The sequence below is a fragment of the Photobacterium jeanii genome (genome assembly GCF_001650345.1).
Taxonomy (GTDB): Bacteria; Pseudomonadota; Gammaproteobacteria; order Enterobacterales; family Vibrionaceae; genus Photobacterium; species Photobacterium jeanii.
This window is the reverse complement of record NZ_LVHF01000028.1, coordinates 173,015-403,700: the sequence shown is the minus strand read 5'-3', so window position 1 is coordinate 403,700 and position 230,686 is coordinate 173,015. Positions and strand designations below refer to the sequence as shown.

Below are 230,686 nucleotides of genomic sequence, written 5' to 3'. Positions count from 1 at the left end.
GTGAGTACATTCGTGCTGCTTACTATGTTCGTTCAAACAACCAAGCCCAACTTGGTAACTTTTCTGATGAGCTAGACATTAAGCTGGCGCAAACCATCAATAGTTTTATCACATCACCTCACGCGATTAATTATGGTTACGAGCAAAGTGCGGCACTAAAAAGTATGACCATCATGGTAGATAACATCCGTCGTCTACCTCTCACTATGGCTAACCAATTAGCACTGCTACAACACTTCACACCAGAGAGTATCGAACACTCACGCTTTATCGAAGCTTTGAATGATCTGTTCCGTGGCATGAGCGGTCATACTGGTAATGACGCTTTCTATGCAGATCTGGCAAAGCATCCCGAGTACCTTCGTCAACTAGAACAGTTCATCTACGATAATGAGTGGGCACTTGATACCTCTGCAAGCTTCATTGTAAGCAATGCTTCTCGTGAGATGGGGCGCTTATTGGCAAGCCCATACCCTGAGACTAAACAAGCAATCTTAGCGATTCAAAACAACTTACTTAAACGCTATCCGCTGGGTGGTAAAAGCGACAAAATCTGGGTAGGCATTGCTGAAATGGTGCATTACTTCGCACCAGATCAAGCTGAAGCTATGGGCCTAAAAGACGGCAAAGCCAAACTGGAAACCATGGTAATGCCATTTACTTACCGCTGTGATGGTCCAGCTATTGTTCGCGCTCAAAAAATGGATCAGGCGCAAGCTGCTGAAGTGTGCACAACTTTGAACGCCAAAGAAGCTGATTTCCATCAAGTTGTTAACAGCAATAGTATTCCAGTCGCCGATGACAACAACGACAAAGTTGAAGTTATCGTATTCGACACGAACAGTGACTACGTGACTTACTCAAACTTCTTGTTTGGTAACACTACCGATAATGGCGGTCAGTATTTGGAAGGAAACCCAGCTGATCCAAATAACACAGCACGCTTCGTGGCTTACCGTAATGAATACGCTGAAGGGTTCAGCATCCTTAATCTTGAGCACGAGTATGTGCACTACTTAGACGGTCGTTTTAACCTTTATGGTGACTTTGGTGATGTGCTTCGCGAAGGCTCGACAGTTTGGTGGCTTGAAGGTTTTGCCGAATACATGCATTACAAGGAAGGCTACAACGCCGCTATTGAGTTAGGTAAAACGCACCAATACACCTTACCTGAAGTGATTGCGACCACTTACTCTCACGATACCAACCGTGTGTATCGTTGGGGTTACTTAGCCGTACGTTTCTTTATTGAAAACCACCCTCAAGAAATTGAGCAATTGCTATCGCTGTCACGCAACAACCAATTCAAAGCGTGGGCTAAGAAAAGCCAAGAACTTGGTCAGCAATACCAACAAGAGTTTGATACTTGGATTGACACATTAAAAGTAAGTAAAGAGCCAAACAAACCGGGCAACAATGAACCAACGGCAAAAGCGTTAGCACTGAATACTGGAACTGTTCTTGAAGGAGAACGCCATAGCGCACATCACTTCTATATCGATGTGCCGGAGTACACTCGTTCGCTTGAGCTTTCAATTCAAGGTGAAGGTGACGCCGATTTATACGCAAGTTTTGATCGTATGGCGTACTACCATGACTATGACTTCTCGTCGTTCACTTACGGTAGTAATGAACAGGTAACCATTGAACCGCAAGAAAATGGTTATGTAAAAGCGGGTCGTTACTACATTAGCGTCGACGGACGTGAAGCATTCAATGCTGTTGAGTTAATGGCAAAAGCAGAAGTGGAAAACAAGGGGAATAATGGTGGTAACCAAGGCGGTAATACGCAGCAAGATGATTTAGCACCCATCGTTTTAAATGCTGATGAGCCAGTTAAACTTGATATCATCAACACTCGCTACATGGCACTGTACGTACCTGAAGGCAAAGAAACTGTTCGCATCTGGGTAACACCGACAGCCCAAACAGCCAAGCTCGAGAGCAATGTTGACCTTTTTGCTTCGCAGGCGCACTGGCCAACACCAGAGCAGCATGATGCAGCTTCTCAATACACAGGCAGCCGTGAGTTCATCGAAATGCAGGTTGAACAAGCAGGTTATGTTCACTTCATGATGAGCAATAATGGACAAAAAGAAGAAGTAGAAATTTACGCTACTGCTTACTAAGTTCAACTAAGCCTAAAAGCGCACCTCTTAAAACACCCACTGCTTTGCGGTGGGTGTTTTTTAAAGGCTGATTTAATGATTGCTAACCAAACACGGCAACTATCAGAACAAGCAACAATAAAATGACCACCGTTACTTTTAATAATAATGCGAGCTGACGTGTTCCACCGTTTGGCGGCTGATTACAACATCCCATCACCATCTCCTTTATCGTTTTTCAAATCTTTCGTCACATCCAAACTACGCCTTCCAGTAACAGGAAGGTCAACGACCTAGATTGTTTTTCTAAGATTGACGATAAATAAATGAGTTGTTGCGAGAAGTGAAAGGGAACCCATCGACTATTTCAAACAGCCATGACCATTTCGGTGATACAAAAAAGCCAGCATTACTGCTGGCTTATCTATTACGATGATTAGTATCGTTTCACAAAAGTGGATTACACAAAATTAAGCGATGCGGAAACGACTCATCATAGATTGTAAATTTGCAGCTAACTGACCAAGTTCAACGCTTGCATTTGCTGTTTGGTTCGCGCCTGTAGCAACTTCAGTTGAAGAAGCATGAATGCTTTCGACGTTACGTCCTAACGCATCTGCAACAGAATCTTGTTCACTGCACGCACTCGCAATTTGCATGCTCATATCAGCAATCTGCGCGACGGTTTGTTCGATGCTCTGAATGGTTTCACCCGTGTTTTGGCTTTGTGCCACACATTCATTGATCATCGTACAGCTTTCAGTCGTTGCCTCTTTCGCGTCATTGGCACTCTTTTGTAGCTTGTCGATAATCGCCACAATTTCACCCGTTGAATCTTGAGTTCGACCAGCTAGCGTGCGAACTTCATCTGCAACAACAGCAAAGCCACGACCTTGCTCGCCAGCACGCGCAGCTTCAATTGCAGCGTTAAGCGCTAGCAAATTAGTTTGCTCTGCGATATCACGGATCACATCAACAACCATGCTGATATTCACAGATTCACGCTCTAATTGCTCAACTAACACACCTGCGTTTTCAATCTCTTGAGATACACGCAAGATAGACTCGATGCTTTGCTGAACATCTTTACTACCAAGCTTAGCTTCATCGTTCGCGGAAGTCGCCGAAATCGACGCAACCTCGGTATTACTTGCAACATCTGCTACCGTCGCCTTCATTTGTTCCATCGCTGTTACAACCAAGGTGATCTCATCTTGCTGCTGCTTCATACCCTGTGAAGATTGCTCAGAAACCGCACTCACTTCTTCAACCGCGGTGCTTAGCTGAGTCACTGCTGCAACGATCTCTTCTACCAATTTACGCAGATTGTTTTGCATCTTAATACTAGAGTCCGCCAACATCCCTAGTTCATCGTTACCAATTTGGTCACGATCTAAGGTATGTGTCAGATTACCGGATGCGATTTCCCCAGAAAGCGCCATCACTAAGTTAAGCGGACGACAGATTTGGCGAGTCAAAAATTGATTCAAGATCACCATCAAAACCAGCATACTGACGATACAAGCAAGTGTCATGGTGCCGACACGCGTCGCAGTCGCTAGCATTTCAGTGCGGTTATTAGCAACAAAGCCTAAGTTCAGCTCTCGTAAACCATCAAGTGCGATCATCAATTCATTAAACTGACTGTAAGTATTCACAAGCTCAGCTTCCGCTGTGGCACTATCACCCACAGACGCAGCAGCTTCAAAACCTAAGATACCTTTCTCGTACGCTCGCCATGCATTGCTCACACGATCAAAAACTTGACGTTCATGCTGTGATGCAACTGTCGCATCATAAGCTGCTAACATTTGCTTGATACGATCACTGTCTCTTTGCGTTCGTTGCAACGTTGCTTGCATCGCATTAAGGTCATTTTGATGTGTTAAAGTAAAAAACTGGGTTGTACGGTTACTTGTAATTTCATATTTCAGCTCTTCAACCGACAGTACACTCGGCAATGTCGAATCTGTAAAGTTAACGGTGCCCTCTCGAACTAGTTTCAGTTCCCCCGTTAGAAATACACCAAGCGCGATAATAATCGTTGCGATAGCAGCAAAGACCACAGCGATCTTTTTGCCTAACGATAAGTTTTTATATGTCATTGTTATTTTACCTGCCTTCTATGAGGCTTTCTTAGTTGTGATTAATCATCAAGCACACCAATACTATGCATATGAGGTATGGCTTAATGGGTCACACTAGCGACAAAATGACTGCAAGGCTTAAATATTAATTTTAAACTTAATGGATATTGAGATTTATCGGACAAATATCACCCAAAAACATATCAAAACAATGACTTATATATAAATATTACCGTTTAAATCTAGTTACACATCAGCTATTCACTTTCCCCATCACTGTTCATGATGATTCACAATATGATTTAAACTGCACATACCTCCTCAATTACAGTGAAATATTTAATGAGTAAATTATACAGCTTTCATGAAATCAGCGTTTCCATTTATGTACGAATCGTAATTGTAAATAATATTAATTTGGAAATATTTAATTAGTGTTGTAATGAATTAAAAGGACTTAACTTTAATATTCGTACCAAGTCTGTCACTCCGCCCAGCATCCAATTTGGGTCAAAATCACCCCATCAAGATAAACCGCTGAATTTAAAAGATTTATTTTTCAATGTAAATTCTATGGTTATTAGATAACCTCTCTTACCCCACTAAAAAATAACCTTTTGATATCAAAATAATGCTTTTATTGGTGTTTCTATAATTGAGTGTAATTAATAAAATCACACATCCGTTGATACTAATTATCTTTTGCAACCGAATGGAAGGTACTGTTTAATCTGTCTTTCTTTGATACGAAGCACTTAATATTGCTAATTTCAGCATCGAGCTTTCTCAATAAAAGCTAGCACTCGCTTTATTCATCATTTTTAACAGAAATTAAAGGAGACTTTTGTGCGTAAAATACTTGTTTTATGTTCATTAATTATACTTGGTTGTAATACATCTACATCTACATCTACATCTACATCTAACGATATCGAATCAATTGAAATTAGTTACGAAAATATCGTTGAAACATCGGTAGCAAAAATCCCTTCTCACTCTTCACTACCTTTTATTGCTACCGCACACCTAAAGAATAAATCAGAACGTGATGTGACCAGAGATGTACATTGGATTAGCTCTGATACTAGTGTGGCAACCGTAAGCAATACTGGCTTGGCAACAGGTATTAGTGAAGGTGTCGCTAAAGTTATCGCTCAGTATCAAGAAATAGACAGTAATACCATTGAGCTTACTGTCACTGGAAGCCAACTGTGGAATCTTAAACTCGATTTCCCGCAGGAATACTCAGGGCAGTTACCGAAAGGTGTAACATTCCCACTAACTGTTGTGGCAACTTACGATGACATGAGTAAAAAAGAAGTCATGTCAGATCTAACCTGGACAACTAGCAACCCAGCTATTGTAACGGTAAGTAAATTTGGCGTTGTTAAGGGCAATAATTTAGGCACGGCAACTGTTACAGCCATACTCAATGGCAAAGAAAGTAATAAGCTAATAGTTAACGTGACGGATGCTGTAGTCACGAATATTACTATCCAACCAAACACAAAACCTTTGCATACCATTCCTGTTGGATTTACAGACTCAATGGTCGCTGTTGGCACCCTGAGTGATGGATCTGAGTTAGAGCTTAAAGAAGGTATTTCATGGTCTAGCGATAATGAATTAATAGCAAGTGTTACAAAAGATGGGGTTGTTCAAGCTCACAATGAGGGTGAAGTAAAAATTCGTGCTCAGTACGCAAATACTCAAAGCGAGCCATTGTCATTAGTAACTAGCAATGCGTCATTAGATAGCATTGCTCTTTCTACTCAAGATGGAACACATAACTTACCTAAGGGAAATAAACTACAAATTAAGGCAGTTGGAACCTTTAGTGATGGCTATATCAAAGATATAACCAATGATCTCTTATGGTCTAGCGATGACGAACATGTCGCTCTTATTAGTCATTCTGGAATGGTTTCTGGTATTGAAATTGGTCAAGCGAGCATTTCTGCATCCTTTGCCAACATTAAGACTGATTTTAATCTAGACGTGAACAATGCACCTACGCACTTTGAAATAGTCACGCTTGGAAGCTCGACTTCCCACAGCTCAAAAACAGTTACAAGCGGCACAATACTTGTTGAAGATAAAGACATTACTTTGGTGTATCGAGGTGATCACATTGAAGTCTATGTACATTCAACAGCGCAATACATACAAGCAGAAGATGCCGGACATGACTTTGTTGTAAGAAGAGATGAACATAATAATATTGTTGGCTTTTCTGGTTATGTGAAGGTATATCGAACCAGCAAAGAACATATGTACGACGATAGCTTCTATACGACGTTCTTCGCTGCAAATTCCACACGACAGCAAGCAATCGAAAACACAAGCTACAGTGGAGAGCTTTTATACTCAGTATTGTCTGAAGAAGATAACAAACCATTAGCTATAAAACATGGTCGTGTAACACTTGATTTAAGTACGGGTAAACCTTCCTGCAACGTCTCTGGTCGAGATGTATATACATGCGTAGACGCTGAGTTCTATGGGAAGAACTTTATGTCTAAACTCTACGATAAAAACAGAAGACGACAAGGCGATCTGTATGTGAAGTTTTATGGCGAAAATGCTGAATTTGCTTCTGGCTACATTTACGAAGAGGCTTATCAAGGTAATGCCAAGAAAGTGGATGTTTTCATATTGACTAAACAGCCATAAGTCTAAAAGCAAATCTCCTCCCGCTATTTAATACATACAAAAAGCTCAGCATTTCTGCTGAGCTTTTTGTATATGGCGGAGCACTCTGGGTATAGCGGATTTGCTTCAAAGCCAATTCCACAATAACCAAATGCAAAAAAGGCGCTGATAAATCAGCGCCTTTCTTAAATGTGGCGGAGAGATAGGGATTTGAACCCTAGATACGCTACAAACGTATGCCGGTTTTCAAGACCGGTGCTTTCAACCACTCAGCCATCTCTCCGTAAGTGCGGCGAATATTATAGGGTTCGAGTAAAGCTGTAAACCCTAACAATTGTCAAGTGATCGCATTTTATACGATAACAGTCACTTTTTACTTTACCATCACAAGCTAACACCAATAACTTTACTTAACATGATAATTAGTAACGATTTTTTTGTATTCAAAGCCGAATACAAAAAAGCAGTGCTAATCAACAGCACTGCCTTTTCTTAATGTTTTTGCTTAATCGAGCAATTAACGCATGATCATTTGTTCACGGCCTGGGCCTACTGATACCATTTTAACTGGCACGCCCATTAGCTCTTCGATGCGTAATACGTAAGCTTGCGCCGCTTGCGGTAGCTCTTCGAATTTACGGCACGACGTAATGTCTTCATTCCATCCCTCCATTTGCTCATAAACTGGTGCTAATGACGCCGTTTGTGGCCAAATTGGGTTTTCGCTGTGATCACCATCGTAATCAACACAGATCTTCAGATCAGCAAGGCCGCTTAGGCAGTCCAGTTTAGTTAATGCAATTTCCGTGGCAGCTTGAATCTCAACACCATTGCGTGTTGCCACTGCATCGAAGTAACCCATATCACGAGGGCGACCCGTTGTTGCACCAAACTCGTTTGCTGATTCACGGAATGCGTCTTGCTCTTCCATTGCGGTAACCAAAGTACCCGTACCAACCGATGAGCTAAACGCTTTCGCTACTGCGATTACGTGCTCTGGGCGAAGTGCAGGTAAACCACTGCCAATACCAGCGTAAGTTGAAATTACGTTAGATGAGGTTGTCCATGGGTATTCGCCATAAACTAAGTCACGACCCGCACCAAGCTGTGCTTCAAATAGCAAAGTCTCATCTTTTGCTTGTAGTGCTTTTAGTGGCACTGTTACATTGCAAATTGCATCGCGCCATGGAGCTGTTACATCAAGCAGCCATTGGGTCATTTCTTCCGCTGTTTGATTGAAATCGAATGACGGGTATAGCGCTTTAAGCTGTGGCAGTTTCCAATCCATCATAAATTGAAGACGCTCACGCAATACTTCAGGCTGTTTTAACCAACCAACTAGGATGCCCTTTTTCATTACTCGGTCGCCGTAAGCAGGTGCGATACCTTGACGTGTTGAACCGTAAGCACCATCACCAAGACGCTCTTCTTCAAGCGTATCTTCTAGAGCATGAAGAGGCAGACACAGTGTTGCGCGATCCGAAATACATAGATTGACTTCAACCCCAGCCGCTTTAACTTCTTCGATTTCTTTCGATAGAAGCTCTGGGCTAATAACCATACCAGGGCCAAGAACCGCTATGCAGTCAGGGTTAAATACGCCGCTTGGAAGTTGGTGTAGTTTGAACGTACCTAAGTCGTTTACAACTGTGTGACCTGCGTTATTACCACCTTGGAAGCGAATGCTTGCCGATGCTTTTTCTGCTAGGAAGTCGACGATACGACCTTTACCTTCATCACCCCAGTTAGCACCAACAACAACAATAGACGACATAATTAACTCTCCTTAATAGCGAAGCCCTTATGCTATGGCGCATTAGATAATAAGGAAAATTAATAATAATTATTGGCGCAATAAGGATTCCATATGAGCCATATCTATTTTCAGTTACACTAGGGTCTGAAGCAGATAGAAATGGATGCAAGATAACAAATGCTAGATCTCAATTGGTTAAACACTTTTGTCACACTGGCAAAGTTAGAACACTTCGGTAAAACAGCCATTGCTCTTCATATGACACAACCCAATGTTAGCTTGCATATCAAGCAATTAGAGCAAACGACTCGAGTTAAATTGATTGAGCGAAATCCATTTCGGTTAACACAGGCTGGTGAGCGCTTATTACAAAGTGCAGAACGCTCGTTGCAGGAATTGCAGATTTGTCAGGCTGATTTGAACGCGATTAATGATATGTGTCAGGGAACGGTATCTATTGCCGCCAGTGATATTATTTCTCGCTTACTGCTCATCAAACCTTTTCAGTCGTTTAAGCACGAATATCCGGGGATTGATCTCTCGCTGTTTAATACCACTTCAAGCCAAGCCGCTGAGTTAGTAAAAAGTGCAAAAGCCGATTTAGGCTTTGTGATTGCTCAGAAAGAAAGTCAGCCATTGCACTTTACCGAACTGTGGCAAGTCCACTGGTGCGCATTTGGTGAAGGCTTAGCTGAGTGGCAACAACGTGCAGCTACCGGAAAGGAATTTGATAACGATGATATTCCAACCTTGATCTTGCTTGGTCATGACACACGTACACGAGATTTAATTGATTTGGCGTTACCGAGTTTGAAATTGCCAAAATATCGCATCATGGAAGTAGGTAGTGTTGATGCACAAATCGACTGGGCAGAAGCCGGGTTTGGCATTGCCATTGTCCCAGCTTTTTCACTGCATCCGAAATTGAACTTAAAAAACACCATTACTCCCCTGCCCGATTTCCCAACCACCAGCCTTGGTTATATTGTGCGTCAAAACCAAGTGCTGTCTCGCGCTATCAAGCAACTACTACAATGGGTAACAGAAGAAATAGCTCATTACTCAAATCATCGCGCTCAAACAGTTAATACCAACAACAAGAAATAATTATTCAGATAATTAATCAAAAAAAGCCCCACAACCGTGGGGCAATAGGTACTGTTTTTATTTTAGGGGGTATTTATTGTGTAACTTCCTGTGGTTGTTTCATTTCAACTAACCATGCTCGCACTGCCTTTGGTGACATCAGCTGTGGATCACCAAGATCAGCATCTGTTGCATCAACTAGCTCAGGGGGCAAATCGTTAATAATTGCTTCTAAATCTTCATGCGACCCAACTTGTTGATCAAAAATATCCGCCATTTCAATGTTGTAATCAGCATGTCTTGCGCGAACCGCTTTTACTAACCCATCAAGCAATGTGTACCACGTCGTCATTGGCCCTTGAACCACTGAAGCCGATTCCGCAGCAGAATCAATAAAGGCAAAAGGTACCGTCGCAATCGGCTGTTTCATTTCCATTGCTGCCAAAATCCAATCAGTATCAAAAGAGAAGTCATACACAGTTGGCTTAGCAATGATTTGCTTAAGAACATCCTTACCATATAGCTTGAACGCCGCTTGGGTGTCTTTGATCCCTTTAGAGAAAATATCTTTGCCTATCATGCGCTGCATATGACGTAGCGTTTTAATTCCTACGCCCCAACGCTCTTCTTGCTTCACCAATATTGAATCTGGGTGCTTACGATTACCCAGTACCACTTGTTGTTTGTCGGCAAGATATGGTTTTAGCAGCAAACCTAATTGACCTAAATGTACCGAATTATCAGCATCGGTATACATCACGCAATCAACACCATCTTTAAGTGCCGTCTGACAGCCATAAATAATTGCACCACCTTTACGCGAATCATCAGCACTCGCTAGCCCTTTGAGTGGTCCTTCTTGAGTCGGCAATACTTGAGCCAAATTCAACACAGTTACTTGGCTAGCATTCACACTGCTCTTGGCAATATTCTGTGCAATGGCAAAGCTATTATGCGGGCAGCCATCATCCACTGGATACAGTTGCCAATCCACTACAGTGCCTTGAGTTACCCAGTTCAGCTGTTCAATTTTGACACGTAAGGAATCTTCACCATTTGGGTTTGATACCGACTTTTCATTTAAGCGGTTATGTTCACCCCACATCGCAAATACGACACCCACAGTTAATGGTTTAGTCACTGACAATAAATAGCGGCGAGATTCCACCAGCTTCACCGCTAAGCGAAACTCAAGCGGACAATTAGGTTGAGCAGCAATCTCCTGATAACGCTCAATCGAAATATCTTTTAAGCAATATAAAGTATTAGCAAGTTTTAGTAGCTTATGTTGGTGAGCAGCTTCTGTCAGATCGAAATAATCACTCGCTGAAAGGAGCACATCTTGAATCACTTTCTCCGATGCCGTCATCGCTTGTTCTTCCTCTAGTCCTTGTGAGAATGAATCACCCACAAACCAAGCTAAACAAGCAAGTGTTCAGCATAAGGTTGCACATGGTCTATTTAAAGACTAGTAACCATATGCAACTAAATCCAAATTAAATGCCTAGTTTTATTGGCTTTTGTGCTGTCTAACCACTTATGAAACAAAACCAATTGAAAACAGCAAGATAAGATAGAAAGAGCAGAAAAAAGGCAGATACATGAGGTATTTAAACGCTAAAAAACCTAATGTAAGAGCAGTAAAGTGAATAATTAGCGAATGAAATGAACAGACGTGTAAGTCATCAGTCATATACCAACAACTCTATCGTACTATGCGCTTAAAGCATGCAGCACGAAACCCACAATTTATTCAGTGGACTCAACGGGCACTGGCGCAAAACTACGTCTTTGCAACGGCGTGACAGTCGACTCATCAATCACAGCCATATTCCCTTTTGCCATTGGATTCGGTGTGTTTGATTGCTCTGTCGTTTCAGAAGGATGTGCAGAAGGTTGGATGACCTTTCCAGTATTTAAGTTCGTTTCGTGGTAAGTAATCGCTTCAACTGGGCTCACCACAATATGCTCATTCGGTGGCGCATTAGGCGTAACGGGAACACCTTTGACATCAGGTGATTGAGTCTTTTCTTTAACTTTCGTTGATGACAGTGTTGTTTGTTGAGCTGCTTGTGCGGCTTTAGCCTTCGTCACGATTTTAGTTGGATCTGACGGTTTAGTAGGCACTGCTGACTCAGCTTGCAACTCTACGACAGCGGGTACAGGGATCAACTTAGTTTTTGCTGGCGATTCTACTTTTGTTTTTGTTGGCTGAACTGCGGAAGAAGTCGTTTGAGGCACGGGTTCAAAATTTGGTGTTTGCGTAAATCGTGTATTTAACCCACTCAGTTTTTTCCCACCACCAGCTCCACCTAGACTTTTACCACTGGCAGCAGGTTGAGGTGGTCGATAAGTAGGTTGTGTTTGACTGGTAGGCAAACTGCTTTGTGCTTGGTGATCCATCATGCCAAGTTTTGGGCTAGAAAAAGAGAAGAAAGACAGTTTTTCATCCCAAGCTTGCATCGTGGTAAGTTCATTTTGCCAATGTTCATCAATGGTCGCAGCAAAGTCATTCACTTGAAGTTGAGTCGATAGTTGAGTATTTGCCACTTCATAACGCATGTGAAGCTTATGCTTCATTTGCTCCCAATTCGTCCCTCCCGTCATTAAATACCGGGTACTATCCGCCCAATATTGGTAGGCTTTTGCACTGTTATTTTTATCCGCTGCAATGGCGGCAAGGGCTTCCGCTAGCCCTGCATATTGCCACATCTGTTTACTACCCAGTTTGGCTTCAGAGCTAAGAAACATAATCGCCAATCTATGGTACTGATCGGCTGCTTGGCGATAACGACCAGACTGAACCAAAAAAGTGGCTTTACTGTAATAACTCACATCGACATCAACCGCCGCTGCTATAGCTAACGGTGATGCACTCAACACACCCAAAACCCAACAAGTAAGTAACAAAAACCTTCTGGCTGATTTCATCGAAATGTCTCCACTAAACAACGACCTGGGTGGTCAAAGCGTGAATTAAACTTCACATCGCGATATTCTTTGGCTTTCTTCGATTGGTACAACTTGCCATTAGCTTTGTATAAAAGCGCTTCTAAAACACCGGCATTAGTTTTTAAGGTAATACTTTTTTCATAAGCACTGGTAAGCTCATAGCGCCCTTCATACCAGCCTCGATCGGCATCGTACAGCTCACGCACTAACACCATTAATCTATCTGTGTAATCGGTTTTCCATAACGACCACATCTGAAATGCTACTTGGGTTGAAATCAATGCCAATTCATCATGATCACTGCCATCTTCAGCAACCGTGATCCACGGCGTGCCTAGGGCGTAAATGCTATCGTAAACAAAATAAGGTTCACCGCTAACAACATGATCGCCACGTGCGGTGTAGATCCTATCTTGATCCCAGCGAGATTCTTGAACACGATAAAGCGAATCCGCCATTGCAGCTAGCGCATCATTGGTATGTTTAGCATCATGGCTGGTGAGATCATTAATATCATCCCAGTTGAACTCCAACCCCATTAACAAATACGGGTTGCTATAAACCGGGCGTAATACGTCATAATCACGCGGATCACGACCATCAAATACAATATCGATTCCGTTGATTGTCACCACTTCATAGGGATCAAGCATCATGGCTTTTTCAGGAACCACCTGCCAATCAAGGTAACCATAAGAAGTGTATTCTTCTAACCCTAAACGCCCCTCTTTATAACGAAAGACATCACCGTTATCTTTAACAATACCGCCATACAACTCGCCGTCTTGGGTTACTAGCTCACAGAAATTCCAGCGTAAAACCGCCTTGTCGATATATTCAGAAAATTCAGGATTACGCTGTTTAGTGATAGCTAGCACAATAAGCAAACGACCGACATCGATAGCCGACCAGCCAATATCTTTTGGCTGGTTACCATAATCGACCATTTGCCCTGTGGTAGTGTTATATACCTTATTCGGTACTCCCACAGAGCTTAAGGGCATTTCATTTAAAAAGCTCAACACCAAAGACAATCGTTCATCGTGTTCTTTACTTGTAATGAACTCAAACTCTTGGGCTGCCGCCAGCGCCATCATGTAGTCAGCCAACGATGACATATTGGTCGATGGGTAATTATCAATTGAGTTAACTAAGCCAGTTTTAAGCTGGGTGTTATTTTCCATATACACCCATGCGGTTTGTGCCCAAGCTAACTCTTGTTCTGTTAGTTCACCATATCGACCTTGGCGCAGCACCTGCGAGGTGTTTATTGATGTCAAACCACTTTGCACGCCCTGATACACGACTCCACATGAAGTCAGTGCCAACAGCGAGCATGCAATTATTCCCTTTCTCAGCATTTACATCCCTTTACTTGAGAAACTACTTCTTAGCTTGTGGTTTTTTTCGTGGTAAACATTGCCCTTCATAACCAAATGGTGACTCCAATGCTTTATCCCATAAGCTCACTGGAGGGGTGTCTAAATAAGTCAGTAATTTACCTTCTTGCTTATAAAGTAAAATTTCTAACGTAATACCATTATTATTTGATGTGAACGTATTAATTAACCCAGTACCATTTTCAAAGATACCTTCGTAAAAACCTTTTTCACGGTCATACAAATTTGAAATATGATCAAAGACTAAATCTGTGTATTCGGTATCCCACAACACCCAAAGCCCCATAGCCCCTTTAACAGCAACTGCTGAGAATTGAGGTAAGTACTCGCCCACTTCAGAAATAGTATTCCACGCGTAACCATCGGTATAGATGGTGTCGTAAACGAAGTATGGAGGCCCAGCTAACTGGTGCTCGGTACGGGCTGTAATAATTCCAGTGTTTTTATAACGCGCTTCCTGCACTCGATAGATCTGCAAGGCAAACTCGGCCATCCAGTCATTTGAGAAGTTATAATCATGCGGCGTTCGGTCGGTTGTTAAATCCCATCCCATCTCTATACCGTCGAGTACAAAGCTTTCGGTTACAACATAGCTATGCGCTTTGAGTTTACGCGGATCACGGGTGTCGTACGGAATATCATAACCATATAAGTTAATTGTACTGTAAGGCTCAGGCATAGAGGCTTGAGTGGTATCAAATCCCCAAAGCTGAAAACCTTTGGCTGCATATTCTTCGTAACCTAAACGCCCTTCTTGTAAGTATTGAACTGGCTTGTCTTTTTCAAGCAAGGCACCAAACATGGTGCCATTCTCATCGACCACATTACAGAAGTTCCAGCGTAGTACTGCAGAATCAATACCCGTTGCATACTCAGGGTAACGGTTTTTGATGATATGAAGCCAAATCAACAAACGTCCTAAGTCCAATGCCGAATAGCCAATTTCACCCGGTTGGTTACCGTAGTCCACCATCGCAGCCGTTTGAGTGTTATAAGCTTTATTCGGCAGCTCTCCTTTAAAGAGCTGCATAGTATTAAGTGTTGTTAAGAAACGGATTAAACGGCGGTCAAACTCTTCTTTATCAATAATGCCGAGCTCTAGCGCACTCGTCATGCCAGCAAGATACGACGCAGCATCCCACCATGTAACCGATGGATAGTTATTTACCGCATTCACCAACCCCGTAGATTCTTGGTAGTTATTTTCAAAATACTTCCAAGCAATCCTCGCCATATCCATTTCTTTTTCTGTCAGTTTACCTTGACGGGCTTTTGGAATATCCCAGTGATTTGGGCGGTCAACGACGTCATCCGCCAGATTACTGTATTTATTACCGCAGCCAGCCACCAGCAACCCCATTAGGCAAACAATGATATAACGCATACAACACTCCCTATCAAAGTTGCGAATCACTTAGCACCAACGCTCAACAGCGTGCCATTTTGAACATAAGCTAGTGACTCTAATACAATGCCGTTGGTATTGGCGGTGATCGCTTTGTTAGTGCGTCCGTCACTTTCATAGCGACCTGAATACCAGCCTTTTTCTTCTGAATATAAGCTTTGGGCATCATCGATCAGTAGTTGGGTGTAAGGGGTATCGTAAAGTGCATACCAACCAAACGCCGCTTTTGTTGATAGTGTTTTCAGGTGAGAAGCATCGTCACCTTGGTCTGAAATCGCATTCCATTCTTTACCGTCTGAGAACACTGTGTTGTAGACAAAGTACGGTGCTTCATCGACGTTATCTTCACTTACTGCGGTAAGAATGCCTGTACGCTCGTAACGGTTCTCTTGTGCCTTATAAACACGGAAGGCAAAGATTTTCGAGATACTATCTGCACCAAATTCCAAACTATCAAGAATGTAAGATTCACTAACCACGTAGTTGTGAGCATGGTATTTCGCAGGGTCACGTTTATCTGTTGGAATTTCTACCCCATCGATTTCAACAAGATTTAGATAATCGATATATTTCATGGCGTTGAATACGTCACGTCCCATTAGCGACATCGCTTTTGACGCATACTCTTCATAACCAATACGACCTTCTTGTACTAATTCAAAACCATCACCTTTTTTCGATGGGCGTGAACCGTACAAGTAACCATCAATGATCATCTCACTCACTTTCCAGTGATTAAGTACATCATTAACAGGCTTATTAAATTCAGGGTATTGCCAAATCAAGATATTAAATGGCACTAAAATTCGACCAATATCAATCGCCGACCAACCAATACCTTCAGGCACAGGTTTGTTCGAGTAATCCACCATTTCTAAGGTTTGGGTGTTATATGCCTTATTCGGTAAATCGCCATTGATCAGTGGAATACGCGCCAACGTATTTAAAGCTTTTTCCATCCGCAGAGTAAACTCAGCATGGCTGATCACATTGAGTTTTTCAGCCGAAATCAGCCCCATCAAATAAGATGCGGTATCCCACATGGTCGTAGAAGGATAACCATCTACCGAATTCACCAACCCTGTGTTTTCTTGGTAATTATTTTCAAAGTAAGTCCACGCCGTTTTCGCCCAGGTAAATTCTTCATCGGTTAAAATCCGGCTTTCGCGATGAGGAATTGGCTCTGATACTTCAAAGGTGATATTCCCCAATACATGCCCGTAATCACGGGTTTCGATAGTAAATGCAATTATAAGAGCAGTAACCAATCCCGTTATAAAGACAAGGTGATGCCGTGCATTCACGAGTGCTTTTTTAAATTCCATATTCTAATTCCTCAGATCCTTGTTCCTGCTCTTCATCAGACGGCGGAGTCCAGATAGAAGCTGCAATCATTCCCCACATCGCCATCATGTTATTAATGATCCAGAAGGTATTAAGTACTAAACCGCCAAATGAGTGCTCCCCGAATGCGCCCGTGGTGTAACCAACCCAAGCAAATGTCATACTGAATAGACTCAACACGAAGACCAATATTTGCGGTATCACCAACTTAATAAAGGTACCGGTTTGTCGCTCTTTGGGTGTGGTTGGGAAACTGATTTTCCTACCGCGCAATACTGTCCATAGCGCCCGCAAGTTAACAGGGAAGAAGGAGAGGAAGTTGGTTTTCCCTTTATAACCTGCAACTCCCCATGTGCCTATCATCATTGCCAGCTCAGCCGTTAACACGAACGGTAAGAAATGGAGATAGAAAGTCGTATCGTACGCACTAACCGGAGCAATACTGGTTAAGAAGTAGATGATTGGACACGCTAAGAAAATAATGTTCCAGATAGCCGATAAGTTTGACCAGAAACTCGCGGCGTACATCAATTTCTGCTTGAACGTCATGCCTTTGCGGAACAATGGGTTATCGTTCATAAAGATATCGATTGAACCACCCGAGTATTTAAAGCGCTGAACTGTCCAAGTCTGCAAATCCTGAGGTGATAGCATTTTACTTTCAACCTGAGGATGCATTACAGAACGCCAATTACGCTCAGTATCTGAGTGCAATACAATCGAGGTATACAAATCTTCCGATACGTGGAATTTATAAGGGGTAAATTCGGTATCCAGCAAGATTTCCTGGCGCAAGTTATCAGAGATATCGCGGTCGACCGTTTTCTCTTTGGTGAGCTTACGGATCTGACGTTCAACTTCATCGTGCTCTTTGCTGATCTGCTCACTGTAAGCACGCAATGCCGCTTCCATTACCGCTTCACGACGGTGAATAGAGCCAGCACCACAACAGAAGGATGCATTTACCCAATTACGACGGCGTTGAATAACGTCGTAGAACATTTGAGGGTCATTCACAAATGGGTCTTCGCCAAGGGTAACCGGACCGTATAAACGCTCGACACCACGCCCAATGAGACGACCAAATCCACCCAATTTCTTACCTAGCCATTTAGGTAAACGTTCGCCTTCCGGTAAATCGAAGAACCACTGAGGAGTTTGTACCCATGCCACATCAGGGTCACGGAAGTAGCCTAAGGTGTTTTCCAAAATAGAAGGGAATGGGCGGGTATCAGCATCACAGATAACAATGAAGTCCCCGTAGGTTTGCTCCAGCGCATTACGCAAATTACCTGCTTTAAAACCAATATTGCCTTCACGGGTGATGTACTCCACTCCCATTTCTTTGGCGAGCGCTTCCATTTCTGGACGCTTACCATCATCGAGAATAAAGATCTTGGTTTCAATTTCATGCGGATAACGGATCTTCATTGCATCAACAATACTCAGACGCACCAAATCAGGCTCTTCATCATAAGTTGGGAAGAACACATCAACGCTGATTGGTCTGTCTTCATCGGTGTCGTGCACACACTCCGCGATTTTATGCGGTGGTGCTTTTTTCGGTTCATCTTTGGTTTTCCAAAGGTTGAATGTAAACAACATTGAACCAATAAATGCACAAGACTCAGCAAATGCCAGTGGTAGCGAGAACCACATAGCCTCGTAGTTCAGTGCGTAAGTCCATCGCCACCATAAGTACCAGATCCCCAAGGTTAAATTACATGTAGCTAAGTATTGGTAAAGCAATTCACGCGACATGCTATAAGGTACAGGTTCTGGTGGCTTACGATGCTCAAACTCCTTAAAATAAAAATCCATCTAGCATTACTCCATTAATATTGACGAAAGTACGCGTGATGCGCGGCCAATAACCCAATCAGACTGGCGTTATAATCGATAGCAAACTCGTTCACCGCATAAGACTTTTCACTATCAACATAACTCAGCATTCCCATGTTTTTCGGCGCAACCCCTGCCTGCGCTTTTTCATTTGGGCCACCAACCAAATACCCCGGTAAAATCACACCTGTCGCAATACGGTATAAATGATGGAGATTGCGAACAGCATAGGTGCCGCTACCAGTGACAAAACTTAAGTTAAAAGCATTCGCTCCCAACAAATAATCAATTTGCGATTGCACAACAGCACGATGATCCTTTTTACCTTGAATAAAATCAGACCAAGCAACCAAAATACCGGCCTCTGCTGTCATCTTGTTCGAGCCCCAAATAAAACGCTGATTAGCAATACCAAAAGCTGAGTTGTTTGCTTGCTCTACATAGTGATCAGCTTTGGCTTTTAAATCATTGGCTAACTTGGGATACAAAGGATGAGCATTTTCAAGCGTTAGCAATAAATGCCAAACCCCCATTGCAGCTGGGTTTTTCCACTCAAAGATATCCACCCATTGCGAGTCATATAATTTTTCAAACTCAGTGAGGAATTTATCTTGCTCGGTGGTGATATAGAGCTCCGCCAATGCCCATAAACGATCGTCAATATCAGTATCGAGTGAGGCTTCTACATCTTCTTTATTTTTGATGTATGGCCCAGAGCCTGAATCATCACCCTTTTGCCAGTCGATATATTGCTCAGGATGAAGCTCTAAATAACGCCAAGCATGAACAGCGGCTTGTAAATAACGACGAGATTGACTCGGTTGGTAAGGTTCATAAATACGTGATGCCATTGCCATCGTTGCAGCAAATTTGGCAGTTTCAGGTGTACTCACACCGTAAATAAATCGAGTTTGCAAATCTTGCCAAGGCGGGATTTTAGCGGGCCAATGTGCTCCTGATAGTTTACGATACACAGCCCCATCAGCACGCTGCATTTTCAGTAGCCAATTCAAACCATATTGGGTTTCCACCAAAATTGCAGGTAAACGTGGTTCAACTGCCGTATCAGCGCGGCTTGTATTTGTATTCACACCATGATTTTGTAACTCAGAAGGCTGAGATTCAAAAAACTCAGGTGATTGACGAAACGCTTCCATCAAGCGCGCAGCTGTGATTGTAGTAGTTGCCACATATTTACCAAAGTCACCGGCATCGTACCAACCGCCTGTCATATCCAACGCTTTGCCGCGTTTATGGAAAGGGTCACTACGGAAAATCACACCATCTTTGGTATGGCTGATAGGCCTCGCCATGCCCGTTACAGGATCTGTCACGCTTTCACCTGAACGTTGAAGATATAGAGCATGGATCAAACGCTGAGCTAAATCATGGTAGGAATGGCTACTGATTTGAAATGGCGTTGAACGAACGTCACCAACCACTAGCTGAAACCAACCCGTATTTTTCACTCGACTAAAATCAACAACCGCTACAGGTCGCTCATCAGGTAACTGAGCTTGCAATTGAACGTCAAATTCCGCGATGTCGCGCTGCTGATCCAGAGAAAAAAGTGCAACCTTCTCGTATTTTGAAGCTGTCGCATCTATCGCTGTCGGCTTTAGCCAATAAGCCAGTTTGTCTCCTTCAGCCATATACCCAAGCTGATTGACCACTAACATTTTGGCGTTCACTAATCCTGAAAGCACAGTAAACAACAATAAAATGAGCGTCCTTGTCATCATTCCACCTTTCGCGGCAATTAGAGCCAAAGTTGTATGAAGTTCAGTCTTGCAGCTTGTAGTGGTTTTGACTCAGCTCGTTTCCTGACTCATCGGTTAAAACCAATGAGAGGTAACCAGATAACCCTGCAAACACTTGGTTGGTAACAACTTGCTGTTGAGTGTTTGCGGCAATATTGATGTTTTCCACTAGCCACTGCTTGTTATCGTATTGATTTTTAATCCACAGTTTTGCTTTTGAGTAAGACTGCAAACTGTCGTTAATTATGGTTATTGACACCTGTCCATCCGCTTGTGTTACATCCCTTTCAATGACAGCAAGCAATGGTTGATAAGCTTGTTTCAGCGCTTCATAGGCTGGCTTAGTTTGACGATTGACATCAATAACCGACCAAGTGATCGCAGGCCAACTATCAACAAACATAAACTGATAAATGGCAGCAACGCCTTGTCCTTTATTTAATCTTAGGTGTTCAGCTGCATATTTGGTGACTACCCGTTGATATTCTTGGGTATTTTGATGAAACTGTGACAAAGATTCACCTTGAGGAACCTTGGCAATCATTAAGGTTTCATGTGGTTGGTAATTGTGATAACTCAATGTTGCGAGTGCTTTTTTACTCAACGGCCACTCATTGGGCGTTATACCAACATCAGATAAAATCGCTTCTATCATTGCCAAACTTGGCATGGCCTGAGCGCCAAACTCGCTCACAATCGGTGTGAACTGCGCGGTTTTATAATCCTGATATTTCCCTGAATACCAACCAAGCCAAGGGTGCTCTTTGGTGTAAGAGGCCTCACGCACAATACGTTTATCATTAGCCGCTAACAGCGTTTGATAGACCGCTTGCGTCAGTTGCTTATTTTGAGCAGATTGATAACTTGGATATTTGTATTTCATCCAGTCAGCATCCCATGGCGGCTCATTGTGACCGCACCAAAAAGCAATAGAGGCATGATTCGCTAACATGTCTGTCATGGCTTTGGTTTGCTCAACCGCTTGCTGGCGAAAAGTGTCCGAATCGCTATATCCCCATTGCAATGGAAAGTCTTGCCACACCAAAATGCCTGCTTTATCAGCCTGATGATAAAAGTCCTCTCCCGCGACATGAGCATGAACCCGCACACTATTAATATTGGCTTGGCGCATTAAATTGAGATCGTTCTGGTAGTCACCCGCTGTCATCTCGGCAAGCCATTGGCTTCCGATGTAATTTGTGCCACGGATAAAATAAGGCAATCCGTTGACGTAGAACTCACCTTTATCTTCATTAAATGCAAAGTCTCTAAACCCAATAGACGCTTGGTAGGTATCTGAAACCTTGTCATTAATCAGCACTTCAAGTTGGATACGATAAAGGTTCGGCTCACCCCAATCCCAAGGCCACCACAACAAACGCTCTTTCTCAGGTAATTGCCAATATATCGTTTGTTTGCCTTGGCTTAGCTGTACAGTTTGCTGGTAACTTTCCGTTGGCTCTGTTTGACTATCGAGCCCTTCCCGCCACAAGGTATAACGTAATTCAGCCTCTTGCTGCGCTAGGTTGTCTAATTGAAAACGTACATCTGCTGATGTCAGTGCAGATGTACGCTCACTGACTGACGATTGAGTGGTTGCCGCTAATTCAACATGAGGAATTGCGGCTAAATGCTGAACAGCTATAGGGCCTGTTTGTCTGAGGTTAACATCACCCCAAATACCGCCAGAGTTACGATCTTGACCATCGTCAGACCAAGCGCCACCTGGACGAGTATCGTGGTGGTTAAGTACACCTTTGATTTGATTTTTATAAAGCGACCAATCTGCATCTTTAGGATCATCAGGGCTATTCACCCACACCTGAAGTTGATTAGCGCCTTCAGAAATCAAAGAGGTTACTTCGGCAGTAAACGGCGAGAAATAGCCAAGATGCGAAATCACATCTTGGTTATTGAGGGAGACTTTTGCTTCGTAGTCAACAGCGCTAAATTGCAACCAATAACGTGACTGACTCGGTTTATTATTCAGCGCTAATTGGCGTGAATAAATACCCGTTCCAGCATGGTCTATACCTTCTAAAAACCAGTTATTAGGTACATTAACTTCATGAATTACAGATTGACGTTGTTGCTCATCAATTATCTCTAATCGCCACAGTCCATTTAACGATTGCTCAGAAGTTTGCCAGTCATTATTAGGTTGTTGTATAGCGCAAGATGATAATGAGAATAACGCCATCATGGCGAATGCTATTCTCATAAATTCCTCAGCAAATAAATTAAGCTTCTGTTTTTTTATAAAGTTTGAACGTATTTTTCTTTCCGCTTTTTTCGTATTCAAGGTTGTCGGTTAATTGCACCACAATAATGAAACCTCGCCCTGACGTCGTCCATGTTTCTGGGTCTTCAGGATCTGGTTCAATAAAAGTGTTATTAATCGCTTTCTCGAATTCGTCATCAGTCATCGACTGACCGTAATCGGTAATTTCGATAACGAGTTCATTCTCTTTAATATAAGAAATCAGCTCGATGGGCTCACCTTCGGTTGACTGATAGGCGTGCTCATAAGCGTTGTTTACCAACTCCACTAAACAAAGCTCAATTTGCTCAATAACTTCTTCTTTAAGCCCAACATCTAACCAAAACGATTTCACATCTTCAGCCACATCTCGGGAGACTTCCAAAGAGCTCTGGTATTGTTTTGTAAAACGGTAATCAACAGTTTCCATCGAGCAGCTCCTTATTATTTCACTGTGGTGACTTCTTTTACCGGCTCAGTTTGCGGAATAAAGACACCTTGCCCCATATTTTGAGAGAGTAATGGTTGGCTCGTTCTACGATCTTTGAGCATGTGAATCGCATCCATCTCAACCAATGACTGAGTAAAACCATCATGGCTAATAAAGTAATCACCAAAGACCGTTTTATTTTCGACGAAAGCACTTCCAGAAATATGAATGTAGTCACTCACTAAACTCTGAGTAACCACTGCATTGGCTTCTACTTTACAGTTAGCGCCAATAACCGCAGGCCCTGTTATAGTGGCACCAGGTTGAATTTCACAGCCGCTACTAACAATCACAGGCGGCGTAATATTGCAGGCGTCAGGGTCAAATACTGTGTTAATGCCCACCCAAATTCCAGGTTTAACCTGTGTACCAGGAATCGGATAACCAGGTACTTTACCGTGAAGGATCTCGCTAGTTACGCCCCAAATATCGCTGATATTACCTACATCCAGCCACTGGAAGTCCATATTAGTAGCAAAGAAACGGATATTGTTTTCAACCAACGCAGGGAATAATTCACTACCAATATCGTACTCTTGTCCTGACGGGATAAAGTCGAAAATCGCAGGCTCAAAAATATAAATACCGGTGTTAATTTCAGTCGACAACGCTTCTTCTTGAGACGGTTTTTCTTGGAAACTGGTTACCTGACCATGCCCATCAGTCACGACGACGCCGTACTTGTTCACTTCGCTAATATCAACATTGCGCGTCACAATAGTGGCAATACCACCTTTTTCTTTATGGCGACGTACCGCTTCCGTCAGATCGAGATCAATCCACGCATCGCCACAGACCACAACGAAAGTTTCATCGAAGAACCCAGAAAAATCTTGGATTTTTCGCATCCCACCAGCCGAACCCAAGGCTTTACTAACAAACTTGCCATTAACCATCTCGCCTTCGTAAGAGTAAGAAAGCTGGACATTAAAATGGTGACCGTCAGCAAAGTAGTTCTCAATTACCTCTGCTAAGTGACTCGTATTCACTACAATTTTGTCGATGTTATGGGCAGCAAATAGCTGGATCATCGACTCCATTACAGGTTTACCCAATATAGGGATCATAGGTTTAGGGATTGTATGAGTAATGGGTTTTACTCGAGTGCCTTTCCCTGCGGCGAGGATCATTCCCTTCATAACTACTCCTTAAGCAACAGTCGCAACAGCATCTTCCACTGATTCATAGCTCGCAATTAACTTATCCATACGAGTTAGTTTTAGTAGTTCTTGCACTGCACGCTGTGGCTTAACCACACTGATTTTTTTACCTTTTAGCAATTTATAAGCAGCCATCACTGCACCTAAACCACTGCTATCCATAAAACGGACTTCACTCAGATCCAGTACTAGATGGCTATCAATTTCATTGGATTTTTCTTCAATAACAGCACGGAAAGCCGGTGCCAATTTGGCATCGAAACGTGACTCTTTTATTTGAAGAATTGTGCATTGACCCTGGTTGAAAACTTCGTATTGCATGCTTGTTCCCCTTCTGAATAACCTGTCCATTCGACTACGAGTACACTCACATCATCGTCAAACTGTTCACAGCGCTGCCAATCTCTCACGCGATTGACCAGCATTTCGGTTTGTACTGTTGTTGGATGATCTTTTATATCCATTACGGTTTGTCTAAAGCCTTCTTCTGAGAATTGCTCAGTCCCTTTTTCAGCTTCAGTAATACCGTCAGAATAAATCCAAATTTTGTCACCTGGCTCTAGCTGTAGTGATGCTGTTTGGTAATCAACAAAATCAAACGCCCCTACCACAAAACTATCTTGACCAATAAATTCAGCCTCACCTGTGGCAGCATGTAGCCATACCAAAGGCGGATGCCCTGCTATCGAGAATTTCATTTCGCCCGTTTTAGCGTTTAATACGGAATAAACCATGGTGAAATAAAGCAAGTTATGATCATCACTTAAATAAAGATCATTTAATTGCTTTAATACACTCGATGGCTGAGTGATTTGATAATAAGGAGGCTGATCTATCGACGATTTCACAATTGAGCCTTTACCTGAGTTAACGGCGATACTTTGCTGGACCGAAAACGACATCAAAGCCGATGACACCCCGTGCCCTGCAACATCAAGTAAATAAAAGCCAACATTGTCTTCATCAAGCTGCATGTAACCCAACATATCACCGCCAATTTGGGCACTCGGAATCGACACATAACTGATTTCAACACCCGATAACTTTCGCTCTGCCGGTAACAAACGTTTCAACATATCGCCTGCCGACTCCAAGTCTTTTTTCATGATGGCGTAAGCACTATCGAGCTGTTCATTTTTAGTCGTTATTTCATTATGAAGCGCTAAAGTACGAAAACCGGCTTTAATACGCGCTGCAATTTCATCAACATGGGTATCTTTCACTACGAAATCATCAGCACCTGCATTGATGCCGCTGATGATCGACTCTTGATCGTCTTTACCTGATAGCAACACAAAAAAGATATAGCGAGAATAATTGCCTGATTTAAGACGACGACAGAGTTCAATTCCATCCATTTCAGGCATCATCCAGTCACTTAAAACAAACTGGATATCTGGACATTCTTCTAATACATGCAGGGCTTGCGTGCCATCATTTGCAGTTGTGACTTTAAAGCCACGTTTGGAGAGTACACGCTCCATAAACATCAGCATGGTTCTGTTATCGTCTACGACAAGAATCTCATTCATTCAGAAACCACCATCTTTGCAATACCACACAAGTATAGACACCTTATTTCATATAAATCACTTGTGTCAACAAATCAAAAACATACCAATCACAAATCAAGTCTAGTAACTATTACTCCTCTAACCATAAATTCAGACAAAAACTTCTTGCACTGTGATTGATGTCATATAAAGGTATAATAAATGTTGTATTTTAGTACCTTACGACTACACACTGGCGATAATTCTAGGGAGAGAATATGCAAAAACCTTGCTTTATCGCCTGCCTTTGTTTAGCTGTGCCCCCCACTATTGCGAGTGAATACCTGTCTGAAACAGCCAAGCATGCTCCTGCCCCTGTTTCGCCAAATTTCAGTAAAGCGGCAGTTGTAGACAATAAAGATCAAGACGATCCATCAGAGTCAGAGTTGATCTGGAAAGGGGTAACGAGCTCATTTGATGTGCCCTTTGAAGAGTGGGCGGAACGTAGCGAAGATGACAGCTGGCTTAAAGGGCTAAGCGGCAACTTAGGGCTTGGTCATCCTTTACTTAAGACTGAAGCTGCCAACGTGCCAGCCAATGCAACCAATGGTCCAAGCAATAACAACACCATTGCTACCTTATCACTCAAATACGTGATTATTGGTAACTGGTTTGTTTCCGGCACGCTTTATTACTACTTCGATAAAGAACAACAACAGCCTTGGAATCCTGACTTTACCTATGTCTTTGGGTACAGCGATTGGCGTCCTTATACCTTTAGCTTATTGTATTCCAATTACGGTGGTAACCGCTTTAAAGCAACCGAAGAGCAACCTGTAACCAACTTCAATCAAGGTACATGGGCGCTAGGTTGGAAATTTCCAGTCACCAAGCCCGTTGTTGATTGGTTAACCTTTACCGATGATGGCGCTATTGGTTGCCAAGTTGACTTCAACTATACCCCTGAGTATTTCGACCTTGCCTCAACCAGTTATAAAAGTGGACACAAAACCCTAAGCCTTGGCTGTAAATACTCTATCGTCGGTAATTGGTATGTTAACGGTACTGCTTTCTATTATTTCGATAAATCGCAGCAACAACCTTGGAACCCTGATTTTACTTACGGCTTTGGCTACTTTGATTGGCGACCAGGTACTATCACTTTACAATACAATAACTACTCAGGTAACCGTTGGAACCCATCTCAGCGCGGCAAAGATACCGGGCGCTTTATTGATGGTTCTCTCACTCTTGCCTATTCCTTTTCTTTTTAGCTTCCTTTTACATTTCAGAGATATAAGCATCTCGTCAACTTTTCGCATTTTGCAAAAATTAGCAATGTATTTGTGTTCTTATTCCCATTTTGTGACCACGCCGTGTATCTAGAATTTATGATGGCAATGCCTAAAAACCCGTCTACCCTTGATATGAAACAGTGAATCTATGCTGCTGATTTCTTATCAAGCGTTGAATAACAACCAATTAGCCCTTGTTCAACCTTGCTTAAACCCTGAGTGAATTTCACTTCAGCAGGTGCATTCACAAACTTGGCACTCTTTATGCCATTAAGTAAATAAGCGACGTATCTAACGAACAATTTTCATATCAACCGATAACCGTCTGATTTGAACGAGGTGACTATGCAAGGGACTAAAGGAAACGACAAGGTCGTAGGAACGGAACAAGATGATGGCATTAGCGTTCTTTCAGGTAGCGATCAGGTCGAAGCTAAAGGTGGTGACGATTTTGTAGCGGGTGGCGAAGGTAGCGACAAAATCTCTGGTGGTAAAGGCAACGATACCATTTTTGGTGATGTTGAATACGGTGAAGAGCCACCAGCAGAACCCGCAAAAAGCGATGACTGGGGCGATTCTCAGACCGTCTATACCTATACCGCACCAGCTGAGCCGCAAGAGCAAATCACACACACAGCACGTATTGGCAACTATTTAGTTGACGGTACAGGCTCAATGACAACCAAGTTCACGGTTGATCCTAAGTACACCTCTGTGGTGGTGCAACTCACCGATCTTGAAGGCAAAGTGATCACCTCTGTTCCAGCAACAGTTTCAGAAACCGGTGAACTGGTTGTTGATATCACTTATACCTCAGAGCAAGTTGGCCCTGACCAAGAAGTTAATTTTAGCCTGGTTGACCCTGAAGGTAATCCTATCACCGATATTGAAGCGGTCGAATTTGTTGCTCATAACATCTATGACGACACCATTACTGGCGGTGAAGGTAACGATAGTCTATTTGGCCAACAAGGTTCAGATACCATTTATGGTGGCACAGGCGATGACTTCATCGACGGCGATATCAATGACGATAAGCTTTATGGTGACGAAGGTAACGACGTCATTATCGGCGGTAACGGTGATGACGAACTACATGGCGGCACAGGCGATGACACCTTACTAGGTAGTGACGGCAACGACACCTTGTATGGCGACGAGGGTAATGACTTACTCCTTGGTGAGCTAGGTGATGATGTTATTTACGGCGGTGAAGGTAACGATACACTGATAGGTGATGATGGTAACGACATCCTGTCGGGCGGCACAGGCGATGACAAACTCTTCGGCGGCTTAGGTACGGATATTCTGGATGGCGGCGAAGGCAAAGATGAAATCCACGGCGATGCGGGTGCCGATCAGATCACCGCAGGCGCGGGCGATGACTTCGTGCTTGGTGGCGAAGGTGCCGATACTATCGACGGCGGTGCCGACAACGACTTGCTCCTTGGTGGTGACGATAACGACACCATTGAAGGCGGCGAAGGTAACGATAGCGTCTTTGGTGAACAAGGTGACGATATTGTTTCTGGTGGCGCTGGCGACGATATGGTTTATGGCGGTGTTGGTAACGATACCCTAAGCGGCGGCGAAGGTAGTGACCAACTCTTTGGTGGCGAAGGTAACGATATTCTCGACGGTGGCGAAGGTAGCGACGTACTTCATGCCAACGAAGGTGACGACATCATCAAAGCTGGTAGTGGCGATGACTTTGTCTATGCCGGTGAAGGTGATGACCAAATCGAAGGTGGTGAGGGTCACGATACCATCTTTGGTGAAACAGGTAATAACACCGTTGATGCTGGTAGCGGCGACGACACCGTTTATACCGATGCAGGCAACGACAACATCACCACAGGCGATGGCCACGACACCGTATTTGCGGGTGCCGGTGATAACACCATTAACACCGGCTTAGACAACGATACGGTTTACGCGGCAGAAGGTAACGATACGATCGACAGCGGTGACGGTCACGATGTGGTTTACGCTGGCGATGGTGACAACACCATTACCGCAGGTGAAGGTAACGATAATATCTTCGCAGGTAGCGGCAGCGATACAGTGTATGCGGGCACAGGTGACGATAGCGTATTTACTGGTGATGGTGCCGATACCATTTATGCCAATGAAGGTGCCGACAAAGTTTACGCTGGTGCCGGTGATGACGTAATCGAAGGTCAACAAGGTAACAATGAGCTTTACGGCGAAGATGGTAATGACACCATTAACGCAGGTGTGAATGCGAGTGCCCTATACGGTGGCGCAGGCGATGATACGCTAACAGGCTCGAACGAATCCGATAGCTTACACGGTGGTGGCGACGACGATGTATTACTGGGTCACCAAGGTGATGACTTACTAGAAGGTAATAGCGGTGATGATGACCTTCAAGGTCATGAAGGACACGATACCCTACTCGGTGGCTCTGGCGATGATAAGCTCACGGGCGGCGAAGGTAACGATACCCTTGTTGGTGGTACTGGTAACGACACCATGCTAGGTGGTGAAGGCATTGATATTCTTGCAGGTGGTGAAGGCAATGACCACCTTGACGGCGGCGAAGGCATTAGCGAACTCTACGGTGATGCTGGTAACGATGTTCTGATCAGTGCTGATGAAAACGACATTCTAGGCGGTGGCGAAGGCGACGATACCATCACATCCAACGCTGGTGATGACATCATTTATGCTGGTGCGGGTACTGACACCATAGATGCCGGTGAAGGTAACGATACCATTTACGGTGAGTCCGGTAACAACACCATCACCGCTGGCACAGGTGCCGATACCATTTACGGCGGTATCAACAGCGATAAGATTGACGCTGGTGATGACAACGACATGATTTACGCTGGCGATGGCGCGGATACCATTATCGCAGGTGCTGGTGATGACCATATTGATGCAGGTAGCGGTAACGATGTCCTTGAAGGCGGCACAGGTAACGACGCCCTGTTTGGCGGTGATGGCGCAGATACCATGGTCGGCGGTGAAGGTTTTGACTTCCTTGCCGGTGGTGCGGGTAACGATACCCTAACCGATGACGGTCAAGATACCCTACTCGGTGAAGCTGGCGACGATACCTTGATTGCTGCGGCAACAGGTAGTCACCAAATTTACGGTGGCGAAGGTGATGATACCTTAATCGGCAGTGACGCAAGCGACACCCTCTACGGTGGAGGCGATGCTGATACCATTACTGGCGGAAAAGGTAACGATACCCTCTTTGCTGGTGAAGGTAACGATAAGGTGGACGCTGGCGAAGGCGATGACGTGGTCTACGGCGAAGCGGGTAATAACACCATAGATCTAGGTGAAGGTAACAACACCTTATTTGGCGGTAGCGGCAACGATACTGCAACCGCTGGTAGCGGAGACGACCTACTCTACGGCGCAGAAGGTAACGACAACCTTTCAGGTGGCGCTGGTGTTGACCAACTCGAAGGCGGCGCAGGTCACGATACCCTATCGGGCGATGACGGTGATGACTTACTGCTTGGTGGAGATGGTGACGATACCCTACTCGGTGGCGAAGGTGCCGATAAACTATTTGCAGGCTTAGGCGATGACACCCTGTCTGGCGGCGCTGGTAAAGATGAACTTCACGCAGAAGCAGGTAATAACACACTATCTGGCGGTGATGATGACGATACCTTGTATAGTGGTTCAGGCAACGACATCTTACGTGGCGATGACGGCGATGACCGTCTTGAAGGCTTTGACGGCAACGATACCCTTGAAGGTGGGCTTGGCGACGATACCTTAAATGCGGGCGCAGGTAATGACAGCCTAGATGGCGGCGAAGGCGATGATATTCTTACCGCTGAGTCTGGTAACAATACGCTAAGTGGTGGTCTTGGTAATGACACCTTAGAAGCTGGTGCAGGCAACGATATTCTCGATGGTGGTGAGGGTAACGATGACCTCAATGCAGGTGCGGGTGATAACACCCTAACAGGTGGATTAGGTGACGATACCCTAACTGCCAGCGGTGGTGATGATAAGCTCTACGGTGGCGACGGCGCTGACACCATTAATGCAGGTGACGGTAACAATACCCTTGAAGGCGGTGAAGGCAACGACAAACTGTACGCAGGTAGCGGCAACGATACCATCAAAGGTGGCACAGGTAATGACTATATCAGTGCTGGCGATGGTGCTAACCAAGTCTCTGGCGAAGAAGGTAACGATACCATTTACTCTGGCAGTGGTAGTGACCAACTCGACGGTGGTATTGGCGATGATTACCTCAATGCAGGTGCCGGTGACGATACCCTAACCGGTGGCGAAGGAAACGATAAGCTCTACGCAGGTAGCGGTAATGACGTGCTGGAAGGCGGTGAAGGTAACGATAAACTGTATGGTCAAAACAATGATGACCAACTTACAGGTGGTCTGGGTAACGATAGTCTCTATGGTGGCTCAGGCAACGATACCTTATACGGCAACGAAGGTGCTGACTTTATCAAAGGGGATGGCGGCAACGACGTGATCTTCGCTGGTGTCGATAACGATACCGCTAAAGGTGGTAGCGGCAGCGATGTCATCTACGGTGAGCAAGGTGACGACAAACTCTATGGTGATAGTGGCAACGACAGCATCTATGGTGATGTAGGTAATGACATTATCGACGGTGGCACTGGCGATGACACCTTATCGGGCGGTGAAGGCAACGATACCATTACAGGTGGTGATGGCAGCGACAACATTGATGGCGGTGTTGGTGACGATACCCTTTCAGGTGGCGAAGGTAACGACTTAATCTTCGGCCAAGCTGGCAATGATACCCTAGATGGTGGTGACGGCGTTGACCAACTCTTTGCCGGTGCTGGTAACGATACCTTAGTGTTCGATAAAGACGATATCGACCAAACCGATGGTGTTACAGTTCACTTCAGTGGTGGTGAAGGCTTCGACTTACTTTCTGTTGGCAGCGATGGCGATAGCCAAATCATCGACATGACGCAAACGGCTTACCAAGAAATAGAAGGGGTCGTGGTTAACGCTAGCGATGCTGAGCTTAAAATTGCGCTCGACAAGGTACTAAGCAATGAAACTGCAGGTGAAGCCAACGGACAATTTGTATGTTCAGGTGCTGAAACACTGGATCTGCAAGGCTTTGGTTGGACCCTAGACAGCAGCAATGCCAGCATGAACAGCGATTTGAAAGCGGCCTACGAAGCCCAAAATATCGATGTCGAGTCACTCACTGGTTACACCTTTAGCAACGCTGAAGGTAAAGAAGTTACCATTTGGAGTGACAGCGACAGTGCCAACATTAGCTTCAATGACAACGATATTTAATCGCGCTACCTGTTACTAAAACAAACGCCGATGCATAATGCATCGGCGTTATTTTTTATATCAGCGATAAAAAGTGATATCCAGCTACAAAACCTGATCCGTGCTGTTAGCACTAATCGGGTTTCACGCGAGTAACAGCAGAACCAATAGTAAAGCGGATCTTCGATAACTCTTTTTTAAACGCGGCTTTATCATCTAAATACGCCATCGCATCATCTAAAAGATCATCAGATACTAGCTCAGTAAAGGTCACATCTCGCGCCGTTTTCACCACGCCAACAGCGGGTGAGTACCAAAACTGGCTATTTACTGCCAAAGTATCTGGCTTGTGACCTTCACAACTTAATTGATACTTGTAGCTCACATCGACAGGCACAGCTTCAAAACTGGTATCTCGCACTTTTAGCAACTCAGGTTGCGAACGTGGGCTAAAAGTCTTTTCAACCCGATATTCACACTGGCTCGCTAATTGCGCTTGAGTGGCGGTATCGACATCAACCCCTTGTAACGTTTCATGGAATGAGAAACCAATCGGGAATAAACCTTCGTAATCAATCAAAGCCGAAACTGAGCGACTAAACGCATCATCAGCAAAATCATCATCCGTGATCACATCAGCATCAAGCGCGTTCACTAAACGAGTCACAGGGAAAAGTAAGGTTTCCTTTTGCTTCTGCGCCAAGCTAATTACCTCAGATAGCGGTAAGTCATAACTTGCGGTGAAGCTCATTCCTTCTTTTAGCGTTTGATAACGGGTTGGGAACATCATTTCAGCTCCAAGGCCATCATGATGTAAGTTCATTACCCAACGGGCACCATTCTCTTGAGTGTCGTAGACAAAGAAATAACGAGTTGTACCGCCAACCTCCTGACCAAAGTGCACCTTAAATTGATACAAGTGGCGATTGTTAGAGTTTAGAGGCTCTTCAAACACATCATCGTAGCGGCTTGCTGCTGCTAATGTGCTGGCTTTCGTTACTCGCTTAAAATCAGATACGGTCGTTTTTTGGTAGAAACGAAGCTGCTTATCAAACTGAATATAAGGCTGGATCGTTACACTCTCAAAACGATCCGGTGTAAAGCGAGTCGATAAAGAATAATCTGCATCACCCAGAATACGATCATTCAATGGCGTTGATGTACTACACCCCGCTAATAGTAAAGCACACCCTAATAATGCATAACGCATCGTATTCACCTAAAACAAAATCAAGCCGTCCAGTATACCCTTTTTAGGCTATTGATAATCATAAAAATTACATTTAAAGACAAACATAAACTAAAAAAATGAACCGTTTTTAAGGATTTCACCTCATCGCTTAGTAAATAGTTGCTCGCCCCATTTCCAAGCCCATACAAATACCAATAGCACCTCAACTATTCGGTAAAGACATAGACTGTACTAAGCCTGAAAAGTGCCCGACTAATGACAAAAAAATCACACATAAATACAAACACCGCCTCAAATATGAGGCGGTGGAAGAAACAGCTTAGCCCTGATAAGTCGGGTTAATATGCATTATTCTTTCAAACATAACCGACGATTTTGAGACGTAATTTGGCTATCGTTTGAAATAACGTAAAAGTAATACTCTTGTTTCATCTCATATTTTTGAATGAAAGTGCGGATATGGTTAAGCACACTCTTCGCTTCGTTATAGCGATATAGATAGTCTTTATCGCACTCATTCACCACATTCAAATCCACTCGCAAACTATTAAACTGTGCCATCAACTTGTCGATGCGCTTTTCATTTTCAACTTCAAGCGCAGAACTTGCGTAAAGCTTATCAAACTCAGCTTTTTTCTTTTCCCACTCACTCACATCGCCCATTTTTGATTTCACAGCCGCTTCTTGTGCCGCTAGCATTTGTTTTTCTTGGGCGAGCGCTTGTTCGCTAGAGCGTAAACGTGCTTTCTCTCTTTTTAGTTGGGAAGATAAATTGCGCTGGTAAGTTGATTTAGTCACCTTCAATTGCTTATCACGATCAGCTAGCAATCCTGTTAAGCGAGTGACTTCTTCATCTAATAAGCTCATTGATAAGTTTTGATCTGCAAGTAACTCTCCTGCGGTACTGATATCCGCTTTCAGAGCAACTTGCTGTTGTAGCTGATCATCTAGCTCAACCAACAACTCATTAATCTGAGTGCGCTGATTAAAAATCACCTGCTCCTGCGCAAACCAATCTGCCTGCAACTTTTGATGCTGCCAGTATTGCCAAGCAATCACGCTCATCAAAGACATTACAGCGACAACGACAGCTAACACACCAAGTTGCAATCTAAGTAACGGCACAGTTATCTGTGACTTTCTCGTTTTCAGCGGCTGATTCAGCAGTTCGCTAGCCTCTGCCGCCGACGATGACAATTCAGCAGATGGCTTGCGGGTTCTTTTCGTTTTTTTTGTCATATTGATCTTCCCTACGCAACGCACATTACCTTTTCACGGCATTTCGGGCAGTAATAGGAACGTTTATGGATTTGCGCTTGGCAGAATGGACACGTGATATGGCGGCGGTCTTTGCTCATACACAGTAGCAAGACCCCAATAGGCCCTAACACATAACCCAGTAACACCCCAGCGACTAGGTTGCCCTTGTAATAGCCAATAGCAATGGCGAGTAAAAAGAAAAACAAATAAAAACATAACCAAAAAACAATCATGGTCAGACTCCTTCCTACGACTCTCTGAATGCGCGATAGTAAGAACTAAACAAAGGTGCGGTGAGGTATTCCCACATAGTTTGACTTTCCAACAAAATAAAGACCTCTGTTGGCATACCTGGGTATAGCTCGACACCTTCAAGACGGCTCACTTCGTTTTTATTCAGCTTAACCTTCACTAAATAGCCCGTTTGCTGAGACTCTTTTTTCGGCAGTAATCGGTCAGCAGCCACATACACCACTTCACCTTGCACAGGTGGAGTGCGGCGAATATTAAAGGCGCTTAACCTAACCTTGGCTTCCAAACCTTGATGAACCACATCAATATCTTCAGGCTTTACTAGAGCTTCAACAATCAATTCATCACTATCTGGAACAATTTCCATCATCACATCGCCCGCATTAACCACTCCACCTACGCTGTGAACATTCAACCCCACCACAGTGCCGTTATGCTCACTACGGATCGTCACGCGCGAGCGTACATCGGTTGCTGCGGTTAGTGCCTGCTTCACATCACGCAGCTCTTTATCGGTTAGCTCTAGTTGAGCGGTGACCGTTTGTTGCAGCTCTATTGTTTCGGTTTCATAGTCTTGCTCCAACGACACAAGCTGACGTGCTAAGACTTCGCGCTCAGAGTCCAATTCAGCAATTTGCGCTTCAATGCTGGCTTGATGACGTTGCAACTCCAGCATTCGGGTCTTAGCAACAAAACCCTTTTTCAATAATCCAGCAGTCATTTCTATTTCTTGTTTCACAAGATCTAGCTGACGACGAATCGCTCGTAATTGAAATTTCGTACCACGTAGCTGTTCATCAAGTAACAATTTACGCTGTTCAAACTGACCAGAGCGTAAATCATCACGAAGCGAAGCTTGTTGAAACTGCATCTTATGGGTGTTGATGATATTGCTGAGCTCAATGTCATCCAACTCTTGGCTGATTGGCATACTTTGCACCTGCCAAATCACCTCTTTGCGTTTGTTTAACTCTGCATCTAAACGGTCACGCTGTGATTGCAGTGACACTGCGCGTAAAATCAAACGGCGAAAATCGGCTTCAGCCTTACTGTTAGCAAGCTCAAGTAGCACCTCGCCCGCTTTCACATGTTGCCCTTCGCTCACATAAATGGCTTTAACCCAGCCGCCTTGTAAGTGCTGAACTTTTTTACGTTGCGATTCAACAACGAGCGTACCCGAGGCAATGGAGGCAGAATGCAATTTAGCCGTCACGGCCCAAGTCACAAAGACGCCAACCGTTAAGGCAATAAATAAGCAACCAAAAACGATAATGCGCTTAGTATCAAAAGTCTGCTTATCCATGAGCGCCTCCTGATTGCGCAACTGCCGCTACTTTTTGCGCCGTTTTAGTGTCACCAGGTTTGGTGTTCGCGGATGATGACGGCACTTGAGCTAACTCAGATTTGCCATCCACTTCAGACATCGCACCCAAGAACTTGTCGCAAGTACCAGCTTTTTCAATCTTGCCGTCTTTAAGCACAATCACCCAATCCATCTGACGCAAGAACCCCGGACGGTGACTGATCATCACCACGGTAATTTTGTTTTCTTTGCAATATTGCAGCACGATAGCAAGGGCAACTTCCCCTTCAGGGTCGAGATTTGAGTTCGGCTCGTCTAACACCAATACGCTAGGGTTTGAGAAAATAGCGCGAGCCAAACCAATACGCTGCTTCTGCCCACCAGATAGCTGCATGCCCCCTTCGCCAAGGTAGGTGTCATAGCCTTTAGGTAAAGAGATAATTAACTCATGGATACATGCCAAACGTGCGGCATGAATAATTTTATCGGCGGGTGCATTACTAAAGCGGCAGATGTTCTCAGCGACGGTTCCGGCAAGTAATCCAACCTCTTGCGGCAAGTAGCCGATGTGGCGACCAAACTGCTCCTCAGGCCACAACTCTATTGCCGCTCCATCGATCTTGATCGTACCCATCGACGGTTTGTGGATCCCCATGATCAAAGCCGCTAACGTAGATTTACCAGAGCCGCTATTCCCCATGATCGCCAGTGCATTCCCAGCCCCTAATTTGAAACTGATATTTTGTAGTACAGGCTCTTTCTGACCATCAAACTTAAGCCCAACATGCTTAAGCAGTAGTTCACCTTTAGGTTCTGGTAGTTCGGTTTGCGCCTGCGCCTCTTTGCTGCACTCCATGTTTTTTAATCTTTGATATGCCTGATAGGCGCTATACCAACCTTTCCAGCCACTCACCGCTTGTTCAAACGGTGACAACACCCTCGCCATCAAAATCGAGCTCGCAATAATCGCCCCCGTACCAATCTGTTGCTCAAGTGCCAACATCACCCCCACAGTCAAGATGATCACCTGAAGCAGAGTGCGGAAAAAACGGCTAATCGCCAGTAACTGACCTGTACGCGAATTGACCTTCCATTGCAGATTCAACAACTCGCTGTTGCGGTTATTCCAAATATTGCCAATGCTGTCTGCCATCCCCATCGCACGAAGCATCGGGGCATTACGTAGATAGTCATTTAACTCCATACTGGTTTTGGCTGCTAAGTCTTGAGAATGCCCGCTGGGTTTACGTGCTGCATACATCATCAATATCGACAGAACCGAAAAAATCAAACTGCCGACCAATGCCACGGCACCGATATAAGGGTGTAATAAGAAGAGAATAAGAAGGAAAACAGGCACCCAAGGAATATCAAAGATCGCAGAAGTCGAAGGGGTAACCAAAAAATTGCGCAGTTCAGCGAGATCTTGCAAGCCTCTCTTTTGAATTCGATTCTGTTGCGATGACATGCGCACGCTATCTGCCAGCAATGCTGGGCTGAGCGACACATCTAACTTCAAACCTGACTTTTGCAACAGCTGGGTACGAATATGCTCAATGACCGCTTGTGCCACCAGCAATAAAACAGCAATGCTGAGCAATGCAAATAAGGTATCAAAACTTGAACTGCTGAGTACGCGATCAAACAACTGCAAGCTGTATATAGGAAGCGTTAGTACCAAAAAGTTGATCGACAAACTGAATAAAGCCACAAAGGCAATATCCTTTTTGCAATCAGCAAACGCATTCTGTAATTGGGTGAGCAGCAAGGTCCTTCTCCATACTCCACTAGTGTTATATGAAGTATAGACATCAATGCTGCTCTGTTAGGTTTTTTAGATAACGGATTATCACTAAATTAGTTGAAATAGCTCACTTATTTCATAACCCGCTGCTTGTTCACGGTGGCTTTCTTTAATAATCCAATTAAGGGGATGACGAACCCAAGGCTGTGGATCGTCTTCAGGAAAACCTGCCACACAACGTAACCCAACTACCTGCCAGCCAAGCGCTTCGCAAGTCGCGATACAACGTTGAGCATGCCATGCTTGCGCGACCACAATCACTTTTCGCTTATCTGTCATCATCATCGCTGAACGTGCGACATCTGTCGTCGTTTGGTATTGCTGCGCAGCAATTGAGAATACCGGATTATTTGCCGCCTGAGCGTGAGCGAAAATTTCTTGCTGCATTAACACAGGCATATTGGGCTTTTGCGCCGCACACTGCTGAGCTACATGCTGCAATTCCCGATTAACCGAAGGAGCATCGCCAAAGGAAAACGCTAACACGGCATCAGCTTGCTGAACATCACCGTATGGCTCAAGGAAAAGTGACGCTTGCGCGAGATAGTCTTTTACACGTAATGCGGAAGTACGCGGTAGAACATAGCTTCGTGAAGCAAAACTTACGTCTAATTGTTCGCTGGCTTGCAGCGTAAGCGTGTCGTCACCAATGATGACGCGATGAGGAAATTCAGAGTGAAACTCTACGATATGAGGTGCAGTCACAGATATAGCCTTTAATTCAGATTACATCCCTGACGAATACACAGTATCCCTGTCTAAAACGTGAACATTATATCGAATTATACCAAGCGCAAAAGTGAAGCTTTGATGATATTTCTCATATTCTCAAAATTGATGCAAACCTAACTATCAGTACTTTAAGTTACAGGTTCACACCCTCGCAAGCTTAACTTGATTTAGCGTTTATTTAACATATAGTTAGGGGACAACGCTGTATGCAACTTGAGCATATCATCACAACGCTGGTACGTATTAATCTTAAACACCATGATGACGCTGTTACTCACCGACACTTGCCAACACATATTGCCTCGTCTCTGGCAAGGCTTGTTAGCGGCTTGTTTATTATCCGTCAGCCACCTTGCTTTCGCGCAAACAGCAACATCAGAGAGCTCAGCCACAGAGCAAACAGCACAACCTGAAGCGCCGAGTTTTTTTGGCGGACGTGCCGTCACTCAAGCGCAAGATAACAGCGAAGCGCCTGTTATCGAGTTTCAGCGTCGTAGTATTGCGCCTGCTATTCCAGTAGAACTTCCCACCAAAACAGCGCAACTACAGCAAAAAAACAAAACCATTAACCCACTCACGGCCGAGCCCGAAGGGAGTGCGATTGAACTCAGCCGTGAAGATCTATTACTACTTAAAAAAGCCCGCTATTACATCGACCGTAATTGGAACGACAACACTGGGCTCATTGATTCCGTTCAAGGTTATTCTCATGCGACCATGTGGGATGTTGGCAGCAGCATAGGTGCCATACTAGCGCTAGAGCATTTGGGGCAATATAACGAAGAAAAAGCCAATGCCATGCTAGAGAAAACTATCGCAACCTTGGCAAGCTTCCCACTCTATCGCGATAAACTCCCAAACAGACAGTACAACACAAAAACGGGTAACCCCTCGGGCTCTTACAGCACGAATAGCACTAACGGCGATGGGTGGTCGGCACTCGATATTGGTCGCCTGCTTATTTGGTTAACCATCACTGCCGAGTACAAACCCGAACTTAAACCCAAGATCACCGCTTTGCTAAGTACGTGGGATCTTGAACGCTCGGTCTATAAAGGCACCTTGTACGGTGAGCAAAAATACAAAAGTTCGACCTCCTATCGTCAAGAAGGTCGCTTAGGCTATTTGCAATATGCAGCGCAAGGTTTCGCGATGCAGCACCTCAACGTTGATGAAGCTCTTGGTCCTAAATACAGTCAACAAGTGTTCGTTGATGATTATTTGCTGTTCATTGATATTCGCAATCTGCCCTACTTCACCACAGACCCTTATGTTCTTCAGGCAATAGAACTCGGCAGCCACGATGTTTGGTGGAATCAATTAGATTCACTTTATGAAGTTCAACGAGACCGGTATGACCATACTCGAAAACTGACCATCTTTGCGGAAGATTCGTTAAGCCAGCGCCCTTGGTTTGCTTATAACAATGTTCATTTTTATGGCAAAAATTGGCTTAGCACCTCAGCGGGGGGGAAACCCATAGAAAATGGACAAATGTTCAGTAATAAAGTCGCCTTTGGCTTAAGTATGTTGTTTAAAGACAGTTTCAGCCGTCTGCTTTACAACACTGTCGTTAATAACAGTGTCGATCACCGCTCTATTCCTACTGGGCTATACAAACCAAACTCGCCCAATACTGCCTATAACATCAATACCAACTCACTTATTTTGGTTTCGCTCTGGTACAAAAAGCGCGGTTACCGTCCTATTTGGCGTTACGAAGCGCCCCTCCCACTCAGTGAATCAGAACTGGCTAAATCCAATAAATAGCTAACAAGCAGAAGGGCGAAATATGACTTCTATCAAGCCAAATATCAAAAGTTCAGTTTGTCTTATGGATGATACAGGCTTAAGCACTTAGGTGATTAATCACGCTGCTAGACTCAATTTACGCCCTTAACAACTTGATGCAGTAATATGTTAACTATTAAAAAATTCACGCCTTTGGCGATCCTTGCTTGCGCGCTACTTTCACCATCACTTTTTGCGGCTAAAAAAGCCACAACCTCTAACACCAATAATTTTGCCGATCCTATGACGAGTCTCGATGATAGCTTATGGTGGAAATCAGACGGATGGAGCAATGGCTTTCCATTCGTGAACCGCTGGGAAGGTGAAGCCATTACCTTTAGCGAAAATGAAGGTATGGCAATTTCACTATCAAAAAATCCATTGCCAGACCAAAGCAGCGAATTCCAGTCAGGGGAATTAAGAAGCCATAAATTCTATCGCTATGGCTGCTTTGAAGCAGAAATGAAACCAGTTAAAGAATCTGGTGTAGTGAGTGCATTCTTCTTATTTGCTGGCCCTTACGACAAAGACGAAAACAGTAATGGCATGCACAATGAAATCGACATCGAGTTCTTAGGGAATAACACCAATATGATGCAGATTAACTTCTGGACTAACGATGATCGTTACACCAGCAGTAATGAAAAACTGATATTCCTAGACTTTGATGCTTCAGAAGATTTCCATCGCTATGGCATTAAATGGACCCCAAAAGCCATTAAGTGGTATGTGGATGGTCAGCTAGTTTATGTTCAGCGTAATAATCCGAACAATCCGACACCATCAGCTGATGACTCAACCCTTCGGATTATGGCAAATGTATGGCTAACCGATTCGCATATTTCAAATTGGGCGGGTGAGTACGACGATCGCGGACAAACATCAACTGCTTATTTCCGTAATATCAGCTACACCCAAGGCAAGCACTGTACGATTGAGTAAGCAATATCAGTAAAGCTTGATACGGACAATTCGCATCACTTCAAACTCGAACCCTGCCACCTTTTCGCTTTCTGGGTAGTAAGTAATATTCACTTTCTGCCCAGTAAGCGATTTGTATTTCTTTTTGCGCCGGAATTTGAAAGGCACATCGCAATCTTCAATCATTAACGTATGTAACACCCAATCATCTTCATCACGCTGAGTGTGCGATGTCACTGTCTTACCGTCTGAATGAATGAGTTCTTGATGCTTGGTCAGTAACTTATCAACTGGTGATTTCATTGAGCTTTCTCATTTCGATTGTTACCGCTCATGTTATCACTTTTAAGACAGCCATTGGCGATGCTTCGCTATACTAAGAAATGTTGCAACTCGTTCCCTTAGGTCTTGCTTCTTGTCTTACCCAGTCTGTTTTGCAAAATCAGGCTTACGAGTAAACCTCTAATGAACCCGCTAAACGCGGGTTTCATTTTGTTAGTATTAAGAGTTTTGCTTAACGCCCTTAACCAAAACTCTTTCTACTCCAACACAATCAAGTTCAACACCATCAAGAGTTTACTTTTGCAACTAGGCATTCTAGTTACCATTTACACATTGCAAGCAGAGTGCCAAGTTTCAGATACAAAAACAGAGAGCCGAAGCTCTCTGTTATTTCTTAGCCGTTCTTAGGGCTCATGTGAGCCTAGCCCTTAGAACGATAAGAAAATTCCTGCGATTGTTGCGCTCATTAGGTTCGCTAATGTTGCTGCAAAAATTGCTTTAAAGCCAAGACGAGCAATATCAGGACGACGGCTAGGTACAACGCCACCTAAACCACCCATTAACATTGCAATTGAAGTTAGGTTCGCAAAACCACATAGTGCGAAAGTCACTACAGCTTGCGAGTGTTGGCTTAGCTGCTCTTTCACTGCCATTAGGTCAGCAAAAGCAACGAATTCATTCACTGCAATCTTCTTACCAATTAGGCTAGCCGCTACAGTAGCTTCAGACCACGGCACACCGATCAACCATGCTACTGGTGCAAATAAGTAACCGAAGATCAGCTCAAGGCTTAGTTCTTCAAGACCAACCCAGCTACCAACATGGGCTAGACCGCCATTGATCAAAGCGATCAAACTGATGATTGCTAGCAAACTTGCGCCAACAGCCATTACGATTTGTAGACCACCCAATGCGCCACGCGTAGCTGCATCAATGATGTTTACAGGTTCGTCTTCGTCTTCATCTGATGCAGATTGATTATCTTCATCAATCGCTTCAGTTTGAGGTACAAGGATCTTAGCCATCATCAAACCAGCCGGTGCTGACATGAAACTTGCTGCCACTAGGTAGCTGATCTCGACACCTAGACCAGCGTAGCCCACCAAAGTACCACCAGCAACTGATGCCAAACCACCAACCATCACAGCAAATAGCTCTGAGCGGCTCATTTTTGCTAGGAAAGGACGAACAACCAAAGGCGCTTCTACTGAACCAACAAAGATGTTCGCTGTTGCCGACATAGATTCTGTACGGCTAGTTCCTAAAACGCGTTGCAACATGCCACCAATAGTGCGGATCACAAAACCCATCACGCCAAGGTAGTAAAGCACTGAGATCAACGCTGAGAAGAATACGATTGTTGGCAATACGTTCACGGCAAAGATAAAGCCAAGTTTGAACTGTGCCAATTCACCAAATAGGAATTCTGTACCAATGCGACCGTAGTCGATGATACCGGAGACTGCATTTGAAACGCTGTTTAGGATTTCACGCCCAACAGGTACGTATAGGATGAAACCAGCAAAAACCAATTGGATAGCAAAAGCACCACCCACGGTACGCCAGTTAATTGCACGACGGTTTTCAGAACATAGGATTGCAACCGCAAACAGCGTAAATACGCCTAAAATGCTGACCAGATAATTCACAGGTCATTCTCCACTGAAGTTGTTTGGTAAACGATTGCGGAGGCATTCTATTCATAAATAAAAGTGTGACAAGGTTCAAAATGTTACACACATTTACAGTTTTGATACACAAAAACGTAATCTTGGTTCTTTTATCAGCAAAGCAAACGAAAATAACCCCATTGGTTCCTATAGGGGATACTATTGTCCCCACCAGTGACAATCATCACTGGTAGTTATCGATTGCTTGCTGAAATTTGCATCATGTGGCGGGTGTTTTTTCATCCTAACAAGACGAAAATTTTACGTGTTGACGGACGAATTCGATAAAGGCATTTACTTTCTGAGGCAGAAATTTATACCTTGGGTAGACTGCGTAAAGCGGCATGTGCTGCGTTAGTTTCCAATCCGGTAATAACCTTACTAACTTACCTTCACTAAATTCTTTATTAATAAGGTAAGTTGCCAGATAACCAATACCGTTCCCCGTTAAAGTCGCATCTAGAATCGCATCAGCGGAATCAACCCGAAAGTTACCCTTCACTTTTAAATGCAAATCTTGATCTTCTTTTTGGAAACTCCACACATTATCTTTTCGTTCGCGGCTGTGGTAAGTAATACAGTTATGCTGACTAAGATCTTGTGGTTCGTAAGGCACGCCATGACGTGCAAGATAATCAGGGCTTGCCACCAGCACGAACTCACAATCCGCCAAGTGACGCGCGACAAAACCATCTGGTGGTGAGTCTGTCATACCAATCCACAAATCTAACTGCTCTGCGATCATGTCAATTCGATGATCGAACAAGCTCAATTCAAGATCCAGTTGCGGATAGCGTTGGTGAAATTCCGAAATATAGGGCGCTATATGATGACGGGCAAACGACTGAGCGATACCCACACGTAACAACCCCTGCATATTATCGGTAGCGTCAAACAGTTCGCTTTCCGCCTCGTTAATTTCATCAACCATTTTGGCGCAATGGGCAGCAAAGCGTTGTCCTTCTTCGGTTAAAGAGAATGAACGCGTTGTTCGTTGCACAAGCTGAACACCTAAGCGTTCTTCAAGCTGTTGAATCTGCTTACTCACTTGAGTTCGCGAAATATCCAGCAACTGGGCAGCTTTAGTAAAGCTCTTCTGCTTAGTCAGTGCATTAAACACTATCATCTGCTGGGCTTTTTTAATCATTGTTATGTTCCTAGGCTTTCAAGCGCTTAGTGTCTAATAATTTTACACTCTCGCCTATTTTCCTTTCTATTTAATTTTTAATTTGTTTAAAAACAAAGCATTAAAAATATGGCATACACCTTGTATTAGTCAGTTTATAACTCATAGAGAAACAAGCTAAGGAAGGTACACCATGTCTATTCAATCAAAATTAGTTAAATCATTAGCATTAGCAGCAACGCTTGGGGCTTCAACTTCTGCACTTGCAGGTCCAATTCAAGTCGATACTTGGTATGAGTTCCTTTTCTCAGGTCCAGGTTCATCAGCAACCGCATGTGGTGGTTGTGTACCTAGCACTGGCACGCCAACAACCTTTGCCGATGCACCACCATGGACCTTCACATCAACCGGTGGCCAAGGTTTTACCGTCGTTGATGCATTCGCTCGTGGTGACAGTTTTAGCGTCTTTGACTTTGGTACTCTACTGTTCTCTACACCAAGTGTCGCTGATACTGGCGGTTGTGGTAATGACCCTGAAGTGTGTTTAGCTGACCCATTAGTAAGTAGCAATCGCGTCATTCTAGATGCAGGTCAGCACTCTATCACAATCGTCGCGAATGAAAGTCCATTTGGCGGCGGTGCTGCTTATTTCCGCTGGGATGTGCCGGAGCCAACATCAATGCTACTACTTGGTAGCGGTTTACTAGGGTTAGGCTTTATCCGTCGTCGCAAACAAGCGCAAGATGTATAACCAGTAATCAACCACTTTAAAAGACAAAAAAATACCGAACCTAGGTTCGGTATTTTCTTTGTTGAGACTAACTTAGCTTTTGAACGCTATACAGAGTGTTCTTTTACTGATTACAGTTTAAAGAATGACAGCTGTTGTTTCTGCTGCTCAGCAAGTTGCGATAGTTCCGCACTTGCTTGCGCACTTTGACTGATACCCGCCACGTTCTGATTGATAATCTCAGACATGTTCGTCACGTTACGGTTGATATCTTGTGTCACTTGCGACTGTTGCTCTGCAGCGGTTGCAACTTGCGTGTTCATATCGCTGATTTCAACAACTGATTCAGTAATACCGATCAGCGCATCGTTAGCTTGGTTAGACAACGCTTGGTTACGCTGCAGCATCTCAAGGCTCTGCTGCATGCTTTCGTTCGCATTACCAGATTGAGATTGAAGCTCTTCAATAATGGCTTGGATTTCTTGAGTAGAAGACTGCGTTCTTGCTGCAAGCATACGAACTTCATCCGCAACTACGGCGAAACCACGACCAGACTCACCAGCACGCGCAGCTTCAATAGCAGCATTAAGTGCCAGCAGGTTAGTTTGCTCTGAAATACTACGGATAACTTCAATCACTTTGCTGATTTGCTCTGATTGATCTTTCAGACGTGTTACCACACCCGCCGCTTCTTCCAAAGTGTTAGACATTTGCTGACTAGCGGCATTGCTTTGCTCGAAGATGCTTAGACCTTCTTTCGCTAGATCATCAGTTTGCTTCGCGGTTGCATCTGCAGTCGTTGCGTTATCGCTCACGTTATCAGCAGTGCTTGATAGCTCGTTCACAGCAGAAGCAACTTGATCAATTTCGTTCAATTCTTGCTGTGCGTTCGCTTCAGATTGCGTCATTACCGCAGCAAGCTCTGTTGAAGCAGAAGCTACGTCTTCACTGATACGAATTAAGGCGTCAACCGTGCTGTGTAGCTGAGTCACTGTAGAGTTAACGTCAGCACTTAGTTGAGCAATTTCGTTTTCGCCGTCTTGGTCAGCTTTAACACGTAGGTTACCGCCAGCCACTTCACGCATTACCGCTTGAAGCTTAGTGATTGGGTTAACGATAAGACCTGATAGCCACCATGCTGCGAAAATCGCAAGAATAAATACAGCAATGATCGCGATAGACGCATTTAGCATTACAGATGCATTAGCTGCTGCACTATTCGCCATGCTGCGCTGACCGTAGTCATTCACATCTTTTGATAAGCGGTTAATGCTTTCAACCATCGCATTACCAACTGAACGGTAACGAGTGATGAATTGATCAAATTCGGTTTGAGACACTTCACCTGCGTCGAAACGGTTAAGCAATGTTACCGCTTGACGTGAGAAGTTGATGTAGTCATTGATAGATTTTTTAACGGCTGCAGCGTCTTCACGAAAATCAGCCACTGTTTCTACTACTTTTAAATCTTCAGCAATTTTAGCTGCCGCTGTATTTAGCTCAGATTGGAAAGAGTCACGACGCGATGAATCGTAGATCGCGTAAACCGCACTAATTCGTAGTGGGTAAACCTGATCATCAATATTCGCTAAAGTATCTTTATAAGTGATAAGTGAGTTAGTGCTCGCTGTAACAGCGGCTTGTTCATCTTCAAGCTTTGTTTTGGTAAAGAGTAAAGACAAGAACAGAACAACGGCCATCAATAGCACAGGTAGCAATACCTGCATGCGTATTGACAGATTTTTCAAAGAAAACTGCATCAAAAACCTCAATATAACTAGCTGCTTATTTCATGTGCGACGTGAATTAATTGTTATTTAAATCGCAATCCGTCGGATATTATCCTTGATTAACCCCATTAAAGGTAGATCTAGATCACACTAATTTTTCGCAATAAAGCAAAAAAGTTAATCAAATTTAGAACTAATCACAGTCAAAAAAATGACAGCACTACACTAAAAACTAGGCTCTGGGAATATTCCCATTGCATACCAAGTACTTACTTAATAATTTTAATTTGGTTACAGGATACACACAAACAGGACGCCATTCTATAAAAAATATAAACGCGTCCTGAAAAGTTATAAAATTTGTGATTCTCCTTCATTTTCATTTTTCGGTCATAAAAGATGAAGCGCTTTTATTTGAGCCAATAACGACTCATTACTCTTATAAGGCCGTCAATTAGCCGCTTAAATGCTCATGATTACATCTGATTTAACATTTTCTTAATTGCTCAATTAAGAAGCAATTATGACTATCGTCATAGAGTGTTCAAACTACTGAAACATCACTGTCATAAAACTCTCCTAATCTTTGCCTCGTTCATACAAACCCAATTGGCAATATCGCCATCATGTAAAGGACCAGGAAAATGAAAACAAAGGTTATCGGTGCACTAGCTCTTGCAGGTTCAATGGCTTTCAACGTAGCTGCTGTTGCAAACGAAACAATCTCTGTTGTTGGCTCAAGCTCAGTAACACCGCTCATGGAAGTATTTGGTGAGACTTACAGCAAGGCAAACCCATCTGTGTTTGTTGAAGTACAAGGCCCAGGTTCATCAGCGGGTATCCGTGCTGCGAAAGACGGTTCTGCAGACCTAGGTATGAGTTCTCGTAACTTAAAAGATTCTGAAAAGTCAGCGGATCTAAAAGAAGTGGTTGTTGCTCGCGACGGTATCGCCGTTGTTGTTCACAACAGCAACCCAGTTAAAGATCTTGCTAAGGCTGATATTACTAAGATTTACAAAGGTGAAATCACTAACTGGAAACAAGTTGGCGGTGAAGACAAGCCAATCGTTGTTGTAACTCGTGACACAGCTTCTGGTACTCGTGGTGCTTTTGAAGACATCATGGGTCTTAAGAAAAAAATCAATGACATCAAAGTATCTGCTATCTCTCAGCGTGCACAAGTTGCTTCTGGTAACGGTCAGCTGAAAACAACCGTAGCAAACAACCCATTTGCTATCGGTTACATCTCACTAGGTACTGTTGATAACTCTCTAAAAGCCGTTTCTGTAGATGGTCATGCACCTTCTGTAGATACAATCAAATCTGGTGAATACAAGGTTCAGCGCCCATTCCTAGTGCTTTACCAAGCAACCAAAATCAAATCAGCGTCTAAGACTTTCCTAGATTGGACTCAAACCGATGAAGCACAACAGCTGGTAACAGGCAAAGGCTACATCGCAGTTAACTAAGATTCATTTTTTATAACGCTCGACGGTCAGCGTCGGGCGTTATTTTATGCCTCAATGTCAGCCATCAGTTTGGCTGGTAGTTGGAGTCGTTATTATGACCATCGCAAATATTGAAAAAACAACGAAAATAGCTTCGCTTCGCACTAAAAAAGCGATTGATTGGCGTGAGCTGTTCTTCAAAAACCTTTTTATGCTTAGCGCTGCGCTAGGTATTTTATCTCTTATTACCATTGGTTACTTTATCTTCCGTGAAGGCTTAGCGGCTTTCCAATTCGCAGGTATCTCAGGCATTGTACTTGGTACAGACTGGCTACCACCGGCGCTTTACGGTATTGCACCTATGATTGTGGCATCGCTGGTTTCAACAGCGGGTGCAGTCATTCTTGGGGTGCCAATTGGCGTGCTAACGGCTATTTTCATTGCAGAAGTCGCCCCTAAACGCCTATCTGATCTTATTCGTCCAATGATTGAGCTGCTAGCTGGTATTCCATCAGTGGTTTACGGCTTCTTTGGTCTCGTGATTATTGTTCCTCTAATCCAAGACGTGTTCTCGATTCCAGCTGGTAACACCGTGCTGGCGGGTATCATCGTACTGGCGGTGATGATTCTTCCAACGGTAATCACAGTGTCTGAAACGTCAATTCGGGCTGTTCCTCGCTCTTATAAAGAAGGTTCGCTCGCACTTGGCGCATCACAAATGTTCACCATCTTTAAGCTTCTCGTACCAGCAGCACGCTCAGGCATCATGACTGGTGTGATTCTGGGTATTGCTCGTGCTTTAGGTGAGACGATGGCCATCATCATGGTGATGGGTAACTCCCCGGCTATGCCTGAAGGGCTGCTCGATTCAGCACGTACCCTAACCGCGAACATCGCAATTGAAATGTCTTACGCGACCGGTGTTCACGCAAGTGCGCTTTACGCGACAGGTATTGTTCTTCTGGTATTTATCATGGTGTTGAACGCCGCGCTCCTTTACCTAAACCGTGAGCGTGCGAGGTAAGAATTATGGCTTTACAATCAACAAATCCAGCCGCGCAGCAGCTTAAAGATAAAATTTCACTGAGCGTAATTTGGCTGTCGGCAAGTATCACAGTGGGCTTTCTGCTATGGGTTGTGTGGTACATCCTAAGCAATGGTCTTTCTTATGTAGATTGGTCTTTCATTTCGTCTAACTACACCACCATTGGTCAAGAGTCAGGTATCTGGCCAATGATTGTGTCAACCTTATACATGGTTGCCGCATCCATCGCTGTCGCAGCGCCGCTCGGCATTATGACCGCGATTTACCTAACAGAATACGCAAAAGTGGGCAGCAAGCTGGTGAAAGTGATCCGCTTCTGTACCGAGTCTCTAGCGGGTATCCCATCGATCATTTACGGTCTATTCGGTATGACCTTCTTCGTTGTGGTACTAGGTTTTGGTTACTCGATTCTGTCTGGTGCCCTAACCCTGAGTATTCTTATTCTGCCTGTAATTATCCGTACCACGGAAGAAGCGTTAATGGCAGTACCTCAGACTTACCGTGAAGGTTCTTACGGTCTGGGCGCTTCAAAAATTTACACCATTTGGAGACTTATCTTACCGAGCGCGATGCCTGGTATCGTAACCTCCATCATCCTCAGCGTTGGTCGTGTTATTGGTGAATCAGCACCTGTATTCATGACAGCAGGTATGGTTGCGCGTGTGCCAGAGAGTGTTTTTGACTCTGGTCGTACCCTAACCGTTCACCTGTACAAGTTGACGCAAGAGCTCTACACCATCCACGAATGGCAACAAGCCTATGCAACGGCAACCATTCTTATCGTAGTAGTGCTCATCATCAACTTGGTTACAAAACTGATTGCCAACCGTTTCAATACAGCGACTTACTAATTTTTGAGGAAGAAAACAATGAACAAATTTGATATCCAAGACCTAGATCTATACTACGGCTCAAACCAAGCACTGAAGAAAATTAACCTGCCAATTCCGAATCGTCAGGTAACGGCGCTGATCGGTCCATCTGGCTGTGGTAAATCAACCCTACTACGTTGTTTGAACCGCATGAACGACCTGATTGAAGGCGTGAAGATTGACGGTAACTTGAGCATGGATGGCGAGAACGTTTACGGCAATATCGATGTTGCTCAATTACGTATCAAAGTGGGTATGGTATTCCAAAAGCCAAACCCGTTCCCAATGAGCATTTACGAAAACGTCGCTTACGGTCTGCGCGCCCAAGGCATCAAAGATAAGAAAGAACTCGATAAAGTGGTTGAAAAATCACTACGTGGTGCGGCGTTGTGGGATGAAGTAAAAGATCGCCTGAAATCACACGCGTTTGGTCTTTCTGGTGGTCAGCAACAGCGTCTATGTATTGCTCGTACTATCGCGATGCAACCTGAAGTGATCCTGATGGATGAACCAACATCAGCGCTTGACCCAATCGCGACCAAGAAAATCGAAGACTTGATGGAAACCCTAAAGAAAGACTTCACCATCGTTATCGTCACCCACTCAATGCAGCAAGCTCGTCGTATTTCAGACCGCACAGCTTTCTTCCTTATGGGTGAGCTGGTTGAGCACGACGAAACACAAAAACTGTTCAACGAACCAAACGATGACCGTACTCGCGGTTATGTGAACGGTGACTTCGGTTAAGGGTTACCACTAATTAGAACGAGAAGGAATATTCTTTCTCAGTCGCCTTATTGAAACGAATAATAATAGCGATGGTACTATTGCCCCTTCCTTGGAAGGGGCTTTTTTTGTGCCCAGTTAACCTTAGTAACTTCACTTAGTAGACTTGGCTCTTAGTGTTATATTTACGACAGTCAACTCATCACTATCCTTCTCATTTTTGGAGGCAAAAATGGAAACAATCACATTTAATAACACGAGTTATAGTTACTACCCTGTCAGTTATTTACCAATGAGCAAAGCAGAATTTAATGCTTATTTTCGCTTTGCATTAGAAAATAAAGGCATCACTAAAATAGTCGCTTTTGATAATCAAGTTCATGGTTTTATGATGAGCAACACACTCTATATGAACAGCAATGAAACTAATGATATAAAACTTAATATATTAAAGTGCATAGCGAAATAAAACGCTTGCCAATATCAAACCAAATATTTCAGCTGCTGCTTACTCTGTCTCAAAGTTAAAGAAATGAATTATCGTAAGCCTCAGCTAGAAGTAACACAAACACTACTCTAATGGCGCTGACGCTTTCGATTACCTAAGATAGAACTAATTATATTCTTATCTTCCTCTGATAAATCAGCAGATAACGCAACAATCTTTGCCACAGGTTCAGATAGTGAAAGAAAGTACGTTGAAGGTACATTAAATAAGCGTACAGCTTTATCGATTACTTTGTCTGACGGGTGCTTCTTACCATTTTCAACCAGTGATAAATACGTTGGTGTAATTTCTAAATAATGTGCGCATATTTCGCTTTTCATTTTATGCTTTAATCGTAAAGCACGTATTTTGTACCCACTAACATTCGTCAAGATTGTTCACCAATAAACATGCAAGTCCATCGATAGTGTCTATCTCTTCAATCGCATTAAACGCTTCATCATTATATGAGCAGCCTTCACGTGCATAAGACAGGTAGAACTCACCCTCTTTCTCACTCAGAACCACATCTGAAAATATTGCACGTTGGCTGATTAAATCACCAAGCGCATCAATATCGCGACGCAGCTTGTCGACAATTAATATTTCAAAACTATAAATCATTTACTCTTCCTCATTAATATAAACTTGAGGTAGCAAAGGGATCCGCGACAAGATCTGCGCTTCATCTTCTCGATTAAGCTTGAAATGAAGAAACGAGCTTTCGAAGTTGGCGTCGTAACTGATCCGCTGGGCTATTCCAAGTGCTTTGCTATTATTGAATACAATCCAGTACTCAACTAAACCTTCAAGGTCATTAATAAACGTGGTTTCATACTTAATGATATATTTACCGAATGGAGTATCACATGGCTTGAAGCTAAGGTTTTCAGCAATATTGGTTAAATCTTGTGAGACATAATAAAGAAGAAAAGCTTTTGACTCTTCCGTTAGTTCATGTAAATCCGTCACACGTATCAACCCCATATTTAAACCTTTTAACTATTTTAATTTCATCTTTTTTATTCCTTAATATGGTCACGTTAATTTATCCATTATTCAACATTTTATTTTTGAAATGTTGATTTTCAAGTTTAATAACTATTATTGGCTTGATATATTCAACAATACTATTAATCTAACAATTCTGCTTTCAGCGTAGAAATACAAACATATAAACTATATTAAAATTTAAAGTAACCATTACTACACATTAATTAAACCGTTTAATTAGTTAATGTAAAAGATCATTTTTATTATTGATATAATCCTATTCGCAGTTACTATATTCACACTAAAAACGTCATTCATCTGACAATAAGATAGTAGTTTAAGTAGACACTTACCCTGCATTTATGCAGGGTCTTTTTAAATTACTGCTTCATGCACACTAGCCTTTTGAATAGTTCCGCTCCCCTTAACACGGTTCACTATTCACCATGCTCATGTTTTTCATGACGCACAATGATCGTCTCCCGACACTATCAACCCTTTACCTCTCTATCTTCATTTAAACGGTAATAGTGATGTCAAAAAAATTAGCGCATAATGCAGGGATCCGTTGGTTCAGCTGCCGAGTCTGTAAAATGAGCTGGACAGCTGCAACAGAAAACTGCTTTTCCACCTTGCAAGAGCGGTGTGAATGTGGACACCTCTGCACCCCATCCTCTTATAAGCACGTAAAAAACATTTACTACGATGCTTTCGGTCTCGTCTCTCATCACGAAATTTACGACCAAGCAAAATACGAAAAGAAATGTGATGAATGCCGAAAAGTACTTACAGTTCATACACTAGGAGTGTTATCAAACAAAGAATGTCTGTGCCGTGCATGTGCTTTCAAGAATAACTTCAAATTTGAAATAAAACTGATTGGTAACTTCTTCCACAATATCGACGACTTAACACATCTAAATGAAGCGCTCTGCGAGGTAGGTTGCGATGATGCCGATGTCAGACTTCGTTATGGCTATGCCTATTTATCCTTTGCTAGAAAAGGAAATAATTTTAAATCGACATTACTGAATGCAGTCAATCAAATTGAATCAATTGAAGGGTTAAAATGTATTGTTCGAGCATAGTTCATCTATTTAACCGAATTGATAGGTAAATAACACCAATTTCTAATTCAAGCACACAACACCTCACTTAAACAGATGAAAATATAAGGATCATTCTATGGCGATTTACCACGATAAATTTATAGAAGCGAAAGTTGTGCAGCAAGGAAAAGTCAGTTCTGGCGATATAATGGGCGCATTTCCACTCGATTTAAAACGCGCAAATGAAATCCTCAAATTCTATTCTGTTAAGAACACAGGCAGCATCGAATATTCTGATATCGAACATCTCTACAAACAAACCGATAGTTTTAGACCGCTTTACCATAATTGTGACCCAGACGAAGTCATCAAAGCTATTGGCTTGCTGTTCAAATAGAGTCATTCTTCTTAGTATCAAACGAAAAAGGTAGATACATTATTGCTGATGTACCTACCTTAAACACTTTAAAACAATGTCGTGTAATAACTACAGTGATGACGTTTCAAAGCCTGCGCCTTTCCACGCAAAGATGCCGCCTGGGTAACGGTACACATTGGTATAACCTAGTTTCACCGCCCAAGCTGCAGCATTATGGCTCCGGCTACATTTCACAAAACCACAGTAGAAGATTAGTGTTTTATTTTTGTCATTACCTAACAGCTTGGTGAAGTCCTCAATGCTTTTCTGATCTGTTAAAGCTGAATCCCACTCTGGCATATCAGGGATCGGAAACTCAAACTGTTCAGCACTTGGAATGTGTTCTTTCTTATAACTGTCTTTGAACGGCATCGCATCAACGATCAGGGCATCCGACGTTTGACCCATCAGCGTTTTTAAACCTTTGGTATCGATAAGTTGATAACCGCCAGCCACTGTCTCGTTATGAAGCTTAATTGCAACATGTTCGGTTTCCACTTCAGCCTTGAACTTACCACCAAACAAACCCGCATTGGCCGAAAACGGAAGAATAAATAGTGCACTGGCAAGAATAAAAATATTAAGCCAGAAGCTACGCCCTGTACGTGTGCTTGAGTGCCAAGTCACTTTATTTTTGGTCATGATCGTATCCTTTTGATAATGGGCTTTTGCCACTTCATACGCTTGATTTCAGCGCATGAGTGCGAGCCAAGCTATTGAAATAAAATAGTGCTGCTGACAGAAGAAGAACCAACAGCATAATGAAAAACTGTAACTGAAGCGTGCTATACACCTCTGACTGAACTGAACCCGGCAGGTAACAACCACAATCAAAATGTAAACCTTGATAAAGAGCCAGCCCCATCAGGGCGATATGCATACCAAACACGACCACGACAGGCAGTAATGATGTAATGCCTAAGCAGGCTGTAACCACACTAATGCCTAGAATGAGAGGGATCGCGAACGCTATTACTCCGCTATACATAACAGGAACAGCACCAGTATCACTCAATAGCAATCGAGTATGCTCAGTAAAGAAGATGCCTTTCACTGTCAGCGCGGCAGCACATAGCAATACAAAAGAAGTAACAAATAGATGAAGCTTGCCTCTCGTTTTCATAACAGGCTCTCTTTTGTGTTTTCACTTATAAAGGCGCTTTGTCCTGCCGCTACAAGTAAATAAAATTTATACGTGAACCTCAGCGATAAAAAATGCCGATTTAAATATAGGAATAATAAAATTAAGTTAAATGCTCATCATTGAGCGTAGAAGCGATAATCAATGCAACAGCAGCATGAATATCATAGTTATGATACTCACAAACAAAAATAGCAAATAAAACCTTATCTTACATATAGTTAAGATTTAAACCGTCGATTATCAACGGCGAAGCCATACTACCTTAGTAGCAAAATATAATCCTTGATAGAGGTATCGAAATCGGTCTACTCTTCGCGTTGTAATGTGACTTAGATTGCTATTTATCACAGATAATAATTAGCAGGAAAACTGCCCTATTAGCAGAATTTAATTAAATGGAGTAATAGCTGAATATAAGTTGAAAATTTAGCGCGGATTATTCATAAGCGGCTTTTTAGTAAAGCCGCTTAATTTTATTTAGGTGTACTAATTCAGGATAAATGCATCCCACTTAGAAGCGTATTAGCAACCGCCAGAGTCCCATTCAAACTGAGAGGTAAAAGGATTCCATTTTTGTTTCGCTTGGAAATGTACTTTTCGCCCGTCTGAATAAGTTCGGTAGCAATTACCATTAGTACACTTGGTGTTACAAGTGACAAAACCTGATTTAGCTTGTGGACGTGCAGGGTATGGATCGTAATTAGCGGAAGCCGTTTTCTTTGGTCTGGTCGCTGACTTTGTTTTTAGCAAGTCTGATTTTACGTAACCAAGTGTGTAATCACTTGGGTAATACACCTCAGTCCAGCCGTTTTGCGATCCTAAGCTATAGACCAGCTCATTTTTGGCGATACGTTTTAGCAGCTTGCTCGATGTCGTTGTTCCTGCAAATACTTCGGTGTTCGCTTTTGCAACGTTAAATTTGTTTAAACGACCAAGTGCATTATCAATATTTCCTTTAGCATAGTTATTACCCTGCTGAGCTGACTTAGCAAACCAATACGTCGCCCATGCATAGTTTTTCTTCACGCCACGACCATACTGATAGGCCAAACCTAAATTGTTCTGTGCACTGGCATGACCCGCGTTCGCCGCTTTTTTATACCAAGAAATGGCTTTGTCGTAATCACGCTTCGTACCTTCGCCATTGCTATACATCACGCCCAAGTTGTACTGAGCTGTAATATGCCCCTGTTTGGCCGCTTTGTTATACCATTGCAAGGCACGCACTTCATTTTTTGCATTGCCATCACCAAAAGCATAGCTGTTACCTAAGCTAAATTGCGCTTTGCTATCCCCTTGCTTCGCGGCTTTTTCGTACCAACGTACTGCAGTGTAGCGGTTTTTCTTCACACCTTGACCAAAGTAATAACGGTTACCCAAACCATACTGAGCTGAAGCGCTACCCTGTGCGGCGGCTTTCTTCCCCCAATAAATAGATTGCTTATAATCTTGCGGAACACCCTCACCTTCAGCATACATTATCGCTAAGTTAGCTTGTGCGGACATATAGCCTTGCTTAGCTGCTTTGCGATACCAATTAGCAGCTTGAGCAAAATCAGGTTCACCTACACGACCAAAATAGAACACATTACCTAAGTTGTATTGTGCTGCATCTTGGTTTTGCGCCGCCGCTTTTAAGTACCACTCATAAGCCTTTTTATGATCACGCTCTACACCTTTGCCCTCAGTGTATAAGTTGGCTAATGAATTCTGAGCGTTAGCTTCACCCTTCTCTGCGCCTTTTTGGAAATACGCCTTAGCTTTGCTGTAGTTACGTGCTACACCTGTACCATCTTGGTACATACGACCTAAATTATAAAAAGCAGTTTTGGAGCCAACATCAATAGCTTTTTTATACAAATCGATAGCTTTAGCGTAGTCTCGAGTCACACCTACACCATTTTGGTAAAAAATAGCGAGGTTATTGAGGGCAAAAGCATCACCTTTATCAGCCGCCTTTTGATACCACTCTGCAGCTTTGGCTTTGCTCTTGGTTAATCCTCTCGCACCAGTGCTGTAGTAGTAACCTAAGTTATACATACTTACAGGCTGCTCAAGTTCAGCCTCTAACATGGTAGTACGAACGCGCTTGTATTTATCTAAAAATTGGGTCGCTTGCGGGTATAGTTGCTTAGCCGCTTTGTCCATATAAGTGAAAGCCGCTTTGTAACTTCCTCGCTTAAACATTTCACGACCATATTGGTACTGCGCCTTTGCCAGACCACCATCAGCCGCTTTTTGTAACCAAGTTAAATTTTCATCCGACACTTGGTTGTAGTTATAACTAGCAACTTCGTACACGCCATACATGGCATCGATATTGCCCTCTTGTGCTAAGCCCAGCCAAATTTCCTGCGCTTTAGCACGATCCCCTTCTTGATACGCCTCCAGTCCGTCTTCATACGTGCTGGCACAGCCTGTTAATAACCCTGCCGAACAGATAGCTGCTAGCATCAACTGTTTTGAATAGTTTTTCATGTACCTAACCCTATAAAAAAGTGAGCACCTAAAATGAAATACTCACAAATACACGTGACTAATTAAGTTATTGGTTTATTTATAATTAGCTAAAACATTATAGGATTGATGAATGGCAAAACCATCCGTTTTGACAGTGTAAGCACTTATTTACCTTACCTTTTTTCCATAGCATGAACCGAGTCACGTTTTGCTTGTATTGGTAATTCGTTGAAAAAGCACTCAAACCTGAATCTTAACTTTGAACTGACATCACACTTTTCCTGCCATCTATACTTCGCCAGACTGAGTATGTACTCAATAACTGTCATTTAACTAAATCGCAGGAGTGACATTCATGCGTTTGCTGTGCATTTTCTTCCTACTCGTTTCTTCACTGAGCTGGAGCAATATCGCTCTCGCGCAAGAAGAAAAACCACAAGAAGAAACCGTTGTAACCACTACGCCAGTGGAAATTACTCAAATTGAAAAACTAACCGCTGAACTCACAGAGCTATTGAACGAATCTAAAACCACAAAAGGTTCAGCACAAAGCGTGGTGAGTTTGCAGCTGATCAACAAAAATGATGAATTGCGCGAGGTAATCGAAAATATCGTCGATGACACCGCGAGTCAGCGCGATCTTAAGGTGCAATACCACCAGCAGATCTTGGCGAAGGTAAAGGAACAAGTTGCCTTTGTTGATGAAGCGATTACTTTTCTAACCAAGAAAATTGCAGAAGATGAACTCAAGCTCGATGATATGCCTGACGAGCAAAAACTGCTGTTTCAAAAGAAAACTCAGGAAACACATAAGTTCTTACTGCGATTGCTTGATCAACAGCGCATCAACTATATCTGGTTAGAAAAGCTCGATGTCGATACCAGCAAACAGCAAGCTGAGCTCAAAGGTGTTATTGAGCATAAATTGGAGTTTTTATCAGCCTCGTTAAACTTCAATAGTCAGCAAGAACAAATGCTCAATAACCAGTTGAAATCAGCTGCCGAGAGCGAAAAAGGATCGTTGCAACTGATCCATATTCTTGCTGATCGTCAGGTAAAAGGGGATATCAGTAGCCTACAAGCACTGATCAAGCTTGGCGATAACATGAAGATCAACACTGCCGAATATAAAAAGCAGTTGTTTGAACAAACCGGTAATGTCACCAATGACCTACTTAACATTGCCGTCATTGTGTCGATTGCCAAAAACAACCTCGAAAACATCACCTCTTGGTTAGGTGATAACGCGCCACAATTAGCCTTTAAGCTACTGATTTTCATCGTCATCATTGCCCTATTCCGAGTATTGAAAAATGTCACGCGCAAAATGGTACGTAAAGCAGTAGGCGCTCCGAATCTACGCATGTCGCAATTAATGCAAGACTTCTTTATTTCGATGTCGGGTAAAGGGGTCTTTTGTATTGGTTTGCTAATTGCGTTGTCACAAATCGGCTTGGATCTAACCCCTATCCTAACGGGTTTTGGGGTTGCTGGTGTGATCATTGGTTTCGCTTTGCAAGACACCTTATCTAACTTTGCCTCAGGCATGATGCTGCTGATCTACCGTCCGTTTGATGTAGGTGATTTTGTCGAAGCTGGCGGCGTATCAGGCAAGGTAAGCCACATGAGCCTGGTTAGCACCACAATCAAAACTTTTGATAACCAAATCCTGATCGTGCCGAACAGCAAGATTTGGGGCGATACCATTAAGAACGTGACCCATGAGCGAGTACGTCGAGTCGATATGGTATTTGGCATAGGTTATAGCGATGATTTAGATCTGGCAGAAAAAGTGTTCAACGACATTATCGATGAGCACCCTATGGTACTTCGCCAGCCAGAGAAAACCATCAAGCTCCATACTCTCAATACCTCTTCGGTGGATTATATCGTTCGCCCTTGGGTGAAAACTGAAGACTACTGGGATGTATATTGGGATGTCACACGTGAAGTAAAACGCCGCTTTGATGAGGTAGGTCTATCGATTCCATTCCCTCAGCAAGATGTGCACCTTCACATGGCTCAAGAGCAGGCAATTGCACTGAACCAAAGCAAAAAAAAGTAATCAAATGACCCAGTTAAGCTTATGAACAATGTAAAATTGACGTAAAGCTTACACATTTTTAGGCTTTGGATATTGCTCGTTTCACGGCATCGGTGATAAAACATTTAGCAACGTGTTGTTCTAAACTTTATCTAGCTTAGGTTCAACATAAACCTATATAATGATCAAATACCAAAGCCTTTCGGCCATTACTGATTGGGGAAACCAACTATGAAAAAGCGTTTATTAGCGACTCTTGCTATTCCAGCAATGCTTGCTGCATGCGCTAGCAGCAATACTGCACAGGTAGCAACAGAACAAGTGCTAACTAACAACAACTGGGTACTAACTCAAGTTGATAGCGAAGCATTGTCACTACCAGAGCAAATGCCAGCACCAAACCTAGAACTAGGTGCTGATATGAACGCTAATGGTTTTGCTGGCTGTAACCGTTACTTCGGTCAAGCTGAAGTAAAAGAAGGCAAAGTGCGCATCGACAAAATGGGCATGACCATGATGGCATGTTCTGAGCCAGAAATGCAGCTAGAAAACACCTTCGCTAAAACACTAAGCGTATGGAGTGAAGCAAGCATTCAAGGTGATGAGCTAGTACTTAAAGGTGCTGAGCACACACTAACTTTCGTACGTAAAGCAAAGTAATTCACATCTAGTTAGTAATGACGTTTAAACATTAAAAGCGAAGCCCGCGTTCCAGATAACGCATACAGGCTTCGCTTTTTTTATTACCCTTTTTCTGTCACACAAAGACACTAACAGAAAGGCACTAACACAAAGTCATTAATTCAGGTTTTGGATTCGGTAAAACGCTGATGGCACGCACCGTATTTCTGCCTGCTGACTTAGCTTGGTACAACGCCGAATCAGCAAGATTAAACAAAGTATCTGGGGTGTGATTTTCTAGTTTACAGCCTGAAACGACACCAACAGAAATAGTCACAATTTTCGCGTGCTCTGCGCTCTTATGCTCAATGGCAAGCCGCTCGATCGCTACTTTACACTGCCGAGCAACCACTTCACCGTTATTGGTATTAGGCAGCAAAATAGCAAACTCCTCACCGCCTATACGGGCAATATGATCAGCAGGACGCTTTAAAATACGCTCAAGCTCTGTCGCCACTAAACGTAAGCAACGATCCCCTGCTTGATGGCCATAAGTATCGTTAAACGCCTTAAAGGCATCGATATCCAACACCAATAAAGCTAATGGCTTTTTCTCCCGCTTTGCCCGCAAAAACTCTTGCTGGAAATATTCGTCAAAGTAGCGGCGATTAGCGATCCCCGTTAGCGCATCGGTTTTCGTCAATCGCTCCAACTTTTCATTGGCTTCATTGAGTTGTATGTTTTTCTCATCCAACGCATTTTGGGTCTGCTGATTTTTCTTTGCGGCGACAAAAGCTAACCAACTTGATAAACCAAAAAATAGGTTTCCCGCTACAAATACCCAAAACGGTGTTTGAGTGCGACGCTCGGAAAAATACAGCTCTGACGGTGTCGCTTCTAATACCCAGCGACGTCCACCTAAATCCATTACTGAGCGGGTATAACGGTATTGCGGCAATAATGACTGCTGCGCTTCACCTTCTATTTGCCGCGCGAATAACAAAGTACGTTTGGCAGGTATCGTGGTATCCCAAAGATTAAGGGCTAACTCTGTATTTTCGCCACCGCGATATATTGAAGAAAATATCGACGAAAGATCAAATACCCCTAATATAAAACCTTTTAAATTCAATTCGTTTTTAGGTTGTGCAAGGTCTTGATATACAGGCAATAACGCAAGTACACCAATATCATTATTTTCTGACTGGACTAACTTCACACCCTCAGATATTTCCATATTGCCACTTTCAATCGCACGGTACATCACCTCACGACGCTGGGCATTTGAACTCATATCGTACCCAAGCGCAGCCCGATTGCCTTCAAGTGGTTCTAAATAGTAAACCGGATAGTAATACTCACGAATAGAAGCTGGCACCATAATGCCTGATGCCAAGCGCTCCGTGATGCTAAATTGAGGATAGTTGCGCTTACCTTGCTGCTCGTACGCGCTTCTTTCTTGGTGTGCGACTTTGGGTATCCACTCTAATGCTTTCACCTTGTTATGGCGGCTAAGAATGAACGCCGAATTATTGGCAAAGGCGCTGGCGGTGAGAATTTCATTATTATCAAAGTGAGACTTTAGCGCGTAGACTCCCTCGAGATGAAATTGTAATCCTTTATAATACGATAAAGCCTTGTCGTTCACTTCATCTTGAAATTCACGCTCAATATTCTTTGTTTCAACCTGATAAAACAACCAAAAGAAGACACTGGATAATACAACACCAACAATTGTAGAAATAACGGTAATGTAGTAGAGGCGACGTCCCATTGGATTCCTTTCCAATTATTTTTGTACCTCTATTGTTAGAGCAAAATCAGTCAATTACCAGTCTGCAATGCCATTATTTTACTCTCATCAACAGTTTTTATTATTCACCTTAAAAATCATGCTATTTATCCATTATTTGTCGCCATCTTCCTGCAAATAGAAAAGACGCTTATCAAGCGCCTTTGTAAGAAAATATAAACCGTGATTTACACCTTATTCAGTCTCGGTTATTTATACCGCCTTCGCCTGCCATTGCTTCCTTAACTGCTTGGCAGCTTTCACTAAATTCGTTAATGCCGCTTCCGTTTCTTGCCAGTTACGCGTCTTCAAACCACAGTCTGGGTTAATCCATAAACGCTCAGCCGGGATCAAACCTTCTGCTTTCTCAATCAAGTGAACAATCTGTTCAACCGAAGGGATGTTTGGCGAGTGAATGTCGTACACACCAGGACCAATTTCATTCGGATACGCGAACTCTTCAAATGCTTTTAGTAGCTCCATATCTGAGCGCGAAGTCTCAATGGTGATCACATCCGCATCCAAGGCTGCCACTGACTCAATGATGTGGTTAAACTCGCTGTAACACATGTGAGTGTGAATCTGTGTTGCAGGCTCTGCACTTGCGGCGGAAATCTTAAAGGCATTCACAGCCCAATCAAGATACGCTTGCCATTGGCTCGCTTTTAGCGGTAACCCTTCACGAATAGCTGGCTCATCAATTTGAATGATGTTGATACCCGCTTGTTGAAGATCTGCCACCTCATCACGTAGTGCCAATGCAATTTGGTTAGCAATTTGCTCGCGAGTTATATCTTCGCGCGGGAAGGTCCAGCCAAGGATCGTTACAGGGCCTGTCAGCATCCCTTTCACGGGTTTATCTGTCAGTGATTGCGCATACGTCGCCCACTCTACTGTCATTGGTTTAGCACGGTAAATATCTGATACCACCACCGCAGGTTTCACACAACGTGAACCATAGCTCTGTACCCAACCAAAGCGAGTCACCGCAAAGCCTTCAAGCAGTTCGGCAAAGTATTCCACCATGTCGTTACGTTCGGCTTCACCGTGTACGAATACATCGAGATCCAGTGCTTCCTGACGGGTAATCGCATCGGCAATATGAGCTTTCAGTGCTGCTGTGTAATCGACTTCGTTTAAACGACCCGCTTTAAAATCACGGCGCTGAGTACGAATTTCGTTAGTTTGCGGGAATGAGCCAATGGTAGTGGTTGGCAATAGTGGCAATCCTAGCGCTGCACGTTGCTGACGAGCACGTTCCGCATATGGTGCTTTACGCTCAGCCAAAGCGGCAGTAATAGCATTAGTACGTTGGCGAACTTCAGCATTATTAACACGCTCGCTGGTAGCACGTGCTTTAATTGGCGCACTGTATTTTTCACACTCAAGTACTGCCAGCTTATCGCCATCAAGCGCACGCGCTACTAGCGTTACCTCACGACATTTTTGCTTAGCGAAAGACAACCATTGACGCACTTCCGGATCGATATCTGTCTCTAACTCCAAATCAATGGGGCTGTGCAGTAATGAACATGACGATGCTACCCATAAACGCTCACCTAGTTTGGCTTTCACTGGCGCAAGGCGTTCTAGTTGAACAACAAGATCGGCGCGCCATACGTTACGGCCATTAATGACACCGGCTGACAATACCCAGTGCTGCGGCAATTGTGCGACCACTTGCTCTAATTGTTCTGGTGAAGCTGATAAGTCAAGGTGAAGACCATCCACATCCAGCGCCACAATTTTATCAAGGTGATGGGTAATGTTATCGAAGTACGTCGTTAGCAGTAGCTTCACATCACTTTTCAGCACTTGGTATGCCAATTTAAAGGAGTCTGCCCACTCTTTTGGTAATTCCAGCGCAAGAACCGGTTCATCAATTTGCACCCACTCAACACCGAGCGCTGCTAACTTAGTCAGAATTTGTTGGTATGCCGTTAGCAAACGCGGCAACAGCGTGAGTCGGTCAAAGTCGTCTTGTTTTTCTTTCCCTAGCCATAGGTACGAAACTGGACCTAACAACACGGGTTTGACATCGTGACCCGCTTTTTTCGCTTCCGCCACTTCTTCAAACAGTTGTAGCCAACTAACGTTGAACTCATCATCTTTGGTAAATTCCGGCACAATGTAGTGGTAGTTAGTGTTGAACCACTTCGTCATGTCAGATGCTGCACACGCACAACCTGTTGGTGCTTTACCACGACCGACACGGAACAGCGTATCAAGATCAGGGAAGCCATTATTGTGGCGTTGTGGGATGTGACCAAGCAGCATGCTGGTGTTAAGAACATGGTCGTACCATGCAAAATCACCCACAGAAACGTAATCAAGCCCTGCGCCAATTTGATCTTGCCAGTGGCGATGACGTAAGTGGCTACCCACTTCTTTTAATTCGTTTTGATCAATCTCGCCACGCCAATACTTTTCCAAAGCAAATTTGAGTTCGCGCTGAGCGCCAATACGTGGGTAACCCAGAATGTGAGTTACTGTTTTTGAATCCGCTGATACTTGAGTTTGTGCTGCTGTCACATTTGAGTCCGTCGTCATTTTTCTAACTCCTTCAGAAGTCTGGATGGCTAAACAATGACGGATTTGATTATTTTCAACAATCGCAAATCGTTCACATTGAACATGAGGAAAATTCATAATCAACCAAACTCATATTAGCTCAGCTTACATTCATACCAGCAATCAATAGACGTCTAGATGTTTACACTGCCACAAAATGCAGGTAGATTGAATTTTATGAATTTATTCAAATGGAAATTGAACAAATCTAATGATTGAACTTAAGCACCTTAGGACACTTACAGTGCTTCGCGATACAGGATCACTCACGGCAACGGCAAACACCTTGTGTCTGACTCAATCTGCGTTATCGCATCAACTTAAAGATCTTGAGCAGCGATTAGGCGGACAACTTTTTCTGCGCAAAACTCGTCCGGTACGCTTCACTCCTGAAGGTGAGATTCTGTTAAAGCTTGCTGATGAAATATTCCCGCGTATCACCAAAGCTGAACATGAATTGGCGAATCTAAAAGAAGATGCCAATGGTCGACTGCATATGGCAATCGAATGTCACTCATGCTTTCAGTGGTTGATGCCAGCACTAAAGGAATATCAAATTCATTGGCCTTCAGTCACGCTTGATTTCTCGTCTGGCTTTGGCTTCGAGCCTCTCCCCGCACTAACGGCTGGCGAGTTAGATTTGGTGATCACATCTGATATTCAGCCACGTTCCGAAGTGCATTACGAACCACTGTTTGATTTTGAAATGCGCCTTGTGGTGTCACCTCAATCACCACTAGCCGAAAAAAGTATTATCACACCGCAAGATCTCAGCGATCAGACCATGCTGAGCTATCCCGTGCAGAAGAACCGCTTAGATGTGGTTAAACATTTCCTGCAACCCGCTAACGTCGAACCTAACAAGTGGAAGCAAGCCGACAACACCCTGATGCTGGTACAAATGGTTTCAGCCGACCTTGGCGTTGCCGCATTACCAAATTGGGCTATTCATGATTTTGCTCGCCAAGGACTGATTGTCAGCAAGCCTTTGGGTGATGGCTTATGGCGCCGTTTGTATGCCGGCATCCGTGCTTCAGAGCAACAACGTCACTATTTACAAGCATTCTTTGCTACCGCAAAACAGCAGTGCCAAACGCATCTGGAAGGGATTAGAGCCGCTTAATGGCTTAGAAATATCGAACACAAAGAAGCCAGCAAGGATGTGCTGGCTTCGTTAGATTAAAATGAGCGAAAACTTATTTAAACTGATTCGTGATTGGATCGTAATGAAAACCAAGTTGCTCCATTTTATCCATGAGATCTTCGCTCTCAAGTTCGTATCGGCTGGTTAATTCATCAACGGAATCACATTCAAGGCGTAGTTTTTCATTCACGATGCCAAGAACTATGTGTCCGTCCATTTTTAGTAAGTTATTGATCTCCATACATCCTCCACCACACATTGTGCTTCCACTATTAAGCTTAGTCAGGAATCACTCACACGCTAGATTTGGCTCATCAAAATGCGCAGCTAAGCATGGATGTAAGCACAGCGGTTCTATGCTTTTCTATGTACAAAAAAGCCAACCGAATCGGCTGGCTTCATTTGCACAAGTGCGTCAACACTTAGCGACTAGAATAAGCTCAGTTGAAGACCGCTAGAGACCACTAATAAGCAAAACGCCCCCACCAGCTGCCAACGGTTAACCGTTTTATTCAGTAACAAGTGACCCGCCCAAACAATCAAGGCGACAACCATCGCAATCAAAGCACCAATCAGCGGTGTGGTGATTGCAGCCAATGCCGCTTCATCAAATTGGCTGAGGAACCAAAGCAAAAACGGTAGTGAAAGAATCGCGCCAGCGAAACCACCAAAAGGCAGCAGACGGTGGAAAGCTTGTAGACGAGTTCGCGCTTGAGTCAGCATCACGTGTGCTAATAATGCGCCCAACGTGCCACCTAAAGTCAGGCTGAGCCCTGCCAAAGGAAGATTAGCGCGCAGTGCCACAGAGACCCATGCCAATGCCGCCAAACCATTCGCAATCGTCAGCATGTTTAGAGGACCTGCATCGCGTGTTTTACCTGTTTTTACTTTTACTGTGAAGTAAGTCAGTGCTAACAAAGGTAATACCGCCAGAGGTAGTTGCACAATCACAAGTACCCAGCCAATCAGTAGCACTGGTAGGGTTTTATGGACTCGACCACGTTGCCCAGGGCAAATTTCACCCTTATTGAGCACCAAGGTAAGAATGAGCTGTGCTGCTAATAAAGCAGGAATTAAAAAGATAATGTAAGGCATCAGCATGCATCGCTTTCAGTATTAATAAGGCGCATGATTATAACGGCATCAATTCGATGAAACAAAGTCGACAGACATCACGTAATCAAGGTAATTCAGTATTTGCTTAATTAATAGGGATCAAGCTCACGGTGTTCCTATTCAATCTAGTGAATAATTCTATAAAAAATCGCATAACGCTAATAAACACACTAACAAGCACTTGCGAACATAATACTCACTAAGCCTTTGAGTTTTATTTAACAATCAGGCAAAAGTGATACCAAGGAAGCAGCCAAAAGGAAGTACCAGTCGTAATGACTATTCATGAGAACGTGCAACAACTCGTTCAGTCCGTTCGTCTTTATTTTCCCGATCTGTGGAGTACACGCACCCACAGTATTACTTTCCGCAACACGCGAGGTGGGTATTTACGCAGCCGATTAACCTTGCTCGGCATTGTCTGGGGCATCTTAATCGTTCTATGGATACCTTTTGATCTCTTTTTTCTACCACAAGATCAAGGTTACCCTATTGCCATTGCTCGGCTCTGTCTTGGTGGAATGTTGGCATTCATTGCTTGGCAGGCGCACTACCGCACCAAACTTAAACACGCGCAACAGCTTATTACGCTCATGGTGCTGTGTTTAAACATCTTTTATATCTACAGTATTTCGGTACTAGATTTCCCACAAGTCTACAGCGGCTTTATCTACGGCTATACCCTACTGCCGATTATCCACGTCGCGATTTTGACTATCTTTCCTATTACGTTGAAAGAAAATTTAGGCTTAATGGCAATCACTGCCTGCTGCCAAATCGGGGTCGATATCTTAGCGAACCGATTACTCTCCCCTGAAAACCTAGCAGGTTACTGGCTACAAAACGTATTAGCGCTGATGGTGATTTGGTCGCAACAATCTAAGCTCTATATGCTGATGCGCTTGTACCGCCAAGCCACGCTTGACCCGTTAACGGGCATATATAACCGCCGCATGCTGTTGCAACTCGCCCAAAAAGCGATGGAGAATTGCGAGCAAGAAAAACAACCTTTCACCGTACTGTTATTCGATATTGATAAATTCAAGCGCGTGAACGACACATGGGGGCACGGCGCCGGAGACATGGTGTTGCGTGGATTTACCCAATTTATCCAATCGCGGATCCGCAAAACCGATCTCTTTGGTCGCTATGGCGGTGAAGAGTTTGTGTTATTCCTACCGAATTGCGATCACCAACAAGCCATTGAGATCGCTGAGCGTACTTTACAATCACTCCGCAGCCTTAAGATTGCGATTGAAATCGATAATGCCCATTTGATGATCACCTCATCCATCGGCATTAGTAGTTTTACCCACGGCGACAGCCTGTCATCCCTCATTGATAGAGCAGACCGCGCCCTATACGAATGCAAAGATGCTGGACGCAATTGCTATCGCTACCATGCTTTAGGTCAGCTTCACCATCATACCGAGCGCAGACGAAAAATAGCCTAGCTCTCCAAGCTTCACTTGTGAGCACAACAGGCGGTCATGTTCATCAAACGAAAATATCGATCGCCCACATGGTTTCATTTCGACAGTTATAGATACAGATGGCTGTACAATCGGGCTTCATTCTATGGCTTAAACGCGCAATATTTCCTTTTCCTCCTCTTTGATAGCTGCGCCGACCGTAAAGTTAGTGCATTTTTTATGCAGAAAATGCAATTTCACGCACAAAGCAATGAACAAGTCTTATTCACTTCGCTCAAAATACCGCAAAACCAATACGCTCAACGTCACATAAGGCGCGAACGAATGCTCGTTCGCTCATTAATGTGTAATAGATCAAATAATACCCGCATAAAAAGTGGCATATTTACCCTATCAAATGGACTTTGACCCTCTCCTACGCGGCAAATTCCTTTTTTATACATTGGTCAAATGTGGCAATTACAAAAATAAGCGAAAACGAGCATGACTACTTGGTATGAAACAGACGTTGTCATTATTGGCGGTGGCGCAACAGGTACAGGCATTATGCGTGACTGTGCTTTGCGTGGTATTCCGTGCATCTTGATTGAACGTGATGATTTAGCTTCTGGCACCACAGGTCGTAACCACGGCTTATTGCACTCGGGTGCTCGCTACGCGGTAACGGACGAAGAATCCGCTCGCGAATGTATTCAAGAAAACCGAATCCTAAAAAACATTGCACGTCACTGTGTTGAAGACACGCAAGGGCTGTTCATCTCTCTACCTGAAGACGATTTAGATTTTCAGAAAAACTTTATTGAAGCCTGTACCCGTGCCGACATTGATGTGGAACAACTCTCACCACAAGATGCCCTACGTCTTGAGCCAAACTGTAACCCGAACCTCATTGGCGCGGTAAAAGTACCTGACGGTACATTGGACCCTTTCCGTTTGGCTTCTTCAAACGTGCTGGATGCGACCGAACGTGGTGCTCGCTTATTTAACCACACCATGGTCACAGGCTTGATCCGTGATGGTCATACCGTAAAAGGGGTGCACTGTTTAAATACCAGCACCGGCGAAAGCTTTGATATTTACGCGAAGCAGGTGGTCAATGCCGCTGGGATCTGGGGTCAACAAATCTGTGAATACGGCGATCTAAATATCAAGATGTTCCCAGCTAAAGGATCGCTGCTGATCTTGGATTACCGCATTAACAACTTGGTGATCAACCGCTGTCGTAAACCTTCGGATGCCGACATCTTAGTTCCTGGCGATACCATTTCGCTCATTGGTACCACTTCCGAGCGCATTGATTACGACAAGATCGACGATCTCCATGTCTCCAGCAAAGAAATCGACGTGTTGCTTGAAGAAGGCACCAAGCTAGCGCCAATCATGGCAAACACACGTGTACTTCGTGCTTACGCCGGTGTCCGCCCACTGGTTGCCGTCGATGGTGACACCAGTGGTCGTAACATTAGCCGCGGTATCGTATTGCTCGACCACGCTGAGCGCGATGGCATGGACGGCTTTGTGACTATCACTGGCGGTAAATTAATGACCTACCGCATGATGGCGGAATGGGCAACCGACTTAGTGGCGAAGAAACTCGGTAACACCACGCCATGTACCACACATGAAGTGCCTCTTCCGGGCTCAGAACAAGCACCGAAAAAAGCACAAAAAACCGCGAGCCTTGCTAAACCGATTTATCAATCAGCTTACTACCGTCACGGCGAACGCGCTGAGAAGTTCTTAAAGAACGATAAGAAAAGCCAAGCGGTGATTTGTGAATGTGAAATGGTGACCAGTGGCGAAGTGGAATACGCCATTAAAGACCTAAATGTTCATAACCTAGTAGATTTACGCCGTCGTACTCGCGTGGGCATGGGGCCTTGTCAGGGTGAACTTTGTTCTTACCGCGCGGCAGGTTTGTTTTCAGAATACGGACAAACGACAGGCAACCAATCAAGCCACCTACTGACTGAATTCTTGGAAGAACGCTGGAAAGGGATCAAACCTGTTTTCTGGGGTGATGCACTGCGTGAAGGCGAATTCACTTACTGGATCTACGAAGGTCTATTTGGTGCCAGTGATATTCCGAATGATATCCCAACTCAAGCTGAATCTAACGCGCAGCAAACACTGCCACAAGAAAAAGAACAACAAGCGCAAAGTGAGGTTGCACAATGAAATATGACAGCATCATCATCGGTGGCGGTGTCGCAGGGTTAAGCTGTGCGATCCGCTGTGCCGAAGCTGGATTGAAAACCGCGGTGATTGCCGCAGGTCAAAGTGCGCTGCACTTCTCATCTGGCTCTATCGATTTACTCAGCCGCCTACCTGACGGTGAGTTGGTTACTCATCCTTTTGCTGCGTTTGATGCCCTACAACAACAAGCGCCACAACACCCGTACAGCAAGCTAGGCCAAGTGCCGGTAACAACGGCTCTGAACTGGTATCAGCACATGATGAGCGACTGCGGGGTTGAGTTAACCGCACAACCAGAAGCGATGAACCATTTGCGTTTGACGCCAATGGGCACCTTCCGTGCAACTTGGCTATCGCAACAAACCGTGCATCAGTATCCAATGTATTCGCCGCAACAAGGCTTATCCCGCATTGCGCTGGTCACTCTTGATGGCTTCCGTGATTTCCAGCCTGAACTTACCGCCGATAACCTAAGTAAACTGCCGCAGTTTTCTGAGGTAGAAATCAAAACAGCCGCAGTTGAATTACCTGATTTTGAAATCATGCAACGTAACCCATGTGAATTCCGCTCGATTGATATTTCACGTGTATTACGTGATGAGCGCAAACTGCATGCATTTGCTAAATCCATGATCCAAAAAGTCGGCAAAGCTGATTTAGTGGTACTGCCATCTGTATTTGGTAACGGTGACGGCGCAGCAACCATCAAGTTATTGGAAGGCCTCACTGGCTTTACGATTTGCGAATTGCCAACTATGCCACCATCACTACTAGGTATTCGCTTAGAAGAAGCAATGAAATCACGCTTTAAATCACTCGGCGGCTTGTTACTAAGTGGTGATGAGGTACAAAAAGGCGAATTTGAAAACGGTCGTTTAACCAAAATCTACACCCGTAATCACAGAGACATGCCATTAGTTGCCGATCACTATCTACTCGCGACAGGCAGCTTCTTTAGCCACGGTATGCAAGCACAACGCAATAGTGTTCGCGAACCGATTTTCGATCTAGATTTAGCGGATATCGCACACCGTGATCACTGGTATCAAGAGGCTTTCTTTAGTGAGCAAGCACACCCATTCATGAAAATGGGCGTGAAAACCAGCAACCAGCTGCGCCCTACCCTTAAAGGTGAAGAAATTCAAAACCTTTACTGCGCTGGTGCTCTGCTCGCTCACTATGATCCGGTTACCGAAGGTTGTGGCAGTGGCGTTGCAATTAGCACAGGTCACTTCGTCGCAGAACAAATGATTGCCGCTCATAACGCGCAACCAATGGCTTCAACACAAAAACAAGAAAGGACATTCGCATGAGCCTTCCAAAAAAAGACACTAGCTTTGATCAATGCATCAAATGCACCGTTTGTACTGTCTACTGCCCAGTAGCCAAAGCAAACCCACAATACCCAGGTCCAAAACAATGTGGGCCTGATGGCGAACGCCTACGAATGAAAAGCCCTGAGTTTTATGATGAAACACTAAAGCTTTGTACTAACTGTAAGCGTTGTGAAACTGCTTGTCCGTCTGGTGTAAAAATCGGTGATTTAATTGCTGTAGCTCGTGATGAGCACGCAAAAATGCCGCTTAATATCAAAACCATTCGTGACTTTGTACTAAGCCATACCGACTTAATGGGCTCTGTTGCAACACCCTTTGCGCCAATCGTAAATGCTGTCACTGGGTTAAAACCCGTGAAAAAAGCCATGCACCACACCATTGGTGTTCATGACCACAAATCACTACCAAAATACTCGCACGGCACATTCCGTCGCTGGTATAAGCAAAACTGCACCAGCCAAGCGCTGTACCCGAAACAAATTCACTATTTCCACGGTTGTTATGTCAATTACAACAATCCGGATCTAGGAAAAGACTTTGTCAAAGTCATGAATGCAATGAGCTATGGCGTGCAATTGCTTGATAAAGAAAAATGCTGCGGCGTGCCTTTGATTGCGAATGGCTTTTTCGACAAAGCAAAGAAAAACGCGCAATTGAATGTGAAGAAGTTTGCGGAAGCGATTGAAAAATACGATGCGCCTATCGTTTCAACGTCATCAACTTGTTCTTTCACTCTGCGTGAAGAGTATCCACACGTATTAAAAGTGGATAACAGCAAAGTAGCGAATAACATCGAATACGTAACGCGCTTCTTGCTTAAAGCCTTCATGAACGGCGATATGCCGAAGATGAAACCTATCAACAAAAAAGTGGTTTATCACACTCCTTGTCACCTTGAGCGCACAGGCGGTAGCTTATACACCATTGAGCTACTCAAGATGATCCCAGGGCTTGAAGTGGAAGTATTAGATAGTCAATGTTGTGGCTTGGCTGGTACTTACGGCTTTAAAACCGAAAACTACGATACGTCTATGGCAATCGGTGAAAGCTTGTTTAAACAAATTCGACAATCAAATGCAGATTTCGCTATCACTGACTGCGAAACCTGTAAGTGGCAGATTGAGGAAAATACCCAACTAGAAACCATTCATCCAGTATCCCTCCTGGCAATGGCTTTAGCGTAGGCTTGCACGTTTAGCTTATTTCTTAGCTTTAACGGGTATTAGTTCCCTCTATGGGTCGTCTCTCTCACCTTACACATGGCTTGTGTTTTCTCGATGACGACCCTTTTTTGAGCCTTATTGCTTAATGTTTGTTTGCTACTCACGCTTGATTTGCTGGCATTTATGGCGTCATTTTCGTCATCACGCTACTCGCTTGCTGATCATAACTGCGTAAGCGATAGCAAAGCCAAAACAGTAATCCATATAAAGCCATACCACCGAGCAATACCCCTTGCCATCCACCATGCTGCCAACAAGCAATTAAGTAAAATCCACCGACACTTCCACCCACATAGTAATGCACCAAATACAACGCAGTTGCCGTTGCTTTTGCAGTTTTGGCCTCACGGCTCACCCATGCATACGCCAAAGAGTGGGTAAAAAACGCACCAGAGCTTATCAATAACAACCCCGCTAGCATGACCATCAAGGATTCATAAGCTGCAATCCACAATCCCAGCATACTAATGACACTGCCCACGATCATCCCTGTAACAGGTGAGAAGTGCAGGCTCCACTTACCGCTGAGCTTGGCAGTCACTGTACCGCTTAAATAGCAGAGGAAAATGAGCGAGGTAATACTCACGGGTAACGAATACGGTGGCGCTACCATGCGAAATCCCATTACCGAGTACAAATTAACGAACAAGGCAAAGTTAATTCCACCAACGAGCATTGCCAGCCATAGCGTCGGGTTACGAAGGTGTTGAACAATAGCACGGTGCTGCGCGCGTAGGTGCCCAATCTTGCTAGGTATTGTATCCACGCTACGGTAAGAAGAATCTGCGTGGCTTGTGGAATATTCTTGTTTAGAGTCATGGGCTATCACAGGCGAAAAATGTTGGGGTTTAGGCAACCAGAGATAGACCAAACAAGCGCCAATAAAGCTAAAGATAGCCATGCCGACAACAGCGACTTGCCAGCTCCAAAGCTCAGTCACTAACCCGCCATATAAGCGCCCCGCTATTCCACCAAGCGAGTTAGCGCTAATGTAAGTACCTACCGCCAACATCAAGGCTTTGCTCGTAAACTCTTCCGCCATGTACGCAACCGCAACCGCAGCAAACCCTGCTAAGGCCACACCCATCGCGGCACGGGCTAACGACAACATCAATAATGAATCTGCCGCTAACATCAGTAAGCCTACACAAGGTAACAAAAACAAACTCACCAACATGATGCGATAACGCCCAAGAGTTTCAGACGCTATAGCCCAAGGCACTAAGCTCAGTGCCAAGCTAAATGTTCCGGCGGCTAACAACCAATTCACTTTGGTCGCACTCACCCCAAAGTGCGAGGCCATTACAGGCAATAACGGTTGGAACAAGTACAAATTACAAAACACCAAGAATGAACCCAACGCGAGGGCAACGGTTGCTTTGCGGTATGAGGGCGTACCTTGTTCTATCATGCTTGTTCCTACTTCATAGGCTATGTGGGGCGATTAAGTGGATGTATGGTGCTCATGCAATTTACTCAAAAGAGAGTTAGTGATGATTCGCTTAAGCTCACGGCAAAACTCTAGCAGTGGCACTACAATAATGAAAATATATTGAAATTATCATTGCTATAAATAAAAGATATGGACAGTCGTCAGCTTTATTACTTCGTGACTCTGGCTGAAATTGGCAACTTCACCCATGCAGCGAAACAGCTGCATATTGCACAACCAGCCTTGAGCATTGCGATCAAGAAACTCGAAAACAGCCTAGAGCTGGATTTGTTCCATCGTAACGATCGTAAAATAAGCTTAACGCCTGAAGGAGAAACCCTGCTGCCCCATGCACAGCGCGTGTTGCAGCAAATCAACGATGCCAAGGTTGCAATGGCGGAATTGAAAGGATTAGAAAAAGGGGAAGTTCGCCTTGGCGTGCCTAGTATGCTCGGCTCTTACTTCTTTCCCGAGATCTTAATGGGGTTTAAAAGTCGTTATCCAAATTTGAAATTGACTATGGTGGAAGCTGGAACTCAATCCATCCGCAGCATGCTGATCAATGGCGAGCTCGATCTGGGGGTGATCATTAATGACGATGTACCCGCATCTCTTGAGGCTGAGCACTTACTACGCTCACAAATGGTTGCTGTGGTCAGTAAGTCACATCCACTCGGCACGCATCGCACTATCGATTTTGAAACCTTTTTCGCCCAAGAATTAGTGATGTTCAAAAAAGGGTATTTTCATCGTGAGTTTATTGATCATGTCTGCGAACAATACCAGCTCATACCCCATATCTCGTTTGAAACCAATTTACTCCCTATGATTTTAAATATCGTGCGACGAGACTTCGCGATCACCGCGCTGCTGGAAATGGTGACGGAGCATGAAGCAGGAGTAAAAGCCATCCCATTTGCACAACCCGTATTTTTAGATATTGCGATTGCATGGCGAAAAGACGGGTATTTGTCGCGCGCTGATCGAGCCTTCAAAGAATATGTAAAAAAGTGTTGCCCATAAAAAATGCGATAGTTGTTTAATTTAACATCACATCAGTGTCACACTTCACATCGAGAGCTAACGCTATGCTTAACAAAGCATAGCAAAGTGGACATTTTAAAATACCTTTTTAATCTCTTATTTACTTCAAATGCAACAAATTTCATCATTCCTGCAGCACAAATTTAACAGCCTACAAAATATTATGTTTTAGATCATAAGAACATCCGATCAGTGTCGTGTCACCTCCTCTTTTTGGGTACATTCCTCTACATAATGTGTAAGAAATAAATACAAATACTCACACGTTTTACATTTTAAATTTTTTATTTGTAGTTTTAAGAGGACATTTCCATGTTGGAGTTAATCATTGGTCTTCTGGTTGCAGCAGGTGTCGGTCGGTACATCTTCAAAGGATACACAGCAACTGGAGTGCTTTTAACGGGTGGTATTATCTTACTGGCGATCACCGCCGCATTAGGTAAAGACGTATTACCATCAAGCGTAACATCGACAGGTAACGCTGTTACTGATGTGTTTGAATACATCAAGTACCTACTCATGTATCGTGCTGGTGGTCTTGGCATGATGATCATGATGCTATGTGGTTTTGCAGCCTACATGACCAAAATTGGCGCAAACGACATGGTAGTGAAAATGGCGTCTAAGCCACTTCGCTTTATCAAATCACCTTACGTTCTAATGGTTGCGACTTACTTTGTGGCTTGCTTAATGTCACTAGCCGTTTCTTCAGCAACGGGTCTGGGCGTATTACTGATGGCAACCCTATTCCCTCTAATGGTGAACATGGGTATCAGCCGTGGCGCTGCTGCTGCAATCTGTGCATCACCAGCGGCAATCATCCTTTCACCAACGTCTGGTGACGTGGTAGTTGCTGCTGAATCAGCGGGCATGGAACTGATTGATTTTGCATTTAAAACAACACTGCCAATCTCTATCGTTGCCATTATCGGTATGGCTGTAGCGCACTTCTTCTGGCAGCGCTACCTTGATGACAAGCAAGGTGTTGAGCACGAACGTCTAGACGTATCAGAGCTAGAAGTTAATGCACCTAAGTTCTTCTGCATTCTACCTTTCACACCAATCATCGGTGTATTGCTGTTCAGTGGTAAAATTCTACCTCAGCTTCACATTGTAACGATTCTAGTAATTTGTATGTTCCTTGCAGCGATGATCGAGCTGATTCGTCACCGTGAATCAAGCAAAGTATTTGAAGGCTTAGATGCTGCATACAAAGGCATGGCAGATGCATTCTCTGGCGTGGTAATGCTACTGATCGCGGCAGGTGTTTTTGCGCAAGGTCTTAAGTCTGTAGGCTTTATTGATAACCTACTACACCTAGCAGAAGTGGCTGGTGCTGGCGGTATCTTCCTAATGATCCTACTGGTTGCTATCACTGCCATCGCAGCGGTTACAACAGGTTCTGGTAACGCACCTTTCTACGCATTCGTTGAGCTTATTCCAAGCCTTGCAGCGAAAATGGGTCTAAACCCAGCTTACCTAGTTATCCCTATGCTACAAGCATCGAACCTGGGTCGTACTATCTCACCTGTATCTGGTGTGGTTGTAGCCTGTTCGGGTATGGCGAAACTATCACCGTTTGAAGTGGTGAAACGTACTTCTGTGCCTGTGTTCGTTGGCCTATTCATCGTGATTGTCGCCACACAAATTATGGTTCCAGCATAACCGCGAGCCGTGTTAGCACAATAAAGCGATTTAAGCGTAAACTTATTACCACCCAAGCCCGCATTCAATGCGGGCTTGCTTTATACTAAAACCAACACTTTCCCTATTCCCAAATGGGAACCCTCACCCCTACTAATGAGTAATTTATGATTATGTGGTTTATTTCCTATAATCACCATCGCTTCATTTAGATAAGCACTCACTAGCATATTTTTATACTACCAAGCAGTCTTTATGACAGAAAACTTGGACCATTCCACTATTGCCTAATTATGTAATCTCGCTTGTATAGAAAAGTTACCTAAAGTTAGACAAGGAGCAAAAGAATAAGGAAATAGTTATGCGTAAACATCGTCACACCACCAACAACGAAGTTTACTTAAAGACAGACGCCCAGCTCGTTACCACAACCGACTTACAAGGTGTGATCACTTACGCTAACGACGAATTTGTAGAAATCAGCGGCTATAGCGAACAAGAGTTAGTCGGTCAGCATCATAATATTATTCGTCACCCAGAGATGCCTCGCCAAGCCTTTGCCGACTTATGGCAGCACCTTAAGCAGCAACAAGCATGGCGAGGTATAGTGAAGAACTGCTGCAAAGACGGCAGTTATTACTGGGTCGATGCTTATGTCACTCCCCTATATGAAAATAACCAAGTGTGCGGCTACCAGTCGGTCAGACGAAAGCCCACCCAAGCGATGATCAGTAAAGCCAATGAGGTGTATAGCAAACTCAATCAGCAGAAGAATCCCTACCGTTTTACGTTATCGGTCACCGCTAAGATGGGAATTGCGGGAATCGTTACTGCTGCAGCCATGTTGTTTACACACTTTTACCTGCACGATTATGCGGCACTTGCCGCTGTGATCCCTTTACTCTTTTTCATTACGCTTTATCGCCAAGAGATCTTTGTCGCGCCACGCTTCTTCCAACAACTTAATCAAGACTACGATAGCCTAACTCGTATTATTTATAGTGATGACGAACTAGTCTCGATTGCTGATTTCCACCTCAAACTCAATGACGCCCGTAACAAAACAGTGCTTGGGCGCGTGGATGATGCCGCCACCAGCCTAAACCTAATGGCAAGCCAGCTAAACGAACATACTAATCAAGCACAAGCGTCCATTAGCGCTCAAGACCAAGAAACACAGCAAGTGGCAACCTCCATCACTGAGCTCTCAGCAGTAGCAACGGAAATCGCTCAAAATACCCAACAAACCGCGGATAAAGTGGCATCGGCTCAGCAACAATGTAGCCACACCACAGATATCTTGCGCACAACCCAAGACAACATGAACGCGCTCGCCCTGGAGACAGAACAATCAGCCCAGACTGCGCAATCGCTGGTGAAAGTCTCGGATCAAATCGAAGCCATGATGAATGAGATCCAAGGGATTGCAGAGCAAACCAATTTGCTAGCATTAAATGCCGCGATTGAAGCAGCACGAGCAGGCGATCAAGGGCGTGGTTTTGCGGTTGTCGCTGACGAAGTGCGAGCACTATCTCAACGCACGCATGGTACAACGGAAAATATTCAGCACAGTATCGAAAACATCCATACCACACTGACCGAATGGCAAAGCCGTAGCCAGCAAAGCATTGAAAATACACAACAATGCGTTGCCTTCACCAACAGTACCGCAGAAAGTATCCAACAAGTGGTCGGAATGGTGGATGAAATCGCTGAAATCTCCCAACAAATTGCCACCGCAGCGGAAGAGCAAGGCGCTGTCGCCAACGAAATTAGCAACAACATTCACAAGATTTCAGATTCTTCAGGCGAGAACTTAGCCTTAGTAGAACAAATGAGGCACGCCAGCCAAGAGGTACAAACTAGCGTTAATGCGCTATCAGGATTAAGTAAGTCGTTTGGCTAAAGCTGTTTCCTAAGCCCCACCAGAGCATGCTCAGAGAATTGTGCAAATAGATATAAATAAGGGAGAAGCTAAGCTTCTCCCTTATCGTCTACGCGCTAAATCCGTCGCTGGATGTATCCTTCCGCAATTCCGTTGCTCACTAAGTCGACCGATTCCACTACATGAGCGATAGATGATACATACACCAGCACAGTAGTAACCGTAGCAATAGCAAACTGCTGACACTTCACTAACGTCGACTCAGGGATACGACCTGTTTTAACCAAATAGATTAAAACAACCCACTTGAGTAATGAAAAAATAGTATACATAGAGCGTCTGATAGAATTAGTAGCACTGACTATGCTAACGCAAACGATTGGGGATATAAACACCCATCAGGCAAACAAATAAATCAACCACTCAAATCACTCAGATTAATACTGACAAGCGACCGCTAACACTAAGATAAAACAAACCTTTAAGGTGATGACAATATCAATCACTCTTAAACCAGACGAACGTAGCGTAATCATGACTCCCATTACAATAACCTCCTCCCCTATATTCCATTTGGGTGTCATTACTTTGATAAATCCTCTACGGCTTTATCAAACTTACAAAACGTACATTTTACAGAATGAGGGACCGTATACAACACCATCTCGTTGTTCTGTTATTTAATTCTCTTAAATTTAAAACTACCAATTGGGAGAGAATTACTCGCATTAATACCATTATCAAAATCGGTATCAGCTCGATCGGTCGAAAGTCTTGTAATTGGTTCTTGTGGCGAAGTAACTAAGTTTGCAGAGTTAAATACAGTGCCACTATCACTACCCGCATCATAAGAAATTGCATCAAGTTCAGTTTCATCGACCCACTGCCCATTTGTAAATAATGGAACACTATTTACACCTGTAAACCAGTCTGGACTTGGGGCTATCATAGTTACTACTGTTGCTAGAGGGTGCTCCTGCGATATATTAAAAGTTACAGTAACAGAAGTTGACGACGCTGGTACCCCATTTCCATCAATTGTAGAGTGGGCATTTCCTTTATTTTGCTGCTCTTCAATTTCGGTCTTTAATATTGTTTTTGAACCCGTTTCAGCCATACTCACAACACCAGGAGAGGCAAGCTGTCCGACCTCATAAAGTTTAATATCACTGTTATGAGTTAAACCAATTAAGCCAGAAAAATGTCTATCATTCGGAAAATTAGTTGGGAAATTAGCTGCATTCCAATTTGTGGTAAAAGTAAGTTCATAAACTGCATCAGAGTCAGGAACAACTGGGCTAGGATTATCATCTCCGTCACTACCACCGCAAGCACTTAAAATAAATGCAAAAAAACTCAAAACAATCAATTTAAACACATTCATAAATTACACTCCTTCGACATCCATCAACTAAGAGACCCAGCTCATAGAAGAAAATTTCATCAAGTTTACTGCTTTCTAAATTCATAGATGCAATTCTCATCATTGTCATAACCAAAATTAACTAACTTATACTCAAACCAACTACAATTATCGGCACGACTAGCCACTGATATAGCTTGCCGCTATAATTCCCGCCTCAGAAAATAGAGGTCTACGTATGCAAACCAAAGTTACACCTATCAATAGCTATCCAAAGTACTGGGCAGAGTGCTATGGAACTGCACCATTTTTGCCGACAACCCGTAAAGAAATGGACGCACTGGGCTGGGATAGCTGCGACATCATTCTGGTTACTGGTGATGCATACGTAGACCACCCAAGCTTTGGTATGGCGATTATCGGCCGTTTGCTTGAGTCACAAGGTTTCCGTGTCGGCATCATTGCCCAGCCTAAGTGGGATAATAAAGATGCTTTCATGTCGCTTGGTAAACCGAATCTGTTTTTCGGTGTAACTGCGGGCAACATGGACTCCATGATCAACCGTTACACTGCTGACCGTAAGCTACGTCACGACGATGCGTACACCCCAAACAACGAAGGCGGTAAGCGCCCAGACCGTGCTGTGCTGGTGTATTCACAACGTTGTCGTGAAGCTTATAAAGACGTGCCTATCGTATTGGGTGGTATTGAAGCCAGCCTTCGTCGGCTAGCACACTACGATTACTGGTCGGATAAAGTGCGCCGCTCAGTGCTCATGGATGCCAAGGCTGATATTTTACTATTTGGTAATGCCGAGCGTGCGCTAGTTGAAGTGGCACACAGCTTAGCCAATGGTCAAAGCCTTGAAGAAATGCAATTTATCGCAGGTACTGCGGTAATGATGCGTGAGCTACCAGCAGGCTACAAAGAAATCGACTCGAGCCGTATTGAAAAACCGGGTCGCGCGATGCCAATGCCAAACCCGTATGCGACTGAAGAGAACTGTGCAAGCAACAAGCAGGAGCAAGCTGCCGAACCTGCGCCTCAAGTGGTTCATGTACAACCATCACGTCATGACTCAAATACCACTGCGGTTCGCCTACCTTCTTACGAAAAATTACGTAATGACCGTATTTTGTACGCTCACGCAAGTCGCGTAATGCACCTTGAGACCAACCCACACTCTGCTCGTGCGCTTATTCAAAAGCACGGTGATCGTGAATTGTGGATCAACAAACCGCCAATCCCGCTAACCACAGAAGAGATGGACTTTGTATTCGGCCTACCGTTTGCTCGTGTTCCGCACCCTTCATACGGTAAAGCGAAAATCCCAGCTTACGACATGATCAAAACCTCAGTGAATATCATGCGTGGCTGTTTTGGCGGTTGTTCGTTCTGTTCTATCACAGAGCATGAAGGTCGTATTATTCAAAACCGCTCGCACGAATCGATCATCAACGAGCTTGAAGAAATCCGCGACAAGGTTCCCGGCTTCACTGGCACCATTTCAGATTTAGGTGGCCCAACGGCAAACATGTACCGTCTTGGCTGTTCTGATCCAAAAGCGGAAGCAAATTGTCGTCGCCCTGCATGTATCTACCCTGATATTTGTAAAAAGCTGAATACAGACCATAAACACACCATTGATCTGTACCGTAAAGCGCGTCAGGTTAAAGGGATCAAAAAGATCATGATCGCCTCAGGCGTTCGTTATGACCTTGCGATTGAATCGCCAGAATACATTCGTGAGTTAGTTACCCACCACGTTGGTGGTTACCTGAAGATCGCTCCTGAGCATACCGAGAAAGGTACGCTGGATCTGATGATGAAACCGGGTATGAGCAAGTATTACCGCTTTAAAGAGTTATTTGAGCAATACAACCGAGAAGCAGGCAAAAAACAATACTTGATCCCTTACTTCATCTCGGCGCACCCAGGTTCTACGGATGATGACATGTTGAACCTTGCGTTATGGTTGAAAGAAAACGACTTCCAGTGTGATCAGGTACAGAACTTCTACCCATCACCTATGTGTAACGCCACAGCGATGTACCACTCGGAAACTAACCCGTTGAAACGAGTGAAATACAAAAAGCGCGAAGACTTATTCGTGGCTAAAGGTGAGCGTCAACGTCGCTTACACAAAGCCCTGTTGCGTTACCACGACCCATTAAACTGGCCATTGATCCGCGAAGCGCTAATCGGCATGGGTAAAAAACATTTAATTGGTGATAAACCAAGCTGCCTAGTGCCGCATGAAGGCAGTGATGCTGAAATGACACCAGCACAGCGTCGAGGTTCTGGTCGTCACGGTGCTAAACGCTTTGCGACCAAGCACCCGAATCAACCTGATATTCGTAACGATGGTAAACGCCAAGCAGGCAAACCAAATGGTAAGCGTAAGCCTAATCAGGGTAGTAATTCAGGCTACCAAGCTAATGGCAATGGCAATGGCAATAACGGTAACGGCAAACGTAAACCAACTGGCAATAAAGCTGGCGATCGTGCGCAGCAAGGTGGCCAACGTGGAACAGGACAAGGTAAGCCATCCAATGGTAAACCGAGTACAGGTGGTCGCGGCAAGCCGCAAAACCGCAGTGGTAACAAGCCAAACCGCAGCCGTGCTCGCGCTTAATCAATACCATATTGGTTAGAGAATAAAACAAAGCCCGCCAAATTATTTGGCGGGCTTTATTATAAAACGAGCATCAAAAGACTTAACGAAAAAGCTCAGAGGCAATGAACAACAACGCCGCCCCACCGAGAATGGCTAACAGCCCTTTCACTATGGTCTTCTGTTGCTTTTCATCTAGAAATTTCACCGCCAGATAAGCTAAAAACAATAAAGCAATAATGACAGCAACTTTTACCATAGTGACCTCCAATCTTTAGGTCAGAACGACCTAAACCAACTATATCTCAAACACTTGGTAGTCTTTTAGTTGTGGGATCACTTTTTGCACTTCTTGTTCTTCTTCTGCGAGCGCTTTCATTGAATCACACAAATCATTGGCTTTGACAGCCATCTCACCAGAACGCGCTTGAATACGGGCTTGTAGGCGATCCTTTAGATCAGAAAACTTGGTTTGCAACTCGCTAAAGCTCATGTCTCCTTGCTTCATCTCCTCAGATAAAGCGGCAAACATTGCTGATGCCGACTCCATACTGACGTGCTTAAGTGCTTGTTCAAACTCAGTTCGCCAACTGGTATCAAGCTCATCAAACATATCTTTTGGCATGACAAATTCACCGTCAGGGTAGAACTTGTCATTGGCTTTTTGTGCATATTCATCGATTAACGTTTGTACTTTGGCAAACGCAGCTTTGGAATCAAAATCAGCCGAGACTTCATCCAACACGTCATTAGCAACACCGACACCATCTTTGGCTAGAGCTGCCATTTTTGGCAAATTCTCTTTTACCGCATTGGAGTAAGTTTCTACGGCTTGTTGCTGCATTTGGTTCAGATCAAGCTGCTTACCGTTTACAAAGACATTGTTATCTTCATCAATTAACAGCTTAGGTTGACCACTGTCATACACAGCAACCTGTTCACCAGCAATACGTACTTCGTGTTGAACATCGATAGGACATGTTTTTGCCTGCACCATAGTTGAGCCTAATGATGCCACCAAAACAGTTAAAGCAAGAAATGACTTTTTCATTCGCAATGAATAACCTTTACGACTAACTTGGCACTCACTATACCTTGAGCAGCAGCTAATACCAATTATGGCATGTTCGCTTACACGCATTCCCACGAATAAGCTCGCAACTTAGCCGATTATTTGGTCATAACTTTGTTTTTCTCATACAAAGAGAGTAAGCTGCGAAAATCACTTCATTACAGGCGTTATTGTGGAAAAAGTCGCTATTTTTGTCGATGTTCAAAACATCTATTACACGGTTAAAGAAAAGTATCACTGCAATTTTGATTACAATGCATTCTGGGCTGAAGCCACGCAAGGACGTGAAGTTATTGCGGCTTACGCTTACGCCATTCACCGTGGGGACGAAAAACAGCGCCAGTTCCAAAATATTCTGCGCGCCATCGGTTTTGAGGTAAAACTCAAGCCTTTCATTCAACGCAGCGATGGCTCAGCCAAAGGCGATTGGGATGTGGGCATTACCCTCGATGTTCTCGAACATGCCCCTGATGTTGACCGCGTGATACTGCTATCAGGTGACGGTGATTTCGATCTCTTGGTTGATAAAGTGCAGGCCAAATACGGTGTCGATGTTGAAATATACGGCGTACCTGGTTTAACAGCGGCTTCACTACAACAGACCGCGAATTTCTATCGTGAAATCGAACAAACTCTTTTGTTAGGTAAGTAGTCGCACTGATTTTACGCGACAGATTTCAAACGATTTCCATAAAAAAAGATGATGCCAAGGCATCATCTTTTTTGTATCTGGTAATCGCATTAGCTGTTTGAGCTAATAGATGCCGGAGTTAATTTTACTGCTTGAAGTTGCTTGACTGCCCCCCAAGTCATTTTCAGTGGCACTACCACAAAATAGACTGATGCGATAACGACCATTAGAGGGTCTGCATAAGGTGCCAAGTGCGCGTACGATGTCATCATCAAGATACTGGCAATGGTAAAACCTAACATAACCGCACCACTGATCACGGTATCCATCAACCATTGCTTAGATTCGGCATCCACCAGCGCAGAATCCGCTTTAACGCTGTATACCGCCATCACTTTGTAGTTAATAAAACAACCAATCACGTTTATCACACCAAAAATCAGCGCCACACCCGTGTTGATATCACGGCCACCTTCTAATATTGCGGTTACCGCAGAGTAAAACGACACTAAACACATGACGGTAATCGCCAATCCTTTAAAGGCAATAACGCTTGATTCAATGGTAATCGCCTTGGCTTCGCTGTGCTGATGCTTATCGCTGTGCAAGTATGCCGCCGCCCCAAGTGAGACAAGGGTTAACGCCAAACTGACAAAGGAATAAGCACCATCAAAAACGATCACAAGCGAGCCAATCCATAGTCCCAGTCCGATGCCCATCATGGCAAAAAGAAACGAAGAAAACGTTGAGAACTGGAGTAACTTACGCTCTAACCTTGTATTGCATGACATATAAACCTCAATAATCGACGTTATTTTCGTCGATATAACCTTCAAATTTTGTAAGCAAAGCCATAATAACGCAGCTACAAAGATTGCTATAATCTCTGAGCGACAATTTTTTCGTCGCTAGAACTTATCTTGAGCTTTACTTTTACGAAGAGCCGTTATGAAGATTTCCCAAATCGAGATGTTTTTACACGCCAGCCAAACTGGCTCGATCAGCGAAGCAGCACGAAAACTGGGTAAGAGCCGCACCACAGTCAGTGCGGCACTGAGTGCATTAGAAGATGATTTAGGCGTAAAACTATTAACCCGAACGGGTAATCGAATTTTGCTAACCGACATAGGCGAAACCGTCGCGACTGACTGTAAACGGTTAACTCAAATTGCCAATGAGATCCAAACCAAATGCCAACAACATATTGATGGGGTTGAATCTGCCATTCGCATTGCCCGCGATGATGCTCTTCCTGAACATTTATGGCGCGAGTTAATAAAACAACTGAAAAAGACTTTCCCAAAAACCAGCTTGTCAGTTTATGTTGCGCCACCACCTGAACTCGAAGACTTAGTCGAGCAAAACATTGTCGATGTCGCTTACGGCTTACTCCCCGCCAACCATCGCCTACCTCGATTACATCACGTCGATTTAGGACAGATTCGCATGATGTCGGTCGCTCATAAAGATCACCCGCTGAGCCAGTTACGCAAAGTACACAGCGCTGATTTAGAGCGCTACACCGAAATCGCACTCGCTTATATTGATGATGAAAGCCTTAAACCAGTAGAGCCCAAATCAACCAACTACATTGCCTTAGCATTCTACGAATACTTACGTAATTCAGTGGTTGATGGCACGGGCTGGTCAAACGTACCGGATATCTTGATCAAAGATCGGCTGCGAGATGGTTCCGTCAAAGTGATCAAACATAACCGCGCCATGAGCTGGCAACCTTATGGTGAAATTGTCGAAAACGAGTCACGACGTGGCGCTGTCGTGCAATGGTTATCTGATCAGCTAGAAGATTACCTACTCGACAATTCTGGCTACAACACTTAACCACTGAGGCAACGACTCCTGTTCCCAACTTAGTGACTGTCTCTAAGATGACACAGTCACTAACCACGCTTCCCTTCCATACTTTTCCAATTAATGCGTATACACCCAAATAAAAACAAAATGTAACGCTCATGATTCGCAAAGCTATTTTAAGAGGGATGACTTATGTTTAAAAAACTTGTCGCGGAGTTTATTGGCACCTTTTGGTTAGTGCTCGGAGGATGTGGCAGTGCGGTACTTGCCGCCGCTTTTCCTGAAGTCGGTATCGGCTTATTAGGTGTTTCACTTGCGTTTGGTTTAACTGTTGTCACCATGGCTTACGCGATTGGTCATATTTCTGGCTGCCACTTAAACCCAGCGGTAACGGTAGGACTATGGTCTGGCGGACGATTCCCTGCCGCTGATGTCGTGCCTTATATCTTAGCACAGGTGCTGGGCGCTATTGTCGGCGCATTTGTGCTCTATATTATTGCCAGCGGTCAAGCAGGTTTTGAGCTTGCTGGCGGATTAGCATCAAACGGTTACGGTGAGCATTCTCCGGGCGGCTACACTTTAATGTCAGGCTTTGTCACCGAGTTTGTAATGACCTTTATGTTCTTGATTGTCATCCTTGGGGCGACGCATAAACTGGCAACACCCGCAATGGCGGGCTTAGCCATCGGTTTAGCATTGACACTCATTCACCTAATCAGTATTCCTGTAACTAATACCTCAGTAAACCCTGCTCGCAGTACAGGCCCTGCACTCATGGTCGGCGATTGGGCTGTGGCTCAGCTGTGGTTATTCTGGCTAGCACCACTGTTGGGCGCACTAGTAGCGGGCATTGTCTACCGCTGGTTAAGCCCGCAAGACGATGATTAATTCCCTTTTAAAACAAACCGCTGTAAAAACAACAAAGCCGCATTAAGTCAATAATGCGGCTTTTTTAGCTCATTACAGTTGGATCTATATAGCTTTTAAATGAGTAAAAGAGCTAGCTTAAACTGCATATAAAACCTGCAGTAAAGCTTGCACTGGATGCTTCAACTTATAATGCTCCAATCGCTTCACTTGGCTTCGACAAGAATAACCTGTCGCCAAGCAGCGCTCGGTATCTCGCTTAGCCAGATTTTGTTGCCAGCTAAGTTCATACACCCCCTTCGACATTTCAAGCTTGTCTTTTTCATGCCCAAAAGTCCCCGCCATACCACAGCACCCAACAGGTACACTCTCCAGCACAGCACCAAAGTGGGTAAAAATTGCGCCCCACTCTTTTTCAGCATTCGGGAGTTTGGTCTTTTCAGTACAGTGAGCGAACAAGTACCACGGCTCACTATTGCCCCTTTGCATCGCAGGAAACTCAACCAATAATGGTAGCAACCATTCATGTGCCGTCAGCACGGTAAAATCGCCTCGTTTATCAGCCAAGATTTCGTTGTATTCATCGCGATAGCAAAGCACTAACGCAGGATCAACGCCCACCAGCGGAATATTAAGCTGCGCGAGTTGGTTCAAAAACTCCGCCGTGTTTCGTGCCGTACTGGCAAATTGACGCAAGAAGCCTTTTACATGCTGCGCTTTGCCATTAGGTTTAAATGGCACAATCACAGGTTTCTTACCTAATTTTTCAGCTAACAATACAAAGTCGCTCACCACATCTGCATCGTAAAAACTGGTAAATGGGTCTTGGACAATCAATACATACTGCTGACGTTCTTGCGCTGATAACGCTTGCAACCAAGTTAAATCAAACCGAGTGGCTTGATGACCATCGAGACGCTCAAACAAGGTCGGTACCGACAATAATGGCATATCAACATAGCCAATGGTGTTGGCTGTTAATGATTTAGACCATTGAGGGCGCATCACGGCATTGAACATTTTGGGTGCTTTCGCCATTAGCGGCAGATAACTTTCAACGTGCGCTACTAAGTAATCCTTAGCGGGGCGTTGATAGCGGCTGTAGTACATATGCATAAATCGAGCGCGGAAGCTCGGCACATCCACTTTAATTGGGCATTGACTCGCACAAGCTTTACACGCTAGGCAACCGTTCATGGCTTCCATAACTTCGTGAGAATAGTCGTAAGCTTGCTTATTACTGCCGTAAGTATTCCTCAAACGATCAATAATTTGTTTCAACGATGGATTCGAGGTTAATAATTTCTGTTCAAGCGCTAGTGGATCAACGCCTTGCTCAGCGAGCTGGCGCAGCCATTCGCGTACGAGCCCAGCCCTGCCCTTCGGTGAGTGGCGGCGATCGGCCGAAATCTTCATTGATGGACACATAGGTGAGCTGGTGTCGTAGTTAAAACACAAACCGTTACCATTACATTCCATCGCCTGTTTAAAGCTATCTCGCGTTTGAACTGGGATTTGACGATCAAAGTAGCCACGTTTTACCGAATCGACCTTAACCAATTCAGCATCACTTTCAAGTGGGGTACAGATCTTACCCGGGTTCATGCGATTGTCAGGATCAAACGCCGCTTTAATACGACGCAACTCAGTAAATAACCCTTCGCCAAAAAACTCAGGACCGTATTCAGAGCGGAAACCTTTACCGTGTTCCCCCCACATTAAACCGCCATATTTGGCAACCAGCGCTACTACCTGATCTGAAATTTCTTTCATCAGTAGTTCTTGTTGCGGATCGCACATATCCAACGCGGGACGAACGTGTAATACCCCAGCATCCACGTGACCAAACATGCCGTAATCCAACTGTTTCGCGTCAAGTAAGGCTCGAAACTCAGCAATGAAATCTGCCAAATGCTCAGGTGGCACACATGTATCTTCGGCAAAAGCGATAGGTTTTTTCGCCCCTTTCGCGGCCCCTAATAAGCCCACGGCTTTTTTACGCATTGCGTAAATTTTCTGAATACTCGCCAGTTCGTTACAAACCTGATAGCCAATGATTCCGTTCTCGCCATTCGCAATCAATTTGTCTAAACGCGCACACAAGTCATCTACTTGGATCTGGTTTTCTTGCTCAGATTGATTGGCAAACTCCACCATATTGATACCAAGCATTTCTCGACCTGGTACATCAGTCAGCAAGTCATTCACCGTGTGCCAAACAATGTCTTTTTTAGCTAAATTCAATACGCGAGAATCAACGGTTTCAACTGATAGTGCATTGGCTTCCACCATCATAGGTGCATTACGTAATGCGGCATCAAAGCTGTCGTATTTAATGTTGACCAATGTACGAGATTTCGGGATCGGGGTAATGTTTAACTTGGCTTCCGCAATAAAGGCCAACGAACCTTCTGCACCACACAATAGGCGTGCAATATCGAAAGCCTGCATTTGCTCATCAAATACATTCTTTAAATCGTAACCAGTCAAAAAGCGGTTTAGCGGTGGGAACTTATCGACAATCGCTTGTCGTTGTTGTCGGCAAACTGATTCACTGGCTTGTAGGGCTTGAGTCGCAATATCTTGAGACTCAAGTGATGCTATCGCATCGCTTGCCAGTGGCTCGGTATTCAAAACAGAACCGTCAACCATCACTGCGGTAAGTGATAAGACATGATCTGACGTTTTACCGTATTTTAATGATCCTTGTCCTGAAGCATCAGTATTGATCATCCCACCAACCGTAGCACGGTTACTGGTAGAAAGATCTGGGGAGAAAAAGAAACCATACGGTCGAAGTGCATCATTGAGCTGATCTTTGATCACCCCAGTTTGTACTCTGACCCAACCTTGCTCAGGATTAATTTCGAGGATCTGATTCATGTGGCGGGAAATATCAACCACCACGCCTGTAGTGAGTGATTGACCGTTAGTGCCTGTGCCGCCACCGCGAGGAGAAAAAGTCACACTACGATAATCACTCGTTGCGCCAATACGACCAATGAGTTGTAAATCATCGAGGTGCTTAGGAAAGATCACCGCTTGCGGTAGCTGCTGATAAACACTGTTATCCGTTGCTACCGCTAAACGGCTTGCGTAAGTGGTTTCAATATCGCCTTGAAACCCAGCTTGTTCGAGGTCACTCAGGTAGTCCAGTACGACAGCGTCGATACTGCTCTGAGTCGTCAGTGCAGGTAACATTGCTCTCCCTTTTCCAGCTTCTGCCAAATCCTATGACACTGGTATAATTCATGATTTCATTCACTGTACCTCACACTCAGCGGAAACTAAAGTGTGAGGCGCATCATGATTAAGCGATGTTAGTTTTCCGAGCTAATTTTCACCTCGAAAGGTCACACACTGACACCTATCTCAACGGCTTAGCCTTTTATGAATCATACTGGTTCCTGCTGTCAGCCAAATAGCGACTAACAAGCCACCAATAGAACGAACAGTTAACACCACAAGGCTCATTGAGGATTGATTTGCCGCCCATAACGTCAACGAAGCAATTGCCATCACACCAACACTAATTACCACAAAGCTAATCGCCTGCTTAGGGTAAGACAATTGTCGGGCGCTAACTTTCCAATCAACGTAATCCAAGCTCAGTAATACCCCTAACAACACCGCAAACAAATACGTATGGTCAGGTGCATGTGAGAAACTGGCAGTTAAACCAACGATCAACGCCATAATCAGCCAAAAGCCTTTGCCGACAATACGCTCATCTAGCGAGTTATCTTCACTATTCAACCAAGCAATATAAACCGCGACCATGCCGCTGCCTAGCATAATGCTGGCAATGGTATCCGTGATGAAATGCACCCCATACCAAACACGTGCAGTGGCTTGCCCTATTGCAAATAAAAACGCCACGGGAAGCAATGAATACATCACTCTTAGCCCACGTTTACGAGCGAGATAATACCAAGCTAATCCCCATAGCACGGTTGCCATTAGGGTATGGCCACTAGGAAAACCAAAGCCGTAAGCATTCGCTTGTTTTAGTTCAGGAATAATATAGAAGGGACGTGGTGAAGCGATAGAAAGCTTCAGAACAGATGCAATATAAGTCACACTCAAGAGGACGAAGGCAAGTCGCAATAGGCTTTTCACGCCAAACATCGCCGCTGTTGCAACAACTAAAATAGCGATAAATACAGTTTCACCCGGAAGGTTTAACACAGTCATCGCGGCTTCAAACATCGCTTGAGCACTTGGTGACATCTGTTTGATGCTTTGCTGAAAACCTTTTATCACCTCAAGCTCGAACTGATGCATGTGGTTAGCTCGTTCGCTAAGATCAGAGTAATAGCTAATTTCACTCTCAGGTGTTTCAGCTAACCATTTCGCTAAACGCGGCTTATCTTTTGGAAAACGGTACTCCTCCGCTGTAACAGCACTTGGTTCAACAAGGTAAACCCGTCTTACCTCTTTGCCGAAATGCTCAGAACTGGATGATTCAACAATCGCAAACCCTGTCGTGTCTGTGGTTGTCGACACCAAAATAGGACTTTTCGCGACACATGCATAAATAGCAGCACGACCTCGATATTGAATGAGATGATCGATCTCAACATCAATGCCGGTTTCTTCTAAAGCTTCACGAATAGCACTTTGCTCAGGACTATCTTTACCATCTATATATCCACCCGGAAGTGCCATCTTTCGAGTGATCATTTCTGACAACATCACCATTTTGTTGTCAGCTCGAATAACACAAACCGCCCCAACTAACTCTCGCTCAGGAGTCACTGGCTCTGAGTTATTAGCAGAAACCATCGTCGAACATAACAAAAAAAAGACGCAAGCAAGTATGCCCGCAATATGTTTTTTCACAGCAAACACGGAATGTCCTTTATCGTTTTTATTTAATTTTTTAATCAACCCTGCAATAGTAAGTTCGGCATAGATCAATTAATGGCATAAAATAAACCATATAACGAACGCCAGCCAGTTAAATGTTCAATAATTTAATGGCAATCCTCGCAAAATAGAGTCAATGGCAGCCCAAAGTGCCAACTTCCCTCAAAGTAATGAATAATTTCATGAAACAGCACTTTAGAAATAAAACAAATACCAACCAAGCATCACATAAATACACCTAATGCAAATAGTGTGATTTTCAATATAAAAACAACAAACAACCTGCGTAATTTAACACCAGATTCAACATTAAACTGGTCTAATTTCATCGCTCCAAACAGATAACTACAATGCCGCCCGCTTAGCGCACTATTAATAAATTACTAAAGAAATAAACACTATGAATAAGAAGCGTCTGTTAAATCAAGCTATCGTCGCAGCGATCGCTTTTTCATCGTCTCAAGCAGTGGCAGCAGGGTTCCAGTTAAACAGTCAATCAGCAACAGGTCTTGGCCGCGCATTTGCCGGTGATGCAGTGATTGCCGATAACGCATCAGCTATGGCACGTAACCCAGCAGCAATGGCGCTGTTTAAAAAAAGCAGTCTATCTCTAGGCTTCAACGTTATTGATACTGATGTGCGTATCAAACAAGGAACTGCAACTCAGTTTCGATATGACGAAGAATATATTCACCATAGTGGCATTATTTCACCAGACAACCGCTACATCGCAGTACCAACAGATATAGGCTTCAAGTCTAAAGACATTTCAGGTACTGATGGTATCGGTGGCACTTCTTTTGTTCCTAATATCTATTTTGTTCAGCCAATTAATGACCAATGGGCATGGGGCTTATCTGCATACTCCAACTTTGGCACTTCCACGTCATTTACCAACGATTTTGCTGGCTCAGCATTTGGTGGTACAACAAGCGTTAAAAGTTTTAACGTAGGAGCTTCCGTTTCTTACCGTTTAAACGATAGCCTAAGCTTTGGTGCTGGTCTGGATGTTATTTACGGTACTGGTGAACTTCATCGTAACCTTAACGGACAATACTGCTCGACACTTAACGGCAACACAAAGTGCCAACTTCTTGAAGAAAACATTCTTGACGCAAATGCCAGTGGTTACGCGCTAGGTTGGAATGTGGGTACTGTTTATGAAATCAACGAAGATCACCGCTTTGGTTTAAGCTACCGTAAAAGCCCAACTCTAAAAGCCAAGGGTGATGTTTATAAAGCTGGCACCGTTGGTTTAGCGAAAAACGATACTCTACATATTCCATTACCAGATATGGCTGAGTTCTCGGGCTACCACCGTTTAGCTGAAAGCTTTGCGCTACACTACAGCCTTCAGTGGGTTGGCTGGGGTGCGTTTGATCAAGTGAAATCAGATGCTCACGGTACTATTAAAGAGTACAAGTGGAAAGATGCAGGTCACGCATCGCTTGGTGGTACTTACTATCTAAATAACGACTGGACTCTTCGTGCTGGCTACATGTACGACAAAGCAGCGACAGTTGATATTAAATCAATCTCAATCCCTGATTCAGACCGCCAGTGGTTCTCTGCTGGTGTGACTTATCAGCTATCAAAAAGCTCAACTATTGATTTTGGCGCTACCTACCTACTAGGTAAAGATACACAAGTTGAAGAAAAACTTGGTGTTGACGCTAAAGAGATTGATCCAAGTATTGCGGATTTAGGCTTCATCGGCACACAAGTTAAAGCAACAACACGTGCTGACGCCGTTCTCATTGGTCTTCAATACAGCCACACTTTCTAATAATCTGAACTAACAGTGCTAATACATCGAAGCCCTTGCTTAATTACAAGCAAGGGCCTTCTTATTTCATCTCAGCCAACAGCCGAAAACTATCGGCTCAACACGAAACGTTATTAGATACCGCCCATCAAGGTGTATTTGGTTTCAAGAAATTCATTAATACCTTGCGCTGAACCTTCACGACCAAGACCTGACTCTTTCACCCCACCAAATGGCGCGACTTCCGTTGAGATCAAACCTTCATTAACCCCAACCATGCCGTATTCCAATGCTTCGCTCACTTTAAACGCACGTGATAGTGATTGGGTATACACATAAGCAGCCAAACCAGAATCTGTGTTATTAGCTCGCGCAATCACTTCATCATCTTGAGTAAAGGTAAAGGCGGCAGCTAACGGACCAAAGGTTTCTTCACTAGCAACACACATCTCATCTGTGACATCACGCAATACCGCGGGTTGAACAAAATGATCGGCCGATTTATCTGCGCTACCACAAAGCAATGTCGCCCCTTTCGCTAGCGCATCAGCGATATGGCTCTCAACCTTTTCAACCGCCGCTCGGTTGATCATAGGGCCAATGGTTACCCCGTCGTCAAAACCATTACCTACTTTTAACTGTGATACGGCATCAGTCAGTTTTTGCATAAACACATCGTACACATCAGCATGAACGTACAAGCGGTTAGCACAAACACAGGTTTGCCCCGCGTTACGGAATTTAGCAATCATAAAGCCCGCGACGGCTTGATCTAAATCCGCGTCATCAAACACAATAAACGGCGCATTGCCACCAAGTTCAAGCGACAGCTTTTTCACCGAATCTGCCGATTGCGCCATTAACAACTTACCAATCGCTGTTGAACCGGTGAAAGACAACTTACGAACCACTTTGCTAGCCGTTAACTCACCGCCTATTGCTTTAGCATCACCAGTGATCACGCTAAATAAGCCTTTTGGTAGCCCCGCTTGCTCTGCCAAAGCCGCCAACGCGAATGCAGTAAATGGGGTATCAGGTGCAGGTTTTAATACCACTGAGCAACCAGCCGCAAAGGCTGGGCCACATTTGCGGGTGATCATCGCGGCAGGGAAATTCCACGGCGTGATTGCACCCACTACCCCAACTGGCGCATGGCTCACCAAAATACGAGCATCCGGTTTATGGCTAGGGATGATTTCCCCTTGAATACGTTTTGCTTGCTCGGCATACCACTCAATAAAACTCGCTGCATAACCAATCTCCCCTTTGGCTTCTGCCAGCGGTTTTCCTTGCTCAGCGGTTAAAATTTCAGCTAGCAGATCGGTATTTTCTACAATGAGATCAAACCAACGGCGAAGTCGCTGTGACTTTTCTTTTGCTGTTGTTTGGTGCCATGCTTTATAGGCAATCTCTGCCGCTGCGATTGCGCGATGCGTTTCTTGCTCGCCACAAAATGGAACCTGCCCAAGCACTTCACCCGTTGCAGGGTTTGTTATATCAGTCACTTGGCGATTATCTGCGTCGCACCATTCGCCAGCAATGAAAGCTTGCTGTTTAAATAGCATGTTGTGCTTTAAGTCTGAATTCATCATCGGAAAATCCTGAATTTTATTTGTTATACAAATAATGATATCGCATCAAGGGCAATGGTGCATCCTTCCTAAGACAATTCATCCTTAAGCGGTAGTTCAAAATGACTAACTTGCATGGAGAAAATTGAGACCTGTGTCTATTCTGAATAAAAAGCATGTGGAAAGCAGCCATGGCAGAAAGAACCAGAAGTATTAAAAAAGTTCGATACGGTATTCGCTCAGGCGCAATGACCGCCTACATTCAGCAAGAAAGCATTAATGAACTCAACCCGTTTGCTCTATGGGATCACTACCGCGCTAAAGACCTCACTCGTGCTGTCGGGCTAGATTTTCATGGTCATTCAGGTGTCAATACATTGAGTTACCCTGTATGTGGTCAAATGCGTCATGTCGACTCTACAGGGTGCCAAACTATGCTACGCGCAGGTGATGTGCAAATGATGCTCGCAGGCAACGGTGTAGTACACAAAGATACTCTCAAGCCAATAAATGGCATTGTTGAAACCTTTGCTTTATGGACACTACTGCCAACCGCGAAAGATGAAATGACCCAAGCCTCAAGCCAGAAATACGCAGCTGATGACTTACCGCTCTTAGAAGAAAGCAACGCTACAACCAAAGTCCTAATAGGCAAGTGCCGGAATGTTAAAAGCCCAATATCTTCACCATCCCCAATCTTAGTCTTAGATATCGCTATCGCCCCTTATGGCAGTTGGCAAATGCAGCCTGATGATAACCTCACCGCCGGTTTTGTCTTTGTTCATTCAGGCAATGCTTTCCTAAGTGGTGTTCACATTCATAACGATCAAATGGGCATTTTCCAACCATCTAGTGAAGCGATTGAAATTCGCACCAATCAATCGGGTTGTAGAGTGATCCTTGCCATTGGTCAGCCTCTAAAACAAAACATTATTGCCTCACCAACCTCGGTGCATTCATCTAAAAATAATCAACAGCAGGCAAACCAACACATCGAACAATTAATGAAAGTAGTGAAGCATTAAGCACACTAAAATATGAGTCAAAAGCAACTCAAAATTAAATTTAATGGCTATCAATAATATTTATAAATGTACAAGAAGTTTAATAACAAAGCTTTATTCATTCTTATTTTGAATTCAAATATTCCTTATTGGCACCTTTTATATCACTTGAGATAGCACAATATCGATTGAGTTAGATCTGAGCTATTTCGCTGTATTTTCTCTTTCTGAATTTCACTGCTTTCATGTTAAAGTTCAGGCAATCGATTGTTTTATCAGGCTGTAGTTTTTCTGTGATAAATAAAGCAGTTACCTTAATTCCCTTTTGTATTCTGGCTTGCTTTTCTAGCGCAATTTTTGCGCACCCTGACAAAAACGACTCTAACCTTAATGCACTGATGTCATTAAGCTTGGATGAACTCTCTAATGTAGAAGCCACCGTTACCTCTGCAGCCAAAAAAACGCAGAATGTCTCTGACGTGCCTGCCGCTATCTATGTTATTTCCAGTGAACAAATTAAACGCAGTGGCGTACGCTCTATCGCAGATGCGCTCGCTTTAGCCCCTGGCGTCGAAGTTAATAAAATCAGTGAGTACAATTGGCAAGTATCGCTGCGCGGCTTAAATGAAACCCTTTTCAACAAGCTATTAGTTATGGTTGATGGGCGCAGCGTATTCAGCCCGCTCATGTCGGGGACTTTCTGGCATACCATAGATATGGTGATGGATGACATTGATCGAATCGAAATTCTTCGCGGTACTGCAGGCACCATGTGGGGCGGTAACGCAACCAATGGTGTGATTAACATCATCAGCAAGGATAGCCGTTCGACTCTAGGTCAACACTTTGAAATCACAGCAGGCAATGGTGATTACCGAGAATTAAGCTTCCGCCATGGCTTTAGTTTCGGTGATAACGCAACCGCTCGTGTATTTGTTAAAGGTGTGAAAGCGGACTACTACTCTGATCGTGATGAACCTTGGCGAAGCTACCGCGCGGGCTATCGCTCGGATCATCAATTTGATGATGCTGAGCTGACATTTCAATTCGGCGGCTACCATAATGTGTCTAATCACTATTGGGAAGAGTACGATTACACCCAAACCCCTGCCGTTGTTTATCAAACAACGCTAGATGATTACTCTCGTGGTGGCTACCTCAGCCTTGACTGGTCTAAGTTTGGTCCTCAAACAGATTACGAGATGTACGTTTGGGCAGACAGTAACTCTAAGGTTGAACCGTCCTCCAAAGGGGCTTTTTCAACCATCAACCTTGACGGTTTAGCACGTCACCGTTTTTCAGACACCCACGAGTTAACCTCGGGGGCTGGCGTACGCTTTATACATCGCGATGTTGCTGGTTACGATGAATTTGTTCTCACCCAGCTCCAGCCTTGGGGGCGATTCAGCAACAATCCTGAAAATACCGATATTATCTATAATGCTTTTGCGCAACTTGAATCCAAACTGAGTGACAAAGTTACGGCTACGCTAGGTGCCAAAGTCGAGCATTTTAGTATTAACAACAGTACCGAACTGCAACCTCAAGCCCGGATCATGTACCAGCATTCAGCCAAAAACCAGTTTTGGGCTGGCTTAGGTCGTGCTGTGGTAACGCCATCAAGCGTAGAGTCACTCACAGATAACTACGGGATTGGTCAGGTCATTGCGCCTGTGATGCCAACGCAAAACGATTACCAGCACTACAATGCGTTGTATTTCAATATTGGTAATCCAAACATGAAAAATGAATCTGTGGTCACTCTTGATATCGGCCACCGATTCACGCCAACAAAACACATTAATATTGATAGTACGATATTTTATAGCCACTACCGTAACCTTCGGATGCTAGATGGTAACTGGTTCTGTGCCTATGGGCGCTGTGCCGACAACACCATGCTACCCAATAACCTATTTGTGTATCGCACCCAAATGAGTGATGAACTCAAGGCAAACACCTACGGTTTTGAAACCGCTATCCGTTGGCAACCGACCGCAAGCTACACATTAAATACGAGCTATAGCTTCATTCAAACCCACGCTTACTGTGAAAGTGGTAGCCAAAACCCTGAGTGTAAAAGTACAGCCAAAGGGGGTTACCGCTTGAAGTACGAACACCAACCAGCCCACTTTGTATCAATACAGTCTCTGTGGAGTATTAACGCTAGCTGGCAATTTGATATATGGTTAAAACATAAGTCGAGCGTAGAGTCAGATATCGTCTTAATCGATGGTTCTAAGCCGCTTGCAGCACCAGAGATCACCACTGTCGATGTTCGACTTGCTTGGCAACAAAAGCCTTCTTGGCCTCGTGTTGAGTTCATTGTTGATGCATTTGGCAAGCAGCCATATTCAGAGTTACCCAAGAAAGCACGGGTGGCTGAAACCGTTTACATACGAAGCTCATGGGATTTCTAATATGATGCTAAGTATTTGTAAAAAACTACGATCATACTACGGGGCAACGCTCAGGCTGCCTCTTCAACTCATGCTATTTTTTAGTAGCAGCTTTCTGTTTAATGCTGATAGCCGTGCCGAAACTGATACAGGTTTTGATGACCACCAAATCAAAGCCGTATATATCTATCGCTTTGCAAGTTTTGTCCGTTGGCCACAAACAGAAGACCACCAAATTCAATATTGCTCGCTAGGTGCAGACCATATCAGTCAAACCCTGCACCAGCTGATCCTCGATGAAAACAACAATAAGCGCTTAGTGTTCCACTACATCGATAACTTATCCCAAGCTAGTCAATGTGAGGTGGTTTATATAAGCCCGAATCAGTTTCCAATGAGTCACGACGTCCCACAACTACCAGGGGTGTTGACGATTAGTGGTTACCCTGACTTTCTAAAACACGGTGGCATGATCGAGTTACGCTCAAAACAGAAACGGATCCGCCCTATTATTGCGCTCAATCTGATCCAAAAAGCGAACATGGCAATCAGCTCTCAGCTTTTACGGATCGCGATTATTGAAAACAATCTGACCTCAACGCACGGCAGAAAAAACAGACCTCACGACCCATTCCCAATACAAAGAGGTAACTATGCGACACTGGGTCAATAGTCTACCACTTGGTCAGCGCATGTCGCTGCCAATCATGGGCTTCATTCTGCTTGTTTTCCTCAGCTTTCAGGTGATCACGTATCAAACATTCATAAAAAAAGAACAAACAAACCTAGTAAACCGAATCGAGATTTTAGCTCAAGGTGTTGGCATGAACCTCACCGCTGCTATTTTGTTTGATGACAGAATTGCCGCTCAAGAAATTATCTCCTCGTTTCAAGCCGAACCATCTATCGCGCTCGTTGAACTTTACAACGACAGCTTACTGGCTCAATACCAAAATCGTTCCCTTAAATACATTGCACCAACAGCTAAACAGCGTTACACCAGCAAGCAACTCGGGTATCACTTCGGCACGCAAATGCTCTATCTAGATGTGCCTGTGACAACAGGGGAAAATACTACTGCGCATTTATATATTGCCGTTTCCCTCAAAGCCATGCATCAGCTGCAAGTCACTCAACTACAATACAGTTTGTTCTTATTCATGCTCTATTTGGTGGTCTGTGGCTACATCATAAACCGGATACAAGCTTGGGTTACCAAGCCCGTGGCCGAGCTGAACAAAGCAATGAAAGGCATTATCCGTAACGAAGGCCATACGAATTTTAAGCCCAATATCACCACCAAAGACGAACTCGGTGAACTCGCTAGCTGTTTTAACGACATGCAAGGCAAACTCAAAGAACGTGAAAGCCAAATCCGCACTACTTTGCAGCAATTTAGCCGAGAGAAAGTTTTCGCTGAAGAAGTGATTGCAACAGTCCAGCACGCATTATTAGTTGTTGATGAGTCAGGCAAGATCACTTTAGCTAATGATGCTTGCTTTGATGTATTAGGCGTACCTCAGCGCTCAGCTATGCAACAACATTTTGTGCAGTTACTTCGCCCGCTACAACCGGAGCGATTCAAACAGCGACTGAAACAAGTGCTAAACAATAAACGTCACTTCAATCACCATGTCGTGAAGTGCCAAGCATTACACCAAGATAATGAGCGCATCTTACAAATCGCTAGCCGTCCTCTTTTCCAACAAAAGAAGTTCTTATTTGCGATTGAAGACATTACCAAACAACATTTAGCTCAACGCCAGCAACGGTTAGCCGCCAATGTATTCGATAGCAGCCAAGATGCCATTGTAGTACTTAGTCAAACGGGAATAATCGAAATGGTTAATCCAGCGTTTGAGCATTTGATTGGATTTAGCCATGAAAACGTGATCGGTAAGCACTTCCATAGCTTGCTCGATATGACCACCTACCGTGCCATTGAAGCAAAAGTACGTGCGAGCTTAAGCGAACGAAATATCTGGCAAGGGGAATATCACCAACGCCGCCAAGATGGCACCATGATCCCATTGTTCCTTCGGATCCACCGCTTGGCTGAGCCCCATTCACACGCTAACAACCCACATAGTGCCTATAACGAAGCACAAGTGGCTATCATTGCGTCTGATCTGCGCTCGATAAAAGAAAATGAGCGCTTAGAATACCTAGCCTCACATGATTCGCTCACCAATTTACCCAACCGCAATAAATTGCGTGCTCATATTCAAACGTTACTCAAGCAACAGCAAAAGGAACAACAAACTTTTGCGGTTCTATTTATCGATTTAGATGGCTTCAAAGGAATTAACGACCAGTACGGGCATGATGTTGGCGACACTGTGTTAAAGATTGTCTCAGCACGTATGTCGCGAGCGATTCGCCAAGCAGATATGGTTGGACGTCTTGCAGGCGATGAATTTATCACGGTGCTAAATCACGTCAATGACGCCAATAAAGTAACGCAAACCAGTCAACGGTTACTCCATAAACTTAACCAGCCTATCAGCATTGATGATTACATTATTAGCATTGGCGCCAGCATTGGTTGTTATTACGTACATCCTCGCGAATACCAAAACGTTGACGATATCCTGCGTCGTGCTGATAAGGCAATGTATGAAGCTAAACGTTCAGGCAAAGGGCAAGTTGTCATCTTTAATCCGTTAACCACAGCGCAACCAACACCAATAAAAAAACAGCCTCGCGAGTAGCGAGGCTGCTTAACAGTTCATCCTGTCGATTCACTTGATACTGGCTTACTTTGGTCGGTGACCTAAAGTGCAATTACCATTTGATTGGAACCAAATCACTTGCGTTTTCTTTTTACCCATTAGGATTGGGCCATCATCAAAGAATAAGAAGTTCTTCCAGTTACGTTTGAAAACGCCCCACTTAGTTTCAATCAAGTTGTATTTCTCATAACAGAAATACACTGTGGTGTTGTCTTCCCAATCAATGAAATCAAGAATTTCTTGTGGAAGCGCGGGCTCATCTTCATCCCAAGCTTGCTGCCACTCAACGGGCTCCGACCACATTTTTTTCTCTGCCGCCCAATCACCTTTTTCAAAGTGATCCGCATCTGGGCTTTGACGACTAATATGTTCGCCCCATAATTGCGAAGAACGAGCTTGAGTAAATGGGCGGATTTGCGCTAAATCATTCTCTTCTACTGGCATAGAAGCATGGGTGAAAATCCACTTGCGGCTGTAACTGTCTAAATCTACGTAATGCATTCGTTGACCTGAATTTGATTAACGAGGCAATGTACCTTAGTCACAGCCGATGTGCCAGATCTTCACCATGATTTTCTGTTACTTGTCGGTATCCCACAAATTGCTGACCCAACCACCCACAGACTCATCAAAGTGATTACCGTTGTAGGTCTGATGTTGCTCAACAATATGAGGACGATGGGCACGCGCTTCGAGTATATGAGAAATATGATTTGCCATCGGATCGTTCTTTTCTGCCAACTGCTTTCTAATTGCGACTTCTTTGATCACTTGAAGACGATAAGCCGAATTCATTTTCTTCATTCCTCTGCCCTCTGTAGTTAAAACCCCAGTAAAAATAGGTCTTGGCTACTAAATCGTCAAATAATCATCATCAAACTGTCACTTACTCCTGATACACATCAACCAATTTAAAAACAAACACTTAGCCACATAACCAGCAACACTACTTAACGCATTATTTTCGCTTTTCACTAAGTATTTGAAAGGTAATGACATTAAATCTTGCTCGACAGCCCATCTTTTTTATGATTTTTTTATGACGCGACTGCAAACGTCAAACACAGCCATAATGAGTGGCATTCGAGAATGACGATTGCTAACTTTATATAGTTGGTTTAACTAGGACTCACTTTTGCGCATTTTACTATCACTGCTACTTACACTTGTTGTTTTTCCCACAAAGGCCATTCCTTTGCCTGATTTCCATCAATGCAAGAAGACGCTCAGCTATCAGCTCTATTTCAGCGGACTCAAAGTGGGCACCTTAGAACGCCACGTCCACTGGCGAGGCAACGGTGCCAAAGTCTATGCCTATGGTAGTGCGAATGTGTTGGTCACTAAAAACAAGTACAACAACCAAAGCCAGTTAGTGTGGTCTGCTGAGAAACAATCCTTCATTACTCAATCTTTCACTCAACAAATTTCAGGGCTAGTTTCACGCAATGTTGTAGCTGCATTTGGTAAAGACGGTCAAAGCGCCACCGTCACCAAAGATGGCGAAACTAAGCACTATGAAGATCCAGAATTTCCACTACTTGATGGTGATACTCTTGGCACCCAATTACGGTTATTGCTAATCCAAGGAAAAACCAAGTTTGATTTCATGATGCAAAGCACCAGTGGCGTTAATCACTACTTTTTTGAAGTGCTGGGAACAGAAGAAGTAGAAAACCGTTATGGCAAGATGAAAGCAATCAAAGTTAGGCAAACAGAAGTCAATGATCGTCAGATAGATATGTGGTTTGCACCAGAGCTTGATTACCAATTAGTAAAAGCAAAATACAAACGTAACTTGCTACGTTTAGAGGCTGAGATTGTTCAATTCAAAAAAGTGTGTCCTGAAGACATTGAAGTTAAACAAACCGCGAAATTAAAGGTGCAGTAAAGATAGTAAGCCTTACGCGACTTTCATATCCCCATTAAGCAGACGGTAAGGTCTCGCTATTTTGCGAAGACCTTACCACCAATCATTTTAAATGCTGGTGTTCCACGCACTAACGTATCACGAGCAAACTCAATCTCGCACTGCGGACAATGACAAGGCTTGACGGTGTGATCAACGGTAATACGTTCTTTAAAACATTTCACCAATGCGCCCTTGCCCCCTTTTCGGTATTTAAAAAGCTGGGTTTTGCAATTGGCGCAAAATACATCAACCGTTTTGGTTGGTCCTTTTTTATTGGGCTTTGCCATTTTAACGTCGTACCGAACGGATCAATTCATCAATCACAGGCAAATGGTTATCAAACACGCCAGCCATATTGCCATACTTAGGTTGATGGCGATCATTCTCAAAAGCATGATGCCAACCTTGGGTCGAATGAACAAAATACTCAGCAAAGGTATCTGATATCGCTAAACATCCAGCCAAGACGGTATCAACATAAGTCTGCATGATAGGCTGATCCACACAGGGGGGGTGTGGCTCATCTTTAATGTATACCCACACATCACCTTCTAGAGATGTATTCGTTTGCTGTAGATCTACATCTTGAGGGGAGATTTTAACTCTGTGATAACCATGTTCACGGCGATCAAACTCAGCCAAGGCTTGCTGATCCACTTCGACAATCACACCATTAGATTGCCCGTTTTCAGGTACCAAAACTAAAGGCGCAATTTTATAGCTACCATCAACTTTACTCCAATGACGCTGGAAACCATTCACCATCGCTGGCATTGCACGTCCAGTTTGACCTGTACGCTGTCGTGAATGATCATTGATTAAACTGCCATAGCCAAAAATATACATGCCTTTGCTTTCGTTCCTTTTCTAACGTTAGATTGGCAACCCGAAAAATCGAGAAAACTGCCACCAAGATTTTGATAATTCAGTCATATCCCCACGCTGGAACATAATTGGTGTGCCAGGTGGTGATTGCGCTAATTTAGCCATATCCTTTCGTGCGACACAACCCATTTTCGGATAGCCACCTAAGGTTTGCCTGTCATTCATCATCACAATCGGTAACCCATCCGGTGTAATTTGAATCGCCCCGTACGCAATCCCCTCTGAAATCAAAGTACCAAGTTTAGAGTCTCGGCCATCAGCATTTACCTTATTATCAATAATAGATTCGCCTTTTAGTCGACACCCCATACGATCACTATGCGCACTCAAAATAAAGGTTGATTGATAAAGCTTAGCGTAAGCTTGAGCACTAAATTGGCTCGCTTGATAAGACTCATAAACTCGTAAGATACAAGGTTGGGCATAATCAGGAATAAAACGATTCGGCGTTGATACTGTATATGGGAGAGAGGAAGGTACAGTATGGCTGAGCAATACATCACCATTGACGAGAGGTTGCCCTTGCACCAAGCCACCTATTTGATTACGAACAACCGTTGAGCAGCTCCCCTTTACCATAGGCACATCGAAGCCACCTTGTACGGCAAAATAAGTGCGCAGTCCTGCCCTAGGGTACCCTAACTTTAAGCGCTCTCCTTTCGGCAGAACAAATGTTTGCCACGCTTTTATTGGCTCTGAACCTATTGTTGCTCGGCAATCCGCACCTGTGAGTACACAATAGATATCATCATCACTGCTAACTTCCAGTTGACCAAACACTATCTCTAGCTGAGATGCAGAGGTTGGGTTTGCCAGCAAGTAATTCGCCCAGCAAAAACTATGTAAATCTGCAGCCCCGCCTTGGCTTAGCCCTGCATCCGCAACACCCAAGCGACCAATGTCTTGCAATAAGGTGTGCATGCCCGCGTTATGTAACGTCAGCTTTGCCATAGCTTGCCACCTAGATTCAAAAATGTGCCGCGATCAATGGGTTCAAATTGCACTTTATCGCCAATATTAAAAGGCGTCATCGGCTGCTGATTAGGAAAGAAAAGAGGCTGTGGACAGTTACCTATAATTTGCCAGCCCCCTGGAGAGTCTGCGGGATATACTGCCGTTTGTTGATTGGCGATCCCGACACTGCCTGCAGGTATTTTATGTCTTGGTGTTGATAATCGTGGCACCGCAATTTTGTCATCAACACTGGCTAAAAAAGCAAAACCCGGCGCAAAGCCAAGCGCGCAAACGGTATAAGTTTGCTGATAATGCCGTTTAACCACCTCTGCAATCTCACAACCTAACGAGTCAGCAATCGTCTCCAATTCAGGACCCACGCTTGGATGATAATAAACAGGCAGAACAATTGTTTTTTGATGAGAAAAGGAAAGTACATCACTTTGCTCGACCTGCGCACAAATGCGTTCAAGATCGGCAATAACTGAGATAACTTGATGGTAACTGTCGACATTAGCTAGGTTGACTTGCAGTAAAACAGTGCAATATGACGGGACAATTTCAATAAAAACCTCAGCCATTTGCAACTCAACTTGATGTACAAATTGCGCAATTTTTGCCGTCAGCTTTACATCGATTTCATTGCCCCAAGTTACCAGCAAGCAAGTTTCTGATACCTGCTGGATGCTCGTCATGGTGATACCACTTGTCGTAATGATTGAATCAAGTTTATGGACGCATCGTTATCGCCATGCACACATAAACTATCGACTTTAATCTCTAAGCGACTGTCATCTTCCGCAATCACATACCCTTGGGCAAAACCTTTAGCCTGCTGCAAAATAGCTTTCTTCTGGTGATGAACAGCATGTGCTTGCTGACGTGAGACTAATTGCCCTTCAGGGGTGTAAGCACGATCGGCGAAGCCTTCTAGCAACAACTCGACCTTATAGCGAGCTGCAATATCAAGAAAAGCTTGGTTATCAACCTTAGCTAAAATCATCAATTTAATTGCAGGTATAAATACCGAATTCATTCCTGCAACCGCTTTTATCACGGCTTCAAAAATCGCCAAGTCAGCCATCATATCGTTATAAAGCGCACCATGAGGTTTCACATAACTGATTTGGGTTCCATGAAGTTGGCAAATGGCATTTAATGCCCCTGCTTGATAGGCCACCAGCTGAGTAATAGATTCAGGTGAGTGCGGAATACTACGACGACCAAAACCTTGCTTGTCGTTATAACTTGGGTGAGCCCCAATTTCGACACCATGTTTAACAGCGCAGGCAACGGTTTCTGCCATCACATCAGGGTCTGAGGCATGAAAACCACAAGCAACATTCGCCATATCGATCCAAGGCATCACTGCGTGATCCTGCCCCATCACCCAAGGGCCAAAGCTTTCCCCCATATCGCAATTTAGTTTCATCCCACCTCCCTATGCGCAATTAATCACTGATAACAACAAATTAAAATATACGCATCAATAAGATACAAGAAAGAGACATCAAAGTTGAGATATCGGTGATAAAGGAAAGAGAACAACCAGCAACTGACTGATATTAATAATCCTTTAGGGAAGGTATAACGCACATACGAAAAAGCCCCGTCATTTCTGACAGGGCGAATACCAATACGATTAATTTTATGGGTAAAGGTTGCGAAGAGAAAATCATCTAGAACAAGGCGTAAATTGAAGTAACTAGCCATCTAATTTCAAAATTTACAACGCAGTAATAGATGATTTTAGCCAGCAAACATAACCGTAAAATTGATTGTGTTGGTATCTTGTTTGGAGCGACACACGAGGTTCCCGATCTTCGAGGAACTAGGCGTGACCGCAACCTTGGCAAGGTTACGCTCTACCAGCAGAGCTAGTGTCTTAGAATCATTTAAAAAATTAAACACATACGAAAAAGCCTCGTCATTTCTGACGAGGCTTTAATGTTTGGAGCGACACACGAGGTTCCCGATCTTCAAGGAGCTAGGCTTGACCTCAACCTTGGCAAGGTTACGCTCTACCAAATGAGCTAGTGCCTTGAATCACTTAATAATTAATCACATATGAAAAAGCCCTGTCATTTCTGACAGGGCTTTAATGTTTGGAGCGACACACGAGGTTCGAACTCGTGACCTCAACCTTGGCAAGGTTGCGCTCTACCAGCTGAGCTAGTGTCGCAAGATGGTGCCCCGGGCCGGACTTGAACCGGCACAACGCGAACGTCGAGGGATTTTAAATCCCTTGTGTCTACCAATTCCACCACCAGGGCACGCAATTCTGGATTGCGGTGCGGTTAACCGAAAGGTTTGACACCATCTGATACTGACTTCACTTAGTGAACAATCAATATCGCAAATTGTTTGGAGCGACACACGAGGTTCGAACTCGTGACCTCAACCTTGGCAAGGTTGCGCTCTACCAGCTGAGCTAGTGTCGCATAGTAATCGAATGGAGGCGCGTCCCGGAGTCGAACCGAGGTCCACGGATTTGCAATCCGCTGCATAGCCACTCTGCCAACGCGCCTTTGCTTTTCGATTTCCGCTTTAGGAGAGAAGCTCTCCGTTGCGGTATGCTGAGCATTCTACGGATTGTTCGATTTGAGTCAATACAAAAATTAAAGAAAAATAACTGCTTGCGCAATTAGTAAACAGAAGTGGTTATTTTAGCACTTTTTACTCACATCTGATGCTTGTAAGAATTAAGCAATCAAAAGGATAACCTTCAATCCGCTACTAGTTCGACGGCTTCGCGAACCAAACGACCAATTTCGTCCCAATCACCAGCTTCAATCAGCTTGGGTGATACCATCCAAGTACCACCACAACACAATACGCGGTCAATCGCTAAGTAATCACGAATGTTGGCTTTACCAATGCCGCCAGTCGGCATGATTGAAACATCAACATACGGTGCTAACAGTGATTTCAGCATATTGATGCCACCGGAGGCTTCTGCTGGGAAGAACTTAAGGAAAGTTAAACCAAGCTCCAACGCTTGTTCAATCTGACTAGGGTTATTCACACCAGGTACAAACGGAATGCCCTGCTGCTGACAATAACGTACCGTGTTTGGGTTTAAGCCTGGTGCAACAATAAATTCAGAGCCCGCTGCTTTGGCTTTATCTACTTGCTCGGCATTAAGCACTGTCCCTGCACCTATGCACATTTCCGGATATGCTTCACGCATAGCACGAATAGCATCCGCTGCCGCTTCGGTACGAAACGTGACTTCAGCAACTGGAAGACCATTTTCCACAAGCACTCTTGCCAGTGGTACTGCCTGCTCAACATTGTTGATTTGAATAACAGGGATAACTTTAAATGCTTTTAGTCTGTCGATTAATTGTTGAGACATGAACCTATCTTCCTAAATAATATCTTTCATCGTATCGAGAGGAATAATAGCACCACGATGCTGGATAACGATAGCTGCCAATTGGTGAGCTAATTCCGCAGAAGCTGAAGCGGATTCACCACTTAACCGTCCAGCTAAATAGCCAGCAGCAAATGAGTCACCAGCCGCACATGTATCTATCACTTTGCTTACTTTCGTTGCTGCAACATACAACACTTCCGGAGAGTCACTCTGTAACTCGGTGGCTACTTTACATGGCTCAGCTCCACGCTTAATCACCACTTCCTGGCAACCAAAATTCTGGCAACGCTGAACTATATCTCCTTCACCCCAAACGAGCTTGTCATCTTCTTCAGTGATCAACGCAATATCGACAAAGGGTAGAACTTGAGAATACCAATACTGCGCTTGTTTTGCTGTCCACAGTTGTGGGCGGAAATTGTTATCAAACAAAACCCTACCACCGTTTTGCTTGTGTTTTTCCAATAGAGTCACCAAAACTGCTTTGGCATCTTCTGATAGGATTGCCAAGCTGATCCCACTGATGTACAAAGCATCAACACTATGGGCATCAATTGCTTGTTCGAGGGGTGAAGCCGTTGGCTCAGCAAAATAGAACTTAGCTGCACTATCATTGCGCCAGTAATGAAAATGTCGCTCACCACAAGGTTCGGTTTCAACCAAATACAAACCTGGTAATTTGTCTTCAATAGTACGAACTAACTCAGTATTAATGTTCTCTTGTCGCCATGCTACAAGCATGTCTTGTGAAATGTTATCAACACCCAATGCCGTCGCGTAACTCACTTGAATGTTACGCTTACCACCTAGCCTCGCTAAATAAAGTGCTGTATTCAGTGTGTCGCCACCAAAGGTGCGCAGCAATGGTTGCCCGCTAAGCTCCACCATACATTCGCCAAAAAATGTAATTTTCACACTGTCACCTTTTGCGTTAAGACCTAATAATAATTAAAGGTAGTCGGAACAGGTCATTTTTCAGTAGCGACAAGCATTGTATTCACATGCCACTAAAGCACATTATTCTACTTTTGAAAGCTATCGCACATCAGCGCGATATCGATTTCAACTCATAATTAACTAACCACAACGAAGGTTAATTGCGCTTGGCGACTTTGCGATAAATACCAAACCCAAACAATAAAAGTAACAACAATGGTCCTAACCAAAGCACATAAGTATTAGGTGCAAATTTAGGGTTATACCTAACAAAATCACCAAAGCGGCTGGTCATAAACTCGATAATTTCCTGATCGGTTTTGCCTTGGTCGACCATCTGATAGACCTTGAGACGCAAGTCTTTCGCCACTGGAGAATTTGATTCGATCAAGTTTTGATTCTGGCATTGAGGGCAGCGCAATGTTTTTGCTAAATCAATAGCACGGCGTTGATCATATGCTGAACGAAAAGTAAACGTTGCAACTTGCTCAACCACAGTTTCATCCGCCGCGACAAAGACATTCTGAGCGGCAAAAACGGCTGACGGAGTGATGACTCCAGTTAACACAAGCAATAAGCCCAACAGGCTCCAGTTAAATCTTGGTTTCAATTGCGCATAACGTTTAACGCTTGAGTTGGCTCTTCGAACAAGCTCCAGCATGAACCCTTGGATAGAAATTAAAGACTTATCACTCACTAGCTACGGCTCTCTTTACTTTCAGTGACATGATTTACATCGCTATCAAGTTGCTCAAGAACGGGTACAAAGTATCGCTGCCAAACTTGTTTATCTAGCGCCCCAACGTAACGCTGGCGAACAATCCCTTGGCTATCAATCAACAAAGTTTCTGGTGTACCTAGCACGCCAAGATCTAAGGCCAGTTTGCCTTGAGGATCAAAAATCACGGTTTGATAAGGGTCGCCTAGCTCTCGTAAACTCGCCATCGCTGCTTGACGTTTATCGCGATAATTCAGCCCAACCAAGCTCAAACCTTGCTGTTCAAGCGACATTAAAAAATCATGCTCCGAACGACAAACACCACACCATGAAGCCCACACGTTTAACAGTTGAACTTTTCCCATCAGCGCATGTTGATCGACCATACCGAAGGCAGCAGACGTTTGTGATTCTAGTACCGTCAACTGAAAATCAGGCACTGGCTTACCCGCCATCGGTGAGACTTCGCCAAGCTCAGGATCTTGCATCGCATACAAGATCAACCCACCTAACAACAACACGCCCAATAGAGGGACAAACCGCTTCATACTTGCTGCTTCCATATTAAATTGGCATCCTTCGCATGCTCGCCTTGCGGTAGATTTCCTTGAGGAGAAAGCTGTGACGAGACATTTTCATTTGCTAGCTGACTGACCATACGTCGCGCTTTCCATCTTGCGACAACAGCACAACTACCGCCAAACACCATCAACACGGCGCCAAGCCATAACCAGCGAACAAAGGGTTTATGCTGAATACGAATTGCATAATCGGTGGCATTCAATTTCTCACCTAGCGTTATGTACACATCACCATGCCACCACCAACGGATCCCCGGCTCACTCATATTCATAGTCCGTACTGTGTAATGACGACGTTGCGGTTTTATCCACCCTAAAAAGTATTGCTGACCAAAAGCACTATTCCATGCTGAAACATCACGCTGATGATCAGGCATTTCAGCCTCATAAGCCTCTTGATTAAACAAGGCAATGTTAGCCTGCTCGGCGGTGAAATTAGCGCCAACCAGATACTCTGTTTCAACATATTCAAATCGAATACCATCCAACACGAGGTGATCGCCAGGCCCCATTTTTTGACTCGACTCACGCGAGTAATGACTCACTAAAGTGGCGCCAACAATCGCAACAGCCACACCAACATGCGCTAATAACATCGCGGTTGAACGCCAACGTATCATCGACGTTTTTATTCTCATCGAGGGTGTGTCTTGCTTGGTCTGTTGTTTACTGGCGGCAAATATCGCAGCACAAAAAGATTGAATCGCAGTCAATGTTACCCACAAGGCACAAATGAGCGCTGCGCAAACCATCAAGTTCACGCCGCGCTCAATCCATACCGATAACACGACGCCACCAATGATGGCCGTCGATAGCGGAGTTAATAACTGAGTGATCAAAAAGTCTTCTTGGCTTGCTCGTAACCGCATCAGCACACCAATGCCCATTACTGCAAATATCATCAAACTGATAGGGGTAAAAACCGTGTTGAAATACGGTGCACCCACGGAGATATTGCCCCAGCCAAAGGCTTGGAACACCATAGGGTAAAAAGTCCCTAGCATCACGGTCAGTGTTGCAACTGCGAAAAGACTATTTCCTACCAAGAATGCCGTTGCTCGCGTCCACATTCCAAGTTGTTCAGGCTGGCTATATTGCCCACCACGCACCGCATACAAAGTCAGAGCTATCACTAAGATCACAGCTAGGATAGCAAGCAACACCAAGCCTCGTGTGGGATCGAGCGCAAATGCGTGAACTGATGTCAGAACTCCAGAGCGAACGATAAAAGTACCGAGTAAACTGAGCGAAAAAGTGAAAATAGCCAGCAACAAGCTCCCACTTGCAAGCATCCGTCGCTGCGCTGTGACAATCAATGAATGCAATAAGGCCGTTGCCGTCAGCCAAGGTAACAAGGAAGCGTTTTCAACAGGATCCCAAAACCACCAGCCGCCCCAACCGAGCTCGTAATACGCCCACCATGAACCAAGCGCAATACCGCCGGTAAGAAAGCTCCACGCCGCAAGAGTCCAACTCCGACTCATTGCAGCCCATTGCCACTGCGGTGTTGGAAAGCTCAGTGCAGCTACAGCAAAGGCAAAAGTAACCGCAAAACCGACATAGCCTAAATAGAGCATTGGCGGATGGAAAATAAGCCCCACATCTTGAAGCATAGGATTCAAATCGCGCCCTTCCAAAGGCACTGGTAATAAGCGCTCAAAAGGATTTGACGCCAGCAAAGTGAATAGTGCTAAAACGGCAACCAAGGCTGCCAAAATTGCGAGTACACGAGTAATGAAATCAAAGTGTTGGTGATCTTTTGTCTGTGCGACATCTAACTTATTAGACGCAGTATAAATACGGAGTAAATGACGATAACGCCAGCCGACCAATGCAGCCCAACCACTTAACGAAAACACCCAAAATAAAAACGACCCTTCGTGCCCGCCCCACACTGCCGCCACTTTAAAAAACACAGGCAGTTGGCTATTTGAATGGTGAGCGACGTATGCCACCGAGAAATCATCAAACGCAAAGCAAAAAGCCAGCAACACAACCGAAGTCGTAATAGCGGCAAAAGCAACATAACTTAATGGCCACACATAACAATTAAGGTATGACGCCTTAGTGTACCGCGCGACAAGCGGTAACAATGCAGTTAACACTGCACAACAAAAACCGAGAATTAACGCAAAGTGTCCGTATTCAGCCAGCATAAAACATCCAATATTCAGACCAATCTCATCAACCCGATTGGTACTAGAAAGTGATGCTGCCTTGTGTTGACTGTCTGCAAACACAAAAGCAGCACCACTCTTTTTACTTACAATGATGATTATTCATCACAGGTAAAGTCATGACTTTACGCGCAATCAAACAACCGTCATCTGTCCTGCATAGAGAATGAAAGTACGCAACATCAGCACGCCTAGCAAACTCAAAGTGGTTACCAACATAATGAAGGCTTTATTGTGTTTCACCCCTTCGGAGCTAACAGCATTCAAGCCTAGCGGTAGTAGCATCCCCGCTCCAATCACGCCATACCAGAACCACGATGCCCAAAAGCCACCGCCAATGGCAGCCATCGCCGCCGCTTCTTTCTGTCCACCACCAAAGTAAAGACCGGTAAAGAAAGCGAACAACACGAACAACTCAAACACCACAACAGGACGCTCAAAACGGTGAACCCATTTCACACTTGCACTATGCGCTGATTCTTTGAAGAACACCACGCCGAACATCAAACAAGCTGCAGCGCCCGATGACAAACTTGAGAACAAGAATAGAATCGGTAGCACAGGGTTGTTTAGTAACGGGAAGGTTTTAAGTGCTGACAACAAGAAACCTGTGTATGCCGCCAGCATCACCGCCAAGAAAGCGAGGAACAGCTCAATCGCATTCTCATAACGTGTCACATACTTCATGACAGTGCCGACGATAGGCAAACGTCCGTTGAGCAATTTTAACAGCTCATCTTTATAGATAGCCGCAATCCAAGCAAACAGCACCACCATATAAACTTGGAATAAAATGACCCCCATCGACATCACCGACGTTGGATTATAGAAAATCATGATCTTCCAAAACGACCACGGCTTGGTCAGGTGGAACACCAAGATCAATAGCCCCACGATAATGCCAAATGGCGCTAAAATCGCGGTTGCCTTAATAATGCCATTGGTTGATGGGTGTCCTTGGATCACTTTACGTTTTAAGTAAATCGCAATCATCACCGCCCCTGCTGACATCCCAGCCAAGAACAAGTAAATCGCGATGATCCAATCCCACACTAAGGAGTCAAAATAGAATGCATCTGCAAAGGTAGTACTCATCCTTTTATCTCCCCTTTCTGATGCGGCACTTTGTATAATTGTGGCTTAGTACCGAGTTCGACCTTATCGCGATAAACCGTCTTCTGAGTGATCAATTGCGATACTTCACTATTTGGATCGTTTAAGTCGCCAAAAGTCAGTGCTTTCGTTGGACAAGACTCGACACAAGCCGGTTGCTTACCCTCGGCAAGATTGGTCTTACGGCAAAAATCGCACTTATCGGCTGATTTTGTTTCAGGGTGGAAAAAGCGCACTTGGTAGGGACAAGCCGCCAAACAATAACCACAACCGACACACTTAAACGCATCAACGTCCACAATCCCAGTTTCAGGGTCTTTAAACGCCGCGCCTGTTGGACACACGTAGACACAAGGTGCATTTTCACAGTGCTGACAGGAAACACGAGTAAATGTGTAATCTATATTGGGGTACTCGCCCTGTGGTTCACTGCGCACAATCTCTAAGCGTGACACCCCTTCTGGTACCTTATTCACTTCGCGGCACGCTTCAGTACAAGCCGTACAACCGATACATAAGGTTTCATCATGCACCATACCGTAGCGCTTAGTGCCATCTTCCATGGTTGCTGCTAACGTCTTACGGCCTAATGCAGCATGACCCGCCACACCCGTGGTGAAAATCACCGCACCAGCACCAGCCAGAAAATTACGTCTTGAACACGTCATTTTTTGTCTCCTTTGGCTTTACGCTGATCAGAGTGACAATCAACACACATCTTGATCTTGGATGATTTGGTGATGCCTTTCATTGGATCAGTGCTTGGGTGGACGTTATGGCAAGAAGCACAAGACAAATCGAGTGCATGTACATCGTGCGTCCAGTTCGCTTGACGTAGCTCGTCAGGGTTATCGTGACAGTTGGTACAGGTTTCATTCTGCTTTTTGATCCATAGAGGATCCGCCGCAGGCTTAACCGTTCCCGCCACAGTTTGTGAAGGCGCAAATTTAGTCACTTGCTCAGCACCGTCGCGATGGTTTTCACCAATCGTACTGTGGCAATCAACACAACCAATATTGCGATTCGTTTGGGAATGGATCGCGCTCGCATGTGCCCCTAGCAATGCATCTTTGCTGTCTTTATGACATTGGGTACAAGCGTAGTTACGATCCCGTATGAATGTTACGACGTGTTCAGTCGCGGGCGAAGAGAGTGACGGCGCAGCTTGCGTTGTGACTGGCTGTTTCTCAGAATCCGCGGCAACACTAAGGGAAAAGCCTGTCATGCCCAATACAACCAAACAGGTTGTAATTGCACTGACGGCCATCTTATAAATGCCCATTGTTCACCTTTTATTCCATTTTGTTTGCTATTAACAAACACTCGGTGCTTACAGTTACTTTATTATTAACTAGATTTAATATGCTTAATTACGCACACCAAGCCCAAATAGAATCCATTCTCATTTACAATAAACATTAGCCACAACGCTTAACATAGATATTAGACGATATTTATTTATGAAAAAAATTGATCGAAGCCCAAAATACCCATTAAGTAGCATCAAAAATAAATATTTTATGATTAAGATCAAAAGCAAAACACGGCTAATTATATGAATTTAAAGAGTAAAAGTTAAAATTCGACTTTATAAAAACACGCAAAGTGTAAATACCACTTTAGGGTTAAATGCATATTCCTGCCATTTAGATCACGATTGTAACATTTCAAATTTGATCCAAAACAAACCGCTATTAACTTTCAATAACAACCTTACATTTTTTGTTATTATTTTATTTGGAACTCCTAACTTTATTTGCAAATTAGTCGCATTCACAACGCTTGGCTTTATTTACAATAAAAAATTCTGGAGTAATTACCGTGAGTAAGAAATGGACGCTAAATAATGCCGTTACGGCAGTTTTATTGTCAGCGTTTTGTTTTATAGGAACAGCGCAGGCATCCGAAGAAGCCCCAGCAAAACAACGTATTGAACCGCGTAACGAGGCTTTTGAAGCCGCACATGCCGATCAATACAAAAGCTGGGAAGCCACTAAAGAAAGTGAGCACATCACTGACGCACTAAAACAAGATCCCAATATGGTGATCCTGTGGGCTGGTTATGGTTTTGCAAAAGACTATAACAAAGCGCGTGGGCACTATTATGCGGTCACTGATGTGCGTGAAACCCTACGTACTGGTGGTCCTAAAGACGACAAATCAGGCCCTATGCCAATGGCATGTTGGAGCTGTAAGAGCCCTGACGTGGCACGTGTAATCGACGAGCGCGGCGAAGACGGTTATTTCGCGGGCAAATGGGCACGCCTTGGTAGTGAAATCAACAACGCAATTGGTTGTTCGGATTGTCACGACACTGGCAGCAAAGATTTCGCTGAAGGAAAGCCTGCACTTAAACTTTCCCGTCCTTACGCTGAACGTGCGATGGAAACCATTGGTATGAAGTTTGAAGATCAATCACGCTTCGACCAACAAGCACAAACCTGTGGTCAGTGCCACGTGGAATACTACTTCACAGGTCCAAACAAAACCGTGAAATTCCCTTGGGATAAAGGCACAACTGTGGATGAGATGGAAGTCTACTACGACAATATCGACTTCAAAGATTGGACCCATGGTGTATCTAAAGCCCCAATGTTAAAAGCACAACACCCAGGTTATGAAACATGGCGTGATGGTATCCACGGCAAAAACAATGTGGCCTGTGTTGACTGTCATATGCCTAAGGTCACTAACGAAGACGGTAAAGTGTACACCGACCACAAAATCGGTAACCCATTTGATCGTTTCGAAGACACTTGTGCCCAATGTCATACTCAAACCAAAGAAGCGTTACAAGGTATTGTTTCAACCCGTAAAGCAAGCGTACTTGAGCTGAAACTAACAGCTGAAAAACAAATTGTTGCAGCCCACTTTGAAGCAAAAGCCGCATGGGACGCAGGTGCCACCGAAGAAGAGATGAAACCAATTCTTCGTGATATTCGCCACGCCCAATGGCGCTGGGATTACGCGATTGCATCACACGGTGTTCACATGCACGCACCGGAAGTCGCATTACGTATTCTAGGTACTGCCATTGACCGTGCAACTGATGCACGTACTAAGCTAGTGCGTTTACTTGCCACTAAAGGCATTACAGAAGAAATTCAACTTCCTGACATTTCAACCAAAGAAAAAGCACAGCAAGCGCTTGGCATGGATATGGACAAGTTGAATGCCGAGAAAGAGGATTTCTTGAAAACTGTGGTTCCAGAGTGGGATAAAAAAGCAGAAGCGCGCGAAGCAACTTACTAATCAACAAAACGTAACTCATAATATCACGGCGCAAGATCTCTGATCTTGCGCCGTTTTTTATCTATTTCACTAAATAGCCGACCTATAATTGCAGAACCCTCCTACATGTACGACACTTTATGCATAAAGCAGTTGCTATCAATCTATATGAATAGCAACACAACCACTATCAATATCGCTGTGTTACTTTATGGATAAAGAGGCAGGAGGAACCAATGAAGAAAGGATTCGGTCAGCACTTTAACTTCATTTTAGTTTTATTGTTTACCATTGTGTGCGCGATACTTTTTTCTTCTGCCGCGCAAGCAAACTTAATTAAAAACGGTGGGTTTGAAGACATTGATGTTCCCGATCGCAGCTGGCGCTATTTTTCGCAAGGAACACCTAACCTTGCTTGGCAAGGTTCAAATGTCGAAATTTGGGATTCATTGTTTGGCTTTGAAGCCGCGGAAGGTGAACAGTATGGCGAGCTAAACGCCCATCCCAACCAAGGCCAGTTTTCTATCTACCAAACCTTCGATACTGTCGCGGGCGGCATTTACGACCTATCGTTCAACTATTCAGCGCGCCGCAACAATAAAAATGAACAATTTGAAGTCAGCGCAGGTGACTTTTCGCAAGTGCTGACCAGCAATATTCGATTCAACTGGCAAGACTTCGCAACTGAATTTACCGCCTTATCTGACACTACCACCATCACGTTTACTGCGCTCAATCGTGGCACGCTTGGCAATCTGATCGATAACATTGTGATCACGCAAAATCGTCTGCCAATTCCAGAGCCTGAGCTTATCTTTCCACTCACGTTCGCGCTTTTATTCTTACTATTACGCGCTCGCTACCACCGAAAACCAAAGCCCATTCGCATCAAGCTTGACTAGCCATAAAGCAAACCGATGATGGCAACAGAAACGACTTTCTAAATAGCGTTTGTCTACAGTAACTGCTTTGCACGATTAATGGCTGCAATCAAAGCGGGGCGATCGGCATCTGGGTGTTCACTATCAAGGATTTGCACCCAAGTATCGATCGCTTTTTGATAACGTGCCGACATGAAATAATCCGAGCCAATCAAAGTTAGAGCCGCGAAGTTATCTTTATCCAATTCAAGCGCTTTATCTAACCATTGTGATACATCGGCTGTCATACGCTGCCCTTGCTGATAATACAGAGCAGAAGCCAGCGCAGAATAAATATTGGCTTGTGGTGCAGGAGCTAATCGACGGGAATAATCAAAAGCAATTACCGCTTGATCAAACGCGTTATCGTACATATAAGCATTACCCAGTGCGTACCACAGCTCACCGTTTTGCTTATTCGCTTTTATGCTCTCTTGGATCATGGTGATGCGCTTTTGATTCACTTCACTTGCCGTTAACCCTGCAAATTCGGCGTTGTCATCACTTTGCTGTGCCAGTTGTTGAGAAGATTGAACGGCAAAATCTGCCTCACCCAACCCTGCGTACATGGCTAATGACATTCCTGACATCAGAGCGATAATGAAAACCACAGCGCGTGGTTTTCGCCCTGCTCTATTCAATTGGCGTTGATGCCAATAAAAGAATACCAGACCTGCTACTGCCACCATGGCAATAACCCCAATCCATGTCTGTAATGTCATTACTTGCTCCTAAAACCTGATCGCACTATAAACTTGCGACTAACCCTCACAGCCTAGCGAACTCTGCGTGTTACAGCACTAACCTACATCAAGCAAATACAACAAAGGTGACCCTATATCAATAACAGGATCACCTTTGTGACGTTAATCAGCGCTTATTATCTCTAAAGTTATTGAGTCTGTCTTAGCTCACCAAACAAGCGATAATCCCAAACCTCAACCTCATTGGTTGCCAATCGCTTTTGCGCCGTTAAACGCCATTTTTCAGTCAGCGTCTCACAAGCCACAATACGCGCCAAACCTTGTTGGTTTAGCGGATCATTAAAGAAATAATCAGCAACTTGCTTCACCGTTAGCGCATCATCACAGCGTGACAGTAAGACCAACTCATCGTCTTGGCTCACCCACCCTGTTTGCACCACTCGGTATAACCAACCACAGTAGCTAAGCTGTTGCATTTGCTCTGACATGCCTTCAGCATTCCAGCGCTTATTTAGCTTATAACATGGAGAACGCGGCTGACTAACTTCAATGATCGCTTCACCCCACTGATAACGATCACCAATGCAAACCGTACTTTCCGTCATACCACGGCTACTAAGATTCTCTCCCATACCCGGCGCTTGCCAACCACGATCAGGAAACTGTAATTGCCAATAATCGTAGTGCTCTGCTGGGTATTGGTGTAGTGCACGTTCACTACCACCGTGGTGTTTAGGATCGGCACATTCATCGCCTTCTAAACCAAGCTCAGATAAAAATACACGCTCAGTAATAGCCTGTTTATCTAAGCCTGATTCAAAACCAAATCGGGTGTTAACCTTCCCTTTAAACAGTTGAATTTGTTGTGACATAGTTATCCTTATTATCTGGCCCTAACCGCATTCAAAACGAAAATTTCAGATAGAAAAAAGGCTCCCACCGGAGCCTTTAACAATCTCTGAACTTACAGTTCAAAATCACTCATGTCAGCGTCAGCAACATCGTCTTGGCGCTCAAGAAATGCCACCAAGTCATCGTGACCACCAATGTACTTACCATCTAGAATAATTTGCGGCACTGTACGAACAGTGGTGTTAGCAACTTTTTCGATGAACTCAATCATTTCTGGCTTTTCAAGATCCGTTCCCAATACCAAAGTCGTGTACTCGGTACCACGATCGTCCAAAATCGCTTTTGCTTTCACACAGAATGGGCAGCGAGGCTGAGTGATCACCAAGTTTTGGTAAGAAGAAAGTTGTTCAATAGTCATTGATGGAGTTGCTTCCGACATAGTTTCGCGCTCTGATGTAATAACCGCAGCTTGTAGCGGCTGACTTAAATATTGATAAGCCACGTAAGATAAAACAAAGCACAATAGGAGTACAAGATTACGAGGCGAAAATATACGAGAAGAAGGTGCTGACATGAGGGTTCTCCGACATTACAAAGCGGTTGTGATAGCCGATTAACACTAACCAGCCTATTTAACCGCCAATTCTAATCGGAATTCGCTGACGTCCAAAACGTTTTTTGCTCGACGTGAAACGTCCAGCCAATTTACCACCGCAATGCAAGCAACTCCCCTCTGCCGACAAGTGATACTCACCCAGCTGATACCAATCACGCTCAATGACTCTTTGATGGCAATGCGGACAATACGTGCTAGATGCCATCGCGTTGTGGACATTACCGACATAGACATATTTCAAGCCGTGTTCTACGGCTATTTTTCTTGCTCTAAGCAGCGTTTCAGCAGATGTGCGTGGTTTATCCATCATCTTAAAATCAGGATGAAAAGCGCTAAAATGAAGTGGGACTTGATCGCCGAGGTTATCCATTATCCAGCGCGACATAGCGGCTAACTCTTGGTTACTATCGTTCTCACCCGGGATCAACAAACAAGTAATTTCAAACCAAACCTGCGTTTCATTTTTCAGATAAAGTAACGTATCTAACACAGGTGCTAACTGCCCCATACAAACTTTGCGATAAAAGTGGTCGGTAAAGGCTTTAAGATCGATGTTCGCAGCATCCATATGAGCAAAAAACTCACGCCGAGGGACATCGCACACATAGCCAGCACTCACGGCGACACTCTTTATGCCGTGTGCTTTACATGCAAGAGCTGTATCGCGGGCATATTCTAAAAAAATCACAGGATCGTTATAGGTAAAGGCGATACTTTCACACCCGTGCTGCTTTGCTGCTAATGCAATTTGCTCAGGCATCGCCGCTGAGCCCAGCGTGTCGATTTGACGCGACTTACTGATGCTCCAATTCTGGCAAAACTTGCAGCCTAAGTTGCAACCTGCGGTACCAAACGACAACACTGAACTACCGGGATAAAAGTGATTCAGCGGTTTCTTTTCTATCGGATCGATACAAAAACCACTAGAGCGACCATAACTCGTCAGCACAATTTCGCCTTGATAAGCCGCCCGCACAAAACAGGCTCCACGCTTACCTTCACGTAGCTGACAATGACGAGGGCAAACATCACACTGAATACGTCCATCTTCCAGCTTTTGCCAATACTGTGTTCTCACAAATCGTGGTGGGGAATTAGCAATAACATTACTCATGGTAATAAACACATCTTGTTGGCATATAAGAATTTTTTGTACCTATACTTACTATAGCTCTACGATGGTAATCCGCTTATGAATATTCGTTATCCCGCTGTTGCGGGCCGCTTTTACACTCACTCTCCAGCCCAACTTCAAGCTCAGCTTGATGGCTGGTTAAATGCGACCGATCACGATAACGAATCAACCGCCAATAACACGGTTGAGCCATCCACAATCCGAGCCTTAATCGTGCCGCATGCCGGCTATATGTTCTCAGGGCAAACCGCTGCGAAAGCGTATCGCCAGCTACTGCCTCTAGCTAACAAGATTAAGCGCATCATATTAATCGGGCCGAGCCACAGATATTACTTTCGTGGTTGTGCACTGCCACCAGCAGATGTATTTGCAACACCACTAGGGAATGTCACATTAAGTACACAAACCATTGCTACCCTAAGTGAATTAGAAGATGTTGAGTTATCGGAACAAGCCCATGCACTTGAGCATAGTTTGGAAGTTCAACTGCCCTTCATTCAAACAATATTTAATAATTTCAGTCTATTACCTATTTTAACAAGCAATGTATCACCCGCAGTATTAGCCAAACTGATCGACTCACTCTGGCGGTCTGATGACACTTTGTTGATCATCAGTAGCGATTTGAGTCATTTCCATCCTTATAGCCAAGCTCAAAGGATCGATCGTCAAACATGCCAACTCATTGAGCAGTTTGAACCCAGTATTACCCCTGAACAGGCTTGTGGCTCGACCGGAATCAATACCCTATTACTGTTGGCTAAACGCCGGGGATACCAGCTTAAACGTGTAGAATTAATCAACTCTGGCGATACAGCCGGAGATAAGGAGAAAGTCGTTGGTTATGTCAGTTACCTCATCACAGACACTTAATAAAGGTGAACTCACTCAATTGCTTGACGTTGCTCGCGAAGCGATTCGCGGTCACTTTTCTGCCGATATTCCAACCTCCCCTGACTTTAGCCTCTATGGCAAAAAACTCACCACACCCGGTGCTTGCTTTGTTACCTTAGAAGTCGATGGCAAACTACAAGGCTGCCTTGGTTCAACCGTGGCACATAATCCTTTGGTGCTTGATGTTCATAACCGCGCCCGTGCCAGCGCCTACCAAGACCGCCGCTTTATGCCATTGTCAGAAGATCAACTCAGCCAACTAACAATTGAAGTCTCGGTACTCAGTACCCCGCAGGTGATGGAGGTCAGTTCTGAACAAACCCTTCTTGATCACTTAGCCACAGAAAAATGCGGGGTGATCCTATCTGATCAACATCGCCAAGCACTATTCCTCCCACAAGTATGGAGTAAGCTCCCTAAACCCGCAGACTTCATTCGCCAACTCAAACTCAAAGCTGGTTGGTCAGCCGATTATTGGTCAAACAACATGGAAGTAAAAACCTTTAATGTCACTAGCATTAAAGGGAAGTATTATTGATTTAATCTCTAATCGTACTAATTAATAAGGGGGCTACTATTAGTAGCCCCCTTACTTTCTTCAAATATAAAAAAACCGCCACCGTAAATACGGGGCGGTGGTAGCGTTGATATGCAGCGAACAACTTAAATCAATATGTTTAATCACATTGATTTAAGGTGTATTACTATTATCATGACTGGCCTCTTTTTCCCGTAGCCAGAGAAAACGGGCAAACCTTGCAGGGTTTAACTTCACGTTATAATTAATTATTAACGTTGAGATTCTGCCTTGGTTTTATATAAATTCGGTCCCACAAGTGAGACCGAATTAGGCTTTATTCTACTGATTCAATTAGAATACGTAGTGTGCGCCAACACCGCCAGATACGTTAGTCTTAACACCTGAACCTGTAGTCACGTTCATAGATGCAGACATAGACCAAGCTGAGTCTTCAAAGCTGTGCGCTGCACCAATAGCAACTGATTGAGCAGAACCAGCGAAGCCAGTACCAACACCTACCGCTGTTTGACCATCTTGAACGAATGGACGTGCGTTTGTCACAGCGTGAACACCAGCCATTACGCTATCCATTTTCTTCTCAACTTTGTCCATGCGATTTTCAAGTGCATCTTGACGTTGAGCCATTTTTGAGAAATCTTGCTCAAGTGTAGTAATACGTGCATCTTGTTTTGCTACGTGTTTAGCTGCCGCTGTGTATTCTTTTTCAACTACATCGTAAGCTGCTTTACTATTCTTATCTAATTCATCACGAATTTTACGGATGTCTGATGCATTATTAGCAGAAGAGTTACGGTTAGCATCACGCTCTGCACGCTCAGAGTCAATCATCTCTTTATCATCAATACTTACAGAAATATGTGCTTCATTTCCATTAACTTTAACAATACTTCCTCGAGAATCAACCTCAAGATCATGTACCATCATCCCATCAAGCACTTTGTATTTATCTCCATTTTTTGTAAATACAACTTTTTGACCAGTTAATGGATTATGAACAGAGATTGCTTTTTCACCACGGTATACAATTGCACCATGCTTTTCAGCTTTATCTATTTGATTCATTACATCATTAACATTAACGTATTGAAAATCAGCAACAGCTGCAACTGAAGTAAATGATGTAGATGCTAACGCTAAAGCAATAATAGACTTTTTCATTTTGCGTATTCCTGCAAGATTAAATTATTAACGTTGTTAAATGAACGTTGTTTTGACGGCAGGAATATTATTAACGCGCCAATAATTCGTCAACACAACCACATTGTTATTAAAACATAAAATTAAAAGCCTCAATAAATTAGATTCAGCTATGGCATAACTGCAATAAATCACACAAGCCCAATTCACGCCAACAATGAAAAACACACTAAACTACTGATTTAAAATATAAACAAACCACATAAAAGCAAGAGCAAGCATTGAGAGAGGTGAGCAAACGAAACACAAGTAGAAGCGAAACATATAATTAAAAAACAAAAGCAACTAGCGAAATGATACTAATAAAAAATATAAAAAAATTAATCTCGAGGTTTAATTTTATCCATCTATAAAAATATCATTCATTCTAATAATGAGATTTAAAAGTAGCATAAACCACAAAGAAAAAGACATACTCTTAATAAAATAATAAAGCACCAACCAAGTAGTGCTTTATATATTTATTTCTTATTTAACTCATTCGTATTATTTGGCTATTAAGCCATAAGGCAAACTGCTGACGATCTTAGGTTGATTTTGAATAGTTGGCCCCATTTGCGGTTGGTGCCAATCAAGTAGCATGATGGCGAGCAGATTACGGTGTTCGGCTTTTTCTAAATTAAAGGTGCCTTTACGGGTGGCTATCATGCCATGCTGGCGATTGATGGATTTTTGGATCACGTTGCGGATCTTATTCACTACAGGATCGTTTTCTTTACCTGCTAATAAGAAGTTCAAACCAACTTCAGCCAACACATCTTCATTAGTACGCTCGATGATGGTATCGATGTTGTTGCGGTAATAATCATAAATCCACTGATGTTCAGCTTCATTGACTGTTTTTTGATAGTACTGGCTATCAGCAATAATGATATGAGTTAGACCGTATATCTTGTTCATATATTGCTGCTTAGAAAGCTGGCTATCCATGCTATCTGGATAAGCCTGTTTGAACGCAGTAACGAAGTCATCCACCACATCTTGCTCGCCAAGCTGACGTAGCCAATAAACTTGGTTAGCTAACTGCGCGGCCCACGCATGGATCATTTCGATATCGGTCGCATACTTTTTAAAATCATACTGACGAATAATTTTACGTAGCGTGTCATCAGCTTGGTGCGCTAATCCATATTCATGGGCTCTCGCCATTGACCCCGTGAGCCCAACGCCAATAACAAGATATTCTGGCATCCGTTTAGTGGCTTTATAACGACGTTGGGTACGTTCGCTATCATCATTGGCGTAATTATCTAAACGCTCCTGGGCATACTCTGCGATTTTTTCCGGTGTATTCACCTCATAAGCCGCCTTGTTGAGCGTTGAAGCGACGCGAGCCATATCAGCCCATATCGCAGCTTTATACTTACTGTCTTGAGTTTGACGGTACATACGCAAACCAAAGTGACCCATTTTAAAAGCAGATAAGGTATATAGCTCTTGCTCAAAAGTTTGGCGGATCAAATGCGCATCGCGTTTGTAACTGGCAGGAGTTCCGAGCTCTAATGTCGGGCTTGGTGGAGAAACAGGTGTTGCAACTGTTTGGGTTAAAGGAGGAGGTGTATTAAGTGTGTTATTTTCACTCTGCTTAGCATGGCTGGGTAAAACAACAAATACAGATGATAACGCTATAACTGACGCTAGCTGACTTAATTTGAATTTCATGTATATCCCTCACAGTAGCAACCCGCTAGTGGTAGCGGTATGTCGCTAAACTATCAGTGACAACAGTTCAATTCATCATGTAAATGTCAATTATCAACCTATATCTGCTGTTTCTTCCTCAAACTATGAACATAAACACGTTCTATAACCTGTTCAGCATGCGATTAACGCTCGCCTAATACTTCAAACTCATCGTAAGTTAGGCGCGATTGTCCGTCAGCTTGAATTTCCCATAGCTCTTTGTGAACAACACCAAAGGCTTTATTCATGGTCCAATCAGACGTCAAAATGTAACCTTGCTCACTATCTTGTTGCCATTGCATGTTCGTGTAATCAACACTGTGAAAACCTTGATCCATGATGTTCTGCCAAAAAGCTTGAATCGCTTCTCGACCTTCAAAGGTCCCAAACGGCTTAGCCACCATTACCGCATCTTCCGCGTACTGCGCTGCACATCCCGAAGCATCTTGATTATTAAATGCAACTTGCCACGCTGAGATTCCTGCTTGAGAACGCGCTAAAACTGATTGAGTCATCTTCTTTACCTATCCTGTAGTTGGTTATGTACTCATCATAGAAGTAGAATTAACAAACAAAAACAAACTAGCCCAAACACACTGTCAGCTAAAACAGAACAATAAGAAGAAACACAAAAATGAGAAAGGAAATATGAACAACGCCCTACCGATGAATAAATTACGCTTAATGTCGATATTTGTGCATATCGTAGAGGCTGGCTCAATTTCTAAGGCCGCGGATAAGCTCGATGTGTCTAAATCCGTTATCAGTGCTGCACTCAAGCAATTAGAGCAAGAACTAGATACATGCTTACTCAAGCGCACCACGCGAAGGCAATCACTAACACCTGCGGGGGAACGTTTTTACTCTCAGTGCGCATTAATGACGAAACAAGCAGAAACCGCTTGGCAAACCGCGACAGAATTTCAGCAAGTACCTGCTGGAAAGCTAACAGTAACCGCACCGCATGCTTTGATGCGCGCGATTGTGCTGCCCGCTCTCACTAACGTTTTCAATACCTACCCTAGCGTGCACTTAAATCTGATCAGTGATGATAAACATATTGATATTATGCTGCAGGACATTGACCTTGCTGTTCGTGTTGGTGCATCTGATGACTCCAACCTCAAGCAACGCAAAGTGGGGAAGTTTCACGATATTCTCTGTCAAGCTCGCGGCTTAACCGCTCAATCCAATACCTCCAGTTACATTGCCCAATATTGGCAGCGCGAACCGATCATGCATCAGCTTAGCAATGAACAAGAACAACAAGCGTTGGAATATAAAGTGACCCACAGAGCAAACACTATTTTTGATGTGGTGACCATGCTAGAAATGAAGTTAGGCGTAGGGTTAGTGCCTAGCTTTTTGCTTGAAACTAACCCCAAAATTGAAGCGGTTCCTAATATTGCACCTTCCAAGGAAAATCCGATTTATATGATCCATCCCTATCACTCACATACACCGCTAACCGTTATGATGGCGATAGAAGCCATTGAAAAGCGCATCAAGGAAACCATTAGGAATTAAGCGTAATATCAACCCAAACTAAGCGGTGATCAGAACCCGCTTGCGCTCGCTCTCGACCTCTATCATCAAGGAGTAAAGCACGCAGTGGATCTTTTCTGTCAGGCCAAAAAACACCGCTTGCCGTCACAGAGAGATCCGCTGACGGCAGTACATAATCAAGCCGTAATCCTGACATATGTGTCCACTCCGAAGGTCGTCCTGCTCGTGCTTGCCAAGTGCGAGCAAAGCGTCCACCAATGCTTTTCGGTGTTAATCGTCCGTTACTCACCTCACGGTGTATTCTCGGGTGATGGAGTAATTGCTTAATGGCTGGCTTAATACCGTCACCATCTTGTACGTCAGCATTGAGATCACCCAGCACCACAAATGAGGTATAAGGTGCTAACCCACCTTGCTGCTGAGCATCATCCATTAGGTAATCTGCGTTATTGATAATGTCAGTCACTAACCGAAGTTCATCGTGATTACGGCGGGCGTTGCGTTTTTCTGCGCCATCAAAAACTGGCGGCGTAGGATGACAGCACAATAGGTGAAGGTGTTTACCGTTAATATTCACTGGTAAAACGAGATGATTTTTCGATGATAAACGCAGCACTTGTTGTGCCTGCTCTGAGTAATAATCAACGGGCATTTTATTATTGGGCATGTCACGCCATAAAAATTGCTGCCACGTTCTTGCACCATCTATCTCGAGCGGATAGCGAGAAAGGATCACGAAACCATAATGACCATGATGATCACCAAACCCTAGCCCATCTTCGGGTAGACTCAAGACACCGTCACCATTGAGATCAACAGGGCTTAACAAGCCAGTATTGGTCGCTGGCAAATAGCAGTATGGGTACTCGATGGCTTCTTGTTCACCTTGAGCATTGCCAAGGTAATGCTGACAAAAATTGGCCAACGCACCGTCATCACCACCGTTACCTGGATGGTCAAATTCACACAACATTAGAATGTCTGGCCGAACCTGCTGGATAATGGCGGCGAGCTGTTGGAATCGAAAAGTCTCGGTGTGCTGTGTTTTAGCGAATATCGCACCTGCTTTTGGCTCAGACATCGCAACATTAAACACAGCCACTCGAATATTGGCTGGCATAAACTCATTCCATGGCACATACCAACATGAATAACGTTAGCGAGTTGTCTATTTAGCTAAAGAGTTATTCTGTCGGTAAAAAATAATGCGCCATGATAGCCCACAATCGCTATTCCACTAAGTGTGAAATAGCTTGGCGTATTTGCTTGGCGTCATCCATCGCACGATGCTTAGTTGGTCCCTGCGCCTCTAACGCATGCTGAAAACGCTCACGAGCGATGCCATTTTCTTGCATCAGCCAATGTCCAACTTCGGTTAACGTAAAAGAAGGTCGCATATGCGCAGCATGATACAAACGTCCGAGCCAAAATAGATCCCATTGGCTATCGCAGAATACGTGCTCGTATTTACCTAGCGCTTGATTTAGGTGCTGACAAACATCAATGACCGATGCGCCAAAACGCTCGATTTCTTTACGTGATAAATGATGGATATGATGCTCAGCATACTCATCCCAGTATTGCCACACATCACTGGCGGAAAGAGGATCAATCAGCAAGCTTTCGCCGCCGCCATCAGGCAAAGAATAACCCACTTCAATTGGATACGACTGATCAGAAAGACCAGACGCTTCAAAATCTAACGTCGCCCACATTGCACACTCCCTGTTCTGGAATATTCATTTGGAATACAAATATGAATAACTGGCTTTAAACCTAGATTGGCTACAATCTTAGCCTTTAAAAACCTAAATCTACTGCCTCTAAACACATGAATCGCAGACTAAAAACTGGTATCTGCATGCGCTTATCTTTATGCCCTAATCCAAACAAAATGAATCCTGTTACTTCCGAAACATCCTTAATTTCTGAAAATAACAATAAAGTTAAATCTTGCTATTCGACTTTCATATCACGCCAACTGATAACCCACTGACTATTGAAAGCCTTACACTCTAAATGTAGTCATAATCTTGCTCGATACATGAATAAATTGTTCAAAACTCGATATTGAGACGAGCTAAATCGAACAAAATTGAAGATGCACCCATAGCAGATGCAAGTTAGAATCGAAGCCTCAACATCTGATACCAAAGACAGCAGAATAATGACACCAACCATCGGCTTTGCGGGCTTCAGCGGCTCTGGAAAAACCACCCTTTTGGAACAATTAATTCCTTTGCTTCGCCAAAGTGGATTAAAAGTGGGCTTACTCAAACACAGCCACCACACCATAGAGCCAGATAAGCCAGGAAAAGACAGTTATCGCCTTCGCCATGCTGGTTGTAACCAAACGCTGCTGGCAACCAAGCAACGCCACATGTTGTATTTTGAGTATCCTGAAGAAGACAGGGATGAGCCTGAATTAATGGAATGCTTGAAGCAATTTGATCACAGCAAACTGGATTTGGTGCTGGTTGAAGGTTTCCGCGATCAGCCTATACCTAAAATTGAAATTCACCGACCGAGTTATGGTAAGCCTTTCTTGCATCAACAAGATCAACACATCATTGCCATCGCCAGTGATGAAGCTTTAACGGGTGCAGAGCCCAAGCTACCATTGCTTGATCTTAATCAGCCCGAACAGGTGGCACAATTCATCATTAACTGGCTTCAAACTCAATAAGCACCATTCATTCGCCGGACTGAACGTACAAAGCTATTGCATAAAAGCTATTAAGTAATAGTAAGATTGAATAAAACCAGCTCAGCACCGCCTCATACTATGCGGGGAAACCTATGCGGGGAAACACTCACTCATTCTCCGCATCCTCCCCCAATCTACAGCCTCAAAAGTAGACATAAATCACACATTTGTGTAATCTTCACGCTTATTTTTTACCATCCAGCTTGGTAAACCGAAAGTAATGTGTGCGCTACGCCCTTTGTCTCCACCTAAAATACTTTCATTCAGGGGGATGGCGTTAAAGCCCTAACGGATAACAATAAGTGCTAATCAAAGCACCATTACAGCAATCCAACACAACAAGAAGAGAAATTACTATGCCTGTTTTCACCCAGCTTAATCACGATATCGAATCACCAATTGCACACGAGCAAGAACTCAGTGCCGCTGAAATTGCACGCCAAGAATTGGTGAAACACCAACAGATCGCTGGCGGTCTTGAATTGATTGAAGAGTAAACAACTCACGACTTTTCGACAGACACCCAATAAGGCGCAGTGGCGCCTTATCTCTACCCCTCAATAACTTCAAGATTTCAGAACCTCAAACTCTTAGTCTCAGCTTCTTTTCTTACTCGATTTTTATCTCGCCCGCTCAACCAAAATGATTTAACGAAGAACAAAATAGACATAACAACACAAATTACCACTCCTATTTGTCATATCTTGATATCCATCGATACGCACAGGCCTTGTCATTTCTGGTTTTCTTCATTTTTACTATACAGTGTTCGCTTTTTTACACTGTTTTTAATAAAATAGTTCGCAAATAAACCAAAGTGGCGAAATTTAATTTGAGCTACAGAAATGCACTTATCACAACTTAACTGTGAAAGTACGATGTACTTAATTAAACAACAAACAAAGCAATAAATCGCCACCGTAACTTCCTCATAATCGACAGTAGATAATCTATGTTCAATTTTGCTTGCTTCAAGAAAAACGATGAAAACGACGCACAGCTGACTTCCTTACAATCAGAGCTGGTCCAACAAAAAAATACAGTCAATGAATTAGAAAAAGAGCTAATTAGCCAACAAAACATGCTGACTAACCATCAGGCATCAGCATCACTTCAGCACAATTTCACAAACCAGCTACTTCATTCTATTTCGCCGCTTGAACAAATTCGCGGCAACATTGCTAATGCGGCTGAAAACCTAAAAAGTTATTTAGACCAACACGTTGAAGAAAACCGTGACGGCATAGCTATCTTAAATTCTTTCCGCGATACCCTTACCTCTTTGATCGAGCAAATCAAAGTCAGCGGTGATTCGCTAGAAGCACTTAAAGGTAACTCCGAAGACATTGGTAAGTTCATCGTCACTATCAACAATGTCTCAGAGCAAACGAACCTACTTGCACTAAACGCCGCCATTGAAGCTGCACGCGCAGGCGATCACGGTCGTGGTTTTGCCGTAGTTGCTGATGAAGTGCGTAAACTGGCGCAAAATGCCAGCGAAGCGGCGAGCCAAATTCAAAACGTGGTGGGTGAAATCAGCACCAACACCCAAGCGTGTTACCAAAGTGCAGAGTTCATCGAAGTTCAATGTGGTCAGCTACAAGATAAAATCGAAGAACTCGTCCACATTGTGACCTCGCTGATCCAACAATCTGAGCAGCTTTTCCAACTGGTGAATGAAAGCTATTCCTCTATCTTTTTACGCTTGGTGCAAATCGACCATGTGGTTTGGAAAGTAAATATTTACCAACGCATTCACAACCGTGATTTTGCTAATACCGATGTTGTCGACCACCACCAATGCCGCTTGGGTAATTGGTACTATCATGGTCGCGGTCAGCAACTATTCTCTAGCTGTCGCGCTTACCAACAATTAGAAAAACCGCATTCAGATGTTCATACCTACGGTCGAAAAGCCTTAATCGCTTTCGCAGAAGGTAAAGAAGATGAAGGGATGACTTTCATGAGCCAAATGGAAAGTGCTGCGGACACGGTAATTGCTTTATTGAATGATCTTGAAGGCGAAATCGCGCAGCTAAAGCAGAGCTACTAAGCTGTCATTAATCTGTTATCAAATCATAAAAGCCAAAAGTTAAGGGTCTGCAATTGCAGACTCTTTTGGTATCTAGCCCTTACTTTTTCCTTACTGATATATCCGCTTCATCCCTTTTTCTTATAGATAGAGCCAAAACATTACCCCGATTAATGACAATCAATTGCTTTCATATTAACGTCATAAAACCGTAAATTGGCTGACATGAAACCCGTGTCAAATGTGCGCCATAACAAAAAGCCACATGACACTGGAGAAAGTCAATGACCACCCGAATGAGCCCTTTTGAGCGTCGTGAAGACGACCAATACCCACGTAACCAAGTCTCTCAACTCACTAAGATGATTGAGACTAACCTCTCACGTCGTAAATTCTTAGGGGCTGCATCAGTAATGAGTGCAGGCGCTTTCATGGCTGGGATGCCAGTAACTGCTCTGGCAAATACATCAAGCTCGAACAGCAAACTTATGGGCTTTAAAACCGTACTGGCAAGCACTGAAGACGCGGTTATCGTGCCTGAAGGATACAATGCCCAAGTATTGATCCGCTGGGGTGATGGTTTATTCCCGGACTCACCAAAGTTTGACCCATCAGGAAATGCACCTTCAGCGCACCAAGCACTACAGTTTGGTGACAACAACGATGGCATGACTTTCTTCCCGCTATCAGAAAATCGCGGTGTATTGGCCGTTAATAACGAATACTGTAACAACGAATACCTTTTTGCCCACCAAGGTAAAAAGATGACAGCGGATGACGTGAAAAAGTCACAGGCTGCGCACGGTATCTCAATCTTTGAAGTAAAACGCACTAGCAACAATAATTGGGATGTTGTGATCGACTCTAAATATAACCGTCGCATCACAGCAAATACCCCAATGGCAATTACTGGCCCGCTTGCTGGTCACCCTGAAATGAAAACCGCTGCCGATAAAAACGGTAAACTCGCGTTAGGTACATTCGGCAACTGTGCAAACGGCTTTACCCCTTGGGGCACTTACCTAACTTGTGAAGAAAACTTCAACGGCTACTTTGGCTCTAAGCAAGACGTAACCGTTAATAAAGAGCAGAAACGCTATGGTCTGGGCAAAGACGATGCGGGCTACGGTTGGTCATTGCACGATGAGCGCTTCGACATTGCAAAGAACCCGAACGAAGCAAATCGTCATGGCTGGATTGTAGAAATCGATCCGATGGACCCAAGCTCAACCCCAATGAAGCGCACCGCGATGGGGCGCTTTAAGCACGAGAACGTTGCTGTTGTGATCAACAAAGACGGACACATCGTTGCTTACATGGGTGATGACGAACGTGGTGAACATTTATACCGCTTTGTATCAAAAAACAAATACGTCGAAGGTAACGATGCCGCAAACCGTAAGCTCCTAGAAGAAGGGACGGTTTATGTTGCTAAGTTCAGCACCGACGATGACAAAATCGGTGGAGTTGGTCAGTGGATTGAATTAACCCACGGCAAAAACGGCTTAACCAAAGAAAATGGTTTCCCGAATCAAGAATACATCAACTTGTATACCCGTTTAGCGGCGACACAAGTTGGCGCAACCACAATGGATCGCCCGGAATGGATTGCGGTTCATCCAAATCAAGATTATGTTTACTGCACGCTAACCAACAACAAAAACCGTGGTGTTAAAGAAGGTCAACCTGTTGGCGGTCCGAACCCTCGTGAAGCGAATAACTACGGTCAGATCCTACGCTGGCGTCAGATAAATGATGATCACGCTCATACTAACTTTGCTTGGGATCTTTACTTGATGGCAGGTAACCCAAGTGTTCACAAAGGCACGCTTTACGCGGGTAGTGACAACATCAACAACGACAATATGTTCAACAGCCCTGATGGTCTAGGCTTTGATGCTGATGGTCGTTTGTGGATCCAAACCGACGGCAAGTACTCGAACAAAGGCGACTACGCTGGTATGGGTAACAACTCCATGTTATGCGGTGATCCAAAAACCGGTGAAGTTCGCCGTTTCCTAACGGGCCCAATTGCTTGTGAGATCACAGGATTAACCTTCAGCCCAGATTATAAAACCATGTTTATTGGTATCCAGCATCCGGGTGAAGAACTTGAACCATCACACTGGCCAGATGGCGGTAACAGCACCCCGCGTTCATCAATTGTGATGATCACCAAACAAGATGGCGGCGTCATTGGTAGCTAGCATGAACAGCAAGCAAATCCATTATTCAGAGGTTACATCAGTAACCGAACAAGCACTGTAAACTCTAATTTAGAGAAACTGCTTTCGGTGCTGATCTAGAGGTTCGCACCAAAATAAAACCCCAGCTAACGAATGTGTTGGCTGGGGTTTTACTTATTATTTTAGACACATCTCTTTTAAAACCAGCCGGCTAACTCGCAGCAGGCAGGCGACTTAGCACATTCGCTACCTTTTCAGCTTTCGCACCTAAAATCACCTGCACGTTATTTTTACCGACCCGAACCACGGCAGCCGCCCCCAAAGCTTTTAAACTTGCCTCATCAACCTGTGTACCATCTTGTAGAGTTAGGCGTAAACGGGTGATACAAGCACCAATCGTGACTAAGTTTTGTCGACCACCAAGAGCGGTCGCAAACTGATGGGCAAGCTCCTCATCTGTTTGCGCTTTAGTTACTGAGTTTTTAGCGACGGACTGCGTATTCGATTCACTCTCCTCACGCCCTGGGGTAGTAATGTTCCACTTCAAAATAGCGAAACGAAACACCACAAAGTACAGAGCAAAGAACACTACACCTTGAACAATGAGCATGTACCAATTCACCGCTAATGGGTTCTTAGACGCCAGTACCATATCGACAAGCCCAGCCGAAAAGCCAAAGCCCGAAATCCACTGCATGCTGGCGGCAATATACAAAGACAAACCTGTAAATATCGCGTGAACCAGATACAAAGCTGGCGCCATAAACATAAAGGCGAATTCAAGCGGCTCAGTGATGCCAGTGAAAAAAGCAGAGAAACTCGCAGCCAACATTACAGAAGCGACTTTATCTTTATTTTCTGATTTCGAGGTCACGTACATCGCCAACGCAGCACCCGGTAAGCCAAACATCATCACAGGGAAGAAACCAGCTAAATACATGCCAGTGACGCCCGGAATACCCGTACCTTCGGCGATAGATTTCGCACCGCCTAAGAAATGAGGGATATCGTTAATGCCCGCAATATCAAACCAAAACACTGGGTTTAAACCATGATGCAAACCAACAGGGATCAGTAAGCGATTAAAAAAACCGTATAAGCCCGCGCCTGCCGAACCTAGCCCTTGCATCCACTCACCAAAGCTAGTTAAACCACTAAACAAAGGCGGCCAAATCACCATAAACACCGCGCTGATCACTATCCCTGCAAAGGCGGTCAGGATAGGCACTAAGCGCTTACCGCTGAAAAATGCCATCGCTTTCGGCATTTCAACACCGCTGTAGCGATTATAAATTTCAGCGCTGATCACCCCGACTATGATGCCAACAAACTGATTGTTGATTTTGCCAAATGCCATCGACACTTGGTCTGCGTCAACACCTTGAATTAAGCTCATTGCAGAAGGCGATAGCAATGCCATCACAATCGTAAAGCAAACAAAACCCGCCAAGGCAGCCGCGCCATCACGGTCTTTTGACATCCCAAAGGCGATACCAATCGCGAACAAAATCGGCATGTTATCGATAATTGCCGCCCCTGACTTGATCAAGAACGCAGCAAAGGCATTGTTAGCTCCCCAAGTAACCGGATCTATCCAGTATCCAATTCCCATTAAAATCGCAGCCGCTGGTAGAGCAGCAATCGGTGCCATCAGAGCCTGTCCGACCCGTTGTAAGTAGCCCAAAATATTCACGGCTTATTTTCTCTTTATTAATTTATGAAGGCGTTTTCGACGCAGATTTATAGCGAGCAAAATCGTGATAACCCATCACTTCAATTTGTTGCTCTTCTAACCAATCTCTAAGTTGTGGTGAAGTTAAGATCTGGGTTTCTTGAAAGCGCATATCGCGGTAACTCGATAATGACGTTAGTGGCTCGTCATCCATTAGCCCCGGATGGCACATAATTTCCAACACCTGCTCCTCGGTTAATGTCGAGCGATAGCCCGCCAGCAAACCTTGTAAAGCTGGATGGCTCACACCACGATCAAAAAAGTGCATATCGAACGCATCAGGAGTCATAACGGTGAGTCCATCTTGCCCATCAAGCTCCATATCAATACGTCTTGAAGGCAAACCCACCTCATTGGCAACCGCAATATACGCCTCACGCAATTTAGGCTGTACAGCAGCAAAGTGATGGGTATCGAGATGGTTGATTGCAATTCCCTGCTGCTCTGCCCAACGGTATTGTGCCGACAATTCTTGATAAACCTGCTCGACATCAACTTGGTCTAAACGCTCAGTTAGCTGGGCACGGGAGTAAAACTGACCTTCAGAATTCACCAATGATGGTACTTGCTGTGCAGCTAACACAGGACGGCCAAGCGTAAGGTTCAAATGCAAGCCAACGTCTGGTACTTCTCTTCGTTTAATGCGGGCTATCGCATCTTGAGTACCCGGTTGGTTCACCATCAAAGTGGTACTTTTCACCAAACCAAATGCCATGCATTCCGTAATGGCTTGATTCACTTTAGGGGTTAAGCCGAAATCATCGGCATTGATGATCAACTTCATCATCACTCTCCTATTTGTCTTGTCATGAATTTCAAATTACTTTCAGAACCACGCCACAAGCGAGCTATTGGTTAAGGTGAGCAAACTGCTGCATAAAGGCGCGATTTTGTTGAATGGTTTCTAGCAGTGCCTGCTCGAGCACATCGCCTGTCGTCACTATCGGGTTTAAAGCCAACGCATCTAACGCCGTATCATAGTTACCTTCTACTGCCGCTTTCACCGTCAGAGTTTCAAAAGACTTCATCAGTTGGATTAAGCGCAAGACTTGTTCAGGTAACGCAGGCACGCTCAAAGGGATAGGTCCGGCACTGGTGATCATCGAACTGACCTCCACCGCGCAATCATCTGGTAAACCTTGGATCGCACCGTAATTTCGCGTATTCACATGCATAACAACACGACTGTCGTTGTAAATCGCATTCATCAGCTCACAAGCCGCTTCGGAGTAATACTGCCCGCCACGCAACTCGAGCTGTTTTGGCTTTTCCGCCAAATTGGGATCGCGGTAAAGCTCAAACAGCTGCGCTTCAACAGCCTTAACCACTTCACCACGGCACCCTTCACCTTGCGCTTCTTTCATCTCTAACTCATACATATTCTGAGTCATGTAGTAGTAACGTAAATAAGCACAAGGGATCATGCCTGAGTTGCGAAGTACATAATCAGGCCACTGAAATGCGGGGATATTTCGTGGCGACATGGTGTCATTTCCCGCCATTAGCTGCTTGATGATAAAAGGCACTTTCTCCTCACCATTAAGCTGAGCGCTGTACATCCATACCATGTGGTTTAAGCCTGCAAAGCGAGTGAGTAATTTCTGCTCATCAAAAGCTTCACCTTGCGTTTCACGTAGCAAACTGGCTGCACTTTTCTCCATATGAGCAGGCACATTACACAGACCCACAGCGTTAATTTTGGTATGTTTCAGAATCGCTTCTGTCACCATACCGGACGGATTAGTGAAATTAAGCAGCCACGCATCAGGACATAGCGCTTCCATCTCGCGGCAGATCTCCAACGCCACAGGGATAGTACGGCAAGCATTGGCAAAACCACCTAAGCCATTGGTTTCTTGGCCTATCATTTTATACTTGAGTGAAATTTGCTCATCGCGAATTCGACTCTCTAAACCACCAGCCCGAAACTGGGAACAGACAAAGTCTGCACCCGCTAAAGCAGCTTGACGATTTTGCGTTAATGTCACTTTGATATTAGCGCCAATTTTGGCAATCATCCGTTCGGTCAAACCCGCAATTATGGTGGCTTTTTCCCAACCTTCTTCAATATCAACTAGCCATAACTCATTTATTGGTAGCGTATTTTTACGTTGCAAAAGACCTTCTATCAGCTCAGGGGTATAACTTGAACCCGCACCAATCACTGTCACTTTTAATGCCGTTTTCTTCATTTACCTAATCCTCAACGCCTTTATCCTTGCGCCTATTAAAACGAGATTTATTGATTGCGACAAACGAATAAAGTGCGACAATAAGTGAATCAATTTCACCTATAAGGTAATTTTCAGGCTATGAACAAACACCATCGAATGTTAACCAACCTGCATACCTTCAATATTGCTGCGCGCGTTCTGAGCTTTAAAGAAACCGCTGAGCAACTTGCACTAACCAACAGTGCCGTTAGCCATCGTATTCGGGCGTTAGAAAAAGAGTTGGGGTTTCAGTTATTTATTCGACGGGTAAGACACATAGAATTAACGGAGGAAGGAAAGAAGTTGTTGGCGGTTTCAAACCGCACCTTTGACGCCCTGTTTAGTGAAGTGGAGCAAATTAGCTCGAATGAACTCAGCGGCGAAATTTATATTGCAGCAAGTCCATCCATCGCCACTTGTATGCTGCTGCCAAGGTTAAGTTCCTTTCAAGCTCGCTACCCTAACCTTAACGTTAAACTTATCGCCCACCCTAGCGCTAAACCTTTTGATTATGAGCCAATCGATTTGGCCATTTTCTACGGTAAAGACCATTATCCGAATTATTATCATAAGCGGATCATCAACGAACGTGTTTTGCCTGTCTGTACGCACGAATATGCCCAGCAACATCATCTCTTTGATGGGATAAAGCACCTTGCAACGGTGAATTTCCTGCATGCTGGCGAGAAAACCGCGTGGCAGCATTGGCTAGATCAAATGGCGCCTGAATTACGCAACTGCAAAATCGACCCACACCATAAATACTATGATTTCAATACCTACGACTTTGCTCATACCGCAGCGAAGAATGGATTAGGCGTAGCAATCGCAAGAGAAAGTCTGGTGACGCATTGGCTAGCATCAGGCGAACTGGTGAGCCCATTTCCCGCCCAACCGACAGGGCTTGGCTACGATATAGTTTGTTTACCGGGCGGTGAACAAAGACCTAAATTTATCGCCTTTATGGACTGGCTTGAAAACGAGAGCGGCATCATTCAGGCGCTGGATTAAGACTTAGCCTCAAGCATGAGCCAATGGTTGAAAAAGTACTGAATAAGAAGTACGAAATGAAAAGTGCAGAATAGTTAATAACGTCGTCAGCATCAGTTGCTGGCTAAAAACATCAGCGCAGCAACTGCATGATTTAAAGAAACTTAATTGTTTTGATAAATGATTATTTAGCGCTTGGCTGCCATAAGCGGTACGACACATCCAAGTTTTCTGGTGCATAAATCACTAATGGTAACTTGCTGTTGTAGCGGTACAGTTCACGACGCGGTGCGCGCACCGTTTTTTCTACATCTGGCTTATCTTCAGGGCAAGCCATTAGCGTACCAACCATGTACTCAATGTTGGCATCGTAGCGGTAGAATGGGTAACCCCAGCCTTTCACATCTTCTTGCTCTAGTGCATCGGGCAACATGTAGTGATTACAATCAAGCTTCATGGTTTTGCTGATCACAACCTCAACTAAACGCTCTCTCTCGTTTTCTAACTTATCGAGAATGAACACATGACGCTGCATGCCTTCTGTTGCTGGCGGATAAGCTTTTAGCTCAGCACGCACTTTCGCAATGTGATCCGTTTTATCTGCTTGTTGTACATCTTGGTTCGCAGCACAACCACTTAGCATTAGAGCTGTAATTACTGCAAATGTCGATAATTTTTTCATCTCAATTTCACTTATCTGTTGAGCGTATATTCTGACGCGCAGCCTACCACAACATATTGACAGCTAACATCAATAACGCCAAAAAGACGGCAGCTATGCACATTTTAAGCAAATAAAAGTAAGCCTCCACACAACTAAGTGCAGAGGCTTGCCATATAAAGTTCAACCAAAAATTACTGAGCTTGGTGCATCAAGGTTTCACACCATCAGCAACTAGCCAGTAATCACAACCTCATCTTAGAGGTTCATGATTTTTTCGAACTCTTCTTCACTGTATTTTTTCTCAGTACTCTTAGTTAAATCCGTCATCATTTTGTAGCGGATCTCAGTTGCCATCGACAGCGTACGCTGCAATTGACCGTAAGAGTAATCAGACGCCATATTTAGCGCCGCTTGTTTATCTGACTTGTACAATGACTTCAAGGTCATATCTAGGCTGCTGACTTGCTGATAAAGTTTGGTTTCTTCTTTATCCCATGTCGCTTTTAGCATAGGTAAGTATTTTTCCTGATCCGCAGTTGCTAGCGCAGTTAAGCTACGGAATTGCCAGTAAGCAGATTGGTCGGTGTAAGTATCACTACCTGTTTGGTACTCGATAGGAAACTCTTGTAAGCTCGTGTATAGCGGTACTAATACCGACTCAGATAACACACCAAAGCTTTGCCAAATCAAGCCTTGAAGCTCAGTAGGCATTTCTGGACGAAGTTGGATAATGTGAGATTCCAGCTGGCGCTCAACACGCATTGGGCGTTCACCGTTTTTCTCTAGTTGCGTGCCTTTGTAAGTCGCACCTAGCACGTTCGCCACATCTTTCACTGACACTTTTTGATCAGGTTTTAAGAACAGTGGATATTGCTCCTGACGGGTTGCCTGTTTCTTAGAAGCTGACAACATATCTTGACCTAACCACTCGCGGTCAATGTTGTATACATCACCAACCACACCAAAAGCTTTCGCAAAGTTAAACGACTTCGCATTTGGCTTTTCTAGCAATTGATGCTGTTTAACAAACTCAAACAAACCTTTTGAGTGCATAACGTCTTTGCTGTCTAAATCAACACCGTGAACACGCAAACCGTTCGCAATCATGGCGTAGCTATCATCCGGCACTTTTACTGCAATCCAGTGGTGACCAGAACCAATCTCGAACAACCAAGCTTCGTTAACGTCAGCAATGTATAAGCTATTGCCTTCCCCTGCGCCGTATTGCTCAATGTATTGACCAAGCAACGTCACCCCTTCTTTTGCCGTTTTCACTTGCGGCAAAATTAGTGTTGGGATCACAGCTTCAATGACCCCTGCTTTAACTAGCGGATCGACTTCCTTCGCTTTGTCATTAACTTCTGCGCTGGTCGTTGCTGATACCGCAACGTTAAATTCGTTAATACCACGTTCTTCGTAGTATTTGCCTTGGCTATCGACAGTATTGGCATCCCAATCCGGGATCGCAGAGTAGGCATAAAATTGTTTAGGCATAGGCACAACTAAGCCGTTACCTAGTTTCCAGTCGCCCGCTTCATTGTTTTGCGCTGGACGGTAAGCTAAATGCTTATTCCAGTTGTTGATACCAAAGTCTTCATTACGCGCAATGATAATACTGCCATCCGTGGTGGCATTTTTACCCACGATCAAGCCAGTACACGCATTCGCGCCCATGCTTATAGCCGATAATATTGCCGCAGACAGTAAAGTAACAGACATCTTTTTCATCGTATCTCTCCATGATGGATGCAGCTGCTATCTGAGTTCATTTGTGAAATAGCACCCGCCAAGTTTGAATATTTATTCACCTTACATGAAATAATCGATTATTTATAGCTTTTATCTGATTTTTATTTCTTTTGCAGTGTAACCATCTGGCTGTATCTTTTTTGTTCAATAGATCACGCCACTGACAACTCAATCAACAGAATAATAAAAATAAGGGCTGGATCGCTAAATCCAGCCCTTACAGGTATATCGATAACAATGTTTTCTATTTAAAACAGCAAAGTAACGGACTCACTACACCATCATTTGATTACTCAGGTGCAAACTGCGCTTTTAGCATTTCAATAGAAGTTTGGTATGTCTGTTCTAACTCAGAAAAGTCCACGCTTTCCAGCGTGCTCGCCTTACCTTGTTTTTCAAATGCTAAACAATGACGATGCAAACGCATCAGACCCATAGTGCCAGCAGCCCCCTTGAGATTATGAGCGTGACTAGCAACAGCAGGATAATCTGATGCTGACACAGCCTCTCCCAGTTTTTGTAATGTTTCTGCCGATGAGTCAGTAAACAAATGGATCAAGCGTTTCACTTGCGCTTCACCCAATACTTTTAAATCGCTCCCTAAGACTTTCTCATCTAATAAGCTCACTTGCTCAAGATCGAATTCATCATTAGTTTGGTCTGGCATTTGATCTGTCATTGAATTCGCTTCCTCTTGCAGCTGAATATCATTATGTAATGCTTGGCTAGTTGCTGGGTTCGCTATTGGGTTGACTAACTGCAATGGCGCACGGCTTAGCGCTGTCTCTTGCGGCTGCGATTGCAGCTGGGACGATGTAGGATGCTCAATAAGATTGTTCTCAAGAACACGATCTGTCCCTAACAGAATTTGCTGTAATACATCACGCAATTCAATTTCGACTAGCGGCTTAGCAAGGAAACCAGCAAAGCCTGCCGCGAGGTACATGGTTACGTCTTCACGGAATACATGAGCAGAAAACGCCACCATAGGCGCAGCTTGACGCCCGATATGCTGTTCAAACTTGCGTAACTCTTTCAGCAAGGTAACACCGTCGGTATCCGGTAAGTTGATATCGAGGAACACCAGATCAAATGCTTGCTGCTGATAACACGCCAACGCACTTTCACCATCCTCTGCCGAAACCACGCTATGACCTAAACGGCTCAAGAAGCCCTCTGCCACCATACGGTTAACCGGGTTATCTTCCACCAGCAAAATATGAGCAGGTTGTACACAAGCAAACTCAACCACTTCTTTTTGTTGAGTTTCACCTTCTTCAAGCGGGATTGAGAACCAGAAGCAGCTGCCCACATTCAAAGTCGATTCAACCCCAATTTCACCGTGCATGGCTTCAACAATACGCTTACTAATAGCCAAACCAAGCCCTGTGCCGCCTAAAGTCTTACGACCATCTTCGGCTTGATGAAAAGCAGTAAACAAGCCTTCCTGCTCTTGCGGAGCAATGCCCACGCCAGAGTCCTGCACTTGGAATTGCAGCTCATCAGACATATCTGGATTGATACCGACTGAAATGCGTATCTGTCCTTGATGAGTGAACTTGATCGCATTGGCCACCAAGTTCACCAACACTTGACGAATACGTGTTGCATCGCCAATCCAATGATCATGAATATTGTTTTCGACGTGAGTCACCAAGCGAATGTGTTTCATCACCGCTCGGCTTTCCAGCAGGTTGTTTACATCTGACAGTAATTCCGACAATGAGAATTCAGCCGAACGAATATCAAGATGACCTGCTTCGATTTTTGAATAATCCAGCACGTCATTAAGAATATCGAGTAAGTTTTCACCGCTTCGGTTAATCACTTCAAGGTACTTAGTTTGCTGATCGCTCAAGCCTGTATCCGCCAGTAGCGAAGCTGTACCTAACACCCCGTTCATCGGTGTGCGAATTTCATGGCTCATGGTTGCCAAGAAGGCCGATTTTGCGCGGTTTGCTTTCTCTGCTTCCACTCGAGCTTTAGCGTGATTTTTCACTTCTTGGTTTAATTTAACGTTCGCTTTTTCTAACTCGCTGGTACGTTTAGCAACCAAACGCTCAAGGCTAGTTTTGTGTTGTTGCAACTCAAAACGGATCTTAGATTCTACCTGCGCCAAGCGGTGACGTTCATAGGCAGTATCGCGAGCAACCATAATGGCGCGCCCCATTTCAGCCAATTCATCTTGGCCTTGCACCGTAAGGTTAATTTCCAAGTCACCACGCGCTAGCGACATCAAAGCTTGGCTGTATTCATTAATACGACGCAGCATTTTTGCATAAACGAAACGCCACATAATCAAGATCAGCGCCAACATGCCTATCGCTGAAATACCAATCAGGGTATTTCGTGCAATGGTCAGGGTGTGATCAACCGTGGTTACCGCTTGAGTGGTATTTTGGTTTGCGACCTGAATAATACGGTCAACCGTGGTGTTCATTTGCTGGAACATGGTCAAGTTTTGCTGTGCTAAACGCTCAACATCTTGTTTGGCTGTCAGCAACAAACCAAGGTTTTCGAATAAGGTATCGCCTTCCGACAAGGTCTTTGCCAACTTGACCAGTTGTACTGAGCGGCTTGGATCTTCTACTGACTTAACACGGTTTTGAATCACTTTACGCGCGTGATTAAAACGTTTTTGCAATTGTGCCAACTTAGCAGGGTCAGTAATACGCATCGAATCATCGAGCATATTGATCACTTGCAGTGATAAAAAGCGCAGCTCGAACAAACGCTCAGTTAAGTCCATATCGACTTCTACCAAGCTATCCAAGGCTTGATAAACATCATCGGTACGTTGTTTGGCAATCAAATCATAAATACGGGAGATATTGGCAACCGCAATCGTATTGGCATTAGAAACTTGCGATTTAGAAAGGGAGTCGATTTGAACGGTGGCGTGGCTCATTTCTTTGCTGATGTCATCAACGATGCCTTGTAACTCAATCTGGCGTCCAACCAGCAAACCCAGCATGGCGAGATTTTCGACAATACGCTTGGTATTACCATTGAGCTGTTGCATCAAAGACTCATCGAACGAATAACGCTCCAACGCATTCAAGCTTTGTTTGAGGGCTTCGATGTGAACAGTCAAAGCGCGACCTTGGCGCAAGCGTTCATCTTCATCTTTTGCCTTAGCCAATACTTGAGCTGTAAAAATGATACGAGTGCTGAGATCGGAGAGCTGACGCGCCTCAACCAATGACGGTACCGCCGTGTTAATCACGGTACGCTCCGTTTTAGCAACAAAGGAAAATCCCGTTACACCAATCACTACTGCAATGATCATCAAACCGGCCATTGCAGAGAAGGCCCACAAAAGTTTTTGACCGATACCGTTACGCGTAAACGCCATACCACTAACCACTTACTTCTTTAGACTGGTATTATGGCATTGACGCCATAAAATAAAGTATTACTATTCTGCCAGCGAATTAGGCCGAGATGCTATTAACCATGCAAAAATTACCGCTATTATACCTGTTCTTTTTAGCTATCCCTGCGTTATTTGGGGCAGAAAGCGTACAAGCACGCCAAGTGTTTAGTCATACGCCGCCTTTTTCGCCAGATCCGCACGCCAAAAGCATAAAATATCCACTGCTTGAAACAGCAAGCAAAGCATGGAAAGTCTGTGCAGTTTACCCGCATCTGAAAGATTCTTACTGGCTTTCGATTAACTATGGCATGGTGCAACAAGCGAAAAAGCTTGGTATCGAGCTAAAAGTTTTTGAAGCAGGCGGTTACCCACACTTAGAAAAGCAGGAGAGCCAGCTAGCAGAGTGTCGAAGCTGGGGCGCTGACGCCATTATTCTAGGGACTGTTGATCGTACCGCTTATAACGGCAAATTATCCCAACTTACGGGTGATATTCCGGTGTTTGCGATGACTAACGACATCGACTTTTCCGATCCTGACATCAAGAAAAACATCAAAGCCCGTGTCGGTGTGAATTGGTATTGGATGGGCAAAGCAACCGGTGATTTCTTAGCAAAACGTCACCCTAAAGGCAGCGGTAAAGTTAAAGTGGCTTGGCTACCAGGTCCACAACTTCGCGGTGGCACAAAGCCCGTTTCAACTGGCTTTAACGATGCCGTCAAAGACAGTGATGTTGAAGTGGTAACGACTCTTTGGGCTGACAACAGTAAAGAGCTACAGCGCGATTTGATCCAGCAGCTTTTAATAAAACACCCTGATATTAACTACATCATAGGTGGTGCTGTCGCAGCAGAGGTCGCTATTAGTGAGCTGCGCTCAATTAATAAAAACGACCAAATAAAAATCCTATCGACTTACTTAAGTCATGGCGTTTACCGTGGCTTGCGCCGCGGTAAAATCATGTTCTCACCAACCGATAAAATGGCACAACAAGCTAAGCTGTCGGTTGATCAGGCGGTACGCTATTTGGAAGGGAAAGCTACCCAGACCGATCTGTCGCCAATGATTGAAGCGTTGACGCCACAGCATCTACCCGAAGATACCATTACCGAATCTCTGTCACCTGCTGAGTTTCGCCCGGTATTTCGTGTCGCTGACCATCAAATTATTCGATAAAAGCTTGGTTGTTAACGAATCCAACTTTGTTAATAACCCCAAGCAAAGATTCATCATCAAACAGCAACTTATTCCGAGTCAGCTTATTCACTTCATGAAGAGCTGACTCCCCTACCTTCCCTCTTTTCTTAACGACAATTTTCGCCTCAAAAACAGGTCTTGTTGACCCAATTTATCCAGCAAAAAACAAGCGAAACACTTATGGTGAGAAATAAGTGTTACAAGTTCATGATTTTCACCAATATGTCTTGTTTCTCAGCTGTGCGCTCTGGTATTAATAAGCCTGATATTTAGGAGCGTCAGATTCTCAATATCTTTTATTGGCTAGATAATGTAATCGTTTTCGTCCACTCCACAAAATAACTCTATCGTGGACCAACTAATGAAGGATTAAACCGCATTTATGCAGATTACAACTCGAAAAATGCAATGTCGTAAGAACATTGCTCTCGTTGCTCACGATAACTATAAGAAGCACTTAATACGCTGGGCCGACGAGCATAAAGAAAAGCTGGGTAATCACCAGTTATTTGCAACAGGTACCACAGGGCACTTGCTGGCAAAAGAGCTTGGTTTAGATGTGACTTGTATGATCAGCGGCCCGATGGGTGGCGATCAGCAACTGGGCGCGATGATTTCTGAAGGTGAGATTGACCTGATGATTTTCTTCTGGGACCCACTTAATGCGGTACCGCACGACCCAGATGTAAAAGCCCTACTTCGTATCGCTGGGGTATGGAATGTACCCGTAGCAACGAACCGTGCCAGTGCCAATTTCTTGATCACCTCACCGTTACTAGACAACGAAGTTGAAATCGAAATTCCAGATTACGCTGCTTATTTAGCAGAACGTGTAGGCTAAGTTTTTGCCTGAGTTTTTGCTTAGCCTATTGCGCCATTCACTTTAAGCAATAGCCACTGTAGCAACCCAAATAAACTTAAACGATCAAAAAACGCCTTTACTGTTTGCTTCATTTTCAGGTTCCAGTGAAAGGCGTTTTTATTTTCATGGCATCGATACTTAACTTATCGCCACCCTGTTACTGCAGATTAACTTGCTTTCTTCATCCGTTTGATTTTATTCAATACCGGATAACTATCGTCGATCAACTCTTGAACGAATGGAGAGACTTTATCTTGATCGGCACACACCCATACATGCTTCTTAGCGCGAGTTAGTGCAACATAGAACAAACGACGTTCTTCCGCATCCGCAAAACCTTCGTTCTTCGCTTGCAAGCATGCTGCTAACCCTGTATCGCGATCAGGCGATGGGAAAATGCCTTTGTTCACATCCACAAGGAACACGTAATCGGCTTCACGTCCTTTACTGGCATGACAAGTCATAAACTGAATGTTCAATTGTGGCCATTTCTCTTGCCACGTCGCCAATGAAGCTGGGCGTTGGTTGTTGTTACGACCAAGCAGCAACACTGAAGTTGGCTTTTCATGCTGACCTGCTAATTGCACTAACTCTTGATCCAGTAAGTCTTGGCACAACAAGGTAACCGCTTTACGCTTTTGCTTTTTGAAGCTCGTTAACGCTTTCGGTAGTTGCTCTGGGTTTTGTTGAATGAAAGTATTGGCCACTTCACCCACCATACTGTTAAAGCGATACGTCGTTTCCAACTTGGTGATATGACATGCGCCAAAGCGTTCTTCAAACCCTGTAGTTAGATTTACATCAGCACCGGCAAAGCGGTAAATGGCTTGCCAGTCATCCCCTACGGCAAATAAAGTTGGTTTCCCTGCCCCTTCATTTTCGCACTTACATAAGGCTTCGATCAAAGCCAAACGGTGCGGTGAAATATCTTGGTATTCATCTACCATGATAAATTTCCAGCGTGGTACAAACTTGCCTTCCAACACATATTCGGTGGCTTGCTGGATCATGGTGTTAAAGTCGATTTCTTTATTGGTTTTAAGGTGCTGTTCATAAGCACGAAAACATGGCCACAGTAGCGCTAACTCTGATTTCATTCGCGCTTGCGATGCCGAATGTTCGCTGGCTTCGATAGCTTCAACCAATTCGGCTTTCTTAACGCCACCACGCTGACCTAGCAACTCAATATGACGCCAAATCCAAGCCAACAGTTGTTCGTTTTTGGCTTGTTGTTCCATTGAGTTATCAGCTTTAAAACCCGGAATACGCCACTGGGTTAAATGTTTTTGCCAACGTTTGCTGGAAGCTGCGTTCTGCCATTGCTCTTTGAGCATGCTCGCCATCCACTTGGCGCGGGCTTTTTCATCCAGCGCTAAAGGTGATACGTTCGGACGCTCACCTTCTACTTCGCGGATAATTTGGGTGCCCAAGCTATGAAAAGTCGCAACTTTGATAGCATCGTTCACTTTCTTGCTCAAGCGCTCGTGCATCTCATCTGCCGCTTTACGCCCAAACGCTAACATCAAAATATCTTCTGGCTGCGCTTGCTGATCCGCAATCAAATAACCGGCACGTGCCACCAGCACACTGGTTTTACCGGTACCGGCGCCAGCTAACACTAAGTTATGATCTTGGTTGATCAACACCGCTTCTCGCTGCGATGGGTTAAGTGGTGATGATTCAAATTTATCAAACCATGAAGACCACTTCTCCGCCTCGGTTTCTAGCCATGTATCGTTTTTATCGCTGACCCAGTCTTGGTTATCAGCCAACCACGGGGAGATAGTTTCAAAGGCATGAGGACGAAACGAAGTCGCCAGCTCTACGGTTAACTCAGTTTCATCAAGCTGCTTAGCCAAAGCATGGTGCAAGGTCATGTGCTCAGAGGTGCGCAGATACCCTTTTTGCTCGGTAAAAGACTGAATTTTTTCCAACATGGTAGGAATAGCGGCATCGAGTTTATCCACTCGATTATGCGCCCATTGGCGATAAGCATTCAGCAGGTAATTGGCAAACGCTTTGCAGTGACGCCAAGGCAAACCATGTACAGACCAAACGTATTGTTGATCTGCAGAGGTGATTTCGAGGGTTCCCCATAACACGCCACGGTGCACGGTAATAGCACCATCCCACTCATCAAACGGGATCACATCAGTTTCAGTTTGACTATCTAAGATCAGGCTATTTTCATGTAACTCGATACTGCAAAAATCACCTTGAACTAACCATTGGGCAAACCAGCTGGCACTTAATCTCATCCTGTCCTCTGAAACACTATGACTATGGGGTTTACGCTTAGCCCTAAAGAGTATCAAGAAGTCGCTCAACGCCATAGTCTTCTAACAAAAATTTGACTTAAACCGTCAAACTTTCAGAGCGACATCCACTTGGTTGATTCATCTTTCACCATTCAGATTATTCCATGAAATATAGATGGTTTTATGTTCAGCAAACGCTTGCAATATTTGGTATATTTTTCTTCTTCGTGAATACCATGCTCATCTCACGAAGCGCTGTGCTTTCCAAGGTTTCGACCTCTCAATAAAAATAAAGAATCAGCCAAATGCCGAACAGCCGCCTTAAATTCACTTTTCGTCGTTATTGGGCCAACGACCGCATCAATTACAGTATCCGTGTTTTCATCGCGTTGGTCGGTGTCGCCTTGCCATGTTGGTACTGGCAAGCCTCTAATGCCGTAACGCCTTTGGTACTAGGTATCATCGCCTCTGCACTTGCCGAAACCGACGATAATATTCGTGGTCGCATAAAAGCACTCAGCATGACGCTGTTTTGTTTTTTATTCGCTTCGTTGTCGATTGAACTGTTATTCGATTTTCCATGGCTGTTTGCCATCGGATTATTTACCTCAACCTTTGGCTTCATCATGCTGGGTGCGATGGGCGCGCGTTACGCCAGCATTGCGTTTGCTTCCCTGTTGCTGGCGGTGTACACCATGCTTGGCGCAGAGAACAGCCCTAACCTTTGGTATCAACCGACGCTACTGCTTGGTGGTGCAACCTGGTACGGCTTGTTATCGCTAAGCTGGCAGTTACTGTGGCCAAACCAACCAGTGCAACAAAGTCTAGCCAGTGTTTTTAGCGAGTTTGCACACTACTTGGATAGCAAAAGTAAGCTGTTTGAACCTGTTGCGAACCTCACTCCGCAGCCATTGCGATTAGAGGCCGCAAGCCAAAATGCGCGCGTTGTTACTGCGCTCAATAATGCAAAGGCCACCTTGCTACATCGTGCTCGCCGTGGTCATCCCAATGAGACTGGCGATAAATTTTTAAAGATTTACTTCTTGGCACAAGATATTCACGAACGTGCCAGTTCATCTCATTATCGCTACCAAGATTTAGCCGCCACTTTTCAGCGCAGCGATGTGCTGTTTCGTTTTCAACGCCTATTAACCTCACAAGCAGCTGCGTGTCGTGAAATCTCCCATGCCTTAGCAATGGGTAAACAATACCGTCATGGCGCAGATAGTGTGCGCGCTTTGGATGAACTCCAAGAGTCGTTGCAATACCTCAAAGCGCAAAATAACCCTGAGTGGCGAGTATTTGTGATCCAACTGGAGTACCTGTTCAACAACTTGGCGACCGTTGAGCGCCAACTATCGAACGTCAGTAACCCAGATGTGGCACAAACTGGTGATGATATTGAATTGGCGGATACAGAAGCGCGTAGCCTTAAAGAGCTATGGCAACGTTTCATCGCGCAATTTACCCCAGACTCGATCTTATTCCGCCATGCGCTACGAATGGCAATTGCCTTGGTGGTGGGTTACGGCTGCATCCAAGCATTAGACTTGGAACGAGGTTATTGGATTTTGCTAACGACCTTGTTTGTGTGCCAACCAAACTACAGCGCGACTCGCCAAAAACTGGTACAACGAGTCGCGGGTACACTCGCGGGCTTACTCATTGGTATTCCGTTACTCTACTTGTTCCCTGGGCAAGAAGGGCAACTCGTATTAATGGTATTAGCAGGGGTGCTGTTCTTTGCTTTCCGTACCGTTCGTTATGGTCTGGCGACCATGTTCATTACCTTGCTCGTGCTATTTTGTTTCAACCAACTTGGCGAAGGCTTTGCAGTAATTTTGCCGCGCTTGGGCGATACGCTATTGGGCTGTCTATTAGCGGTTTTAGCCGTCAGCTTCATCTTGCCTGATTGGCAAGCTAGACGCCTACATACTGTGATGTCGTCTGCCATTGGCACCAACCGAGATTACTTAGGTCAAATCATTGGTCAGTATCGGATTGGCAAAAAAGACAGTCTGCAATACCGTGTGGCACGCCGTGATGCCCACAATACTGACGCACAGCTCAGTACCGCAATCAGCAATATGTTGGCAGAACCAGGACGTTATCGAATGGCGACCGATGAGTGTTTCCGCTTCTTAACGCTCAACCATGCGATGCTCAGTTATATCTCGGCGCTAGGCGCGCACCGTACTCGTTTAGACGATGAGCGCACCCACCAGTTGGTAGCTCAAGCTCATCGCCAAATTCATGAGCAGTTAGACTGCTTAGCCAAACAGCTATCAGGTAATGTCTGTGCCTTAGCGCCGGATACCGATAGCGATCTCGAACAGCGTCTATCGCAATGGCGTGATGAGGACTGTACCTCTGCACGCATGGTGTTGCAGCAACTGCACTTGATCAACCGTATGCTGCCGGAACTACATTCTTTGGCGAACAAGCTCGCTGCTCGTACTAGCAAAGCCGCGCTGGCGAGTGATACTAGCCAATAGAAAAATAACAGCCCCGCTTTTAGCGGGGCTCTTAATTCCAAACAATGGTTCTAGTAACTAATCCAACTTAAATGCTTGTTGGTTAAAGAGTTGAGTTACGATATCTTCACTACTCGCTCCTTCGACTAACCCTAGATCAGCTAAACCAACACTCGATAAATTAATCACCTGATTGCTACCTTGATTGGTAACCACATCGAGGCTCACTTCATTGCTATCACCGCTCGCTGTAATACTGGCGAGCAGATCATCGAGCCCTAAACCATCACCACTTTGATCATCTAAAATCTGCGAGATATCAAGTTGATCGCTGTTCAAGCTAAAGTCTGTCACCGTATCGGTGTGGCTGGCAATATCTTCGCCACGCCAAAGGAAAATATCATCGCCATCACCACCAGTAAGAATGTCGTTACCTAAGCCACCGATTAAAATGTCATTGCTGGCAGCCGCTTCCAAAATGTCATCGCCACTACCCCCCGTTAGGGTTTCTGCATTATCGCCACCGACAACCAAGTTACCTTCTGCGACAGCACTGGCACCAACATCCAAGTTATTATCGAAAGCGACATTAATCGCAATATTAATGGTGTTCACCGACACTTCAGAATCACTCCCTACCGTCGATTCTGCCTGTACCACTAAGTTTGTTGCTCCTGCGCTTAAGCCACTTATGTGCAAATCATCCAGCTCCGCAGGCGTTAATCGCATGCTGTTTGCATCAATCACGGTGCCTAATGGGTTACCGCTACTATCGACTAATACACCGCCATTTAAGCCACTTACGACAACGGTTAATTCATCGGGCAGCGGATTGGCAACCGCAGCCACCAAACCAAGTAACGGGATCAAAGTCGCGCTAGCCGCGGTAATGTTAGCGGTTTGCGGGCGAGTCAAACCTAACGTTGGCACATCAGGTCGTGGCAAGACGCTAATATCAACAGTTTTGGTGTCGGTCAGCGGTCCGGGCGTACCAGTATTGCCATTATCGTTTGTGAACACCGTTAGGATATCGCTACCGTGGAAGTCTTGAACGCCTTGATAACGAATACCCGCTGCAAGTGCAGTATTAATCGCATCAATTTGCCCCACTAAGGTTAACTGATTACTGTTTTGCCCACTGACACTAATGCCTGTTGCATCGAGTAAGTTGAGCGTACCCTGAGTCACACTGAGCACCACATTAATATCTCCGTTGGCTTCACGGGCATCCACATCGGTGATCACCACGTCAGAGATAACCAGTGGGCTATCTTCATCAACCGACAAAGGTCCTGTCGGGACAACATTTACAGGCGCATCGTTTTCCGCCGCAATGTTCAGTACCAAGGTTTCATTAATCGCTAAGCTTTCATCGGCCACCACACCGTTATCAACCGCTTTGATATTCACCGCTAATGAGATAGTGCCGTTAGCATCCACCGGATTAAACACTAGGCTATCTAAGTCAATCGCAGCAATTTCAAACTGCCATACCCCACCACCTAAATTCACTGCCGTGCCATTGGCTGGCACATCAAAGGTACTTGAGTCCGGCACGTTCGAAATTGTCACTAATAAAGTTTCCGGTGGGTTTTCCGTCACATTAGCCACCGGAGGATCGATCCTGGCTTTGTTGTCGCGTGCAGCAAGATTAAGTTCGAGCGTCACACCCTGACTCTCCGTGCCTTGATATTGGGTCGTGATATCACTATCAACCCGATCGCCAACTGGGGTTACTTCAACATTTATCGTGGTGGTCTTCTCGGCCACTTCCGTCAGCAACGTTTCTTTTGTAAAGACGGTGACACCCAGTTCTACGGTGCCGCTAAAATCTTTGGGCGGAATAAGATTGATACCCGATAAATCGAAACTGCTGCTATTGGCCGGCACTGTGACTTTCCACTCTCCGCCACCTAAATTTCGCGCCGGAGAGCCCAGTAAGAAACCATCGGGGACATTGGTGATCAACACTGACACTATGGTTTCTGAGCCATCAATATCTTGCAGTTGAAAGCCAACGCTTCCTAGCGAGATCCCACCAGCTTGTTCTTCCTCACCAACAATCAATTGATCATCACCCACGAAATCCACATCGTCGTTAACGGGAATAACATCAAACTCAACCGTCGTGAGCGCATTACCCGAATCCGCTGCAGTAGCTGGCGTGGTTAGGTCATAACTAACATTATCAACAACCAAGGCATCAACCGATAACGATACAGGGCCGCTGTAATCTTCAAACGGCTTAAATTGAATACTATCGAGTTCGCTACCTGCAACAGTGACAGTTTGCAGCTCTGAGGTTGAGCCGTCAGGATTGGTAACAATAAATGCCCCCAACGCAGGGGCAACCGTTAATGTCGCTTGCTCTACGCTTTCCAAACCCTCTGTCAGGCTGGTGCTGATATCCGCTAGGGTTGCCGCAAGCGCTAGGGTTATCACCCCATCTTCGTACGCACCATCGGTAAGAATTACCTCAGGATTACCCGTTTCGCTGACAGGCTGCCTATCCGCATCAAGCCCTGCGGTTTGAACCACATTGAGAGTAAATTCAGGATTACCTTCAGGAGGTAAATCGACAATCGGATCTATGCGCACAGCCAAGGTGGTGTTTTCAATGTTCATATCGCCACTGGTGATATCCGTGGTCACAAAGCGGATCGGTAACGCAAAATCGCCAGCAAAGTCTTGCGCTAGATTTAGTGTGACATTCGATAAATCCACTGTCCCTGTTGCTGGGTCAACGGGCACTTGCCAAACATATTCGCCATTGACGAAATCAAACTCAGTACCACCAATCGTTACACCGTTTGGCAAATCCCCCGCTTGGATCACAATCGAGAACACATCGTTCGTTTGATTACCATCGACCGCCACTGATACTACATTTGCCAGTTGAACGCCCAAATTCACAACCCGGTCTTCTTCCCCGGTGATCACCTGCTCGGTCACCGTTATGGTGCCCGCTTCATTGGTGTTAGTGGCTGTATTGGGTGAGAAATCGAGGGTAAGTTCATCATCAAAACGCACACGGGTACTAACATCCCCTTCTGGCACGCCAGTATCTGCATTGCTATCGCCCTGATCTTGCACTTGACCGCTGATCAATATATCCAAACTGCCGTTGAAACCACTGGGTGCGACAATCTGAATATTATCGAGCTGACTTTCAGGTACTACCCAGTTCCCCTCACCATCATGAAAGCCGCCAACCACCACAAATCCTTCGGGTAACGGATCGCCGTTACTATCGGTATCAGGAAAGCTGATCACCACACGACGTACAATTTCATCACTGGAATCTTGCGGTGTCGGTGCATCATCTTCGACAAAGTTAATCTGCCCTTGCGAACTCGCTCCGTTAGTTAAATCAATCACACCACTGGTACTACTTTGCACTGTGGTCACCACATTTCCTGCGCTATCTTCTACTTGCAGCACACCATCAGGTTCAACAACCGCACGGATATCGACCGTTAAACTACCAACAATTTCTTTATTCGCTGTTGGCTCACCGTCTGGATCGGTTTGTTCAATTTGCAACCGTGTCGTCAGTATTAAATCACGGTCGCTATCTTCAGGTGCTTGCAATTGAAGGTTTCCGCCCGCAAGCAAAGCAGCAAGCTGAGCATCAGTAAATGTAACGCTGCCATCAGGCGCACGCGTTAGTACTGCCCCATCAAGTAACAGGTTGTAATCAGCTGGGAAAGAATCAATTGCAAAGCCAATGATTTGCTCTTGGTTATCGACAAAACCTTGATCGACAGTTGGACGCCAATCTATGGTGATCAAAGTATCTTCCAGCGCTCCATTGGAGGTTGTTTTATTAAAGTCGACCGCATCAATAACAGGCGCGATATTGATTTTAATTGTCCCTTCCGAGGTCAAGTGGTCACCATCATCTTCTGTGGTCACTAGGGTCGCTTTAAGTTCAATATCTGTAGTGCTATGTAACGGCGGCACCACGCTAATGCTATCGAGTGAACTTAAGTTCACCTCATACATCGGGTTTCCGCTGGCATCATTGCCAACAAAGGTCAGTGTTTGTGGATTACCAGTGGCATCAAAAATCTGCACCCCAGCCGGGATGTTGGAAATAACCAAGGTTAAGGTTTCAGAATTATCGTCCGGCTGCTTCAAGGCATCTTCGCCTGAAACAATGGCGAAATTAAGAGTGGCAGTGCCGTCTTCTAAAATCAGGGTTTCCACCCCCAAGCCATTTTCTAATTTTTGCCAGTCACCCGGATCAAGATTCCCATCAGGATCGTCCGCCACGAGAAAATCTGGCTCATCAGCCACCCCAGTTAATGCCACTTCAAGTTGCGTCGCAGGGGTTAGAAAGACATCTTCCATCACCTGAGTATTGCCATCCGAGTCTGTGATAATAGCGGTATCAACTACCTTGCCTTCGATGGTTAATTCGAAATCCAGATTACTTTCAGGTGTCGGTTGGAATGTCAGTAGCGGCAATTGGTCGATAGGGATCTCGAATTTGCCATCGGCGTTTGGCGTTTGCTCAACATCGTCAACAAACACTTTACTCGCGACGGGCAAATTAGAAATCAAAACGAAGCGCGTTTCAGAGCCATCGGTATCCTCAGTCAGCGATAGACTGATCGAATTACCTAAAGCAATGCGCTCATCTTCGTTCGATTCGATTCGCGTTACCTTGAGCACTGCACTGTCTGCCACTGGCAACACGTTAACCACTAAATCAATCGCGACGGAATCGGCATTTTGCACCTGAAAAACCGCACGTTCTTCACTTTGAGCCACCGCTGTTAAACGAATATCACCACTGTAATTATCATTCGGGTTCACCGCAATTGAGCCTACATTGGCTGCTGATACGCGCCACTGATTAGGTGCAATTTCAACTAAGCCGTTACCTACTAACGTCCCGTTTATCGCACCGCTAGGATCTGGCTCTATTTGCACGATATAAAACAGTACTTCAGAACCATCAACATCATTAAGGTTCGCTGTCAGTTGTAAACCGATGTTGGCGTCATCTTCTTGTCCGGTGTAATGCAGTTCGGTCTGATCTAAATCCCAAGTAGGAATATCAGCAATCCCCAGTACGGTGACACTAAAACTCGCAGTCTGTGGCGGATGAGGCACATCATCAGTGTTAACCGTTACTTGAACATTAAAATCCAGATCACCGTTAAGGGTAGAAAAATCCGCATTCGGCAAAAAGCTGACATTATTCATGGTGTAAAGCACACCATCAGCTGTGGTAAAAGCGGTAAGCGGCACGATATAAAACTGACCATCAGGCGTCTTCTCAAGCTCAACGCCATTATGATAAAAATCACCATTTTCAGTGGTAGGTACGCTGATCAGCACTTGACCTAAAGTCTCGCCACGATCGGCATCACCGATGTTGATTTGCAGCGCGACTGGCGCCCCTGCTGGAGGTTCGATAATACTTTCATCAGGATCAGGCACTCGGCCAACATCTTCCACCGTTTGAATGGCATCAGGGTCGATAATAATGACTGGCGCTTGATCCGAGATATTGATGGTAATGGTGCTAATCGCAATGTCACCATCACCATCTGTTACTTTATACGGAATTTGATGGGTTAAGGTTGCGCTATCGTGATCAATATTGGGCTCAGGCGTAAATTCCACTCGCCCATTAGCGCGAATATTTAACTGCCCTAACAGCACACCACGTTCATCATTGATCGGAATCGAATTAAAGCCCGTGCCAGTTAAGAAGACTTCTTGTCCTTGGTTAAATACCGAGGTGACAGTGGCATCATCCGCCCCTTCTCGCGCGGCGGGCAACAAGTTAACACGATTGGTCGTGCCATCGCCTTCCGTCATCGAAAAGCTAATATCGCGCCCATTGGCTAGATCATCGGTTACCACAACGGTAAGGTTAACAGGCGCGCTGAGATCGCCATCTTGATCAAGCGCTTGAATTGGCAGTAGAACACTCAGGTTATCTGCCCCTTGTACGCTGTGATCTAACGCGCCAAGTAAGGTAAAGATATATGTACCGTTGGGTTGCAACACGTATTCAAATACGACTTTATCACTGCCCCCTTGCCCTGCCCCAGCAACGATACCGCGATAGATACCGCCACCAGCATCAAGCAATTCCACGGTCTCACCCTGACTGGTTAAAACTGGGTTTCGCTGGTTAAAAGTCGCGGTATTGATAACAAAATTGACTATCGGATCACTACCTACTGTCGCCCCAAAGGTCGCACTGTCGATATTACCTGTCCCATTTGGCGTTGACCCTTGGTGATTATCCGCATCACCGTCGATATCACTTTCCACCACTTGAGCATTTATTGGCGGATTTATTACCGGATCATCACCGTCGCGTAAAATCAGCGGCACTACCGCTGTTGCCGTTAATGGATCGCCATCGGTATCTTGCATTTGGAGTGGTAAATCAATGGCAATTTGCTCGCCATTAACTCGCACCAAACCCGTATTGTTACCCGTCGCCAAATGATCTAAAGGGGCGGTTTGAGTTAACGTCAGCGAGACTTCCACACTATCATTACCCTGCGCACTCGCGATATTCACGGCACTAAAAGTAATGGTAAGAATGGCTTGCCCTGCTTGCTCACCTACTATGGTGTTGGTCGCCGCATCATAACTAAACACCAGCGCTTGCCCACCAGCGCTAATATCCGCATTAAGCTCAGCCAATAAACTGGTCAGTTGGGCTGGGTCTATGGTCAAGGTGGTGGGATCTAACCGATCGACACCAGCCGCAAAGGTGAAACTCGCCTGATCGGTAACGGGATAACCGCCCGCCTGACCCGTCGGGATGGATAAGCTCCCTTCTCGCAAGTCAGCGGCATCTTGCGTGGTGAATAAACCGCTGGGATCAACTCCATCATTTATAGTGATCAGCAACTCACCGTTAGGGTCCGTGGCATCATCATCGCTATCAAGCCCTGTCACCGCTAGTACTAATTCGGTGATATCGGCAGACGTTAACTGATCAATCGCGCGCAGTTGCTGCGCCTCGTAACTACCATCGGTTGATAGGGTGACCGTCAATACACTTGTCGTTGGACTATTTTGCAAAAACAAGGTTAAGGTATCACCTTCAATGCGAAAATCTGTCGCCGCACCATTACTGGTTAATCCAACCAGCGTTGGCTGCTGAGCAACAAAGGTGACGGTACGCAGTTCATCACTGCCTAAGTTGATCTCAATTTGTCCGTTGGTCGTGCCGCCTAATTCGGTCCATTCGCTGCCTGCATCTTCAACAAAAGTCGGATCAACCCCATCAGCCACCGCCACAGTGAGCACTGCAGGTTGGAGCAAAAAGTCATCATCACTATTTTGTGCTTGAAGCGGAATTTTCACTTCCAGCAACTCACCAGTGACCGATAACAGGGCTTGGCTTTGCGCTAAATGATCGAGGGGCAAGTTCTGAGTAACTGTACTGGTGAGGGTAATATTCTGACCTGTTTGTGTCGGTGTCATCACTACCGTCAGTACTGTTTCACCACTACCTAGGCTACCCGTAATGGTAATCTCACCATTGGGATCACGCGCTACGCTAAAATTAACGGGCTCTCGACCACTGGTAAGCGAATTTAATTCATTAAGCAATACGGCTTCAAAGTCTGGGTCTAAAATCAGCGATTCAGGCACCATACGATCGACACCAGCTTTAATTTCAAAGCTAGTGGTATTGTTAACAGGGTACTGTTCAGCCACGACCGTACTATCGAGATCGCCTTCGGTAATTTGCACTCGCCCTTTATTCCCACCGTCGGGATCGTTGCCATCCAAAATCTGGATATTCACCGGCTCAACATTACTGATATCACCATCTTTGTCTGTCACGCTGACATCCAACGCAAGCACAGTGAGATCGGTTATCGGGTCTTGATCAAAGGGCTGTGACAAGGTCACGCTATAGGCGCCATCAATACCAATCGTCACTTTTAGCACTTCAATACTAGGCTGATCACTGCGGGTTACCGTGATGGTATCGCCATCAACACTAAATTGGGTCGCAAAGCCGTTACTGGTTAGCCCTTGCAACGTAGGTTGCTGAGCGGCAAAAGCAACCGAGTCGATAAAATCACTACCAAGGTTGAGCGGTACTTGTCCGGTAACCGTTTGCGGCTCGGTTTGTTCTTGTAACGAGACACCGGGATCGGTAGATAAAGCAGGAAACTCGCCATCGTTTAGCACCGCATTCATAGTCACGGGCGCTAACATCGCATTACCGCCACCATCTAATGCTTGAATTGCGAAAGCAACGTTGAGCTGCTCACCATCCACACTCACAACCCCGTTTGTTGCCGCTATATGGTCAATAGGCTGTAATTGCTCAACAGTTAGCGTTACCGCTAAATCAGTACCTGCTGCTTGCGCTGACAAACTAAAAGTCACCACCACACTGTCGACACCATCAACAAGGCTGGTGCCGACAATTTGATTATCAGCCGGATTGTAAATAAAGCTGACACTTTGCCCATTCGAGGTCACGGTTTGTGTCAGCGCATTTAACACTTGCGCTAACGCCACCGCTTCGAATGTCACGCTCGTTGGGTCGAGAGGAAGAGAGCCTGATTGGATCAGCACTGTTTGCTGTTCCGATACCGGATAAGTCAGAGGTTGAAGATCACCCTCGGTGAGAACAATCGTGGCAGCTTGCCCGCCCGCCGCCAATATAAAAGGCGGATTTTCATCGTCAGGATCATCATCAAAACGCTGAAATCGAGTGTCGTAGCCTGCCTGAGCTAAGGTCGATAAATAGTTATAGTCGACCACAATAAAACCATCATTTGAGGAGCCATCATCGGCACCCGCAGCAGGTGCTTCTAGCGTGAGGGTCGGGTCTTCTCCCGACAAAATTGCAGACTGAATAGCCGCGATATCAAAACCGACGGGCTCTTCAACAGTTTGATTTAATGCGTTTTCCACAGCCACGTCTGGCGTAGTCAGTGCGGGAACTTGCGTTCCCTGTTGCACCAACCGTGTTTCATCACCTTGCGACGCTAAACAAGCCGCACAATTGGCATCGACAACAATCAAGTCACCATTAAGAAACACCACCACCTTGGCGCCTTCTGCGGTGACAAGAATTTGTCCGGGTTGAAGCGCCATTCCGGCAGTAACAGGTAGAGCTGAATCACTTGAGGTCAACACAAATGCCGTTCCTTCGACACTCTCTACTATCGCGGCTTGACCTACTTCGACTCGATGCATGGCTGCGTCCTCGCATTCATAATCATGTCATTAAGTATGCACCATGATTTAGAATTTTCTTGAAACAGAAACGAGACTTAGATGTAAGACACCAGCGCTCCTCTTTGGTGCAACAAACAAACCTAATAAGCAATCACTCACCTATTAAGTGCCTCACATTTAGTTAAGAAACTGTTAATAGCAGCCAAGCTAGTTTATCCATCCAAATTAGATCGCTACATCCCTTTAATTCTCTAGCCATTAGTATAAAATTCAGCCCTTCCTCCTGTTTCCGTAAGTTTGATCATGATTGATTTTTCTATTCTGCCGGTTTATCTAACCGCAGTGATTGCGTTGTTGTTGATCCCTGGGCCAGACATGCTGCTAATTGCAAGCTCAAGCCTAAGCTATGGCAAAAAAGTCGGTGTATTCGCCAGCCTAGGTAACGCAACTTCAGGTGTACTACTCACCTTGCTTGCTGCAATGGGTGTATCAGCGCTAATCGCGATGAACCCAATCGCTCTTGAAGTTCTGCGCATTATGGGTGGTGCTTACCTACTAAAAATGGGGTGGGATTGCATGCGTACCGAGCCATCTGATGCCCCTAAAGTCGAACAACAAAAAGGCTTAGCAAAGACCCTCTACCGCCGTGCGGTGATCAGTAACTTGCTTAACCCTAAAGCGCTGATCTTCTTCGTGATGTTCTTACCACAATTTGTATCGACACAATCGACAGCAACCTCTGGCGAGCAAATGTTGGTACTTGGTTTGCTGCTGAATGTACTGGGGCTTCTGTTTAACCTCTTTTTGGTAACCACAGTAGGCAGCCTAGGTAAGTCGTTACTAAAGAATGAAAAATTCCGCACTTACCAACATAAAGTGATGGGCTTAGTCTTTTTTGTACTGGCAATTTGGCTATTGGCATCACAAGTACCTACGCCAAGCCTGTAATCAGACTAACTGTAAAAAGCAGATAAAAAGAAGGCTTCCAAATGGAAGCCTTTTTCGTTTTGTTGTCTTTTCAATAGGTTTATTAAACCTTTCGAGCTTAAGCGGGGGTATGCTCAATTAAAACAACACGACACTCATACGGGCGCAAGTTCATCACTTGCTGTGGCGCCTGCTCTTCACCTGTAACATCAGCGTAGTTACTGATTAAGTAACGTCCTTTGGTCACATCAACGTCAGAAGGCAACACACATTCTGCTGGCTCACCATAGTAGTTATGAATGCAGACTAAGGTTTGCGTTGCCGATTGACGGCGGTAACAAAACAGTTGCGAATGCTCAGGCATCAAATCGGTGTAATCACCTGTGGTGATCACCTCTACTTCTTTACGCAGCGCAATCAGTTTCTTGTAGTAGTGGAAAACCGAATCGTGATCAGCGACCGCTTGTTCTGCGTTAATGTCAGGGTAATTTGCCGCCACTTCAAGCCAAGGTGTTCCTTGAGTAAATCCAGCGTGCTTTTGTGTATTCCACTGCATTGGGGTACGAGAGTTATCACGCGACTTTTGCGCTAGGATCGCCAGCATCTCTTGCTCGCTCACCCCTTGCTCGTTCACCATGATGTTGTACATATTGGTACTTTCCACATCGCGATACTGCTCAATCGAACTGTAGTGCGGGTTGGTCATCCCAATCTCTTCACCTTGATAGACATAAGGTGTGCCTTGCATCATATGAACCGAAGTCGCCAGCATTTTAGCTGACTCAACACGATAAGTTTGATCATCACCAAGGCGACTCACCACACGAGGCTGGTCATGATTACACCAGAACAATGCGCCCCACCCTTGATTGTGCAAGCCCTGCTGCCAGTGGTTGAAAATTGATTTTAGTTGGTGGAAATCAAACGGCGCTTTGGTCCACTTTTCGCCATTTGGGTAATCCACTTTTAAGTGGTGAAAATTAAACACCATCGACAACTCTTTACCGTCTAACGATGAGTATTGCTGACAGTGCTCTAAGGTCGTTGATGACATTTCCCCTACCGTCACCGAGCCATATTTTTGGAATACGGCTTCGCTGATCTCTTGTAGGTATTCATGCACACGAGGACCATCGGTGTAGAAACGACGACCATCACCAATATCATCATTTGGGAAATCTTGTTGCTTTGAAATCAGGTTGATCACATCCAGACGGAAACCATCTACGCCTTTTTCCGCCCAAAAACTAATGATGTCTTTCACTTCTTGGCGTACTTGCGGGTTTTCCCAATTCAAATCTGCCTGCTCTTTAGCAAACAAGTGCAAATAGTATTGCCCTGTTTTCGCATCCAGCTCCCACGCATTGCCACCAAATTTCGATTGCCAATTCGTCGGTGCTTTACCATCTTCACCAGCGCCGCCATCAACAGGATCGCGCCAAATGTAGTAGTCACGATACGGGCTGTTTTTATCGCCCAACGCAGACTTAAACCACGCATGTTCAGTTGAGGTGTGGTTCACCACAATATCCATCACAATGCGAATACCGCGCTCGTGCGCTTGCGCGAGAAGCTGGTCAAAATCCGCCATGGTGCCGAAATCTGGGTTAATGCGGTAGTAATCAGCAATGTCGTAACCGTTATCGACCATTGGCGACTCATACACAGGTGTTAGCCATAACGCATCAACTCCCAAGGATTTCAAGTAATCCAATTTAGAGATAATACCTTGAATATCACCAGTGCCTTTATTTCCGCTATCACAAAAACTCTTTGGGTAGATCTGGTAAATGGTCGCGGTACGCCACCAATCATGCGGCTGTGTCGTCATCATGTCTTGCTCGTCTTTGCTTTTACTACTTGTGCTCATGGCTCTTTAGTATCGAGTGTTAAGCACCTGAAGAATCATTGAATTGACCAAGTGCGCTATCTACGTTTTCTCTATAGGTGGCGCACTTGGCTGAAAGTGTTGCGTTATACGGTTTGTGGTGTTTGCTCGATTTCGCCTTTAGCTTGCGCGCGTTTGTACAAAAACAGCGTCAGCACGATAGGAACGATAATCGCCACCAGCATTGCCACTAAGAATGTCATCCAGTACTGAGGCTGAATCGATAAGATACCTGGCAAGCCACCCACACCGATGCCGTTTGCCATTACCCCTGCGCTACCACAAATTGCAGCCGCAATCGCTGAGCCAATCATGGCGCTCAACATTGGGAATTTGTATTTCAAGTTAATACCGTACATCGCAGGCTCAGTAACACCGAGGTAAGCCGAAATCGCAGCTGGTACTGAAATTTCACGTTCGTTATGTTTCTTACTGATCCAAATGATACCGACTACTGCTGATGCTTGCGCAATATTAGATAGTGCAATCAGAGGCCAAATTGGCGTACCACCCATGTCTTGCATTAACTGCAAATCAACAGCGTTAGTGGTGTGATGAATACCTGTAATCACCAGCGGCGCATACAAGAAACCAAACAACATTGAACCAATTACCGCAAAGTCACCTGTCATTGCCGCTTTCGCTGCGATACCAACACCGTCACCTAACATGCGACCAAATGGACCAATAAAGGCATGAGCTAGAATCACCGCTACGATGATGGAAACGAAAGGCACAATCACAAGATACAAGTAAGAAGGAATAATGCGCTTTAAGTTGGTTTCAATCAGTGCCAGTGCAATACCCGCCAACATCGCAGGGATCACTTGCGCTTGATAACCGACTTTTTCAATCACAAACCAACCAAAGTCCCACACTTCAGGTACTTCTTTCCCTATCAAGTAAGCATTCATCAATTGCGGGGAAACTAAAGTCACACCCAGCACGATACCCAGAATTGGGGTACCGCCGAGCTTTTTAACCGTCGACCAACACACACCAACAGGCAAGAAGAAGAAGATGGCTTCACCAATAAGCCATAAGAATGAGTGTACCGTTGCCCAGAATTGGCTGACTTGGGTCAGGGTCTTGCCATCGAACATTTGGATATCGCCGATGACATTACGGAAGCCTAAAATCAAACCACCTGTGATAATCGCAGGTAGCAGTGGTACAAAGATTTCAGCTAAGTGAGAAATACTACGCTCAAGCAGGCTCATGTTTTGGCGTGCAGCAACTTTGGCTTCTTCTTTACTCACACCAGATTGACCAGAGATTGCAGTCAGTTCTTTGTAGACCGCATCTACCTCAGTGCCAATCACCACTTGGAATTGACCAGCATTAGTAAAGCAGCCTTTTACCATAGGTAAAGCTTCAATCGCTTTAACGTCAGCTTTTTCGTTATCTTGTAGTACGAAGCGTAAGCGGGTTAAACAGTGGCTCACACCTGAAATATTGGCGCTACCGCCAATGTGCTCGATCAGCTTTTCGATTTGCTGTCTGTCTATCTTACTCATATCGATGTCCGTTCTTTTGTTTCACTGCGGCTATTATTTTAGCTTTGGGAACATTCCCAAATTCTTATCGAGCATAATTACAGATCTCTCACCTAGATAAAATGGGAACATTCCCATAACGTGAAAACGCTCACAATACGAGCACTATTATTTTAGCGGTTTAAATTTCAAGCGAGATTAAGTTAGGCAAGCGGTTTGCGTCAGATGAGTAATACTATCTTGACCCGCCAACTGCTTGATCAGCAGCTCCGCTGAGGTTTTACCTGCATCGAAATAGCCAGGATCAATCGAGAAGGTATTCGGAAAGATAAAAGAAAGGAGATCGCTAGCACCTACCCCAGATACTATCACATCGTTGCGGCCCAACTCTTGTAGGCGTTTAGCCACTCCCAGCGCTAACGAATCACTGGCACAAACAATTGCTTGGGTTTTCTTTTTAAGTACTTTATCTGTTAGCTGATAACCACTGTCATGACTCAATTCGCCACAACCATATACGGCTTTGATATCAGCTTGCTCACAACACGTTTGATAGGCTTTCAAACGCATCGCGCCCGTGGTTTTATCGCTAGGATCTACCCCAACAAAGCTGATATGACGCAGATCTTGCGCGAGCAGTTTATCCATCGCGAGTTGGATGACGCCTGTGTTGTCATACCCTACCGAAGACACCACATCAGTCTCAACGGCAATCACCACAGCTTTGTGTTGCCACTCGGCAACCGCCTTAACATCAAAATCAGTAAAGCCAAATACAATTACGCCATCAACATTGCGTTTGCGTAGCACTTGCAGGTGTTCATTGGTTTTCACTGGGCAGAACTGACTCTCCATGATCACCGCATCATAACCAGCAGCGTAAATCACATCTAAAATGCCACTCACGGCTTTGTTTTCCGACGGTGAATCTAAGCGCGACAGAATCACCCCGACCACTTTGGCACTGCCACCTCGCATGGCTTGCGCCGATTTCGACGGCACAAACCCAGCGTCTTGGATCACCTGCTGCACCTTTTCACGGGTCGAAGGTTTCACCTTAGGGTCATTGGTCAGCACACGCGATACCGTCGATTTGCCTACACCCGCCAGTTTTGCAATATCTAAGATGGTCAGTTTTTTTGCCATGAGTACAAGTTCATTTATGAGGTCGTCACCATTTTCAACATAGAAATAATAATTTCAATCTGTTTCCTCAGATTGTGGCTAATAACCCACAACTCCATATTGATTTGACGATAAATTTACACGGTTTAGACATTTATCGCTAACTCACGTCGTATCCTTCCATTACTTACAAGCCATTGATTATTAAATATGGCATGTCGAGCATAATCACAAACGGAAATACATATTTAATTTTGGACACAGATAAGTAATAAAAAACGAGGAACAAATAAGGTCACTTGTGGCTCTAATGAAACAACAACAATGACATAAGTATTTTTAACCATAACCAAAGTTCAAATCACAGATCAAATTAGTCTTGTTGTTTAATTTACGGAGTAATTGCTTGAAATTTAGCTAATGCGACTCCATATCTTTAATGAGCTATTTAAAACGCCTTGCTGCATACGCTTGATTTAAGCAGCGACTTTAATTTAGCTCGGAGCGAGTGATACTTTTTCTTTAGTTGGTTTTCTTTATGTCACTCGCCTCATATTACAATTACAAAATAACCTCGTGCCGTTGTAACGCTAACAATGTGTCGCTTTCAACGAAGCACAGAAAAGGTAGGAAATTATGATTACTCACGTTGGTATTATCGACCAAGACCCGGTTCGATTAATTACACCTCTGCTAGACCATGGCGTACCAGCACATAAAATGATTTTTATCGGCACGCAAACCCAACAAGAACAATACGATCGTTTAGCCTCTATTCTGCTGCCGCGAAATATTGAAGCAGAATTCTTCATCATCCCAGATTCGATCAATATTACTTGTATCCGCCAACGCCTTAACGAGCTCGCAGAAAAACTAAAACAAACACAATCTGAAGTTTGGTTTAACGCAAGCTGTGGTCTGCGTCACCGTCTTCTGTCTGCATACGAAGTGTTCCGCACATTCCATTGGCCAATCTATGTTATTGAACCTTTCAGCGATGAAATGTGCTGGCTTTACCCTGCAGACCGCGAACAACAACAAGTTGAAGACCGCATTCAACTAACCGATTACCTCACCATCTTTGGTGCACGCTGTGAACTACCGGAACAACTGGTTCCAGAAGCACTCAGTGATCAACTGCGTGAGCTTGGTCAACGCTGGGCTAGCTCTGCACTGGAGTTAGGTCCAGGTCTTGCCACACTTAACTACTTGGCAACCACTTGTCGTAAAGAGCAGTGTTTAACCGTTGCCTTAAGTGAAAAGCAACAAGGCTACCGTGAGCTTGGCATGTTGCTTAATGATTTAGAAGAAACAGGTTTAGCAACCTACCAAGACGGTGTTCTGACATTCAAACATGAAGAAGCACGCCGCTTTGCTAATGGTGAATGGCTAGAGAATTTGGTTCACAGTACTGTACGAGCCATTCAGAGTGAACTACCTACCATTCAAGACCACTCACTTGGCGTTCAGGTGTATCGTAAGATTGGTGACCGTGAAGTCCGTAATGAGCTTGACGTTGCTACTGTGGTAAATAACAAGCTTCACATCATCGAATGTAAAACGAAAGGCATGCGCGATGACGGTGACGATACCTTGTACAAACTAGAATCACTACGCGATCTGCTTGGCGGTCTGCAAGCCCGCGCTATGCTGGTAAGCTTCCGTCCATTACGTCACCACGATTTAGTGCGTGCTCAAGACCTTGGCTTGGCTATCATTGGTCCTGATCAATTAGGCGATTTAGAGCAACACCTCCACCAATGGCTGAAAGGTGCTGGTGGTTGGGATCACAACATCGCTTAACGCTCGCCAGAGTAAAACACAAAGATAAGACATAAAAAAAAGAGGTCGCATTAGCGACCTCTTTTTTAACTCTAGTTCTTAGCAATTTAAAAACATTACTGGGTTTGAGTTTCAGCCTCGGCTCCACTTTCTCCAGCATCAACTGCTAACTCGGCACCAGCTGTATCAGCAGGAACGTCAGCAACCTCCGACTCCCCTTCAACCTCACCATCATGGTCTGTGGAGACCAGTTGAACAGGTTCATCATTCGCAGTCGCTTGCTCAGCTTCAGGTAAATCTCTTGTAGCTAATTGCAGTTTCAACTCTGCAATTTCCTGCTGCTGCTGTTTCACCAATGCCTCTAACGCTGTCGCACGTTGGCTGACTTCATTAGTTTTCAACGAGGTTTTAGCTACGTATTGTAAACGAGCCGCTTTCACGTTATTGGTGATCATCGTCGCTTGGGTACGAATTGTTTGATCACGCAAATCTTGATCATTCAGCGCCTTAGAAATACGCAGCAGCTTGTTTTCCATCTCAAGAATATAGCCTTCATGCTGATCTTTGCTCAGATCGCGCATGGTACTGACTTCTAACGCAATATGCGCTGCGTGGGCGAGTTCAAATTCGATCTCTTTCACCGCCACTTCAATGGCAGCAAAATCTCGCGGCGTCGCATCTATGATGTTCTTACCGTTTTCGATTTTGATTTCCACTCGGTTGTAACTTAGCGGTGCGTAATACTTCACATCGTTACGACGGTGTTGCTCTAGCTCTTGCTCCAACGGGGCAATGTAGATTTTCTTTACCGTTTTTACTTCAAGGCTATGCGCACGCTCAAGATACTCATCTTGCATTTTACGCGCCTTGTTTAAATCGTCTTTATCGATATAAGTGAAAAGACGAGCATACAAGCGCCCTATACGAGTATATTCCGAACGGTAATATTTTTTCGCATCAAGCCCATCAAGGTACTTCATTTGCGCCATCGCAGGTGCAAGTACTTCGTCGGCTTCCCGTTTCAAGCCTTCAAGCGCCACCATCTGTTTTTCAACCACTTCAATTTCATCATTGAAACGATCTAAATAGGTCGCAGAAGAGAATAGAGAGTAACTTTTCAGTGCTAACTCAGGATCAGCCACTAGCTCTTGATAAATGGCATCGGCTTTTTTCCAGCTTGAAAGCATCAAGCCGAACTTTTCAGGTGAGTAAATTTCTAAAAACTCAATGCCTTGCAGCTTACGTTCCCACGCTTCATGACGTTGAAGGCTACTTTGATACGCATTTTCAGCATTGATTTCTACTGTCTGCGATGTTGGCTCACTTGTACTTTGACAAGCGTTTAATAAAGCAGTGCATAATGCAAGCACAACTGCTTTACGCAATGGATTCATACTATTTCCGTTATTGTTATTTTAGCGTTGGCTGCTAGTTACGCAGCACAATGGGGAGTGCCCCTAAATTCATATTTCAACGCGGACGGCAATAGTAACCGACCCTCACCGAGTACTAAAGCCTTTATTCCTAATAAAACGCTGCATAAATGGACGAGCTTCTTTATTCAACGTTTCCGTTATTTGTTGTGACCATGTAGTGTCTTTTTTACCGCCTGTTCGCGTGCGGTAATAGTTACTTACTTTATCGTCATATTCCGCTAAAGCTTGATGGTTAAATTCCGCTTGGTAGTGCTCTTGATGAATCACCAATGATTGCGGCAAACGGGGCTTTGGTTCAGGGTTTTGAGCCGGATAACCTAAACATAACCCAAATAGCGGCATTACATGGTCAGGTAAACGCAATAACTCCGCCACTTTTGCTGGATTATTACGAATACCTCCAATGTAGACCCCACCCAGAGCTAAAGATTCCGCAGCCACCAAACAATTTTGCGCCATCAGCGCTGTATCTACCGCGCCAATTAAGGTTTGTTCAGTATAACCAAGTTGCGCTTCAGGGTTAATTTGCTGGTGACGATGAAAGTCGATACAAAACACCAAAAACTCTGCTGCAGTTGCCACATAGGGCTGATTGCCGGCAAAAATGGCGAGCTGTTGCCGTGCATCAGGCTCAGTTATGCGGATCACACTGGTGCATTGAATAAAGCTCGATGACGACGCTGCAATCCCACAATCTAATATCGTAGTGAGTGTGTCTTCAGAAATTGGCTGCTCGGTAAACTTACGGATCGAGCGATGGTTGAGTAAGGTTTCAATGGTACTATTCATGGGTATTCTCGTCCTTTAGCTCGCCTTGCGCTTGCTTCACACCGCAGCAATCACAAACCTGCTCCAAAATTTCCAGCAGTCGCGCTTTGTTTAGCGGGAGTGGATTGCCTTTAATCGCATTCGACAGCAATGCATCTTCCGCAACCTCATCAAACATGGTATCGCAAAAGCCGTATTGGCTTACAGCGGGTAGGTTGAGGCGGCGTAAAGTGCGCTTGGTCCACGTAATACCATCAGCAATTTCAGCATTCATTCGCCCTGTCAGCAAACAAGCAAGTTGACGGTAGCGATTAAGCACATCAGCTCGCCCTGCTTCACGTGCAGCCAGCACATTTTCTTGCATCACATAAGGTGATAGTTGGGCTGTGATCAATCCGTGTGGCGCTTGCAGGCGACCACCTAAAGCAGAAGCTAACCCATGAGCCGCGCCTAATTTGGCATTGGCTAGCGCCATCCCACCTAACATGGCTGCAAATGCCATATCAGAACGGGCACGAGGATCATCGTCTTCGCAAGCTGGAATAATGGCATTGGCAAGCCGACGCAAACCTTCTTCACAAATCATGTCGGTAAGCGGGTTAGGATCGCCACACACATAAGCTTCCATCAAATGCGTAAATGCATCCATACCACAGCAGGCGGAACTAATTGGGTCCATGCCATAAGTGAGAGTCGGATCAACAATCGCCATATCAGGCAACATATCAGGGCTGCGCAAGCTCACTTTGACGTTCTCTTGAGCTGAGCGCAGCACTGCATTTTTACTGACTTCAGAGCCCGTACCTGCCGTTGTTGGAATGGCAATAAACGGTAGCGGCTTCGCTTGCAGTGGGACATTGCGCCCTACGACTTCGACGTAATCGTAAACACTGCCTTGATTGGGGATCAACGCCGCTAATGCTTTACCAGAGTCCAGTACGCTACCGCCCCCCATCGCTATGACCATGTCAGGGCGAAACTTACGCCCCATCGCTGCCATTTCTTCGATCATGGCAATCAAAGGCTCGCCGTGAACAGCAACTTGCTGATAACGCATGTTTTGTTGTTTGAGGTAGTTGACTAGCGGTTCTGAGCGCGACATATCTTTGCCCGTCACTAGAAGCACGCTATAGCCAAACTGATTCAAGGTACTGAATGAATTATTTAGCGCACCTTCACCGAATACTATCCTTGTTGATGTCATAAACTGGAACATAACTACCCCATTCAATTCTAAAATCCATTCGCATCATGATTTGCATATTGGTTATACGATGCGAATACACTCTAGTTTTTTCTAAGAGGTGACATTCTTGCTGTGCTTTAAGTGATGAGGCACACATCATCTTGGCGCAGTACTACACACACTTACTGTGAGCACACCACCAGAATTACGCGTTTAAATTGCATAAAAGTGCTCAAATTGAGAGTGCATCTAACATTCACGATAAATATTGATATTAAACAATTTTATTCTGACTTCATGCAGTTACGCATAAAGAAGCGGCGCCCAGTCACATTTATAATGCTGTCATCATATTGCTCGGCTTTTTCTACTACTTTTCATTCTTTACTTCAAAGACAACCACATTTTTAAGTCGCCGTTTGGTTTCCTTCAATTTCATGCTCTAGGCTTGATGCCAGAAACCTAAAACCTTGCGCATTTGCAAAAAATATCATCAATCGGTTTTATCTATCACTACAAGCGATAAATCCCACTTCCTGATCCATCAAAGCCGCGATATAGTGATCACAATTGATTTAAGGAGAGAGTGTATGTTCGTTGTAATTTTTGGTCGCCCAGGTTGTCCTTTCTGTGTTCGTGCAAAAGACCTAGCAGACAAACTAAAAGAAGAGCGTGAAGATTTTAACTACCGTTACGTTGATATCCACGCAGAAGGCATCAGCAAAGCTGACCTTGAAAAAACAGTAGGTAAGCCAGTTGAAACTGTTCCTCAAATCTTCGTCGATCAAGAGCACGTTGGTGGCTACACTGAATTCGAAGCATACGCGAAAGAAAACCTAGGTCTTTTCCAATAAGATCGCGGTAAATCGCCAATAGGTATCATACCTAACAACGCATTTCTGAAAGCCAGTCATTCGACTGGTTTTCTTTTTTATCAGTAGGCAGTTTTTTGTCACTAAACCGCCGAATTTCCATCACTATTTGCATAAACCCACGCCTTTACTGGGCTAAGATTCATTACTGATTTTTCTTGTTTTTTTGAAGCACTTTCCTGAATCAAAAACAATGTATTTTTAACAAAAAATAATTCATGAAAAATCTATTACCGCACATCAAAATCGGCTAGACTTCACACACTCTTCGCGTGTTCTTTGTTCCGGAAAATTTGTTGTGAATATCGACGTTGCAGCTCTGCTTCACCAAAATGATATTTTATTGCTCTTTGTCGTCCTCGCTGTTGGTTTAGGTGTCGGAAAATTCCGCTTTGCTAACCTTCAACTTGGCAACTCTATTGGCGTTCTACTTGCCGCCCTTCTATTAGGTAATGCAGGCTTTACCTTTAATACCGAGGCGCTAAATATCGGCTTTATGCTGTTTATTTTCTGCGTTGGCATTGAAGCAGGCCCTAACTTCTTCGGTATCTTCTTCCGAGATGGTAAGCACTACTTATTACTCGCCTTAGTGGTACTTCTGACTTCGGTCGCGATTACCATGACCATGGCCGATAAGCTCAACCTCGATATTGGTTTAGCTACTGGTTTAATGGCAGGCTCGCTCACAGCTACCCCGGTTCTTGTAGGTGCAAAAGATGCCCTTAACGGCGGTTTGGCTGGCATTACTGAAAGTAATGCAATTCAGCAAATTGTCGATAGCCTGAGTGTCGGCTACGCCATGTCGTATCTGATCGGTTTGGTGAGCTTGATTGTGCTGGCAAAACTGATGCCGAAACTGCAAAAACAAAACCTTGCAGAATCGTCACAACAAATCGCAAAAGAACGCGGGATTGGTGAGGTCGCTCAACGTAAAGTATACCTCCCAATCATACGTGCTTATCGTGTCGGCCCTGAGCTAATTAACTGGATTGATGGTAAGAACCTGCGTGAGCTAGGTATCTACCGCCAAACCGGCTGTTATATCGAACGTGTTCGTCGTAACGGTATCCTGGCTAACCCTGATGGTGATGCCATCTTGCAAGAAGGCGATGAAATCGCCCTTGTAGGTTACCCAGACAGCCACGCGCGTCTTGACCCTAGCTTTAGAAACGGCAAAGAAGTATTCGACCGCGACTTGCTCGACTTACGCATTGTTGAAGAAGAGATCGTGGTAAAAAATGACAGCATCGCGGGTAAACGCTTATCCGACTTGAACCTGTCTGAATACGGCTGTTTCTTAAACCGTGTGGTACGCGCTCAAATCGAAATGCCAATGGATCATAATATCTTGCTCGATAAGGGTGATATTTTGCAGGTCAGTGGCGAAAAGAGCCGTGTATTGGGCTTAGCTGAGCGCATCGGTTTCATCTCGATCCACAGTCAAATTGCCGACTTGCTGGCATTCTGCTGTTTCTTCATCATCGGGATGTTGATCGGTACTATCACCATGACTTTTGGTCACATCGCCTTTGGTTTAGGTAATGCCGCAGGTTTGTTGATTGCAGGTATTACGCTGGGCTTCCTACGAGCCAACCACCCGACTTTTGGTTACGTGCCGCAAGGGGCATTGAATATGACCAAAGATCTCGGGTTGATGGTCTTCATGGCGGGGATTGGCTTGAGCGCAGGTTCCAACCTATTTGACTCGCTCGCTGATGTCGGTTTTGCCGTGTTCGCCACCAGCATCATGGTCAGTGTGGTACCTGTTGTAGTCGCGTACTTATTCGGTGCTTACGTGCTGAAAATGAACCGCGCGCTACTGTTTGGTGCCATCATCGGGGCACGTACCTGTGCACCTGCGATGGATATGATCAACGAGCATGCACGCAGTACCATTCCAGCATTAGGTTATGCGGGTACTTATGCCATTGCCAACGTCCTGCTAACGATAGCGGGTACGCTGATCATGATCCTCAACTAGCACTAACTACTTATTCCTTCTCGATTTTTAATACGAGACTTCCCATAGGGGCTGACTTTTCACAAAGTCAGCCCCTATTCAGTCGTAGCAGTTACACTTTAGTACTTATACTTATTCCATTAATTTTCTTACTCTTGCTGTGAATCAATTAGACAATTGATGGAATGAGTATTTACCAAGACATACTGAATGCGCTTTGCTTAGAATTGCTGATTGTTTACACATTACTAAAGCGCGAGTTTGAGAAAACCTTGAAGCTATCACATATTTAACATGCTGATATTCGCAAGGTTATTATCTATTCAGTATATTCATACTTATACATTTCAAATATCTGGGTACTGTTATTATGCGAATTCTTATCGTCGAGGATGACCCAATCCTTAGCCATCACCTTAAATCCCAGCTTGCCGAATTAGGAAACCAAGTTCAGTGTGCTGATACTGCTGAAGAAGGGCTATTCTTCGCAAAGAACTACCCGAACGACATCGCGATTGTTGATATCGGTTTACCCGATCGTGACGGCATTAGCTTAATCAAAGACATGCGTAAGCAAGGTCTACGCCTGCCGATCTTGATTTTAACGGCACGTTCAAACTGGCAAGACAAAGTAACTGGCTTAGAAGCTGGTGCTGACGATTACCTCGTAAAACCATTTCAAAAAGAAGAAATGGTGGCACGCCTTAGCGCACTCGTTCGCCGCAGTGCAGGTTTTGTAAAACCTGAAATGTCAGCTGGGCAAATCCGTGTCGACCTACTCGCGAAGCAAGTTTACGTGGATGAAAAACCACTGGAACTCACGGCATTTGAATACGATTTACTTGAGTACCTGATGCGCCATAGCCGTCAAGTTGTATCAAAACAGCGTTTGCTGGATGTGCTATACGAAGATCAAGAAGGCGATCCAAACACTATTGAGGTGATGATCAGCCGCCTACGCAAGAAGATTGTCAAAACAGGCCAAGATAACCCTATTTCCACCATTCGTGGACAAGGCTATATCTTTGAGTTGCATGCTCAATGAGTAAGATTATTCAGCCACGTTTGCGCCGCCGAGTACTGGTTACCTCGGTGGCCATCATCGTGCTTATCACCTCGGCTTTGGCTGGGGTGATCAATCAGCTTTACACCCAAAGCTACATCGCTGCGTATTCATCTGAACTAGCAGCGCAAATGCCAATGGTGGTTGCCCAGCTAAATAGGGCAGGCTTGATTAAAGACGTTGATAAGTGGATCCGCTCGATTGACCCATCGGAAACCGACTACATGTCGGTGGTCTGTAATCAAAAAGCAGAAACCGTGTGGTTGTCCGATGATGCTAAAGAAGCCAACCTTTACAACATCTGTAGTAAAGTGCCCCATGAGCTACTCGCCCCTCACCTAGTAACCAATGATGACAACGTCAACTTCATTGCTTCCAGCTTAGGTAGCGAACACAAAGAAGACGGTAACTCGTTCCGCCTTGTGGTACTTCGTTCCGGTGATGATTACGCCTCTGCTCTCTCTCAACTTCATAAACGCACCACCTTTTATTTGGGACTCTTTGTTCTGATCGCGATTGCCTTTTTGATTGCTGCGTTCCATTGGAGCTTCCAACCGCTGCGCAAACTTGCTTTGCAGTTGGATCAAATGAGTGAATCGAAACGTAAAAAGCTCGATCAAGACTACCCGATGGAGCTGCAAGAGATCACCTCGGCACTTAACCGCTTGATCCGCATAACGGAAGATCAGAAAGGTCGTTACCGTCATGCAATGGATGATTTGGCGCACAGTCTTAAGACCCGTTTAGCGGCAACCAATGCTTTACTAGACGACAAAGAGCTAACTCGCGACATGCTCAATCAACGTATTGTTGAGCAAATCAGCCAGATGGATGAGCTAGTTCAGTACCAGTTAAAACGTGCCATGATGGGTCAGCAAGGTCTGCAAAAAGAAACAACTGAGCTGAAACCCTCACTTGATAGCTTTGATCGTTTGCTTAGCAAAGTGTACGGGGATAAAGAAGTGAATCTGGTATACAAATTCAACCCTAAGCTCAAGCTGCCAATCAATCGCAGTGACTTGATGGAGTTATTGGGTAACTTGCTAGAAAATGCTTACCGTTTTTGTATCAGCACAGTGCAGATCAGCGTCAAAGAACATCCTGATCATTACATCATCAAAATCGAAGATGATGGTCCAGGGGTGAGTGAAGACATGCGTGAAGCTATTTTCCAACGCGGAGTACGCGCCGATCAGCTCAATCCAGGGCAAGGCATTGGCTTGTCAGTCTGCCATGAATTGGTCGACAGCTACCAAGGTCGTATTCATGTGCAAACCTCAACTTTAGAAGGTGCCGCTTTCATTATTCGTCTACCAAAACACTAGTTACGTTTAGGTTCGATTAGGTTGAAGCTATCTAAGCTATGCCCATAAAAAAACCGCCAATATTCATTGGCGGTTTTTTAGTATCTACTTCGCAGTCAACTGCAAGCTGTTAATTAGATGTCTTGAACATCAAACTCAATAGCTGGGTTTACATCGGCTTCGTAGTCTACAGACTCAATACCGAAACCAAATAGCTTCAAGAACTCGTCTTTGTACTCTTGGTAATCCGCAACATCGAATAGGTTTTCGTTTGTTACGTTTGGCCATAGCTCACGACAGTGCTTCTGAATGTCTTCACGAAGTTCCCAGTCATCAAGACGTAGACGGTTTTCTTCGTCAACTTCTGGTGCAGTACCGTCAGCTTTGTATAGACGTTGAGTGAACATGCGGTGAATCTGCTCCATACAACCTTCGTGTACGCCTTCTTCACGCATCTTCTTAAATACCATTGCGATGTACAGTGGCATTACTGGAATTGCAGAACTTGCTTGAGTTACCACACTCTTAAGTACAGCAACGTTTGCAGAACCGCCAGTTGCAGATAGCTGCTCGTTAAGCGATTTCGCTGCGCGGTCTAGGTCCATCTTCGCTTGACCTAATGCACCGTGCCAGTAGATTGGCCAAGTAATTTCTGTACCAATGTAGCTATACGCAACAGTCTTACAACCTTCAGCTAGTACGCCCGCTTCAGAAAGCGCGTTAATCCATAGCTCCCAGTCTTGACCGCCCATTACAGTAACAGTGTCAGCCACTTCTTGCTCAGTTGCAGGTTCAATGCTTGCTTCGATCAATACGTCTTTATTAGTATCAACCGCAGTCGCTGTGTAAGTCTCACCCATAGGTTTTAGGCTTGAGCGAACAACTTCACCTGATTCAGGCATTTTACGTACTGGCGATGCCAGTGAGTAAACCACCATATCAATCTGACCGAGATCTTCTTTGATAAGATCAATGGTCTTTTGTTTTGCTTCATGTGAGAAAGCATCACCATTCAAGCTCTTCGAGTAAAGACCTTCTTCTTTCGCTAGCTTGTCGAATGCTGCTGAGTTGTACCAACCTGCTGTACCCGGTTTTTTCTCTGTACCCGGCTTCTCAAAGAACACACCAATAGTTGATGCACCACCACCGAATGCCGCAGCAATACGAGATGATAGGCCGTAACCACTTGAAGAACCTACAACAAGTACACGCTTAGGTGCATTAGCGATAGGGCCTTGTGCTTTAGTGTAAGCAATTTGCTCTTTGACGTTTTCTTCACAACCCACTGGGTGCGTTGTTGTACAAATAAATCCACGAATTCTAGGTTTGATGATCATTTTCAACTTCCCTTACATAATTGCCAGTAAGGATAAAAGGTTACTGACTTTTTCGCATTAGATTTATGCGATAAATGGCTAAAAATGGCAGTGGTTGGAGGTGTTATTGATGCAAGTTTGTACTTTTTCGCTGATTTATTCCCATCTTTTCCCACATTTCACGAGCTCGGCTTCCCTTATGTTTTACCCAATGACTTGCTATCTGGGTATAGAAGACAAGGTCATAGCGCACTCTGTCCTGATTACACAACCTTAGTCGCAAAATACTACTCGCAAGATACTATTCATATGTGATCTAGCATTAATATGGAACAGTGTTTTTAATTGACAGCATATTTAACCAATTAACGCCAACACCAGAAATATAGCTTTGAGGTGGAAGAGCAATGGTGAACTTACTTTACGACGGAATAAAACGAATGCGATTAAGAAAGGCTTTATTACTTTGCGCAGGGCTATTCGCCCTAAATGTTCACGCCCAACCAAACATCCCCACACCAGCTAATTGGAATTTTCCCGACATCGCTGACTCCGCACGAGTCATCGCACCAACCAATATTGCTGGCATCCCCTTCAATGAATATGGACTCGCATATTCTCAAGATATATTAGCTAACCTTGATGTTCTAAATCTCCCTGCAACAGAGCTTCAAAAATACGCCGATGTCGTTACCCACGCCTACCCAGATGCAACCGCTGAGCGCGGAATGCCAGACGATTGCAGTCAATTGCCTTTTGAAGATCTCAACGAGACTTCCTTTGCCAATATCGCATACATTTCGATCAACGCGATCAAAACGAACAATCGGCAATCAGCAGCCAATTGCTTGCTATACCTACAAACAAACTTAAAAGAGTCTGTTAGAGAATAAACAATCACCACTGTTCAAAGCGGTAGTTTTAAGGTGGCAATAAAAAACCTCTGGCACTGCCAGAGGTTTATTAACGTGTTTCACACTGTAGTTGCAAAAAATAAGCGCAAATTAGAACTTAAAGTGACTGATCTTATCGCTCACATCATTGGTGTAGCCGGAGACTTTCTGACATTCTTGTTGTGATAACTCAGATCCTTGCCCGATTTCTTCCGCGGCATCGTTAATCGCAACAATGCTTCTGTTCACTTCTTCCGTCACCGCCGCTTGCTCTTCTGCCGCACTGGCAATTTGATGCGCCATATCTTGGATTTTGCCACTTTGAACGCTGACTTCGTCCAAGGCTTTGACCGCCTCTTCAGCATGAGACATACACAAACTGCTTAACTCGCGGTTCTTCTGCATAGTCGCAACCGCTTCTTTGCTACTGCCGCGCAGGCTATCAATCATGGTCTGAATTTCATCTGTTGAATCCGCAGTCTTCGTTGCTAAGTTACGAACCTCATCCGCTACTACGGCAAAACCGCGCCCTTGAGCACCAGCACGCGCCGCTTCAATAGCGGCATTAAGCGCAAGTAAATTGGTTTGCTCTGAGATATTACGAATCACATCCAAAATACTGCCGATATCGTTCGTTTTAATCTCTAGCTCTTCAATCACCCGCGTCGCTTGCTGAACATTTTGCGACAAATCTCGCAAGCCACTGGCGTTAGCCTCTACCACTTGCTGCCCTTGAGCCACTGAGCCTTGAGTCAATGATACTGCTGCTGCGGTTTCTTGGGCGTTATCCGACACACTATGCGCCGTCGATGACATCTCGTTAGTCGCTGTCACCACCTGCTCAATCTCTTGGCGTTGCGCCATGATGTTCGTTTGACCTTGTGACGCGACCGCAGCGGTCGCTGACACACTTTCGGTTAACGAGCCAACAGAGCCGGCAATATCACTAACAATGCCACGCACATCACCAATAAAGGTATTAAGATGCTTCGCAAGCTGTCCTGTTTCGTCCTTACGCTCAATATCGATATATTGGGTTAAATCCCCTCCCGATTGCGTTAGCGCTTTCACTCGCGTGACAAGCACGCTAATAGGCGAGGCTATGGATAGTGATACAAACCACATCAAAATTAAGCCAAACAGACCCGCACAGAAACCAACGACAGCTTGTCCGGTTAAGTTATCAGAGAAACGTGTGATCACGGTTTCGACTATTGCTTGAGCGTTAGCAAGGGCGATTTCCTCAGGGGCAATCACAATCACTTCCCATTGAGTATGGGTACCGCTGGTTTCAAATTCAGCCGTTGCAATCAGATCGTCACCTTGGTGGATCGTTTCCCCCGCCTGACGAGAAGCTAAGAAGGTTTCTAATTCAGTATCAGAAATATTCTTACCAACATTACCCGCCTTAGCACTGTCAGCACCAATAATGCCAGCGGCACTTAAAATAATGACCCGAGACTGACCATTTAATAAGTTAGCCGACGTGTTATTTGCGAGTGATTGGAGAAACGCGAGCGAGTAATCAACCCCAAACATACCTACGTATTCACCATCACGTAATATAGGTGCCACAAACGAACTCATTAAAGTTGATACACCTTGAATGGTATAACTGGCAGGGTCGATTACGCAGGGTTGTTTCTTTTCCATCGGGCATAAATACCACTCGGAATCTCGAACACCGGTTTCATTTAAGTTGTAATTGTAATAAGGGTAAGAAGCCTCTAATACAATTTCACCAGAAGGCGAGCGGTTATAGTAAGGACTAAAAGATCCATTCGGCTGGGAGTACTTATCGTTGATATAATTTCGAGCTTGACCATTAAATTTATCAAATTCCCATGCGGAATAAATGCCGATAATATTTTCGGTATTATTAATGGTATTACCCATTAACTGAATTAACGCCTCTCTTGATATTTGTGGGTCTTGCCCACTAAACGATTGCGCATAGTTCGTCGCAATATCAATTGCCTCGTTAAACACGATATTGATTTTATCGGCTTCTACCTCAGCAGACAGGCTTAACTGCTCAATCAAGGCACTTTCTGCATCGGTTAAAATTAATCTATCTAATTCATTAAGTAAGTTTTTACCACTGAAGTGGCTATAACCTACCATTGCGAGTGTAACAGTTAGCAAACTCGCCCCACCAAACAACATTATCTGTTGTTTAATACTGGAGAACTGCATATCAATCCCTTTTTGGTTTTATATTTTTTATTACCTCACCATTCAATCTTTCGCATAATTATTTCTAGATTTAAAAAATGAGGTCTGTTTGTGAAATTCAAACTTACATCAAAGGCGCAAACGCGACGCCCTTAACAATAAAAGCAGAATTTATCTTCACGAAAACGCTAACATAGAGAAATAGCTCCCACAAAACACTATTGTCATATAAATAAAAAAAGGGATGATATTGACTCACAGCACTAATTTTAATTTTTTATATTCGTTAACTTAATACAATTCAAAAATAGCAATGTTAATTGCCAATATTGCATTTGTTATTACGCTCAAAAAAGTATTTTGATTTTGATTACACCCAAACAGCTCATTCACCAGGTGAATATGTCATGCGGTCAAATTGAAATAAACGATTGCAAGTGAATAAGCGCCACATAATATGCACTGGCATTAATAAAAAATGAGTGATAACAGCAGAGTAAAACAACGGTTATTTTCTAAACTGACACAAATAAAAGTGCCACGTAAAAACGCGGCACTTTACATATCACTGAATAAAATAGCTTATTTGTTCACTACGCCGCTTTACCCGGCTCTAGCGTTAAGCTCGAAAATCGCTCTGGATTAAAGTCATCCACCGAAATGGCAATACGACGTAACTCATCCGCATTTTCCATCTGTTCAACTTCAGCATCCTTCAATAAACCTTGCTCTTTCGCTAAAACAAGCTTCTCAGCTAACGTAGCTTTACGAGGAATATCCCCAGCTTTCACCGCTTGAGTTAACTTAGCATCTAAAGGTTTCACTTCTTGCAAGGCAATAAAGGCACGCTCCATGATCGCAATCGGATCCCCTGTTTTATTGCCGATATAGCAAAGATGAGTAAGACGGTCACGATGTGCTCCCGGCTTCATCAACAATTTCGCAATGCTGACGGTGATTTCATCTTTTGGTGCTTTGTAGTGAATACCTATTGGGAATAACAAGGTGCGCAGTAAACGCCCTACTCCTTTACGAGGGAAGTTAGCGAAGATTTCATCAAACGCGACGCCACATTGATGTAAACAATGTTGAAGTGCGTAGTGCACCATTGGCAGATCAGTTTGCTGACGACCTTCGTCTTCAAAACGTTTCAAGGTCGCAGACGCCAAATAAAGGTGACTCAGTACATCACCTAAACGCGCAGAAACTAGTTCACGACGTTTTAACTCACCACCAAGACTTAGCATCGCAAAATCCGAGGCTACGGCGAGTGCACGGCTCATGCGTGATAAATGACGATAATAGGGCGCGGTTTCACCACTGACTGGTGCTCGATTAAAGCGCGAGCCACTAAAGGCATTGAGCAGCGATTTCGCCACATTACCAACGGCAAAGCTAATGTGCTTGCTCAGCAAGGTATCGAACGCTTTACTACCTTCTTGTACATCAGGATTCGCTGCTGCTTCCATTTCAGCCAGAACATACGGGTGACAGCGTGTCGCCCCTTGACCAAAGATCATCAAGTTTCGGGTTAGAATATTGGCCCCTTCCACTGTGATTGCTACTGGCATCCCAAAGTAATGGTGACCAAGATAGTTCTTAGGCCCTAACTGAATCGCTCGACCAGCATGAATATCCATCGAATCATTCAGGATGGTTCGCGCCATTTCTGTCATGTGGTATTTAGCAATAGCGGTGATAATTCCTGGCTTTTCACCTTGGTCCAATGAAGTGGTTGTTAAGGTACGTGATGCTTCCAACATATAAGTGAAACCACCAATACGCCCCATCGCTTGAGCGACACCTTCAAAGTTACCAATCGACATACCAAACTGCTTACGCACATAGGCATAAGCACCTGTTGTACGAGCCGTCATATGCCCCACTGCCGTACCAAGCGCAGGCAACGAAATACCACGACCAGCCGATAAACATTCCACCAGCATACGCCAACCACGACCAGCATATTCTTTACCGCCGATGATCCATTCGATAGGAATGAACACATCTTTGCCGCGTGTCGGTCCGTTCATGAATGCCATATTGAGCGGGTCATGACGCTGACCAACTTCAACACCTGGGTGACTTGTTGGGATCAAGGCACAAGTGATCCCCAAATCCGATTTATCCCCGATTAAGCCGTCAGGATCTTGCAGTTTAAATGCCAAACCAAGCACTGTCGCAACAGGTGCTAAGGTGATATAACGCTTATCCCAGTTCAGCTTAATACCTAAGACTTCTTCACCTTGGTACTCGCCATAACAAACAACGCCCTGATCTGGGATACCACCAGCATCAGAGCCCGCCTCTGGCCCCGTTAAGGCAAAGCACGGAATGTCTTCACCGTTTGCTAGGCGTGGTAACCAATAGTCTTTTTGCTCTTGAGTACCGTAGTGCCCCAACAGCTCACCGGGACCAAGTGAATTTGGCACCATGACACACACAGCCGCACTCAAACTACGGGTTGCAATACGGGTGACTATGGTTGAATTGGCTAAGGCAGAGAAATCCATCCCGCCGTATTCTTTACCGATGATCAGTGAAAGGAATTTTTCTTTACGGAGGTATTCCCACACTTCAGGTGGCAGATCGCGATCTTCTTGTACGATCTTATAATCATCCAACATCGCAAGTAGAGTTTCTAACTTGGTGTCGATAAATGTTTGCTCTTCATCCGTGAGCTGAGGTTTTGGATAATTCAGTAAGGTATTCCAGTTAGGAGACCCACCAAACAGTTCACCATCCCACCAGACACTACCGGCTTCCATCGCTTCACGCTCAGTTTCGGATAGTGGTGGCAGCACTTTTTTAAACATCTTAAAAGCGGGATCACTAAGATAGCGTTGTCGCATATTTGATAAAGTGCTCATGTTTCAGGTCCTTTTGTTTCATCTATCGATTATTTTTATTTCTAGGTCAGCATTACAGAGTTCCAGTTGGTTCATCGCATACTAGCGACAAACTTTGTTCTATCGGTGCAGCAACGCCCGCAGCCAAATATGGCACCAGACGATCAATCAAATCAGCCGTTGTGACTTTACAAGCAAAGTCATTCTCGGCAATTTGACGCAAAGCGGTACTTGAGGCCATGGTGAATACCGAGGCGCCAAGGGTAAAGTGCAGTCGCCAAAACAGGGTTTCAGGATCCAAAGAAGGGTTTGCACGGCAAACGGCACTAGTAAACAAATTCAGTACATCGGAATAGCGATTGATGATAAACCAGCGCAAGTGACCTTGGACGTCGGTATACCCACGACCAATCAAAGACATAAAAATGCTGGCGCCGTAAGGGCGGAAGTCATCAAGCTCCACTAATGGACGTTTGATACAGTGAAAAACCTCCTCCATGGTTATTTCATCACGAGACAATAAAGCTTCCAGCTCTTGAATCAATACTGGCACAAACTGTTCTAAATAACGGTCAAGTACCGCACGGATCAGCGTTTTCTTATCGCCATAGTGATAGTTCACTGACGCTAGGTTAACCCCTGCCTTGCTGGTAATCGTTCGCAGCGAGGTTTCATTAAAACCATGCTCAGCAAACAGCAGTTCAGCGGCATCCAGAATTCGCGCTTTTGTTTGTCCTTTCACTGCCATTTTCATTCACCCGTATTAAACACATGTTTGAACTTTACAACTCATTATAATTTTTAACAAGTAATAAACACTTTTCGCCCTTTGTCAGGATCACAGATCCCGTGATCCCCCCCAAGGAAAAGCGAAAGGAAAGCACAAGCTTAAGAAGCGATAACAACACTGGTGACCCCAAGAATGAAATCGCGTCAATGAAGATAGGTAAAGTAAGGAGAGAAGTGCAAAGATAAGAATTAAAACCAGAAATAAGAAATTATAAAATTTCTCAACTTCACGGGAACAATCAGTCAAAAAGCAGGTCATATATTATGCCACTGCTTTTTCTTAGAAGACTTTCTTCGAAGCCTGTCTAGCCATATAGACAGGCTTTCTTTCATTTTGGGCGATGAGATTTCAATGTCGCAGAGATTCACCTTAACTCAAACGGCGAAATACGACAGTATTGTCCAAAATCTCAGTCCAAGGTTGGTAATCTAGCCCCATGTCGAACACATATTCAGTGATCAAACTTCTCGCCGTCGTCAACAAAGCATCCGCTTTCCACGGCTTTTCAAAGTAGCTTTCAATACGTGCGCGATTAATCGCTGCAATTGTGTCTTGATGGGTCGCCTGCCCTGTTAGCAACACCTTTTTAGTGGCACGAAAACGGGCATCTTGAGACACTTCAGTAAGCAACTCAACCCCAGTCTTGCCCGGCATCACGTGGTCGGAAATCACCAAAGCAATAAACTCACCTTCCGCATCGAGCTCGTCCATCAACTCTAATGCTTCATCAGCAGATTCACAGTCTTCAACATGGAAGTAATCATTCAAAGGTGCGAGATCTTTTAAAACCGCACTCAGCACTTCCCTTTGGTCATCTACACAGATGATGTTTAGTTTTTCCATAACTCTTCCTTACAAATTGCTATTTATTGGCAGTTTGATTCTGAATTTTGTTTTTTCCTGATCGCTTTTCAGCGCAATCGTACCGCCGTAACTATGGATAATGCGTTGGACAATCGATAGCCCGAGCCCCAAACCAAACGACAATCCGCCTTTTTTGGTAGTGAAGTTGGGTTGGAAGATTTTGCGACGAGTGGCTTCGTCTATCATGGGGCCGTTGTTACTGATGGTGATCATCAAACGGTTCTTGGAATATCGGGTGACTATTTCGATTTGGGGCTCGTCGGTATGCTCCATGGCATCACAAGCATTTTTAATGATATTGACCCACACCTGTACTAACTCAGTGGCGCTAGCGGTAATTGTGGGAATGACCGCTGGGCGTAATGTCACATTCACCCGCCTCAAATTACTTTGCAGCAATGCCAGCGACTTATGAATGGTATCGTTGACATCGACATCAGGCTGCTTAGTTTGCTCGCTCCCCCCCAATTGCTTAACCGACCTTACGATACTTGCCGCATGTTTGGCGGCTAAGCGCATATCGTGGAGATCGCGCCCAACATCCCAATAACGCAGCGCTTGATCTAAATTGGCAAGCCAATAATCGGGAATATGACCTTGAGGCAAAGCACGTGCTAACTGACGAGCTTGATCGCGGCTGAGCACATGTTTTTCTTGCAACTCTTTGGCGCGCTTGCGGGCTTGGGCTGAGGTAACAGACTGACCTTCACAAATCCCTAAATCGAGGAAAGGAGAAACTTCAGGTTGGTTTTCTTCTAAGAAATGACAGATGGCGTTTTGGAGGCTTTCCGTTTTACTACTCAGGACACCGACCGCATTATTAAGCTCATGAGCAATGCCCGCCGCTAATTGCCCTAAGGTCGTCATTTGTTCTGCGGCATACAGCTTTTGCAGCGCTTTTTCTTTCTCAATCGCTTGCAGACCTGTGAGCATTTGCCGCTGCGCTAATTCATGCATCATGACTGGCATAAACTGCTCGCTAAGCGAACCATAAGTTTCGACATCAACGGCTGGAGTCTCGAGGTCTATCCAAGTCAGGACGCTATCGCGTTCGGCTATCACTGTGGTTGATGCTTGTTTGGTTTGCGCAAAGAAACTGTGAACGCCAAAGAACATCCCCGGCACCACACTAAATACCTTGGCTGTCAGGCTTTTTTTATCGTTACTTAAATACCCTGATAGTTCTCCGCTTTTAACCCAGTACAACCGATCGTTAAAGCCATCTTGTTTTAAGATCTGCGTACCTGCTTTTACCAACTTAGTACGGCTGGAATCTTGGAAATACACTTTGATGATGCGTTGTACGACTTCCGAACGCTCCATTACGGGCAACAACTTAGGCGGCTCTGCGTTTGCCTGTTTGATTAACTCAGACGGGCTTAATGGCTCAGTCTCAATAGGCTCATGAGCATCATCAACAAGGGGCTTTTGTGATTCATTCACTGATGGCATTTCAACTCCATGAACTAACAACTCAATCCCAGTTTGGCGTATTTTTACACGCCAAACTGTGAATTAGGGTTGAGATGATTAAATGAAATTCACTGCGTGGAGGATCCAGATCATAACAAAGCTCATCACCACACCGACCACACCAATAATCACGCCAACACGCGCCATCTGGTTACTCTGAACATGCCCTGTTGCATGTGCCAACGCATTTGGTGGCGTACTGATTGGTAGTGACATGCCCAGCGATGCTGCAAACGTTACAACCAGAATCAGCGTAATTTCACCGCCCAGTGGCACTAGGCTCGCCATCGAAGTCCCCAATGCCGCCATAATTGGCATTAGTAAGTTGGCAGTCGCGGTATGAGACATGAAGTTTGCCATCGTCAAACACAAGATCGCCGAGCCCACCAACACCACGTACGGTGAGTAGCTATCGAATGGAATACTGTGAACTAACAAACGCGCCAAACCGGTTTGATCCAACGCCAAGCCAAGCGCAATACCACCCGATACTAACCACAACACATCCCACGAAATCTTTTTCAGATCTTCTTTATTGATAATGCCAGTAAGTGAGAAAACGGCGACTGGGATCAGAGCGACTGTGTACGAGTTCATACCGTGAGTTGAACCCATCAACCACAGAATAATGGTTAGGGCAAAAGTAATATAAACCGTGATCGCTTTTGGTGTTTTAAGGAATTTACCCTTAATAGTTAGCTCGATTTTCTCTTGCTTTGCTGGGTATAAAAGGTTGATCAGTACCCAAGCAAACATCAGTAAGATCGCGACAAACGGCACCCCGAACATCATCCACTCACCAAAGGTAATCAGGTTCTCGCCCGTTAAGTATTTAAGGGCAATCGCATTCGGTGGGGTACCGATTGGGGTACCAATACCACCAATATTGGCTGCCACCGGAATACACAACGCGAAGGCAATTTTACCTGGGTCGCGATCGCCAAACAGAGCAATCACTGGTGCCAAGATAGATAACATCATGGCTGTAGTCGCCGTGTTCGACATAAACATAGAGAACACTGCAGTGATCAGCATTAACCCGAACATTACGTATTTAGGCTGGGTACCAAATGGCTTGAGTAGCACCCGCGCTAAGTTGACGTCCAAGCGGTATTTAGTCGCCGCCATTGCCAAAAAGAAGCCCCCCAAGAACAGCATAATAATTGGGCTAGCAAAGGTTGCCATGATGTCACTGTAGGATAACAACTCACCGAAATGCGCCTGACCGTGATCTAAACGGAACAAGTACAAGCCCTTATCCGACAGTAACAACAATTCGAGCACAATGATCACCACAGAAGTAGCGTAGATTGGGATCGGCTCAAGCACCCAGCACAAAGCTGCCAGTAAGAAGATAGCAATCACACGTTGCTGAATAATGGTTAGCCCTTCAACCGGAAACGCCGATGCTGGTAGCAATAAAATAACCACAGGGATCAAGATGGGGATCAGGTAGCGAAAATATTGAGGCATATTTGATTATTCCCTTAAAACAAAAAACTAATGTGTGCTGCAAACAGGAAAAACAAACAGTGACTTAGAGGCCAAGTTTGCAATTTCTCAGCTTGATATCCTGTGACATCAAACCAAGCAAGTTAATACTTTAGTAGTAAGGAATATATTGCGATGATACTTCAGCATTTACACCGGATTAGATCAATAAACCTGTGAAATAGAAGATTTTTTTCATCACACTTTTACAGAGTAAACAGGCTTGATTAATACTTTTAGTGCGATGAGAGAGTAAGAAATAGTAACTTAGATCACAAATATTTCGATAGCGTGACTAATATCACCTTTTCTCTTTTGATTTGTTATACAAATCAAACCTAGTGACTGAAAGCCTGAGCGTAAACTCATTTTTAACATTGCAGATAACAAAAGACCTAGCCAAGCTAGGTCTTTATCGAGAAGCATTATTCACTCAGGAATAAAGCGTTACTTCGCTGGTTGTTGTTCACTGGTCAGCGACTCTTCCAATACGTCTTCTTGTCCCATGTAAGTACGAGATGAACAAAATGGTGTCATTGGAACATTGGGCTCCAATACTTCCACTTCTTGCTGTTTTTTCTCGTGCTCGCAAGACATGTTGTTCACCAGACGTAGCACTAATACAAAGCCCAGTACACCAAATACTATCGAGCCCACGGCTTGACCTATCAACACACCACCAGCACCAGCTAATTGGCCACCCACATAAACGAATGGAATCGTCCCTAAGGTCGCCTTACCCATATTCAAAGCTGTCGACCAAGTTGGACGGTTGAGATTATTAAAGGCTGCGTTGGCAACAAACAAAGCGCCATTAAAGATAAAGGTCACGGCAACAAAGCTACAGAACACGACAATCATCGATGCCGAATCCCCTTGCAGGCTGAACAAGCTAATCAAATGATCTTGCAGTAACCACAGCACGATAGAAACCAGCACGCAGTAAACCGAAGTAAAGAGCAATGCATCTTTCAAGGTACGGTTGATCCGATCCCAACGCTCAGCACCAAAGTTCTGGCCAATGATTGGCCCCACAGCGCCCGATAATGAAAAGACCAACGCAAAGCTCACAGGCATGATACGACCGATCACCGCATAACCCGCGACAAAGCTCTCACCAAACTGAGCGATATGACTGGTGACAAATGCGTTACCGATTGGGGTGGCGGTATTGGTTAAAATGGCAGGAAAAGCAATGGCTGATACGCCCGCTAGCGATGCTTTAAACGAACTAAAATCTGGGCGAGTGACTAGATTATGCTTAACAATGATGGCATACAGTGAGAACACCAGCACCGACAACCGAGCAAATACCGACGCAATGGCTGCACCTTCAATACCCAGAGAAAAGCCAAAGATGAAAATAGGATCCAGCACGGCATTGACACCACCACCAATAAGGGTCGCAATCATGGAGCGCCGTGCATCACCCACACCACGCAATGCCGCCCCCGCAGCCATCGAAATCGCAATCATTGGCGCACTTGGTAGCAAAATCACCAAATAAGAGGTCGCGGCTTTCGCTACTTCTCCTTTTGCGCCAATCAAATCAAGCAGTAAAGGTAACTGCCACATCATTAATGTCACCAGCACACAGCTGATCAAAAAAGCGAAAATCATGACATTAACGGTAATACTACGCGCTTGTTCGCGTTGCTTAGCCCCTAGTGCACGTGAGACTAAAGCCCCCATTGCAATCGAGGTACCAATAGAGGCGGAAGTAGAGAAAAAAACCAATGTACCAGCAAAGCCAATTGCAGCTGCAAGTTCAACTTCGCCCAACATACTGATAAACAGCATATCGACAAGGTCGACCAAAAACAGGGCCATTAATCCTATTGCCCCGGTTCCCGACATCACGGCGATATGCCGCATCGGCGACCCAGTTACAAACTTCGCTTGCTGTTCACTCATCCTGCCTTTTCCTCTCCAATGGCAAAAAAGGCGCACAAAGCGCCTTTTACAAACAACTTAATCATCGAAAAACACAATAACTACTAAATATAAGCAAAGTATTCATTGATTTGTGCTTAAGTCGAATACCAAATTTATTGTCCCAATCAGCAATCATTTTGATTGGGTTTATTATTGAGTGGAATCATACTGGATGTTTAAAACAATCACCAATCTGATTACTAATAGCGGTTAACACGTCACGACGGGTAATCACCCCCACTAACTGATCGTTTTCAACAACAGGATAAATCTTAGGTTTTTGCCCAGACATGGTTTCTGCCAATTCGATAATAGAACTCTCAGGAGAAACTGTGAGTACTTCATCACGCATACACTCACCTACTGTGTGTGTATCTTGGCAGTGATAACCAACTTTGATCAGCTTTTGGATCATGTCTTGTTCTGATAAAAAGCCCACTACTTGACGGTTTGCATCAATCACTGGACCACCAATTTGTTTCGCCGTTAACAGCTTATCAAGCGCCGCAGAAAGCGACTGACTCGGATCAAATGTCACCGGGCGCATATTCATATAGTCTTTAACTTTTAACGATTCCATGCATCCCCCTAAACCCTATGTGTGCAGAGAAAAAATGAGCGAGCTTTAAGCTTATTTGACGATGCTCACTACCATCCAAGGTCATGCTTTGTAAGTAACCTTCTTGACATTAAGTGTCGTCTATTTCTTTCAAATTACTAAATGCAAATAATGAATTTCATCAATAGAGGCTATCTATTAAGACAAGCATCTCATTATTGCTTGATGAAAAAAGAAGGTGCACTACACGATAAAAACAAAAAACGCGCTATCACAGCGCCTAACTCCCTAAGAGAGCAAAGCACCACAATAACGCGTTACTGTGCTAAGGCGACCTTATTACACCTTAGCTATAACAAACGGTATCTGTGTTACATAAACAGCATGAACAACATACCCAGTGGTAGCTGATCACCATTTGCTAGGATCACCTTATCGCCTTCCACTTGCATATTAAGTACAAACTTATCGTCTTTAACTTCAACGATTTGCGCTTGCTCCATCATTTTCACACGTTCAGCTGCCACAGGGTTCTTCTCAACCAATGCCTTTGGCACCTCAAGCATGATGGCACCTGTCAGTTTTTCCGCAATTTTTTCAACGCTTTGTGAAGCACGCGCTAAACCAGGAGATACAGTAAAACGTACATAGCTGCGTACATCACCTTCTGGTGTGGTTACGCTAAGATCATCAACCGCTAATGACAGCCCTTTCGCTACCAGCAGATCTAACGCCAGTAATGCTTCTTTTTGCTGTTCGAGTGTCATTTGTTCATTAATGTCATCACTCATCGCACCCAAACGCTGAATGGCAGGGTAATCAAGATCCGCAAACGACAGGCTGAAATTGAAGTTTTCGTACTTCTTGCCGTCAACCGAGACAATTTCAGCAACCTTCACGCCATTGATATTGGTTAAACGGGTATTTTCTTCCGCACCTTCACTTTTGGCATCAGGCTCTTTGAGCACATTACTCATATCTACCGATAGATTTTTCAGCGACATACTCTTGTCATTTTGGCTATCGGTAAAAGTGACAGAATCAAGTGTCGCTTGTTGTGTACCCAACCAGAATTGACCATCCATGCGGCCTTTACCACCACCAGCAAAGTTATGTAGTGCCATGGTTTCATTTGCAGAAGAGGTTACATTCAATTGTGGTAAGTGATAGTGGAATTCACCTGCACCTTTGGCATCAACAACACCTTTAAAGATCATTGGCTGACTTGCTACTGAACCACCAAAATCATCTTTATAAGCGATTGGATTAACAACCACTTTAAACTTAGTGGTACGCGTTAATGCGGTATCAGTAGTAAAAGTTACAGGTGGGATATCGCTTCCCCATAACTCTGCCGCTAACTCCTTAACGTTATCATCCAGTTCTAACTGGCTGAATGATTTCACGCCAAAGAAACCATGTTCTAACTGGTGGTCAACGTGGTAAACCGTAGGTAAGCCTTCTTCTTCAAATACTGGTTTAAACTCATCTTTAATTTCGATGCGTGACACGGCTTGTGAGGTCAAATAACCACGGTCATAACTTTCACTGGTAATTTTTAGATAAGGGTTTTCGTATTTTCCCACTGTATCTAAATAAATACGTTCCCCAATTTGACCAACAGCAATCGGCCAACATAGTGCAACAGAAATTGCACCACCAATTGCGCCAATTTTCTTAAGCGACATAATTTTCCCTGAGTCATAAATAGAATTAGCGTTAGTGTATTACAAACTCTCGCGAGGCTCTATGAATCCTCTATAAATCAGAAAGTAACCCACATCAAAAAGCGTTTAATTGAACAATGAAGTGCCACAATTGCAATCGGGCTCTCAGACCCTATTGACTATTTATCATACACTCAAAATAACAATCTCAGGATGAGGATCCCACGGTGAATAGCTTTGTCATTTTGTGTCTTGATGATGACCCCGAGGTGGTAGAACGACTGCGAGAAGATCTCAGTCATTTCAGCCAATTGTTCGATATTATTGGCGCCGAAAGCATTGAAGATGCTTACGACACCCTAAGCTTTATCGAGCAGCAAGGGCAGCAGGCCGCCATGGTGATTTGTGACAACGACCTTGGTGAAGACAACGGCGTCGACTTCTTAGTTGCGTTAGATAATCATCCTGTCACCAAACGCGCACGTACAGTATTGCTCAACGACAAACCTCAGCTTGATGCCATCATGCAAGCCGTGAACGAAGGTCGACTCAATTACTGCTTAACCAAACCGTGGAAAAAAGACGAATTACACCGTTTACTGATCAAAGAACTCACTACCTACATCATCAAACATCCTGACGAAGACTGGCTTAAATACAGTTTATTGCTCGACCATCGCCGCATTTTAAACGCCCATATCGAACGTCAGATGTCGACCTTCCGCTCTGGCTTTATTCGCCACGGCGACCAATTAGATGACACTACTCTCGCCAACCAAGTAACCGATGCGCTTCACAGTTTTTTCCAAGGTAACGACGAACACCGCGCTTGTCGCACCTACAGCGAAGAGCACATTCTCACCCACGAAGGCGAACCCAATAACTTTCTATGGTTTATCACCCGTGGTGAAGTCGCCCTGTATAAAAAAGACGATGATGGGTTTAAACACGAAGTTGTCCGAGTCGGCCCCGGTAACCTTGTTGGCGGGATGTCGTTTGTTACTGGCGAAGCTTCATTTTCAACTGGCATTACTTTGTGCCAAACCGATGTGATCAAACTCGATCAGCAGCTATTTACTAAAGTGATGAATGCGCAAAATGAGCTATTACCCCTCTTCACTAACCTCTTACTGCGCAACTTTAACCGTCGCTTACAAGGCAGTATTCGCACTGAAATGCGCTTACAGCAAACCTTAAAATCCCTCGATGAAGCCTACCATCAGCTGATTGATAAAGAGAAAATGGCAATGTTAGGTCAGCTAGTCGCGGGGGTTGCTCACGAGTTGAATAACCCAGTTTCTGCCATTTTACGCGGCAGCGACACATTAAAAGAAACCATCTGTAAGTTAACCGAATCCAGCCTTAGTCACGATAACAAAACCCAAGGCAACGCTATTTTGCAACGAGCGATGCAATCACGCCCGCTTTCCACCTCAGAAACACGTCAAAAAGCCAAACAGTTAGAAAGCGTGCTGGGTGATCGTCAATTGGCTCGCAAAGCCGTTACCATGAGTATTGATGACCCACAAACCGTTGAACAGTGGCTGCTACCACAAGGTAGTGACCTTAAATCTGTCATGAGCGAGTGGGAAAACTATTATCAGATGGGCAACTTTTTACGCTCCATCAACGTGTGCGCCCAACGTATCGCCGACTTAGTCAAAAGCTTGAAAAGCTACGCCCGCCAAGATGATGAGACAACCCATGATGTTGATATTCATGAAGGGTTAGAAGATACCTTGGTCATTTTTGAAAACCGCTTGAAGCGCCATCACGTTACCAAAGAGTATGCGGAATTACCGTCACTGCGCTGCCAACCTATTGCTCTGCAACAAGTGTGGACTAACCTCATTTCCAACGCGCTAGACGCTATAACCGAGCCCGGTGAAATTCGCATCCAAACCCGTTTTACTCCCCATAGCCAACAAAACGCGATTGATATCGTGGTGGAAGATAATGGCAAGGGCATTCCTACAACCCAACAACAAAAGATCTTTGAGCTCAACTTCACCACCAAACGCGAAGGGAATTTCGGTTTAGGGATTGGGCTTTCAGTATGCCAACAAATCGTGCACCAACACTATGGCACTATCACAGTCGAGTCTGAACCCGATCAATTTACTCGCATGATAGTGACACTCCCCTTACACCAACCTCATCAGCCAGCCAAGGAGGCACAATGAACAAGTACATGATTTTATGCGTAGATGACGAACGTGAAGTGCTAGATAGCGTGCTCCATGATTTAGACATGCTGGCTGAGCATTTTATTCTGGAAGCGGCAGAGTCGGTCGATGAAGCCAAAGAAGTGTTAGCCGATGCGATTGCCGATCGTATCCCATTGGCTTTGATCTTATGTGATCACATTATGCCCGGAGAAACAGGTATCGATTTTCTGATTGAGTTAAAAAAACAATCAGAAACCCAAGCCGCCCGTAAAGTATTGCTGACTGGACAAGCCGGATTAGAGGAAACGGTCGAAGCCATCAACCATGCTAGTTTGGATTACTTTATCGCCAAGCCTTGGGACGGCACCAAACTACAAGATGCTGTTATTGAGCAACTCACCACTTTCATTATTGAAAACGATCCCGATTTAATGCCGTGGGCACGAATACTCAACGCTCCGAGGATCATGCAAGCACTCAGTGACAAACGCTTATCGCTTTCTGATGGCTAGCAGATTCGCGGTGCCAATTCGTAAACAATCAACACGCCCTACTATCTATAACAAGCTATCTACAACAAGCGACCTCGCGTCGCGTTATCTCACATAAATATGCATAACCATACTTAAAGTATGGTTATGCCACTTGCGCAACCCTTTTCATTGCTGCGTTTGCAAGGTGAATAACTTACGCATAAATTGTCGGACAAACTTTTCGCTGTCACTTAGAAGTGTTATCTTTATCACAAAATCTAAGTTCTCCGAAAAGGTGACACTATGAAAGTCGCAGTCTTTAGCACAAAAAAATACGACCAAAAATCCTTTGAGCTGATCAATCAGCATTACCAACTTGAACTGTCTTATTTTGATTTTCGCCTAACCGAGCAAACAGCCCGTATGGCGCAAGGCTTTGATGCCGTTTGTGCTTTCGTCAACGACGATCTTTCTGCCCCTGTACTCCAGCAATTAGCAGAGTCAGGTATTCGCTTAATTGCCATGCGTTGTGCTGGCTTTGATAAAGTTGATCTAGACACTGCTCGTGAACTCAACATGCAGGTAGTACGTGTACCCGCCTACTCACCAGAAGCCATTGCTGAACACACCATTGGCTTAATGCTAAGCCTTAACCGTCGCATTCACCGCGCCTACCAACGCACTCGTGATGCGAACTTTTCACTTGAAGGGCTTACCGGCTTTAACTTCCACGGTAAAACTGTCGGTGTTGTTGGTACTGGTCGCATTGGTATCGCCACCATGCGGATCCTAAAAGGGCTAGGCATGAATATTCTCGCCTATGACCCATTTGAAAACCCAACCGCCATTGAGTTAGGTGCAACCTATACCAGCCTTGACGACATCTATCGCCAAGCGGATGTGATCACCTTGCACTGCCCAATGACGGAAGAAAACTATCACATGCTAAACGCGGAAGCGTTCGACAAAATGCGTGATGGCGTGATGATCATCAATACCAGTCGCGGTGGCTTATTAAACTCAAAAGACGCTATTGAGGCGCTAAAAAGCAGTCGCATTGGCTCTTTGGGTATTGATGTGTACGAAAATGAGCAAGATCTTTTCTTCCAAGACAAATCAAATGACGTGATCAAGGATGATGTGTTCCGCCGCCTTTCTTCATGTCATAACGTGCTATTTACGGGCCATCAAGCGTTCTTAACCGAAGAAGCGCTCGGCAATATTGCTGATACTACGCTGCGTAGCATCCAAACCTTTACCCGTGGTGAACAATCAGGCAATGAGCTGATCAAGTAAGCGAACATTGTCACAATGATGCGGACAAGATCACGTTGAGCCGACTAGTTTGGTGGTTATTCGACCACCAAATTATCATTTTTGTGAACTAGTTCAGTCTAAACCTGTTATTGATATTCGTTGTACTTTAGAATATCGCCAATTGTATTTTTAACGTCTTTGGAAACTTTCATGCGCAAAACACTTATTGCTACGGGCTTAGTCCTAGCAACAATGGCTTCTGCACACGCTGAAACCCCAGCAACTAATACGATGAGCAACTTTAGCTACGATTACGCTGAAGCGCGCATTGGTATTAGCCCACTGACTTACGGTGGTGGCTTCAGCCGTTCTATTCACCCTAACGCTCACATCACAGGTAGCATCGATACTCGCTTCAAAAGTGATTGGGATGCAAACTTTGGTATTGGTTTTCACGCACCAGTAAACAACTGGGCTGATATTACGGGTGAAATCAAAGCGCTAAGCGTTAAAAATGACCGTTACAACAGTTCAGGCGGCAAATTTGGCGTTGAAGTAAACCTAGGCGTGCGCCAATGGCTTGGTCCTCAACTTGAAGTGGGTGGTAAAATTGGTCACACCACTATCGACCGCGATGACAAAGTGATCGGCTCTATCATGGGTCGTTTCCACGCAACCGAGCTATTCTCGATTGGTGTGGAAGGCAAATTCAATGGTCTATACGGTGATCAAGCAATCATCACGACTCGATTCAAATTCTAATTTGAATTAAAAAGATCAGATAAAACGGTAACTCTAGGGTTACCGTTTTTTTTGAGCTGCGCATAGCGATGCCATTTAGGTATACTAGCGGCAAATAGTTATCTTAGGTTTAGCCTTCATGAAGCAGTTAATCGATTTTATCCCTCTTATTGTTTTTTTTATTCTCTATAAAACCCACGATATCTTTGTTGCAACAGGTGCGCTTATCGTCGCCACTGCACTCCAAATTGCTGTCACTTGGTTTCTCTACAAAAAAGTAGAAAAAATGCAGCTCATCACCTTTGTGATGGTCGCAATATTTGGCAGCCTAACCTTATTCCTTCACGATGAGAACTTTATCAAATGGAAAGTCACCATCGTTTATGGCGTCTTTGCCGCAGGGCTTGCGATTAGCCAATTGATGGGCAAACCAGCCATCAAAAGTATGCTCGGCAAAGAACTCACCCTACCCGATGCCATTTGGCGCCATATTAATATCGCTTGGACCTGCTTTTTTGTTATCTGCGCTATCGTCAATGTGTATGTGGCATTTCGCCTACCATTGGATGTTTGGGTAAACTTTAAAGTATTTGGCTTGCTTGTAATGACGTTAGTCTTTACCCTTGCCACCGGCGGATATATTTATCGCCATATGCCTAAAGACAACGGTTCAGAAAAGCAGTAACTCGGAATCCATAATGAGCACAGAAAACAACATCCCTCGCGGACAACTACTTCTCCGCACTCTTGCAATGCCTGCCGATACTAATGCGAACGGCGATATCTTTGGTGGCTGGATCATGTCTCAGCTTGATTTAGCTGGCGCAATCCTAGCAAAAGAAATTTCCGGAGGCCGTGTTGTAACCGTTTCCGTTGAAAGTATCGCATTTAAAGCACCAGTAGGCGTGGGTGATGTTGTATGTTGCTACGGCGAATGTAAGCGCATTGGTAACACATCAATGAGCGTTGGCCTTGAAGTTTGGGTTAAGCCTGTTGCCCATGAAGGCATTGGCGAGCGCTATCGTGTATGTGAAGCAACCTTTAACTACGTTGCTATCAATAGCGAAGGTCGACCGCGACCTGTGAAGAAAGCCTAAAAGAAGCCCCGAAATGGGGCTTTTTTAATTGTCATAATTCAGTAAGATAATCCTTCAAACAACAACACGCCCTAACTACCCGAAAAAGGAAGACATTATGTGGTACGTTATTTTTTCCCAAGACGTTGAAAACAGCCTAGAACGCCGCATGAGTGTGCGTGAAAAACATCTTGCTCGCTTGAAAGAGTTACAAGAACAAGGTCGCTTATTGGTAGCAGGACCTAACCCTGCAATTGATAGCGAAAACCCGGGTGAAGCAGGCTTTACTGGCTCGACTGTGATTGCTGAGTTCAACTCGCTAGAAGAAGCAAAACAGTGGGCTGACGCCGACCCTTACATTGACGCAGGTGTATACCAAAACGTTATTGTAAAACCATTCAAGAAAGTGCTGCCTTAATACCAAATACATACGCACTGCGTTTATCCCTATTGGTAGCAACAGGACTTCAAGATAAATTATGTTGAAAAAAATACTCCCTCTCGCCGCCCTGCTTGTTTTGTCAGGCTGTGCGTCGAATGAAGATGATACGGCAATCGCGCTGGCAAAAGAGCGAGCAGCACGTATCAATGCTAAAGCGCCTTACGACAAGATTGATGAATATCAGATCATGAAAGCGCAAGCAAAGAATAAAACGGTCATAATCACTGTACTTTACGGCGGTGGTGGCAACGTTGCGCCATCACAAGCTATTAAAGCGGCTGCCGTAAACTACTGCCAAAATGATGAGCTACAACCCGTGTTTGATGCGGGTGTCAGCTACAACATCAAGATCATGGATATGCGTGGTCGTACTATGGTTGAACAAGCCGTTTACGACGCTTACTGTAAGCAAAGCGCTCAGTAATTGTTAGCCAAATAAAAAACGCCCGATAAGCATGGCTTATCGGGCGTTTTCTATTTCAATCATTGTTTAGCGCTGAAACACAAGGGCTTTCAGACCGCCTTCAGGTTCAATATCTTTAAACTCTGGCGGGTTATCTAAGCGCTCAACAAATTTAAGCTCTGGTGCTTCTTGCGCCATACCATCAATCAAAAACTGCGAGCTGATCGCGGGATCATTTACACAAGCCAACACTTGACCGTTTTCTGTTAATAGCTCAGGCAAACGGCGTAAGATTTTGGCGTAGTCTTTAGTCAAGGCAAAGCTGCCTTTTTGGAACGACGGCGGATCAATGACGATCAAATCGTAAGCGCCTAATTTGCGTACTTTACCCCACGACTTAAACAATTCGTGACCTAAGAAGCTTACTTTGCTCAGATCATGCTTATTCAAGTGATGGTTATCACGCCCGCGACTTAGCGCCGCTTTCGCCATATCAAGGTTCACCACATGTTCAGCACCACCTGCGATGGCTGCCACAGAAAACCCACAGGTGTAAGCAAATAAATTAAGCACTCGCTTACCCGCTGCTTGTTCTTGCACCCAGCGACGACCATAACGCATATCAAGAAATAAGCCGATATTTTGTTTACGGCCAAGATCGAGCTTGTAGGTCAGACCATTTTCAACCACGTCTTGATACTCTCGCAATTCACCCCACACCACATCGGTTGGCGCGCCTTGGCGATCACGGTGTTGCAGCAGTAACGATTTCGCACCAGCTTGCAGCCAAACTTCACTATCGACTAAGCGTAGCAATAACGCATTTAGTTCAATAAGAAATTCAGGGCTTGGCTCTTTAAACAAAGCCACCACGACTTGATCTTGCAGCCAATCAACGGTGATTTGTTCTAGTCCTTGCCAGCAGCGACCACGGCCATGAAACAGACGACGTACTTCGGTTGGTGGCGTCTGAAGCGCAAGTAACAAATGTTGTTCTAATTGGGGAAGTGCGTTGATATCCATCTTTGTTTCGTCTGTTCTGAGTTGTGAGGCGCTATTCTAAAGGGCTTTGCCCTGTATTGCACTGACGTTCAAACAATAACTCTGATTAAGCAACGAGCTTATAGTCTTCTTGTTCAATTCGAGATTGAGCCAGTACCACATACTCAGCGGTAATACGCACTTGGCGTTGACGTTTTAGACGGGTTTTATTGAGGTGACGTTGTCGACGGGAGGAAGCCAGATCCCAAAAGCGGGTTTTACTTTTCTTCTTTTTCAATCGCATTCGTAGCGAAACGGAACGGGTCAGGCGCATTCGATTCCTCGGTCTAGGGGTGATCCTAGACCGACATTGTAATGGAAATTGATAATGATCACATTTGAGATTGAACAAGTTTCCAGCAATCAGCACTGACTTTTTTTCGTTTTTACGATTTCTGTTGAAGCGACGATGGAATTGCAGGCCAGTTTAACGACCAAGGGTTATGCCACTCTGCCAATGCCGCTATTACATCCTCGCTTTGCCACAACTTACCTTGTTGCGGTGGACACAAAAATTGCAGCATTTCACCTTGGTACGAGAAAGCTAAGCCATAAGCATGAAGATAACCGCGATCCGCCTCTTCATTGCCATAGATACTATCGCCCGTAATACCAGAGCCGACGCTACGAAGCGCGACACGAATTTGGTGTGTTTTCCCTGTATAAGGCTTACATAAGAACAAGCGACGACCTTCCCCCGCCGCTGTTGAGAAAAACTGCGTCACCGCTGGGTTTTGTTTGCTACTTTCTAATTTCCAGCTGCTACGGCGAGAGCGCGTCATATCACCAACAACTATCCCTTGCTTCTTCTTTGGCTTTTTGGTGCCAATCGCTAAATAAAATTTACTCACCTCACGGTGAGCAAAATTAGCCGATAGCTGAGCTGCAGCAGCTTTATTGCGTCCAAGCAACAATAAACCTGACGTCATTTTATCGAGACGGTGGATCAGATAGAGCTGCTCATCACCTGTTTGTTCTGCGACTGCCGCCAATAACGGTTGCTCATTATCGTCTTTGTGAACACTCACTTCAGGATGTTTGTCGATAATAAGAAAATCAGGATGTTGATGAACAAGAGTAAACATAGCAGGGCTCAACGCGGGTAATTTCAATCAAAGGCGCGAGTATATACCTTCTATCAATCAGGCTAAATACTTGTACTCCACGACTCAGTACAAAAACAGCAAAGCCGCTAATTTCAACGGCTTTGTTGGATTAAACATTTTAAGAGTGACTACTAAAAACCACGCTCACACATCATCAACTAAGCAAAGAACACCAACAGCATAAGTAATGGGCACACCACGCGAACGTACCACGGCCAAATTTTCCAGAATAAGCCTTGTTCTAACTCGGGATAGCCTTGTTTGATTTCTTGTAAGGCTTGGTCACGCTTCCATACCCAGCCAACCAGCAAAGCAAAAATCATCCCCAAAATCGGCTGCGCGTATTCGGTAGTCAGTGAAATCACTAAACCAAACATCTCACCAAAGTTAAACACAATAATGGCAGAGAATAAGGTGATCACCCCACCAATCCACCATACGGCAACTTTACGGTCTTGATTAAGTTCTTCGGTAGCGCAAGCAACTGGCACTTCCAGCATGGAAATGGAAGATGTTAGCGCAGCAATCACCATCAAAATAAAAAACAGTATGCCAACAAGTAAGCCTACCGCCCCCATCGTATCGAACATGGCCGGAAGTACGCTAAATACCAAGGTATCAGAAGAAAGCAGCCCCCCCGTTTCGTTGTAAATCTCAACCCCGTTGTTCAACGCCACAAACATCGCTGGCAAAATCAAAAGACCTGCAATAAATGCGACTGCAGTATCAAGTAGAGCAACTTGTGCGGCCACTTTCGGTAGATTCACATTTTTTTGAATATACGAGCCATACACCATCATTGAGCACACACCTAATGACAACGAGAAAAAAGCTTGACCCATTGCACTCACCACTAAATCTGCACTAAAGTGCGAAAAATCAGGCACTAAATACATTTTCAGCCCGTCCATCGCACCATCTTGAGTCAAGATGTAAACCACCATCAGCAAAAACAACACAAGTAGCACAGGCATCAGACGCGTTGACCAACGCTCTATACCGTCAGCAACGCCATTACGAACAACGCAAATCGTCAGTACCATAAAGATGATCATTAAAATAAGGTTTCGTGCAGTACTGAAAGATTCAAGCCAAGCCGCCGCAGTCGTCATACCGACAGCATCTAACACTGGGCCCACTAAAGAGCCCAACAACCAACCCGCGACAATCGCATAAAAGCTTAAGATCATTGATACGGCAACCATACCCGCTAATCCAAGTAAGGAGGCTACCTTCTTTTGTTGTGGCCAGATTGAACGAAGGGATTTAATCGGATTAGCACTGCCATATCGGCCAATAGTGAGTTCAGCAACCAATAATGGATATGCCAGTGCAAACACCATCACAAGGTAAACGAACAGAAATACTGCCCCACCATTACTCGCTGCTTGGGTCGGAAACCCCCAAATATTCCCTAAACCAACAGCAGAGCCTGCTGCTGCCAAAATAAAACCAATTCTAGAGCTAAACTGCGCCCGCGACTGACCTGCCATACTGCTTCCCTGTCTTCCTATCGTGATATAACTAAATCATCAAATAATTATTCTAGTCACACTACAATGTTTTCGATAAGTTAAATAATAACTTTACTGTGTTAAAAATCAGTAATAACAGCTATCAAACTGAATGTGAAGACAAGGCTTTTAAATATCCCACCTTAATCTTGTAACCTGTTCAGTTCTCCCCCATAAATTAGAATGACTAGAAAGAATACTTGAGGCAGATTTCGCCTTTTAGCCCACTAAAGCGCTAAGCATGAAAAACAACATAAAGTTCATGATATTGATGGCTTAATGCTATGTTTTCACATGAAAAGCATGCAAAATGGGCACAATATAGATAGTTTAATAAATATCGGATATGGAACAGTTTTACCAAATTCTAGCTTGGGTAAGCGTTTTCTTATATTGGCTGCTTATCGCAGGTATCACAGTACGGGTTGTTTTCAAACGCCGCGTGGTCGGAGTGTCATTGGCTTGGCTAATGATCATCTACATCATTCCTGTTGGCGGAATTGTCGCCTACCTGTTATTTGGCGAATTAAACCTTGGCAAAAAGCGGGCAAAACGCGCCCATGAGATGTTTATTCCCTATGCCGAATGGTTTCAGCGCTTAAACGACTGCCCTGAACATCAACCACAGTTGATGAGTCAATACGCACGCCCTATTTGTGATTTGTGTGAAAACCGACTTGGCATTCCAAGCTTGGTGGGTAACAGCTTATCGCTACAAGACTCACCGCAAAAAATCTTAAAATCCATTGTCGAAGACATTGAGCAAGCCCAAGTCTCCATTCATATGGAGTTCTACATTTGGCATCCGGGCGGATTAGCCGATGAAGTCGGTGTTGCATTAATTCAAGCCGCTAAGCGTGGAGTACGCGTTAAAGTCTTGCTCGACTCGGCGGGCAGCATGCGCTTTTTCCGCTCCCATTGGCCAAGGTTAATGCGTCATGCCGGCATTGAAGTCACCGAAGCCTTAGCCGTCACTCCCTTCCGTATGTTCTTGCGTCGCTTAGACTTGCGCCAACACCGGAAAATTGTAGTAATCGATAACACCATCGCCTACACAGGCTCAATGAACATGGTTGATCCTAAGTTTTTCAAAACAGATGCAGGTGTCGGTGAGTGGATCGATGTGATGGTGAGGTTAACAGGGCCAACAGTCACGGTGCTTAATAGTATTCAAGCATGGGATTGGGAGGTTGAAACTGGCGAGCGCGATCTTCCACCCCTACCAAGCTGTACCATAACGCCTACTTCTCCTGAAAATGATACGGTACAAGTGATCCCATCGGGCCCAGGGATGCCTGAAGAAATTATTCACCAAGTACTACTGTTAAGCATTTACCAAGCCCAAGAAAGTATTGTGATCACCACGCCTTACTTTGTGCCAAGTGAAAACTTACTTCATGCCCTACGGGGTGCGGCTCATCGTGGTATCAGCGTCAATATCATCATTCCCGATAAAAATGACTCGACTATGGTGGAATGGGCTAGCCGCTCTTTCTTTGCTGAGTTATTAAGTGCTGGAGTTAGAATTCATCGTTTTCATGGCGGATTACTTCACACCAAATCTGTCGTGATTGATGACAACCACTGCTTAATTGGCACGGTGAACCTCGATATGCGCAGCTTATGGCTGAACTTTGAAGTCACCCTTGCTGTCGATAGTGCTGAATTTACCCAACAGCTAAGCTGGCTTCAGCAAGAATACCTGAAAAACTCAACCCAAGTTGACTGGAAAGAATGGGAACGACGACCAGTACAACACAAGCTAACAGAGCAGTTTTTCTATATGTTCAGCCCGTTGCTGTAAATCATTCAAGCCGTTCACCCTGATACAAAAAATCCCTGTCACTTTGAAGTGACAGGGATTTTTAATATCTAACTACCCTTTAAATCAAACTTTGATTTCTACTCGACGGTTTAGCTCTCGACCGTGATCGCTGCTGTTATCAGCCACAGGCGCTGTTTCACCTTTCGAGGTGGCTTTCATTTGATGACTCGGCATACCGCGAGACTTCAAGAATGCTTCCACAGACTTACTACGACGTAAACCTAGCGCGAGGTTGTACTCTGCACTACCTTTCGCATCAGTGTGGCCTTCAACCTCAAGTAAGGTCTTAGTGTTTTTAAGCTGAGAGGCGATCTTTTCCAGAATACGCACCGAGGTTTGACTCAAAGTTGAGCGATCAAATGAGAAGAATACACGCGCAATTGTTTGACCAGATTGCATCTTAGGCGATGCGTCATTATCAACAATCTTCACCACCCCATTTTGCTCAAGGTACGCTAAACAATCGCGGTTGATATCAGTATTGTCTGCCAATAACTCAGCATAAGCAGACAAATCAAGATCAACTGGGTGACCAGTTAACATCTGGCCATTACGGTGATGAGCAATCACTACCGGCTGGTGCTGCGTTACCGTCAATTCTTGGTTGAACGCCGTTGTTTCACATAAGTGCTGAAGCAGAGTCTCGTCAGCATGTACGCTTGTTGTAGCGATAAATAATAATGGCAATAAGCGTTTCATCATGATTCCTCATCTTGCTCAGCAGAATGCTGATCACTCACTAGGTTATTTTGTGATTGTTGTAAATTATCTAACGCAGGTAAATTCAACGTCGCTGGCTGTTGCAGATCTTCACGAAGTTGCTCAAACATTTCTGCCGCTTCTTCTTCACTCATTTCTTGCAACAATAATTGTCTTACTTTGCTGTATTGACTAGAAAGCATCAAGCTAACGATCAAGTTCGCTTTAATCTGAGCATCAAAACGATTCTTTTGATATAAAGGCATAAGGCGTTCGGCTGCCTTCTCATACTTACCTTCCATCATTTCTGTCATGGCGAGATTATTTTTTATCGCGTCTTCACTTTTAAAACCAACACGAGCTTCAAAAAAATACTGTCGTGCTAATTCAAAATTACCTTGGCGAGCAAGCATAATGCCGTAAAGGTTCTTGACTGCATAAACATCTTTACCTACCGCAAGGCTATAATCGATATAATATTTTGCTTGGCTATAATCTTTATTGTTGTACGCAATATCCGCGCGAGTTAACCAGCAACCGTTTATTTGACTACAATTATCATCAGGTACTTGATCAATGTAATAACTGGCCGCTTCAATATCGCCATCTTTAAAATAAGCCCCAGATAACTTCACCAACGCTTCATAATCTTTTGGATTTGCTTTTAATCGTGCTCGATAATTCTCTTGCAACCCATCATAATTTTGAGTGATCTCCATTCGTTCTTCATCGGAAATCTTATGCTTAGGGGAGTTAGAACAGCCTGCCAAAATAGCAACTAAAGTTAACAAGCATAATTTTTTCATTACCCGATACCTCCCGACTGCATTAGCCTCATAATACCTGGGGCTATAATCAAAATAACAATTGGCATCATAATAAAAATAATCAAAGGCACACTCATCTTGGCCGACAGCGCACCAATTTTTTCTTCCGTTTCCAACATTTGTACTTCACGAATATCTTTTGAAAGCGTAATTAACACCTGATAAATCGAGCTACCATGCTGCAAACTTTGTAATAAGGTAAAAGTAAAACTTCTCACTTCCTGAGTATTTATGCGTACTGCAAATTCAGTTAATGCTGTTTCTAAGCCCGTTAATCGTGCACGTTCTGCGGTTTTATGGATATGGTATGCAAGGTGTTTATCGAAGCCTTGCATTTCGTCAGCCAAGTAAGCCAATGCTGACTCTAACGTCATACCGGTCTGGACACAAACAGCCATCAAATCAATTAAGTAAGGAAGTTCACGACCCACATTGCGCTCAACTGTTTTCTTCTTAGCGGCTAATACCCAATCAGGCACAAGGATCACGACAATCATGACGCCAAAACCAGGGATAAGCGCGTCGTTAAGCTCCCATTCACCCGACATGATTTGAAAAGCACAAAATGCGAACGTGAGAAAAATAATGCCAAACTTCGCTGGTAAGTAATAAATGGCTAACCCTTTATTATAAATACCCGCTTGTTCTAACTTGTGTTCAAATTCTTTCTTATTTTCCGCACTGATTTTATTCATTGCTTTACGGAAATTTCGGCGAGCTTCTGATTCAGTTTCTTCACTTTGCAGCAAACTATGCATACGTTTACGCTGCTTTGCACGCTGTGCTGATTGAATCCAACTAAAAGCAATGATACCAACAAATAAAGCAATAAGAGATATGACCATTGACGACATTAGCGAATTCCTTTGATTAAAAACCAAATAATGCCCATACCTATGGTCTCACTGCCAATGAGGTAATAGAGAATGACGCGACCATTTGGATCTCTCAATACAAAGTCAAAGTTTTCAGGACTCATGTACTGCATACCGAATAAGAACAAAAATGGAATTGCACCAACGATCTTCGCTGACAAACGCGCTTCCGATGTCATCGCATTGGTTTTCTTTTCTACAGAACGCGCATCAAACAACACACGGTTCAAACGTGTCATGACTTCTTTAAGCTGACCACCACGGATCATATTGGCGCGAAGCGTGATAATAAAGAAACGGTAGCTTTTATATGGGCAGTTTTGACAAGAGCGTCTAAATACATCGTCTGGCGACTCACCAATCTGAAGACGCTGACCTACCCACTTAAATTCCTGACCAACCACACTATCGAGCTTGTTACCCACAAATTGAATTGCCTGCATCACACTCTCACCCGAGCTAATCGCACTGGTCATTAAGTTAATCGCATCAGGGAACGAGGCTTCAAACTGCTTCTTACGACGAGCAAGCAAAAACTTAAACAATAAAAAAGTGGCAACAAATGGGGTAATTGTTAACGCCGCCATACCTGAAACAAAACCGAGAGCAAGATAAGCACCAACCACGTAGCTCATAGCAAAACTAATCACGGTAATACCAATAACCGCCTGTGCTAAGCCTTTCTTACCTAATTGAGAAAAAACACCATTAAGACGGATCAGCACTTTATCTTTCAGTCCTTCCCCTTTTAACGATGCCAAGTTCATCAAGTTGATATCATCCTGGGCTTTACTTTTCTGGTCTTTTTTAATCGCTGTGATCTTTTGCTTTTTGACTGTGGTGCTGTACATCAAAGCCGCAGCACCAATCAACAGCAACGAAAAATATAAAGTCATGCTTTTCTTGTTCCTTTAACTACTGTGAAAAGCAGCCATTAACTCTTCATACAAACCAAAGAAACGCGCTTTCTTGGCAAGTTCTGAGCGTTGCATTAGACCTGGAGTCACAAAGCGACCTGAGATTTTGTCACCTTCCCCTTGTCGTTCATCTGCCTCAAATCGGAAGATATCTTCCATCACCACGTTCTCACCTTCCAAGCCGACAACTTCCGAAATAGCTGTTACTTTACGGCTACCATCGTGTAAGCGGTTAGCCTGAATAACGATATTCACCGCACTCACAATTGTGCGGCGGATCGCTTCTAGTGGCAGGCTTAAATTTGCCATCATGATCATGCTCTCTACACGAGCAAGTGCATCGCGAGGGGTGTTGGCATGGAGGGTTGACATGGAACCATCGTGACCTGTGTTCATTGCCTGTAACATCTCAAAAGCTTCCGGGCCACGACACTCACCTATGATGATACGGTCTGGACGCATACGAAGGGCGTTAATCACCAAGTCACGCTGAGAAATCGCGCCAGTGCCTTCAGTACCAGCTACTCGCGTCTCCAAACGTAATACGTGAGGCTGTTGCAAACGAAGTTCAGCCGCATCCTCAATGGTCAAAATACGTTCTTTTTCAGAAATAAACTGAGACAGACCATTTAGCAGCGTTGTTTTACCTGAACCCGTACCACCTGAAATTAAGATATTGCATCGACAACGTGCCGCAATCATTAGCACTTTTGCCATTTGCGGACTCATTGCGCCAAACTCAACTAACTCAGGTAAACCAATACTTTGTTTTTTAAACTTACGAATTGAAATAGCGGTGCCATCGATACTGATCGGGCTAATTACCGCATTGACACGGCTACCATCGGGTAAGCGGGCATCGGCCATTGGGGTAGCTTCATCGATTCGACGACCAACACGCGAAACAATACGCTGCGCAACCTGACGAAGCTGCTTGTCATCAACAAAACTAATTTCAGTTTTTTCAACAATACCAAAGCGTTCGACAAAGATACTATCCGGGCCATTCACCATGATATCGGTGATATCTTCATCGTCCATCAATGGCTGAAGCGGACCTAAACCTGTTAGCTCATCAATTAAGTTGGTAACAAATTGACGACGTAAAATGGCAGGTACGGGTTGCTCCATTTGCTCAACCAGCATGTCGACACCGTTCGTAAGCTGAGCCCGTAATTGCTCTTTTGACGCACTCTCCACCGCGTTGGTATCTAACGCTTCAAAAATACGATTTCGGATATCTAGATACAGTGACTTTGCAGCGCTCATTACTATCTCTTATTTTAATTATTGTTTTTTTAACGATTATTTCTTTAACTTAGTTGTTAGTTGAGCTAACAAGCTTTGCAATGGATTAGATTTTACTTCAATCGAACGACCAAGCACTAAGCCTGATAGCGTTAATAACTTACTGGAGAACTTGCCTTTAATTTCAATAAAGCGCTTACCAGACAATAACGTCGCTGGAATTGAACGCTCATAAGCAATTTCAACATCAACAGCACGCGCTAACTCTTTCTCAATTTCATTTTTGTAAAGCACGCCATCACGGAATGTACGATGCTGGTTCAGCACTAATAGGCTACGTGGCGTTTTTAGCGACATTTTTGCCGCTAGATCTAAGTTATGCAGCATACGTTTAGCCGAGCGAACTGAAGATACGGTTGGATCTGCAACCACGACTATGGTGTCATAGCTTTCGCAAAACGCTTTGTAATCAATAGGGAAAGGGACTGATGCAGAAAAGTCTTCAACAATTAGGTTGAATCGACGTAGTAGCAAAGATGTCACCGCATCACTTTCTTTAAAACAATCTGCAACTGCCGTTTTTTCGCCATCAACAGCCAGTAGTGATAAATCATCGCCGACTTTCAACAGCAAAGCTTGCGCTGAGTCTTCATCAAGTTGCGTTAGCTGAACTGACGATTTACTCATATCCACTTTCGGAAAATCATCTAGCCCCAGCATCACATCCAAATTGCTATCGGTATAATTATGATCAACCAACATCACCCGACTTTGGGTTTCTTTACGTAAGAAACGGGCTAACTCACAGCTAAGTAACGAGGCACCAACGCCACCTTTAGAACCCAATACAGCAATACGCTTTGCTTTACGCTCTTTACCTAAGCCTTTACCACCATGGTGGTTACGCACCACATGGCGCATAAAGTCACTTAGTTCACTTTTTACAACAGGCCAAAATACATAATAAAAGCCCATTTCTTTGAGTGAGCGGATTGTTGAAATGGCATCTTCTTTACCGATCACAATAACCGAAGCGGTATTTGGAATTTGAGGCGCAAGCTCAGCCATACGAGCAACGACATCTTCACAATCTGTTAGCTCGATCAGAACCATGTCGACGCGCAATTGATTCGCTGCAAAATATTCATTCCATGCAGCAACTTTCATTTGACGTAAAATCGGCTCACCCAAAGCATCAAAGCTAAACACTTCTTTTACCAAGTCACGACAATGTTCAGATTGATAAAAGAGAACACTACAAAGGCCTAACGACTCTTCAGACGTCTGGGTTGATTTTAGCGCTTCGGTAAGATCTAACATTATTTGTTTTCTCGCTGCTCAATAGCCATTTCAGATACAACAGGCAGTAGTGTTGACGGCGTTGCTAGCTGTTTATTTCTGGCACGCTCAGAAAAACAACCATCCTGTTGTTCCCAGACATTATATTGCCCCAAAGGGGCACAAGGCGGAATAATTACCTGTGTTTTATTGGATTTAACGAATAAATCAACAGAAGCTCGCGGCTTATTTTCAACTCTGTACTCAATCCACTGCTGGTATTTACCCAGATTGCGCTTTAGTTTTGCCTGTACTTGTTTACCTGCTTTCGTATTTGCCGTCACAACAATACGTTCAGCATCTTGCTCAAACTGCTGAACAATAAAATCGCTGGCACGCTGATAAAGCTTGTCTTTATCACTGTTTTTCTTTGTCTTAACCGCTAACTTCAACTCTGCACTTGTTGGTACTAAAGCAGCTTCAGTTCCGGTAACCGCAGGGCCTTGACTACAACCAACTAATAAAAGTGCACCAACGCCAACAACTAAACGATAAAGTGTGAATTGTTTTTCATTCATCATTTTTTAAATCCACCATTTGAGAGCAGCTCATAAGTCACACCATATTTAGGCTGTGAAGTAATACCCAATAAACGGTTTAATGTACTTGTGCGTTGCATATTTGGCATCTGAATTTCAGATTGGTGTTGCGCTTTAACACGGTTAACCGTTGCGACAATAATCAACTCACGTTTAGTTCGCTCTGTCGTGGTATTGCGAAACAAGCTACCAATAATAGGAATATCACCCGCCCCCGGCAGTTTAGAAATTCCTTCCACATCATCAGAACTTAATAAGCCGGCTAACACAAAACTCTCACCATCTTTAATCTCAATAGTCGTTTCTGCTTTGCGCGTCCGAAGCGCAGGGAAAGAATCACCACGAATTTGATAAGCTTTATCTAAGCTACTCACTTCAGGGCTCAGTTTTAAGCGAATACGACCACTTTCAAGTGTTTTGGCAGCAAATGCCAACTTAATACCGTAACTTTTATACGCAACAGAAGTGCCGTTATTACTTGTTGTTATAATTGGTAATTCACCACCGACAAGAAAACTGGCTGATTCACCTGAAATAACAGAAAGATTAGGCTCGGCTAACATCTGCCCAACAGACTCATCATTAATCGCACTCAAAATAGTCTGCAGCTCGCCAAACTTAAAGTCTTTAAACAAGAACTTACCTTGCTTACCCAGCATATCGCTCCATTTAAAGCCAAGTTCTTCATTTAATTGGCGACTCACTTCTGCGATAGAAAGTTTTACGTTAATCTGATCTGCCGTTGCAATTTTTAACTTATCAACCAAACCTTTATATTCAACGCGTTTATTGAAGTAAGCTTTAATACCACCATCTTTATCATCGTTATCTTTGATGTCATTGGCAACGGTATTGTCTTTCTCTAGCTTTAGTAGCTCACCGATAAGTTTAATTACTTCTTGATGCTGAGTTTGATTAATAATTTCTCCCTTCACCAACACTTGCTCGTCAATAGCTTCAACTTTAACGTTGAGATCTGGATAGTGAACAGCAAGTTGACGATTAACCAAACTTACGTCACGGACTACATTTACTTTACGATCATAAATTTTATTATTGTCTTTATCGAACACCATGATACGTGTATCACCACGACCTCGACCAAAAACAATAAACTTATGTGCATCTAGAATTTGATAATCTGCAATCTCAGGTGAAGTAATAAAGATGGTACCAATTTCTTGCTGGGTAGAAACACTGGTAGCATCGCCCAAAGCAACAGTTAGACTTTTAGCACTAACTGAAAATGAAACTACTGCAAGCAAGGCGAGTGTAGCGAATTGAGAAAAGAACTTCATAACACATCCTTGATTAGCCACGTCGCGAACCTCGCATTTCAACAATACCTTGGTAGCCAGGCAAAATATCTTTGGTTTGAGCATTTGGAATTCTGGAAGCCGCTTTTGATTTGTAAATTTCAAGGGCTGATAAACGACGAGCGAGTGTCATTTTACTAATAAATCGATGAGGGATTTCTAAAACCAAAGTCACAACCGTACTAGCTTCATCTGTACCGTAATTAACAAGATCTTGATCATCGTAAGTTTTACCTTGAACAGCAAGAACACGGATGCGATTCAATAATGGTTTAACGTCAATATTAGCTGCACGAGGAGATTCAACCCGATCGCTTGAAGACATATTTTGCTGAAGAGAGGTTAGTGCTAAGATATCGATATAGTCGCCAGCTTTAATGCCAGCTGCAATAATATGACGCTGCTCAAAGCCAAGAGGGAAAGGTGTCATCCCTGGAGAAATAATCGTATCAATATACTCTGGATTATCTGGTGTAATTAGATCTTCTTGCGTTAACATTTCGCCATCTTTGATATTATGACGAAAAACAGCACCTTGATTATAAGGTAAATCTAATAGAGCAAAATCTGCATCATGCTCTAAACGCATCTCTGATGCTAAATGATCTGTTGTAAAGTTTTGGCCTTTTTTAATATCAGCAGTTGTCAGCCAAACTTTCACTTTTTTCTCTACCGGCACTTGTTGCTGAACTACAGCTGGTTGCTCAGGCTTAAACAGCTCAGTGAACACCCCATACAAACCGATACCCAATGCTAATAAAGCAAATATGTAGGTAATTCTTTGTTTCATAGCCCAGCCTTTCCAAATACTAAGTAACCAATATTAAAAACACTAACCAATGAAATAGCGATGCCATATGGCACACCACGTTGCTTAAGCTCTGCATAGCCAGCAGTCACATAAGCCCAGCCAAGCTGCACTATCACAACTACGCCTCCCACTAGCAAAAACTCAATTAAATTTGTTAACGCCAAGGAAAAGTCAAAGCACAGTGAATAGCCCATTAACAGCTTAATATCACCAGCACCGAAGATCTTAAATCTAAACAGCCCTAACCCGATAACAAATGTAACTAAACAAACAATCAAGCCTTGCCACAGAGGAAATACATCTAATAACAAAGCTAAAGACAAACAAACCGCAAAATTTAACAACACCCAGTTGTTAGATATTTTGCGGTCTTTTATGTCTGAGATAATAATATTGACCGCAATTACGGCCAATATTGATAAAAGTAAATGAAGCATTATTACTTCGCTGCAGCAGCACCTGAAATCGCATTTGAAATATTGTCAAATGCAGAATCTAGACGACTTTTGATACTGCCAGCATCATTACTGAATGCTGCACCAACAACAACAGCCATTGCAACACCAATCAAAGCATATTCGATTGCAGTAACACCGTCTTCATTATTCCAAAATTGTGTCATAAGGTTTTTCATAAAAGACTCACTTTTAAAAAGTTAAATTTAATAAAATATTGTTTTAATCCTATAAGGATTATTAACAGCACCAGCTTTACTTTGATTAGTATCATAATGATTTTTTATAACGATGCAAGTTTTTTGTTATGTTACGCTTTTAAAATTAACCTTAAAAATCAAACAGTTAAGCAAGGCAATTAAATTGATAGTCATTTTTTTGTCACTCTCGCGTAATAACAAATCAATCAATAGTAATCTTTTTGACTCTATTTGGACATAAAAAAGCCACCCATTTAGGTGGCAAAAACACAATCTAAAAAGCACTTACTTATTCCGCTCTACATTATATGAGGTTGTGCTTGATAATAATTCCATAATAACATCTTTTAACTTGCTTAAGTCGTTAACAGTATATATGTGCTTACCAAAGCAATCTTTATACTCTTGGGCGTTATTATTAAATTTTAAACCAATAACAAACATTTCAAATTTTATTGGTTCACCATTTGCATTTATTGACATTTTATTTCGTATTGTTTTACAAAGCCCATTATTCACTAAATATTCAAAGCTATGATTGTTCTCATCACCATCTGACAAAACGAAAACAAATCTGTTTTTATTAATGGCATCATGAAACTGACTAGGGGCAGCTAGTAAAGCTTGATACATATCAGTACCGCCACCAACTCTCATCGGCTTAATTTTATTATTGAAGGCTTCCATTTCTTCTTTCTTAGACATCACAACACGATCGATAACATAATGAGCAGGAGAACTCGAACTCGTTGTACAATAACGCTCGGTTTTCATGTCTCGTTGACCCATTTTCATTGGTGTCATCAACATAAGATTATTCGGTTCTAACTGAATCTCGGTTGCTGTTCTATGGTAGTCAATATGATTTGTATTGAAACCGCCCTGCCTTGAAGAATAATTATAATCAATATTACGGCTTCCACTTCTGGCCCATGAAACGTACTTTTCCATTACATACTGCTCATCAGAGCTGTAATTCACATCTGCCCTTTGGTACCACCTCTTCCTTGACTTACTTCCCATACTCACTAACGTTGAAAAATTCTGTTGAAATCTCGGACGGCTATATCTTGTAAACTTAGGAGGCAACAACATTGATGAGCATAGGTAATCATTACCCTTTTTAAAAACTACGCGCTTAGAAAATGGAACAAATCCAAAACTAGAATCATTTATTTTTTCACCAGGGTGCTTTTTCTTTAACTCTTGAGTCCCTTCAAATATCACTTTTGTAACTTCACTAATCGCATATTTAAGATTTCCAATACGATTATAACTTGCCATTGAACCAGAAAAATCAGAAACAAATACGACATCTACCGGTTCAAAATCAGTCCTTACTCTCGCAGCTGTTGCCTTATTAAATATCTTTTGTTGTTTTTCAAACGAAGGGACGCCTGACATTGCCATCCACGAATCATGCGTAGTCGTACTTGCTAGCTTATAATGATGAATTGTTCGCGTTACTTTTTGCCCTGAGACTTCTTTTTCAAAAACTTCCTTTTCTCGAGATACAACAAATTCTTTCTTCTTATTATCCGGCATCAGATAATCAACCCAAGCAGATGCTATTTTTTTAGCTTGCTGCTGATCGAAATGCGCATCATCGCGGAGATCATCACTCTCAGCAACGGCTATTGCTGTCGCTTCCATTGTATCGCCTAAATGAGCCTTTTCTGTTATGTAGCGACTCCCTTCAACTCCCAAAGCTCCTAACCCTAGAATTCCAACAGCAACAAAAACAAAATAGATTGCTGCTGCACCTTTTTGTTGCTTAATCTTCATAACTACTACCTACCAACAAAAATAGAAGTTGAACTAATAACCCTAGATGTTTTAGCTGTATCTGCTGTCATCGCCTTTTCATAAAAAGCAGGCACTTTTTTACATACTGTTACTCGGTAAACATTCAAATCATGTTTACCACCTTCAGTCATATTATTTCCTATCGGTACACTCTGACATGGAATACTCAAATCACCAGCGTAAAATTTAACTTCTGTCTTTTCACCACTCTTAAAGCCAATATTTACACGTAACTGTGCTGAATTTCCTTGTAACCTCTTCGCCATATCTAAAATTTGCTGTGCCTGTGATTGATTTATATCCCAATTTGTAACTCTAGAATTAGGGCTATAGAATGCCTTTCTTTCCTTCAAGATTGAAACCAAAGAGTATGATGTTCTATGTAACTGGCTTTTTTGAATAACTTGCAACCCAAGATCAAAAATAAAAAACAGCAATGCTGTCATACCTATTAAGACAAAAGTTAATTCAATGCTAAAAGTACCCTGTTGTTTTTTCATTATTAGCCTTTTAGTTTTTCTCTAAATAACGCAGTATCTTGAACCGCCAATAACTTTCTTGTAATTTTACTCTCTAAAAAAGACCACTTAAACATCATTGGCTTATAGGTGTAAGTTACTGTATACTCAGCAATTGTCGCCTTATTCCAATTTGTTGACTTTATATTTTTCTCATAGTGAACAGGGTCTAGATAAGCATCTACTTTTAAAGTGTAATCACTCTCACTAGTAAATATTTTCCACAATACTCCAGCATTAGTACTAATAAACTGATAATACCACTGCGAAAATTGGTCTTTGCCCATTTGCTGAATTCGGTGACAATGCGACCTCTCCACTTCATCCGTTAAGTCATCACATTTGATATTTTTATACTTCTCAAACTCTTTATTTTCACTTAACTGCACCCTTGCATCTCTAGCAGCCTCAGCAGTCGCGTAATCCAAAACGGCAGAAATATAAGTCACTCGGCAAGTTTCAAAAATGAGCATTGTGAACATAAATAGAACAACAAAACCCAGCGCAAACTCAATCGCAAATACGCCATTTTGGCGCTTAATGCATAATTTTCTCATAACAAAACTTAGATCTTATAAATTATAGTGATATTTGTTAGATGTTATAACAAAACAATGTTTATTTGTTCGCCATGTTACATTGCATATAATCCCATGACAATATTTTGACGCAGATAATCTTTGCTTTATTTGTCAATCAGCGCACTTTAAAGGCAAATTTTAGCTTTAACGCCAACAAAATATTCCTTATTGGAATTGAACTCAGCAAACCAATAATCAGCCTAAATGTAATTTTAGGAAAATACGCATGTCTTAATAATCAATCGTCTTCACCTTAGACATCCATTAACCTTCACAACTCCAGGAGGTTCCATGTCTAAACTTATTTTATGCTGCTTCAGTCTCGTTTTACTCTACCCGCTTGGTATCGATCTTTACTTGGTGGGCGTACCACAGATAGCCAGCAATATCGCTGCATCCGAGAGCGATATGCACAATGCTTTCTCATTCTATCTCTTTGGTTTGGCATCGATGATGCTGATTGCAGGTTACGTGGCCGATAAAGTTGGACGTAAACCAGTCGCTATTATTGGCAGCTGTATTTTTATGTTGGCTTCAATCATGGCGGGACAAGCCGAGTCAGTAACAGCCTTTTTAAGTGCTCGTTTTTTACAAGGCGTAGGCGCTGGATTTGCTTACGTAGTTTGTTTCGCCATTTTACGCGACACCCTAACCGATCAAAAACGCGCCAAAATTATGTCAATGATCAATGGCGTTATTTGTATCGTTCCTGTACTGGCACCTGTGCTTGGTCACTTCATACTGTTATTTTTACCGTGGCAACAGCTTTTCTTAGGGATGGCATTATTAGGCGGGGCAATTGGTTTATTCTGCTTAATTAAGTTACCAGAAACTAAATCGGGACAGGAGAATACCAGCGCGAAGGTACAGCTCAATATATTCCTAAATACTTTCTTTTTATCTCGCTTATTAATTTTGAGTTTAGGCATTACCTCCATTCTGACCTATGTAAATACATCACCTTTAATTTTGATGCAGCAACTGGGCTATTCAACGGGTGATTTCGCATTGGCTATGGGGCTGCTTTCTAGTGTAAGTATGCTCACATCATTCTCTACACCTAAATTATTAAATCACTTTAAACAGAACAGCATCATTATAGCAGGGCTTGCTGTATTAACCCTTGCTGGAACTGCAGTGTATTTTGCCAATATGTATCAATTAGAAATGGCTTTCTTACTTGGCTTTTTATTAACCTGTGCAGGCTTTTCATTATGCTTTGGTACTACCACCAGCCAAGCATTAAGTTTATACCCTGACAATGCGGGGCTTGCGAGTGCGGTTCTTGGAGTTTGCCAAATCAGCCTATCCGCTTTGTATATTTTCGTTACGGGGATTTTCGCTGTTTCCCCGAGTCATATGTTAGTGAGTATCTTAGTGACGAGCGGTATTATCGGTGTTTGTCTACTAAACTCAATCAAACCTGCGCAAGAGCCAGTGACGTTATAAAAACGATGTGCTAACGCTAGGCACAAAAAAACGGCAGGGTTTCCCCTGCCGTTGTCGTTATTTCAATATTTAGTTAGGTTTGTCGCTTATAGCGCTGCAGCAAAGATGCTAGAAATCTCTTCGTGCGTCGCTTGCTTAGGGTTAGTTAGACCACAAGCATCATTTAGTGCGTTGTCAGCTAGTACAGGAATGTCTTCTGCTTTAGCGCCAAGCTCTGTAAGACCTGCAGGAATACCTACATCTTTAGATAGAGCTTGAATTGCTTCCAGTGCCGCTTCTGCACCTTGCTCTGCAGTCATCGCTTCAACGTTCACACCCATTGCTTTAGCAACATCTTTCAAACGCTCTGGGCAAACTTGTGCGTTGTAACGTTGTACGTGTGGAAGAAGTACTGCGTTACATACACCGTGTGGAAGGTCGTAGAAGCCACCTAGTTGGTGCGCCATTGCGTGAACATAACCCAGAGATGCGTTGTTGAATGCCATACCAGCCATGAACTGTGCGTATGCCATTTGCTCACGCGCTTCGATGTTTTGACCATCGTTAACCGCAGTGCGTAGGTGTGCTTGAATAAGCTCAATCGCTTTAATTGCTACTGCGTCAGTAATTGGCGTTGCTGCTGTTGAAACATAAGCTTCAATCGCGTGAGTTAATGCATCCATACCTGTTGCCGCTGTTAGCGAAGCAGGTTTAGCAAGCATAAGCTCAGGATCGTTTACTGATAGAAGCGGTGTTGTATTTTTATCAACAATTGCCATCTTAATGTGACGCTCTTCATCAGTAATGATGCAGAAACGCGTCATTTCCGATGCTGTACCCGCTGTTGTGTTAATTGCGATTAGCGGAAGCTGAGGTTTTGCTGATTGGTCAACACCTTCGTAGTCGCCAATTTTGCCACCGTTTGATGCAACTAAAGCAACACCTTTCGCACAGTCGTGTGGTGAACCGCCACCTAATGAAATAACAAAGTCACACTCGTTATCTTTAAGCAGTTTAAGACCTGCTTCTACGTTACCAATCGTTGGGTTTGGCTGTGTACCGTCAAATACCACTGACTCAACATCGCGCTCAGCAAGAAGATCTGCTACTTGCTTAACAACACCGATTTGGTTCAGTACTTTATCAGTAACAATTAGCGCTTTCTTAAAGCCGTGATCCTTAATTGTGTCAGCCGCTTGAGTCAGACAGCCTGCACCCATTAGGTTCACTGCTGGGATAAAAAATGCACTACTCATGATAATTCTCCATAATTACGAATACTTCTTACGCTAGTTACCTAAAGGTGTAGGGAGGAAATTAGATGTAAACAGTATCCTTTTGTTTCCTGCATCTTTATGTATCACCACACCTATGTGTTAGAAATTGATCTAAAGCAATCTATTAATAAGAGCCATTCATATTGGATGAACAATATGACTTAGATCACATAATAACATCCTTATAAATCAGATGGTTAGCGTTTACATACAGAAACACTTATATGCCTATCAGAAACAAAACCGCCAGCATACTGCTGGCGTATATCTTTCTTTGCTATCTAAAATGGGTTACCGCTTCATCCAAGCATCACTCCAATGTGTTCCTACACCGGGTTCGTAATGATTCGCGGATGGGGAGTAAATGCGGCACCAGCCACTGGCAGGGAATGGCTTACATTCGTAAACGTTACCATCTGTGGCTAAGACTTTAGTTCCTGCGTTGTAGCTGCCAATGCTGTCAGGGTAAACAAAATCGTAGCTACCATCTGAATTGCCTTTGATCGTTACTTGACGATTTTGCAATACTTGAACATCGCCATTTTTGTACGTCGCAGTAACATTTAGCAAGAACTGCCCTGCTTGTTCTGCCATTACAGTCATAACTGCTGAAGGTTGTTGAGCACTAAGCTGCGCGCTGTCTGCACCTACTGTGTTACCGCTATTATCTTTCAGTGCCATCACAACTTGATATTCACCTTCAGATTTTACCGTTGCCGCGATCGCAATTTGGTTATTGGCATCAAGCTGATACTCAGAAGCTAAGCCTTCAACCTTAATAACTGGTGGTGTAACGCCAGCTTCACGAACATCTAGCGCATAGTTGTAATCACTATTGGTCACATACACTTGGTTGGCGTATAGGTCCGCACTTTCATACACGATTTCATCGCTTGCATTTTTCACTCCAATTTGAGTGATGCCTGGGTATTTCTGGTTCACCAGTTGCGCTAATTCATAAGACCAAGTATTTAAATCTACGTTCGCTTCTGTGATTGGTAGCTTCTCAAATACCAACTCATTTCCTTGCGCAGAGAAAATGCGATACCACACAGCATCACCTACTTTAGCGGTAACACCCGGCTTAACATAAGCCCCTTTACTTGCCCATGTTGGGGCTGGCGCATCGCCGTCAAATTTAATATCGCTACAGTTATAAAAGCCTTCACCAGCCGGGTCATTACGCTGCCAACGAGTCACTAATGTCGCTTCCCCATTTCTTCCAGCAGGTAAAGTGACATCCATTTGATAGTAGTTAGTCCCATCAATATTTACTTTTTCAATATTGCCGAACTCTTGAATAAGCTCTAAATCACTCCACGCCAAACGACTATGCGCTGCGTTGTAACTTGGTTTGGATAAATAAATCTGCCAATGACTTGGGTTATGCGGTGCTGTCGCAAGATATTTGAGCGTGAAAGTATCACCCGATTTCATGGCAGTACGTTGCCAACTCAGTGATGGGACACTCATTCCGCTTTTCTTGGTATCACCACCAGAACAAATGAGGCCATCTTTCACTGCAGCTTTTACCGCCGTCATATTGTTGTAATCTGGTACCAAAGTGGCAAATTCATTAATTTGAACAAAAGGATATGTACCCGACTCCAAAAACGCAGCGCGACAAGCTTCATTCGGAATTGTTGAACCATCTTGTGAGCCCCAGTGACCGCCTTGTTCATTACAAATCACTTGGCGTGCTTTGGGGTAAGTGGCGTAACCGTGGGCTTGAGCAAGTGTCGGTATCATTGCAACTCCAGCTGCAACAAGACCAAGAGAGAAAGAAAACTGATTTTTCATTGTGAGCTTCCATGTTGATTATTATTAAAGGAAGCCAGCTACCCTAGCTCTAACATTGAACCTTTGGTTGGCAATTTTGCGCCAACCTTTTTAACGTTCTTAGCCTTTAGCTGACTCTCATAATAAAAAATCAGCCCGTAAAATTAGGCAAAATTTTCGTGCTAGATGTGGAATGGCCATCTCAAAATATCAAGCTTAAAGGCAGGCAATTGCTATAGATAATCCAACGCCGAATAAAATAGCTTTATTGCCATAATCTATAGCGTTTATCGCACTATATATTTGATGATTAACCATTAATCATCAGCCCATCATTACTGATTAAAGGTACCTCAACCAGAGAGCCATACTTCATCATCGCTTCAAGTATTTACTCAGCCACCCAGTACTGAATTCACATTATTAAATGAAAACCCACCAGCAAATAGCCAAGAAAACAGGCAGAGAAATCACCTGAAATACACTGACATTCCTTTTTACTCAACCGACTAAAAACCGAAATGCTAAAACCAATTCAAAAACAAGATGCACTTTCCACACATTCCCATAAACACAGTTCCTAAAGCTTGCTGAACTCTCTCCATCGCTGCCATTCATGCCCAAATATTGCAGTTCATGCCGACTCAGTGCGGCTCATTTTATAGTTTTACTGACCTATTGGCGGTGCTGATTCAGTGGCGTATTAATAAGTCACATAAATCTTATAACCCTGACGACGAACGATTTTCGGAGCATAGCAAAATGCAATCATCTAACCGCCAGCCAAGCAGATTATGGACGCTGTTTGGTACTATCCTTACTCAATTTGCCCTCGGTTCTGTGTACACTTGGAGCCTATTTAACGCACCACTAGCCAACAAACTTGATGCACCTGTGAGCCAAGTTGCTTTCTCTTTCGGTATTTTAAGTCTTTCGCTAGCCGTCGCTTCTTCAGTATCAGGCAAACTGCAAGAACGCTTTGGTGTTCGTAAAGTCACTATCAGTGCTGGCATCATGCTAGGCCTTAGCTTAATCATTACTGCTTATGCGCCAAACTTATTCATTTTATATGTGGTAGCAGGCTTCTTGGTGGGCTTTGCTGATGGTACAGGCTACCTAATGACCCTCTCAAACTGTGTGAAATTCTTCCCAGAACGTAAAGGTGTGGCTTCAGCGTGTGCTATCGGTGCTTACGGCTTAGGCAGCTTAGGCTTCAAATACATCAACATGTATTTCCTGACTCACTCAGGCGTATATATGACCTTCAGCGTATGGGGCATTATTGCGATGTGTTGTGTGGTTATTGGTGGTTTGATGATGCGTGATGCGCCAATCCAAGCACCAGCTGCCAATGAAGCTAGCGCTCAAGGTACTGCGTCAACAGAGTTTACTCTTGCAGAAGCATTCAAAACATCCCAATTTTGGATGCTATCGCTAATCTTCCTAACAGTATGTATGTCTGGCCTATACGTAATTGGTGTTGCAAAAGACATTGGTGAAAACTTTGTTCACCTTAATACTGCCGCTGCGGCAACTTCCGTTGCCATTATTGCCGTATGTAACCTTTCTGGCCGTTTAGTGCTTGGGGTATTGTCTGATAAAATCGCGCGAATTCGAGTGATCAGCATTGCGCTTATCATCTGCCTCGTTGGTGTTGTATGTTTACGCCTTGTATCGCTTGAGCAATCGAGCTTTTACTTAGCGATTGCCTGTATTGCATTTAGCTTTGGTGGCACTATTACCGTTTTTCCATCTCTGGTAAGTGATTTCTTTGGCTTGAACAACCTTACCAAAAACTACGGTTTTATTTACTTAGGCTTTGGTATTGGTAGCTTTGTTGGCTCTGTGATTGCTTCTGTGTTTGGTGGCTTTACGGCAACGTTCTCAGTGATGTTGGCACTAGTGGTGATTTCAATTGTGTTCTCACTAATCGTCAAACTGCCAAGCAAAACACAACAGCTACAACCAGTTATGTGTTAATCGCGAACAACCAATGAAAGCGCTCCCCCACTCAGAGTGAGCCGTTATTCATTAGTTTCACAGCCCTTATGATCTCATAGGGGCTTTTTCGTTAATAAAGGAGTCTTACTGTTGTTCCTTGAACATTTACAAATGCTTTTCAACGTGTTGGAACGTGCTGCATTTATGCTGTCAGCCTTGTTCCTACTCACACAAGCGCGCGTATTCAAAGACATCATGAACAAAGATGCATCAGAGCGAAAACCGACCGAGTTGGTGTTCGTTTCGATTCTGTTTATCTTCTTCGCCATTTTTAGCACCTATACCGGTGTGAATGTTGATGGCTCCTTAGTTAACGTTCGAATTATCTCTATTATCTCTGGCGGCATTATTTTCGGCCCTTGGGTTGGGCTACCTGCCGGAATCATCTCAGGGATCCACCGTTTTTTAATCGATATCGATGGACCAACATCTATCCCCTGCCTGATCACCAGTACTTTTGCGGGCGTGTGCGGCACCCTAATTTACCGTTACGGCAATCAAAAGCACTATATTTGTTGGGGCATCGCCGCTGGCATGTTCTGTGAAGTGCTCACCATGGCACTGATTTATCTCCTGTCAGATGACAAAACCCTCGCGCTCACCATAGTGAACAACATAGGTTTGCCTATGGTGCTTGGTGCAGCCAGCATTGGCTTAATCATCAAACGGATCCAAGACGTTCACAACGAACGTGATCGCTTTGCAGCCCAGCAAGCCAAACGGGCGTTAGATATTGCCAACCAGACGCTACCATTTTTCAAAAGTAACCATTCAGACAGCCTCGCCCATATCTGCGATATTATTCGCCGTGAAGTACAAGCTGATGCTGTATTCATTACCGATCGTGAATTCATTTCAGCCTATGCTAACGACTCGACACTCGGTCACTATGACGATCATCAAGCCGCCTGCGGTCCCTTAGTGAAAAAAGTCTTAACGCAGCAAACTCATGTGGTGGCTAATGATTTTGAGTACGAATCCTTCCGCTCGGCTTTGATCATTCCACTCAAAGAAAGCAACCATATTACTGGCACGCTCAAGATCTGTTTTCGTAAAAAGAATCAGATCTCACAGCCATTAATCGAACTAGCCCAGGGCTTATCGGTGCTTATCTCAACTCAAATCGAAGCATCAAGCGCTGAACAAGCCAAAACCATGCTGCAAAAAGCAGAATTTTCAGCCCTGCAAAGCAAAATCAATCCGCACTTTTTGTTTAACGCTTTAAATGCGATTTCCACCTTGATCCGCATTCAACCTGATAAAGCGCGCTCATTGATAGCTAACCTTGCTGACTTTCTGCGTTATAACCTTGAACGCGATGAAGACTTTATTGATATACATGCAGAGCTTCAGCAGGTGCGCGACTACACCGCAATTGAGCTAGCACGTTTTGGCAATAAGCTCTCCGTTGACTTCGATATCGACCCTGTCTATCTACAAATCCCATGCTTACTCATTCAGCCACTGGTTGAAAATGCTATTCAGCATGGTATTCAACCTTTCAGCCGTCCGGGACGGGTACTGATTCGAGTAAAACAGCACAATGACCATGTGTTGATCAGTGTAAAAGACAGTGGTGAAGGGATCCCACAACCAATTATCGACAAGCTCAATAGCGGCACGATGGAAAAACATAAAATAGGCTTAATCAATGTCCATCAGCGCATTAAACTGATTTATGGTCAAGGGTTACAAATTCAAAACCTAGATGATGGCGTCGAAGTGTCATTTAAAATCATGAACCGTCAACCAGAGGCTGTATATGTTGAAAGCGGTAATTGTTGAAGACGAATACTTAGCTCAAGAAGAGCTTAAATACCTCATTAAAGAACACAGTAACATCGATGTTGTTGCTGTGTTTGATGACGGATTACAAGCATTCAAATACCTTCAAGGGCACAGCGTTGATGTCATCTTTTTAGATATTAACGTGCCATCCATTGACGGCATGATGCTGGCGAAAAATCTGCACAACACGCAAAACGCACCGCAAATGGTGTTTACTACCGCGTACAAAGAGCACGCACTGGAAGCTTTTGACATCGAAGCCGTCGACTATTTACTTAAACCGTTAAGTGTAGAGCGTGTTCAACGTGTATTAGAAAAGCTTGAGCATCAAGCCGCTCCTCATACTCACACGTTAGCGTCAAAGGGTAATGAACCCGCAACGACAATACCGTTACAGCAGCAAAATCGCATTTGTATCATTAATATTGAAGACATTCTCTATGCCGTAGCCAAAGAGAAAGTGACCGAAGTTTTCACCCAAGATCAAACTTACATTGCGCCCTACACTATCAGTGAATTACTGCAACGCTTGCCAGAAGATCGTTTTTTCCGAAGCCACCGCTCTTACTGCGTTAACCTTCATAAAATCACGCAAATCACACCGGGCATGAACAGCACTTATATCATCAATGTTCAGCATAGTGACGCAGAGATCCCTGTCAGTCGCAGCAATATCAAAGCGTTTCGGACTCAGATGAAACTCTAAGGTTTAGTACCCTATTCCACCACCACAAAATTAAGACGAAAAAAAACCGCTGAATGTTCAACGGTTTTCTTCAATCTAGCGGAGCGCTTGGGGTATGGCGGATTTGATTCAAATCCAATTCCACCATAACCAAATGCAAAAAAGGCGCTGATAAATCAGCGCCTTTCTTATATGTGGCGGAGAGATAGGGATTTGAACCCTAGATACGCTACAAACGTATGCCGGTTTTCAAGACCGGTGCTTTCAACCACTCAGCCATCTCTCCGAAATTGTTATCATCTAAAAAGATGATGGCGGTGAGGGAGGGATTCGAACCCTCGATACGTTGCCGTATACACACTTTCCAGGCGTGCTCCTTCAGCCACTCGGACACCTCACCAAATTGTCGTGGACGCCTTGCGTCTCAACGGCGGCTAATGTAATCACTCACGCCGATAGGGTCAAGCCATTTTATGAGAAAGATCACCATTTGCCGACTATTAGATCAAATCGTACCAAGTTACGGCAACCCACTGATTATAACTCCAACAATTGTTAGTAATGACTCAAACTCTCATTCATCAGCTTGAATTTATTAAATTAATCAACAAGCTCTAAAATTAGTATAAAATCGTGTAATCACGTGCCTCTCACCCAAGAATATGGGTACTTAAGTGTCAGAAGACGCCATTGGCTTCAATTTTTATGCGCCCGAAAGGATACAGTATGACCTTATTTAAGCATCTCTTCGTCACCGTGATGCTGCTTTGTTTTTCCATTACCACCAGTCATGCTGATGAATTGGCGAATACTCAGCAAACGCTAAGTGAAAAAGTCGAGCAGCTTGAACAAGCACCTAAAACGCCTGAAAACCTTAAAGCCCTCGATGCACTACAAAAAGCCCAACGCCAATTGGAGAAAGTTAGCGACTTCAACCGTCAGACCAAAGAGTTCCAAGATCTGATGGCCAACTATCCGCAACGGGCTGAAGAACTCAAAAAACAAATTAGCACCTATGCTGTCACCGAGTTTCCTAATTTTACCGATTGGGGAGCAGAACAACTGACACTTGAAATTGCAGATCAAGACGAAAAGCTGCAACAACTCGAACTAACGCGTAAAGAGCAAAAGAATATCTTTGCTGATATCGAGCAAGGGATCGATCTGTTCTCAAGCCAAACCGAACAACTTCGCGCCAAAATTAAAAGCACTGAAAACAAAATCCGTTTAGAAGAAAACACCAGTAAAGATCCTAACGAACTGCTGATTTTAGATATTGCTCGCCAGTACTACATGAGCCAAATCTACATGTTAGAGGCCGAGCAGCTCAGTGCGGGCAATCGTCGTCAATTAGCCAAACTCAACATTCAGCGCATTAACCTCGACATTGAAGCGCGTCAGGCTTATCGCAACAACTTACAAAACACCCTTAATCGTGCAACCCGTGAAACTGTTGATGAAAAAGCAGAAGACAGCGAAGCGCTGCTTGATGACATCAATAATCAACCTGCGGTACTCAAACGCTTAATACTTACCAATAAGCAGCTTTCAAATGCATTAACGGCCATCACAGCACAAACTGAGCAGGTGCAGTTATTACAGCAACAAACCACCAGTCATATAAAAAGTGTTAATCATACTGCCGAAGAGCTTGAACAAGTTTCAGAGTGGCTTCGCTTGAGCCCTGCGTTCAGTGAAACGCTGCGTACCCGCTTAAAAGAGCTACCCGACAATCCGCCGATTGAAGTACTTGATCAGCAAATTGCTCAGCACCAGATCAAAAAGTACGAATACCAACAGCAGCTTGATCGTTTTAACGAGCAACTTAAGCAACCTCGTACTCTCTCGCTTGATAACGAGCAGCAAGTGGTTGAGAAAAATTTAATTGAAGCCAATATCGATCTTCTTAAACAAGTGCTCAACGCCTCTGATAAAGTGATCTACCAAGAGGCCACCTTAAAAGTGGCTTACGACAAGCTAAATAACCAGCTGACAGAGCTGGCAACTCAAGCACAAAAGCAATTGTTCTGGGCTCCCGACACTAATAGCTTGAGTTGGAACTTAGTGGTTAACACGGTTGAAAAGATCCGTTGGTTCTTCTCCCCTTTCCAATGGATAAACCTGTTAAAAGTGCCAGCCAGCTTGTCGCTGACTAGCATTATCGTGACACTTTCCTGTATTGCGGTACTTATTTTCATTAGTAAATGGAGCCGCAAGCGCTGGAAAGTTCGCCTCGAACGTATCCACAAAATGATAGGCAAAGTCACTCAAGACAAGTTCCGCTTTAGCTATATCAATGTGATGATCGCTTTCGTTCTCGCTTGGCCTATTCCCTTATGCGTTAGTCTGTTAGGCGATCTGCTCACCGAAGCATGGCAATACCCATTTTTCCATCATCTCGGCCAAGCATTAACGTTACCACTATCACTGGTGGTATTTTGTTTCATCCGCGAATTAGTCCGTGAAAACGGCTTATTCATTAGCCATTTTGGCTGGGATGAGAAAGTAGTAAAAGACGCCTTTGGTCACTACCGCACCCTGATGTGGGTCTATTTCCCAATGATGGTGATCCAGCAATTTACTTTGCTGTATAGCGATGTAGACGTTCGTGCGACTCTTGGACGCCTTGCCTTTATTATCAGCAATATCGCTATCAGCTACTTCTTATATAAGCTGTGGCGCGACAAAATGCCGATGACCTATGGCGATGTACCAGAAGGTAAAGCGCACCTGCGTCACCACCTCATTTGGTGGAGCTTTATTGTGATCCCCCAAGCGCTCAATTACGCGTCATTAAAAGGCTATTTAAGCTCCTCGCAATCTATTATGACCAAGCTGGAAGTCTCAGCGTTCATTGGGGTGCTCACCCTACTGATCTACTTCCTGACCAAGCGACTAATGTTGCTGCAAAAGCGCCGTCTTGCCTTTGAACGCGCTAAAGCTAAACGTCAGGAAATCTTGGCGCAACGCTTAGCGGAAATGAATGAAGAGCGCGAAGAAGTTCACACCAGTAGTGAAATGCAGATCGAAATTGAAGAGCCTGAAATCGATCTCGATAAAATCAGCGCACAGTCTTTGCGTTTACTGCGCTCACTCCTGTTCTTGATTTACCTATCGGTACTGGCTGTACTGTGGGCAGATCTCTACCAAGCCACCACACTATTAGAAGACATCACTTTATGGGATGTGACCAATACCATTAACGGTATTGATGAGCTCAGTGCGATTACCGTCAAAAGCGCATTGCTCGCTTTGTTAGCTTTCGGCTTAACCGCAGTGTTTGCCCGAGATTTACCAGCTGCAATGGAGCTGTTGATCCTGCAACATATCGAGCTAAGCCCGGGCACAGGCTACGCCCTTACCTCGCTTACGCGCTATCTGACTATCTTCCTTGGGATCATTATTGGTTCCGGATTGATCGGCTTCGATTGGTCGAAAATGCAATGGTTGGTCGCCGCGCTGGGTGTCGGTTTAGGTTTCGGTTTACAAGAGATCTTCGCCAACTTTATCTCTGGTTTGATCATCTTGTTTGAGCGCCCAATTCGTATCGGTGATACCGTCACGATTCGTGACTTAACAGGGGTGATCGCAAAAATTCAAACCCGTGCAACCACCATTGTCGACTGGGATCGCAAAGAAGTGATTGTGCCAAACAAAGCTTTTGTGACCGAACAGTTTGTTAACTGGTCGCTATCAGATGCCATTACCCGCGTCACTATCACTATCAATGTGAAGTATCTTGCTGACAGTGAGTTGGTCACCCAGTTGCTGTTCGATGCTGCCCATGAGTGTGAATTAGTGCTCGATAATCCAGCCCCTGAAGTTTTCTTCTTGGGTCTGTCGGCTGATTGCCAGAACTTCGAAGTACGCGCCTATGCAGCGGAAACAGGACACCGCTTGAGCCTAACCCACGATCTTCATTGTCGTATCAAGCGTAAGTTCATCGACCACAATATTGATATTGCGCACCCACAATTGGAAATCGCGATCAAGAACCAAAAATCGCACCCATTCGCTCGTCGTCGTACCGCCACAGTACGATAGCAAAGGCAAAACAGCCGCAAACAAAAAAGGTGCCACTCAGTTACGCTCAGTAACTTGATGGCACCTTTTTGATATTCATGTTTTACCACATTAGAACAGAGATTAGCCTGAACTAAGTTTGAAGCAGGATTAATG

181 protein-coding genes and 7 tRNA genes (2 of these 188 cut by a window edge) are annotated in these 230,686 nt (G+C 44.2%); 69 read left to right on the top strand and 119 right to left on the bottom strand.

From position 1 onward, the window contains the following. A protein-coding gene (locus A3K86_RS14730) for a M9 family metallopeptidase (protein WP_068332522.1) crosses the window boundary here: on the top strand, nt 1-2,129 show its 3' portion. 304 nt of this gene lie to the left of the window's left edge; only the last 2,129 of its 2,433 coding nucleotides appear in the window; the start codon falls outside the window, past its left edge; its stop codon occupies nt 2,127-2,129. A gap of 449 nt (nt 2,130-2,578) precedes the next feature. On the opposite strand, the gene A3K86_RS14725 is transcribed toward A3K86_RS14730, so the two are convergent. Further along, nucleotides 2,579-4,213 (bottom strand): methyl-accepting chemotaxis protein, encoded by a 1,635-nt coding sequence (locus A3K86_RS14725; protein ID WP_068332520.1) that lies wholly within the window; start codon nt 4,211-4,213, stop codon nt 2,579-2,581. Nucleotides 4,214-5,041: 828 nt separating this feature from the next. On the opposite strand from A3K86_RS14725, the gene A3K86_RS14720 reads away from it, so the two are divergent. Further along, nucleotides 5,042-6,868, top strand: coding sequence for an Ig-like domain-containing protein (locus A3K86_RS14720; protein WP_068332516.1), 1,827 nt, complete (start codon nt 5,042-5,044; stop codon nt 6,866-6,868). Nucleotides 6,869-7,039: 171 nt separating this feature from the next. Here A3K86_RS14720 and A3K86_RS14715 read toward each other — a convergent pair. After that, nucleotides 7,040-7,130: transfer RNA gene (locus A3K86_RS14715), tRNA-Ser, on the bottom strand. A 234-nt stretch (nt 7,131-7,364) separates the two neighbouring features. Continuing rightward, on the bottom strand, nt 7,365-8,621 hold the full coding sequence (locus tag A3K86_RS14710) for an adenylosuccinate synthase (RefSeq protein ID WP_068332513.1): 1,257 nt from the start codon (nt 8,619-8,621) through the stop codon (nt 7,365-7,367). Nucleotides 8,622-8,780: 159 nt separating this feature from the next. On the opposite strand from A3K86_RS14710, the gene A3K86_RS14705 reads away from it, so the two are divergent. Beyond that, a complete protein-coding gene (locus tag A3K86_RS14705; RefSeq protein WP_068332510.1) occupies nt 8,781-9,710 on the top strand; it encodes a LysR family transcriptional regulator in 930 nt (309 codons plus the stop codon). Nucleotides 9,711-9,783: 73 nt separating this feature from the next. On the opposite strand, the gene A3K86_RS14700 is transcribed toward A3K86_RS14705, so the two are convergent. The 12 genes from A3K86_RS14700 to A3K86_RS14645 all read right to left on the bottom strand — a co-directional run bounded on the left by A3K86_RS14700 (nt 9,784) and on the right by A3K86_RS14645 (nt 25,834). Then, nucleotides 9,784-11,100, bottom strand: a complete 1,317-nt coding sequence (locus A3K86_RS14700; RefSeq protein WP_332310131.1) for a glycosyltransferase — start codon at nt 11,098-11,100, stop codon at nt 9,784-9,786. Between the two features lie 338 nt (nt 11,101-11,438). Further along, nucleotides 11,439-12,620 carry a hypothetical protein gene (locus tag A3K86_RS14695; protein ID WP_068332504.1) on the bottom strand — a complete coding sequence of 394 codons (1,182 nt, stop codon included), beginning with the start codon at nt 12,618-12,620 and terminating at the stop codon, nt 11,439-11,441. After that, complete coding sequence (locus A3K86_RS14690; RefSeq protein WP_068332502.1) at nt 12,617-14,002, bottom strand: DUF3131 domain-containing protein; 1,386 nt, start codon at nt 14,000-14,002, stop codon at nt 12,617-12,619. The genes A3K86_RS14695 and A3K86_RS14690 overlap by 4 nt, the downstream gene beginning before the upstream one ends. 22 nt (nt 14,003-14,024) lie before the next feature. Continuing rightward, nucleotides 14,025-15,425, bottom strand: a complete 1,401-nt coding sequence (locus A3K86_RS14685) for a DUF3131 domain-containing protein (RefSeq protein WP_068332499.1) — start codon at nt 15,423-15,425, stop codon at nt 14,025-14,027. 26 nt (nt 15,426-15,451) lie between these two features. Further along, the gene (locus A3K86_RS14680; RefSeq protein ID WP_068332496.1) at nt 15,452-16,771 is read right to left on the bottom strand and encodes a DUF3131 domain-containing protein; all 1,320 of its coding nucleotides are present in this window, start codon (nt 16,769-16,771) and stop codon (nt 15,452-15,454) included. Then, a complete protein-coding gene (locus tag A3K86_RS14675; protein ID WP_068332493.1) occupies nt 16,761-18,611 on the bottom strand; it encodes a glycosyltransferase family 2 protein in 1,851 nt (616 codons plus the stop codon). The genes A3K86_RS14680 and A3K86_RS14675 overlap by 11 nt, the downstream gene beginning before the upstream one ends. Before the next feature lie 14 nt (nt 18,612-18,625). Beyond that, entirely contained in the window at nt 18,626-20,371 is a 1,746-nt protein-coding gene (locus A3K86_RS14670) for a glycoside hydrolase family 9 protein (RefSeq protein ID WP_068332490.1), read from the bottom strand. A gap of 43 nt (nt 20,372-20,414) precedes the next feature. Then, on the bottom strand, nt 20,415-22,613 hold the full coding sequence (locus A3K86_RS14665; protein WP_068332486.1) for a glycoside hydrolase family 2 protein: 2,199 nt from the start codon (nt 22,611-22,613) through the stop codon (nt 20,415-20,417). 19 nt (nt 22,614-22,632) lie between these two features. Next, entirely contained in the window at nt 22,633-23,082 is a 450-nt protein-coding gene (locus tag A3K86_RS14660) for an ATP-binding protein (RefSeq protein WP_068332483.1), read from the bottom strand. Nucleotides 23,083-23,096: 14 nt separating this feature from the next. Then, nucleotides 23,097-24,281 (bottom strand): sugar phosphate nucleotidyltransferase, encoded by a 1,185-nt coding sequence (locus tag A3K86_RS14655; RefSeq protein ID WP_084406625.1) that lies wholly within the window; start codon nt 24,279-24,281, stop codon nt 23,097-23,099. Nucleotides 24,282-24,290: 9 nt separating this feature from the next. Continuing rightward, nucleotides 24,291-24,623, bottom strand: coding sequence for an STAS domain-containing protein (locus A3K86_RS14650; RefSeq protein WP_068332481.1), 333 nt, complete (start codon nt 24,621-24,623; stop codon nt 24,291-24,293). Beyond that, on the bottom strand, nt 24,575-25,834 hold the full coding sequence (locus tag A3K86_RS14645; RefSeq protein WP_068332472.1) for a PP2C family protein-serine/threonine phosphatase: 1,260 nt from the start codon (nt 25,832-25,834) through the stop codon (nt 24,575-24,577). Before A3K86_RS14645 ends, A3K86_RS14650 begins: the two co-directional genes overlap by 49 nt. A 239-nt stretch (nt 25,835-26,073) precedes the next feature. Between A3K86_RS14645 and A3K86_RS14640 the strand changes: the two genes are divergently transcribed. Then, complete coding sequence (locus A3K86_RS14640; RefSeq protein WP_068332469.1) at nt 26,074-27,069, top strand: hypothetical protein; 996 nt, start codon at nt 26,074-26,076, stop codon at nt 27,067-27,069. Between the two features lie 366 nt (nt 27,070-27,435). Beyond that, nucleotides 27,436-32,397 carry a beta strand repeat-containing protein gene (locus A3K86_RS14635; protein WP_068332466.1) on the top strand — a complete coding sequence of 1,654 codons (4,962 nt, stop codon included), beginning with the start codon at nt 27,436-27,438 and terminating at the stop codon, nt 32,395-32,397. Nucleotides 32,398-32,509: 112 nt separating this feature from the next. Here A3K86_RS14635 and A3K86_RS14630 read toward each other — a convergent pair whose 3' ends face one another. From A3K86_RS14630 to A3K86_RS14605, 6 genes are all read right to left on the bottom strand, one after another. Further along, nucleotides 32,510-33,586: a hypothetical protein gene (locus tag A3K86_RS14630; RefSeq protein WP_068332464.1), complete on the bottom strand. Its 1,077-nt coding sequence runs from the start codon at nt 33,584-33,586 to the stop codon at nt 32,510-32,512. Nucleotides 33,587-33,916: 330 nt separating this feature from the next. After that, complete coding sequence (locus A3K86_RS14625; RefSeq protein WP_068332462.1) at nt 33,917-34,807, bottom strand: hypothetical protein; 891 nt, start codon at nt 34,805-34,807, stop codon at nt 33,917-33,919. Nucleotides 34,808-34,818: 11 nt separating this feature from the next. After that, nucleotides 34,819-35,061 (bottom strand): hypothetical protein, encoded by a 243-nt coding sequence (locus tag A3K86_RS14620; RefSeq protein ID WP_232322003.1) that lies wholly within the window; start codon nt 35,059-35,061, stop codon nt 34,819-34,821. Between the two features lie 14 nt (nt 35,062-35,075). Then, the gene (locus A3K86_RS14615; RefSeq protein ID WP_068332460.1) at nt 35,076-36,383 is read right to left on the bottom strand and encodes an HlyD family type I secretion periplasmic adaptor subunit; all 1,308 of its coding nucleotides are present in this window, start codon (nt 36,381-36,383) and stop codon (nt 35,076-35,078) included. Then, the gene (locus tag A3K86_RS14610) at nt 36,376-38,094 is read right to left on the bottom strand and encodes a type I secretion system permease/ATPase (protein WP_232322002.1); all 1,719 of its coding nucleotides are present in this window, start codon (nt 38,092-38,094) and stop codon (nt 36,376-36,378) included. Before A3K86_RS14610 ends, A3K86_RS14615 begins: the two co-directional genes overlap by 8 nt. Before the next feature lie 141 nt (nt 38,095-38,235). Beyond that, a complete protein-coding gene (locus A3K86_RS14605) occupies nt 38,236-38,892 on the bottom strand; it encodes a hypothetical protein (protein WP_068332454.1) in 657 nt (218 codons plus the stop codon). A 240-nt stretch (nt 38,893-39,132) separates the two neighbouring features. Between A3K86_RS14605 and A3K86_RS14600 the strand changes: the two genes are divergently transcribed. Further along, entirely contained in the window at nt 39,133-40,689 is a 1,557-nt protein-coding gene (locus A3K86_RS14600) for a DUF3131 domain-containing protein (protein WP_146145586.1), read from the top strand. A 147-nt stretch (nt 40,690-40,836) separates the two neighbouring features. Beyond that, a complete protein-coding gene (locus A3K86_RS14595; RefSeq protein WP_068332452.1) occupies nt 40,837-41,652 on the top strand; it encodes a family 16 glycosylhydrolase in 816 nt (271 codons plus the stop codon). Between the two features lie 6 nt (nt 41,653-41,658). Here A3K86_RS14595 and A3K86_RS14590 read toward each other — a convergent pair whose 3' ends face one another. From A3K86_RS14590 to A3K86_RS14580, 3 genes are all read right to left on the bottom strand, one after another. Beyond that, nucleotides 41,659-41,934, bottom strand: coding sequence for a hypothetical protein (locus tag A3K86_RS14590; RefSeq protein ID WP_068332450.1), 276 nt, complete (start codon nt 41,932-41,934; stop codon nt 41,659-41,661). Nucleotides 41,935-42,341: 407 nt separating this feature from the next. Beyond that, nucleotides 42,342-43,562: a NupC/NupG family nucleoside CNT transporter gene (locus tag A3K86_RS14585; RefSeq protein WP_068332448.1), complete on the bottom strand. Its 1,221-nt coding sequence runs from the start codon at nt 43,560-43,562 to the stop codon at nt 42,342-42,344. 265 nt (nt 43,563-43,827) lie between these two features. Then, complete coding sequence (locus A3K86_RS14580; RefSeq protein WP_068332446.1) at nt 43,828-44,730, bottom strand: LysR family transcriptional regulator; 903 nt, start codon at nt 44,728-44,730, stop codon at nt 43,828-43,830. Nucleotides 44,731-44,902: 172 nt separating this feature from the next. Between A3K86_RS14580 and A3K86_RS14575 the strand changes: the two genes are divergently transcribed. Beyond that, nucleotides 44,903-45,460 carry a PEP-CTERM sorting domain-containing protein gene (locus A3K86_RS14575; RefSeq protein WP_068332443.1) on the top strand — a complete coding sequence of 186 codons (558 nt, stop codon included), beginning with the start codon at nt 44,903-44,905 and terminating at the stop codon, nt 45,458-45,460. A 110-nt stretch (nt 45,461-45,570) separates the two neighbouring features. Here the strand turns inward: A3K86_RS14575 and A3K86_RS14570 are convergent, their stop codons facing one another. Beyond that, complete coding sequence (locus A3K86_RS14570; RefSeq protein WP_068332441.1) at nt 45,571-47,199, bottom strand: methyl-accepting chemotaxis protein; 1,629 nt, start codon at nt 47,197-47,199, stop codon at nt 45,571-45,573. 614 nt (nt 47,200-47,813) lie between these two features. Here A3K86_RS14570 and A3K86_RS14565 point away from each other — a divergent pair. From A3K86_RS14565 to A3K86_RS14545, 5 genes are all read left to right on the top strand, one after another. After that, nucleotides 47,814-48,638 carry a phosphate ABC transporter substrate-binding protein gene (locus A3K86_RS14565; RefSeq protein WP_068332439.1) on the top strand — a complete coding sequence of 275 codons (825 nt, stop codon included), beginning with the start codon at nt 47,814-47,816 and terminating at the stop codon, nt 48,636-48,638. A 94-nt stretch (nt 48,639-48,732) separates the two neighbouring features. Further along, nucleotides 48,733-49,641, top strand: a complete 909-nt coding sequence (pstC, locus tag A3K86_RS14560; protein WP_068332435.1) for a phosphate ABC transporter permease subunit PstC — start codon at nt 48,733-48,735, stop codon at nt 49,639-49,641. Between the two features lie 5 nt (nt 49,642-49,646). Then, nucleotides 49,647-50,513: a phosphate ABC transporter permease PstA gene (gene pstA, locus A3K86_RS14555; protein WP_068332432.1), complete on the top strand. Its 867-nt coding sequence runs from the start codon at nt 49,647-49,649 to the stop codon at nt 50,511-50,513. An 18-nt stretch (nt 50,514-50,531) separates the two neighbouring features. Beyond that, a complete protein-coding gene (gene pstB / locus A3K86_RS14550; RefSeq protein ID WP_068332429.1) occupies nt 50,532-51,281 on the top strand; it encodes a phosphate ABC transporter ATP-binding protein PstB in 750 nt (249 codons plus the stop codon). A gap of 211 nt (nt 51,282-51,492) precedes the next feature. Continuing rightward, nucleotides 51,493-51,729 (top strand): hypothetical protein, encoded by a 237-nt coding sequence (locus A3K86_RS14545; RefSeq protein ID WP_068332426.1) that lies wholly within the window; start codon nt 51,493-51,495, stop codon nt 51,727-51,729. A gap of 107 nt (nt 51,730-51,836) precedes the next feature. Here the strand turns inward: A3K86_RS14545 and A3K86_RS14540 are convergent, their stop codons facing one another. Genes A3K86_RS14540 through A3K86_RS14530 form a run of 3 tightly spaced genes read right to left on the bottom strand, consistent with a single transcriptional unit; the run spans nt 51,837 to nt 52,734 of the window. Next, the gene (locus A3K86_RS14540) at nt 51,837-52,139 is read right to left on the bottom strand and encodes a helix-turn-helix domain-containing protein (protein WP_269747615.1); all 303 of its coding nucleotides are present in this window, start codon (nt 52,137-52,139) and stop codon (nt 51,837-51,839) included. Continuing rightward, a complete protein-coding gene (locus tag A3K86_RS14535) occupies nt 52,126-52,371 on the bottom strand; it encodes a hypothetical protein (RefSeq protein WP_068332420.1) in 246 nt (81 codons plus the stop codon). Before A3K86_RS14535 ends, A3K86_RS14540 begins: the two co-directional genes overlap by 14 nt. Then, entirely contained in the window at nt 52,372-52,734 is a 363-nt protein-coding gene (locus A3K86_RS14530; RefSeq protein ID WP_068332417.1) for a hypothetical protein, read from the bottom strand. Nucleotides 52,735-53,273: 539 nt separating this feature from the next. Between A3K86_RS14530 and A3K86_RS14525 the strand changes: the two genes are divergently transcribed. Together A3K86_RS14525 and A3K86_RS14520 are read left to right on the top strand one after the other, a co-directional pair. After that, nucleotides 53,274-53,828, top strand: coding sequence for a hypothetical protein (locus A3K86_RS14525; RefSeq protein WP_146145610.1), 555 nt, complete (start codon nt 53,274-53,276; stop codon nt 53,826-53,828). Nucleotides 53,829-53,925: 97 nt separating this feature from the next. Further along, nucleotides 53,926-54,186, top strand: coding sequence for a hypothetical protein (locus A3K86_RS14520; protein ID WP_068332411.1), 261 nt, complete (start codon nt 53,926-53,928; stop codon nt 54,184-54,186). A gap of 90 nt (nt 54,187-54,276) precedes the next feature. Here A3K86_RS14520 and A3K86_RS14515 read toward each other — a convergent pair whose 3' ends face one another. The 3 genes from A3K86_RS14515 to A3K86_RS14505 all read right to left on the bottom strand — a co-directional run bounded on the left by A3K86_RS14515 (nt 54,277) and on the right by A3K86_RS14505 (nt 57,829). Then, on the bottom strand, nt 54,277-54,849 hold the full coding sequence (locus A3K86_RS14515; protein ID WP_068332403.1) for a rhodanese-like domain-containing protein: 573 nt from the start codon (nt 54,847-54,849) through the stop codon (nt 54,277-54,279). Nucleotides 54,850-54,883: 34 nt separating this feature from the next. Further along, nucleotides 54,884-55,330, bottom strand: a complete 447-nt coding sequence (locus A3K86_RS14510) for a MauE/DoxX family redox-associated membrane protein (protein ID WP_068332402.1) — start codon at nt 55,328-55,330, stop codon at nt 54,884-54,886. 543 nt (nt 55,331-55,873) lie between these two features. Then, nucleotides 55,874-57,829, bottom strand: a complete 1,956-nt coding sequence (locus tag A3K86_RS14505; protein WP_068332399.1) for a tetratricopeptide repeat protein — start codon at nt 57,827-57,829, stop codon at nt 55,874-55,876. A 337-nt stretch (nt 57,830-58,166) separates the two neighbouring features. Between A3K86_RS14505 and A3K86_RS14500 the strand changes: the two genes are divergently transcribed. Together A3K86_RS14500 and A3K86_RS14495 are read left to right on the top strand one after the other, a co-directional pair. Further along, a complete protein-coding gene (locus tag A3K86_RS14500) occupies nt 58,167-59,876 on the top strand; it encodes a mechanosensitive ion channel family protein (RefSeq protein WP_068332396.1) in 1,710 nt (569 codons plus the stop codon). 210 nt (nt 59,877-60,086) lie between these two features. After that, nucleotides 60,087-60,515: an META domain-containing protein gene (locus tag A3K86_RS14495; protein ID WP_068332389.1), complete on the top strand. Its 429-nt coding sequence runs from the start codon at nt 60,087-60,089 to the stop codon at nt 60,513-60,515. Nucleotides 60,516-60,639: 124 nt separating this feature from the next. Here the strand turns inward: A3K86_RS14495 and A3K86_RS14490 are convergent, their stop codons facing one another. Then, on the bottom strand, nt 60,640-62,250 hold the full coding sequence (locus A3K86_RS14490; protein ID WP_068332386.1) for a CHASE domain-containing protein: 1,611 nt from the start codon (nt 62,248-62,250) through the stop codon (nt 60,640-60,642). Nucleotides 62,251-62,481: 231 nt separating this feature from the next. Continuing rightward, complete coding sequence (gene metE / locus A3K86_RS14485; RefSeq protein ID WP_068332383.1) at nt 62,482-64,818, bottom strand: 5-methyltetrahydropteroyltriglutamate--homocysteine S-methyltransferase; 2,337 nt, start codon at nt 64,816-64,818, stop codon at nt 62,482-62,484. A gap of 232 nt (nt 64,819-65,050) precedes the next feature. Here metE and metR point away from each other — a divergent pair, with 232 nt between their 5' ends. Next, nucleotides 65,051-65,962, top strand: a complete 912-nt coding sequence (gene metR / locus A3K86_RS14480; RefSeq protein WP_068332380.1) for an HTH-type transcriptional regulator MetR — start codon at nt 65,051-65,053, stop codon at nt 65,960-65,962. A gap of 73 nt (nt 65,963-66,035) precedes the next feature. Here metR and A3K86_RS14475 read toward each other — a convergent pair whose 3' ends face one another. Next, complete coding sequence (locus A3K86_RS14475; RefSeq protein WP_068332377.1) at nt 66,036-66,224, bottom strand: DUF4250 domain-containing protein; 189 nt, start codon at nt 66,222-66,224, stop codon at nt 66,036-66,038. Between the two features lie 188 nt (nt 66,225-66,412). Continuing rightward, nucleotides 66,413-67,078 (bottom strand): hypothetical protein, encoded by a 666-nt coding sequence (locus A3K86_RS14470; protein WP_232322001.1) that lies wholly within the window; start codon nt 67,076-67,078, stop codon nt 66,413-66,415. A 296-nt stretch (nt 67,079-67,374) separates the two neighbouring features. Here A3K86_RS14470 and A3K86_RS14465 point away from each other — a divergent pair, with 296 nt between their 5' ends. The 4 genes from A3K86_RS14465 (at nt 67,375) to glpC (ending at nt 73,249) form a co-directional block, all read left to right on the top strand. After that, complete coding sequence (locus A3K86_RS14465) at nt 67,375-68,553, top strand: GGDEF domain-containing protein (protein WP_068332372.1); 1,179 nt, start codon at nt 67,375-67,377, stop codon at nt 68,551-68,553. Between the two features lie 462 nt (nt 68,554-69,015). Continuing rightward, nucleotides 69,016-70,710, top strand: coding sequence for an anaerobic glycerol-3-phosphate dehydrogenase subunit A (gene glpA, locus A3K86_RS14460; protein WP_068332369.1), 1,695 nt, complete (start codon nt 69,016-69,018; stop codon nt 70,708-70,710). Continuing rightward, a complete protein-coding gene (glpB, locus tag A3K86_RS14455; protein ID WP_068332366.1) occupies nt 70,707-72,041 on the top strand; it encodes a glycerol-3-phosphate dehydrogenase subunit GlpB in 1,335 nt (444 codons plus the stop codon). The genes glpA and glpB overlap by 4 nt, the downstream gene beginning before the upstream one ends. Further along, nucleotides 72,038-73,249, top strand: a complete 1,212-nt coding sequence (gene glpC, locus A3K86_RS14450) for an anaerobic glycerol-3-phosphate dehydrogenase subunit GlpC (RefSeq protein ID WP_068332364.1) — start codon at nt 72,038-72,040, stop codon at nt 73,247-73,249. The genes glpB and glpC overlap by 4 nt, the downstream gene beginning before the upstream one ends. A 160-nt stretch (nt 73,250-73,409) precedes the next feature. Here glpC and A3K86_RS14445 read toward each other — a convergent pair whose 3' ends face one another. Next, on the bottom strand, nt 73,410-74,699 hold the full coding sequence (locus A3K86_RS14445; RefSeq protein ID WP_068332360.1) for an MFS transporter: 1,290 nt from the start codon (nt 74,697-74,699) through the stop codon (nt 73,410-73,412). Nucleotides 74,700-74,870: 171 nt separating this feature from the next. Here A3K86_RS14445 and A3K86_RS14440 point away from each other — a divergent pair, with 171 nt between their 5' ends. From A3K86_RS14440 to A3K86_RS14430, 3 genes are all read left to right on the top strand, one after another. After that, nucleotides 74,871-75,743 carry a LysR family transcriptional regulator gene (locus tag A3K86_RS14440; RefSeq protein WP_068332356.1) on the top strand — a complete coding sequence of 291 codons (873 nt, stop codon included), beginning with the start codon at nt 74,871-74,873 and terminating at the stop codon, nt 75,741-75,743. Between the two features lie 333 nt (nt 75,744-76,076). Then, nucleotides 76,077-77,429 carry an anaerobic C4-dicarboxylate transporter DcuC gene (dcuC, locus tag A3K86_RS14435; RefSeq protein ID WP_068332354.1) on the top strand — a complete coding sequence of 451 codons (1,353 nt, stop codon included), beginning with the start codon at nt 76,077-76,079 and terminating at the stop codon, nt 77,427-77,429. Between the two features lie 340 nt (nt 77,430-77,769). Further along, nucleotides 77,770-79,314: a methyl-accepting chemotaxis protein gene (locus A3K86_RS14430; RefSeq protein ID WP_068332352.1), complete on the top strand. Its 1,545-nt coding sequence runs from the start codon at nt 77,770-77,772 to the stop codon at nt 79,312-79,314. Between the two features lie 95 nt (nt 79,315-79,409). Here the strand turns inward: A3K86_RS14430 and A3K86_RS22680 are convergent, their stop codons facing one another. Continuing rightward, a complete protein-coding gene (locus tag A3K86_RS22680) occupies nt 79,410-79,625 on the bottom strand; it encodes a hypothetical protein (RefSeq protein WP_146145609.1) in 216 nt (71 codons plus the stop codon). 344 nt (nt 79,626-79,969) lie between these two features. Beyond that, nucleotides 79,970-80,677 carry a spondin domain-containing protein gene (locus tag A3K86_RS14425; RefSeq protein ID WP_068332350.1) on the bottom strand — a complete coding sequence of 236 codons (708 nt, stop codon included), beginning with the start codon at nt 80,675-80,677 and terminating at the stop codon, nt 79,970-79,972. Nucleotides 80,678-80,894: 217 nt separating this feature from the next. Here A3K86_RS14425 and A3K86_RS14420 point away from each other — a divergent pair, with 217 nt between their 5' ends. Beyond that, on the top strand, nt 80,895-83,291 hold the full coding sequence (locus tag A3K86_RS14420) for a YgiQ family radical SAM protein (protein WP_068332347.1): 2,397 nt from the start codon (nt 80,895-80,897) through the stop codon (nt 83,289-83,291). 82 nt (nt 83,292-83,373) lie between these two features. Here A3K86_RS14420 and A3K86_RS22840 read toward each other — a convergent pair whose 3' ends face one another. After that, nucleotides 83,374-83,529, bottom strand: coding sequence for a hypothetical protein (locus tag A3K86_RS22840; protein WP_162844320.1), 156 nt, complete (start codon nt 83,527-83,529; stop codon nt 83,374-83,376). A gap of 39 nt (nt 83,530-83,568) precedes the next feature. Next, nucleotides 83,569-84,321, bottom strand: a complete 753-nt coding sequence (locus tag A3K86_RS14415) for a YggN family protein (RefSeq protein WP_068332344.1) — start codon at nt 84,319-84,321, stop codon at nt 83,569-83,571. Between the two features lie 193 nt (nt 84,322-84,514). On the opposite strand from A3K86_RS14415, the gene A3K86_RS14410 reads away from it, so the two are divergent. Next, on the top strand, nt 84,515-84,994 hold the full coding sequence (locus A3K86_RS14410) for a LabA-like NYN domain-containing protein (RefSeq protein ID WP_068332341.1): 480 nt from the start codon (nt 84,515-84,517) through the stop codon (nt 84,992-84,994). 89 nt (nt 84,995-85,083) lie between these two features. Here A3K86_RS14410 and A3K86_RS14405 read toward each other — a convergent pair whose 3' ends face one another. Next, nucleotides 85,084-85,764, bottom strand: a complete 681-nt coding sequence (locus A3K86_RS14405) for a cation efflux transmembrane domain-containing protein (RefSeq protein ID WP_068332338.1) — start codon at nt 85,762-85,764, stop codon at nt 85,084-85,086. A 157-nt stretch (nt 85,765-85,921) separates the two neighbouring features. Here A3K86_RS14405 and A3K86_RS14400 point away from each other — a divergent pair, with 157 nt between their 5' ends. After that, a complete protein-coding gene (locus A3K86_RS14400; protein ID WP_068332335.1) occupies nt 85,922-86,815 on the top strand; it encodes a LysR family transcriptional regulator in 894 nt (297 codons plus the stop codon). A gap of 165 nt (nt 86,816-86,980) precedes the next feature. Beyond that, on the top strand, nt 86,981-87,676 hold the full coding sequence (gene aqpZ / locus A3K86_RS14395) for an aquaporin Z (RefSeq protein WP_068332332.1): 696 nt from the start codon (nt 86,981-86,983) through the stop codon (nt 87,674-87,676). A 117-nt stretch (nt 87,677-87,793) separates the two neighbouring features. Here aqpZ and ydiJ read toward each other — a convergent pair whose 3' ends face one another. Next, on the bottom strand, nt 87,794-90,856 hold the full coding sequence (ydiJ, locus tag A3K86_RS14390; RefSeq protein WP_068332329.1) for a D-2-hydroxyglutarate dehydrogenase YdiJ: 3,063 nt from the start codon (nt 90,854-90,856) through the stop codon (nt 87,794-87,796). A gap of 171 nt (nt 90,857-91,027) precedes the next feature. After that, nucleotides 91,028-92,440, bottom strand: coding sequence for a phosphatase PAP2 family protein (locus tag A3K86_RS14385; RefSeq protein WP_068332649.1), 1,413 nt, complete (start codon nt 92,438-92,440; stop codon nt 91,028-91,030). Between the two features lie 484 nt (nt 92,441-92,924). Between A3K86_RS14385 and A3K86_RS14380 the strand changes: the two genes are divergently transcribed. Next, entirely contained in the window at nt 92,925-94,310 is a 1,386-nt protein-coding gene (locus A3K86_RS14380) for an outer membrane protein transport protein (protein WP_068332326.1), read from the top strand. Between the two features lie 113 nt (nt 94,311-94,423). Here A3K86_RS14380 and A3K86_RS14375 read toward each other — a convergent pair whose 3' ends face one another. After that, nucleotides 94,424-95,881, bottom strand: a complete 1,458-nt coding sequence (locus A3K86_RS14375) for an NAD-dependent succinate-semialdehyde dehydrogenase (protein WP_068332323.1) — start codon at nt 95,879-95,881, stop codon at nt 94,424-94,426. A 170-nt stretch (nt 95,882-96,051) separates the two neighbouring features. On the opposite strand from A3K86_RS14375, the gene A3K86_RS14370 reads away from it, so the two are divergent. The 4 genes from A3K86_RS14370 (at nt 96,052) to A3K86_RS14350 (ending at nt 101,974) form a co-directional block, all read left to right on the top strand. Continuing rightward, nucleotides 96,052-96,885 (top strand): pirin family protein, encoded by an 834-nt coding sequence (locus tag A3K86_RS14370; protein WP_232322000.1) that lies wholly within the window; start codon nt 96,052-96,054, stop codon nt 96,883-96,885. Between the two features lie 272 nt (nt 96,886-97,157). Further along, nucleotides 97,158-99,284: a TonB-dependent receptor plug domain-containing protein gene (locus tag A3K86_RS14360; RefSeq protein WP_232321999.1), complete on the top strand. Its 2,127-nt coding sequence runs from the start codon at nt 97,158-97,160 to the stop codon at nt 99,282-99,284. Nucleotides 99,285-99,354: 70 nt separating this feature from the next. Next, entirely contained in the window at nt 99,355-99,936 is a 582-nt protein-coding gene (locus tag A3K86_RS14355) for a YfiR family protein (RefSeq protein ID WP_162844319.1), read from the top strand. Next, nucleotides 99,917-101,974, top strand: a complete 2,058-nt coding sequence (locus tag A3K86_RS14350) for a diguanylate cyclase domain-containing protein (RefSeq protein ID WP_068332311.1) — start codon at nt 99,917-99,919, stop codon at nt 101,972-101,974. Before A3K86_RS14355 ends, A3K86_RS14350 begins: the two co-directional genes overlap by 20 nt. A 45-nt stretch (nt 101,975-102,019) precedes the next feature. On the opposite strand, the gene A3K86_RS14345 is transcribed toward A3K86_RS14350, so the two are convergent. Together A3K86_RS14345 and A3K86_RS14340 are read right to left on the bottom strand one after the other, a co-directional pair. Continuing rightward, nucleotides 102,020-102,496, bottom strand: coding sequence for a DUF2947 domain-containing protein (locus A3K86_RS14345; protein ID WP_068332308.1), 477 nt, complete (start codon nt 102,494-102,496; stop codon nt 102,020-102,022). Between the two features lie 78 nt (nt 102,497-102,574). Beyond that, nucleotides 102,575-102,799, bottom strand: a complete 225-nt coding sequence (locus A3K86_RS14340) for a hypothetical protein (protein WP_068332305.1) — start codon at nt 102,797-102,799, stop codon at nt 102,575-102,577. 331 nt (nt 102,800-103,130) lie between these two features. On the opposite strand from A3K86_RS14340, the gene A3K86_RS14335 reads away from it, so the two are divergent. Continuing rightward, the gene (locus A3K86_RS14335) at nt 103,131-103,883 is read left to right on the top strand and encodes a DUF3108 domain-containing protein (RefSeq protein ID WP_068332302.1); all 753 of its coding nucleotides are present in this window, start codon (nt 103,131-103,133) and stop codon (nt 103,881-103,883) included. Nucleotides 103,884-103,939: 56 nt separating this feature from the next. On the opposite strand, the gene A3K86_RS14330 is transcribed toward A3K86_RS14335, so the two are convergent. The 17 genes from A3K86_RS14330 to nrfB form a co-directional block, all read right to left on the bottom strand. Then, entirely contained in the window at nt 103,940-104,191 is a 252-nt protein-coding gene (locus A3K86_RS14330; RefSeq protein ID WP_068332299.1) for a hypothetical protein, read from the bottom strand. Between the two features lies 1 nt (nt 104,192). Beyond that, complete coding sequence (locus A3K86_RS14325) at nt 104,193-104,750, bottom strand: gamma-glutamylcyclotransferase family protein (RefSeq protein WP_068332296.1); 558 nt, start codon at nt 104,748-104,750, stop codon at nt 104,193-104,195. Nucleotides 104,751-104,777: 27 nt separating this feature from the next. After that, complete coding sequence (locus tag A3K86_RS14320; protein WP_068332294.1) at nt 104,778-105,740, bottom strand: 5-oxoprolinase subunit C family protein; 963 nt, start codon at nt 105,738-105,740, stop codon at nt 104,778-104,780. Beyond that, complete coding sequence (pxpB, locus tag A3K86_RS14315) at nt 105,728-106,438, bottom strand: 5-oxoprolinase subunit PxpB (protein WP_068332291.1); 711 nt, start codon at nt 106,436-106,438, stop codon at nt 105,728-105,730. The genes A3K86_RS14320 and pxpB overlap by 13 nt, the downstream gene beginning before the upstream one ends. After that, nucleotides 106,435-107,175: a 5-oxoprolinase subunit PxpA gene (locus A3K86_RS14310; protein ID WP_068332289.1), complete on the bottom strand. Its 741-nt coding sequence runs from the start codon at nt 107,173-107,175 to the stop codon at nt 106,435-106,437. The genes pxpB and A3K86_RS14310 overlap by 4 nt, the downstream gene beginning before the upstream one ends. 674 nt (nt 107,176-107,849) lie before the next feature. After that, nucleotides 107,850-107,925 (bottom strand) — tRNA-Gly (locus A3K86_RS14305). A 4-nt stretch (nt 107,926-107,929) separates the two neighbouring features. Then, nucleotides 107,930-108,016, bottom strand: a tRNA-Leu gene (locus tag A3K86_RS14300). A gap of 92 nt (nt 108,017-108,108) precedes the next feature. Beyond that, nucleotides 108,109-108,184 (bottom strand) — tRNA-Gly (locus tag A3K86_RS14295). A gap of 12 nt (nt 108,185-108,196) precedes the next feature. Next, nucleotides 108,197-108,270: transfer RNA gene (locus A3K86_RS14290), tRNA-Cys, on the bottom strand. A 198-nt stretch (nt 108,271-108,468) separates the two neighbouring features. Next, on the bottom strand, nt 108,469-109,101 hold the full coding sequence (locus A3K86_RS14285) for a bifunctional 4-hydroxy-2-oxoglutarate aldolase/2-dehydro-3-deoxy-phosphogluconate aldolase (protein ID WP_068332286.1): 633 nt from the start codon (nt 109,099-109,101) through the stop codon (nt 108,469-108,471). 12 nt (nt 109,102-109,113) lie between these two features. Next, complete coding sequence (locus tag A3K86_RS14280; protein ID WP_068332283.1) at nt 109,114-110,037, bottom strand: sugar kinase; 924 nt, start codon at nt 110,035-110,037, stop codon at nt 109,114-109,116. Nucleotides 110,038-110,215: 178 nt separating this feature from the next. Next, nucleotides 110,216-110,755 (bottom strand): heme lyase NrfEFG subunit NrfF, encoded by a 540-nt coding sequence (gene nrfF / locus A3K86_RS14275; protein WP_232321998.1) that lies wholly within the window; start codon nt 110,753-110,755, stop codon nt 110,216-110,218. Continuing rightward, nucleotides 110,755-111,339 (bottom strand): DsbE family thiol:disulfide interchange protein, encoded by a 585-nt coding sequence (locus tag A3K86_RS14270; protein ID WP_232321997.1) that lies wholly within the window; start codon nt 111,337-111,339, stop codon nt 110,755-110,757. Before A3K86_RS14270 ends, nrfF begins: the two co-directional genes overlap by 1 nt. Continuing rightward, nucleotides 111,321-113,597 carry a heme lyase CcmF/NrfE family subunit gene (locus tag A3K86_RS14265; protein ID WP_232321996.1) on the bottom strand — a complete coding sequence of 759 codons (2,277 nt, stop codon included), beginning with the start codon at nt 113,595-113,597 and terminating at the stop codon, nt 111,321-111,323. The genes A3K86_RS14270 and A3K86_RS14265 overlap by 19 nt, the downstream gene beginning before the upstream one ends. A 72-nt stretch (nt 113,598-113,669) precedes the next feature. Beyond that, nucleotides 113,670-114,629 (bottom strand): cytochrome c nitrite reductase subunit NrfD, encoded by a 960-nt coding sequence (gene nrfD / locus A3K86_RS14260; protein ID WP_068332278.1) that lies wholly within the window; start codon nt 114,627-114,629, stop codon nt 113,670-113,672. Further along, on the bottom strand, nt 114,626-115,315 hold the full coding sequence (gene nrfC / locus A3K86_RS14255; RefSeq protein ID WP_068332274.1) for a cytochrome c nitrite reductase Fe-S protein: 690 nt from the start codon (nt 115,313-115,315) through the stop codon (nt 114,626-114,628). Before nrfC ends, nrfD begins: the two co-directional genes overlap by 4 nt. Beyond that, nucleotides 115,312-115,929 carry a cytochrome c nitrite reductase pentaheme subunit gene (gene nrfB, locus A3K86_RS14250; RefSeq protein WP_068332271.1) on the bottom strand — a complete coding sequence of 206 codons (618 nt, stop codon included), beginning with the start codon at nt 115,927-115,929 and terminating at the stop codon, nt 115,312-115,314. Before nrfB ends, nrfC begins: the two co-directional genes overlap by 4 nt. A 602-nt stretch (nt 115,930-116,531) precedes the next feature. Between nrfB and nrfA the strand changes: the two genes are divergently transcribed. Then, nucleotides 116,532-117,899: an ammonia-forming nitrite reductase cytochrome c552 subunit gene (gene nrfA, locus A3K86_RS14245; protein ID WP_232322007.1), complete on the top strand. Its 1,368-nt coding sequence runs from the start codon at nt 116,532-116,534 to the stop codon at nt 117,897-117,899. Between the two features lie 215 nt (nt 117,900-118,114). Beyond that, entirely contained in the window at nt 118,115-118,780 is a 666-nt protein-coding gene (locus A3K86_RS14240; RefSeq protein WP_068332268.1) for a DUF642 domain-containing protein, read from the top strand. 53 nt (nt 118,781-118,833) lie between these two features. On the opposite strand, the gene A3K86_RS14235 is transcribed toward A3K86_RS14240, so the two are convergent. The 4 genes from A3K86_RS14235 to amrS all read right to left on the bottom strand — a co-directional run bounded on the left by A3K86_RS14235 (nt 118,834) and on the right by amrS (nt 122,084). Further along, the gene (locus A3K86_RS14235; protein ID WP_084406619.1) at nt 118,834-119,520 is read right to left on the bottom strand and encodes a TPR domain-containing protein; all 687 of its coding nucleotides are present in this window, start codon (nt 119,518-119,520) and stop codon (nt 118,834-118,836) included. Nucleotides 119,521-119,690: 170 nt separating this feature from the next. Further along, complete coding sequence (locus tag A3K86_RS14230) at nt 119,691-120,374, bottom strand: MOSC domain-containing protein (RefSeq protein ID WP_068332265.1); 684 nt, start codon at nt 120,372-120,374, stop codon at nt 119,691-119,693. A gap of 92 nt (nt 120,375-120,466) precedes the next feature. Continuing rightward, nucleotides 120,467-120,793: a glutaredoxin domain-containing protein gene (locus A3K86_RS14225; RefSeq protein ID WP_068332627.1), complete on the bottom strand. Its 327-nt coding sequence runs from the start codon at nt 120,791-120,793 to the stop codon at nt 120,467-120,469. A gap of 193 nt (nt 120,794-120,986) precedes the next feature. After that, nucleotides 120,987-122,084: an AmmeMemoRadiSam system radical SAM enzyme gene (amrS, locus tag A3K86_RS14220; RefSeq protein ID WP_068332262.1), complete on the bottom strand. Its 1,098-nt coding sequence runs from the start codon at nt 122,082-122,084 to the stop codon at nt 120,987-120,989. Nucleotides 122,085-122,162: 78 nt separating this feature from the next. Here amrS and amrB point away from each other — a divergent pair, with 78 nt between their 5' ends. Further along, a complete protein-coding gene (gene amrB, locus A3K86_RS14215) occupies nt 122,163-122,978 on the top strand; it encodes an AmmeMemoRadiSam system protein B (RefSeq protein WP_068332259.1) in 816 nt (271 codons plus the stop codon). Further along, the gene (gene amrA, locus A3K86_RS14210; protein WP_068332256.1) at nt 122,950-123,537 is read left to right on the top strand and encodes an AmmeMemoRadiSam system protein A; all 588 of its coding nucleotides are present in this window, start codon (nt 122,950-122,952) and stop codon (nt 123,535-123,537) included. The genes amrB and amrA overlap by 29 nt, the downstream gene beginning before the upstream one ends. Nucleotides 123,538-123,870: 333 nt before the next feature. On the opposite strand, the gene A3K86_RS14205 is transcribed toward amrA, so the two are convergent. From A3K86_RS14205 to A3K86_RS14195, 3 genes are all read right to left on the bottom strand, one after another. Beyond that, entirely contained in the window at nt 123,871-124,698 is an 828-nt protein-coding gene (locus A3K86_RS14205; RefSeq protein WP_068332253.1) for a YadA C-terminal domain-containing protein, read from the bottom strand. 525 nt (nt 124,699-125,223) lie between these two features. Then, nucleotides 125,224-126,399: a DUF3541 domain-containing protein gene (locus A3K86_RS14200; protein WP_068332250.1), complete on the bottom strand. Its 1,176-nt coding sequence runs from the start codon at nt 126,397-126,399 to the stop codon at nt 125,224-125,226. A 164-nt stretch (nt 126,400-126,563) separates the two neighbouring features. Next, the gene (locus tag A3K86_RS14195; protein WP_068332247.1) at nt 126,564-126,935 is read right to left on the bottom strand and encodes a YybH family protein; all 372 of its coding nucleotides are present in this window, start codon (nt 126,933-126,935) and stop codon (nt 126,564-126,566) included. A gap of 151 nt (nt 126,936-127,086) precedes the next feature. Here A3K86_RS14195 and A3K86_RS14190 point away from each other — a divergent pair, with 151 nt between their 5' ends. Continuing rightward, complete coding sequence (locus A3K86_RS14190) at nt 127,087-127,947, top strand: LysR family transcriptional regulator (RefSeq protein ID WP_068332624.1); 861 nt, start codon at nt 127,087-127,089, stop codon at nt 127,945-127,947. On the opposite strand, the gene A3K86_RS14185 is transcribed toward A3K86_RS14190, so the two are convergent. Both A3K86_RS14185 and A3K86_RS14180 read right to left on the bottom strand, forming a co-directional pair. After that, on the bottom strand, nt 127,937-129,046 hold the full coding sequence (locus A3K86_RS14185; RefSeq protein WP_068332244.1) for an endonuclease/exonuclease/phosphatase family protein: 1,110 nt from the start codon (nt 129,044-129,046) through the stop codon (nt 127,937-127,939). The two genes, A3K86_RS14190 and A3K86_RS14185, sit on opposite strands and share 11 nt — an antisense overlap. A 109-nt stretch (nt 129,047-129,155) precedes the next feature. Continuing rightward, nucleotides 129,156-129,641: a hypothetical protein gene (locus tag A3K86_RS14180; RefSeq protein WP_068332241.1), complete on the bottom strand. Its 486-nt coding sequence runs from the start codon at nt 129,639-129,641 to the stop codon at nt 129,156-129,158. Nucleotides 129,642-130,093: 452 nt separating this feature from the next. On the opposite strand from A3K86_RS14180, the gene mobB reads away from it, so the two are divergent. The 4 genes from mobB (at nt 130,094) to A3K86_RS14165 (ending at nt 134,872) form a co-directional block, all read left to right on the top strand. Continuing rightward, nucleotides 130,094-130,612, top strand: a complete 519-nt coding sequence (gene mobB / locus A3K86_RS14175) for a molybdopterin-guanine dinucleotide biosynthesis protein B (RefSeq protein WP_068332238.1) — start codon at nt 130,094-130,096, stop codon at nt 130,610-130,612. Nucleotides 130,613-130,989: 377 nt separating this feature from the next. Continuing rightward, the gene (locus A3K86_RS22675; protein ID WP_157599466.1) at nt 130,990-131,130 is read left to right on the top strand and encodes a hypothetical protein; all 141 of its coding nucleotides are present in this window, start codon (nt 130,990-130,992) and stop codon (nt 131,128-131,130) included. Nucleotides 131,131-131,585: 455 nt separating this feature from the next. Next, nucleotides 131,586-132,686 carry a methyl-accepting chemotaxis protein gene (locus tag A3K86_RS23080; protein ID WP_068332236.1) on the top strand — a complete coding sequence of 367 codons (1,101 nt, stop codon included), beginning with the start codon at nt 131,586-131,588 and terminating at the stop codon, nt 132,684-132,686. Between the two features lie 275 nt (nt 132,687-132,961). Beyond that, nucleotides 132,962-134,872, top strand: coding sequence for a PhoX family protein (locus tag A3K86_RS14165; RefSeq protein WP_068332621.1), 1,911 nt, complete (start codon nt 132,962-132,964; stop codon nt 134,870-134,872). A 190-nt stretch (nt 134,873-135,062) separates the two neighbouring features. Here the strand turns inward: A3K86_RS14165 and nagE are convergent, their stop codons facing one another. The 3 genes from nagE to A3K86_RS14150 form a co-directional block, all read right to left on the bottom strand. Next, nucleotides 135,063-136,544, bottom strand: coding sequence for an N-acetylglucosamine-specific PTS transporter subunit IIBC (gene nagE, locus A3K86_RS14160; protein WP_068332234.1), 1,482 nt, complete (start codon nt 136,542-136,544; stop codon nt 135,063-135,065). Nucleotides 136,545-136,566: 22 nt separating this feature from the next. Beyond that, on the bottom strand, nt 136,567-137,367 hold the full coding sequence (locus A3K86_RS14155) for a carbohydrate deacetylase (protein WP_068332231.1): 801 nt from the start codon (nt 137,365-137,367) through the stop codon (nt 136,567-136,569). Nucleotides 137,368-137,431: 64 nt separating this feature from the next. Continuing rightward, nucleotides 137,432-138,775 carry a 6-phospho-beta-glucosidase gene (locus tag A3K86_RS14150; protein WP_068332228.1) on the bottom strand — a complete coding sequence of 448 codons (1,344 nt, stop codon included), beginning with the start codon at nt 138,773-138,775 and terminating at the stop codon, nt 137,432-137,434. Nucleotides 138,776-138,895: 120 nt separating this feature from the next. Here A3K86_RS14150 and A3K86_RS14145 point away from each other — a divergent pair, with 120 nt between their 5' ends. Beyond that, nucleotides 138,896-139,807 carry a LysR substrate-binding domain-containing protein gene (locus A3K86_RS14145; protein WP_068332225.1) on the top strand — a complete coding sequence of 304 codons (912 nt, stop codon included), beginning with the start codon at nt 138,896-138,898 and terminating at the stop codon, nt 139,805-139,807. Between the two features lie 163 nt (nt 139,808-139,970). Here A3K86_RS14145 and A3K86_RS14140 read toward each other — a convergent pair whose 3' ends face one another. The 3 genes from A3K86_RS14140 to torS all read right to left on the bottom strand — a co-directional run bounded on the left by A3K86_RS14140 (nt 139,971) and on the right by torS (nt 145,554). Beyond that, complete coding sequence (locus A3K86_RS14140) at nt 139,971-140,468, bottom strand: ecotin family protein (RefSeq protein WP_068332222.1); 498 nt, start codon at nt 140,466-140,468, stop codon at nt 139,971-139,973. A gap of 237 nt (nt 140,469-140,705) precedes the next feature. Beyond that, nucleotides 140,706-142,178 (bottom strand): C69 family dipeptidase, encoded by a 1,473-nt coding sequence (locus A3K86_RS14135; protein ID WP_068332220.1) that lies wholly within the window; start codon nt 142,176-142,178, stop codon nt 140,706-140,708. Nucleotides 142,179-142,488: 310 nt separating this feature from the next. After that, nucleotides 142,489-145,554, bottom strand: a complete 3,066-nt coding sequence (gene torS / locus A3K86_RS14130) for a TMAO reductase system sensor histidine kinase/response regulator TorS (RefSeq protein WP_084406629.1) — start codon at nt 145,552-145,554, stop codon at nt 142,489-142,491. 101 nt (nt 145,555-145,655) lie between these two features. Between torS and torT the strand changes: the two genes are divergently transcribed. Beyond that, nucleotides 145,656-146,750, top strand: coding sequence for a TMAO reductase system periplasmic protein TorT (torT, locus tag A3K86_RS14125; protein ID WP_232321995.1), 1,095 nt, complete (start codon nt 145,656-145,658; stop codon nt 146,748-146,750). Between the two features lie 403 nt (nt 146,751-147,153). Continuing rightward, entirely contained in the window at nt 147,154-147,612 is a 459-nt protein-coding gene (locus A3K86_RS14120) for a methylglyoxal synthase (protein WP_068332213.1), read from the top strand. Nucleotides 147,613-147,800: 188 nt separating this feature from the next. Here the strand turns inward: A3K86_RS14120 and helD are convergent, their stop codons facing one another. Next, the gene (gene helD, locus A3K86_RS14115) at nt 147,801-149,891 is read right to left on the bottom strand and encodes a DNA helicase IV (RefSeq protein WP_068332210.1); all 2,091 of its coding nucleotides are present in this window, start codon (nt 149,889-149,891) and stop codon (nt 147,801-147,803) included. A gap of 305 nt (nt 149,892-150,196) precedes the next feature. Between helD and yccS the strand changes: the two genes are divergently transcribed. Beyond that, nucleotides 150,197-152,386, top strand: a complete 2,190-nt coding sequence (yccS, locus tag A3K86_RS14110) for a YccS family putative transporter (protein WP_068332207.1) — start codon at nt 150,197-150,199, stop codon at nt 152,384-152,386. 57 nt (nt 152,387-152,443) lie between these two features. On the opposite strand, the gene A3K86_RS14105 is transcribed toward yccS, so the two are convergent. Beyond that, nucleotides 152,444-161,572, bottom strand: a complete 9,129-nt coding sequence (locus tag A3K86_RS14105; RefSeq protein ID WP_068332203.1) for a retention module-containing protein — start codon at nt 161,570-161,572, stop codon at nt 152,444-152,446. Nucleotides 161,573-161,857: 285 nt separating this feature from the next. Here A3K86_RS14105 and A3K86_RS14100 point away from each other — a divergent pair, with 285 nt between their 5' ends. Beyond that, complete coding sequence (locus A3K86_RS14100) at nt 161,858-162,502, top strand: LysE family translocator (protein WP_068332200.1); 645 nt, start codon at nt 161,858-161,860, stop codon at nt 162,500-162,502. A 97-nt stretch (nt 162,503-162,599) separates the two neighbouring features. Here A3K86_RS14100 and treC read toward each other — a convergent pair whose 3' ends face one another. From treC to treR, 3 genes are all read right to left on the bottom strand, one after another. Then, a complete protein-coding gene (gene treC / locus A3K86_RS14095; protein WP_068332618.1) occupies nt 162,600-164,312 on the bottom strand; it encodes an alpha,alpha-phosphotrehalase in 1,713 nt (570 codons plus the stop codon). 143 nt (nt 164,313-164,455) lie between these two features. Next, nucleotides 164,456-165,886, bottom strand: coding sequence for a PTS trehalose transporter subunit IIBC (gene treB / locus A3K86_RS14090; RefSeq protein ID WP_068332197.1), 1,431 nt, complete (start codon nt 165,884-165,886; stop codon nt 164,456-164,458). A 177-nt stretch (nt 165,887-166,063) separates the two neighbouring features. Next, nucleotides 166,064-167,011, bottom strand: a complete 948-nt coding sequence (gene treR / locus A3K86_RS14085) for a trehalose operon repressor TreR (protein ID WP_068332194.1) — start codon at nt 167,009-167,011, stop codon at nt 166,064-166,066. Nucleotides 167,012-167,626: 615 nt separating this feature from the next. On the opposite strand from treR, the gene A3K86_RS14080 reads away from it, so the two are divergent. Continuing rightward, nucleotides 167,627-168,793 carry a Card1-like endonuclease domain-containing protein gene (locus tag A3K86_RS14080; RefSeq protein WP_068332192.1) on the top strand — a complete coding sequence of 389 codons (1,167 nt, stop codon included), beginning with the start codon at nt 167,627-167,629 and terminating at the stop codon, nt 168,791-168,793. Nucleotides 168,794-168,888: 95 nt separating this feature from the next. Here the strand turns inward: A3K86_RS14080 and A3K86_RS14075 are convergent, their stop codons facing one another. The 3 genes from A3K86_RS14075 to A3K86_RS14065 form a co-directional block, all read right to left on the bottom strand. After that, nucleotides 168,889-170,166, bottom strand: coding sequence for a hypothetical protein (locus A3K86_RS14075; RefSeq protein WP_068332189.1), 1,278 nt, complete (start codon nt 170,164-170,166; stop codon nt 168,889-168,891). A 105-nt stretch (nt 170,167-170,271) separates the two neighbouring features. After that, nucleotides 170,272-170,997: an oxygen-insensitive NADPH nitroreductase gene (gene nfsA / locus A3K86_RS14070; protein WP_068332187.1), complete on the bottom strand. Its 726-nt coding sequence runs from the start codon at nt 170,995-170,997 to the stop codon at nt 170,272-170,274. Continuing rightward, nucleotides 170,990-172,192 carry an iron-containing alcohol dehydrogenase gene (locus tag A3K86_RS14065; RefSeq protein ID WP_068332184.1) on the bottom strand — a complete coding sequence of 401 codons (1,203 nt, stop codon included), beginning with the start codon at nt 172,190-172,192 and terminating at the stop codon, nt 170,990-170,992. The genes nfsA and A3K86_RS14065 overlap by 8 nt, the downstream gene beginning before the upstream one ends. Nucleotides 172,193-172,752: 560 nt before the next feature. On the opposite strand from A3K86_RS14065, the gene A3K86_RS14060 reads away from it, so the two are divergent. From A3K86_RS14060 to A3K86_RS14045, 4 genes are all read left to right on the top strand, one after another. Continuing rightward, the gene (locus A3K86_RS14060; protein ID WP_068332181.1) at nt 172,753-173,016 is read left to right on the top strand and encodes a GrxA family glutaredoxin; all 264 of its coding nucleotides are present in this window, start codon (nt 172,753-172,755) and stop codon (nt 173,014-173,016) included. A gap of 316 nt (nt 173,017-173,332) precedes the next feature. Beyond that, nucleotides 173,333-175,015 (top strand): aspartate:alanine antiporter, encoded by a 1,683-nt coding sequence (locus tag A3K86_RS14055; protein ID WP_068332178.1) that lies wholly within the window; start codon nt 173,333-173,335, stop codon nt 175,013-175,015. Between the two features lie 349 nt (nt 175,016-175,364). Then, the gene (locus A3K86_RS14050) at nt 175,365-176,039 is read left to right on the top strand and encodes a response regulator (protein ID WP_068332176.1); all 675 of its coding nucleotides are present in this window, start codon (nt 175,365-175,367) and stop codon (nt 176,037-176,039) included. Further along, entirely contained in the window at nt 176,036-177,382 is a 1,347-nt protein-coding gene (locus A3K86_RS14045; RefSeq protein ID WP_068332174.1) for an ATP-binding protein, read from the top strand. The genes A3K86_RS14050 and A3K86_RS14045 overlap by 4 nt, the downstream gene beginning before the upstream one ends. Before the next feature lie 113 nt (nt 177,383-177,495). Here A3K86_RS14045 and fabV read toward each other — a convergent pair whose 3' ends face one another. After that, on the bottom strand, nt 177,496-178,698 hold the full coding sequence (gene fabV, locus A3K86_RS14040; protein WP_068332172.1) for an enoyl-ACP reductase FabV: 1,203 nt from the start codon (nt 178,696-178,698) through the stop codon (nt 177,496-177,498). Nucleotides 178,699-179,084: 386 nt separating this feature from the next. On the opposite strand from fabV, the gene A3K86_RS14035 reads away from it, so the two are divergent. Beyond that, the gene (locus tag A3K86_RS14035) at nt 179,085-179,570 is read left to right on the top strand and encodes a hypothetical protein (protein WP_068332170.1); all 486 of its coding nucleotides are present in this window, start codon (nt 179,085-179,087) and stop codon (nt 179,568-179,570) included. Nucleotides 179,571-179,681: 111 nt separating this feature from the next. Here the strand turns inward: A3K86_RS14035 and A3K86_RS14030 are convergent, their stop codons facing one another. The 9 genes from A3K86_RS14030 to A3K86_RS13990 form a co-directional block, all read right to left on the bottom strand. After that, the gene (locus A3K86_RS14030) at nt 179,682-181,766 is read right to left on the bottom strand and encodes a methyl-accepting chemotaxis protein (protein ID WP_068332167.1); all 2,085 of its coding nucleotides are present in this window, start codon (nt 181,764-181,766) and stop codon (nt 179,682-179,684) included. Nucleotides 181,767-182,338: 572 nt separating this feature from the next. Continuing rightward, a complete protein-coding gene (locus A3K86_RS14025; RefSeq protein ID WP_068332164.1) occupies nt 182,339-184,615 on the bottom strand; it encodes an acyl-CoA dehydrogenase in 2,277 nt (758 codons plus the stop codon). Between the two features lie 52 nt (nt 184,616-184,667). Further along, complete coding sequence (psrA, locus tag A3K86_RS14020; RefSeq protein ID WP_068332615.1) at nt 184,668-185,342, bottom strand: TetR family transcriptional repressor PsrA; 675 nt, start codon at nt 185,340-185,342, stop codon at nt 184,668-184,670. Nucleotides 185,343-185,753: 411 nt separating this feature from the next. Then, nucleotides 185,754-186,227: a response regulator gene (locus A3K86_RS14015; protein WP_068332161.1), complete on the bottom strand. Its 474-nt coding sequence runs from the start codon at nt 186,225-186,227 to the stop codon at nt 185,754-185,756. Between the two features lie 9 nt (nt 186,228-186,236). Continuing rightward, nucleotides 186,237-187,571 (bottom strand): ATP-binding protein, encoded by a 1,335-nt coding sequence (locus A3K86_RS14010; protein WP_068332610.1) that lies wholly within the window; start codon nt 187,569-187,571, stop codon nt 186,237-186,239. Nucleotides 187,572-187,778: 207 nt separating this feature from the next. Beyond that, nucleotides 187,779-189,194, bottom strand: coding sequence for an SLC13 family permease (locus tag A3K86_RS14005; protein WP_068332158.1), 1,416 nt, complete (start codon nt 189,192-189,194; stop codon nt 187,779-187,781). 465 nt (nt 189,195-189,659) lie between these two features. Continuing rightward, nucleotides 189,660-191,126, bottom strand: coding sequence for an MATE family efflux transporter (locus A3K86_RS14000; protein ID WP_068332155.1), 1,467 nt, complete (start codon nt 191,124-191,126; stop codon nt 189,660-189,662). 184 nt (nt 191,127-191,310) lie between these two features. Next, nucleotides 191,311-191,727 carry a CBS domain-containing protein gene (locus A3K86_RS13995; RefSeq protein WP_068332151.1) on the bottom strand — a complete coding sequence of 139 codons (417 nt, stop codon included), beginning with the start codon at nt 191,725-191,727 and terminating at the stop codon, nt 191,311-191,313. A 350-nt stretch (nt 191,728-192,077) separates the two neighbouring features. Then, nucleotides 192,078-193,394, bottom strand: coding sequence for a DUF945 family protein (locus A3K86_RS13990; RefSeq protein WP_068332148.1), 1,317 nt, complete (start codon nt 193,392-193,394; stop codon nt 192,078-192,080). Nucleotides 193,395-193,600: 206 nt separating this feature from the next. Here A3K86_RS13990 and A3K86_RS13985 point away from each other — a divergent pair, with 206 nt between their 5' ends. From A3K86_RS13985 to gspS2, 8 genes are all read left to right on the top strand, one after another. After that, nucleotides 193,601-195,556: an ATP-binding protein gene (locus A3K86_RS13985; RefSeq protein WP_068332145.1), complete on the top strand. Its 1,956-nt coding sequence runs from the start codon at nt 193,601-193,603 to the stop codon at nt 195,554-195,556. Further along, nucleotides 195,553-196,053, top strand: coding sequence for a response regulator (locus tag A3K86_RS13980; protein WP_068332142.1), 501 nt, complete (start codon nt 195,553-195,555; stop codon nt 196,051-196,053). Before A3K86_RS13985 ends, A3K86_RS13980 begins: the two co-directional genes overlap by 4 nt. A 264-nt stretch (nt 196,054-196,317) precedes the next feature. Then, nucleotides 196,318-197,310, top strand: a complete 993-nt coding sequence (locus A3K86_RS13975) for a 2-hydroxyacid dehydrogenase (protein WP_068332139.1) — start codon at nt 196,318-196,320, stop codon at nt 197,308-197,310. 171 nt (nt 197,311-197,481) lie between these two features. Then, the gene (locus tag A3K86_RS13970; RefSeq protein ID WP_068332136.1) at nt 197,482-198,033 is read left to right on the top strand and encodes a hypothetical protein; all 552 of its coding nucleotides are present in this window, start codon (nt 197,482-197,484) and stop codon (nt 198,031-198,033) included. A 118-nt stretch (nt 198,034-198,151) separates the two neighbouring features. Next, a complete protein-coding gene (locus A3K86_RS13965; RefSeq protein ID WP_068332133.1) occupies nt 198,152-198,697 on the top strand; it encodes a septation protein A in 546 nt (181 codons plus the stop codon). 13 nt (nt 198,698-198,710) lie between these two features. Further along, the gene (yciA, locus tag A3K86_RS13960) at nt 198,711-199,109 is read left to right on the top strand and encodes an acyl-CoA thioester hydrolase YciA (RefSeq protein ID WP_068332130.1); all 399 of its coding nucleotides are present in this window, start codon (nt 198,711-198,713) and stop codon (nt 199,107-199,109) included. A 97-nt stretch (nt 199,110-199,206) separates the two neighbouring features. Then, nucleotides 199,207-199,506 (top strand): YciI family protein, encoded by a 300-nt coding sequence (locus tag A3K86_RS13955; RefSeq protein WP_068332127.1) that lies wholly within the window; start codon nt 199,207-199,209, stop codon nt 199,504-199,506. 61 nt (nt 199,507-199,567) lie between these two features. After that, nucleotides 199,568-199,954 carry a type II secretion system pilot lipoprotein GspS-beta gene (gspS2, locus tag A3K86_RS13950; protein WP_068332124.1) on the top strand — a complete coding sequence of 129 codons (387 nt, stop codon included), beginning with the start codon at nt 199,568-199,570 and terminating at the stop codon, nt 199,952-199,954. Between the two features lie 66 nt (nt 199,955-200,020). On the opposite strand, the gene A3K86_RS13945 is transcribed toward gspS2, so the two are convergent. The 4 genes from A3K86_RS13945 to A3K86_RS13930 all read right to left on the bottom strand — a co-directional run bounded on the left by A3K86_RS13945 (nt 200,021) and on the right by A3K86_RS13930 (nt 203,573). Next, nucleotides 200,021-200,956: a class I SAM-dependent methyltransferase gene (locus tag A3K86_RS13945; protein WP_068332120.1), complete on the bottom strand. Its 936-nt coding sequence runs from the start codon at nt 200,954-200,956 to the stop codon at nt 200,021-200,023. A gap of 85 nt (nt 200,957-201,041) precedes the next feature. Then, entirely contained in the window at nt 201,042-201,248 is a 207-nt protein-coding gene (locus A3K86_RS13940; protein ID WP_068332117.1) for a hypothetical protein, read from the bottom strand. Nucleotides 201,249-201,360: 112 nt separating this feature from the next. Continuing rightward, complete coding sequence (locus A3K86_RS13935; RefSeq protein WP_068332115.1) at nt 201,361-202,059, bottom strand: TIGR01621 family pseudouridine synthase; 699 nt, start codon at nt 202,057-202,059, stop codon at nt 201,361-201,363. 179 nt (nt 202,060-202,238) lie between these two features. Further along, nucleotides 202,239-203,573, bottom strand: coding sequence for a sodium-dependent transporter (locus tag A3K86_RS13930; RefSeq protein ID WP_068332112.1), 1,335 nt, complete (start codon nt 203,571-203,573; stop codon nt 202,239-202,241). A 367-nt stretch (nt 203,574-203,940) separates the two neighbouring features. Between A3K86_RS13930 and cls the strand changes: the two genes are divergently transcribed. Continuing rightward, on the top strand, nt 203,941-205,398 hold the full coding sequence (gene cls, locus A3K86_RS13925) for a cardiolipin synthase (protein ID WP_068332109.1): 1,458 nt from the start codon (nt 203,941-203,943) through the stop codon (nt 205,396-205,398). A gap of 84 nt (nt 205,399-205,482) precedes the next feature. Here cls and A3K86_RS13920 read toward each other — a convergent pair whose 3' ends face one another. From A3K86_RS13920 to A3K86_RS13855, 14 genes are all read right to left on the bottom strand, one after another. Then, the gene (locus tag A3K86_RS13920; protein ID WP_084406618.1) at nt 205,483-206,121 is read right to left on the bottom strand and encodes an OmpA family protein; all 639 of its coding nucleotides are present in this window, start codon (nt 206,119-206,121) and stop codon (nt 205,483-205,485) included. Then, on the bottom strand, nt 206,118-206,924 hold the full coding sequence (locus A3K86_RS13915; protein WP_068332104.1) for a tetratricopeptide repeat protein: 807 nt from the start codon (nt 206,922-206,924) through the stop codon (nt 206,118-206,120). The genes A3K86_RS13920 and A3K86_RS13915 overlap by 4 nt, the downstream gene beginning before the upstream one ends. Then, nucleotides 206,924-207,799 (bottom strand): type II secretion system F family protein, encoded by an 876-nt coding sequence (locus A3K86_RS13910; protein ID WP_084406617.1) that lies wholly within the window; start codon nt 207,797-207,799, stop codon nt 206,924-206,926. The genes A3K86_RS13915 and A3K86_RS13910 overlap by 1 nt, the downstream gene beginning before the upstream one ends. Then, complete coding sequence (locus A3K86_RS13905; protein WP_107270353.1) at nt 207,799-208,716, bottom strand: type II secretion system F family protein; 918 nt, start codon at nt 208,714-208,716, stop codon at nt 207,799-207,801. Before A3K86_RS13905 ends, A3K86_RS13910 begins: the two co-directional genes overlap by 1 nt. A gap of 15 nt (nt 208,717-208,731) precedes the next feature. Then, complete coding sequence (locus A3K86_RS13900) at nt 208,732-210,006, bottom strand: CpaF family protein (RefSeq protein WP_068332101.1); 1,275 nt, start codon at nt 210,004-210,006, stop codon at nt 208,732-208,734. A 36-nt stretch (nt 210,007-210,042) separates the two neighbouring features. Beyond that, nucleotides 210,043-211,305, bottom strand: a complete 1,263-nt coding sequence (locus A3K86_RS13895; protein WP_068332097.1) for an AAA family ATPase — start codon at nt 211,303-211,305, stop codon at nt 210,043-210,045. Then, the gene (locus A3K86_RS13890; RefSeq protein ID WP_068332094.1) at nt 211,305-211,844 is read right to left on the bottom strand and encodes a hypothetical protein; all 540 of its coding nucleotides are present in this window, start codon (nt 211,842-211,844) and stop codon (nt 211,305-211,307) included. Before A3K86_RS13890 ends, A3K86_RS13895 begins: the two co-directional genes overlap by 1 nt. Beyond that, entirely contained in the window at nt 211,841-213,160 is a 1,320-nt protein-coding gene (locus tag A3K86_RS13885; RefSeq protein ID WP_068332091.1) for a type II and III secretion system protein family protein, read from the bottom strand. The genes A3K86_RS13890 and A3K86_RS13885 overlap by 4 nt, the downstream gene beginning before the upstream one ends. A 13-nt stretch (nt 213,161-213,173) precedes the next feature. Further along, a complete protein-coding gene (gene cpaB / locus A3K86_RS13880) occupies nt 213,174-213,968 on the bottom strand; it encodes a Flp pilus assembly protein CpaB (RefSeq protein ID WP_068332088.1) in 795 nt (264 codons plus the stop codon). Next, nucleotides 213,965-214,426 carry a prepilin peptidase gene (locus A3K86_RS13875; protein WP_068332086.1) on the bottom strand — a complete coding sequence of 154 codons (462 nt, stop codon included), beginning with the start codon at nt 214,424-214,426 and terminating at the stop codon, nt 213,965-213,967. Before A3K86_RS13875 ends, cpaB begins: the two co-directional genes overlap by 4 nt. Before the next feature lie 2 nt (nt 214,427-214,428). Further along, nucleotides 214,429-214,623, bottom strand: a complete 195-nt coding sequence (locus A3K86_RS13870; protein ID WP_068332083.1) for a Flp family type IVb pilin — start codon at nt 214,621-214,623, stop codon at nt 214,429-214,431. A 306-nt stretch (nt 214,624-214,929) separates the two neighbouring features. After that, a complete protein-coding gene (locus A3K86_RS13865; RefSeq protein ID WP_068332080.1) occupies nt 214,930-216,429 on the bottom strand; it encodes a pilus assembly protein in 1,500 nt (499 codons plus the stop codon). A gap of 5 nt (nt 216,430-216,434) precedes the next feature. Then, entirely contained in the window at nt 216,435-216,950 is a 516-nt protein-coding gene (tadF, locus tag A3K86_RS13860; protein ID WP_068332076.1) for a tight adherence pilus pseudopilin TadF, read from the bottom strand. A 2-nt stretch (nt 216,951-216,952) separates the two neighbouring features. After that, nucleotides 216,953-217,525 carry a TadE/TadG family type IV pilus assembly protein gene (locus A3K86_RS13855; protein WP_068332073.1) on the bottom strand — a complete coding sequence of 191 codons (573 nt, stop codon included), beginning with the start codon at nt 217,523-217,525 and terminating at the stop codon, nt 216,953-216,955. Nucleotides 217,526-217,840: 315 nt separating this feature from the next. Between A3K86_RS13855 and A3K86_RS13850 the strand changes: the two genes are divergently transcribed. After that, a complete protein-coding gene (locus tag A3K86_RS13850) occupies nt 217,841-218,998 on the top strand; it encodes an MdtL family multidrug efflux MFS transporter (protein ID WP_068332070.1) in 1,158 nt (385 codons plus the stop codon). Nucleotides 218,999-219,084: 86 nt separating this feature from the next. Here A3K86_RS13850 and yiaY read toward each other — a convergent pair whose 3' ends face one another. Both yiaY and A3K86_RS13840 read right to left on the bottom strand, forming a co-directional pair. After that, a complete protein-coding gene (gene yiaY / locus A3K86_RS13845; protein ID WP_068332068.1) occupies nt 219,085-220,233 on the bottom strand; it encodes an L-threonine dehydrogenase in 1,149 nt (382 codons plus the stop codon). Nucleotides 220,234-220,545: 312 nt separating this feature from the next. Beyond that, entirely contained in the window at nt 220,546-222,054 is a 1,509-nt protein-coding gene (locus A3K86_RS13840) for a lytic polysaccharide monooxygenase (RefSeq protein WP_068332065.1), read from the bottom strand. Between the two features lie 741 nt (nt 222,055-222,795). On the opposite strand from A3K86_RS13840, the gene A3K86_RS13835 reads away from it, so the two are divergent. The 3 genes from A3K86_RS13835 to A3K86_RS13825 all read left to right on the top strand — a co-directional run bounded on the left by A3K86_RS13835 (nt 222,796) and on the right by A3K86_RS13825 (nt 226,528). Further along, nucleotides 222,796-224,013 (top strand): L-lactate MFS transporter, encoded by a 1,218-nt coding sequence (locus A3K86_RS13835; protein WP_068332604.1) that lies wholly within the window; start codon nt 222,796-222,798, stop codon nt 224,011-224,013. A gap of 111 nt (nt 224,014-224,124) precedes the next feature. Then, nucleotides 224,125-225,819, top strand: coding sequence for a LytS/YhcK type 5TM receptor domain-containing protein (locus A3K86_RS13830; RefSeq protein WP_332310130.1), 1,695 nt, complete (start codon nt 224,125-224,127; stop codon nt 225,817-225,819). Then, nucleotides 225,797-226,528 (top strand): LytR/AlgR family response regulator transcription factor, encoded by a 732-nt coding sequence (locus tag A3K86_RS13825; protein ID WP_068332059.1) that lies wholly within the window; start codon nt 225,797-225,799, stop codon nt 226,526-226,528. Before A3K86_RS13830 ends, A3K86_RS13825 begins: the two co-directional genes overlap by 23 nt. A gap of 174 nt (nt 226,529-226,702) precedes the next feature. Here the strand turns inward: A3K86_RS13825 and A3K86_RS13820 are convergent. Next, nucleotides 226,703-226,793: transfer RNA gene (locus A3K86_RS13820), tRNA-Ser, on the bottom strand. 26 nt (nt 226,794-226,819) lie between these two features. Further along, nucleotides 226,820-226,907 (bottom strand) — tRNA-Ser (locus A3K86_RS13815). A gap of 326 nt (nt 226,908-227,233) precedes the next feature. Between A3K86_RS13815 and mscM the strand changes: the two genes are divergently transcribed. Next, nucleotides 227,234-230,551, top strand: a complete 3,318-nt coding sequence (mscM, locus tag A3K86_RS13810) for a miniconductance mechanosensitive channel MscM (protein WP_084406615.1) — start codon at nt 227,234-227,236, stop codon at nt 230,549-230,551. Between the two features lie 129 nt (nt 230,552-230,680). On the opposite strand, the gene A3K86_RS13805 is transcribed toward mscM, so the two are convergent. Next, a protein-coding gene (locus tag A3K86_RS13805; protein ID WP_084406614.1) for an L-alanine exporter AlaE crosses the window boundary here: on the bottom strand, nt 230,681-230,686 show its final stretch. 444 nt of this gene lie beyond the right edge of the window; the window shows 6 of its 450 coding nt (coding positions 445-450); its start codon lies beyond the right edge, outside the window; its stop codon occupies nt 230,681-230,683.

Bases quoted from the DNA above. Each gene is read 5' to 3' on its own strand.
- A3K86_RS14400 (WP_068332335.1), top strand. From the start codon at position 85,922: ATGAAGATTTCCCAAATCGAGATGTTTTTACACGCCAGCCAAACTGGC.
- A3K86_RS13975 (WP_068332139.1), top strand. From the start codon at position 196,318: ATGAAAGTCGCAGTCTTTAGCACAAAAAAATACGACCAAAAATCCTTT.
- A3K86_RS14165 (WP_068332621.1), top strand. From the start codon at position 132,962: ATGAGCCCTTTTGAGCGTCGTGAAGACGACCAATACCCACGTAACCAA.
- dcuC (WP_068332354.1), top strand. From the start codon at position 76,077: ATGTTGGAGTTAATCATTGGTCTTCTGGTTGCAGCAGGTGTCGGTCGG.
- treC (WP_068332618.1), bottom strand. From the start codon at position 164,312: ATGACGACACAGCCGCATGATTGGTGGCGTACCGCGACCATTTACCAG.
- A3K86_RS14500 (WP_068332396.1), top strand. From the start codon at position 58,167: ATGCGTTTGCTGTGCATTTTCTTCCTACTCGTTTCTTCACTGAGCTGG.
- A3K86_RS14140 (WP_068332222.1), bottom strand. From the start codon at position 140,468: ATGAAAAAATTATCGACATTTGCAGTAATTACAGCTCTAATGCTAAGT.
- yccS (WP_068332207.1), top strand. From the start codon at position 150,197: ATGCCGAACAGCCGCCTTAAATTCACTTTTCGTCGTTATTGGGCCAAC.
- A3K86_RS14005 (WP_068332158.1), bottom strand. From the start codon at position 189,194: ATGCCTCAATATTTTCGCTACCTGATCCCCATCTTGATCCCTGTGGTT.
- A3K86_RS14635 (WP_068332466.1), top strand. From the start codon at position 27,436: ATGCAAGGGACTAAAGGAAACGACAAGGTCGTAGGAACGGAACAAGAT.
- A3K86_RS13835 (WP_068332604.1), top strand. From the start codon at position 222,796: ATGCAATCATCTAACCGCCAGCCAAGCAGATTATGGACGCTGTTTGGT.
- A3K86_RS14565 (WP_068332439.1), top strand. From the start codon at position 47,814: ATGAAAACAAAGGTTATCGGTGCACTAGCTCTTGCAGGTTCAATGGCT.
- nrfB (WP_068332271.1), bottom strand. From the start codon at position 115,929: ATGGGCATTTATAAGATGGCCGTCAGTGCAATTACAACCTGTTTGGTT.
- A3K86_RS14145 (WP_068332225.1), top strand. From the start codon at position 138,896: ATGAACAAACACCATCGAATGTTAACCAACCTGCATACCTTCAATATT.
- psrA (WP_068332615.1), bottom strand. From the start codon at position 185,342: ATGGCAGTGAAAGGACAAACAAAAGCGCGAATTCTGGATGCCGCTGAA.
- A3K86_RS14155 (WP_068332231.1), bottom strand. From the start codon at position 137,367: ATGAAGTTGATCATCAATGCCGATGATTTCGGCTTAACCCCTAAAGTG.
- A3K86_RS22840 (WP_162844320.1), bottom strand. From the start codon at position 83,529: ATGGTAAAAGTTGCTGTCATTATTGCTTTATTGTTTTTAGCTTATCTG.
- pstA (WP_068332432.1), top strand. From the start codon at position 49,647: ATGGCTTTACAATCAACAAATCCAGCCGCGCAGCAGCTTAAAGATAAA.
- A3K86_RS14270 (WP_232321997.1), bottom strand. From the start codon at position 111,339: ATGGAAGCAGCAAGTATGAAGCGGTTTGTCCCTCTATTGGGCGTGTTG.
- cpaB (WP_068332088.1), bottom strand. From the start codon at position 213,968: ATGAAACAAAGAATTACCTACATATTTGCTTTATTAGCATTGGGTATC.
- A3K86_RS22675 (WP_157599466.1), top strand. From the start codon at position 130,990: ATGCCTGTTTTCACCCAGCTTAATCACGATATCGAATCACCAATTGCA.
- A3K86_RS14345 (WP_068332308.1), bottom strand. From the start codon at position 102,496: ATGCATTACGTAGATTTAGACAGTTACAGCCGCAAGTGGATTTTCACC.
- A3K86_RS13855 (WP_068332073.1), bottom strand. From the start codon at position 217,525: ATGAGAAAATTATGCATTAAGCGCCAAAATGGCGTATTTGCGATTGAG.
- pxpB (WP_068332291.1), bottom strand. From the start codon at position 106,438: ATGACGAGCATCCAGCAGGTATCAGAAACTTGCTTGCTGGTAACTTGG.
- helD (WP_068332210.1), bottom strand. From the start codon at position 149,891: ATGAGATTAAGTGCCAGCTGGTTTGCCCAATGGTTAGTTCAAGGTGAT.
- nfsA (WP_068332187.1), bottom strand. From the start codon at position 170,997: ATGAATAGTACCATTGAAACCTTACTCAACCATCGCTCGATCCGTAAG.
- A3K86_RS13870 (WP_068332083.1), bottom strand. From the start codon at position 214,623: ATGAAAAACCTTATGACACAATTTTGGAATAATGAAGACGGTGTTACT.
- A3K86_RS14645 (WP_068332472.1), bottom strand. From the start codon at position 25,834: ATGAATGAGATTCTTGTCGTAGACGATAACAGAACCATGCTGATGTTT.
- mobB (WP_068332238.1), top strand. From the start codon at position 130,094: ATGACACCAACCATCGGCTTTGCGGGCTTCAGCGGCTCTGGAAAAACC.
- A3K86_RS14310 (WP_068332289.1), bottom strand. From the start codon at position 107,175: ATGAAACTAAATTGCGATATGGGGGAAAGCTTTGGCCCTTGGGTGATG.
- A3K86_RS14595 (WP_068332452.1), top strand. From the start codon at position 40,837: ATGTTAACTATTAAAAAATTCACGCCTTTGGCGATCCTTGCTTGCGCG.
- A3K86_RS14075 (WP_068332189.1), bottom strand. From the start codon at position 170,166: ATGAATCCATTGCGTAAAGCAGTTGTGCTTGCATTATGCACTGCTTTA.
- A3K86_RS14050 (WP_068332176.1), top strand. From the start codon at position 175,365: ATGCGAATTCTTATCGTCGAGGATGACCCAATCCTTAGCCATCACCTT.
- A3K86_RS14375 (WP_068332323.1), bottom strand. From the start codon at position 95,881: ATGATGAATTCAGACTTAAAGCACAACATGCTATTTAAACAGCAAGCT.
- glpA (WP_068332369.1), top strand. From the start codon at position 69,016: ATGACTACTTGGTATGAAACAGACGTTGTCATTATTGGCGGTGGCGCA.
- A3K86_RS14150 (WP_068332228.1), bottom strand. From the start codon at position 138,775: ATGAAGAAAACGGCATTAAAAGTGACAGTGATTGGTGCGGGTTCAAGT.
- A3K86_RS14495 (WP_068332389.1), top strand. From the start codon at position 60,087: ATGAAAAAGCGTTTATTAGCGACTCTTGCTATTCCAGCAATGCTTGCT.
- A3K86_RS13840 (WP_068332065.1), bottom strand. From the start codon at position 222,054: ATGAAAAATCAGTTTTCTTTCTCTCTTGGTCTTGTTGCAGCTGGAGTT.
- A3K86_RS14640 (WP_068332469.1), top strand. From the start codon at position 26,074: ATGCAAAAACCTTGCTTTATCGCCTGCCTTTGTTTAGCTGTGCCCCCC.
- yciA (WP_068332130.1), top strand. From the start codon at position 198,711: ATGAGCACAGAAAACAACATCCCTCGCGGACAACTACTTCTCCGCACT.
- A3K86_RS14615 (WP_068332460.1), bottom strand. From the start codon at position 36,383: ATGGATAAGCAGACTTTTGATACTAAGCGCATTATCGTTTTTGGTTGC.
- A3K86_RS13900 (WP_068332101.1), bottom strand. From the start codon at position 210,006: ATGAGCGCTGCAAAGTCACTGTATCTAGATATCCGAAATCGTATTTTT.
- ydiJ (WP_068332329.1), bottom strand. From the start codon at position 90,856: ATGTTACCTGCACTGACGACTCAGAGCAGTATCGACGCTGTCGTACTG.
- A3K86_RS14015 (WP_068332161.1), bottom strand. From the start codon at position 186,227: ATGGAAAAACTAAACATCATCTGTGTAGATGACCAAAGGGAAGTGCTG.
- A3K86_RS14135 (WP_068332220.1), bottom strand. From the start codon at position 142,178: ATGAAAAAGATGTCTGTTACTTTACTGTCTGCGGCAATATTATCGGCT.
- A3K86_RS14030 (WP_068332167.1), bottom strand. From the start codon at position 181,766: ATGCAGTTCTCCAGTATTAAACAACAGATAATGTTGTTTGGTGGGGCG.
- tadF (WP_068332076.1), bottom strand. From the start codon at position 216,950: ATGAAAAAACAACAGGGTACTTTTAGCATTGAATTAACTTTTGTCTTA.
- metR (WP_068332380.1), top strand. From the start codon at position 65,051: ATGATTGAACTTAAGCACCTTAGGACACTTACAGTGCTTCGCGATACA.
- mscM (WP_084406615.1), top strand. From the start codon at position 227,234: ATGACCTTATTTAAGCATCTCTTCGTCACCGTGATGCTGCTTTGTTTT.
- A3K86_RS14420 (WP_068332347.1), top strand. From the start codon at position 80,895: ATGCAAACCAAAGTTACACCTATCAATAGCTATCCAAAGTACTGGGCA.
- pstC (WP_068332435.1), top strand. From the start codon at position 48,733: ATGACCATCGCAAATATTGAAAAAACAACGAAAATAGCTTCGCTTCGC.
- glpC (WP_068332364.1), top strand. From the start codon at position 72,038: ATGAGCCTTCCAAAAAAAGACACTAGCTTTGATCAATGCATCAAATGC.
- A3K86_RS13965 (WP_068332133.1), top strand. From the start codon at position 198,152: ATGAAGCAGTTAATCGATTTTATCCCTCTTATTGTTTTTTTTATTCTC.
- A3K86_RS13885 (WP_068332091.1), bottom strand. From the start codon at position 213,160: ATGAAGTTCTTTTCTCAATTCGCTACACTCGCCTTGCTTGCAGTAGTT.
- A3K86_RS14180 (WP_068332241.1), bottom strand. From the start codon at position 129,641: ATGTGGGCGACGTTAGATTTTGAAGCGTCTGGTCTTTCTGATCAGTCG.
- A3K86_RS14675 (WP_068332493.1), bottom strand. From the start codon at position 18,611: ATGGATTTTTATTTTAAGGAGTTTGAGCATCGTAAGCCACCAGAACCT.
- A3K86_RS14440 (WP_068332356.1), top strand. From the start codon at position 74,871: ATGGACAGTCGTCAGCTTTATTACTTCGTGACTCTGGCTGAAATTGGC.
- A3K86_RS14025 (WP_068332164.1), bottom strand. From the start codon at position 184,615: ATGAGCACTTTATCAAATATGCGACAACGCTATCTTAGTGATCCCGCT.
- A3K86_RS14320 (WP_068332294.1), bottom strand. From the start codon at position 105,740: ATGGCAAAGCTGACGTTACATAACGCGGGCATGCACACCTTATTGCAA.
- A3K86_RS14230 (WP_068332265.1), bottom strand. From the start codon at position 120,374: ATGTCACAACAAATTCAACTGTTTAAAGGGAAGGTTAACACCCGATTT.
- A3K86_RS14240 (WP_068332268.1), top strand. From the start codon at position 118,115: ATGAAGAAAGGATTCGGTCAGCACTTTAACTTCATTTTAGTTTTATTG.
- A3K86_RS14520 (WP_068332411.1), top strand. From the start codon at position 53,926: ATGGCGATTTACCACGATAAATTTATAGAAGCGAAAGTTGTGCAGCAA.
- fabV (WP_068332172.1), bottom strand. From the start codon at position 178,698: ATGATCATCAAACCTAGAATTCGTGGATTTATTTGTACAACAACGCAC.
- A3K86_RS14580 (WP_068332446.1), bottom strand. From the start codon at position 44,730: ATGATTAAAAAAGCCCAGCAGATGATAGTGTTTAATGCACTGACTAAG.
- A3K86_RS14630 (WP_068332464.1), bottom strand. From the start codon at position 33,586: ATGCGTTATGCATTATTAGGGTGTGCTTTACTATTAGCGGGGTGTAGT.
- A3K86_RS14685 (WP_068332499.1), bottom strand. From the start codon at position 15,425: ATGCGTTATATCATTGTTTGCCTAATGGGGTTGCTGGTGGCTGGCTGC.
- A3K86_RS14670 (WP_068332490.1), bottom strand. From the start codon at position 20,371: ATGACAAGGACGCTCATTTTATTGTTGTTTACTGTGCTTTCAGGATTA.
- A3K86_RS14430 (WP_068332352.1), top strand. From the start codon at position 77,770: ATGCGTAAACATCGTCACACCACCAACAACGAAGTTTACTTAAAGACA.
- A3K86_RS14575 (WP_068332443.1), top strand. From the start codon at position 44,903: ATGTCTATTCAATCAAAATTAGTTAAATCATTAGCATTAGCAGCAACG.
- A3K86_RS14010 (WP_068332610.1), bottom strand. From the start codon at position 187,571: ATGGAGCGTTCGGAAGTCGTACAACGCATCATCAAAGTGTATTTCCAA.
- A3K86_RS13990 (WP_068332148.1), bottom strand. From the start codon at position 193,394: ATGTCGCTTAAGAAAATTGGCGCAATTGGTGGTGCAATTTCTGTTGCA.
- yiaY (WP_068332068.1), bottom strand. From the start codon at position 220,233: ATGAGTAGTGCATTTTTTATCCCAGCAGTGAACCTAATGGGTGCAGGC.
- A3K86_RS14655 (WP_084406625.1), bottom strand. From the start codon at position 24,281: ATGAAGGGAATGATCCTCGCCGCAGGGAAAGGCACTCGAGTAAAACCC.
- A3K86_RS14590 (WP_068332450.1), bottom strand. From the start codon at position 41,934: ATGAAATCACCAGTTGATAAGTTACTGACCAAGCATCAAGAACTCATT.
- A3K86_RS23080 (WP_068332236.1), top strand. From the start codon at position 131,586: ATGTTCAATTTTGCTTGCTTCAAGAAAAACGATGAAAACGACGCACAG.
- A3K86_RS14660 (WP_068332483.1), bottom strand. From the start codon at position 23,082: ATGGAAACTGTTGATTACCGTTTTACAAAACAATACCAGAGCTCTTTG.
- amrB (WP_068332259.1), top strand. From the start codon at position 122,163: ATGAATATTCGTTATCCCGCTGTTGCGGGCCGCTTTTACACTCACTCT.
- A3K86_RS14380 (WP_068332326.1), top strand. From the start codon at position 92,925: ATGAATAAGAAGCGTCTGTTAAATCAAGCTATCGTCGCAGCGATCGCT.
- A3K86_RS14185 (WP_068332244.1), bottom strand. From the start codon at position 129,046: ATGCCAGCCAATATTCGAGTGGCTGTGTTTAATGTTGCGATGTCTGAG.
- A3K86_RS13940 (WP_068332117.1), bottom strand. From the start codon at position 201,248: ATGCGCCTGACCCGTTCCGTTTCGCTACGAATGCGATTGAAAAAGAAG.
- A3K86_RS14650 (WP_068332481.1), bottom strand. From the start codon at position 24,623: ATGCAATACGAAGTTTTCAACCAGGGTCAATGCACAATTCTTCAAATA.
- A3K86_RS14525 (WP_146145610.1), top strand. From the start codon at position 53,274: ATGTCAAAAAAATTAGCGCATAATGCAGGGATCCGTTGGTTCAGCTGC.
- A3K86_RS13875 (WP_068332086.1), bottom strand. From the start codon at position 214,426: ATGCTTCATTTACTTTTATCAATATTGGCCGTAATTGCGGTCAATATT.
- nrfC (WP_068332274.1), bottom strand. From the start codon at position 115,315: ATGACGTGTTCAAGACGTAATTTTCTGGCTGGTGCTGGTGCGGTGATT.
- A3K86_RS13920 (WP_084406618.1), bottom strand. From the start codon at position 206,121: ATGATGAAACGCTTATTGCCATTATTATTTATCGCTACAACAAGCGTA.
- A3K86_RS14625 (WP_068332462.1), bottom strand. From the start codon at position 34,807: ATGACAAAAAAAACGAAAAGAACCCGCAAGCCATCTGCTGAATTGTCA.
- A3K86_RS14235 (WP_084406619.1), bottom strand. From the start codon at position 119,520: ATGACATTACAGACATGGATTGGGGTTATTGCCATGGTGGCAGTAGCA.
- gspS2 (WP_068332124.1), top strand. From the start codon at position 199,568: ATGTTGAAAAAAATACTCCCTCTCGCCGCCCTGCTTGTTTTGTCAGGC.
- A3K86_RS13930 (WP_068332112.1), bottom strand. From the start codon at position 203,573: ATGGCAGGTCAGTCGCGGGCGCAGTTTAGCTCTAGAATTGGTTTTATT.
- A3K86_RS14510 (WP_068332402.1), bottom strand. From the start codon at position 55,330: ATGAAAACGAGAGGCAAGCTTCATCTATTTGTTACTTCTTTTGTATTG.
- A3K86_RS14490 (WP_068332386.1), bottom strand. From the start codon at position 62,250: ATGGGACGTCGCCTCTACTACATTACCGTTATTTCTACAATTGTTGGT.
- A3K86_RS13970 (WP_068332136.1), top strand. From the start codon at position 197,482: ATGCGCAAAACACTTATTGCTACGGGCTTAGTCCTAGCAACAATGGCT.
- A3K86_RS13895 (WP_068332097.1), bottom strand. From the start codon at position 211,305: ATGTTAGATCTTACCGAAGCGCTAAAATCAACCCAGACGTCTGAAGAG.
- A3K86_RS13995 (WP_068332151.1), bottom strand. From the start codon at position 191,727: ATGGAATCGTTAAAAGTTAAAGACTATATGAATATGCGCCCGGTGACA.
- A3K86_RS14080 (WP_068332192.1), top strand. From the start codon at position 167,627: ATGATTACTCACGTTGGTATTATCGACCAAGACCCGGTTCGATTAATT.
- A3K86_RS14370 (WP_232322000.1), top strand. From the start codon at position 96,052: ATGGCAGAAAGAACCAGAAGTATTAAAAAAGTTCGATACGGTATTCGC.
- amrA (WP_068332256.1), top strand. From the start codon at position 122,950: ATGTCAGTTACCTCATCACAGACACTTAATAAAGGTGAACTCACTCAA.
- A3K86_RS14350 (WP_068332311.1), top strand. From the start codon at position 99,917: ATGCGACACTGGGTCAATAGTCTACCACTTGGTCAGCGCATGTCGCTG.
- pstB (WP_068332429.1), top strand. From the start codon at position 50,532: ATGAACAAATTTGATATCCAAGACCTAGATCTATACTACGGCTCAAAC.
- A3K86_RS14045 (WP_068332174.1), top strand. From the start codon at position 176,036: ATGAGTAAGATTATTCAGCCACGTTTGCGCCGCCGAGTACTGGTTACC.
- A3K86_RS13915 (WP_068332104.1), bottom strand. From the start codon at position 206,924: ATGAAAAAATTATGCTTGTTAACTTTAGTTGCTATTTTGGCAGGCTGT.
- A3K86_RS13825 (WP_068332059.1), top strand. From the start codon at position 225,797: ATGTTGAAAGCGGTAATTGTTGAAGACGAATACTTAGCTCAAGAAGAG.
- A3K86_RS14620 (WP_232322003.1), bottom strand. From the start codon at position 35,061: ATGATTGTTTTTTGGTTATGTTTTTATTTGTTTTTCTTTTTACTCGCC.
- A3K86_RS14705 (WP_068332510.1), top strand. From the start codon at position 8,781: ATGCTAGATCTCAATTGGTTAAACACTTTTGTCACACTGGCAAAGTTA.
- A3K86_RS14285 (WP_068332286.1), bottom strand. From the start codon at position 109,101: ATGTCTCAACAATTAATCGACAGACTAAAAGCATTTAAAGTTATCCCT.
- A3K86_RS14100 (WP_068332200.1), top strand. From the start codon at position 161,858: ATGATTGATTTTTCTATTCTGCCGGTTTATCTAACCGCAGTGATTGCG.
- A3K86_RS14690 (WP_068332502.1), bottom strand. From the start codon at position 14,002: ATGCTGAGAAAGGGAATAATTGCATGCTCGCTGTTGGCACTGACTTCA.
- A3K86_RS14545 (WP_068332426.1), top strand. From the start codon at position 51,493: ATGGAAACAATCACATTTAATAACACGAGTTATAGTTACTACCCTGTC.
- A3K86_RS14535 (WP_068332420.1), bottom strand. From the start codon at position 52,371: ATGATTTATAGTTTTGAAATATTAATTGTCGACAAGCTGCGTCGCGAT.
- A3K86_RS14060 (WP_068332181.1), top strand. From the start codon at position 172,753: ATGTTCGTTGTAATTTTTGGTCGCCCAGGTTGTCCTTTCTGTGTTCGT.
- A3K86_RS14340 (WP_068332305.1), bottom strand. From the start codon at position 102,799: ATGAAGAAAATGAATTCGGCTTATCGTCTTCAAGTGATCAAAGAAGTC.
- A3K86_RS14105 (WP_068332203.1), bottom strand. From the start codon at position 161,572: ATGCATCGAGTCGAAGTAGGTCAAGCCGCGATAGTAGAGAGTGTCGAA.
- A3K86_RS14205 (WP_068332253.1), bottom strand. From the start codon at position 124,698: ATGAAAAAGTCTATTATTGCTTTAGCGTTAGCATCTACATCATTTACT.
- A3K86_RS13955 (WP_068332127.1), top strand. From the start codon at position 199,207: ATGTGGTACGTTATTTTTTCCCAAGACGTTGAAAACAGCCTAGAACGC.
- A3K86_RS22680 (WP_146145609.1), bottom strand. From the start codon at position 79,625: ATGTATACTATTTTTTCATTACTCAAGTGGGTTGTTTTAATCTATTTG.
- A3K86_RS13865 (WP_068332080.1), bottom strand. From the start codon at position 216,429: ATGAAGATTAAGCAACAAAAAGGTGCAGCAGCAATCTATTTTGTTTTT.
- A3K86_RS14405 (WP_068332338.1), bottom strand. From the start codon at position 85,764: ATGTCATGCAATACAAGGTTAGAGCGTAAGTTACTCCAGTTCTCAACG.
- cls (WP_068332109.1), top strand. From the start codon at position 203,941: ATGGAACAGTTTTACCAAATTCTAGCTTGGGTAAGCGTTTTCTTATAT.
- A3K86_RS14355 (WP_162844319.1), top strand. From the start codon at position 99,355: ATGCTATTTTTTAGTAGCAGCTTTCTGTTTAATGCTGATAGCCGTGCC.
- A3K86_RS14445 (WP_068332360.1), bottom strand. From the start codon at position 74,699: ATGATAGAACAAGGTACGCCCTCATACCGCAAAGCAACCGTTGCCCTC.
- metE (WP_068332383.1), bottom strand. From the start codon at position 64,818: ATGACGACGGACTCAAATGTGACAGCAGCACAAACTCAAGTATCAGCG.
- A3K86_RS14190 (WP_068332624.1), top strand. From the start codon at position 127,087: ATGAATAAATTACGCTTAATGTCGATATTTGTGCATATCGTAGAGGCT.
- A3K86_RS13905 (WP_107270353.1), bottom strand. From the start codon at position 208,716: ATGACTTTATATTTTTCGTTGCTGTTGATTGGTGCTGCGGCTTTGATG.
- A3K86_RS14330 (WP_068332299.1), bottom strand. From the start codon at position 104,191: ATGGCAAAGCCCAATAAAAAAGGACCAACCAAAACGGTTGATGTATTT.
- treB (WP_068332197.1), bottom strand. From the start codon at position 165,886: ATGAGTAAGATAGACAGACAGCAAATCGAAAAGCTGATCGAGCACATT.
- A3K86_RS13890 (WP_068332094.1), bottom strand. From the start codon at position 211,844: ATGATGAATGAAAAACAATTCACACTTTATCGTTTAGTTGTTGGCGTT.
- A3K86_RS14425 (WP_068332350.1), bottom strand. From the start codon at position 80,677: ATGAATGTGTTTAAATTGATTGTTTTGAGTTTTTTTGCATTTATTTTA.
- aqpZ (WP_068332332.1), top strand. From the start codon at position 86,981: ATGTTTAAAAAACTTGTCGCGGAGTTTATTGGCACCTTTTGGTTAGTG.
- A3K86_RS13980 (WP_068332142.1), top strand. From the start codon at position 195,553: ATGAACAAGTACATGATTTTATGCGTAGATGACGAACGTGAAGTGCTA.
- A3K86_RS14325 (WP_068332296.1), bottom strand. From the start codon at position 104,750: ATGTATATTTTTGGCTATGGCAGTTTAATCAATGATCATTCACGACAG.
- A3K86_RS14465 (WP_068332372.1), top strand. From the start codon at position 67,375: ATGACTATTCATGAGAACGTGCAACAACTCGTTCAGTCCGTTCGTCTT.
- A3K86_RS14530 (WP_068332417.1), bottom strand. From the start codon at position 52,734: ATGGGGTTGATACGTGTGACGGATTTACATGAACTAACGGAAGAGTCA.
- A3K86_RS14695 (WP_068332504.1), bottom strand. From the start codon at position 12,620: ATGAAATCAGCCAGAAGGTTTTTGTTACTTACTTGTTGGGTTTTGGGT.
- A3K86_RS14475 (WP_068332377.1), bottom strand. From the start codon at position 66,224: ATGGAGATCAATAACTTACTAAAAATGGACGGACACATAGTTCTTGGC.
- nrfD (WP_068332278.1), bottom strand. From the start codon at position 114,629: ATGAGTACTACCTTTGCAGATGCATTCTATTTTGACTCCTTAGTGTGG.
- A3K86_RS14505 (WP_068332399.1), bottom strand. From the start codon at position 57,829: ATGAAAAACTATTCAAAACAGTTGATGCTAGCAGCTATCTGTTCGGCA.
- A3K86_RS14515 (WP_068332403.1), bottom strand. From the start codon at position 54,849: ATGACCAAAAATAAAGTGACTTGGCACTCAAGCACACGTACAGGGCGT.
- A3K86_RS14035 (WP_068332170.1), top strand. From the start codon at position 179,085: ATGGTGAACTTACTTTACGACGGAATAAAACGAATGCGATTAAGAAAG.
- treR (WP_068332194.1), bottom strand. From the start codon at position 167,011: ATGGCAAAAAAACTGACCATCTTAGATATTGCAAAACTGGCGGGTGTA.
- A3K86_RS14470 (WP_232322001.1), bottom strand. From the start codon at position 67,078: ATGCCTTACATTATCTTTTTAATTCCTGCTTTATTAGCAGCACAGCTC.
- A3K86_RS13945 (WP_068332120.1), bottom strand. From the start codon at position 200,956: ATGGATATCAACGCACTTCCCCAATTAGAACAACATTTGTTACTTGCG.
- A3K86_RS14385 (WP_068332649.1), bottom strand. From the start codon at position 92,440: ATGGTTTCTGCTAATAACTCAGAGCCAGTGACTCCTGAGCGAGAGTTA.
- A3K86_RS13910 (WP_084406617.1), bottom strand. From the start codon at position 207,799: ATGTCGTCAATGGTCATATCTCTTATTGCTTTATTTGTTGGTATCATT.
- glpB (WP_068332366.1), top strand. From the start codon at position 70,707: ATGAAATATGACAGCATCATCATCGGTGGCGGTGTCGCAGGGTTAAGC.
- A3K86_RS14000 (WP_068332155.1), bottom strand. From the start codon at position 191,126: ATGAGTGAACAGCAAGCGAAGTTTGTAACTGGGTCGCCGATGCGGCAT.
- A3K86_RS14680 (WP_068332496.1), bottom strand. From the start codon at position 16,771: ATGGAATTTAAAAAAGCACTCGTGAATGCACGGCATCACCTTGTCTTT.
- torS (WP_084406629.1), bottom strand. From the start codon at position 145,554: ATGGCGTTTACGCGTAACGGTATCGGTCAAAAACTTTTGTGGGCCTTC.
- A3K86_RS14665 (WP_068332486.1), bottom strand. From the start codon at position 22,613: ATGAGAATAGCATTCGCCATGATGGCGTTATTCTCATTATCATCTTGC.
- A3K86_RS13935 (WP_068332115.1), bottom strand. From the start codon at position 202,059: ATGTTTACTCTTGTTCATCAACATCCTGATTTTCTTATTATCGACAAA.
- amrS (WP_068332262.1), bottom strand. From the start codon at position 122,084: ATGAGTAATGTTATTGCTAATTCCCCACCACGATTTGTGAGAACACAG.
- A3K86_RS14225 (WP_068332627.1), bottom strand. From the start codon at position 120,793: ATGTCGGAAGCAACTCCATCAATGACTATTGAACAACTTTCTTCTTAC.
- torT (WP_232321995.1), top strand. From the start codon at position 145,656: ATGCAAAAATTACCGCTATTATACCTGTTCTTTTTAGCTATCCCTGCG.
- A3K86_RS14415 (WP_068332344.1), bottom strand. From the start codon at position 84,321: ATGAAAAAGTCATTTCTTGCTTTAACTGTTTTGGTGGCATCATTAGGC.
- A3K86_RS14725 (WP_068332520.1), bottom strand. From the start codon at position 4,213: ATGACATATAAAAACTTATCGTTAGGCAAAAAGATCGCTGTGGTCTTT.
- A3K86_RS14200 (WP_068332250.1), bottom strand. From the start codon at position 126,399: ATGAAATTCAAATTAAGTCAGCTAGCGTCAGTTATAGCGTTATCATCT.
- A3K86_RS14120 (WP_068332213.1), top strand. From the start codon at position 147,154: ATGCAGATTACAACTCGAAAAATGCAATGTCGTAAGAACATTGCTCTC.
- A3K86_RS13850 (WP_068332070.1), top strand. From the start codon at position 217,841: ATGTCTAAACTTATTTTATGCTGCTTCAGTCTCGTTTTACTCTACCCG.
- A3K86_RS14570 (WP_068332441.1), bottom strand. From the start codon at position 47,199: ATGCAGTTTTCTTTGAAAAATCTGTCAATACGCATGCAGGTATTGCTA.
- A3K86_RS14065 (WP_068332184.1), bottom strand. From the start codon at position 172,192: ATGTTCCAGTTTATGACATCAACAAGGATAGTATTCGGTGAAGGTGCG.
- A3K86_RS14710 (WP_068332513.1), bottom strand. From the start codon at position 8,621: ATGTCGTCTATTGTTGTTGTTGGTGCTAACTGGGGTGATGAAGGTAAA.
- A3K86_RS14195 (WP_068332247.1), bottom strand. From the start codon at position 126,935: ATGACTCAATCAGTTTTAGCGCGTTCTCAAGCAGGAATCTCAGCGTGG.